At 71.3% G+C, this 223,152-nt stretch carries 224 protein-coding genes and 2 riboswitches (2 of these 226 running past the window's edge); of the genes, 116 read left to right on the plus strand and 108 right to left on the minus strand.

The window, feature by feature from the left end; all coding sequences use genetic code 11:
- The 3 genes from I4Q55_RS06715 to I4Q55_RS06725 form a co-directional block, all read right to left on the minus strand.
- Positions 1–546, minus strand: partial view of an LLM class flavin-dependent oxidoreductase gene (locus tag I4Q55_RS06715; protein WP_206785151.1) — the 5' portion only. The gene continues 273 nt to the left of window position 1, outside the view; 546 of the gene's 819 nt are visible here — the first part of the coding sequence; the start codon lies at positions 544–546; the stop codon falls past the left edge of the window.
- Between the two features lie 69 nt (positions 547–615).
- Positions 616–1,299 carry a metal-dependent transcriptional regulator gene (locus I4Q55_RS06720; protein WP_086839591.1) on the minus strand — a complete coding sequence of 228 codons (684 nt, stop codon included), beginning with the start codon at positions 1,297–1,299 and terminating at the stop codon, positions 616–618.
- A 39-nt stretch (positions 1,300–1,338) separates the two neighbouring features.
- Positions 1,339–1,779 carry a GNAT family N-acetyltransferase gene (locus I4Q55_RS06725; protein WP_206785152.1) on the minus strand — a complete coding sequence of 147 codons (441 nt, stop codon included), beginning with the start codon at positions 1,777–1,779 and terminating at the stop codon, positions 1,339–1,341.
- A gap of 55 nt (positions 1,780–1,834) precedes the next feature.
- On the opposite strand from I4Q55_RS06725, the gene I4Q55_RS06730 reads away from it, so the two are divergent.
- Positions 1,835–2,152, plus strand: a complete 318-nt coding sequence (locus I4Q55_RS06730; RefSeq protein WP_206785153.1) for a hypothetical protein — start codon at positions 1,835–1,837, stop codon at positions 2,150–2,152.
- A gap of 4 nt (positions 2,153–2,156) precedes the next feature.
- Here the strand turns inward: I4Q55_RS06730 and I4Q55_RS06735 are convergent, their stop codons facing one another.
- Complete coding sequence (locus I4Q55_RS06735) at positions 2,157–3,743, minus strand: amidohydrolase (RefSeq protein WP_206785154.1); 1,587 nt, start codon at positions 3,741–3,743, stop codon at positions 2,157–2,159.
- A gap of 48 nt (positions 3,744–3,791) precedes the next feature.
- Between I4Q55_RS06735 and I4Q55_RS06740 the strand changes: the two genes are divergently transcribed.
- The 4 genes from I4Q55_RS06740 to I4Q55_RS06755 are packed head-to-tail and all read left to right on the plus strand — an operon-like array spanning position 3,792 to position 7,060.
- Positions 3,792–4,529, plus strand: a complete 738-nt coding sequence (locus I4Q55_RS06740; RefSeq protein ID WP_206785155.1) for an enoyl-CoA hydratase/isomerase family protein — start codon at positions 3,792–3,794, stop codon at positions 4,527–4,529.
- Positions 4,526–6,049 (plus strand): ATP-dependent acyl-CoA ligase, encoded by a 1,524-nt coding sequence (locus tag I4Q55_RS06745; RefSeq protein ID WP_206785156.1) that lies wholly within the window; start codon positions 4,526–4,528, stop codon positions 6,047–6,049. Before I4Q55_RS06740 ends, I4Q55_RS06745 begins: the two co-directional genes overlap by 4 nt.
- Positions 6,046–6,681, plus strand: a complete 636-nt coding sequence (locus tag I4Q55_RS06750) for a TetR/AcrR family transcriptional regulator (protein WP_206785479.1) — start codon at positions 6,046–6,048, stop codon at positions 6,679–6,681. Before I4Q55_RS06745 ends, I4Q55_RS06750 begins: the two co-directional genes overlap by 4 nt.
- Before the next feature lie 58 nt (positions 6,682–6,739).
- Positions 6,740–7,060: a hypothetical protein gene (locus tag I4Q55_RS06755; RefSeq protein WP_206785157.1), complete on the plus strand. Its 321-nt coding sequence runs from the start codon at positions 6,740–6,742 to the stop codon at positions 7,058–7,060.
- Positions 7,061–7,120: 60 nt separating this feature from the next.
- On the opposite strand, the gene I4Q55_RS06760 is transcribed toward I4Q55_RS06755, so the two are convergent.
- On the minus strand, positions 7,121–8,290 hold the full coding sequence (locus I4Q55_RS06760) for an acyl-CoA dehydrogenase family protein (protein WP_206785158.1): 1,170 nt from the start codon (positions 8,288–8,290) through the stop codon (positions 7,121–7,123).
- Between the two features lie 140 nt (positions 8,291–8,430).
- On the opposite strand from I4Q55_RS06760, the gene I4Q55_RS06765 reads away from it, so the two are divergent.
- A complete protein-coding gene (locus I4Q55_RS06765; RefSeq protein ID WP_242545524.1) occupies positions 8,431–9,117 on the plus strand; it encodes a 4'-phosphopantetheinyl transferase superfamily protein in 687 nt (228 codons plus the stop codon).
- Positions 9,118–9,218: 101 nt separating this feature from the next.
- Here I4Q55_RS06765 and I4Q55_RS06770 read toward each other — a convergent pair whose 3' ends face one another.
- Both I4Q55_RS06770 and mihF read right to left on the minus strand, forming a co-directional pair.
- Positions 9,219–10,370, minus strand: coding sequence for an isochorismate synthase MenF (locus tag I4Q55_RS06770; protein ID WP_206785160.1), 1,152 nt, complete (start codon positions 10,368–10,370; stop codon positions 9,219–9,221).
- An 84-nt stretch (positions 10,371–10,454) separates the two neighbouring features.
- On the minus strand, positions 10,455–10,766 hold the full coding sequence (gene mihF / locus I4Q55_RS06775) for an integration host factor, actinobacterial type (RefSeq protein WP_051767699.1): 312 nt from the start codon (positions 10,764–10,766) through the stop codon (positions 10,455–10,457).
- Between the two features lie 444 nt (positions 10,767–11,210).
- Between mihF and I4Q55_RS06780 the strand changes: the two genes are divergently transcribed.
- From I4Q55_RS06780 to I4Q55_RS06810, 7 genes are all read left to right on the plus strand, one after another.
- A complete protein-coding gene (locus I4Q55_RS06780; protein WP_206785161.1) occupies positions 11,211–12,839 on the plus strand; it encodes a long-chain fatty acid--CoA ligase in 1,629 nt (542 codons plus the stop codon).
- A 100-nt stretch (positions 12,840–12,939) separates the two neighbouring features.
- Positions 12,940–14,229: an ABC transporter substrate-binding protein gene (locus I4Q55_RS06785; RefSeq protein ID WP_206785162.1), complete on the plus strand. Its 1,290-nt coding sequence runs from the start codon at positions 12,940–12,942 to the stop codon at positions 14,227–14,229.
- Positions 14,226–15,122: a carbohydrate ABC transporter permease gene (locus tag I4Q55_RS06790; protein WP_206785163.1), complete on the plus strand. Its 897-nt coding sequence runs from the start codon at positions 14,226–14,228 to the stop codon at positions 15,120–15,122. The genes I4Q55_RS06785 and I4Q55_RS06790 overlap by 4 nt, the downstream gene beginning before the upstream one ends.
- Entirely contained in the window at positions 15,119–15,934 is an 816-nt protein-coding gene (locus I4Q55_RS06795) for a carbohydrate ABC transporter permease (protein ID WP_206785164.1), read from the plus strand. Before I4Q55_RS06790 ends, I4Q55_RS06795 begins: the two co-directional genes overlap by 4 nt.
- Before the next feature lie 158 nt (positions 15,935–16,092).
- Entirely contained in the window at positions 16,093–17,817 is a 1,725-nt protein-coding gene (locus I4Q55_RS06800; RefSeq protein ID WP_206785165.1) for a TIGR03767 family metallophosphoesterase, read from the plus strand.
- A 53-nt stretch (positions 17,818–17,870) separates the two neighbouring features.
- A complete protein-coding gene (locus I4Q55_RS06805) occupies positions 17,871–18,272 on the plus strand; it encodes a PaaI family thioesterase (RefSeq protein WP_206785166.1) in 402 nt (133 codons plus the stop codon).
- Between the two features lie 71 nt (positions 18,273–18,343).
- Positions 18,344–19,606, plus strand: coding sequence for a peptidase C39 family protein (locus I4Q55_RS06810; protein ID WP_206785167.1), 1,263 nt, complete (start codon positions 18,344–18,346; stop codon positions 19,604–19,606).
- Between the two features lie 37 nt (positions 19,607–19,643).
- Here I4Q55_RS06810 and I4Q55_RS06815 read toward each other — a convergent pair whose 3' ends face one another.
- Entirely contained in the window at positions 19,644–20,093 is a 450-nt protein-coding gene (locus I4Q55_RS06815) for a carboxymuconolactone decarboxylase family protein (RefSeq protein ID WP_206785168.1), read from the minus strand.
- Between the two features lie 78 nt (positions 20,094–20,171).
- Between I4Q55_RS06815 and I4Q55_RS06820 the strand changes: the two genes are divergently transcribed.
- The 3 genes from I4Q55_RS06820 (at position 20,172) to I4Q55_RS06830 (ending at position 22,911) form a co-directional block, all read left to right on the plus strand.
- Complete coding sequence (locus tag I4Q55_RS06820; RefSeq protein ID WP_206785169.1) at positions 20,172–21,023, plus strand: sigma-70 family RNA polymerase sigma factor; 852 nt, start codon at positions 20,172–20,174, stop codon at positions 21,021–21,023.
- 170 nt (positions 21,024–21,193) lie between these two features.
- Positions 21,194–22,291 carry an S-(hydroxymethyl)mycothiol dehydrogenase gene (locus I4Q55_RS06825; RefSeq protein WP_206785170.1) on the plus strand — a complete coding sequence of 366 codons (1,098 nt, stop codon included), beginning with the start codon at positions 21,194–21,196 and terminating at the stop codon, positions 22,289–22,291.
- Positions 22,292–22,356: 65 nt separating this feature from the next.
- Positions 22,357–22,911 carry a gamma-glutamylcyclotransferase family protein gene (locus I4Q55_RS06830; protein WP_206785171.1) on the plus strand — a complete coding sequence of 185 codons (555 nt, stop codon included), beginning with the start codon at positions 22,357–22,359 and terminating at the stop codon, positions 22,909–22,911.
- Here I4Q55_RS06830 and I4Q55_RS06835 read toward each other — a convergent pair.
- The gene (locus tag I4Q55_RS06835) at positions 22,889–24,508 is read right to left on the minus strand and encodes an FAD-binding oxidoreductase (protein ID WP_374194450.1); all 1,620 of its coding nucleotides are present in this window, start codon (positions 24,506–24,508) and stop codon (positions 22,889–22,891) included. The two genes, I4Q55_RS06830 and I4Q55_RS06835, sit on opposite strands and share 23 nt — an antisense overlap.
- Before the next feature lie 97 nt (positions 24,509–24,605).
- On the opposite strand from I4Q55_RS06835, the gene I4Q55_RS06840 reads away from it, so the two are divergent.
- The 7 genes from I4Q55_RS06840 to I4Q55_RS06870 all read left to right on the plus strand — a co-directional run bounded on the left by I4Q55_RS06840 (position 24,606) and on the right by I4Q55_RS06870 (position 30,260).
- Positions 24,606–25,169, plus strand: a complete 564-nt coding sequence (locus tag I4Q55_RS06840; RefSeq protein WP_206785481.1) for a TetR/AcrR family transcriptional regulator — start codon at positions 24,606–24,608, stop codon at positions 25,167–25,169.
- On the plus strand, positions 25,166–26,704 hold the full coding sequence (locus tag I4Q55_RS06845; protein ID WP_206785172.1) for a glycerol-3-phosphate dehydrogenase/oxidase: 1,539 nt from the start codon (positions 25,166–25,168) through the stop codon (positions 26,702–26,704). The genes I4Q55_RS06840 and I4Q55_RS06845 overlap by 4 nt, the downstream gene beginning before the upstream one ends.
- A gap of 172 nt (positions 26,705–26,876) precedes the next feature.
- Positions 26,877–27,146 carry a helix-turn-helix transcriptional regulator gene (locus I4Q55_RS06850; RefSeq protein WP_206785173.1) on the plus strand — a complete coding sequence of 90 codons (270 nt, stop codon included), beginning with the start codon at positions 26,877–26,879 and terminating at the stop codon, positions 27,144–27,146.
- Positions 27,143–27,682: a hypothetical protein gene (locus I4Q55_RS06855; RefSeq protein ID WP_206785174.1), complete on the plus strand. Its 540-nt coding sequence runs from the start codon at positions 27,143–27,145 to the stop codon at positions 27,680–27,682. The genes I4Q55_RS06850 and I4Q55_RS06855 overlap by 4 nt, the downstream gene beginning before the upstream one ends.
- Positions 27,675–28,592 carry an ABC transporter ATP-binding protein gene (locus tag I4Q55_RS06860; RefSeq protein ID WP_206785175.1) on the plus strand — a complete coding sequence of 306 codons (918 nt, stop codon included), beginning with the start codon at positions 27,675–27,677 and terminating at the stop codon, positions 28,590–28,592. Before I4Q55_RS06855 ends, I4Q55_RS06860 begins: the two co-directional genes overlap by 8 nt.
- Positions 28,589–29,779 carry an ABC transporter permease gene (locus I4Q55_RS06865; RefSeq protein ID WP_206785176.1) on the plus strand — a complete coding sequence of 397 codons (1,191 nt, stop codon included), beginning with the start codon at positions 28,589–28,591 and terminating at the stop codon, positions 29,777–29,779. Before I4Q55_RS06860 ends, I4Q55_RS06865 begins: the two co-directional genes overlap by 4 nt.
- Complete coding sequence (locus tag I4Q55_RS06870) at positions 29,772–30,260, plus strand: N-acetyltransferase (RefSeq protein ID WP_206785177.1); 489 nt, start codon at positions 29,772–29,774, stop codon at positions 30,258–30,260. The genes I4Q55_RS06865 and I4Q55_RS06870 overlap by 8 nt, the downstream gene beginning before the upstream one ends.
- Here I4Q55_RS06870 and I4Q55_RS06875 read toward each other — a convergent pair.
- The 4 genes from I4Q55_RS06875 to I4Q55_RS06890 all read right to left on the minus strand — a co-directional run bounded on the left by I4Q55_RS06875 (position 30,250) and on the right by I4Q55_RS06890 (position 34,736).
- Entirely contained in the window at positions 30,250–31,596 is a 1,347-nt protein-coding gene (locus I4Q55_RS06875) for a deoxyribodipyrimidine photo-lyase (RefSeq protein ID WP_206785178.1), read from the minus strand. The genes I4Q55_RS06870 and I4Q55_RS06875 overlap by 11 nt on opposite strands.
- 61 nt (positions 31,597–31,657) lie before the next feature.
- On the minus strand, positions 31,658–32,974 hold the full coding sequence (locus I4Q55_RS06880; protein ID WP_206785179.1) for a citrate synthase: 1,317 nt from the start codon (positions 32,972–32,974) through the stop codon (positions 31,658–31,660).
- Between the two features lie 197 nt (positions 32,975–33,171).
- Positions 33,172–34,113: a carbohydrate kinase gene (locus tag I4Q55_RS06885; RefSeq protein WP_206785180.1), complete on the minus strand. Its 942-nt coding sequence runs from the start codon at positions 34,111–34,113 to the stop codon at positions 33,172–33,174.
- A gap of 41 nt (positions 34,114–34,154) precedes the next feature.
- Entirely contained in the window at positions 34,155–34,736 is a 582-nt protein-coding gene (locus I4Q55_RS06890) for a TetR/AcrR family transcriptional regulator (protein ID WP_206785181.1), read from the minus strand.
- A 161-nt stretch (positions 34,737–34,897) separates the two neighbouring features.
- On the opposite strand from I4Q55_RS06890, the gene I4Q55_RS06895 reads away from it, so the two are divergent.
- From I4Q55_RS06895 to I4Q55_RS06905, 3 genes are read left to right on the plus strand one after another with little or no spacing between them, the layout of a single operon-like run.
- Positions 34,898–36,034, plus strand: a complete 1,137-nt coding sequence (locus tag I4Q55_RS06895) for an acyl-CoA dehydrogenase family protein (RefSeq protein ID WP_206785182.1) — start codon at positions 34,898–34,900, stop codon at positions 36,032–36,034.
- Positions 36,035–36,083: 49 nt separating this feature from the next.
- Complete coding sequence (locus I4Q55_RS06900; RefSeq protein ID WP_206785183.1) at positions 36,084–36,635, plus strand: Uma2 family endonuclease; 552 nt, start codon at positions 36,084–36,086, stop codon at positions 36,633–36,635.
- A 16-nt stretch (positions 36,636–36,651) separates the two neighbouring features.
- The gene (locus I4Q55_RS06905) at positions 36,652–37,218 is read left to right on the plus strand and encodes a Uma2 family endonuclease (RefSeq protein WP_206785184.1); all 567 of its coding nucleotides are present in this window, start codon (positions 36,652–36,654) and stop codon (positions 37,216–37,218) included.
- A gap of 48 nt (positions 37,219–37,266) precedes the next feature.
- Here I4Q55_RS06905 and I4Q55_RS06910 read toward each other — a convergent pair whose 3' ends face one another.
- Both I4Q55_RS06910 and I4Q55_RS06915 read right to left on the minus strand, forming a co-directional pair.
- Positions 37,267–38,484, minus strand: a complete 1,218-nt coding sequence (locus I4Q55_RS06910; RefSeq protein ID WP_206785185.1) for an amidohydrolase — start codon at positions 38,482–38,484, stop codon at positions 37,267–37,269.
- Between the two features lie 11 nt (positions 38,485–38,495).
- Positions 38,496–39,158, minus strand: coding sequence for a TetR/AcrR family transcriptional regulator (locus I4Q55_RS06915; RefSeq protein ID WP_206785186.1), 663 nt, complete (start codon positions 39,156–39,158; stop codon positions 38,496–38,498).
- A gap of 102 nt (positions 39,159–39,260) precedes the next feature.
- On the opposite strand from I4Q55_RS06915, the gene I4Q55_RS06920 reads away from it, so the two are divergent.
- A complete protein-coding gene (locus I4Q55_RS06920; RefSeq protein ID WP_206785187.1) occupies positions 39,261–39,644 on the plus strand; it encodes a VOC family protein in 384 nt (127 codons plus the stop codon).
- 227 nt (positions 39,645–39,871) lie between these two features.
- Here I4Q55_RS06920 and I4Q55_RS06925 read toward each other — a convergent pair whose 3' ends face one another.
- The gene (locus tag I4Q55_RS06925; RefSeq protein WP_206785482.1) at positions 39,872–40,357 is read right to left on the minus strand and encodes a GNAT family N-acetyltransferase; all 486 of its coding nucleotides are present in this window, start codon (positions 40,355–40,357) and stop codon (positions 39,872–39,874) included.
- Positions 40,324–41,229 (minus strand): aldose 1-epimerase family protein, encoded by a 906-nt coding sequence (locus I4Q55_RS06930; protein ID WP_206785188.1) that lies wholly within the window; start codon positions 41,227–41,229, stop codon positions 40,324–40,326. Before I4Q55_RS06930 ends, I4Q55_RS06925 begins: the two co-directional genes overlap by 34 nt.
- A 65-nt stretch (positions 41,230–41,294) precedes the next feature.
- Between I4Q55_RS06930 and I4Q55_RS06935 the strand changes: the two genes are divergently transcribed.
- From I4Q55_RS06935 to I4Q55_RS06950, 4 genes are read left to right on the plus strand one after another with little or no spacing between them, the layout of a single operon-like run.
- A complete protein-coding gene (locus I4Q55_RS06935) occupies positions 41,295–41,873 on the plus strand; it encodes a TetR/AcrR family transcriptional regulator (RefSeq protein ID WP_206785189.1) in 579 nt (192 codons plus the stop codon).
- Positions 41,873–42,709, plus strand: coding sequence for an MBL fold metallo-hydrolase (locus I4Q55_RS06940; RefSeq protein WP_206785190.1), 837 nt, complete (start codon positions 41,873–41,875; stop codon positions 42,707–42,709). The genes I4Q55_RS06935 and I4Q55_RS06940 overlap by 1 nt, the downstream gene beginning before the upstream one ends.
- On the plus strand, positions 42,706–43,548 hold the full coding sequence (locus tag I4Q55_RS06945) for an MBL fold metallo-hydrolase (RefSeq protein WP_206785191.1): 843 nt from the start codon (positions 42,706–42,708) through the stop codon (positions 43,546–43,548). The genes I4Q55_RS06940 and I4Q55_RS06945 overlap by 4 nt, the downstream gene beginning before the upstream one ends.
- Positions 43,549–43,588: 40 nt before the next feature.
- Positions 43,589–44,605 (plus strand): hypothetical protein, encoded by a 1,017-nt coding sequence (locus I4Q55_RS06950; RefSeq protein ID WP_206785192.1) that lies wholly within the window; start codon positions 43,589–43,591, stop codon positions 44,603–44,605.
- Here the strand turns inward: I4Q55_RS06950 and I4Q55_RS06955 are convergent, their stop codons facing one another.
- The 3 genes from I4Q55_RS06955 to pdxH all read right to left on the minus strand — a co-directional run bounded on the left by I4Q55_RS06955 (position 44,606) and on the right by pdxH (position 47,301).
- Positions 44,606–45,163: a DUF3558 family protein gene (locus I4Q55_RS06955; protein ID WP_206785193.1), complete on the minus strand. Its 558-nt coding sequence runs from the start codon at positions 45,161–45,163 to the stop codon at positions 44,606–44,608.
- 23 nt (positions 45,164–45,186) lie between these two features.
- Positions 45,187–46,452 carry an MFS transporter gene (locus I4Q55_RS06960; RefSeq protein ID WP_206785483.1) on the minus strand — a complete coding sequence of 422 codons (1,266 nt, stop codon included), beginning with the start codon at positions 46,450–46,452 and terminating at the stop codon, positions 45,187–45,189.
- Between the two features lie 171 nt (positions 46,453–46,623).
- Entirely contained in the window at positions 46,624–47,301 is a 678-nt protein-coding gene (gene pdxH, locus I4Q55_RS06965; protein ID WP_206785194.1) for a pyridoxamine 5'-phosphate oxidase, read from the minus strand.
- A 230-nt stretch (positions 47,302–47,531) separates the two neighbouring features.
- On the opposite strand from pdxH, the gene I4Q55_RS06970 reads away from it, so the two are divergent.
- Positions 47,532–49,205: a cytosine permease gene (locus I4Q55_RS06970; RefSeq protein ID WP_206785195.1), complete on the plus strand. Its 1,674-nt coding sequence runs from the start codon at positions 47,532–47,534 to the stop codon at positions 49,203–49,205.
- A 46-nt stretch (positions 49,206–49,251) separates the two neighbouring features.
- Here the strand turns inward: I4Q55_RS06970 and I4Q55_RS06975 are convergent, their stop codons facing one another.
- Positions 49,252–49,962 carry a TetR/AcrR family transcriptional regulator gene (locus tag I4Q55_RS06975; RefSeq protein WP_206785196.1) on the minus strand — a complete coding sequence of 237 codons (711 nt, stop codon included), beginning with the start codon at positions 49,960–49,962 and terminating at the stop codon, positions 49,252–49,254.
- An 88-nt stretch (positions 49,963–50,050) separates the two neighbouring features.
- On the opposite strand from I4Q55_RS06975, the gene I4Q55_RS06980 reads away from it, so the two are divergent.
- Positions 50,051–51,151: a lipase family protein gene (locus tag I4Q55_RS06980; protein ID WP_206785197.1), complete on the plus strand. Its 1,101-nt coding sequence runs from the start codon at positions 50,051–50,053 to the stop codon at positions 51,149–51,151.
- Positions 51,152–51,193: 42 nt separating this feature from the next.
- Here I4Q55_RS06980 and I4Q55_RS06985 read toward each other — a convergent pair whose 3' ends face one another.
- From I4Q55_RS06985 to I4Q55_RS07010, 6 genes are read right to left on the minus strand one after another with little or no spacing between them, the layout of a single operon-like run.
- Positions 51,194–51,889: an urease accessory protein UreD gene (locus I4Q55_RS06985; protein ID WP_206785198.1), complete on the minus strand. Its 696-nt coding sequence runs from the start codon at positions 51,887–51,889 to the stop codon at positions 51,194–51,196.
- Complete coding sequence (ureG, locus tag I4Q55_RS06990; RefSeq protein WP_206785199.1) at positions 51,886–52,578, minus strand: urease accessory protein UreG; 693 nt, start codon at positions 52,576–52,578, stop codon at positions 51,886–51,888. The genes I4Q55_RS06985 and ureG overlap by 4 nt, the downstream gene beginning before the upstream one ends.
- A complete protein-coding gene (locus I4Q55_RS06995) occupies positions 52,568–53,239 on the minus strand; it encodes an urease accessory protein UreF (protein WP_206785200.1) in 672 nt (223 codons plus the stop codon). The genes ureG and I4Q55_RS06995 overlap by 11 nt, the downstream gene beginning before the upstream one ends.
- On the minus strand, positions 53,239–54,954 hold the full coding sequence (locus I4Q55_RS07000; protein WP_206785201.1) for an urease subunit alpha: 1,716 nt from the start codon (positions 54,952–54,954) through the stop codon (positions 53,239–53,241). Before I4Q55_RS07000 ends, I4Q55_RS06995 begins: the two co-directional genes overlap by 1 nt.
- 1 nt (position 54,955) lies before the next feature.
- Positions 54,956–55,261, minus strand: a complete 306-nt coding sequence (locus tag I4Q55_RS07005; protein ID WP_086844441.1) for an urease subunit beta — start codon at positions 55,259–55,261, stop codon at positions 54,956–54,958.
- Positions 55,262–55,272: 11 nt separating this feature from the next.
- A complete protein-coding gene (locus I4Q55_RS07010) occupies positions 55,273–55,575 on the minus strand; it encodes an urease subunit gamma (protein ID WP_020641633.1) in 303 nt (100 codons plus the stop codon).
- Positions 55,576–55,864: 289 nt separating this feature from the next.
- On the opposite strand from I4Q55_RS07010, the gene I4Q55_RS07015 reads away from it, so the two are divergent.
- Entirely contained in the window at positions 55,865–57,013 is a 1,149-nt protein-coding gene (locus tag I4Q55_RS07015; protein WP_206785202.1) for a citrate synthase 2, read from the plus strand.
- A 22-nt stretch (positions 57,014–57,035) separates the two neighbouring features.
- Here the strand turns inward: I4Q55_RS07015 and I4Q55_RS07020 are convergent, their stop codons facing one another.
- A complete protein-coding gene (locus tag I4Q55_RS07020; RefSeq protein ID WP_206785485.1) occupies positions 57,036–57,623 on the minus strand; it encodes a TetR/AcrR family transcriptional regulator in 588 nt (195 codons plus the stop codon).
- Between the two features lie 14 nt (positions 57,624–57,637).
- Positions 57,638–59,332 carry an SDR family oxidoreductase gene (locus tag I4Q55_RS07025; protein WP_206785484.1) on the minus strand — a complete coding sequence of 565 codons (1,695 nt, stop codon included), beginning with the start codon at positions 59,330–59,332 and terminating at the stop codon, positions 57,638–57,640.
- Positions 59,333–59,548: 216 nt separating this feature from the next.
- On the opposite strand from I4Q55_RS07025, the gene I4Q55_RS07030 reads away from it, so the two are divergent.
- From I4Q55_RS07030 to I4Q55_RS07050, 5 genes are all read left to right on the plus strand, one after another.
- Complete coding sequence (locus I4Q55_RS07030) at positions 59,549–60,388, plus strand: ABC transporter ATP-binding protein (RefSeq protein ID WP_206785203.1); 840 nt, start codon at positions 59,549–59,551, stop codon at positions 60,386–60,388.
- The gene (locus tag I4Q55_RS07035; RefSeq protein WP_206785204.1) at positions 60,385–61,194 is read left to right on the plus strand and encodes an ABC transporter permease; all 810 of its coding nucleotides are present in this window, start codon (positions 60,385–60,387) and stop codon (positions 61,192–61,194) included. The genes I4Q55_RS07030 and I4Q55_RS07035 overlap by 4 nt, the downstream gene beginning before the upstream one ends.
- Positions 61,191–62,351 (plus strand): sensor histidine kinase, encoded by a 1,161-nt coding sequence (locus I4Q55_RS07040; RefSeq protein WP_206785486.1) that lies wholly within the window; start codon positions 61,191–61,193, stop codon positions 62,349–62,351. Before I4Q55_RS07035 ends, I4Q55_RS07040 begins: the two co-directional genes overlap by 4 nt.
- Complete coding sequence (locus I4Q55_RS07045) at positions 62,348–62,968, plus strand: response regulator transcription factor (RefSeq protein ID WP_206785205.1); 621 nt, start codon at positions 62,348–62,350, stop codon at positions 62,966–62,968. Before I4Q55_RS07040 ends, I4Q55_RS07045 begins: the two co-directional genes overlap by 4 nt.
- A 203-nt stretch (positions 62,969–63,171) precedes the next feature.
- Positions 63,172–64,512 carry a serine hydrolase gene (locus tag I4Q55_RS07050; protein ID WP_206785206.1) on the plus strand — a complete coding sequence of 447 codons (1,341 nt, stop codon included), beginning with the start codon at positions 63,172–63,174 and terminating at the stop codon, positions 64,510–64,512.
- A 47-nt stretch (positions 64,513–64,559) separates the two neighbouring features.
- Here I4Q55_RS07050 and I4Q55_RS07055 read toward each other — a convergent pair whose 3' ends face one another.
- Together I4Q55_RS07055 and I4Q55_RS07060 are read right to left on the minus strand one after the other, a co-directional pair.
- A complete protein-coding gene (locus tag I4Q55_RS07055) occupies positions 64,560–64,877 on the minus strand; it encodes a hypothetical protein (protein ID WP_242545472.1) in 318 nt (105 codons plus the stop codon).
- Positions 64,878–64,887: 10 nt separating this feature from the next.
- Positions 64,888–65,757, minus strand: a complete 870-nt coding sequence (locus I4Q55_RS07060) for a hypothetical protein (protein WP_206785207.1) — start codon at positions 65,755–65,757, stop codon at positions 64,888–64,890.
- A gap of 68 nt (positions 65,758–65,825) precedes the next feature.
- On the opposite strand from I4Q55_RS07060, the gene serC reads away from it, so the two are divergent.
- Positions 65,826–66,950, plus strand: a complete 1,125-nt coding sequence (gene serC, locus I4Q55_RS07065) for a phosphoserine transaminase (protein ID WP_206785208.1) — start codon at positions 65,826–65,828, stop codon at positions 66,948–66,950.
- Here serC and I4Q55_RS07070 read toward each other — a convergent pair.
- The 6 genes from I4Q55_RS07070 to I4Q55_RS07095 form a co-directional block, all read right to left on the minus strand.
- Positions 66,943–68,109, minus strand: coding sequence for a glycosyltransferase 87 family protein (locus I4Q55_RS07070; protein WP_307793142.1), 1,167 nt, complete (start codon positions 68,107–68,109; stop codon positions 66,943–66,945). The genes serC and I4Q55_RS07070 overlap by 8 nt on opposite strands.
- 170 nt (positions 68,110–68,279) lie before the next feature.
- Positions 68,280–69,806 (minus strand): amidohydrolase family protein, encoded by a 1,527-nt coding sequence (locus I4Q55_RS07075; protein ID WP_307793143.1) that lies wholly within the window; start codon positions 69,804–69,806, stop codon positions 68,280–68,282.
- Between the two features lie 126 nt (positions 69,807–69,932).
- Positions 69,933–71,138, minus strand: a complete 1,206-nt coding sequence (locus I4Q55_RS07080; protein WP_206785210.1) for an ABC transporter permease — start codon at positions 71,136–71,138, stop codon at positions 69,933–69,935.
- Positions 71,135–71,821 carry an ABC transporter ATP-binding protein gene (locus tag I4Q55_RS07085; protein WP_206785211.1) on the minus strand — a complete coding sequence of 229 codons (687 nt, stop codon included), beginning with the start codon at positions 71,819–71,821 and terminating at the stop codon, positions 71,135–71,137. Before I4Q55_RS07085 ends, I4Q55_RS07080 begins: the two co-directional genes overlap by 4 nt.
- Positions 71,818–72,912, minus strand: coding sequence for a peptidoglycan-binding protein (locus I4Q55_RS07090; RefSeq protein WP_206785212.1), 1,095 nt, complete (start codon positions 72,910–72,912; stop codon positions 71,818–71,820). The genes I4Q55_RS07085 and I4Q55_RS07090 overlap by 4 nt, the downstream gene beginning before the upstream one ends.
- The gene (locus I4Q55_RS07095) at positions 72,909–73,454 is read right to left on the minus strand and encodes a hypothetical protein (protein ID WP_206785213.1); all 546 of its coding nucleotides are present in this window, start codon (positions 73,452–73,454) and stop codon (positions 72,909–72,911) included. Before I4Q55_RS07095 ends, I4Q55_RS07090 begins: the two co-directional genes overlap by 4 nt.
- A 112-nt stretch (positions 73,455–73,566) precedes the next feature.
- Between I4Q55_RS07095 and I4Q55_RS07100 the strand changes: the two genes are divergently transcribed.
- From I4Q55_RS07100 to sepH, 3 genes are all read left to right on the plus strand, one after another.
- A complete protein-coding gene (locus tag I4Q55_RS07100; RefSeq protein WP_206785214.1) occupies positions 73,567–74,229 on the plus strand; it encodes a response regulator transcription factor in 663 nt (220 codons plus the stop codon).
- On the plus strand, positions 74,226–75,374 hold the full coding sequence (locus tag I4Q55_RS07105) for a HAMP domain-containing sensor histidine kinase (RefSeq protein WP_206785215.1): 1,149 nt from the start codon (positions 74,226–74,228) through the stop codon (positions 75,372–75,374). Before I4Q55_RS07100 ends, I4Q55_RS07105 begins: the two co-directional genes overlap by 4 nt.
- 192 nt (positions 75,375–75,566) lie before the next feature.
- Positions 75,567–76,412 carry a septation protein SepH gene (gene sepH / locus I4Q55_RS07110; RefSeq protein WP_206785216.1) on the plus strand — a complete coding sequence of 282 codons (846 nt, stop codon included), beginning with the start codon at positions 75,567–75,569 and terminating at the stop codon, positions 76,410–76,412.
- 92 nt (positions 76,413–76,504) lie between these two features.
- Here sepH and I4Q55_RS07115 read toward each other — a convergent pair whose 3' ends face one another.
- The 3 genes from I4Q55_RS07115 to I4Q55_RS07125 are packed head-to-tail and all read right to left on the minus strand — an operon-like array spanning position 76,505 to position 78,321.
- Positions 76,505–76,855, minus strand: coding sequence for an MmcQ/YjbR family DNA-binding protein (locus I4Q55_RS07115; protein WP_206785217.1), 351 nt, complete (start codon positions 76,853–76,855; stop codon positions 76,505–76,507).
- Positions 76,855–77,466 carry a DUF2537 domain-containing protein gene (locus I4Q55_RS07120; protein ID WP_206785218.1) on the minus strand — a complete coding sequence of 204 codons (612 nt, stop codon included), beginning with the start codon at positions 77,464–77,466 and terminating at the stop codon, positions 76,855–76,857. The genes I4Q55_RS07115 and I4Q55_RS07120 overlap by 1 nt, the downstream gene beginning before the upstream one ends.
- A gap of 48 nt (positions 77,467–77,514) precedes the next feature.
- Positions 77,515–78,321 (minus strand): RNA methyltransferase, encoded by an 807-nt coding sequence (locus I4Q55_RS07125; RefSeq protein ID WP_206785219.1) that lies wholly within the window; start codon positions 78,319–78,321, stop codon positions 77,515–77,517.
- Between the two features lie 207 nt (positions 78,322–78,528).
- Here I4Q55_RS07125 and I4Q55_RS07130 point away from each other — a divergent pair, with 207 nt between their 5' ends.
- From I4Q55_RS07130 to I4Q55_RS07150, 5 genes are all read left to right on the plus strand, one after another.
- Positions 78,529–80,028 carry a glutamate-cysteine ligase family protein gene (locus I4Q55_RS07130; RefSeq protein ID WP_206785220.1) on the plus strand — a complete coding sequence of 500 codons (1,500 nt, stop codon included), beginning with the start codon at positions 78,529–78,531 and terminating at the stop codon, positions 80,026–80,028.
- Positions 80,029–80,043: 15 nt separating this feature from the next.
- On the plus strand, positions 80,044–80,640 hold the full coding sequence (locus tag I4Q55_RS07135; RefSeq protein ID WP_206785221.1) for a TetR/AcrR family transcriptional regulator: 597 nt from the start codon (positions 80,044–80,046) through the stop codon (positions 80,638–80,640).
- A 73-nt stretch (positions 80,641–80,713) separates the two neighbouring features.
- Positions 80,714–81,373, plus strand: coding sequence for a heme oxygenase (biliverdin-producing) (locus I4Q55_RS07140; RefSeq protein ID WP_206785222.1), 660 nt, complete (start codon positions 80,714–80,716; stop codon positions 81,371–81,373).
- A 189-nt stretch (positions 81,374–81,562) separates the two neighbouring features.
- Complete coding sequence (locus I4Q55_RS07145) at positions 81,563–82,186, plus strand: superoxide dismutase (protein WP_086844974.1); 624 nt, start codon at positions 81,563–81,565, stop codon at positions 82,184–82,186.
- A gap of 101 nt (positions 82,187–82,287) precedes the next feature.
- Positions 82,288–83,100, plus strand: a complete 813-nt coding sequence (locus tag I4Q55_RS07150; RefSeq protein ID WP_206785223.1) for an arylamine N-acetyltransferase — start codon at positions 82,288–82,290, stop codon at positions 83,098–83,100.
- A 236-nt stretch (positions 83,101–83,336) separates the two neighbouring features.
- On the opposite strand, the gene I4Q55_RS07155 is transcribed toward I4Q55_RS07150, so the two are convergent.
- From I4Q55_RS07155 to I4Q55_RS07165, 3 genes are all read right to left on the minus strand, one after another.
- Positions 83,337–84,593 (minus strand): MFS transporter, encoded by a 1,257-nt coding sequence (locus tag I4Q55_RS07155; RefSeq protein ID WP_206785224.1) that lies wholly within the window; start codon positions 84,591–84,593, stop codon positions 83,337–83,339.
- A 113-nt stretch (positions 84,594–84,706) separates the two neighbouring features.
- Positions 84,707–85,138 (minus strand): MarR family winged helix-turn-helix transcriptional regulator, encoded by a 432-nt coding sequence (locus I4Q55_RS07160; protein ID WP_206785225.1) that lies wholly within the window; start codon positions 85,136–85,138, stop codon positions 84,707–84,709.
- Between the two features lie 265 nt (positions 85,139–85,403).
- Positions 85,404–86,873, minus strand: a complete 1,470-nt coding sequence (locus tag I4Q55_RS07165; RefSeq protein ID WP_206785226.1) for an NCS2 family permease — start codon at positions 86,871–86,873, stop codon at positions 85,404–85,406.
- A gap of 82 nt (positions 86,874–86,955) precedes the next feature.
- On the opposite strand from I4Q55_RS07165, the gene I4Q55_RS07170 reads away from it, so the two are divergent.
- Positions 86,956–87,183 carry a DUF2530 domain-containing protein gene (locus I4Q55_RS07170; protein ID WP_086845005.1) on the plus strand — a complete coding sequence of 76 codons (228 nt, stop codon included), beginning with the start codon at positions 86,956–86,958 and terminating at the stop codon, positions 87,181–87,183.
- Positions 87,184–87,185: 2 nt separating this feature from the next.
- On the opposite strand, the gene I4Q55_RS07175 is transcribed toward I4Q55_RS07170, so the two are convergent.
- Together I4Q55_RS07175 and I4Q55_RS50925 are read right to left on the minus strand one after the other, a co-directional pair.
- Complete coding sequence (locus tag I4Q55_RS07175) at positions 87,186–89,993, minus strand: sacsin N-terminal ATP-binding-like domain-containing protein (protein ID WP_374194451.1); 2,808 nt, start codon at positions 89,991–89,993, stop codon at positions 87,186–87,188.
- Entirely contained in the window at positions 89,990–91,918 is a 1,929-nt protein-coding gene (locus I4Q55_RS50925) for a DUF3027 domain-containing protein (RefSeq protein WP_374194452.1), read from the minus strand. Before I4Q55_RS50925 ends, I4Q55_RS07175 begins: the two co-directional genes overlap by 4 nt.
- Here I4Q55_RS50925 and I4Q55_RS07185 point away from each other — a divergent pair.
- The 3 genes from I4Q55_RS07185 to I4Q55_RS07195 are packed head-to-tail and all read left to right on the plus strand — an operon-like array spanning position 91,850 to position 95,076.
- Entirely contained in the window at positions 91,850–92,617 is a 768-nt protein-coding gene (locus I4Q55_RS07185) for a glutaminyl-peptide cyclotransferase (protein WP_206785227.1), read from the plus strand. The genes I4Q55_RS50925 and I4Q55_RS07185 overlap by 69 nt on opposite strands.
- Positions 92,618–92,667: 50 nt before the next feature.
- Positions 92,668–94,590: an MFS transporter gene (locus tag I4Q55_RS07190; RefSeq protein ID WP_206785228.1), complete on the plus strand. Its 1,923-nt coding sequence runs from the start codon at positions 92,668–92,670 to the stop codon at positions 94,588–94,590.
- A gap of 9 nt (positions 94,591–94,599) precedes the next feature.
- Positions 94,600–95,076, plus strand: coding sequence for a DUF2771 family protein (locus I4Q55_RS07195; RefSeq protein ID WP_206785229.1), 477 nt, complete (start codon positions 94,600–94,602; stop codon positions 95,074–95,076).
- Between the two features lie 6 nt (positions 95,077–95,082).
- Here the strand turns inward: I4Q55_RS07195 and I4Q55_RS07200 are convergent, their stop codons facing one another.
- On the minus strand, positions 95,083–95,469 hold the full coding sequence (locus I4Q55_RS07200) for a cold-shock protein (protein WP_086861937.1): 387 nt from the start codon (positions 95,467–95,469) through the stop codon (positions 95,083–95,085).
- A gap of 131 nt (positions 95,470–95,600) precedes the next feature.
- On the opposite strand from I4Q55_RS07200, the gene I4Q55_RS07205 reads away from it, so the two are divergent.
- A complete protein-coding gene (locus I4Q55_RS07205; RefSeq protein WP_206785230.1) occupies positions 95,601–95,843 on the plus strand; it encodes a hypothetical protein in 243 nt (80 codons plus the stop codon).
- On the opposite strand, the gene I4Q55_RS07210 is transcribed toward I4Q55_RS07205, so the two are convergent.
- Positions 95,840–96,463, minus strand: a complete 624-nt coding sequence (locus I4Q55_RS07210; RefSeq protein WP_206785231.1) for an HAD family hydrolase — start codon at positions 96,461–96,463, stop codon at positions 95,840–95,842. The genes I4Q55_RS07205 and I4Q55_RS07210 overlap by 4 nt on opposite strands.
- Before the next feature lie 95 nt (positions 96,464–96,558).
- On the opposite strand from I4Q55_RS07210, the gene I4Q55_RS07215 reads away from it, so the two are divergent.
- Complete coding sequence (locus I4Q55_RS07215) at positions 96,559–97,158, plus strand: TetR/AcrR family transcriptional regulator (protein WP_206785232.1); 600 nt, start codon at positions 96,559–96,561, stop codon at positions 97,156–97,158.
- A complete protein-coding gene (locus tag I4Q55_RS07220; RefSeq protein WP_206785233.1) occupies positions 97,155–98,111 on the plus strand; it encodes a R2-like ligand-binding oxidase in 957 nt (318 codons plus the stop codon). The genes I4Q55_RS07215 and I4Q55_RS07220 overlap by 4 nt, the downstream gene beginning before the upstream one ends.
- A 126-nt stretch (positions 98,112–98,237) precedes the next feature.
- Here I4Q55_RS07220 and I4Q55_RS07225 read toward each other — a convergent pair whose 3' ends face one another.
- Positions 98,238–99,896 carry an AMP-binding protein gene (locus I4Q55_RS07225; RefSeq protein WP_206785234.1) on the minus strand — a complete coding sequence of 553 codons (1,659 nt, stop codon included), beginning with the start codon at positions 99,894–99,896 and terminating at the stop codon, positions 98,238–98,240.
- Between the two features lie 165 nt (positions 99,897–100,061).
- Here I4Q55_RS07225 and I4Q55_RS07230 point away from each other — a divergent pair, with 165 nt between their 5' ends.
- The 13 genes from I4Q55_RS07230 (at position 100,062) to I4Q55_RS07290 (ending at position 109,302) form a co-directional block, all read left to right on the plus strand.
- Positions 100,062–100,211 (plus strand): hypothetical protein, encoded by a 150-nt coding sequence (locus I4Q55_RS07230; protein WP_206785235.1) that lies wholly within the window; start codon positions 100,062–100,064, stop codon positions 100,209–100,211.
- A 289-nt stretch (positions 100,212–100,500) separates the two neighbouring features.
- On the plus strand, positions 100,501–100,809 hold the full coding sequence (locus I4Q55_RS07235; RefSeq protein ID WP_206785236.1) for a hypothetical protein: 309 nt from the start codon (positions 100,501–100,503) through the stop codon (positions 100,807–100,809).
- Between the two features lie 37 nt (positions 100,810–100,846).
- Complete coding sequence (locus I4Q55_RS07240) at positions 100,847–102,478, plus strand: AAA family ATPase (protein WP_206785237.1); 1,632 nt, start codon at positions 100,847–100,849, stop codon at positions 102,476–102,478.
- The gene (locus I4Q55_RS07245; protein ID WP_206785238.1) at positions 102,475–102,690 is read left to right on the plus strand and encodes a DUF2997 domain-containing protein; all 216 of its coding nucleotides are present in this window, start codon (positions 102,475–102,477) and stop codon (positions 102,688–102,690) included. The genes I4Q55_RS07240 and I4Q55_RS07245 overlap by 4 nt, the downstream gene beginning before the upstream one ends.
- On the plus strand, positions 102,678–103,253 hold the full coding sequence (locus I4Q55_RS07250; protein WP_206785239.1) for a 4Fe-4S single cluster domain-containing protein: 576 nt from the start codon (positions 102,678–102,680) through the stop codon (positions 103,251–103,253). Before I4Q55_RS07245 ends, I4Q55_RS07250 begins: the two co-directional genes overlap by 13 nt.
- Positions 103,250–103,693 (plus strand): hypothetical protein, encoded by a 444-nt coding sequence (locus I4Q55_RS07255; RefSeq protein WP_206785240.1) that lies wholly within the window; start codon positions 103,250–103,252, stop codon positions 103,691–103,693. Before I4Q55_RS07250 ends, I4Q55_RS07255 begins: the two co-directional genes overlap by 4 nt.
- A complete protein-coding gene (locus tag I4Q55_RS07260) occupies positions 103,690–104,874 on the plus strand; it encodes a helix-hairpin-helix domain-containing protein (protein ID WP_206785241.1) in 1,185 nt (394 codons plus the stop codon). Before I4Q55_RS07255 ends, I4Q55_RS07260 begins: the two co-directional genes overlap by 4 nt.
- A gap of 22 nt (positions 104,875–104,896) precedes the next feature.
- Positions 104,897–105,598 (plus strand): ESX secretion-associated protein EspG, encoded by a 702-nt coding sequence (locus I4Q55_RS07265; RefSeq protein ID WP_307793145.1) that lies wholly within the window; start codon positions 104,897–104,899, stop codon positions 105,596–105,598.
- 72 nt (positions 105,599–105,670) lie between these two features.
- Entirely contained in the window at positions 105,671–106,168 is a 498-nt protein-coding gene (locus I4Q55_RS07270; protein WP_206785242.1) for a hypothetical protein, read from the plus strand.
- Positions 106,165–106,722: a DUF3558 family protein gene (locus I4Q55_RS07275; protein WP_206785243.1), complete on the plus strand. Its 558-nt coding sequence runs from the start codon at positions 106,165–106,167 to the stop codon at positions 106,720–106,722. Before I4Q55_RS07270 ends, I4Q55_RS07275 begins: the two co-directional genes overlap by 4 nt.
- A 14-nt stretch (positions 106,723–106,736) precedes the next feature.
- Positions 106,737–108,134, plus strand: coding sequence for a hypothetical protein (locus tag I4Q55_RS07280; RefSeq protein ID WP_206785244.1), 1,398 nt, complete (start codon positions 106,737–106,739; stop codon positions 108,132–108,134).
- A 47-nt stretch (positions 108,135–108,181) separates the two neighbouring features.
- Positions 108,182–108,928, plus strand: coding sequence for a PhzF family phenazine biosynthesis protein (locus tag I4Q55_RS07285; RefSeq protein ID WP_206785245.1), 747 nt, complete (start codon positions 108,182–108,184; stop codon positions 108,926–108,928).
- On the plus strand, positions 108,928–109,302 hold the full coding sequence (locus I4Q55_RS07290; protein ID WP_206785246.1) for a YccF domain-containing protein: 375 nt from the start codon (positions 108,928–108,930) through the stop codon (positions 109,300–109,302). The genes I4Q55_RS07285 and I4Q55_RS07290 overlap by 1 nt, the downstream gene beginning before the upstream one ends.
- Here I4Q55_RS07290 and I4Q55_RS07295 read toward each other — a convergent pair.
- Both I4Q55_RS07295 and I4Q55_RS07300 read right to left on the minus strand, forming a co-directional pair.
- The gene (locus tag I4Q55_RS07295; protein WP_206785247.1) at positions 109,299–110,099 is read right to left on the minus strand and encodes a metallophosphoesterase family protein; all 801 of its coding nucleotides are present in this window, start codon (positions 110,097–110,099) and stop codon (positions 109,299–109,301) included. The two genes, I4Q55_RS07290 and I4Q55_RS07295, sit on opposite strands and share 4 nt — an antisense overlap.
- A 37-nt stretch (positions 110,100–110,136) precedes the next feature.
- On the minus strand, positions 110,137–110,931 hold the full coding sequence (locus I4Q55_RS07300; protein ID WP_206785248.1) for an HAD-IIA family hydrolase: 795 nt from the start codon (positions 110,929–110,931) through the stop codon (positions 110,137–110,139).
- A gap of 189 nt (positions 110,932–111,120) precedes the next feature.
- On the opposite strand from I4Q55_RS07300, the gene I4Q55_RS07305 reads away from it, so the two are divergent.
- Positions 111,121–112,896 carry a multicopper oxidase family protein gene (locus I4Q55_RS07305; RefSeq protein WP_206785249.1) on the plus strand — a complete coding sequence of 592 codons (1,776 nt, stop codon included), beginning with the start codon at positions 111,121–111,123 and terminating at the stop codon, positions 112,894–112,896.
- A gap of 2 nt (positions 112,897–112,898) precedes the next feature.
- Here the strand turns inward: I4Q55_RS07305 and I4Q55_RS07310 are convergent, their stop codons facing one another.
- From I4Q55_RS07310 to I4Q55_RS07330, 5 genes are read right to left on the minus strand one after another with little or no spacing between them, the layout of a single operon-like run.
- Positions 112,899–113,966: a sulfate/molybdate ABC transporter ATP-binding protein gene (locus I4Q55_RS07310; RefSeq protein ID WP_206785250.1), complete on the minus strand. Its 1,068-nt coding sequence runs from the start codon at positions 113,964–113,966 to the stop codon at positions 112,899–112,901.
- A complete protein-coding gene (locus tag I4Q55_RS07315) occupies positions 113,963–114,730 on the minus strand; it encodes an ABC transporter permease (RefSeq protein WP_206785251.1) in 768 nt (255 codons plus the stop codon). Before I4Q55_RS07315 ends, I4Q55_RS07310 begins: the two co-directional genes overlap by 4 nt.
- A 58-nt stretch (positions 114,731–114,788) precedes the next feature.
- Positions 114,789–115,595, minus strand: a complete 807-nt coding sequence (gene modA / locus I4Q55_RS07320; RefSeq protein ID WP_206785252.1) for a molybdate ABC transporter substrate-binding protein — start codon at positions 115,593–115,595, stop codon at positions 114,789–114,791.
- Between the two features lie 59 nt (positions 115,596–115,654).
- Positions 115,655–116,059 (minus strand): molybdopterin-binding protein, encoded by a 405-nt coding sequence (locus I4Q55_RS07325; RefSeq protein ID WP_091318504.1) that lies wholly within the window; start codon positions 116,057–116,059, stop codon positions 115,655–115,657.
- A 33-nt stretch (positions 116,060–116,092) separates the two neighbouring features.
- Entirely contained in the window at positions 116,093–116,572 is a 480-nt protein-coding gene (locus tag I4Q55_RS07330; RefSeq protein ID WP_206785253.1) for a MarR family winged helix-turn-helix transcriptional regulator, read from the minus strand.
- Between the two features lie 137 nt (positions 116,573–116,709).
- Between I4Q55_RS07330 and moaA the strand changes: the two genes are divergently transcribed.
- The 3 genes from moaA (at position 116,710) to I4Q55_RS50105 (ending at position 119,445) form a co-directional block, all read left to right on the plus strand.
- The gene (moaA, locus tag I4Q55_RS07335; protein ID WP_206785254.1) at positions 116,710–117,717 is read left to right on the plus strand and encodes a GTP 3',8-cyclase MoaA; all 1,008 of its coding nucleotides are present in this window, start codon (positions 116,710–116,712) and stop codon (positions 117,715–117,717) included.
- 1 nt (position 117,718) lies between these two features.
- Positions 117,719–117,979, plus strand: coding sequence for a MoaD/ThiS family protein (locus I4Q55_RS07340; RefSeq protein WP_206785255.1), 261 nt, complete (start codon positions 117,719–117,721; stop codon positions 117,977–117,979).
- An 830-nt stretch (positions 117,980–118,809) separates the two neighbouring features.
- Positions 118,810–119,445 (plus strand): transglycosylase family protein, encoded by a 636-nt coding sequence (locus tag I4Q55_RS50105; RefSeq protein WP_206785256.1) that lies wholly within the window; start codon positions 118,810–118,812, stop codon positions 119,443–119,445.
- 85 nt (positions 119,446–119,530) lie between these two features.
- Here the strand turns inward: I4Q55_RS50105 and I4Q55_RS49020 are convergent, their stop codons facing one another.
- A complete protein-coding gene (locus tag I4Q55_RS49020; protein ID WP_307793146.1) occupies positions 119,531–119,992 on the minus strand; it encodes a MarR family transcriptional regulator in 462 nt (153 codons plus the stop codon).
- 53 nt (positions 119,993–120,045) lie between these two features.
- Between I4Q55_RS49020 and I4Q55_RS07355 the strand changes: the two genes are divergently transcribed.
- On the plus strand, positions 120,046–120,495 hold the full coding sequence (locus I4Q55_RS07355; RefSeq protein WP_206785257.1) for a nitroreductase/quinone reductase family protein: 450 nt from the start codon (positions 120,046–120,048) through the stop codon (positions 120,493–120,495).
- Here I4Q55_RS07355 and I4Q55_RS07360 read toward each other — a convergent pair.
- A complete protein-coding gene (locus I4Q55_RS07360) occupies positions 120,482–121,402 on the minus strand; it encodes a molybdenum cofactor biosynthesis protein MoaE (protein WP_206785258.1) in 921 nt (306 codons plus the stop codon). The genes I4Q55_RS07355 and I4Q55_RS07360 overlap by 14 nt on opposite strands.
- The gene (gene moaC, locus I4Q55_RS07365) at positions 121,399–121,869 is read right to left on the minus strand and encodes a cyclic pyranopterin monophosphate synthase MoaC (protein WP_013230248.1); all 471 of its coding nucleotides are present in this window, start codon (positions 121,867–121,869) and stop codon (positions 121,399–121,401) included. The genes I4Q55_RS07360 and moaC overlap by 4 nt, the downstream gene beginning before the upstream one ends.
- Positions 121,870–121,946: 77 nt before the next feature.
- Here moaC and I4Q55_RS07370 point away from each other — a divergent pair, with 77 nt between their 5' ends.
- Together I4Q55_RS07370 and I4Q55_RS07375 are read left to right on the plus strand one after the other, a co-directional pair.
- On the plus strand, positions 121,947–122,213 hold the full coding sequence (locus I4Q55_RS07370) for a type II toxin-antitoxin system Phd/YefM family antitoxin (protein ID WP_206785259.1): 267 nt from the start codon (positions 121,947–121,949) through the stop codon (positions 122,211–122,213).
- A complete protein-coding gene (locus I4Q55_RS07375; RefSeq protein ID WP_206785260.1) occupies positions 122,201–122,611 on the plus strand; it encodes a type II toxin-antitoxin system VapC family toxin in 411 nt (136 codons plus the stop codon). Before I4Q55_RS07370 ends, I4Q55_RS07375 begins: the two co-directional genes overlap by 13 nt.
- Before the next feature lie 400 nt (positions 122,612–123,011).
- Here I4Q55_RS07375 and I4Q55_RS07380 read toward each other — a convergent pair whose 3' ends face one another.
- The gene (locus tag I4Q55_RS07380) at positions 123,012–124,400 is read right to left on the minus strand and encodes an NAD-dependent malic enzyme (RefSeq protein WP_206785261.1); all 1,389 of its coding nucleotides are present in this window, start codon (positions 124,398–124,400) and stop codon (positions 123,012–123,014) included.
- A gap of 101 nt (positions 124,401–124,501) precedes the next feature.
- Positions 124,502–124,687 (minus strand): hypothetical protein, encoded by a 186-nt coding sequence (locus tag I4Q55_RS07385; RefSeq protein WP_206785262.1) that lies wholly within the window; start codon positions 124,685–124,687, stop codon positions 124,502–124,504.
- A gap of 89 nt (positions 124,688–124,776) precedes the next feature.
- Here I4Q55_RS07385 and I4Q55_RS07390 point away from each other — a divergent pair, with 89 nt between their 5' ends.
- The gene (locus I4Q55_RS07390) at positions 124,777–127,014 is read left to right on the plus strand and encodes a helicase-associated domain-containing protein (protein WP_206785263.1); all 2,238 of its coding nucleotides are present in this window, start codon (positions 124,777–124,779) and stop codon (positions 127,012–127,014) included.
- 56 nt (positions 127,015–127,070) lie between these two features.
- On the plus strand, positions 127,071–127,649 hold the full coding sequence (locus I4Q55_RS07395) for a hypothetical protein (RefSeq protein WP_242545474.1): 579 nt from the start codon (positions 127,071–127,073) through the stop codon (positions 127,647–127,649).
- On the opposite strand, the gene I4Q55_RS07400 is transcribed toward I4Q55_RS07395, so the two are convergent.
- The 6 genes from I4Q55_RS07400 to I4Q55_RS07425 all read right to left on the minus strand — a co-directional run bounded on the left by I4Q55_RS07400 (position 127,646) and on the right by I4Q55_RS07425 (position 134,780).
- Positions 127,646–128,935 carry a DUF742 domain-containing protein gene (locus I4Q55_RS07400; RefSeq protein ID WP_206785264.1) on the minus strand — a complete coding sequence of 430 codons (1,290 nt, stop codon included), beginning with the start codon at positions 128,933–128,935 and terminating at the stop codon, positions 127,646–127,648. The genes I4Q55_RS07395 and I4Q55_RS07400 overlap by 4 nt on opposite strands.
- Positions 128,936–128,941: 6 nt before the next feature.
- Complete coding sequence (locus I4Q55_RS07405; protein ID WP_003085368.1) at positions 128,942–129,358, minus strand: roadblock/LC7 domain-containing protein; 417 nt, start codon at positions 129,356–129,358, stop codon at positions 128,942–128,944.
- Between the two features lie 378 nt (positions 129,359–129,736).
- Entirely contained in the window at positions 129,737–130,345 is a 609-nt protein-coding gene (locus I4Q55_RS07410) for an ATP/GTP-binding protein (protein ID WP_003085371.1), read from the minus strand.
- A complete protein-coding gene (locus I4Q55_RS07415) occupies positions 130,326–131,105 on the minus strand; it encodes a DUF742 domain-containing protein (protein WP_091320666.1) in 780 nt (259 codons plus the stop codon). Before I4Q55_RS07415 ends, I4Q55_RS07410 begins: the two co-directional genes overlap by 20 nt.
- Positions 131,106–131,130: 25 nt before the next feature.
- Entirely contained in the window at positions 131,131–131,592 is a 462-nt protein-coding gene (locus I4Q55_RS07420; protein WP_091318528.1) for a roadblock/LC7 domain-containing protein, read from the minus strand.
- A 20-nt stretch (positions 131,593–131,612) separates the two neighbouring features.
- Positions 131,613–134,780, minus strand: a complete 3,168-nt coding sequence (locus tag I4Q55_RS07425; RefSeq protein WP_206785265.1) for a nitrate- and nitrite sensing domain-containing protein — start codon at positions 134,778–134,780, stop codon at positions 131,613–131,615.
- Positions 134,781–135,515: 735 nt separating this feature from the next.
- Here I4Q55_RS07425 and I4Q55_RS07430 point away from each other — a divergent pair.
- From I4Q55_RS07430 to I4Q55_RS07450, 5 genes are all read left to right on the plus strand, one after another.
- Positions 135,516–136,523: an ABC transporter substrate-binding protein gene (locus tag I4Q55_RS07430; protein ID WP_206785266.1), complete on the plus strand. Its 1,008-nt coding sequence runs from the start codon at positions 135,516–135,518 to the stop codon at positions 136,521–136,523.
- Between the two features lie 93 nt (positions 136,524–136,616).
- The gene (locus tag I4Q55_RS07435; protein ID WP_206785267.1) at positions 136,617–137,387 is read left to right on the plus strand and encodes an ABC transporter permease; all 771 of its coding nucleotides are present in this window, start codon (positions 136,617–136,619) and stop codon (positions 137,385–137,387) included.
- Positions 137,384–138,217: an ABC transporter permease gene (locus I4Q55_RS07440; protein WP_206785268.1), complete on the plus strand. Its 834-nt coding sequence runs from the start codon at positions 137,384–137,386 to the stop codon at positions 138,215–138,217. The genes I4Q55_RS07435 and I4Q55_RS07440 overlap by 4 nt, the downstream gene beginning before the upstream one ends.
- 20 nt (positions 138,218–138,237) lie before the next feature.
- Complete coding sequence (locus I4Q55_RS07445; RefSeq protein WP_206785269.1) at positions 138,238–139,098, plus strand: ABC transporter ATP-binding protein; 861 nt, start codon at positions 138,238–138,240, stop codon at positions 139,096–139,098.
- 18 nt (positions 139,099–139,116) lie between these two features.
- Positions 139,117–140,073: an ABC transporter substrate-binding protein gene (locus tag I4Q55_RS07450; protein WP_206785270.1), complete on the plus strand. Its 957-nt coding sequence runs from the start codon at positions 139,117–139,119 to the stop codon at positions 140,071–140,073.
- A 20-nt stretch (positions 140,074–140,093) separates the two neighbouring features.
- Here the strand turns inward: I4Q55_RS07450 and I4Q55_RS07455 are convergent, their stop codons facing one another.
- Positions 140,094–140,813, minus strand: coding sequence for a TetR/AcrR family transcriptional regulator (locus I4Q55_RS07455; protein ID WP_307793147.1), 720 nt, complete (start codon positions 140,811–140,813; stop codon positions 140,094–140,096).
- Positions 140,814–140,928: 115 nt separating this feature from the next.
- Between I4Q55_RS07455 and I4Q55_RS07460 the strand changes: the two genes are divergently transcribed.
- Complete coding sequence (locus tag I4Q55_RS07460; protein WP_206785271.1) at positions 140,929–141,189, plus strand: hypothetical protein; 261 nt, start codon at positions 140,929–140,931, stop codon at positions 141,187–141,189.
- A 4-nt stretch (positions 141,190–141,193) separates the two neighbouring features.
- On the opposite strand, the gene mdlC is transcribed toward I4Q55_RS07460, so the two are convergent.
- The 6 genes from mdlC to I4Q55_RS07490 form a co-directional block, all read right to left on the minus strand.
- On the minus strand, positions 141,194–142,780 hold the full coding sequence (gene mdlC / locus I4Q55_RS07465) for a benzoylformate decarboxylase (RefSeq protein WP_206785272.1): 1,587 nt from the start codon (positions 142,778–142,780) through the stop codon (positions 141,194–141,196).
- 92 nt (positions 142,781–142,872) lie between these two features.
- Positions 142,873–144,522, minus strand: coding sequence for a protease pro-enzyme activation domain-containing protein (locus I4Q55_RS07470; protein ID WP_206785273.1), 1,650 nt, complete (start codon positions 144,520–144,522; stop codon positions 142,873–142,875).
- A 166-nt stretch (positions 144,523–144,688) separates the two neighbouring features.
- Positions 144,689–145,648 carry a hypothetical protein gene (locus tag I4Q55_RS07475; protein WP_242545475.1) on the minus strand — a complete coding sequence of 320 codons (960 nt, stop codon included), beginning with the start codon at positions 145,646–145,648 and terminating at the stop codon, positions 144,689–144,691.
- Between the two features lie 44 nt (positions 145,649–145,692).
- On the minus strand, positions 145,693–145,905 hold the full coding sequence (locus I4Q55_RS07480) for a hypothetical protein (RefSeq protein WP_206785274.1): 213 nt from the start codon (positions 145,903–145,905) through the stop codon (positions 145,693–145,695).
- 417 nt (positions 145,906–146,322) lie between these two features.
- The gene (locus I4Q55_RS07485; protein ID WP_206785275.1) at positions 146,323–147,000 is read right to left on the minus strand and encodes a copper homeostasis protein CutC; all 678 of its coding nucleotides are present in this window, start codon (positions 146,998–147,000) and stop codon (positions 146,323–146,325) included.
- 12 nt (positions 147,001–147,012) lie between these two features.
- Complete coding sequence (locus tag I4Q55_RS07490; protein ID WP_206785276.1) at positions 147,013–149,733, minus strand: nitrate- and nitrite sensing domain-containing protein; 2,721 nt, start codon at positions 149,731–149,733, stop codon at positions 147,013–147,015.
- Positions 149,734–149,919: 186 nt separating this feature from the next.
- On the opposite strand from I4Q55_RS07490, the gene I4Q55_RS07495 reads away from it, so the two are divergent.
- Positions 149,920–150,885 carry an ABC transporter substrate-binding protein gene (locus I4Q55_RS07495; RefSeq protein ID WP_206785277.1) on the plus strand — a complete coding sequence of 322 codons (966 nt, stop codon included), beginning with the start codon at positions 149,920–149,922 and terminating at the stop codon, positions 150,883–150,885.
- A 58-nt stretch (positions 150,886–150,943) separates the two neighbouring features.
- Positions 150,944–152,392 (plus strand): FAD-dependent monooxygenase, encoded by a 1,449-nt coding sequence (locus I4Q55_RS07500; protein WP_206785278.1) that lies wholly within the window; start codon positions 150,944–150,946, stop codon positions 152,390–152,392.
- Here the strand turns inward: I4Q55_RS07500 and I4Q55_RS07505 are convergent.
- Positions 152,389–152,994, minus strand: a complete 606-nt coding sequence (locus I4Q55_RS07505; RefSeq protein ID WP_206785279.1) for a hypothetical protein — start codon at positions 152,992–152,994, stop codon at positions 152,389–152,391. The genes I4Q55_RS07500 and I4Q55_RS07505 overlap by 4 nt on opposite strands.
- Positions 152,995–153,083: 89 nt before the next feature.
- On the opposite strand from I4Q55_RS07505, the gene I4Q55_RS07510 reads away from it, so the two are divergent.
- Positions 153,084–154,730 carry a DNA repair helicase XPB gene (locus tag I4Q55_RS07510; RefSeq protein ID WP_206785280.1) on the plus strand — a complete coding sequence of 549 codons (1,647 nt, stop codon included), beginning with the start codon at positions 153,084–153,086 and terminating at the stop codon, positions 154,728–154,730.
- Positions 154,731–154,837: 107 nt separating this feature from the next.
- On the opposite strand, the gene I4Q55_RS07515 is transcribed toward I4Q55_RS07510, so the two are convergent.
- A complete protein-coding gene (locus I4Q55_RS07515; protein ID WP_206785281.1) occupies positions 154,838–155,482 on the minus strand; it encodes a response regulator transcription factor in 645 nt (214 codons plus the stop codon).
- Entirely contained in the window at positions 155,473–156,585 is a 1,113-nt protein-coding gene (locus I4Q55_RS07520) for a histidine kinase (protein WP_307793148.1), read from the minus strand. Before I4Q55_RS07520 ends, I4Q55_RS07515 begins: the two co-directional genes overlap by 10 nt.
- A 108-nt stretch (positions 156,586–156,693) precedes the next feature.
- On the opposite strand from I4Q55_RS07520, the gene I4Q55_RS07525 reads away from it, so the two are divergent.
- The gene (locus tag I4Q55_RS07525; protein ID WP_206785282.1) at positions 156,694–157,362 is read left to right on the plus strand and encodes a DedA family protein; all 669 of its coding nucleotides are present in this window, start codon (positions 156,694–156,696) and stop codon (positions 157,360–157,362) included.
- Between the two features lie 299 nt (positions 157,363–157,661).
- Here the strand turns inward: I4Q55_RS07525 and I4Q55_RS07530 are convergent, their stop codons facing one another.
- From I4Q55_RS07530 to I4Q55_RS07540, 3 genes are all read right to left on the minus strand, one after another.
- Positions 157,662–159,041, minus strand: coding sequence for a CHAP domain-containing protein (locus tag I4Q55_RS07530; protein WP_206785283.1), 1,380 nt, complete (start codon positions 159,039–159,041; stop codon positions 157,662–157,664).
- Positions 159,042–159,068: 27 nt separating this feature from the next.
- On the minus strand, positions 159,069–160,511 hold the full coding sequence (locus tag I4Q55_RS07535) for a glycoside hydrolase family 19 protein (RefSeq protein WP_206785284.1): 1,443 nt from the start codon (positions 160,509–160,511) through the stop codon (positions 159,069–159,071).
- Between the two features lie 160 nt (positions 160,512–160,671).
- Positions 160,672–163,722 carry a BTAD domain-containing putative transcriptional regulator gene (locus I4Q55_RS07540; RefSeq protein WP_206785285.1) on the minus strand — a complete coding sequence of 1,017 codons (3,051 nt, stop codon included), beginning with the start codon at positions 163,720–163,722 and terminating at the stop codon, positions 160,672–160,674.
- A 286-nt stretch (positions 163,723–164,008) separates the two neighbouring features.
- Between I4Q55_RS07540 and I4Q55_RS07545 the strand changes: the two genes are divergently transcribed.
- The gene (locus tag I4Q55_RS07545) at positions 164,009–164,770 is read left to right on the plus strand and encodes a DUF4253 domain-containing protein (RefSeq protein WP_206785286.1); all 762 of its coding nucleotides are present in this window, start codon (positions 164,009–164,011) and stop codon (positions 164,768–164,770) included.
- A gap of 637 nt (positions 164,771–165,407) precedes the next feature.
- Complete coding sequence (locus tag I4Q55_RS07550; RefSeq protein WP_206785287.1) at positions 165,408–166,250, plus strand: DUF72 domain-containing protein; 843 nt, start codon at positions 165,408–165,410, stop codon at positions 166,248–166,250.
- A 99-nt stretch (positions 166,251–166,349) separates the two neighbouring features.
- Here the strand turns inward: I4Q55_RS07550 and I4Q55_RS07555 are convergent, their stop codons facing one another.
- Positions 166,350–169,124 carry an AfsR/SARP family transcriptional regulator gene (locus I4Q55_RS07555; protein ID WP_206785288.1) on the minus strand — a complete coding sequence of 925 codons (2,775 nt, stop codon included), beginning with the start codon at positions 169,122–169,124 and terminating at the stop codon, positions 166,350–166,352.
- Positions 169,125–169,198: 74 nt separating this feature from the next.
- Between I4Q55_RS07555 and I4Q55_RS07560 the strand changes: the two genes are divergently transcribed.
- On the plus strand, positions 169,199–170,128 hold the full coding sequence (locus tag I4Q55_RS07560; RefSeq protein ID WP_206785289.1) for an o-succinylbenzoate synthase: 930 nt from the start codon (positions 169,199–169,201) through the stop codon (positions 170,126–170,128).
- A 16-nt stretch (positions 170,129–170,144) separates the two neighbouring features.
- Here I4Q55_RS07560 and I4Q55_RS07565 read toward each other — a convergent pair whose 3' ends face one another.
- Positions 170,145–170,912, minus strand: a complete 768-nt coding sequence (locus I4Q55_RS07565) for a DNA polymerase beta superfamily protein (protein ID WP_206785290.1) — start codon at positions 170,910–170,912, stop codon at positions 170,145–170,147.
- A gap of 123 nt (positions 170,913–171,035) precedes the next feature.
- Between I4Q55_RS07565 and I4Q55_RS07570 the strand changes: the two genes are divergently transcribed.
- Positions 171,036–171,251: a PspC domain-containing protein gene (locus tag I4Q55_RS07570; RefSeq protein ID WP_206785291.1), complete on the plus strand. Its 216-nt coding sequence runs from the start codon at positions 171,036–171,038 to the stop codon at positions 171,249–171,251.
- A 172-nt stretch (positions 171,252–171,423) separates the two neighbouring features.
- On the plus strand, positions 171,424–171,744 hold the full coding sequence (locus I4Q55_RS07575) for a hypothetical protein (RefSeq protein WP_206785292.1): 321 nt from the start codon (positions 171,424–171,426) through the stop codon (positions 171,742–171,744).
- A 53-nt stretch (positions 171,745–171,797) separates the two neighbouring features.
- Here I4Q55_RS07575 and groL read toward each other — a convergent pair whose 3' ends face one another.
- The 5 genes from groL to I4Q55_RS07600 all read right to left on the minus strand — a co-directional run bounded on the left by groL (position 171,798) and on the right by I4Q55_RS07600 (position 176,834).
- On the minus strand, positions 171,798–173,426 hold the full coding sequence (groL, locus tag I4Q55_RS07580; protein WP_086857657.1) for a chaperonin GroEL: 1,629 nt from the start codon (positions 173,424–173,426) through the stop codon (positions 171,798–171,800).
- Positions 173,427–173,662: 236 nt separating this feature from the next.
- Positions 173,663–175,150 (minus strand): serine/threonine-protein kinase, encoded by a 1,488-nt coding sequence (locus I4Q55_RS07585; RefSeq protein WP_206785293.1) that lies wholly within the window; start codon positions 175,148–175,150, stop codon positions 173,663–173,665.
- 64 nt (positions 175,151–175,214) lie between these two features.
- Entirely contained in the window at positions 175,215–175,421 is a 207-nt protein-coding gene (locus tag I4Q55_RS07590; RefSeq protein WP_003085446.1) for a cold-shock protein, read from the minus strand.
- 112 nt (positions 175,422–175,533) lie between these two features.
- Positions 175,534–176,157, minus strand: a complete 624-nt coding sequence (locus I4Q55_RS07595; protein WP_206785294.1) for an AIM24 family protein — start codon at positions 176,155–176,157, stop codon at positions 175,534–175,536.
- Positions 176,157–176,834 carry a TIGR00266 family protein gene (locus tag I4Q55_RS07600; protein ID WP_206785295.1) on the minus strand — a complete coding sequence of 226 codons (678 nt, stop codon included), beginning with the start codon at positions 176,832–176,834 and terminating at the stop codon, positions 176,157–176,159. Before I4Q55_RS07600 ends, I4Q55_RS07595 begins: the two co-directional genes overlap by 1 nt.
- A 71-nt stretch (positions 176,835–176,905) precedes the next feature.
- On the opposite strand from I4Q55_RS07600, the gene glp reads away from it, so the two are divergent.
- Positions 176,906–178,099, plus strand: coding sequence for a gephyrin-like molybdotransferase Glp (glp, locus tag I4Q55_RS07605; RefSeq protein WP_206785296.1), 1,194 nt, complete (start codon positions 176,906–176,908; stop codon positions 178,097–178,099).
- On the opposite strand, the gene I4Q55_RS07610 is transcribed toward glp, so the two are convergent.
- On the minus strand, positions 178,053–179,306 hold the full coding sequence (locus I4Q55_RS07610; protein ID WP_206785297.1) for an MFS transporter: 1,254 nt from the start codon (positions 179,304–179,306) through the stop codon (positions 178,053–178,055). The two genes, glp and I4Q55_RS07610, sit on opposite strands and share 47 nt — an antisense overlap.
- Positions 179,303–179,863, minus strand: coding sequence for a transcriptional regulator (locus I4Q55_RS07615; protein ID WP_206785298.1), 561 nt, complete (start codon positions 179,861–179,863; stop codon positions 179,303–179,305). Before I4Q55_RS07615 ends, I4Q55_RS07610 begins: the two co-directional genes overlap by 4 nt.
- A 72-nt stretch (positions 179,864–179,935) precedes the next feature.
- On the opposite strand from I4Q55_RS07615, the gene I4Q55_RS07620 reads away from it, so the two are divergent.
- Positions 179,936–180,220: a GlsB/YeaQ/YmgE family stress response membrane protein gene (locus I4Q55_RS07620; RefSeq protein ID WP_013230286.1), complete on the plus strand. Its 285-nt coding sequence runs from the start codon at positions 179,936–179,938 to the stop codon at positions 180,218–180,220.
- A 39-nt stretch (positions 180,221–180,259) separates the two neighbouring features.
- On the opposite strand, the gene I4Q55_RS07625 is transcribed toward I4Q55_RS07620, so the two are convergent.
- On the minus strand, positions 180,260–180,490 hold the full coding sequence (locus I4Q55_RS07625) for a hypothetical protein (RefSeq protein ID WP_206785299.1): 231 nt from the start codon (positions 180,488–180,490) through the stop codon (positions 180,260–180,262).
- Positions 180,491–180,737: 247 nt separating this feature from the next.
- On the opposite strand from I4Q55_RS07625, the gene I4Q55_RS07630 reads away from it, so the two are divergent.
- From I4Q55_RS07630 to I4Q55_RS07640, 3 genes are all read left to right on the plus strand, one after another.
- On the plus strand, positions 180,738–181,463 hold the full coding sequence (locus I4Q55_RS07630; protein ID WP_206785300.1) for a phosphatidylserine decarboxylase: 726 nt from the start codon (positions 180,738–180,740) through the stop codon (positions 181,461–181,463).
- Between the two features lie 3 nt (positions 181,464–181,466).
- The gene (gene pssA / locus I4Q55_RS07635) at positions 181,467–182,411 is read left to right on the plus strand and encodes a CDP-diacylglycerol--serine O-phosphatidyltransferase (RefSeq protein ID WP_206785301.1); all 945 of its coding nucleotides are present in this window, start codon (positions 181,467–181,469) and stop codon (positions 182,409–182,411) included.
- A gap of 212 nt (positions 182,412–182,623) precedes the next feature.
- Positions 182,624–184,885, plus strand: coding sequence for an AAA family ATPase (locus I4Q55_RS07640; RefSeq protein ID WP_206785302.1), 2,262 nt, complete (start codon positions 182,624–182,626; stop codon positions 184,883–184,885).
- A gap of 39 nt (positions 184,886–184,924) precedes the next feature.
- Here the strand turns inward: I4Q55_RS07640 and I4Q55_RS07645 are convergent, their stop codons facing one another.
- On the minus strand, positions 184,925–185,548 hold the full coding sequence (locus tag I4Q55_RS07645) for a LytR C-terminal domain-containing protein (protein ID WP_242545478.1): 624 nt from the start codon (positions 185,546–185,548) through the stop codon (positions 184,925–184,927).
- Positions 185,545–185,853: a DUF3263 domain-containing protein gene (locus I4Q55_RS07650; RefSeq protein WP_003101701.1), complete on the minus strand. Its 309-nt coding sequence runs from the start codon at positions 185,851–185,853 to the stop codon at positions 185,545–185,547. The genes I4Q55_RS07645 and I4Q55_RS07650 overlap by 4 nt, the downstream gene beginning before the upstream one ends.
- 155 nt (positions 185,854–186,008) lie before the next feature.
- On the opposite strand from I4Q55_RS07650, the gene I4Q55_RS07655 reads away from it, so the two are divergent.
- A complete protein-coding gene (locus I4Q55_RS07655) occupies positions 186,009–186,587 on the plus strand; it encodes a peptide deformylase (protein WP_206785303.1) in 579 nt (192 codons plus the stop codon).
- A gap of 10 nt (positions 186,588–186,597) precedes the next feature.
- On the opposite strand, the gene I4Q55_RS07660 is transcribed toward I4Q55_RS07655, so the two are convergent.
- Positions 186,598–188,763: a glycoside hydrolase family 15 protein gene (locus tag I4Q55_RS07660; RefSeq protein ID WP_206785304.1), complete on the minus strand. Its 2,166-nt coding sequence runs from the start codon at positions 188,761–188,763 to the stop codon at positions 186,598–186,600.
- Between the two features lie 160 nt (positions 188,764–188,923).
- Here I4Q55_RS07660 and I4Q55_RS07665 point away from each other — a divergent pair, with 160 nt between their 5' ends.
- The 4 genes from I4Q55_RS07665 (at position 188,924) to thiD (I4Q55_RS07680) (ending at position 192,970) form a co-directional block, all read left to right on the plus strand.
- A complete protein-coding gene (locus tag I4Q55_RS07665) occupies positions 188,924–189,445 on the plus strand; it encodes a LysE family translocator (protein ID WP_206785305.1) in 522 nt (173 codons plus the stop codon).
- A 28-nt stretch (positions 189,446–189,473) separates the two neighbouring features.
- A complete protein-coding gene (locus tag I4Q55_RS07670) occupies positions 189,474–190,385 on the plus strand; it encodes a S1C family serine protease (protein ID WP_206785306.1) in 912 nt (303 codons plus the stop codon).
- Positions 190,386–190,423: 38 nt separating this feature from the next.
- Positions 190,424–190,545, plus strand: a riboswitch (TPP riboswitch).
- Positions 190,539–192,176, plus strand: a complete 1,638-nt coding sequence (gene thiC, locus I4Q55_RS07675; protein ID WP_277991849.1) for a phosphomethylpyrimidine synthase ThiC — start codon at positions 190,539–190,541, stop codon at positions 192,174–192,176. Its footprint overlaps the riboswitch before it by 7 nt.
- A complete protein-coding gene (gene thiD, locus I4Q55_RS07680) occupies positions 192,173–192,970 on the plus strand; it encodes a bifunctional hydroxymethylpyrimidine kinase/phosphomethylpyrimidine kinase (RefSeq protein ID WP_206785307.1) in 798 nt (265 codons plus the stop codon). The genes thiC and thiD (I4Q55_RS07680) overlap by 4 nt, the downstream gene beginning before the upstream one ends.
- Here the strand turns inward: thiD (I4Q55_RS07680) and I4Q55_RS07685 are convergent.
- Entirely contained in the window at positions 192,960–193,970 is a 1,011-nt protein-coding gene (locus I4Q55_RS07685; RefSeq protein WP_206785308.1) for a phosphatidylinositol-specific phospholipase C domain-containing protein, read from the minus strand. The two genes, thiD (I4Q55_RS07680) and I4Q55_RS07685, sit on opposite strands and share 11 nt — an antisense overlap.
- 105 nt (positions 193,971–194,075) lie before the next feature.
- Here I4Q55_RS07685 and thiD (I4Q55_RS07690) point away from each other — a divergent pair, with 105 nt between their 5' ends.
- The 3 genes from thiD (I4Q55_RS07690) (at position 194,076) to I4Q55_RS07700 (ending at position 196,178) form a co-directional block, all read left to right on the plus strand.
- Positions 194,076–194,903, plus strand: a complete 828-nt coding sequence (thiD, locus tag I4Q55_RS07690) for a bifunctional hydroxymethylpyrimidine kinase/phosphomethylpyrimidine kinase (protein WP_206785309.1) — start codon at positions 194,076–194,078, stop codon at positions 194,901–194,903.
- A 58-nt stretch (positions 194,904–194,961) separates the two neighbouring features.
- A complete protein-coding gene (locus I4Q55_RS07695) occupies positions 194,962–195,765 on the plus strand; it encodes an ion transporter (protein ID WP_206785498.1) in 804 nt (267 codons plus the stop codon).
- A gap of 65 nt (positions 195,766–195,830) precedes the next feature.
- Complete coding sequence (locus I4Q55_RS07700) at positions 195,831–196,178, plus strand: hypothetical protein (RefSeq protein ID WP_206785310.1); 348 nt, start codon at positions 195,831–195,833, stop codon at positions 196,176–196,178.
- A gap of 109 nt (positions 196,179–196,287) precedes the next feature.
- Here I4Q55_RS07700 and I4Q55_RS07705 read toward each other — a convergent pair whose 3' ends face one another.
- From I4Q55_RS07705 to thiO, 4 genes are all read right to left on the minus strand, one after another.
- Complete coding sequence (locus I4Q55_RS07705; protein ID WP_086846856.1) at positions 196,288–196,716, minus strand: MarR family winged helix-turn-helix transcriptional regulator; 429 nt, start codon at positions 196,714–196,716, stop codon at positions 196,288–196,290.
- 96 nt (positions 196,717–196,812) lie between these two features.
- Positions 196,813–197,571: a thiazole synthase gene (locus I4Q55_RS07710; protein ID WP_206785311.1), complete on the minus strand. Its 759-nt coding sequence runs from the start codon at positions 197,569–197,571 to the stop codon at positions 196,813–196,815.
- A 1-nt stretch (position 197,572) separates the two neighbouring features.
- On the minus strand, positions 197,573–197,773 hold the full coding sequence (thiS, locus tag I4Q55_RS07715) for a sulfur carrier protein ThiS (protein WP_206785312.1): 201 nt from the start codon (positions 197,771–197,773) through the stop codon (positions 197,573–197,575).
- The gene (gene thiO, locus I4Q55_RS07720) at positions 197,773–198,846 is read right to left on the minus strand and encodes a glycine oxidase ThiO (RefSeq protein WP_206785313.1); all 1,074 of its coding nucleotides are present in this window, start codon (positions 198,844–198,846) and stop codon (positions 197,773–197,775) included. The genes thiS and thiO overlap by 1 nt, the downstream gene beginning before the upstream one ends.
- A riboswitch (TPP riboswitch) is annotated at positions 198,840–198,945 on the minus strand. (Overlaps the previous gene by 7 nt.)
- A 31-nt stretch (positions 198,946–198,976) precedes the next feature.
- On the opposite strand from thiO, the gene thiE reads away from it, so the two are divergent.
- On the plus strand, positions 198,977–199,636 hold the full coding sequence (thiE, locus tag I4Q55_RS07725; RefSeq protein ID WP_206785314.1) for a thiamine phosphate synthase: 660 nt from the start codon (positions 198,977–198,979) through the stop codon (positions 199,634–199,636).
- Between the two features lies 1 nt (position 199,637).
- Here the strand turns inward: thiE and I4Q55_RS07730 are convergent, their stop codons facing one another.
- A complete protein-coding gene (locus tag I4Q55_RS07730; RefSeq protein WP_206785315.1) occupies positions 199,638–200,372 on the minus strand; it encodes a hypothetical protein in 735 nt (244 codons plus the stop codon).
- A 147-nt stretch (positions 200,373–200,519) separates the two neighbouring features.
- Here I4Q55_RS07730 and I4Q55_RS07735 point away from each other — a divergent pair, with 147 nt between their 5' ends.
- On the plus strand, positions 200,520–201,470 hold the full coding sequence (locus tag I4Q55_RS07735; RefSeq protein WP_206785316.1) for a threonine/serine dehydratase: 951 nt from the start codon (positions 200,520–200,522) through the stop codon (positions 201,468–201,470).
- A gap of 109 nt (positions 201,471–201,579) precedes the next feature.
- Here the strand turns inward: I4Q55_RS07735 and I4Q55_RS07740 are convergent, their stop codons facing one another.
- On the minus strand, positions 201,580–203,100 hold the full coding sequence (locus I4Q55_RS07740; protein ID WP_206785317.1) for an MFS transporter: 1,521 nt from the start codon (positions 203,098–203,100) through the stop codon (positions 201,580–201,582).
- 60 nt (positions 203,101–203,160) lie between these two features.
- Positions 203,161–203,916, minus strand: coding sequence for a GntR family transcriptional regulator (locus tag I4Q55_RS07745; RefSeq protein ID WP_206785318.1), 756 nt, complete (start codon positions 203,914–203,916; stop codon positions 203,161–203,163).
- A gap of 148 nt (positions 203,917–204,064) precedes the next feature.
- Here I4Q55_RS07745 and I4Q55_RS07750 point away from each other — a divergent pair, with 148 nt between their 5' ends.
- Both I4Q55_RS07750 and I4Q55_RS07755 read left to right on the plus strand, forming a co-directional pair.
- Positions 204,065–205,111 carry an SIS domain-containing protein gene (locus I4Q55_RS07750; protein WP_206785319.1) on the plus strand — a complete coding sequence of 349 codons (1,047 nt, stop codon included), beginning with the start codon at positions 204,065–204,067 and terminating at the stop codon, positions 205,109–205,111.
- Complete coding sequence (locus I4Q55_RS07755; protein ID WP_206785320.1) at positions 205,108–206,064, plus strand: N-acetylglucosamine kinase; 957 nt, start codon at positions 205,108–205,110, stop codon at positions 206,062–206,064. Before I4Q55_RS07750 ends, I4Q55_RS07755 begins: the two co-directional genes overlap by 4 nt.
- A 110-nt stretch (positions 206,065–206,174) precedes the next feature.
- On the opposite strand, the gene I4Q55_RS07760 is transcribed toward I4Q55_RS07755, so the two are convergent.
- Positions 206,175–206,834, minus strand: coding sequence for a DUF3159 domain-containing protein (locus tag I4Q55_RS07760; RefSeq protein WP_206785321.1), 660 nt, complete (start codon positions 206,832–206,834; stop codon positions 206,175–206,177).
- Between the two features lie 281 nt (positions 206,835–207,115).
- Between I4Q55_RS07760 and I4Q55_RS07765 the strand changes: the two genes are divergently transcribed.
- The 6 genes from I4Q55_RS07765 (at position 207,116) to I4Q55_RS07790 (ending at position 211,819) form a co-directional block, all read left to right on the plus strand.
- On the plus strand, positions 207,116–207,931 hold the full coding sequence (locus I4Q55_RS07765; RefSeq protein WP_206785322.1) for an SGNH/GDSL hydrolase family protein: 816 nt from the start codon (positions 207,116–207,118) through the stop codon (positions 207,929–207,931).
- 427 nt (positions 207,932–208,358) lie between these two features.
- Positions 208,359–209,078 (plus strand): OmpA family protein, encoded by a 720-nt coding sequence (locus I4Q55_RS07770; protein WP_242545481.1) that lies wholly within the window; start codon positions 208,359–208,361, stop codon positions 209,076–209,078.
- A 14-nt stretch (positions 209,079–209,092) separates the two neighbouring features.
- Positions 209,093–209,491, plus strand: coding sequence for a hypothetical protein (locus tag I4Q55_RS07775; RefSeq protein ID WP_206785323.1), 399 nt, complete (start codon positions 209,093–209,095; stop codon positions 209,489–209,491).
- A gap of 57 nt (positions 209,492–209,548) precedes the next feature.
- Complete coding sequence (locus I4Q55_RS07780; protein ID WP_206785324.1) at positions 209,549–210,025, plus strand: hypothetical protein; 477 nt, start codon at positions 209,549–209,551, stop codon at positions 210,023–210,025.
- On the plus strand, positions 210,022–210,903 hold the full coding sequence (locus tag I4Q55_RS07785; RefSeq protein WP_086852001.1) for a hypothetical protein: 882 nt from the start codon (positions 210,022–210,024) through the stop codon (positions 210,901–210,903). The genes I4Q55_RS07780 and I4Q55_RS07785 overlap by 4 nt, the downstream gene beginning before the upstream one ends.
- 250 nt (positions 210,904–211,153) lie before the next feature.
- On the plus strand, positions 211,154–211,819 hold the full coding sequence (locus I4Q55_RS07790; protein WP_206785325.1) for a DUF4190 domain-containing protein: 666 nt from the start codon (positions 211,154–211,156) through the stop codon (positions 211,817–211,819).
- A 298-nt stretch (positions 211,820–212,117) separates the two neighbouring features.
- Here the strand turns inward: I4Q55_RS07790 and I4Q55_RS07795 are convergent, their stop codons facing one another.
- From I4Q55_RS07795 to I4Q55_RS07825, 7 genes are all read right to left on the minus strand, one after another.
- The gene (locus tag I4Q55_RS07795; RefSeq protein WP_206785326.1) at positions 212,118–214,865 is read right to left on the minus strand and encodes a BTAD domain-containing putative transcriptional regulator; all 2,748 of its coding nucleotides are present in this window, start codon (positions 214,863–214,865) and stop codon (positions 212,118–212,120) included.
- 420 nt (positions 214,866–215,285) lie between these two features.
- Positions 215,286–216,188: an ectoine hydroxylase gene (gene thpD, locus I4Q55_RS07800; RefSeq protein WP_206785327.1), complete on the minus strand. Its 903-nt coding sequence runs from the start codon at positions 216,186–216,188 to the stop codon at positions 215,286–215,288.
- A gap of 29 nt (positions 216,189–216,217) precedes the next feature.
- Positions 216,218–216,610 carry an ectoine synthase gene (locus I4Q55_RS07805; protein ID WP_206785328.1) on the minus strand — a complete coding sequence of 131 codons (393 nt, stop codon included), beginning with the start codon at positions 216,608–216,610 and terminating at the stop codon, positions 216,218–216,220.
- Between the two features lie 10 nt (positions 216,611–216,620).
- Positions 216,621–217,874 (minus strand): diaminobutyrate--2-oxoglutarate transaminase, encoded by a 1,254-nt coding sequence (gene ectB, locus I4Q55_RS07810; protein WP_206785329.1) that lies wholly within the window; start codon positions 217,872–217,874, stop codon positions 216,621–216,623.
- Between the two features lie 41 nt (positions 217,875–217,915).
- Complete coding sequence (gene ectA, locus I4Q55_RS07815; protein WP_206785330.1) at positions 217,916–218,416, minus strand: diaminobutyrate acetyltransferase; 501 nt, start codon at positions 218,414–218,416, stop codon at positions 217,916–217,918.
- Positions 218,417–218,640: 224 nt separating this feature from the next.
- On the minus strand, positions 218,641–221,682 hold the full coding sequence (locus I4Q55_RS07820; protein WP_206785331.1) for a patatin-like protein: 3,042 nt from the start codon (positions 221,680–221,682) through the stop codon (positions 218,641–218,643).
- Positions 221,683–221,779: 97 nt separating this feature from the next.
- Positions 221,780–222,766, minus strand: coding sequence for a zinc-dependent alcohol dehydrogenase family protein (locus I4Q55_RS07825; protein ID WP_206785332.1), 987 nt, complete (start codon positions 222,764–222,766; stop codon positions 221,780–221,782).
- Between the two features lie 115 nt (positions 222,767–222,881).
- On the opposite strand from I4Q55_RS07825, the gene I4Q55_RS07830 reads away from it, so the two are divergent.
- Positions 222,882–223,152: the 5' portion of a helix-turn-helix domain-containing protein gene (locus I4Q55_RS07830; protein WP_206785333.1), read on the plus strand. Its footprint extends 89 nt past the window's final position; 271 of the gene's 360 nt are visible here — the first part of the coding sequence; the start codon lies at positions 222,882–222,884; the stop codon falls past the right edge of the window.

Consider the following 223,152-nt stretch of genomic DNA (forward strand, 5'->3'; position numbering starts at 1 on the left):
GAGCTCTCGGAATCGATCCACAATGGACTCGGCTGCGGCCTCGGTGGTCCGCGGCGGCCAGCTGAAGGTGATGGTGTCGGCTTCTTGCGCGGCGAGCGCCAGCATTTTCGGCCCACCGCCGGCGAGCACCAGCCGCGGCCGGTCCGGCTCGCGCTTGAGGTGCGTGATGGTGGCGGCCATCCGTGTGATGCGCTCACCCGGTGCGGGGAACTCCCGGCCGAGCTGCTTCGCGTGGGCGTCCGCCCCGGGCCGCCCGACGCCGAGCCCGAGCTCGAACCGCCCGCGGGTCTGCCGGTGCAGGGTCTGCGCCTGCCAGCCGAGGGCTTCGGCGTCGCGGAAGGGGTCGGCGAGCACGAAGGTGCCGATCGTGAGGTCGATGGTGACCGCGGCGGCGGCCCCCAGCAGGACGAAGGGGTCGGCGGTGCCGACGGGATCGGTGACGAGCAAGGTGTCGAAGCCGAGCTCCTCGACCCGCTCGGCCTGGGCGGTCCAGGAGGTGAGGTCGGGCGAGTGGCCGGCGACGATACCGAAGCGGAAGGGTTTCATGCGGCTGATGCTCGTGGGCGGCGGCCTGTCACCGCATCCGCTCCACGACGTCACTCGCGCGTACGTCGCTCAGCGCAGGGTGACCGACAGCGCCTGCGCGATCTCCTTGCCGATGGCGTGCGTGGCGGCGTCCGGCGGCGAGCCCACCTTCACCACCATCGGTCCCCCGAACGGCTGGCGCTCCACCACCTCGATGCGTTCGCCCAGGTTGATCGCGTGTTCCGTGAGGTACCGCAGCAGCTCCGGGTCGGTGTCCCAGACCCGGACGATCTCGCCCACCGCGCCCGGCGGGAGGTCGTCGAGGATGCGGACCGGCAGCTCCTCCACGCTGCCGTCGGGCGCCGGGATCGGGTCTCCGTGGGGGTCGCGGACCGGGTTGCCGAGCTTCGCCGCGATGCGCTCGACCAGCCTGTCGGACACCGCGTGCTCCAGTGCGTCCGCCTCCGCGTGGACCTCGTCCCACGTGTAGCCGAGCTCCGAAACCAGGTACGTCTCGATCAGCCGGTGGCGCCGGAGCACCGAACGGGCCAGCAGCCTGCCGTCGGCCGTCAGCTCGATGCCGCGGTACGGCGCGTGGGTGACCAGACCCAGCTGGGACAGCTTCGTGACCATCCCCGACGCCGAGGACGGGCTGACCTCCAGCCGGCCGGCGAGCGACGCGTTGGTGACCGCTTCACCCCGCTCGACCAGCCCGTAGATCACCCGGACGTAGTCCTCGACGGACGAGGACCTCCGGACCGAACCATCTCCCATACCGCATACGATACGGGGCGGGTTCTTTCTCGTGAAAGTTCACGGCCGCCAGCGGTAGCGGATCCACCCCGGCACCGGCTCGGCGCCCAGCTGCGCGTAGAACGCCGAACCCTTTTCGTTGCCCTCCTGCATGTCCCACTCGACGCGGCCGGTCGTGCGGTTGCGCAGCTCGTCGAGCAGCTCGCCGCCGAGCCCGTGGCGGCGGTACGCCGGGCGGACGAACAGGTCGTCCAGCCAGATCCCCGGCCGGGCCTCCCACGTGGAGAAGTTCCAGTTGCAGAAGGCGAAGCCGGCCACCGTGCCGGGCTCGCCGGGCGGGGTCGCGATCAGCACCCACGCCTTCGGGTCCGGCCCGAAGAGGTGCCCGCTCATCTCGGCGCGGTCCAGCTTGAGGTCGTGGTTGTCCTCGTAGACGGCGTGCTCCTCGATGAGCGCGCAGATTTCCTCGATGTCTTCGAAGACGGCGTCGCGGACGGGCATCTCGCCTCCCGTTTTTGTCGGTGGTGGTCGTTACTGTCGGGCTCGGAGGTGGTCGATGTCACCAGAGGAGAAGTTCGAGGACCTGGTCGACGAGTTCACCGGACGTCCGGGCATCACGCCACCCGGCACGACCGGCGGGTTCGGGCGCACGGCGCTGCGCGCGCACGGCCGGATTTTCGCGATGTTCGTCCGCGGCCAGCTCGTGCTCAAGCTGCCCAGGAGCCGGGTGGACGAACTGGTCGAGGGCAGCCACGGCGTGCGCTTCGACGCCAACAAGGGCACGCCGATGAAGGAATGGCTGGCGCTGGACCCGGGGTCGCCACACCCCTGGGCCGCGCTGGCCGAGGAAGCACTCGAATTCGTGGGGAGGTGAGTCATCAGGATTGGTAACGCAGTTCGCCGCCGACGGCGGTGCCTTGCACGGCGAGGTCGTCCAATGCGGACTCGTCCAGGGGCGAACCGGACAGCACGGCGAAGTCCGCGAGCTTCCCGGGTTCGAGCGTGCCCAGGTCACGCTCGGCGAAGGTCGCGTACGCCGAGCCGTACGTGTACGCGCGCAACGCCTGCTCCGGCGTCAACGCCTCTTCGGGTGCGAAGGGCGCGCCTGACGCCGTGCGCCGACGCACCATGTCGGCCAGCGCGAGCAGCGGCGCGCCGTTCACGACGGGCCGGTCCGAGGACGCGGGAAGCACGCAACCCGCGTCGAGGACGCTTCGCAGCCGGTAGCACCACGGCACGCGAGCTTCGCCGAGCGCGGTGCGCATGCCGTCGCCGAGCTCGTTGACGAACCGGCCCTGCGGTGACGGGATGAGCCCGAGCGACGCGAGGCGGGTCAGCTCCGCGGGCCGGAGCACCGCGCAGTGCTCGATGCGGTGCCGGTGGTCCGTGCGCGGCGAAGCGGCCAACGCGGCTTCGTAGGCGTCGAGGACGACGGTGATCGCGCGGTCGCCGATCGCGTGCGTCGCGATCTGCCAGCCCGCTTCGTGGGCGCGGCGGATCGTGCGGGCCAGCTCGTCCTCGGGCACCTGGAAGTAGCCGCGGTTGCCCGGCTCGCCGTCGAACGGGTCGTGCATCGCGCAGGTGCGCCCGACCAGGGAGCCGTCGGCGAACAACTTCATCGGGCCGACGCGCAGCCACTCGTCGCCGAGGCCGGTGCGCAGGCCGAGGTCGAGACCGAAGCCGGCGTCGTCGGGCAGGTCGTGCAGCACGCTCGCGGCGACCATCACCGTGCTGCGCACGCGCAGCACGCCGCGGTCGCGCGCCTCCTGGTAGGCGGCCAGCTCCGCGGGTGTCTCGCCGACCAGGCCGCCGCCGATCCCGGCCTCCTGGACGCTGGTGATGCCCTCGGCCAGGTACTGCTCGGACGCCCGCGCGAGCCCGCGCACGACCCGCTCGACGGGGGTCGGGTACGTCAGCGGCCGCAGCAGCAGCTGGGCCTGCTCGCGCAGCAGGCCGGTGGGCGAGCCGTCGTCGTCGAGCACGACGTCGCCGCCGACCGGGACGTGCGCCAGGTCGAGCCGGTCGAGCACGGCCGAGTTGACCACGGTCATGTGCCCGGACGTGTGCTTGAGCCGCACGAGCATGCCCGGCGCGGCGCGGTCGAGGCCGCGGCAGCCCGGGTGCCCGCCGGCGAGCTTGTTCTGGTCGTACCCGCTGCCGACCACCCAGCTCCCGGCCGGCAGCGTCGCGGCGCGCGCGGCGACGGCGTCGTAGACCTCCTCGACGCTGCGGCAGCCGCCGAGCGGGACGTCGTCGAGGCCCATGCCGAACCACGCCATGTGGTTGTGGGCGTCGTGGAAGCCGGGCACGACGAACCCGCCGGCCAGGTCGACGCGGGTGCGTGCGGAGAGCGAGCGGGCGTCGTCGCCGAGCGCGACCACGCGGCCGTGCAGGACGGCGAGTGCGCTGGTGACGCCCGTACCCGTCCACACCGTGGCGTTCTCGTAGACCGCATCGACCTTCATGGTGTCCGAGGCTATCGATCGATCGATCGAACGTCTAGCATCGGCCTCATGCCCACCGTGGACTTCGCCGTCGAGGACGGCATCGCGCACATCCGGCTGAACCGGCCCGAGCGGCTGAACGCGGTCGCCGCCGTCCTGGTCGACGACTTCCTCGCCGCCCTCGACGCGGCCGCGCGCAGCGACGCCCGCGTCGTCGTGCTGTCCGGGAACGGCCGGGCCTTCTGCGCCGGCCACGACCTCAAGGAACCCACCCCCGCGGGTGACTCGCGGGCGCGGCTGGACCGGCTCCAGGACGTCACGCGGCGGCTGCGCGGGCTGCGCCAGCCGGTGATCGCGGCGGTGCACGGCTACGCGATCGGCGCCGGCGCCGAGTTCGCGCTCGACTGCGACCTGATCCTGGCCGCCGAGGACGCCGTGTTCGCGTTCCCCGAGGTCTCGCTCGGGCTGAGCGTCACCGGCGCGGCGTCGCGGCTGCTCCCGCTGCTGGTCGGCCCGCTCAAGGCGAAGGAGCTCCTGCTGCTGGGCGAGCGCTTCGACGGCCGGAAGGCCGCCGAGCTGGGCATGGTCAACGCCGCCGTGCCCGCCGAGCAGCTCCAGGCCGAGGCTCTGAGCTGGGCGAAGCGGATCGCCGAGCACCCGCCCGCGGCCGCGGCCATGGCGAAGCGCGTCCTGGACGCGAGCACCGACCTCGAACCCGCCCTCGAACTCGAGGTCAGCCACGCCCTGATCACCGAGCACTCGGCCGCCGTCGCCGCGTCCACCGAAGCCTTCCGGAGCCGGGCGTGACGCCGCTCGCCGAGATCGGCACCCTCGCGCAGCTCGTCACGCGGGCCGCCGAGCTGTGGCCCGAGCGCACGGCGTGGGTGTTCGACCACCTGGACCAGGAATTCACCTTCGCCGAGGTCGACCGCGAAAGCTCACGGATCGCCGCGGCCCTGGCCGAGCGCGGCATCGGCGCCGGCGACCGGGTCGCCGTCATGCTGCGCAACCAGCCGGAGTTCCCGCTGATCTGGCTCGCGCTGGCGAAGATCGGCGCGCAGCTGGTGCCGGTCAACACGAACTACCAGGAATTCGACGGCGCCCACGTCCTCCGGCATTCCGGCGCGAAACTGGCCGTCGCCGCGCCCGAGTTCACCGCCCTCCTCGAGCGGATCGGCCTCACCGAGGTCGTCACGCCGGACCGGCTCGACGCGGCGGGCGCGGCGCCGGAGTTCACCCCGGTGCCGGAGACGCCGGTGAACATCCAGTACACCTCCGGCACCACCGGCGCCCCCAAGGGCTGCGTCCTGCCGAACCGCTACTGGACGACCCTCGCGATCAGCCTGGCCACCGACTTCCCGGCCGTCGGCGAGGACGACGTCATCCTGACCGCGCAGCCGTTCCACTACATCGATCCACAGTGGAATGTCGCGCTGGGACTGGCCGGGGGCGCCACCCTCGTCGTGCTGGACCGCTTCCACCCCAGCATGTTCTGGGCGAAGGTGCGCGAGCACGGCGTCACCTGGTTCTACTGCCTCGGCCTGATGCCGACGCTGCTGCTGCGCCAGGAACCGTCGGCCGCCGACCGGGAGCACCGCGTCCGCGCGATCTGCGCGTCCGCCATCCCGCACGAGCTGCACGCCGAGCTGGAGGCGCGCTGGGGCGTGCCGTGGTACGAGGCGTTCGGGATGACCGAAACCGGCGGCGACATCCGGATGACCGCCGCCGACCACGACGAGACCGTCGGCACCGGCTGCATCGGGCGGCCCAGCCGCGACCGCGAGGTGCTGATCGCCGGCGACGACGGGAAGCCGGTGCCGCGCGGGGAAACCGGGCAGCTGCTGATCCGCGGGATCGGGCTGATGCACGGCTACCACGACGATCCGGACGCGACGGCGAAAGCGTTCGAGAACGGCTGGTTCCACACCGGTGACCTGGCCCGGATGGACGCCGCCGGCCGCGTCTACTACGTCGGCCGGACGAAGGACATGATCCGCCGCAGCGGCGAGAACGTCTCCGCCGACGAAGTCGAGCGCGCCCTGCTGCTGCACCCGGCGGTACGGCTGGCGGCCGTCGTCGCGGTGCCCGACGAGCTGCGCGGCGAGGAGATCAAGGCGTACGTCGTGTGCGACGGCGACCGGCCGGACCCGGCCGAGCTCGCCGCGTTCTGCGCCGGGAAACTGGCCTACTTCAAGGTTCCGCGGTTCTGGGCATTCGCCGACGCGCTGCCGATGACGCCGTCGGAGCGGGTGGCCAAGGGCGAGCTGCGGAAGGTCGCGGACCCCCGCGCCGGCTCCTGGGACGCCAAGGCGGAAGCATGGCTGTGAGCAGCCGGGAGCGGGTGCGCGCGGCCGCGGTGAAGCTGTTCGCCACCAAGGGCTTCCACGGCACCGGCATCCGCGATCTGGCGCAGGAGGCGGAACTCTCCTCGGCCAGCCTGTACCACTACATGGGCACCAAGGAGGATCTGCTCGCCGAGATCATGCACACCGCGCTGAACCGGCTGCTCGACGCCGCCCGCGAGGCGACCGCGGGCGGCGGCGACCCGGTGCACCGGCTGCGCACGCTGGTCGCGCTGCACGTCCTCGCGCACGCCGTCGGCCCGGCGGAAACCCGGGTGGTGGACAACGAAGTCGACGTCCTGTCCCCGGCCGCGCGCGAGCCGGTGGTGGCCCTGCGGGACGCCTACGAACGGCTGTGGGCGGCCGCGATCGACGAAGGGGTGGCGGCCGGGGTGTTCCGTGTGGAGCACCCGGCGGTCACCAGGCTGGCGCTGCTCGAGATGTGCAGCGGGGTCGCGAGGTGGTATTCCCCACGTGGCCCGCTGGCGCTGGACGAGCTGGCCGAGCACTACGCGGAACTGGCGTCGAGGGCGCTGGGCTGCACGTCCGCACCGGGCGTCACCGACTTGCGGCGGTGCCGGGAAATCGTCGCGAAAGAGTGGGGAGTGTCCGTTTAGCGGCGCTTTTACCTGTGTACGCCTTGCCCAGACGGCGTGCGTGGGGGACGCTCGAAGGGTGACTGAGGAAACGATCCAACTGGAACTGGACGACTCGGGTCTCGCGCCGGGCCTCCCGGCGCCGGCACACCCCCGCGATCAGGTGCAGGATGTCCCCTATCGCCCCGTCGAGTTCCGTGACGACGATCTCCCCGCGGCTCTGGAGCGCTGCGCCAAGTGGCTACGTCAGGCCCAGGAGTGGCTGGGCGAGCCGCTCGATGTCCTGGCCATCCACCTCGACTACGACGACCGCAAGGGTTCGCCGTACTACGACGTGAAGCTCCTGTGCAACGAAGAGGACCTCGCGGGCGTCCCGATCGCCATCCGCAACAAGAAGTAAGCCGCTCCAGCAGCCGTCGAGGCCGCCCCGAAGAGGCGGCCTCGACGGCTTCGTGCGTTCTCAGCCGAGCGTGCCGCCGACCTTGACGTGCCCCTTGAGCAGGTTGCGCGCGATCGTCCGGCGCTGGATCTCGTCGGTGCCCTCGTAGATGCGCAGCAGCCGCAGCTCGCGGTACCACCGCTCGACCGGCAGCTCGCGGGTGTAGCCCATGCCGCCGTGGATCTGCAGGACGCGGTCGACGATCTCGTTGGCCTTCTGGCCGCCGTAGAGCTTCGCCATCGACTGCGCGTGCCGCGAATCGAGGCCCTGGTCGACCTGCCAGGCGGCGTGCAGCACCAGCCAGCGCAGCGCTTCCAGCTCGACGCCGGAGTCGGCGATCATCCACTGGATGGCCTGCCGCTCGGCAATCTTCTGTCCGAACGTCTCGCGGGTGTTGGCGTGCTCGATGGCCATCGAGATCAGCCGCTCGCAGGAGCCGATCGCGCGGGCGGGCAGCAGGTAGCGGCCCTGGCCGATCCACTGCATGGCAAGCTCGAAGCCGCGGCCCTCCTCGCCGAGGATCTGCGTCTCCGGGACGCGGACGTCCTGGAAGATCAGCGACGCGGGGCCCCACTCGCCCATGGTGTCGATGTATTCGGACTTCCAGCCGGCTTCGCGGTCGACGAGGAAGCAGGTGACCCCGCCGTTCGCGCCCTTCTCCGGATCGGTGATCGCGAAGACCATGGTGAAGTCGGCTTCGTTCCCCCCGGTGATGAAGGTCTTCTCGCCGTTGATGACCCAGTCGGAGCCGTCCTTGCGGGCGGTGGTCCGGATGGCCTTGGCGTCCGACCCGGCACCCGGCTCGGTGATCGCGAAGCACGACTTGCGCTCGCCGGAGATCGTCGGCAGCAGGTAGGCCTGCTTCTGCTCCTCGTTGGCGTGGAACAGGATGTTGTCGGCGGCGCCGCCGAAGCGGAACGGCACGAAGGTCCGGCCGAGCTCGGCCTCCAGCAGCGCGGCCATCACGGCGGACAGGCCCATGCCGCCGTACTCCTCGGGCGTGAGGACACCCCAGAAGCCGGACTCCTTCGCCTTGAGCTGGAGGTCCGTGAGCTCTTCGCCGGTCAGGCCGGGCTGGTGGGCGCGCTCGCGCCGGAGGACTTCCTGCTCGAGCGGGATCAGCTCCCGCTGGACGAACGTGCGGACCCAGTCGCGCACTTCCCGTTCTTCGGTGCTGAGTGAAAAGTCCATGGGTGAGCCGCTCCTCCAACCAACACTGCCACCGGCTAAGCGCTTGCTTAGTCGAGCGTACCTCCTGAGCACCTGGTTACCCCAGACCTCGGCCCAAATTCGTGACAACGGCTTCCGCGCCCGGAAAGATCGGGGGTGTGATGGAGATCGAGGTCCGCTGGTCGTCGCCGTTGCCCGCCGAAGAACGCTTCCTGCGTCTGCTCGACGACGTCGAGCAAGGGCGGTTCGAGGCGTACCGGCAGGACGCGGACAAGCGGCGCTTCCTCACCGGCCGCGTCCTGGCGAAGACGGTCACGGCCGAGCGGCTCGGCCTGGCGGTCGAGGCCGTGAAGTTCGACGCGACCTGCGAAGACTGCGGCAAGCCCCACGGCAGGCCCCGCATCCCGGGCGCGGACCTGACGTTGTCGATCTCGCATTCGGGCGACCTGATCGGCATCGCGGCGACGCGAGCGGTCCCGGTGGGCCTCGACGTCGAGACGGCCACCCGCCGCGCGGACGACGGCCTGATCGAGTACGCCCTGAGCCCGGCGGAGGCGGAGCACCTGGCGGGCCTGTCCCCGGAGGACAAGGCGGCGGCGTTCTTCGTCTACTGGACGCGCAAGGAAGCGGTGATGAAGGCCACGGGCAAGGGCCTCCGCATCCCCCTGCAGAGCATCACGTTCTCCCGCTACGACGAGCCGGCCCGCTTGGCCGCCTCGGGCGACCCGGCACTGGACCCGGCCACAACCCGCTTGGCGGACCTGAAAGCCGCGGACGGCTACCGCGCGGCCATCGCGGTGCTGACCACCGAGGAGCTGTCGGTCACCGAGGAACACTGGGTCCCCTGACCCCAAGCGCCCCAATGAGGCCTTCGGTGCGTCCAACGCACCCAATGTGGCGTTCGGTGCGTTGAGCGCAACCAACGCCACATTGGGGTGCTCTGGACCGGTCAGACCGGGAGGTCCGCCAGGCCCATCGCGGTCAGCAAGGTGCGGAACTTCGCCGTCGTCTCGTCCAGTTCCGACTGCGGGTCCGAAGCCGCCACGATGCCGCCGCCCGCGTACAGCCGCATCGATGTCGACGCTATCTCCGCGCAGCGGATCGCCACCGCCCACTCGCCGTCGCCCGCCGCGTCCACCCAGCCGACCGCTCCCGCGTAGTAGTCGCGGTCGAACGGCTCCAGCTCCTGGACCAGCTCGCGGGCCCCCTCCGTCGGGGTGCCGCAGATCGCCGGGGTCGGGTGCAGTGCCGCCGCGAGGTCCAGGGCCGTGATGTCCGGGTCCGCCAGCTCGCCCGTGATCGGGGTGCGCAGGTGCCAGATCGCCGGCGTGGTGACCAGCTCCGGGCCCGCCGGGACGTCCAGCTTCCGGCAGAACGGCCGCAGGGCCTCGACCAGGTAGTCGATCACCACCGCGTGCTCGAGCTGGTCCTTGCGCGACGTCCGCAAGGCCTCGCCGTTCGCGCGGTCGGCCACCGGGTCGGCCGAGCGCGGCATCGAGCCCGCGTGCGGGGACGAGAACACCGTCCGGCCGGTGCGGCGCAGCAGCAGCTCGGGCGTGGCACCCACCAGTGACCGGCCGCCCGGCAGCTCGGCCGCGTACGTGAAGTGCCGGGGATTGCCGACGGCCAGGTTGCGCACGATGCTCTCGGCGGGCACCAGCGCCTCGAATTCCAGGTCCAGGGCCCGCGCCAGGACGGCTTTCCGCAGGTCACGGGCAGCCAGGAACGAAACCGCCGAACGCACGGCCTCGCGATGCAACGCCGGTGACGGCACCGCACGCACCCGCACGGGCGCGGGCAGGGTCTCCCGGGACAGCGAAGGCGCCCCCGAGGACCGGTGGACGGTCCGGGGCACGACGAGGTGGCCCGGCACCTTCGTGTCGGGCCCGGTGTCGAACGGGAGGACGCCGACGGCCAGCGGGGCGCCGGTCTCGGCGAGGACGCCGGGGATCGCCGAGGCGAGCCGCCGGGGGTCCGTCTCGGTCACGGTCCGGATCGTGCCCTGCGCCAGCAGCGCGCGCGAAGCCGTCGTGAAGAGGAAGTCGCCTCGCTGGTAGCGGGCGGCGAGGTCAGCCGGGGTCGCCGGATCAGGAGAACTCACAAGACCCAGCCTCCCAGGCGGCGGGAGATCCGCGAGGGAAGTGTCGCCAGCGACACTTCCCTCGCGGTCAGCTCCTGGTGACGGCTACTTGAGCGCGTCGATGAGCGCCTCGCGCTGGCGCTCGCCCAGGCCGGCCGCACGCCGGTCCGGGTCGATGCCGGCCTGCTCGAGCAGGGCGGCGACCTTCACCGCGCCGAGGCCGGGGACGGCCTTCAGCAACTGGGTGACCTTCGTCTTCCCGATGGTCTTGTTCTCCTTGGCCTGCTTGAGCACCTTCTCGATGCTCTCCTTGCCGGACTTGATCGACGCGAGCAGCTCCGAACGCGCCTTGCGAGCCTCGGCGGCCTTGGCCAGGGCCTCGGCGCGCTGCTCCGGAGTCAACGTAGGCAGAGCCAACGTAGTGTCCTTTCCTCTCAGGTCTCCGCTTTCGCGGCCGACAGCTTTTATGAGTGCTTGCTCCTGCAAGCGCTGCTCAGCCGTCTCTTGCCACGGGCCCAGTAAACGCCACCCGCTTCTTGGCCGTGCAACCGACACGCACTTATTACCCCCGGAGGTGATACCGGGCAACCCGCTCCGGCCTGCGGAAACGCTCCCAAGAAGCGGCCCGCGTGGCCTCTCTCACCCGGAAGTGGAGGCTCCGCTACGCAATGTTCTCGTGCACATTTCCTTGCACATAAGGAAAACCCGAAAAATTGATGATCTTGATCATCGTCCGGTCGTCGCCCGATCGCGCGACGACCGTGACCGAACGGAGCCGTTGTCGACCATGCCCGCTTCACCCGATCCGCACTAGAGTCGGCGCAACCCCAGCCCACCGGCGAACGACCCCCGGGAGCGACCATGTTGAGCACCATGCAGGACGGCCAGCTGTCGCTGGCGAACCTGCTCCGCCACGGCACGTCGGTGCACTCGGCGAGCGAAGTCATCACCTGGACCGGTTCAGAAGCCCGCCGAGAGAGCTACGGCGACCTGGGCAGGCACGCCGCCCGGCTCGCGAACGCCCTCCGCGGCCTCGGTGTGACAGGCGACCAGCGTGTCGGCACGTTCATGTGGAACAACGCCGAGCACATGGCCGCCTACCTGGCCGTCCCGGCGATGGGCGCCGTGCTGCACACGCTGAACATCCGCCTGTTCCCCGAGCAGCTCGTGTTCGTCGCCAACCACGCCGAAGACCACGTCGTCATCGTCGACGGCACCCTCGTCCCGCTCCTGGCCAAGCAGCTGCCGCAGTTCCGGACGGTCCGGCACGTCATCGTGGCCAACGGCGACGCCGCGTCCCTCGAAGCCCCCGACGGCGTCGAGGTCCACTCCTACGCCGAGCTGCTGGCCGCCCAGCCCGACACCTTCGACTGGCCGGACGTCGACGAGCGCTCGGCCGCCGCGATGTGTTACACCTCGGGCACGACGGGTGACCCCAAGGGCGTCGCCTACTCGCACCGGTCGATCTGGCTGCACTCGATGCAGGTCTGCATGACCGACAGCATGAAGCTCGCCCAGCAGGACAAGGCGCTCGCCATCGTGCCGATGTTCCACGCGATGGCGTGGGGCCTGCCGTATGCGTCGCTCATGGTCGGCGCGTCGCTGCTGATGCCGGACCGCTTCCTGCAGCCGGCGCCGATCTCGGCGATGCTGGCCGCGGAGAAGCCGACGTTCGCCGGCGCGGTGCCGACCGTCTGGCAGGGCCTGCTCGCCCACCTCGAAGCGCACCCGCAGGACATCTCGCACCTGCGCGAGGTCGTCGTCGGCGGGTCGGCGGTGCCGCCGTCGCTGATGCACGCGTTCCAGGAGCGGCACAACGTCCCGATCCTGCACGCCTGGGGCATGACCGAGACGTCGCCGCTGGGCAGCGTCGCCCGGCCGCCGGCGTCGGCGACCGGCGACGACGTCTGGAACTACCGCTACACGCAGGGCCGCTTCCCGGCGTCCGTGCGCGCGCGGCTGATCGACGACGACGGCGCGGTGCTGCCCTGGGACAACGAGGCTGTCGGCGAGCTCGAGGTCCAGGGTCCCTGGATCGCGGCGTCGTATTACGGCGGAAGCGACGTCGACCCGGAGAAGTTCCACGACGGCTGGCTGCGCACCGGCGACGTCGGCAAGATCAGCCCGGACGGGTTCCTCACGCTGACCGACCGCGCCAAGGACGTCATCAAGTCCGGCGGCGAGTGGATCTCCTCGGTCGACCTGGAGAACCAGGTCATGGGCCACCCGGCCGTCGCCGAAGCCGCGGTCGTCGGCATCCCGGACGAGAAGTGGGACGAGCGGCCGCTGGTCGCCGTCGTGCTCAAGGAGGGCCAGCGCGTCACGCCGGAGGAGCTGCGGGACTACCTGGCCGACAAGGTCGCGAAGTGGCAGCTGCCGGAGAACTGGACGTTCGTCGACGAGGTGCCGAAGACCAGCGTCGGCAAGTTCGACAAGAAGCGGATCCGCGCGTCCTACTCCGAGGGAAAGCTCGACATCGCGCAGCTCTAACGGGTAAATCTCCGGCGAGTCTTCACGCCTTTGGTGGTCACCATGGGGGAACCTGACGCCCCTATGGTGGCCTTCAGAGCACGTCGGAGGAGTTCTGGGGATGCAGCGGAACAGGCGGAGTTTCCTCGCACTCGCGGGAATGGGCGCGCTGGCGACGGCATGCGGGTCGAACACCGGGCGGCAGGGTGACCCGCCGCCCTCGACGGCGTACTCGGCGGGACCGCCGCCGTCGGCCGCCTCGAAGGTCACGCTCCAGCAGTGGTACCACGCCTACGGCGAGGAAGGCGTCCAGGACGCCGTCAAGCGGTACGCCGCGAGCTATCCCGGCGCGACCGTGAACGTGCAGTGGAACCCGGGCGACTACGACTCGAAGATCGTCACCGCGCTGCAGAACAGCGGCGTGCCGGACGTCTTCGAGGCCCAGGTCAAGATCGACTGGGTGCGGCAGAAGCAGGTTGTCCCGCTCGACGACGTCATCGTGTCGGCGAAGAGCGACTTCAGCCCGGCCGTGCTGGCCGCGCAGACCGTCGAGGGCCGGGTCTACGGCATCCCGCAGGCCACCGACACGCAGGTGCTCTTCTACCGCAAGAGCCTGCTGCAGGCCGCCGGCGTGCAGCCGCCGCAGACGGTCGACGAGCTCGTCGACGCGGCCGCGAAGCTCACCAAGGACGGCGTCAAGGGCTTCTTCGCGGGCAACGACGGCGGCGTCGGCGTGCTCACCGGCCCGCTGCTGTGGTCCGCCGGGCTCGACTACCTGAAGAACGGCAACCGCGAGGTCGGCTTCGACGACCCGCGCGCGGCGACCGCGCTGGCGAAGCTGCACACGCTGAACGCCAGCGGTTCCCTGCTGCTCGGCGCGCCGGCGGACTGGTCTGACCCGGGCGCGTTCATCGACGGGCTGGCGGCCATGCAGTGGACCGGGCTGTGGAACGTGCCGAAGATCCGGCAGGCGTTCGACGACGACTTCGGCGTGCTGCCCTTCCCGAAGCTGGACGGCAGCGGCGCGCCCTCGGTGCCGGTCGGCGCGTACGGCGCGATGGTGAACGCCAAGAGCGCGCACGTCGCCGAAGCCAAGGCGTTCGTGAAGTGGCTGTGGATCGACCAGACGCAGAACCAGCTGGAGTTCGCGACGAAGTTCGGCTTCCACGTGCCGGCCCGGCAGAGCCTGGTCGGCCGCGCCGACAGCCTCAAGTCCGGCCCGGCCGCCGACGCGGCCCGGTTCGTCAAGGAGAACGGCCACCTGGTCGGCGGTCCGGTGTGGACACAGCAGGCGAACACGGCGCTGTCCGACGCGGTCGCGAAGATCGCCAAGGAGGGCGCGGACCCGGTCGCGCAGACCAAGACGGCGGTCGAGGTGGCTCGCGCCGAACTGAAGCGCCTGTACGGATGAAGCGGCGCGATGCGCGCGCGTTCTGGCTGTTCGTCGGGCCGTTCCTGATCGGGCTGGCGATCTTCGCGTACCTGCCGATCGGCTGGAGCGCGTACCTGTCGTTCTTCGACGCGCGCAACACGGTGACGCCGACGGACTTCGTCGGGCTGGACAACTACGGGCACATGCTCACGGACGAGCCGTTCTTGTCGAGCCTGGGCACGTTCAGCGTGTTCGCGGTGTTCATCGTGCCGCTGACGTTCGTTTTGTCGCTGGCGCTGGCGCTCGGCGTCAACCAGCTGAAGTTCGCGCGGGCGTTCTTCCGCTCGGTGTTCTTCCTGCCCTTCGCGTGCTCGTACGTGGTGGCGTCGCTGATCTGGAAGACGTCGTTGTTCTCGGGTGTCCGATATGGACTCGCGAACACGCTGTTGTCCCTGGTCGGCATCGACCCGGTGGCCTGGACCGGGACGGTGGACCCGCCGCTGTACTGGGTGGTGCTGGTGACGGCGCGGCTGTGGCTGCAGCTCGGGTTCTACATGATCCTGTTCATCGCGGCGCTGCAGCGGATCCCGGCCCAGCTGTACGAAGCGGCGTGGCTGGACGGCGCCAAGCCGGGCTGGCAGGTGTTCCGGCACATCACCCTGCCGCAGCTGCGCGCGACGGCGGTGGCGGTGCTGCTGCTCAACCTGATCAACGCCTACCAGGCGTTCGACGAGTTCTACAACATCATGGGTGACGCCCGCGGCTACCCGCCGTTCGCGCGGCCGCCGCTGGTCTACCTGTACTACACGTCGCTGGGTTCCGGTGGCCAGGACCTCGGGCGCGGCAGCGCCGGTGCGGTGATCCTGGCGCTGATCATCGCGCTGGCGACGGTGCTGCAGGGCCGGGTGCTGCGGTTCGGGCGGGCGTCATGAGGGCGTTCCTGCGGTGGACTTGCCTGACGGTGGCAGCGGCGCTGTTCCTGCTGCCGTTCTACCTCCTGCTGCGCAACGGCCTGGCGTCCCGCGCGGACATCACATCTCCACAGTGGACGTTCTTTCCGTCCACAGTGCACTGGGAGAACTTCTCGCGGCTCTTCTCTTCGGAAGACGTCCCGTTCGGCCGCAGCCTGCTGAATTCGGCGGCGGTCGCGACCCTGCAGACGACGGGTTTGCTGGTGATCTGTTCCCTGGCGGGTTACGGCCTCGCCCGGATCCCGTACCGCCATTCCGGGATCGTGTTCTACGCGGTGCTGGCAACGCTGATGATCCCGACGTCGGTGACGTTCGTGCCGAGCTTCGTGGTCGTCTCGTCGCTCGGCTGGCTGTCGGACTTCCGCGGCCTGGTGATCCCCGGGCTGTTCAGCGCGTTCAGCGTGTTCCTGTTCCGCCAGTACTTCCTCGACTTCCCGCGCGAGCTGGAGGAGGCGGGCCGGGTGGACGGGCTCAGCCGCTGGGGCGTGTTCTGGCGGATCGTGGTGCCGAACTCGAAGGGCTTCTTCGCGGCGATCGCGGTCATCACGGTGATCGGCAGCTGGAACGCGTTCCTGTGGCCGCTGATCATCGCCCAGTCGCCGGATTCGTGGACGGTCCAGGTGGCGCTGTCGGGCTTGCTGACGGCGCAGAACCCCCAGCTGAACCTGCTGTTCCTGGCGGCGGCGGTGTCGATCCTGCCGATCGTGCTGCTTTTCGCGTTCCTGCAGCGGTACCTGGTGCGCGGGGTGGCCGAGTCCGGCCTGAAGGGCTGAACGGTGGGCCGAATTGACCACAACCTTCGGCGGTACAGCACGCCTCGTGATCTGTGACAGGGTGGACTGAACTGTCACGGTGAATGTTTTTCACGTTCACCCCGTGTCCACCCACGTCCGGCACTGTGCCGGTCATCCGAGAAGACTGGGGAGCGAACATGGCCGAACTCACCCGGCGCACCTTCGCCACCGCGGGCGCCGCCGGTGTCGGGCTGCTGCTCTGCACGCCCACCGCGAACGCCCTCGACCGCGCCCTGCGGCTGACGAGCACCCGCTCGGTCGCCACCGCCGGCACCACGCTCGAGCAGGTCGCCGCGGGCGGCGGCACCAGCACCTACTCGCGCCTGTCCGCCGGACCCGGGTGGCCGTTGGTCGTCCGGAGCGACCTCGCCGCGCCGAAGAGCGGCCGCGACGACCGGCGCCGGGCGCTGTCCGCCTTCGTCCAGTTCACCGACCTGCACATCACCGACACCGAAAGCCCCGCGCGGTTCGAGTACCTGCACCCCTTCATCGGCTCCGCGCACCGGCCGCAGGAGGCGCTCGGCACCGTCGCCACCAGCGCGCTGGTCGAGCGCGTCAACAGCGTGCGGCAGGGCCCGTTCACCGGGCGGCCGTTCGACCTGATGGTCACCACCGGCGACAACACCGACAACCACGAGCTGATCGAGCTCGACTGGTTCCTCAAGGTCCTCAACGGCGGCACAGTCACGCCCGGCTCCGGCGACCCGGACGCCTACGAGGGCGTGCAGAGCTCGGGCAACGACGAGTACTGGAACCCTTCGATCCCCGGCGTGGGCGACAAGTACTCGGCGAAGGGCTTCCCGCAGCTGCCGGGCCTGCTCGAAGCGGCCATGAAGACGTTCACCGCGCCCGGCCTCGACGTGCCGTGGTTCTGCACCTTCGGCAACCACGACGACAGCATCGTCGGCTCGCTGCCGGCGCGGGTTCCCGGAATCGACGCGTGGTACACCGGGAAGTACAAGGTGATCGGCAAGGACGAGACCGCCGCGAAGAAGCTGGCCGCCGCCATCGAGAGCGGCTCGGGCGTTCCGCTTTCCGAGCTGTTCGGCGGCAGCGGCACCGTCCGCGAGATCACGCCGGACGCGCGGCGCCGCCCGTTCACCACCGGCGAGTTCGTCCGGGCGCACCTCGATCCCGCCAACACCGGCCCCGGCCCGGCCGGCCACGGCTTCGGCAGCGCCAACGCCGACGGCAAGAACGTCTACTACACCTTCCGGATCGCGCCGGGCATCACCGGGATCAGCCTCGACACCACCACCGACGCCGGGTTCGCCGACGGCTCGATCGGGCTCGCCCAGTACTCGTGGGTCGAGTCGACGCTCAAGCGCGGCAGCTCGACGTACTACGACTTCTTCGGCCGCAAGGTCACCCACGCCGTCACCGACGAGCTGTTCATCCTCTTCAGCCACCACACCAGCGGCTCGATGGGCAACCTGCTGCCGGACTCGCGCCACCTGCTCGACCCGAGGCTGGACGGCAACGCGTTCGTCGCGCTGCTCAAGCGGTTCCCGAACGTGCTGGCCTGGGTCAACGGCCACACGCACGTCAACAAGATCACCCCGCACGCCGGGAGCACGCCGCAGCAGGGCTTCTGGGAGATCAACACGGCGTCGCACGTCGACTTCCCGCAGCAGGCGCGGATCGTCGAGGTCGCGGACAACGCCGACGGTACGTTGTCGCTATTCACGACGTTGATCGAGGCCGAAGCGCCGTACGCCGTGGACTACGACGCCCGGACGCCGCAAGCGCTTGCGTCGCTGTACCGCGAGCTGTCCTACAACGACATCCACGTCGACCTCGGCCGGGTCGGCGCGGCCGCCGACCACAACACGGAGCTGCTGCTGGTCAACCCGCTCGGCTGAGACTACGCCGGAGGTAATCGCCCGGCCGCCGGTCTTCGGGCAAGCTGCGGAGCATGACCGATCCCGAGGGCACGCAGCTCTTCCACCGTTCCATGCCGTTCTCCGAGCGCCTCGGCGTCGAGGTGCTGGAGCACGGGCGCGAGCTCGTCCGCAGCAGGCTGAAGTGGGACGAGAGCCTCTGCACGCTCGGCGGCGCGCTGCACGGGGGCGCGCTCATGGCGCTGGCCGACTCGACCGGCGCCGTGTGCGCGTTCCTCAACCTGCCCGCGGGCGGCCAGGGCACGACGACCGTCGAGTCGAAGACGAACTTCCTGCGCGCGGTGCGTTCGGGCTACGCCGTTGCGTCGTCCAGACCACTGCACGCGGGCCGCAAGTTCGTCGTGGTGGAGACCGAAATCCACGACGACGACGGCAAGTTGGTCGCGAAAGTGACACAGACGCAGGCCGTCCTCTAGCCACCTGTTTACAGACCCGGCCGGAGCGGCGAAAATTCCTCGCTACTGGGTGGGTCTATCAGGGAGCCGCGATGCGCGCACGCAAGTTGTTCACCTTATTGTCAGTGGTTGTGTTATCCGCAGTAACCACACAGGTCGCCGACGCCGGGCCCGTCCGGCCGCGCGACGACGAGGCGATCGACTACCACGAATGGACCGGCGGCCGCTTCCACGACGGCGGCTTCGCCGGGGTCGCGCTCACCCGCGACGGCCTGCGCATCACGCACCCGGCCGGCACGGTCGAGCACACCGAGCCGGAGCTCGGCACGACGAGAACGTACGAGTACGGCCAGTGGACGTCACCGGAGTACCGGCAGGGCTTCGGCGCGACGCAGCTGGTCGCATCCTGGAACGCGAAGACGCCGGCGAAGACCTGGCTGCAGGTCGAGGCGCGGGGCCGGACGTCGGCGGGCGCCGAAACCGCGTGGTACGTGCTGGGGCGCTGGGCCAGCGGCGACGCCGACATCCTGCGCACCAGCGTCGACGGCCAGGACGACGCGAACGCGCTGGTCGACGTCGACACGCTGGTCATGAAGACCGGCGTGACGCTGAAGTCGTACCAGCTGCGCGTCAACCTCTACCGCGAAGCCGGCTCGGGGGCGACGCCGTCGGTGAGCCTGCTGGGCGCGATGACCTCGGCCGTCCCGGACCGCTTCGAGGTCCAGCCGACGAAGCCGGGGCGCGCCACCGGGATCGAGCTGAAGGTGCCCGCGTACGCGCAGAACCTCCACAAGGGACAGTTCCCGGAGTACGGCGGGGGCGGCGAAGCCTGGTGCAGCCCGACGTCGACCGAGATGGTGGCCGAGTACTGGGGCAAGAAGCCGTCGGCGGCCGAGATGGCGTGGATCCCGGCCGGCTACGTCGACCCGCAGGTGGCGTTCGCGGCGCGCTACACCTACGACCACGCCTACGACGGCACGGGCAACTGGCCGTTCAACACGGCGTACGCGGCGTCGCGCGGGCTGCGCGGGCACATCACGCGGCTGCACTCGCTGAACGAGCTGGAGAACTACATCGCGCGCGGCATCCCGGTGATCACGTCGCAGTCGTTCCTGTCGTCGGAGCTGGACGGCGCCGGCTACGGGACGGCGGGGCACATCATGGTTGTCGTCGGCTTCACGAAGGACGGCGACGTGATCGCGAACGACCCGGCGGCGAGCAGCAACGACCGGGTGCGCAACATCTACCAGCGCGACCAGTTCGAGAAGATCTGGCAGCGCACGAAGCGTTACCGCGCGGACGGCACCGTGGCGAGCGGCCCGGGCGGCATCGCGTACATCATCACGCCGGCTTGAGCCTTCGGCGGGGCGCCGCGCCGGCGCCCCGCCGGGTTCACCAGGTCTTGCCGGCCTGCTCCCGGATCGCGCGGTTGACGCGGTTGAAGAAGCCGGTGAGCGCGATGTGCGTGACGAGCGCGGAGAGCTGCGTCTCGTCGAAGTGCGCGGCGGCGGCCGCCCAGATCTCGTCGGTGACGCCGGGCTGGCCGTCCTGGATCCGCGTGGCGGCTTCGGTCAGCGCGAGCGCGGCCCGCTCGGCGTCGGTGAAGAACGGCGTCTCCCGCCAGACGACGACGCTGTGCAGCCGGTCGTCGGTTTCGCCCTGCTTCTTCGCCTGCCGGACACCGGCGTAGGTGCACGGCGCGCAGCCGTTGATCTGGCTGGCCCGCAGGTGGACCAGCTCCAGCAGCAGCGGCTCGAGGCCGGCGGAGTACACCACCTTGAACAGCTGCTGGACCGCGCCCGTCACCTCGGGCGTGGCCTGGCTCTTGAGCCGTGGTTCCATCGTTTCCTCCATCGGTTACCTGTGCCCCTCCGGGCCCGTCATGTCCACGACGGAGCGGAAGCGAGGAAGGTAACGACCATGACCGACAGGGTGGCTTCGGCGTTCGAAGCTCAGCGTGACCGGCTGCGCGCGGTGGCCCACCGCGTGCTCGGCTCCCACGCCGACGCCGAGGACGCGGTCCAGGAGGCCTGGCTGCGCCTGTCCCGCCAGGACGCGGCCTCGATCGAGAACCTCGACGGCTGGCTGACGACGGTGGTCGGCCGGATCAGCCTGGACGTGCTGCGTGCCCGCCGCGCCCGCCCCGAGGGGGCGTACGAGGAGATCGTGGTGGCGGCCGACGACGACCCCGCGGCGGACCCTTCGGCGAACGCGGAGCTGGCGGACTCGGTGGGGCTGGCACTGCTGGTGGTCCTGGAGACACTGGGCCCGAGCGAGCGGCTGGCATTCGTGCTGCACGACCTGTTCGCGGTCCCGTTCGAGGAGATAGGCCGCATCCTGGGCAAATCGACGGCGGCGGCCAAGATGCTGGCGAGCCGGGCGCGCCGCAAGGTGCAGCCACCGCCGGTCCCGCCGTCCGGCCGGGGGCAGCGCGAGGTGGTCCAGGCGTTCCTGACGGCAGCCCGCGACGGCGACTTCGAGTCGTTGCTGCGCGTGCTCGACCCGGAGGTCCGCCTGACGGTGGACACCCCGGACGGAGTGGTCGTGGTCCTGGGAGCGACGAACGTGGCGGCGGGAGCCCGCTTCGGCGCGGCGGCGGGCGGGCGGACCGTGCTGGTCGGTGGGTTGCCGGGCGTGGTGGCGTGGCGCGCGGACGGGACGCCGCTGTCGGTGGTGGCGTTCACGGTGGTGGACGGCCGGATCACGGGGATCGCGGCGGTGGCGGATCCGGTGAAGCTGGCTTCGATGGCGCTGCCGGAGCCGCCGCGGTAGCACGTCGACTCCCCGAACGCTCCCGACCACCCGCGAAAACTCATCCACTGGACAACAGTTGCGCAACACGCAACATGTTGCGCAAAACGTCACTCATGCGGATGTCGCCATCTCCGCATGATCCGTGATTAGCTGCGGTCGACCAGCAGCGCAGCCGGAAGGTGGTTCGAATGCCGTACGAGGTCCAGGGGGTTGTTTCGCGGGCGAAGGGCGAGCCCGTCTCGCTGGAGACCGTCCTCGTGCCCGATCCCGGTCCCGGCGAAGCCGTCGTGAACGTCCAGGCCTGCGGGGTCTGCCACACCGACCTGCACTACCGCGAAGGCGGCATCAACGACGAATTCCCGTTCCTGCTCGGCCACGAGGCCGCCGGCGTCGTCGAGGCCGTCGGCGCGGGCGTCACCGATCTCGAACCCGGCGACTACGTCATCCTCAACTGGCGCGCCGTCTGCGGCACCTGCCGGGCCTGCAAGCGCGGCAAGCCGTGGTACTGCTTCTCCACCTTCAACGCCGCCCAGCCGATGACCCTGCAAGACGGCACCAAGCTGTCCCCCGCTCTCGGTGTCGGGGCCTTCCTCGAAAAGACCCTTGTCCACAGCGGACAGTGCACGAAGGTCAACCGGGAAGCCGAACCCGCCGTCGCCGGGCTGCTCGGCTGCGGGGTGATGGCCGGGCTCGGTGCCGCCATCAACACCGGCGCCGTCACGCGCGGGGACTCGGTCGCCGTCATCGGCTGCGGTGGTGTCGGGGACGCCGCCATCGCGGGCGCGAAACTCGCCGGCGCCACCACGATCGTCGCGATCGACATGGACGACCGGAAGCTCACGTGGGCCAAGGACTTCGGCGCGACGCACACCGTCAACAGCAAGGGCCTCAGCGAGGCGCAGGTCGTCGAGGCCATGCAGGACGCCACCAGCGGCTTCGGCCCCGACGTCGTCATCGACGCCGTCGGCCGGCCCGAGACCTGGCGGCAGGCCTTCTACGGGCGCGACCTCGCCGGCACGGTCGTGCTCGTCGGCGTCCCGACGCCGGACATGCGGCTGAACGACCTGCCGCTGATCGACTTCTTCTCGCGCGGCGGCTCGCTCAAGTCCTCCTGGTACGGCGACTGCATGCCCAGCCGTGACTTCCCGATGCTCGTCGACCTCTACCTGCAGGGCCGGCTGCCGCTCGACAAGTTCGTCACCGAGCGCATCGGCGTCGACGGCGTCGAGCAGGCCTTCGAGCGCATGCACCACGGTGACGTCCTGCGCAGCGTGGTGACCTTCTGACCCTCTTCACCGACGACGAGTACCCGGCCGAGCCCTACCCGGGCACCCGGCCGGGCCACTCGTTCGTGCACGTCGACGGCGTCGGCCACCCGCTCGACACCGCGCCCGGCGGCTGGCGCGAGCGGATGGCCGTGCTGGCCTACGGCTCGAACGCGAACCCGTCGAAGATCACCTGGCTGAGGGCGCGGCTCGGGCTCGAAGGCCCGGTCGTCGTCGCGCACGCGCGCTGCGCCGGGCTCGCCGCCGTGTGGGCCGCCGGCTTCCGCGTGGTCGACGACCAGCGCCCGGCCACGATCACGGCGCTGCCCGGCGCCGAGGACCACGCCATCTGGTTCGTGACGCCGGACCAGCTCGCGGTCCTGGACCGCTGTGAAGGCCGCGGCACCCGCTACCACCTCGCGCGGCTGACCGACCCCGACATCACCCTCGATGACGGCACGCGCCTGACCGACGTCCACACGTACGTCGGCGCCGCGCCGGTCCGCTACCCGCTGCTGGTCGACGGCGCGCCGGTGCGCACCGCCGACGTCCCGCAGGCCGAGGCGGCCCGGCTCGACGGCGTCCCCGCCGACGGCCACGGCGTGCCCTGCGAAGTCGTCACACCAGCTTTCCGGGGTTGAGGATGCCCGTCGGGTCGACCGCGGACTTGGCCGCGCGCAGCACCTCGACGCCCAGCGCGCCGATTTCCGCGCTCAGGTACGGCGCGTGGTCGACGCCGACGGCGTGGTGGTGCGAAATCGTGCCCAGCCCGGTGATCGCCTCGCACGCCGCCGCCTTCGCGCGCTGCCACTGACCGACCGGGTCGGCCTCGTCGCGGGCCGTCAGCACCGTGAAGTACAGCGACGCCCCCGTTTCGTACGCGTGCGAAATGTGGCACATGACGATGGACCGGCCGAGCGAGGCCGTCAGTGCCGCGCGGACGTCGTCGCGCAACTCGTCCACAATGGACCAATAGGCCGCCGTTTCGAGCGTCTCGACGCAGACACCCATGTCCAGCAACCTGTCCCGCTGCCGGGGCCCGGCGAACCGGCCGTGCCGCCACGACTCGCCGAGTGCCTTGCCGACGCGCACGGCACCCGCGGCCTTCAGCCGACGAGCCGTCTCGCGGCGGCGCAGCGCGACGTCGTGCGCGGTGCCTTCCCAGCCCACGATGAGGAAACAGGGCCGCCGCACACCCCGCGCCGCCAGGTAGCGACGCAGCGCCGCCGTCTTCACACCGGCGTTCAACGCCAGCGAAACCTCGGTCTCGTCCACATCGGACAGCCGGGTGACGTCGGCGAGCGCGTGGTGCTGCGCGAGGTCCCGCACCGCTTCGGCGCCGGCCGCCCAGCCGGGCAACGCGTAACCCTCGTAGCGCCGGACCTTCGGCGCCGGCCGCACCCGCAGCGCCACTTCGGTGATCACGCCGAGCGTGCCCTCGCTGCCGATGGCGAGCTGCCGCAGGTCCGGCCCGGCCGCGGACGCCGGGGCGACGCCGAGCTTCCACGGGCCGCGCGGGGTTGCCAGCCGCACGCCGGTCACCATGTCCTCGAACCGCCCGTAGCCCGAAGACGCCTGGCCGGCCGAGCGCGTCGCCGCGAAGCCGCCGATCGTGGCGCGCTCGAACGACTGCGGGACGTGCCCGAGCGTCAGGCCGTGCCCGGCGAGCAGGCGCTCGGCCTCGGGCCCGCGGACGCCGGCCTGCAGGACGGCGACGCGCGACTCGGCGTCCACCGACACCAGCGCGTCGAGCCGGACGAGGTCCAGCGCGATCACCGCCGTCTTCTCGCCGCGCAGCGCCGCGACACCGCCGACCACCGACGTCCCGCCGCCGAACGGCACGACCCCGACGTCGTGCTGGACGCAGACGTCCAGGATCTCCTGAACCTCGTCCGGATCCGCGGGGAGCACGACGGCATCCGGCACCGGGAAGTCCGCCGAGAGCGAACGGCGGCGCAGGAGGTCGAGGTAGGACAGGCCGGTCGCGCGCGCGAGCCGGGCCGGGTCGTCGACCAGCACGTTCTCCGCGCCGACCACCTTCGCGAGGGCTTCCTCGGCAGATTTCGCCAGTTTCGCTGACGGTATTTTTACCGGCAGGTCGCCCGCTGGAGCGGCGACGGGCACCACGGGACCGATACGCTGGTCGAGCCACCTGGCCGCACGCGCGGGCAGCGGGGCGGCGCCGGCGGCTTCCGCGGTCCAGGACCGGCGGAGGCGGTGGTCAATGAGAGCGTTCACGACTACAGTGTGACATATGGACGTAAAACGTCACACTACGCAGACGGCGGGTTCCTCCGCGCTCGCGGACACCCGCAACCGCCAAACGGCGACGCGGGTGGCCGATGACGTGCTGCTCGACGCCGCGCGCTCGTGCGTGCTGGCCGTCGGTGTGCGCCGCACCACACTGGCCGAAATCGCCCGCACCGCGCGCGTCAGCCGGATGACGGTCTACCGCCGCTTTCCCGACGTCCGCAGCGTGCTCGCCGCCCTGATGACCCGCGAGTTCAGCGGGTTGCTGCGCACGGCGAGCGAGGGCGGCGCCGACGCCGCGCACAGCCGCGACCGGCTCGTGCTCATCGCGGCGGCCGGCGTCCGCGCGCTGTCGGCCGACCCGCTGTTCCGCACCCTGCTCGACGTCGACCCCGAACTGGTCCTCCCGTACATCGTGGAGCGGCTCGGCGCGACGCAGAAGTTCGCCGAGCAGGCCCTGCACCACCTGCTGGAGGCCGGCCACCGGGACGGCTCGATCCGGCGGGCGCCGGTCGCCGTGCAGTCGCGGTCGGTGCTGCTGGTGGTGCAGTCGTTCGCGTTCTCACTGCGACCGGCCACCGCGGACGTCGACGAGGCGGCGCTGATGGCGGAGTTCACCCACGTGCTCGACGCGGCACTGCGGCCATGACGTCCGGCTCGCTCAACGCGCGGCGCCGCGAACGGGAGCTCGCGGAGCTGGCGGCGGGCGAGCGAGTGGACGTCGCCGTGGTCGGCGGCGGCGTCACCGGCACAGGCATCGCGCTGGACGCGGCTTCGCGCGGTCTGTCGGTGGCGCTCGTCGAGGCGCACGACCTGGCGTTCGGGACATCGCGCTGGTCGTCGAAGCTGGTGCACGGCGGCCTGCGGTACCTGGCGCACGGCGAGCTCGGCTTGGCGCACGAGAGCGCGGTGGAGCGCGGAATCCTGATGACGCGCACGGCACCGCACCTGACAAGAGCGATGCCGCAGCTGTTCCCGTTGTACCCCAGCACATCCCGCGTACAGGAAGGCGTGATCTCCGCCGGCGTGCGCGCCGGCGACCTGCTGCGCCGGGCGGCGCGCACGCCGTCGTCGGTGCTGCCCGGGCCGCGCTCGATTCCCCCGCTGGAAGCGCTGGCGCTGGCGCCCGGCCTTTCCGCGAACGGTTTGCGCGGCGCCCTGCTGGCCTACGACGGCGCCTTGGTCGACGACGCACGTTTGGTGGTGACGCTCGCCCGGACGGCGGCTTCATTCGGCGCGCGGATCCTCACGCGACTGTCGGCCACTTCCCTGTCAGCGGACCGGATCGTCGCCCTGGACGGCATTTCCGGCTCCACTGTGGACATCCACGCGCGACAGGTGATCAACGCGACGGGCGTCTGGGCGGGAACGTTGACGGGCGCGGTCCGGCTGCGGCCGTCGCGGGGGTCGCACCTGGTGCTGGCGCCGGGGACGGTGCCGATGGGGACGACGTCGGTGAACATCGGGGTGCCCGGGAAGACGAACCGGTTCGTCTTCCTGCTGCCCCAGCCGGACGGCCGCGTCTACCTGGGACTCACCGACGAGCCGGTTCCGGGCCCGATCCCCGCTGTGCCGGAGGTTCCCGAGTCCGATGTGGACTTCTTGCTGTCGCTGGCTTCGTCGGTGCTCGCCCGGCCGTTGACCCGGGCGGACGTCGCCGGGTCCTATGCGGGGTTGCGCCCGCTGGTCGAAGGCGGGGGCCGGTCGGCGGACCTGTCCCGCAAGCACGCGGTCTTGGCGGGACCGGACGGCCTGCTGACGGTGGTCGGCGGCAAGCTGACGACGTACCGCCGGATGGCGGAGGACGCGGTCGACGCGGCGGTCCGCTTGGCGGGACTGCCGGAGTCGCCGTGCCGGACGGCGCGCCTGCCTTTGCTGGGAGCGGCTTCGCGGGCGGAGTTGTCGCTTGTGGACGCCGCGCCGCGGTTGGTGGCCCGGTACGGCACGGAGGCACCCCGGGTGGCGGCCTTGGGTGAGGTGGACGCGGAGTTCGCGGAGCCGGTGGGCCCGGGCACCGAGATCACGGCGGCCGAGGTGGTGTGGGCGGTGCGGAACGAAGGGGCCCTGGACGTCGAGGACGTGCTGGAGCGCCGGACACGGCTGGCGTTGATGCCGTCGGACGCCGAGGCCGCCGCGGCGAGGGTGGGGGAACTTGTCGACAAGTCGCTCGCCGGTTTGAGCTGACACAGCCCCGCCCGGGGGCGCCCCCCGGGTCCAGCGTATCGGCGACCACCGACAGAACCCCGCCTCCGCCGCCCCGCCAATCCGCCCTGTCCAACCAGCCCACCCTGTGCACAACCTCACTTGATGTTCACTTAAGTTGACGTCCCGTTGGGTTTTTGCAACAGTTGGTTCCATGAGTCCGGTCAGACGCGGCAAAGAGCTGCCGATCTACAACCGGCTTCCCGTGCTCCGGGCCGAGCGCGGGATGACCCGAGCCGCGCTGGCGAACGCCGTCGAGGTGAACCCGCAGACCATCGGCGCTCTCGAACGCGGCGACCACTATCCGAGCCTGGACCTGGCGTTCCGGATCTGCGCGGTGTTCGACCTGCCCGTCGAGGCGGTCTTCAGCCGCGAGCCGTTCACGCCTCTTTCCACCCAGGTCTACCGCGAGGGGGGAGCATGACCGAGCAACCGGGCCGTCTCGCGGCCTACTGGGAACGCCAGCTCGACAAGCTCGAGGAAGCCGAACAGAAACGGTCCCGGAAGCTGCCCGGCTGGCGGACCAGGAAGCACCGGCGGGCACTGGTCGCCGTGCTGGTCGCCGCCGACCTCGCCCTGGTCGCCGGGGCCGCGCAGTTCAAAACCGAACCGCGGTGGCTCTTCCCCGCCTTCTGGCTGACCGGCCTCGTCGTCGGCGGGTTCGCGTTCATGACGCTGCGGATCCTGACCGGGCGGATGAGCGGCGGCTTCTCGCGCCTGCTGGACGAGCGCGAACGCGAGTGGCGCCACCGCGTCACCTACATCGGTTACCAGGCGCTCAGCTACCTGATGCTGATCGCCATGCTCTACGGCCTGCTCGTCGCCGGCTCCGCGGAGCGCGGCGCGATGATGCTGTCCGCGCTGCTGGTCACCGGCACCACCATCCCGGCCATCGTGCTGGGCTGGTCGCTGCCGGACGACGACCCCGAAGACTTCGAAGAGGGGATGGGGAATGCCTGAGGGGACACTGGAGATCGACGGGATCTCCAAGCGCTACGGCGCCAAGGTCGCGCTGGACGGCGTCTCGTTCGACGTCCGCGCCGGCGAGCTGTTCGGTTTCGTCGGCAGCAACGGGGCCGGCAAGACCACCACCATGCGGATCGCGCTGGGCGTGCTCGCCGCCGACGGCGGGGAAGTCCGGTTCGACGGCAAGCCCGTCACCCACGAGACGCGCACCCACATCGGCTACATGCCCGAGGAACGCGGGCTGTACCCGAAGATGAAGGTGCTCGACCAGCTCGTCTACCTGGCCGAGCTGCACGGGCTGAGCGCCGGCGAAGCCCACCGCAACGCGGAAACCTGGATCACCCGGCTCGGGCTGGCCGAGCGCCGCAAGGACGAGGTGCAGAAGCTCAGCCTCGGCAACCAGCAGCGCGTCCAGCTGGCCGCCGCGCTGGTGCACGACCCCGCGGTGCTGGTGCTCGACGAGCCGTTCTCCGGCCTCGACCCGCTCGCCGTCGACGTGATGAGCGGCGTCCTGCGGGAGAAGGCCGCCGCGGGCGTGCCCGTGGTGTTCTCCAGCCACCAGCTCGACCTCGTCGAGCGGCTGTGCGACCGGGTCGGGATCATCCGCAGCGGCCGCATGGTCGCCGTCGGCACGGTCGACGAGCTGACCGCGAGCGCGCGCAGCAAGCTCGTCGTGACCGCGCCGGCCGCGACCGACGGCTGGGCCGCGGGCCTGCCCGGCGTGCGCGTGCTGGAGCAGCACGGCACCACGACCGTGCTCGACCTCGAACCGGGCGCGGACGACCAGGCCGTGCTCGCCGCCGCGCTGACGACCGGGCCGGTCACCGAATTCAGCCGACGGCGCCGGTCACTCACCGAACTGTTCCGCGACGCCGTGTCGTCCGAGAAGGGGGAACCGCGATGAGGACGCTGAGTGGCCGCCGGGCCGTCTGGCTCGTCACGAAGCGCGAGCTGAACACCCGGCTGCGCACGCGGTCGTTCGTGGTCGGCACGGGTGTCCTGCTGGTGCTGCTGCTGGGGTACGTGTTCTTCCAGACGTCGCTGGCCGGTTCGTCGGACAAGAACACGGTCGGGCTGACCGGCCAGGCGATCGGGATCGCCCGGCAGCTGCAGACCGAAGCGGCGCTTTCGGGCCGCGAGATCACCACGGTGGCCGTCACCGATCCCGCCGAGGGCCGGAAGAAGGTGGAGGACGGCGACTTCGACGCGCTCGTCTCGGGCAGCGCGGCACAGCTGACCGCCACCTACAAGTCCTCTTTGGACGGCGAGCTGCGCCGGGTGCTCGACCAGGTCGCCCAGCAGCAGGTGCTCGACGGCGTGCTGTCGTCCGCGCAGCTGGAGCCGGCCGAGGTGATGGCCAAGGTCAACGGCACCCACGTGCGGGACGACGCCCTCTCGCCGCAGCCGGCGGACCAGACGCAGCGGCTGGTCGTCGGGCTGGTCGTGGCGTTCCTGCTGTACATGAGCATCATCACCTACGGGATGATGGTCGCCCAGGGCGTCGTCGAGGAGAAGTCGAGCCGGGTCGTGGAGATCCTGCTGGCGAGCGTGCGGCCGTGGCAGCTGTTGCTGGGCAAGGTGATCGGGCTCGGCCTGGTCGGCCTGACCCAGCTGGTGATCCTCGGGGCGGTCGGACTGGGCGCGGCGTCGGCGACCGGCGTGTTCACGCTGTCCGGCTTCGCGACGAGCGCGGTGCTGTGGGGCCTGCTCTGGTACCTGCTGGGCTTCCTGTTGTACGCCACGGTCTACGGCGCGCTGGGGTCGCTGGTGTCCCGGCAGGAGGACACCCAGTCGGTGGTCGGGCCGCTCAACATCATCCTGGTGGTCGGGTTCATCGCCGGGTTCAACCTGCTGGTCCAGAACCCGGCCAGTTCGGCGACGAAGATCGTTTCGCTGATCCCGCTGCTGTCGCCGATCCTCATGCCGGCCCGGATTTCGACGGGCGCGGCGACGGGCTGGGAGATCGGGCTGTCACTGGCGCTGACCGTCGCGCTCGTCGCCGTGCTGACGTGGATCGGCGGGAAGATCTACGGCAACAGCGTGCTGCGGATCGGCAGCCGGATCAAGCTGAGGGAGGCCCTGCGTGGCTGAGGTGCGGACGGCGGGATCCGGTGACGTGGGCGCGATCCGCCGGTTCGGCGAGGCACACGTCCAGGCCCACTACGCCCCGCTGATCGGCGCGGCCGCCGCGGCCGCGCAGGTCCGCGACTGGTGGAACGAGACGCACGTCGCCGCGGCCGTGGCGGCCGGGCTGGTGGTCGTCGCCGAGGACGCCGGGGAGCTCCTCGGCGTCGGGCAACGCGGCCGCAACGGTGCCGAGCACGTGGTCTACAAGCTCTACGTCCACCCGGGTCAGCGGGGCCGGGGGCTCGGCCCGCGGCTGCTCGGCGCCCTGGCCGCGCAGCTGCCCGGCGACGCCGCACGGCTGTACATCGAGCACTTCGCGGCCAACGAGCGGGCCGGCGCGTTCTACGAGCGCGAGGGCTTCACCGTCGACCGGATCGAACCGAGCGCCACCGGCGATCCCGCGCTGGCCGTCGTGTGGCGGGTCAAGCCGCTGATCAGGACGTGATCCTGCCGTACCGCTCCAAGGACACCTGTCGCTCGTGTCCGTGGTCGACCATGGGTTCCGGGTAGTCCTGGGGGCGGTCCTTCAGCTTGTGGACCGCCTTCCCCGGCACCGAACGCAGCTCCGGCACGTACTTCCGCACGTAGTCCCCGTCCGGGTCGAACTTCTCGCCCTGGGTCGTCGGGTTGAAGATGCGGAAGTACGGTGCCGCGTCGGTGCCGCAGCCCGCTACCCACTGCCAGTTCAGCTGGTTCGATGCCAGGTCGCCGTCCACCAGGTGCTTCATGAAGTGGCGGGCGCCGAGCCACCACGGCAGGTGCAGGTCCTTCACCAGGAAGCTCGCGACCACCATCCGCACCCGGTTGTGCATCCAGCCCTCCGCCAGCAGCTGCCGCATGCCCGCGTCCACGATCGGGTAGCCCGTCCGGCCGGCGCACCACCGCGCGAACGCCTCGCGGTCGTCGTCGTACTCCATTCCGTCGAAGCGCTTGTCGTAGTTCTCGCGGGCCGTTTCCGGGCGGTGCCACAGGACGTCGGCGTGGAACTCGCGCCAGCAGATTTCGCTGCGCAACGACTTCGCGCCCGTCCGGTCGTCGCCGGCCAGGTCGGCCAGGATCGTGCGCGGGTGGATGCAACCCCAGCGCAGGTACGGCGAGAGCCGCGTGGTGCCTTCGCGGTCCGGGCGGTCGCGATCCTCGTCGTAGGTCTCGATGCCGCCGTCGAGGAATGCGTGCCACACCGCCAGCGCGGCCCGCTCCCCCGGCTCGGGCAACGCCGCGGACACCTTCGGCGGGCATGGCACCTTCAGCGACTTCGGCGGCGTCACCCAGTCCACAAGGGACGGTCCGGTGTCGGCGGGCGAATGCCGGCCGCGGGCGGCCCAGGCGCGGAAGAAGGGCGTGAAGACGCGGTACGGGCTGCCGTCCGGCTTGGTCACGCGGCCCGGCGTCACCGCGTACGGCGAACCCGTCTCGACCCAGTCGATGTTGTGCTCCGCCAACGCTTTCGCCACCGCCGCGTCCCGGCGGCGGCCGTAGGGGCCGGTGTCGGCGCTGACGTGCACCGCCGCCGCGCCGATCGCGCGCGCCGCGGCGACGACCTCGGTCGCCGGGTCGCCGCGGACCAGCATCAGGCGGCCACCGAGCTGGTCGTTCAGCTTTTCGAGACAGCCGTACAGGAACGCCTCCCGCGGCGCGCCACCGGGCTTCAGCAGCGCCTCGTCGAGGACGTACAGCGCGAGCACGTGCTTGCTGTGGCGGGACGCCTCCAGCAGCGCGGCGTGGTCGCCGAGCCGCAGGTCACGGCGGAACCACAGGACGACCGGCGCTTCACGAGTCACGACGGACAACGATAAACGCCCCGCCGTGCGGGTGCACGACGGGGCGTTTTCGCAGAATTGATCAGCGCTCGGACATCGGGATGTAGTCCCGGGTCGCGTGGCCGGTGTAGATCTGGCGCGGGCGGCCGATCTTGGTGGCCGGGTCGTTGATCATCTCGCGCCAGTGCGCGATCCAGCCCGGGAGCCGGCCCAGCGCGAACAGCACCGTGAAGAACTTCGTCGGGAAGCCCAGCGCCCGGTAGATCAGGCCGGTGTAGAAGTCCACGTTCGGGTACAGCTTCCGCTCGATGAAGTATTCGTCGGAAAGCGCCGTCTCTTCGAGCTTCTTGGCGATGTCGAGCAGCTGGTCGCCGCCCTTCAGCTTGCCGAGGATCTCGTCCGCGGTGTTCTTGATGATCTTCGCGCGCGGGTCGTAGTTCTTGTAGACCCGGTGCCCGAAGCCCATCAGCTTCACGCCCTTTTCCTTGTTCTTCACCCGCTCGACGAACTTGGCGACGTCGCCGCCGTCGCGCTGGATGCCCTCCAGCATGTCGAGCACCGCGGAGTTCGCGCCGCCGTGCAGCGGGCCGAACAGCGCGTTGATCCCGGCCGAAATCGATGCGAACAGGTTCGCCTCGGACGAGCCGACCAGGCGCACGGTCGAGGTGGAGCAGTTCTGCTCGTGGTCGGCGTGCAGGATGAACAGCAGGTCGAGCGCCTTGGCGGCGTCGGGGTCGACGTCGTACGGCTCGGCCGGGAAACCGAACGTCATCCGCAGGAAGTTCTCGACCAGGCCGAGCGAGTTGTCCGGGTAAAGCAGCGGCTGGCCGACGGACTTCTTGTACGCGTACGCGGCCAGCGTCGGCAGCTTGGCGAGCAGGCGGATCGTCGACAGCTCGACGTTCGGCTCGTCGAACGGGTTGAGCGAGTCCTGGTAGAAGGTCGACAGCGCCGACACCGCGCTGGACAGGACCGGCATCGGGTGGGCGTCGCGCGGGAAGCCGCTGAAGAACGCCTTCAGGTCCTCGTGGAGCAGCGTGTGCCGCTGGATCTTCTCGGTGAAGTCGGCCAGCTGGGCCTGGGTCGGCAGCTCGCCGTAGATGAGGAGGTAGGAGACCTCGATGAAGGTCGACTTCTCCGCCAGCTGCTCGATCGGGTACCCGCGGTACCGGAGGATGCCGGCGTCACCGTCGATGTAGGCGATGGCGGACGACGCGGCGCCGGTGTTGACGAAACCGGGGTCGTAGGTGATGTACCCCGTCTGCGCCAGCAGCTTCCCCAGTTCGATCCCCGGCGCGCCCTCGACCGGGTGGACGATCTTGAACTCGTGCTCGCCACTCGGCAGGGTCAGCTTCGCGGTTTCTCCGCCGGACTGCCCCGCAGTCGTCGCGTCGGACATGCAAGTCCCTCTCACGTTGGGCACGGGCCGGCGGCGCCTGTACGTTCCACAGGTAGCCACGTGTTCACGCGAGGAAACACTGGCGCCTCGCTGCACACCGCCCCGCTGGGGTATGAAGAATGCCCCTCAACGTTAGTCGAGAAACCCGCCTTCGCGCAGCGGTGACGTTGCTCCCGGGGCCCCCTTTGGGACCAGGTTCACACGGTGGCCGCCATGTCGGCGGACGTGGGCGGCTCGGCGCCGCTGCGGGACACCGTGATCGACGCCGCTTTCGCCGCGAAGGTGAGGGCCTCGCGCCACGCGCCGGCGTCGAGAGTCGCCAGGTCGGTGGCCTCGCGGGTGTGCAGCCAGGCCAGCAGCGCGCCGTGCACGGTGTCGCCCGCGCCGATCGTGTCGACCACGGTGACCCTTCGCGACGGCACGTGGGCCAGCTCACCTGCGGCGGTGATCACCGAGAGCCCGTCGGCGCCCCGGGTGAGCACCACGGCGTCCACACCGGACTCGATCCACGTCTTCGCCGCGGCGACCGGGTCGGCGCCGCCGGTGAGCCACGCGGCGTCGTCGTCGGAGACCTTCAGCAGCCGGACGTCCGGCAGCCAGGACGCGAACCGGGCCCGGTAGGCGGCCGGGTCGGCGATGAGCGCCTCGCGGATGTTGGGGTCGAGCACCGTCAGCACGCCACGGGCCGCTTCGCGCCGCAGCATCGCCTCGTAGGCCGAAGCGCCGGGCTCGAGGACCATGCCGAGCGTGCCCAGTGAGAGCGCTGTCACACTTTCCGCCAGCGGGCCCGGATCCGCGACCAGCCTGTCCGCGGTGCCCTCGACGTAGAACGAGTAGCGCGCGGCGCCCTTCGCGTCGAGCGCCACGACGGCCAGCGTCGTCGGCTCGTCGCCGCGCTGCAGCAGCGAGGTGTCGACGGCGGAGGCGTGCAGCCGCTCGACCATCGCCTCGCCGAACCGGTCGGTGGACACGCGCGAGAGGAACGCCGACGGCACGCCGAGCCGCCCGGCGGCCAGCGCCACGTTGTACGGGCCACCGCCCAGCCGGGGCAGCAGCGCGCACAGCCCACCGTCCACAGTGGAATCGAGGGGGTCGCCGGGAACCAGGTCGACCAGAGCTTCTCCGCCTACGACGATCACGCCGGGAGTTTAATTGACTCCCGGCTGACAATTCCTGTCCGCTATTTGTTCAACCCGCCGAGCAGCAGTTCGCCCAAAGCGGTGAACGCCTCGGCGTCCGACACGTCGGTTCGCCCGCCGAGCACGCCGGTCTGGATGCCCTCGATGATCAGCCCGGTCATCTCGGCCACCAGCCGGGCGTGGACGTCGCGGAACACCCCGTCGGCGACGCCCTTGTCGATGAACTGCCGGAGCCGGCGCGCGGCGAACCGGCTGTTGAGCTGGTAGGCCTCCCGCGCCGGGCCGAACTCGGCGAGGTCACGCATGAAGGCCGCGGACGCCCGGTTGAGGTGTTCGGCGACGCCGGCCAGGTACTCGCCGATGAGCTTGCGCGCGTCGTCGATGCCGGCGATGCGCTCTTCAATCCGCTCCGCGGCGCCGCGGAAGAACCCGGTCACGACCCGGACGGCGAGCTGCTCCTTGCTGGGCGCGAGCGCGTAGAGCGTCGACTTCGAGCAGCGCAGGTGGCCGGCGAGGTCGTCGAGCGTGAAGGCGGCGAAGCCCTCGGCCAGGAAGAGTGCCTCGAGGTCGCCGAGCAGCGCCTGCTGGCGCGCGGTCGGCCGGCGGCGGGGTTCGGGGCGCATCGGCTCACTATCTCCTACGTCTTCCGGCCACCCCAGGCCTGTCGTACTGTACTCTAGACAATCCTGGAGTACTGGTTTCAGTACAGCGCTTTGCGGGGCTTCGCCCCGGCCGGGGGCTTCGCCACCCGGACCCCCGCAAGATGTGGTTTGGGAGGACACCGATGCCCGCCGAACGCCTGCTGCCCGACGCGGAAGCCGCGGCACTGGTCGCGCTGACCAGAGAGATCGCGCGCGACGAGCTGGCCCCGCGGGCGGCGGCGGCCGAGGAAGCCGAGCAGTTCCCCCGCGAGCAGTTCCGCCTGCTCGGCAAGTCCGGGCTGCTGGGCCTGCCGTACCCGGAGCGCTGGGGCGGCGGCGACGTGCCGTACGAGGTCTACCTGCAGGTCCTGGAGGAGATCGCGGCGGCGTGGATGACGGTCGGCGTCGGGCTGTCGGTGCACACGATGTCCTGCTACGCGCTGGCGGAGTACGGCACCGACGAGCAGCGCGAGAAGTGGCTGCCGGAGATGCTCGAAGGCGCGCTCCTGGGCGCGTACGCGCTGTCGGAGACGAACGCGGGCTCGGACGCGGCGGCGCTGTCGACGCGCGCGCGTCTCGACGGCCCGGACTACGTCGTCAACGGCACGAAGGCGTGGATCACGCACGCGGGCGTGGCGGACTTCTACACGACGATGGTCCGCACGGGTGCGGACGAGATCTCCTGCCTCCTGGTCGACTCGTCGACGCCGGGCCTGTCGGCCGCACCGCGCGAGCGCAAGATGGGCCTGACGGGCTCCCCGACGGCCCAGATGATCTTCGACGGCGCGCGCGTACCCGCTTCGCGGCTCTTGGGCGACCCTGGTGCCGGGCTCCGCATCGCGCTGTCGTCGCTGAGCTCGGGCCGGCTCGGGATCGCGGCGTGCGCGGTGGGCCTGGCACAGGCGGCACTGGACGAAGCGGTGGCGTACGCGAAGGGCCGTTCGCAGTTCGGCCGTCCGATCATCGACTTCCAGGGCGTCGAGTTCCTGCTGGCGGACATGGCGGCGACGGTGGAGGCGTCCCGCGCGCTGTACCTGGACGCGGCCCGGCGACGCGACCGCGGGATGCCGTTCAAGCGCCAGGCGTCGATCGCCAAGCTGGTGGCCACGGACGGCGCGATGAAGGTGACGACGGACGCGGTCCAGGTCCTCGGCGGGGCCGGGTACACGCGGGACTTCCCGGTGGAGCGGTACATGCGGGAGGCGAAGGTGCCGCAGATCTTCGAGGGCACGAACCAGATCCAGCGGGTGGTCATCGCCCGCGAGCTGAAGAACGCATAGCTCGATCCAGCGACGGCTGTCGCTTTCCGGTGACGGATACCGTCGCGGCATGCCCGGTCATCTGCTGACCATCGAGGAGTACGCGGCCCTCGGTGGCACCGCCGTCGGTTTCACCGAGCTGATGGAGGGCCGGGTGGTGACGTGCCCCTGGTCCGGGCGGCGGCACGACCTGGCGGTCTGCCTGCTGGCCGCGGCGCTCGAGCGGCAGTTGCCGGCCGGGTTCGCGTTCGTCGTCGCCAACGACCTGGACCTGGGCCTGAGCCCGGACGGCGGCCCCGGTTTCGCACGCCGTCCGGACTTGCTGGTCCTGGAGCGGGCAGCGCTGGACAGTGGCGACGGCCTGCTCCGGGCGGCCGACGTGGTGCTGGTGGTGGAGGTGGTGGCGCCGGGTTCGCGGCGGACTGATTACCAGGTCAAGCACGACGAGTACGCCGATGCCGGGATTCCGCATTATTGGATCGTCGACCTGGGTGAGCGGGTCTCGGTGGTGGAGTGCCGGGCGGGCGATTCCGGCTACGTCGACGCGGCGGCGGTGAGCGGGACCTTCGTGACCGAGGTTCCGTTCCCGGTGCGGCTCGATCTCGACGCGCTGATTCCGTGAGAGGACGGGAGACACGATGGCCGTAACTCCGGTGCGACTGCTGACGATCGAGGAGTACGCGGCGCTCGGCGAAACCGAGGTTGGCTACACCGAGCTCGTAGAAGGCCGGGTGGTGATATCACCCAACCCCAGCGCCCGACACAACCTGGCTGCCTTTTCGCTTGCACGGCAGCTCGATCCACAGCTGCCACCCGGGCTGACGGTCATCCTCGGCATCGACGTGGACCTGCAGTTGGCACCTGCCGGCCAGCCCGGCTTCTCGCGCCGGCCCGACCTGCTGATTTTCGACAAAGCCGCGCTCGCGCGTGGTGCCGAGGAGATGCTTCGCGCCGACGAGGTCGCGGCGGTGGTCGAGGTCGTATCACCGGCGTCGGAGCGCACCGACTACCGGGTGAAGCACGACGAGTACGCCGACGCCGGCATCCCGCACTACTGGATCATCGACACGAGCGAGCCCATCTCGCTGGTCGCATGCCACCAAGCCGGTGAGTTCGGCTACCTGGACGCCGCCGCGGTCACCGGCACCTTCGTCACCGACGTACCCTTCCCCGTCAAGATCGACCTGACCGCGCTCCTCGACTGATCGAACGGCACGCCGGAACCGCCCGGTCACCGGCGTGCCGTCCGAAACTCAGCGGGCCTCGCGGTACCTGCGGTCCTTCGACACGCCCTCGCCGGTCGACTCGTCGAAGTGGTACACCTCGTCGCCGCGGACGAAGACTCGCAGGGCGCGGTTCATCACGTCCAGCGGGTCGCCCGACCACAACACCACGTCGGCGTCCAGGCCCGGCTTCAGGGAACCGATCTGCCCGTCCAGGCCGAGCATCGAGGCCGGGTTGATCGTCAGCGACTTCAGCGCCGTTGCCGGGTCGAGGCCGTCCTTCACCGCCAGGGCCGCCTGGTACACCAGGAAGTTGATCGGGATCACCGGGTGGTCCGTCGTGATCGCGATCTTCACGCCCGCGCGAGCCAGGATGCCCGCCGAACGCAGCGTGCGGTTGCGCAGCTCCACCTTGGACTTCGTGGTGAACAGCGGGCCCAGGATCACCGGCACCTCGCGCGCAGCCAGCAGGTCCGCGATCAGGTGGCCTTCGGTACCGTGGTTGATCACCAGGTTGTAGCCGAACTCGTCGGCCAGCCGGATCGCCGTCACGATGTCGTCCGCGCGGTGGACGTGCTGGTCCCAGTACAGCTCGCCGTCGAGGACCTTCGACAGCGTCTCCAGCGTCAGGTCCACCTCGTGCGGCTTGCCCTCGGACTCCGCGTGCGCGCGCTTCGCCTGGTAGTTGCGGGCCTTGGTGAACGCCTCGCGCAGGATCGCCGCGACGCCCAGCCGCGTCGACGGCGTCTGCTTTTTGTCCCCGTACACGCGCTTCGGGTTTTCGCCGAGCGCGCTCTTCACGCTGACGTGCTCCGCGAACGTCATGTCGAGGATGCTGCGGCCCCACGTCTTGACGCCGATCGTCTGGCCGCCGATCGGGTTGCCCGACCCCGGCTTGATGACGACGCTCGTGACGCCGCCGGCCAGCGCGTCGTCGAAGCCCGGCTCGTACGGGTCGATGCCGTCGACCGCGCGGAAGCGGGCGCCGTTCGGGTCGGTCATCTCGTTGGTGTCGTTGCCGGCCCAGCCCTCGCCGTCCTCGTGGACGCCGAGGTGGGCGTGGGCGTCGATGAAGCCGGGCAGCACCCAGGTGCCGGCCGCGTCGACAAGTTCGGCGTCCTCCGGGATGTCGACGTCCGCCTCGGTGCCGACCGCGACGATCCGGCCGCCGTCGATCAGGACCGTGCCGCCCTCGATGGGATCACCGTCGATGGGGACGACATAGCCCCCGACAATTGCCTTCGCCATAGTTCGCCACGCTAACGAACTCCCCCGGGCGCCTGCACGCGGGTGTAGGGCCAGCCGGCCAGCCCGGTCTCCAGCAGCTCGAAGGCCCGGGCCGCCTCGGCGCCGATGGTGTCGGCGATCCGGTCGTTGGAGTGCCCGGCGAGCGTGAGCGCCTGGATGCGCTGGAACAGCACACGGTGAACGGCGCTCAGCAACCCGGCGGCAGTCTCGACGGCGATGTCGTCCGGCCGGACCCGAGCGGCCTCGGCCAGCGCCTGGGCCAGCCGGTGTTCGCGCTGGTCGTGCAGGCCACGCAGGCACGTGGTCAGGGTCGGGCTGTCGGCGATCATGCGGGCGAACTCCGGCCCGGAGAAGCCCGCGACCGGGTTGCGGGTGGCGACGGCGTCGGCGAACGCGCGACGCAGCGCAGCCGGCACCGATTCGCCCGGCGAACGGGTGGCCACAGCGTCGGCCAGGGAGCCGGCGAACTCCTCCTGGTGGTCCAGGGCCAGGTCTTCCTTGCGCGCGAAGTAGTTGGTGACGGTCTTCTTGGCGACGCGGGCGGCGTCGGCGATCTCGGCGATGGTCGTCTGCTCGAAGCCCTGGGCGATGAACAGCCTGGTCGCGTGGTCGGAGATGAGCTGCCGCGTCTCCTGCTTCTTGGCCTCGCGGAGCCCGCCGGTCTCAGTAGTCATGGAGCAATCTTACTCTCGTGGCAAATTTATGTTGACACACCTTAGCTGCCGCGGCTAATCTTACGTCGGTAGCAAGTTTACGACGATCCACCGAGGAGCCTCGTGCAGTTCACCGCCTCCACCGTCTCGCTGACCGTCGACGACGTCGCCGCGTCGCAGGAGTTCTTCACCACCCACCTCGGCTACGCCGTCCAGCAGGCCGCCGAGGGCTTCGCGTCCCTGACCCGCTCCGACGCCTTCGACGTCGTCCTGCTCGCCCGCGGGATCGAGGTGCTGCCGCCGGAGCAGCGTGACCAGCGCGCCGGCGGGCTGATCCTCGCCTACACCGTGGCCGACGGCCTCGACGAAGAAGAACAGCGGCTGCGGGCCGCGGGCGCGCCGATCACCATGCCGCTGCGCGAAGAGCCCTGGGGCGAACGCCTGTTCCAGGTGACCGACCCCAACGGCGTCGTCGTCCAGTTCGTCCAGTGGGCCGGCCAGAACTGAACACCCCTCCGAAAAGAAGGAGTCCCCTCTTGCGAAAGCCTGCGAACCTCACCACCGCGGACACCGGATCCGGCCCCGTCACCGACGGCCGGCGCGGGCGGAGCGATCGCGCCCTGCCGCACCGGAACGGCAGGAAAACCCAAGGGCGGCAAGGAAAGCCGGTCCTCCGTCAGCGCCGCACCGGCGCATGAGGACAGCGGCCGGCCACCGGGAAACCGGTGGCCGGCCTAAGGGGTCCGGGCCTTCTCCAGGTGCACCAGCTCGTGGTTGTTCTCGGGCGTCCGGTGCGTCTCCCGGTACCCGTGCTTGGCGTACAAGTGCAACGGCCCCACGCTCTTCGAACCGGTGAAGAGCCGGAAGAGCGTCACCTCCGCCGGCGCCGCCGACTCCGCGAACCGCAGCAGTCCGCTCCCCAGCCCGGCCCCCTGCCGGTCCGGGGCGACGACCAGCCTGCCGATCACTCCGACCGGCCCGGTCACCGTCAGCCGTACCGACGCCACCAGGCGGCCCGCCTCCCGGATGCCCCAGGACAAGCCCGCGAGGGCAACCCGCGTCTCGTCGAGGGTTTCCAGCAACGGCGGCAGGTCAAGGTCCCCGTGCGCGCGTGCCTCGGTGACATACGCGGCCCGTTGCAGTGTCAGGACTTCGCCCGCGTCGGCGACGCCCAGGCGAAGCGGCGTCACCGGACCCGGATGCCCCAGCTGCCCGACCAGGACGCCGACGGCTCCAGCTCGATCAGGTCGGTACCCGTGTTGAGCGCGTCGGCGGGGCAGGTCATCGGCTCGATCGCGACCGCGCGGCCGCGGCCGATCAGATCGTCCGGGGTGAACACCTGGGCCCAGTGGAAGTCCGGGCCGGTCCAGACCAGCAGTTCCTGGCCCTCGTGGCTCAGGACGATGTGGTGCCGGCCGTCCCCGTCCGCCGCAAGGCCGCCGAACGCGGTGTCCAGGTTGACGCCCGCCAGCACGCGGCCGGCGCGGAAGTCGTACTCCGTGCCCTCGACGTCCTGCTCTTCCGCATACGGCATCTGCTCGTCGGGCAAGGACGGGCGGACGCGGCTCGCGGGCAGCGTCAGGGTCAGCTCGTCGGTCGGGACGTCGCCGATCCGGAAGTACGGGTGCGTGCCGACGCCGACGCCGATCGGCTGCTCGCCTTCGTTGCGGATCTCGTGGGTGACGGTCAGCTCGCGCGGCGCGAGCTCGTACGTCACGGTCGCGCGCAGCGGCACCGGCCAGCCGGGCTGCACTTCGACGTCGACGGCCAGGGTGATCGACGACTCGGCGTGCTCCAGCAGCTCCCACTCGAGGTGGCGGGTCAGGCCGTGGATGGCGTTGCCGCGTGCCTCCTCGGTGACCTCGAGCTGCTGCTTCTCACCCTGGAACGACCACTGGCCGCCCTTGGTCCGGTTCGGCCAGGGCAGCAGCACCTGCCCGGCGCCCAGCGGCGGCTTCGCGTCTTCGGGGAACTCCTCGACGTACGGCACGCCGCCGACTTCGAACGCGCGCAGCCCGGCACCGATTTCGGTGACGACGGCGCGCGCGTTGCCGCGGGTGATCTCGAACTGCTGACCGGTCGGGTTGCCCATGGCACGACCTTACCGATCCACGAAGTTACTAGACCGGTCGTCATAGTTTGCGCTACGGTCGAGTCATGGTTCGCCGCACCGACACGCGGCAGCGGATGCTCGACACCGCCGCCGACCTGTTCCAGACCCAGGGCTACCACGCCACCGGCCTCACCCAGCTGACGACGGCGGGTGGCGCGCCCAAGGGGTCGCTCTACTTCCACTTCCCCGGCGGCAAGGAGCAGCTCGCCGCCGAAGCCGTCCGGCTTTCGAGCGAGCGCACGGGCACGCTCCTCGAAGCGATCCTCGGCGACGCCCCCGATCCCGCGACCGGGATCGACCGCACGATCGACGCGCTCGCGGGATTCCTGACCGCGTCGGACTTCCAGCGCGGCTGTCCGATCGCGACAGTCGCGCTGGACGCCGCCGCGGCGAGTGACCCGATCCGGGAAGCCTGCGTCGACGGCTACTCGTCGTGGCACGGCATCCTCACCGGTTACCTTGCCGGACAAGGGCTTTCCGGCGAGCGCGCCGACGAGCTGGCCACCATCGTCCTGGCCTCGATCGAAGGCGGGCTGCTGCTGGCCCGCACCCGCCGCGACCTCGCGCCGCTGCGCGCCGTCGCCACCCACCTGCACGCCACCCTCGAACGGGAGTTCTCCTGATGCGCGTCCACCACCTGAACTGCGGCACCCTGCGCCCGCCCGGCGGCAGGCTGTTCGACGGCAAGCCGGGGCTGTTCCGGCGGGGTACCGTCGTCTGCCACTGCCTGCTGGTCGAAACGGACACCGGGCTGGTCCTGGTCGAGACCGGCATGGGCACGCCGGCCGCGGTGGACCGGAACGGCTGGCTGGGCGCGGGTTTCGTGCGGCTGACGAACCCGATCGAAGACCCGGCGCAGACCGCCGTCGCGCAGATCCGCGCACTCGGTTTCGACCCGGCGGACGTCCGCGACATCGTGCTGACCCACCTCGACCTCGACCACGCGGGCGGGCTGGTCGACTTCCCGTGGGCGCGGGTGCACGTCTACGCCGAGGAGCTGCGCGCGTTCACCGACCCGCGCGACGACGCCGAACGCGGCCGGTACCGCCGGATCCAGTTCGCGCACGGTCCACAGTGGATGTCCTATGCGGACACCGGCGAGCCGTGGTTCGGGTTCGACGCCGTCCGGCAGCTCGACGGCCTGCCGCCGGAGATCCTGCTGGTCCCGCTCTCCGGGCACACGCGCGGCCACGCCGGGGTCGCCGTCGACACCGGCCACGGCTGGCTGCTCAACGCCGGCGACTCGTACTTCTTCCACGGGCAGGTCGATCCCGCCGCGCCGCACTGCCCGCCGGCCCTGAAGTGGTTCGAGCGCCGGATGGAGACGGTGCGGGGCGCCCGGCTGGACAATCACCGCCGCCTGCGCCAGCTTGTTCAGGAGCACGGCGACGAGGTCAGCGTGTTCGCCGCGCACGACGAGACCGAGTTCCTCCGGCTGAGTACCAGGAGCAGCGTATGAAGGTGCACCACCTGAACTGCGGCACGATGCACCCGGCGGGCGGGAAGCTGATCGACGGGGAGCCCGGCCTGCTGCGGCGGGCGGAGCTGGTCGCGCACTGCCTGCTGATCGAGACCGGCGACAGCCTGGTGCTGGTCGACACCGGCTTCGGCACCCAGGCCGTCGCGCGGCCCCGCGAGTGGCTCGGCGGGTTCTTCCTGGCGGCGGTCGGCGCGCGGCTCGAAGCGGCCGAGACGGCCGTCGCGCAGATCGAGGCGCTCGGCCTCGACCCCGCCGACGTCCGGCACGTCATCGCGACGCACCTCGACGTCGACCACGCGGGTGGGCTGGCCGACTTCCCGAACGCCGTCGTGCACGTCCGCGCCGAGGAGCAGCGGTCCGCGACGGCCCCGGGGAACGCGGCCGAGAAGAACCGCTACCGCGCGGCGCAGTTCGCGCACCGTCCGCTGTGGAGCACCTACGAGGAGACGGGCGAGCCGTGGTTCGGCTTCGACGCGGTGCGCGCGCTCAAGGGCCTGCCGGAGGAGATCCTGCTGGTCCCGCTCCCCGGCCACACGCGCGGCCACGCGGGCGTGGCGGTCGACACCGGCGACGGCTGGCTCCTGCACGCCGGCGACGCGTACTTCTTCCACGGCCAGCTGGACCCGGTGGCACCGCACTGCCCGCCGGGCCTGACGGCGTTCCAGACCCTGGTCCAGACAGTGCGCGGGCCGCGGCTGGAGAACCTGGCGCGGCTGCACGAGCTGGCGCGGACCCACCGGGACGACGTCACGGTGTTCTCGGCGCACAGCCCGGTCGAGCTGGCTGCGCTGCGCCGGAAGTCCCCGGGAACCGAATGATCGTCCGCCCCATCTGAGCCTCCGACGACGGGAGGTTCGGATGGTGGCGAAGATCCGCCGGTGCGCGGCCGTGCTGGGCGTGGTGGCGTTGCTGACGACGGCGTGCGGGAGTGAGCCGGCCCCTGACCCGGCCGCCGCCGCGACGCAGGAGGCCGCGCCGCTCGATCTCTCCGGTGTCGTGGTGCTGCAGCAGCAGGCCGGGACCCGCCTCCACGAACTCGCCTTCGCCGATCCGGCGACCGGCGCGATCAAGACGGTCCTGCCGTTCCCCGGCCGGGACACGTCGCTGCACCGCCTCGGCGAACCGACGTCGAAACTCGACCTCATCTCCCCGGACGGGCAGTACGCCACGCTCGACACCGGCGAAGGGGTCGAGGTGTTCCGGCTCAACGCCACCGACCGGCGCTACGAGCGCACCGGCGTCGTCACCGCCCCGGAGCGGACGATGAGCGAGAAGGCGACCAGGTTCCACAACCCGAAGTTCGGCCCGGCCGGGTCGAAGCTGTTCTTCGACGACGGCGAGGCGGTGTACTCCGTCGACTACCAGCAGCTCGGGACGCCGGTCAAGGAAGCGGGCATGGTGCCCAACGGGCACGCCGACCAGCACGTCCGGGACTGGTGGCTCGGCCCGCGGAACGAGGTGCTGACCTGGCAGGACGCCAAGCGCGTCGGCGGCGGCCTGGCGTACCTGGCCGATTCGTCGGGCGCCATCGCCTACGCGGTCTACGAAGAGCCGGGCGCCACCTACCAGCTCGTCGCCACGATCGACGCGACCACGGTACTGATGTCCGCCGTCACCGGTACCGACGAACACGGTGTCCTGATGCGGCTGCACCTCGACGGCCAGACGCCGCAGGTGACCAAGCTCGTCGAGCGGTCCGAGCCGCGGATCGCCAAGACGATCGCCGCGCCGGACCGGACGACGGTGCTCTACCAGACCGCGCAGGGCGAGTGGTTCTCCTCGCCCGTCACGCCCGGCGCGGTCGCGCGGCCCGCGTTCCCGCAGCTGCCGCCCGCGGACACGCTTTCGGAGCGGCAGCTCGTGGGCTGGACCTGATCAGCCGGCGGCGAGGGCCTGCTTGACGAGCGGGGCGAGCTGCTCCGGCGTCATCTTCGCCGGGCCGGTGTAGTTGATCAGCACCGGCGTGCCCCCGACCAGCTCGGCCGAAGCGAGCGTTGCCGTCTTCTGGCCGTCGACGTAGTAGACGGCGCCGTCCGGGAAGCCCGGGACGTCCTTCGCGCCCGGCTTCGCCTTCTTGATCGACGCGACCATCTCGGCGGGCTTGCCCTGCTTGCCCTCGTAGCGGGTCACCGCGAGCGCGCCGGCGGCCTTGCCGTCGTGCTGGTACTCGCAGCTGCGTGCCTTGCCGCCGTTGGCCGTGGTGTCCTGCGCCGGGCCCGGCACCGCCTTGAGGTTGTCGAGGAACAGCGCCTTCGAGACGGCCTCGGCGGGCAGCAGCTTGCACGGGTCGAGCGACGCCGCGGCCGCGTTCGAGCTCGGCGCCGGCTTCGGCTGGGTGGGCGCGGACGACGAGGGGGCCTTCGAGGGTTCGTCCCCGGAGGAGCAGGCGGTCAACAGGGCAAAAGCGACAAAAGCGACGGCTAAGGTACGCATGTCCGCACCCTAGCCCGAACAGCTCAAACTGTCGGCGCCCGGTATCGCCAGAAGGCCGGGAGCAGGAACATCGACGCGCACACGAGCACGATGACCAGCAGGCCACCGACGCTGGCCGCGGCCGCGGTGCCGAACGCGGCGGCGCCCCAGCCGTGGGTGAGGTCGGCGATCCGCGGGCCGCCGGCGACGACGACCGTGAAGACGCCCTGGAGCCGTCCGCGCATCTCGTCGGTGGTCGCGACCTGCAGGATCGCCATCCGGTAGACGGCGCTGACCATGTCGGCGGCCCCGGCCAGCGCCATGAAGACGACGGCGAGCCAGAGCGAGTGCGCGAGCCCGAACGCGGCCACCGCCGCACCCCACGCGCAGACCGCGACGACGACCGCGACGCCCTGGCGGTGGATGCGCGTCAGCCAGCCGGAGAAGAGCCCGATCAGCATCGCCCCGGCGGGCAGGGCGGCGTAGAGCCAGCCGAGCGCGGGGCCGCCGCCGGGCGGGTCGCCGAACGTGCGCTCGGCCATCTCCGGGATCAGCGCCCGCGGCATCCCGAAGACCATGGCGATGATGTCGGCGACGAAGGAGGCCAGCAGGATCTTCTGCCCGGCGAGGTACCTGAAGCCGTCGACGACGTCCCTGATCCCGGCGCGGCGCGAAGGGCCGTTGAGCGGCGGGATCGACGGCAGCCGCCAGACGGCGAAGAGGGTGATCGTCAGGGCGACGACGTCGATCAGGTAGAGAGTGGAGAGGCCGAGGACGGGGATCAGCGCACCGGCGAACAGCGGGCCGAAGACCGCGCCGAAGGTCGACATGGTGGTGTTCAGCGCGTTGGCCGACGGCAGCAGTTCGGCGGGCACGAGCCGCGCGACGACGGCGCCGCGGGTGGGCATGTTGATCGCGAAGAAGGCCTGGTTGACGGCCAGGAGGCCGAGGACGAGCCAGACCGAGCCGAAGTGCGCGAAGGCCTGCAGCCAGAGCAGAGCGGAGGTGATGGCGACGCCGACGTTGGTGACGAAGAGCAGCTTCCGCCGGTCGACGGCGTCGGCGACGGCGCCGCCCCAGAGCCCGAAGACCAGCAGCGGGACGAGGGCGACGAGCCCGGTGAGGCCGACGTAGGCGGAGGACCCGGTGAGGTCGAAGACCTGCTTGGGCACGGCGACGGCGGTCAGCTGGGTGCCGACGGCGGTGACCACAGTGGACAGCCAGAGCCGCCGGAAGGCGGGGATCTTGAGCGGCCGCGTGTCGACGATGATGCGGCCGAGGACCTTGCGGATGCCCGAGCGGGGCGGCAAGGTCCCCGGTTCACCAGTCACGACTCATCAGCTTAGCGGGGCTAAGTATCTGACGCAGGTGATTTACCTCGCCTCGCGAGCGCCCCAATGTGGCCTTGGTTGCGTTCAACGCACCCAATGTGGCCTTCGGTGCGTTGAACGCACCGAAGGCCACATTGGGGCGCTTGAAGGTCAGGGGGCGACGCGCTCGATGTGCCACCCGTCGTCGTTGCGCACGTACCGCAGCCGGTCGTGCATCCGGTCCTCGCGGCCCTGCCAGAACTCCACCATGTCCGGGCGGATCCGCCAGCCGCCCCAGTGCGGGGGTGCCGGGATGTGCTCCACGTCCGCGAAGCGCCGCTCGATCCCGTGCAGTGCGTTGTCCAGCGCCCGGCGGCCGTCCACGACGCGGGACTGCGGGGACGCCCACGCCCCGAGCTGGGACCCGCGGGGGCGCTGGGCCCAGTACTCCGCCGTCTCCTTGACGCCGACCTTCTCGACCTCGCCGCGGACGTGGACCTGGCGGTGCAGCGCGTACCAGGGGAACGTCACCGACGCGTACCGGGTCGCCGTCAGGTCGTGGCTCTTCGCCGACGTGTAGTTCGTGTAGAACACGACGCCGCGGTCGTCGAGGCCCTTGCACAGCACCGTGCGGGACGACGGCCGGCCTTCGGCGTCCGCCGTCGCGAGCACCATGGCGTTCGGCTCCGCGATGCCCGCCGCGACCGCCTGGTTGAGCCAGCCCTGCAGCTGATCGGTCCAGGTGGCGGCGAGCGCGGTTTCGTCGAACGCGGCGCCGTCGTAGGCGACGCGCATTCCGGGAAGGCGTACTACGGCGTCTTCCACCTGGTCCTCGATCTCCGGCATCATCGCCAAACCTCCACGCCCGATCAGGGCATCAGTCGACTTCGGCTCTAGGCACGTTAGGGCCTCGCGACCGGCAGCGGAACCCACCTAACGGTGACACCCGACACCCATTTCCCGCCACCCAGCCGTAACCGCAGGACAACAAGCCGTAACCCCCGCGTTACCCGCCGGACCAGGATCGATACAGGACGCACCTACCTTCGGCCCGTTCCCCACCACCCCCGGAGGCAGGCATGACCGAGACCCTGTCCAACGCCGAAAAGAGTGCCCCGCCGAAACGCCGGTACGCCCCGCTCGCGGCGAACGAAAACCGCGAGGACTACTCACTGCGCTTCGCCGCTCATTCGTTCCGGAAATGGTCCCCGTTCGTGGTCGCGACGACGGCGCTGGGCGGCATCGCCTACCTCGCCGACTTCGCCATCGGCGCCAGCATCGTCCTCTCCTACGGCTTCACCTCCGGTGTGCTGGCGATCCTCGCCGCGGCCGTCGTCATCTTCGTGACCGGCGTGCCCATCGCGGCCGCCTGCGCGAAGTCCGGAGTGGACATGGACCTGCTGACCCGCGGTGCCGGCTTCGGCTACTTCGGGTCGACGCTGACGTCGCTCGTGTACGCGAGCTTCACCGTCATCTTCTTCTCGCTCGAAGGCTCGATCATGGCGCAGGCCTTCGAGCTCGCCGTCGGCATCCCGCTGGCCATCGGCTACCTCCTCTCCACGCTCATCGTGCTGCCGTTCGCGCTCTACGGCATGGGCGCGGTCGCGAAGATGCAGACCTGGACACAGCCGCTGTGGATCGCCGGCCTGGTGCTGCCGTTCGTCGTCGTGCTCGTCCGCGAGCCGGGCAAGTTCGCCGAGTTCACCCAGTTCGGGGGCACGGAGGGTGCCGGCGCCGGGTTCTCCGCGATCGGGTTCGGCTTCGGCATGGGTGTCGCGCTGTCGCTGATCGGGCAGATCGGCGAGCAGGCCGACTACCTGCGGTTCATGCCGGAGAAGACGGCGGAGAACAAGCGGTCGTGGTGGACCGCCGTGCTGGCCGCCGGGCCCGGCTGGGTGATCCTCGGCGCCGCCAAGCAGATCGGCGGCGCGCTGCTGGCCTTCATCGCCCTCGGCGTCGTCGGGAAGACGCACGCGCTGGAGCCGATCGCGCCGTACCTGGAAGCGGTGAAGCCGGCACTCGGGCCGGTGGCGCTGACGTTCGCCGCGCTGTTCGTCGTCGTCTCGCAGATCAAGATCAACACGACGAACGCCTATTCCGGCTCGCTGTCGTTCGCGAACTTCTTCTCCCGCGTGCTGCACAAGCACCCCGGCCGGGTCTGGTACGTGCTGGTCAACTGCGGGATCGCGCTCGCGCTGATGGAGTTCGGCGCGTTCGGGTTCCTCAACAAGATCCTCGGCTTCTACTCGAACGTCGCCATCGCCTGGATCGGTGCCGTCTGCGCCGACCTGGTGATCGCCAAGCCGCTGGGCCTCTCGCCGCGCTACATCGAGTTCAAGCGCGCCTACCTGCACAAGATCAACCCGGTCGGGTTCGGCTCGATGGTGGTCGCGTCGGCGGTGTCGATCGTGGCGTACTTCGGCGTGTTCGGACAGTTCCTGGCCGCCTTCAGCCCGCTGCTCGCGCTGGTCATCGCCATCGTGCTGGTGCCGACGCTGGCCGTCGCGACGAAGGGGAAGTACTACCTGGCCCGGGAGAACACCGTCGCCGGCCCGGACTCCGACGTCGATCTGCGCGCGACGCACACCTGCTCGGTCTGCGGCGACCCGTACGAGCTGCCGGACGTCGCCGACTGCGCGAAGCAGGACGGCCCGATCTGCTCGCTCTGCTGCACGCTCGACAGCACCTGCCACGACGTGTGCCAGACGACCGGCCCGGTCGCGCTCGGCCTGCCCACGGTCCGGACGCCGTAAGGTCCGTGCGGGCCCGTTCCCGGCGTCCGCCGCCGGGAACGGGCCCTCACGTTCGCCGGGTTCCCCCCTGCTCCCCCACCCGGCTCGACTGTTCCACGCCGGCCGGCGCCCCGGGGTTGCCCCGGATTTCCGGGATTTTTCCGGGCCGCATGATGGCCGCCAGCATCAGCGCGCGCAGCTCCGCGCCGACGTCCTCCACCGGCAGCGGCGGCTCGTGCGCCTGCCACTCGCGCAGCAGCCCGGTGGCCGCGCCGACCAGGGCGATCGCCGTCAGCCGGTAGTCGCGGTCGGGCGCCGCGCCGTGCTCGGCCGCGCGGCGCGCCTCCGTCTCGATGAAGGTCGCCCAGCGGTCGACCCACACCTGGTGCTGCGCCTCCAGCTCCGCGCTGACGCCGACGGCTTCGACGTAGTTCAGCCGCGGCAGGCGCGGGTCGACGGTGACCGTGTCGATGAAGACGTCGAGCAGCGTGGCGATGCGCGTCACGGCGTCGGCTTCGGCGACCTCGTCGAGCGCGGCGGTGACGTGCTCCAGCGCGAGGCTGTTGATCCGGTCGTGCAGCGTGCGCAGGACGTCTTCCTTGCCGGTGAACTCCTCGTAGAAGTTCCGGGTGGACACGCCGGCGCGGGCGCACACCTCGGTGATCTTCGTCTGCCGGAAGCCGGTGGAGGTGAACAGCTCGAGACCGGCCGTGAGCAGCCGCTCGCGGCGGTCGGCGCGACGTTGTTCGGGTGCGACACCGCCGTACGTGCGAGCCAACAGTCGTCTCCTCCTTCTGAGGGATTGCCGGATCCTACCGGCCTGGCTAAATTGTGAAAACCTCGATTACCAAACACCGGAGGCAACGATGCTTCGTCGGTTACTGGTCGCCGTCGCGCTCCTTTTCGTGACAGCCGCCCCCGCGGCGCACGCGGACCCGGGTGTCCTGCTGGAACAGAAGCCGGTGACGGTGTTCGTCGGCCCGTTCCCGGCGCCCGTCAAGGCCTGGCACCTGCTGTACCGCTCGACCTCGGCGACCGGCGAGCCGAACGCCGTGTCCGGCACGCTGCTGGTGCCGCCGACGCCGTGGCTGCGCGGCGGCCCGCGGCCGCTGATCACGTACGCGGTGGGCACGCACGGCCTCGGCGACCAGTGCGCGCCCTCGAACCTGCTGGCCCACGGCATCGAGAACGAGAGCGCGCTGCTGGCGCAGGCGTTGTCGCAGGGCTGGGCGGTCGTCGTCACCGACTACGAAGGGCTCGGCACGCCGGGCACGCACACGTACGCGGTCGGGCAGTCCGAAGGTCGCGCGGTGCTCGACGCGGCACGGGCGGCCGCCCAGGTGACCGGCGCGGGGCTGTCGCCGTCCGGACCGGTGGGCGTGTTCGGGTATTCGCAGGGCGGCCAGGCCGCGGCGTGGGCGGCCGAGCTGCAGGCCACGTACGCGCCTTCGCTGAACGTGGTCGGCGTCGCGGCCGGCGGCGTCCCGGCGGACCTGAACGCGGTGTTCGCGGCCAACGACGGAGGCGCGGCGTTCGGCCTGGTCCTCGGCGCGGCGACGGGCTTCGCGGCGGCGTACCCGGACGTGCCCTTCGCGTCGATCCTGAACGACCGCGGCCGCGAGGCGGTGGCCCGCGTGTCGAAGGCCTGCACGGTGGAACTCGGCGCGGCGGCACCGTTCGCGCACCTGCGGGACTTCGTGACGGTGCCGGACCCGATCCACGAGCCGCACTGGCAGGCCCGCCTGGCGGAGAACTACCTGGGCACGACGGCCCCGAAGGCACCGGTGTACCTGTACCACGCAACGCTGGACGAGCTGATCCCGTTCAGTGTCGGCACGGCGTTGCGCGACCGTTGGAAGTCCCTCGGCGCGAAGCTGACGTGGCAGGAGTTCCCGCTGCTGGAACACATCGGCGGCGTCTCGGTCGGCGGCCCGGCGGCGATGACCTGGCTGGGCACGAAGTTCTGAAAACTGTCGGTGGCCCCCGGTAGCGTGGAAAACGGGGGCTGCTCAGAACGGCCGCAGCGCGGTGACCGCGTCCGGGGCGAGGGAAGTCGTGAGGGTGCCGCCCGCAGCGAGGGGGCTGCGGGACCACCACTCACCCGAGGCCGCCGGGAGCTCGGGGCCGCCGACCTCCAGGTCCGTGGCCAGCACCCGGCGGCCCGCCAGCACGGCCAAGCTCCCGTCCAAGCCCGTGTCCCCCACCGAAAGCGTCTGCCGCAGCACCGGCGCCCCGGCCCGGACCACGTCCAAAGTGGTCACCAGGGAACCGTGCCGCTCCCCGGCCCGCCCCAGCACCAGCACCTCCCGCGTGTGCAGGTAGGCGTCCGACGCCAGCGAAGCCCGGAAAACCGCGTTGTGCCGCGCCCGAGCCGTGATCACCGTCGGCTCCGGCAGGTACTCCAGCGATCCACCCTCCTCGACCACGACGTCCACAGTAGACAAAGAGGACTCACCGTGGAGACCGGGCAGCGCCAGCGTCGCCGCCACGCCGGAAAGGCGCAGCGAAGCGCCGGGGCCGACGTGCACCGACAGCAGGAGGTCGTCCCCGCCCAGCGGCGACGTCGCCGAGTTGACCAGGTGCACCACCGCCGTCGGGCCGGACCGTCGCCGCGGGAACAACGTCAGCGGCGCCATCGAGCACAGCTCCCGCAGCACCGTGCGCGTACCGTCGAAGCACGCCGTCAGCCGGGCGTGGGCCTTCACAGCAGCGAACGGACCCAGTCGGCCACCGCCGGCGCGTCCGGGGTGTCCACAAGGGACTGCGTGATCACCGGCAGCGATCCGCGCATCCGGTGCGCGTCCGACGTCATCACGTCCATGTCCGCGCCGACCAGGTGGGCGATGTCGATCTTGTTGATCACCAGGAGGTCCGCCGTCGTGACGCCGGGGCCGCCCTTGCGCGGCACCTTGTCGCCGCCCGCGACGTCGACCACGAAGACCTGGCTGTCCGCCAGGCCGCGGCTGAACACCGCCGTGAGGTTGTCGCCGCCGCTCTCGATGATCACCAGGTCGAGACCGGGGAACTTCTCCTCCAGGCGTTCGACGGCGTCCAGGTTCGCCGTGATGTCGTCGCGGATCGCCGTGTGCGGGCAGGCGCCCGTCTGCACCGCCTCGATCCGGGCCGGGTCCAGCACACCGGCCCGCCGCAGGAAGTCCGCGTCCTCCGTCGTGTAGATGTCGTTCGTGACGACGGCGAGGTTGAGCTCGTCACCCAGGGCGCGGCACAGCGCCGCGGTCAGCGCCGTCTTGCCCGAGCCGACCGGGCCGCCGATGCCGATCCGGTACGCGCGGCCGGCGGTGGGTGCTGCGTCGTAGTGGTCCGGCTCGGTGGCCGTCGGGTCGAAGTTGACCGGGTGGACGTGCCCGTGCCCGTGTCCGTGGTCAGCTGGCAAAGAGACGCACCTCTTCCTTGTGGTGCCGGGCGTGGGCCTCGGCGAACAGATCCAACGCGGGCGACCCCGGCGACGGCAGCGCCGCCGGGTCGTCCCCCGCCACCGACGCCGCCTCCGCGCAAACGGAAGCGAGGTCGAGGCGCGCCACGACGGCGTTGACGGCAAAGGGATCCAGGCCCAGCAGCCGCACGGCCGCACTCGCCGGGCCGCTGACCGCCAGGTACGCCACGGCCATGGCCGCGTCGTACGGCGAGCCGCCGGCGACGCCGACCAGCGCGCCCAGCACGATCGGGTGGTGTGGCCGCGGCGTCTCGGCCAGCAACGCGTCGAGCACCGGTGACGGCCACGCGATCCGCCCGGCCCGCGCGGTCCCGCGGCCCTGCGCCCGGGACGCCTCACGCTGCGCGAGCGACGGCGTCCGCGCGTCGAGCTCACTGTCCAACAGGGACCAATTGCCTTCGGTGACAGCCGCGTGCGCGGAAGCGGCCGCGAAAACCGCCGCCAGGTAACCCGCTGTCCGCAACCGTCCGGAAAGGAATCCCGGCAGGTCGCGCACGGACGTCACCAGTTTCCGCGCGACGACCTCCTCGAGCCCGCCGCTGTGGATGTGCCCGCCGCCGGGGAAGCGGGAGTCCGCGAGGATCAGTGCCGACAGGTCCATCAGAACAAGAAGTATCGCTGGGTCATCGGCAGCTCGGTCACCGGCTGCGGTTCGATCAGTTCCCCGTCGACGTGCACGGCGAAGCTGTCCGGCTCGACGCGGACGTCCGGCGAGGCGTCGTTGAGCACCATGTCCGCCTTGGTCCGCGCGCGCATGTTCGACACGGCGGCCAGCGGCCGCGTGATGCCGAACTGCTCGCGCAATCCACTGTCCAAAGCGGACGGCGCGACGAAGTGCAGGCTCAGCGCGGCCCCGATGTTCGCCCCGAACATCGGGCGAGCCAGCACCGGCTGCGGCGTCGGGATGGACGCGTTCGCGTCCCCCATCGCCGCCCAGGCCGGCATGCCGCCCTTGAGCACGACGTGCGGGCGGACGCCGAAGAACTTCGGTTCCCACAGCACGAGGTCGGCGAGCTTGCCGACCTCGACCGAGCCGAGCTCGGACTCCATGCCGTGCGCGATGGCCGGGTTGATCGTGTACTTGGCGACGTAGCGCCGCGCGCGCAGGTTGTCGGCCGCGCCGTCGCCGGGCAGTGCGCCGCGGCGGCGTTTCATCACGTGCGCCGTCTGCCAGGTCCGGATGATCACCTCGCCGATCCGGCCCATCGCCTGCGAATCGGAGCTCATCATCGAGATCGCGCCCATGTCGTGCAGGACGTCCTCGGCGGCGATCGTCGTCGGCCGGATCCGGCTTTCGGCGAAGGCGAGGTCCTCGGGCACCGACGGGTTGAGGTGGTGGCAGACCACGAGCATGTCGAGGTGCTCGTCGAGGGTGTTGGCCGTGTGCGGGCGGGTCGGGTTGGTCGACGACGGCAGCACGTTCGGCAGCGAGACGACCCGGATGATGTCCGGCGCGTGCCCGCCACCGGCACCTTCGGTGTGGTACGCGTTGATCGAGCGGCCACCGATGGCGTCCACAGTGGACTCCAGGAAGCCGGCCTCGTTCAGCGTGTCGGTGTGGATGCCCACCTGCACACCGGCTTCGTCGGCCACGGTGAGACAGGCGTCGATCGCCGCGGGCGTGGTGCCCCAGTCCTCGTGCAGCTTGAACCCGCCCGCGCCGGCGGCGAGCTGTTCGCGCAGCGCCTCCAGCCGGACGGTGTTCCCCTTGCCCAGCAACAGGACGTTCACCGGGTACCCGTCCATGGCGGCCAGCATCCGGCCGAGGTGCCACGCGCCGGGGGTGACCGTGGTGGCCTTGGTGCCGTCGTTCGGGCCGGTGCCGCCCCCGACCAGCGTGGTCACGCCGGCGGCGAGCGCGGTGCCGACGAGCTGCGGGCAGATGAAGTGGACGTGGCAGTCGACGCCGCCCGCGGTGAGGATCTTGCCGTTGCCGGACAGCACCTCGGTCGACGGCCCGATGACCAGGGCCGGGTCGACGCCGTCCATCGTGTCCGGGTTGCCGGCCTTGCCGATGCCGACGATCCGGCCGTCGCGCACGCCGACGTCGGCCTTGACGATGCCCCAGTGGTCGAGGATCACCGCGCCGGTGATGATCAGGTCGGGGGTGCCCTCGGCCCGGGTCGCCGTGGCCTGGCCCATCGACTCGCGGATGACCTTGCCGCCGCCGAAGAGCACCTCGTCGCCGGAGCCGCCGGGCCCCATCGAGCGGTCCTCGGTGACCTCGATCAGCAGGTCGGTGTCGGCGAGCCGGATGCGGTCGCCGGTGGTCGGGCCGAACAGCTCGGCGTAGCGCTCGCGATCGATCTGCGGCACGTCAGAACTCCCCTGCGAATTCGGACCGCAGGCCGGGCACCCGGCGGGCTCCGGCCAGCGGCACCAGGTCGACCTCGCGCTCGACGCCCGGCTCGAACCGCACCGACGTCCCGGCCGGGACGTCGAGCCGGTGGCCGCGGGCGGCGTCCCGGTCGAACTCGAGGCCGGGGTTGACGGCGGCGAAGTGGTAGTGCGAGCCGACCTGCACCGGCCGGTCGCCGAGGTTCCGCACGAGCAGCCGGACGCGCGCGCGGCCGGGGTTCAGCTCGACCGGCTCGTCGCCGGGAATGATCTCGCCAGGGCGCATGCCGCTGCCTTTCACACGATCGGGTCGTGCACGGTGACGAGCTTCGTGCCGTCCGGGAACGTGGCCTCGACCTGCACGGAGTCGACCATCTCGGGCACGCCGTCGAGCACCTGCGCCCGGGAGAGCACGGTCCGGCCGCTCGCCACGAGCTCGCTGACCGTGCGCCCGTCGCGGGCGCCTTCGAGGACGTGGTCGGTGATGAGCGCGACCGCCTCCGGGTAGTTGAGCCGGACGCCGCGGTCCAGCCGCTTCCGCGCGACGTCGGCCGCCACGTGGATGAGCAGCTTGTCGCGCTCCTGCGGGCTGAGGTGCATGCGCTAGGTCTATCACCCGAAACACAGCGGCGCCGGGTTCGGAAACACAGGATTTACCTGGACTTCGTCACACTGCGTGGTGAAAATTCTCCTGACCGGAGGCTTCGGTGACTGAATCGTTCTCGTAATCGTGACCGAAACCACCGCATCTTTCGATTGCCTGCGGCCGGTCAAGAGAGCAAGGTCTATCCATCCGTGCGATGTGGCGCGCGTTTCGTGCGCTCTGTCCCAACCACGCGACCAGCAGCAACCAGCCGGGGAAAAGCGCACCGAAAGGTTCCGCGAAACAGTGACTACCTCCACGATCAGCAAGCCTCAGCCGTCCGGCCAACCCGACGACGGCTTCCGACCGGGCCTGGAGGGCGTCGTCGCCTTCCACACCGAAATCGCCGAACCCGACCGGGACGGCGGTGCCCTGCGCTACCGCGGCGTCGACATCGAGGACCTCGCCGGCAAGGTGACCTTCGGCGACGTGTGGGGCCTCCTCGTGGACGGCCGGTTCGGCCACGGCCTGCCGCCCGCCGAGCCGTTCCCGCTGCCGGTGCACACCGGCGACGTCCGGGTGGACGTCCAGGCCGCGCTGGCCATGCTCGCCCCCATCTGGGGGTACCGCCCGCTGCTCGACATCACCGACGACGAGGCCCGTGAGCAGCTGGCCCGCGCCTCGGTGATGGCCCTCTCCTACGTCGCCCAGTCGGCGCGCGGCATCGGCCAGCCCGCCGTGCCGCAGGCCCGCGTCGACGAGGCCCACTCGATCACCGAGCGGTTCCTGGTCCGCTGGCGCGGCGAGCCGGACCCCGCGCACGTCAAGGCCCTGGACGCCTACTGGGTGTCGGCCGCCGAGCACGGCCTCAACGCCTCGACCTTCACCGCCCGCGTCATCGCCTCCACCGGCGCCGACGTCGCGGCGGCCATGTCCGGCGCGATCGGCGCGATGTCGGGCCCGCTGCACGGCGGCGCCCCGGCGCGCGTGCTGCCGATGATCGAAGAGGTCGAGCGCACCGGCGACCCCGAAGGCCTGGTCAAGGGCATCCTCGACCGCAAGGAACGCCTGATGGGCTTCGGCCACCGCGTCTACCGGGCCGAGGACCCGCGGGCGCGCGTGCTGCGCCGGACCTGCCAGGAACTCGGCGCGACCCGCTACGAGGCGGCCGCCGCGCTGGAGCAGGCCGCCCTGAAGGAGTTGCGCGAGCGGCGTCCGGATCACCCGATCGAGACCAACGTCGAGTTCTGGGCCGCGGTCATCCTGGACTTCGCGCAGGTCCCGCCGCACATGATGCCCGCGATGTTCAGCTCGGCCCGCACCGCCGGCTGGGCCGCGCACATCCTGGAGCAGAAGCGGACCGGACGTCTCGTGCGGCCGTCGGCCAAGTACGTCGGCCCGGCGCCGCGCAGCCCGGAGGACGTCGAGGGCTGGGAGCTCGTCACCAAGCACTGACCCGCGCGGGGAGCCGCCGCTTTCACACGGAAGTGGCGGCTCCTTCGTGGGTGGCGGTCGTGGCGAGCATGGCGGTGAGCTGGTCGACCAGCCACGTGTCGAGGGACTCGCGGGGAACCGTGCGTTCCTGCAGCCAGCTCAGCAGCGCGCCCTCGACCACCGCCGTCCAGCAACGCAGCGTGAGCAAAAGCAGCGGTGAGGGCTCGGTGACGCCGAGTGCGTCCAGGATCAGGGCCACCGCGCGGTTGCGGACCTCGTCGATGGCCGCGTCCGTCTCGGACGTCGCGATCACCGAGCCGCTGCGCAGCAGGGCGATGTACCCCGCGCGGTAGTGGTCGGCGACGTCGATCAGGCCCCGGACGGCGGCGCGGAGCCGGGTTTCGGGCGGCCCATCCTCGAGTCCGGCCAGGCCGTCGATCAGGCCGTCGGTGACCGTGCGCAGTGCCTCGACCTGGAGTTCGCGCAGGCTGGAGAAGTACCGGTAGAACAGCGGCCGCGACACCTCGGCGCGCGCGACGATGTCGTCCACGGTGACCAGCTCGGGCGCCCGCGAGCCGAACAGGTCGAGCGCGGCGCGGATCAGGTCGTCGCGGCGGGCCTGCGGCGACATCCGCCGCGGCCGGCTCACGGCGTCAGGTCCAGCTTCGCGGCCTTGCGGAGCAAGCCGGGCGTCAGTCGCGAAAGGACCAACGCGGCCTTCGCCTCCGGAGTGGACGGCGCGATCGCGATGTCCTTTTCCACGGCACGCAGGATATCCCGCGCCACGCCCTCGGGGCCGAACCCCCGGCGGGCGTACAGCTTCGAACTTTCCTGCTGCCGCCGGCGTTGCTCCTCTTCGGACACGCCGACGAACTTCGTCGTGCTGGTGATGTTGGTCTTCACGATCCCCGGGCACACCGCCGTGACGCCGATGTGGTGCGCCGCCAGCTCGGCCCGCAGGCAGACGCTCAGCGTCAGCACGGCCGACTTCGTCGTGGCGTAAGCGGAAAGGATCTTCGACGGCAGGTACGCCGCCGCCGAGGCGATGTTGACGATCTGGCCGCCTTCGGCGCGCTCGGCGAGCATCGGCGCGAACGCGCGGCAGCTGTGGATCACGCCCCAGAGGTTGACGTCGATGACGCGCTCCCAGTCCTCGACGGACGTGTCGAGGAACGGGCCGGACATCCCGATGCCGGCGTTGTTGACCACGATGTCCGGGACGCCGTGGTTCTCGCGCACATCGCGCGCGAAGCGGTACACGGCGTCGCCGTCCGAAGAGTCCACTGTGTACTCGGCAACGCCGTGGTCTTCGAGCAGCTTCAGCGTTTCGGCGGCACTGGCCGCGTCGATGTCGGTGACGATCACGTCGGCGCCCTGTTCGGCGAACGCGAGCGCGGTGGCGCGGCCGATCCCGCTGCCCGCCCCGGTGACGACGACGAGCTTGTGCGCGAACGGCCCGGCACCGGCGCGGGCGCGGCGCAGACCGCGGCTTTCGGTGCCGGTTTCGGCGTATTCGATCAGCTCCGCGGCCGCGGCGGCCACCACCTCCGGCCGGGCGCGGGTCACCCAGTGCGTCCCGACGATCCGGCGGATCCGCAGGTCGGACACCCAGCGGGTGACCTCGGTCTGCAGTGGCGTCGTGACGTAGGCGTCCTCGGTCGGGGCCAGCACCTGCACCGGGACGTCGGTGGGGCGGGGCGCGGGCCGCGAAAGCCGGGTGAACATGTTGGCGCGGTAGAGCTGGAGACCGTGCAGGCCGTCGGGCTTCTCCGGCGGCGCCGCGTCCGGCTCCATCCGCTGGATCTGCTTGCCCAGCAGGCCGGTGCGCCACAGCAGGTCCGGGACGACCGGGACCTGGAACGCCAGGATGTACCACGAGTGCAGGAACTGGCTCAGCGCGTTCTTGAGCCGCTTCGGCGTCGGGCGGCGCAGCTGGGCGCGGAACCACGCGCCGGCGTGGTCGAGGCTCGGGCCGGAGAGGGACGTGTAGGAGGCGATCCGCCCGCGCAGGCCCTCCCCGGTGACGGCGTGCCAGGTCTGGACCGAGCCCCAGTCGTGGGCGACCAGGTGCACCTTGCCGGCGGGCTGCACCGCCTCGACGACCGCGCGGAGGTCGTCGGCCAGCTGGTCCAGCCGGTAGGACGCGCGTCCCGACGGCTTGTCCGACCGTCCGGCGCCGCGGACGTCATAGGTGACGACGCGGTGTTTCGGCGTCAGTTCCGCGGCTACCCCGTCCCACATCGAGCTGTTGTCCGGGTAGCCGTGCACGAGCACGACCGTGGGCCCGTCGCTCCGGCCGTCGATGGTCACGGAGAGGCGGACACCGTCGCTGGCGGTCACCCACTTGTGAGACATTCTGTCATGTTAGACAACTTGTCAACAGTGTGTTCACCCGCGCGGCGGTTCCGCGGGCTTCGATGTTCCGGTTTTTGCTTGTATGACAGCGTTTTCGTGGTTTCCCGTGGAACCAAGCCCCCCGTGTCCACCGAACGGTGGACAGCCGGATTCAGCCGGCTGTTGGTCGGATCCGGCGGCTCGGGCGGCCACGCTTGAGCCATGACCCCAGCAGTGAGCGTGCGCGGCCTGCGCAAGCAGTACCCCGGCCACCTCGCGGTGGCCGGGCTGGACCTGGAGATCGCCCAAGGCGAGGTCTTCGCCCTGCTCGGGCCGAACGGCGCCGGGAAGACCACGACGGTCGAGATCCTCGAGGGACACCGGCGGCGGACGGCCGGCGACGTCACCGTGCTCGGTGAGGACCCCGGCAAGGCGGGCCGGGCCTGGCGCGCCCGCCTCGGCATCGTGCTGCAGACGGCGACCGACGCCGCCGAGCTGAGCGTGGCCGAGACCGTCCGGCACTTCGCGAAGTACTACCCGGCCCCGCGCGACCCCGACGAGGTCATCGAGAAGGTCGGGCTCACGGAGAAGGCACGCACGCGCGTCAAGGCGCTCTCGGGCGGGCAGCGCCGCCGCGTCGACGTCGCGCTCGGCATCATCGGGCGGCCCGAGCTGCTCTTCCTCGACGAGCCGACGACCGGCTTCGACCCCGAGGCGCGGCGGCAGTTCTGGACGCTGATCAGCGACCTCGCCGCCGAAGGCACCACCATCCTCCTGACCACGCACTACCTCGACGAGGCCGAAGCGCTCGCCGACCGCGTCGCGGTGATCGCGCGCGGCGAGATCGTCGCGCAGGACACCCCGCGGAACCTGGGTGGCCGGGCCGCCGCCGAGGCCACCGTGCGCTGGGTCGACGAACGCGGCGAGCACGTCGAGCGCACCGCGTACCCGACCAAGCTCGTCACCGAGCTCGCGGCCGGCGGTCGTGAGCTCGCCGGGCTGACCGTGACCAGGCCGACCCTGGAGGACGTCTACCTCGACCTGATCGGAGACAAGGCATGACCACGCTGACGTTGCCGGGACCGCTGTCGCTCGGGCTGGCCCGCGGCGGCACCGAGCTGCGGCAGTTCTTCCGGCACCGGGAACAGGTGGTCTTCACCTTCTCCCTGCCCGCGGTGCTGATGATCCTGCTCGGGTCCATCCTGGACGGTCCGACCGCGCTCGACGGCGTCACGTCCGGGCAGCTGCTGGCGGCCGGGATGATCGGCTCCGGCATCGTGTCGACGTCGTTCAACAGCATCGCCACCGGCGTCTCGGCCGACCGGGAAACCGGCGCGCTCAAGCGCCTGCGTGGCACGCCGATGCCGCCGGCGTCGTACTTCATCGGCAAGATGGTGCTGGTCGCGGTGTCGAGCCTGGCCCAGACGGTGCTGATGGCCGCGGTCGCCGTGGCGCTGTTCGGGCTGGAACTGCCGGCCGACCCGGCGAAGTGGCTGACGCTGCTGTGGGTGTTCGCGCTCGGCATCGTCTCCTGCACGCTGCTCGGGATCGCGATCAGCTCGCTCGCGAAGTCCACCAACGGCGCGGTCGCCATCGTGCAGCTGCTGTACCTGGTGCTGCAGTTCATCTCCGGCGTCTTCGTCTCGCCGATCACGACCCTGCCGAAAGTTATGGTGGACATCGCGTCGTTCTTCCCGCTGAAGTGGATCTGCCAGGGGTTCCGGTCGGTGTTCCTGCCGGACGGCGCCGTGAGGATGGAGATGGCCGGGGCATGGGAACTTCCGCGGGTGGCGCTGGTGCTGGGGATCTGGTGCGTGGTGGGGGCGGTCCTGGCGCGGTTGACGTTCCGGTGGACCGACGCGAAGTGAAGGACGCCTGGGACCGGTTCAACTGGCTCTGGGAGGTCCTCTTCGCGGTGGCGTACCTCGCCACGACGCTGCTGGTGCTGCTCGGTCCCGCCGGCCCGCCGCGCAAGGCGGTCGCGGCCGGGGCGCTCACCGCGCTCGCGCTGAGCTACCTGCTGTGGGGCCGGCGGCTCGTGCGGGACGAAGGCTCGGCCGCCGGGCAGCGGTGGGCGTTCGCGATCCTCGTGCTGGCGCTGGTCGGGGTCGCCCTGCTCGCCGAGGGTTCGTCCGGCTTCATCCTCTTCATGGCGTGCCCGCTGCTCTTCTCGACGCTCGAGTTCCGGCCCGCGGCGGTCCTCACCGCCGTGGCCATCCTGATCAACCCCGCGGCCGCCGTCGTGAACGACGGGTTCACCGGCCCGACCCTGCACATCATGCTGCCGATGTCGGCGATCCTCGTCGTCTTCGGCGTGCTGTGCGGCAAGTTCATCGGGCACGTCATCGACGAGAGCAAGGGGCGCGCGGACCTGATCGCGAAGCTCGAAGCCAGCCAGGCCGAAGTCGCCCGGCTCTCCCGGGAGGCGGGCACCGCGGCCGAGCGCGAACGGCTCGCGCGGGAGATCCACGACACGCTCGCCCAGGGGTTCACCAGCATCGTCACCCTCGCGCAGGCCATCGAGTCCGAATTGGACACCGACCCGGCCGCGGCGCGGCGGCACGCCGAGCTGGCCGCCCGCACCGCGCGGGACAACCTCACCGAGGCCCGCGCGATGGTCGCCGCGCTGGCGCCGGCGGACCTCGCGGCCGGCTCGCTGGTCGACGCCGTCCGGCGGCAGGCCGACCGGCTGGCCGACTCGTCCGACGTGGTGGTCCGGTACGAAGTGGACGGTCCGCTGCCACCGATCGGCATGGCGGGCGAAGTCGTCCTGCTGCGCGGCGCGCAGGAAGCGCTGAACAACGTCCGGCGGCACGCGGCCGCGTCGGCGGTGTCGGTACGGCTGTCCGCTGTGGACGGTTCGGTGCGGCTGTCGGTGCGCGACGACGGCACCGGCTTCGACCCGGACCGCGCCACCGGGTTCGGCCTGCGCGGGATGCGGTCCCGGGCCGAGCAGGTCGGTGGCAGACTGAGTGTCCGGAGTGGCCCCAGCGGCACCGAACTCACCCTGGAGGTGCCGGCTTGATCCGCGTCATGCTGGTCGACGACCACCCCGTCGTCCGCGAAGGCCTCCGCGGCATGCTCGAAGCGGAACCGGACCTCACGGTCGTCGGCGAAGCGGGCTCCGGCGACGAAGCCGTCGTGCTCGACAGGGTCGCCGCCCCCGACGTCGTGCTGATGGACCTGCGGATGCCCGGCCTCGACGGCGTCGGCGCGACTCGGCGCATCCTGCGCGAGCAGCCGGGGCGCCGGATCGTGGTGCTGACGACGTACGAGACGGACGCGGACATCCTCCGCGCGGTGGAAGCCGGCGCGTCGGGCTACCTGCTGAAGGACGCCTCGCGCGCGGAGCTGGCGAACGCGATCCGCGCGGCGGCCCGCGGGGAGACGGTGCTGGCGCCGTCGGTGGCGGGCAAGCTGGTCAACCGGGTCCGCAACCCGGAACCGCAGCCGCTGTCGGCCCGCGAGGTGGAGGTGCTGCGGCTGGTCGCCAAGGGCGGGACGAACGCGGACATCGGCCGCGCCCTGCACATCAGCGAAGCAACGGTGAAGACCCATTTGCTGCGGGTGTTCGGCAAGCTCGGCGTCTCCGACCGCACGGCCGCGGTCACAACGGCAATGGCCCGCAACCTCCTGAGCTGAACCGGGCATCACCCGTGATCCGACGGGCATCACGCGTGTCCAGAGGGGCATCACGCGTGATTCCACGGGCATCGCGGTGATGCCCGCCCAGTCACGCGTGATGCCCGGCCAATCACGGGTGATGCCCGGCCAGTCACGGGTGATGCCTCTTTCCGCACGGGCCGGGACCTGCTTCGGGTGGCGGGGCGCGGCAGAATGCCTCCATGCTCTCCTCGACCGAACACGCCCTGCTCCGCCGGATCGCCCACGAGCAGGCCGCCTGCCGGGCTCCGTCGCTGGTCGCCGCCGTCGTGCGGGACGGGGGCATCGTCTGGTCCGGTGGCCGGGGACGCGTCGGCGGCGAGACCCCGACCACCGACGTCCAGTACCGGCTCGGGTCGATCACCAAGACCCTGGTCGCCACCGCCGTGATGCGGCTGCGCGACGAAGGCCTGCTCGACCTCAACGACCCGCTCGAGAAGCACGTCCCGGGCACGCCGTTCGGCGCCGCCACCGTCGCCCAGCTGCTGTCCCACACCTCCGGCCTGACGTCCGAGTCGCCCGGCCTGTGGTGGGAGCGGACGCCGGGCGCCGACTGGGACGCGCTGGTCGGCAGCCTCGCCGAGGGCTCGACGAAGCACCGGCCGGGCGCGCGGTTCCACTACTCGAACGTCGGCTACGGCGTCCTCGGCGAGCTCCTCACCCGCCACCGCGGCAAGGGCTGGCTCTCCGTGCTCGACGAGGAGATCCTCGGGCCGCTCGGGATGACCCGGACCACGCCGCACCCGGTCGGGGCGCACGCCGAGGGCTTCGCCGTGCACCCCTTCGCCGACGTCCTGCTGCCGGAGCCGAGCCCGGACGCCGGCGCGATGGCCCCCGCCGGGCAGCTGTGGTCGACCGCGCGGGACCTCGGCCGCTGGACGGCGTTCCTCGGCGGCGAAACCGGTGACGTGCTCGCGCCGGACACCGTCGCCGAGATGCGGACCATGATCACCGTCGACGACACCGACGTCTGGACGACCGGGTTCGGGCTCGGCCTGATGCTCGTGCGCTACCAGGGCCGCCGCTTCGCCGGCCACACCGGCTCGATGCCCGGGTTCCTCGCCGTGACGCTGGTCGACCCGGCCGCGCAGACCGGCGCGCTGGTGCTCACCAACTCGACGTCCGGTGTCGGCATCACCCAGCTCTGCCTCGACCTCATCACGATGACCGACGAGCTGGAGCCGCGGCTGCCCGCCGAGTGGCTGCCGTCGCCCACCGACCCCGCGCTGCTCGCGCTGACCGGGCTCTGGCACTGGGGCCCGACCCCGTACCACCTGCGTGTCCAGGGCGACGGGCTGCTCCTGCTCGCTCCGGTCGAGGGCGCCGGGCGCAGCTCGCGCTTCCGCGCGACGGACAAGGACACCTACGTCGGCCTCGACGGCTACTACGCCGGCGAGACGCTCGAAGTGGGCCGGAACGCCGACGGCGTCGCCACTCACCTCGACCTGGCGACGTTCATCTTCACCCGCACGCCGTACGACCCGGCCGCGCCGGTGCCGGGCGGCGTCGAAGACTGGCGCTGAGGAGAGAACGGGTCCCGCTCGCACCCCCAGGGTGGCGAGCGGGACCCTCAGGTCAGGGCGGCGGTGCCCGCCGCGTGCGCGACGGCGTCGGCGAACCGGCGGGCGAGGCGCTTGCCCTCACCCCAGTCGAAGAGGCCGAATTTCAGCGTGGTCAGGATGGTCAGCGTCGAGCCCCCGGCCGCCGGGGCGACGGTCGCGGTGATCACCTGCCCCCAGCTGAAGAAGGTCATCCCGGTGCGGAAGGAGACGAAACCGCGCTGCGAGTCGTAGACCGGACCCTGGCCGCCGATCGCCTGGACCCCGGCGGGGAGTGAGTTCCACAGGGCCTGCGGCGGCGCCGGGAAGCTCTGCTGCACAGTCGTCATGGCCGGAACGCTAGCGAGCGGCCGGACCGGCGGAAACCGTGTTTTTACCCCCACCGCGGTGGACCCCGATGAGCCCGGCGGCGTAGCTGTCGCCGTCCGGGAGGCCGGCGACCAGCTCGTCCGACGGCCACCCGGCGAGCCACAGCCGGCGCCGGTCGCGCAGCTCGGCGGCGATGTCGGCGGGGACCGCGGGCAGGTGGAACCGGATCCGCACGTCCCCCGGCAGCACCGCCCAGCCGTCGACCGGCTCGCCCGGCCGCACGTCGAACGCCGCGGCCGCGACCGGCGTCCAGCTGCCGCTCGCCAGGCACCGCGCCGGGCCGGCCAGGCCGGACCGCCACCCGGCCAGGTCGAGCACGACCACCAACCCCGGGATCGGCAGGACCCAGGGCAGCCAGCCGCCGACGACCACGATGATCGCCGCTTCGGCCGCGAACAGGAAGACGGCGACCGCCCACACCGCCACGGTGGCGAACACCAGCCGTCGCCGCAGGACCGCCCGCCGGTTCGCGGGCCGCTTCGGCAGCAGCCGGACCAGGCCGTACGCCGAAGCACCGGCGAAGATCGCGACGAACACCGCGGCGTACCAGACGTCACTCCCCTGGGGCGGGTGCTCGACGAGCCCGGTGACGATCGCCGCGGCCACCAGGAGCCACAGCACCCCGAAGAAGGCCGGCTTCGAGCGGCCGCGACGGCCGTCCGGCCGGGCCTCGCCGGTCGCCCACCACGGCAGGCGGCGGACGAAGACCAGCGCCAGCGTCGCCGCGAAGCCGACCGGCAGCCCGATCGCGGTCGTTTCCGTCCAGCCCTCGACCGCGAGGTGCGCCGCGGCCACCACGGCGAACCACGCGAAGAAGCGCCAGCGCGGTGGATCAGTCATCGGTTCCACATGTCGGACTCCGGCGAACCTGTGTTACCAGCTCGATCCCGACCTGAGAGACTGACCACATGACCGACGCTGAGTTGACCATCCCCGCAGACCTCAAGCCGGCCGACGGCCGCTTCGGCTGCGGACCGTCGAAGGTCCGCGCCGAGCAGCTGAGCGCACTGGCGGAGTCCGGCTCCACCTACCTCGGCACGTCGCACCGGCAGAAGCCGGTCAAGTCCCTCGTCGGGCGCGTCCGGGCAGGCCTGTCCGAGCTGTTCTCCCTGCCCGAGGGCTACGAGGTGATCCTCGGCAACGGCGGCACCACGGCGTTCTGGGACGCCGCCGCGTTCGGCCTGGTCCGCGAGCGTTCGCAGCACTTCACCTACGGCGAGTTCTCGTCGAAGTTCGCGTCCGTGACGAAGGGGGCGCCATTCCTGGCCGACCCGATCGTCGTCAAGGCCGAGCCGGGCAGCGCGCCGGACATCGCCTACGAAGCCGGCGCCGACCTGGTCGGCTGGGCGCACAACGAGACGTCCACCGGCGTGGCCGTGCCGGTCCGCCGCCCCGAGGGCAGCGAAGGCGCCCTGGTCGCGATCGACGCCACCTCCGGCGCCGGCGGTCTCCCGGTCACCGCCGAGGACTTCGACGTCTACTACTTCGCGCCGCAGAAGTCGTTCGCCGCGGACGGCGGCCTGTGGATCGCGCTGGCCTCCCCGGCCGCGGTCGAGCGGATCGGCGAGATCGGCGGCGGCGACCGCTGGATCCCCGAGTTCCTGTCGCTGACCACCGCGCTGGACAACTCCCGCAAGGACCAGACGTACAACACCCCGGCCGTGGCCACGCTGTTCCTGCTCGCCCAGCAGATCGAGTGGATGAACGGCCAGGGCGGCCTCGCCTGGACGACCTCGCGCACGAAGGACTCGTCGTCACGGCTGTACGAGTGGGCCGAGAAGACCAGCTACACCACGCCGTTCGTCAAGGACCCGGACCTGCGCTCGCAGGTCGTCGGCACAGTGGACTTCAGCGACGACGTCGACGCCGCCGCGGTGGCGAAGGTCCTGCGCGCCAACGGGATCGTCGACACCGAGCCGTACCGCAAGCTGGGCCGCAACCAGCTGCGCGTCGGCCTGTTCCCGGCGATCGACCCGGACGACGTCACCAAGCTGACGCAGGCCATCGAGTACGTGGTCGAGCGGCTCAGCTGACCTGAGGCTCCGCGGAGGGGACCTCCACCGCTTCGGCGGCGGGGGTCCCCTTCTTCGTGGTCAGACGCCGGGCCGCGAAGGCGGCGGCGACCAGCAGGACCAGGCCGAACAGCTCGTAGGACTCCGTCGCGAGCCACCAGCCGGGCGAGGACGCCGGCCGCGGGGCGAACCACATCGGGCCGACGATGAACAGCGTCAGGCCCGCGACGACGACCGCGGCCGCCACCCAGCGGACCGCCCGGTCGAAACGCCAGGCGTACCACCCGGCGAGGACCAGGATCGGCACGCACCACGTCCAGTGGTGGGTCCACGAGATCGGCGACACGAGCAGCCCGCCGAGCGCGCACGCGGTGAGCGCGAGCACCGGCTCGGCGGCCCGCACGATGACCACCGCGACCAGCGCCATCACAGCCAGCGCGGCCAGCAGCCACACGAACTCCGGCAGTCCGGCGCGCGCGGTCAGGCCGTGCAGCGACTGGTTGCCGACGTAGTCGACGCCACCGATGCGGCCCGCGTCGAAAACGAGCTTCGTCCAGTAGGTGAAGGACGCCGACGGCCGGATCAGCCACAGCAGCGCGCCGGCCACCACGAAGCCGCCGACCACCCGCGCGGCGGCGCGGAAGTCGCGGCGGAACAGGAAGTAGACGACGAAGACGGCCGGCGTCAGCTTGATCGCCGCCGCCACGCCGATCAGCAGGCCCTTCGTCCGCTTCCGCTCCCCGGGCAGCAGGACGTCGAGCGCCACCAGCAGCATGAGCAGCGCGTTGATCTGCCCGAAGCCCAACGTCGAGCGCACCGGTTCGAGCAACGCGCCGGCGAGCTGGGCGCCGATGGCGACCAGCGCGGCCACGGTCCGGCCGCGCACCTTGGTGGGGTCGGTCAGCGAGCCGTTGAGCGTGGCGACGTAGAGGTAGGCGACCACGCCGGTCGCGACGATCGACGCGATGCTGACCAGCTTCATCGTCACCGCGAACGGCAGCAGGGTGCCGGGCAGGAACACCGCGGCGGCGAACGGCGTGTACGTGAACGGCAGCAGGATCCCGTGCGTGGTCGGCACCCAGGCGTCGTACGGCGAGCCCTGCTCGGCCAGTGCCTTCGCGCCACCCAGGTAGACCTCGAGGTCGAGGCCGTCGAACCGCTTGAGCACCAGGACAAGCACGACGGCAATGACCTCGAGTACCGCGAGCGACCAAGCCAATCTTCGCGCAATTGACTTCCGGGGCTTCGCCCCGGGCCGGGGGCTCCGCCACCCGGACCCCCTAAGAACCCCAGTGAGCGCCACGCGTCCCCCTCGAACCAGGTCTTCGACCGGCCGAGATTACCGGGCGCTCAGCAGCAGCCGTGCACCGGCAAGCGCACTGACCTGGCGTTCGCCGCCCCGGCCGGCCGGTTCGCCGCGGCTTCGGCGTCGGCCAGCATCTTGTCGAGCGTGGCCCGGCCGAGGACGCGGCCCGCGGTGACGACGGTGTCGATCCGCCGGACCGCGCGGATGTCGGCGAGCGGGTCGGCGTCGAGCAGCACCAGGTCGGCGACCTTGCCGGGGGTGATCGTGCCGGCCGTGCCGGCCCGGCCGAGGAACGCGGCCGCGTCGCGGGTCACCGCCTGCAGCGCCCGGCGCGGGCCGAGCCCGGCCTCGACGAGGAAGTCGAGCTCGTCGTGCAGGCTGAACCCCGGGAAGACGTACGGGTTCTGGCAGTCGGTCCCGCCGAGGATGCCGACGCCGGCGCGGTGCGCCTCCCCGGCGAGCCGCAGCTGCGCCTCGAAGTAGACCTCCTGCTGGGCGATCTGCTCGGGCGTGACGGGCGTGAACAGCGGCAGCCAGCCGGTCCAGAGGTCCAGGATCTCCCGCGGGACGTACTTGTTGCGCGGGTCGTGCGCGAACGCGTCGGCGGGCCGCGAAATGACGCGATTGACCGCGAAGGTGGGACTGAGCCAGCTGCCGTGGGTCTTGAGGCCGGCGAAGTGCCGGGCCGCCGTCGCCGGGTCGTAGGCCAGCGCGGCCTGCCGGTCGAGCTCGCGGGCCAGGTTGAAGAAGTCGCGCGGGGCCTTCGGGTCGAACGGCTGCGCGTCCAGGCGGGCGAGGAACTCGTCCCGGCGGCTCGACGTCGCGATCGGCAGCCCGAAGGAGTGCTCGAAGCTGCGCTGCCCGGCCCGGGCGGCGTCGAGCGGGCGAAGCCGGTAGGGCCAGTGCCCGGCGAAGGGCAGGCCGTGGCGCCGGCATTCGTCGGCGATCGCGGCGAAGGCGTCCTTCGGCAGGTAGAAGTACACCTTGACGAAGTCCGACCGCTGCGCGATGGCGGTCCGGACCGCGGCCCGCGCCTCCTCGGCGTTCGCGACCTTGGTGACCGGCGGGCCGAGCAGCGACACCGGGCCGTCGATGATGGCGCTGGCCAGCACGACCCGCGGGCCGAGCAGCTCGCCGCGAGCGATCCTGTCGCGGGTGACGCGGTTTTCGTCGTAGCCCTGCATTTCGCGGATGCCGGTGACGCCGTTGGCCAGGAACAGCGGCGGCGAGGTGTCTTCGTAATCGATGCCGTGGGCGTGCATGTCCCACAGACCGGGCACGAGGAAGCGCCCGCGGCCGTCGACCACCCGCGCGCTCCCGCAGCGCGGCACCTCGGCGGACGGCCCCACCCAGGCGATCCGGTCCCCGACCAGGACGACGGCGGAGTCCGGCCGGGCCGGGCCGTCGGTGCCGTCGACGACGGTGGCCCCGGTGACGACCACGACTTCGGTGCCGGCCGCGACGGCTTCTCGGGCGAAGACCGCGGGAGCGATCCCGGCGGCGGCGAGGCCCGCTCCCGCCGTCGTCAGCCACCGCAGGAAATCGCGCCGGTTCGCCTCGACTCGCAGCACTGCCGCCCCCGCCCTTCGATCGGCTCCCTCCCGCCCATCCAACACCCCGCCGCCGGGGTGGGAGATCTTCCAACGTGCGGAACGCCGGTGCACGGAGTAACTCCACCGTGCACCGGCCGCCTTCCGTCAGGCGAGGGCGCGGGTGGGCGCGAGGCGAGCCGCCCGTACCGCCGGGTAAGCCCCCGCCACCGCGCCCACCAGCGCCGCGACGCCGACGCCGCCGGCCAGCGCTCCCGTCGGCAGCACCGCCGGCCAGCCCTGGCTCAGCGCGTAGCCCGCCGTCACCAGCACCCCGGTCAGCACCCCCGCCAGTCCGCCGAGCCCGGACAAGAGCACCGACTCCGCCAGGAACTGCCCGCGGACCTGCCGCTTCGTCGCCCCGAGCGCCCGGCGCAGCCCGATCTCGCGCCGCCGCTCCAGCACCGAAATCACCATCGTGTTCGCCACCCCGACCCCGCCGACCAGCAACGCGACCCCGCCGAGCCCGAGGAACAGCGCGCTGTAGGTCGTGTCCGTCAGTTTCTGCGCCGCCAGGGCGTCCGACGGCCGGCGGACCTCGACCTCGTTCGGGGCCTGCGGGTTCAGCGTCGCCGCCAGGACCGCGCGCACACTGTCCACTTCGGACTCGGCGGCCCGGACGTACACAGTGGACGGATGGCCGTCGAAGCCGAGCAGCCGCTTCGCCACGTCCCAGCCGACCAGTGCCGAACGCTCGATCTCCGGCGCCAGCGGCATCGGCGCCAGAATGCCCACGACGGTGAACCACTGCGTCCCGATCAGCACCTGCGGCGGCCGCGCCGGGTCGATGCGGTCGATGCCCAGCCGGGCCGCGGCCTGGGACCCGAGCACCGTCACCGGGTAGTTCTGGTTGCCCGCCGCCAGGAACGCACCCAGCCGCACCTTGCCGCCCAGCACCCCGAGCAGGTCCGGCCGCGCCGCGTACACCGCGAGCCCGGACGTGTCGTCCACGGCGATCTTGTCGCTGCGGCGGACACTCGCCGACGTCGTCCCGGTGCCGGCGGCCGCCTCCACCGGGCCGATCCGGCGGGCCATCGCGACCGCGTCGTCCGGCAGCGTCGCGTTGTCGCCGAACAGCGTCTGGCCCGGCCCCGCGGTGAGCAGGTTGGGCCCCAGCGCGGCCAGCCGGTCGTGCAGGGCCTGCGCGCCCGACGCCGGGATCGCCAGCACCGCCACCATCGCCGCGACGCCGATCGCGATGCCCAGCGCGGAAAGCACCGCGCGCACCGGCCGCGTCCGCATGCCGTGGGCCCCGAGCGCGACGACGTCCGGCGGCTTCAGCCGGGCCGGTTCCGGCAGCGTCACCAGCGTCATCGCGCCCCCACCAGCCCGGTGTCCAGCCGCAGCCGCCCGTCGAGCAGTTCGATCCGCCGCGGCATGCCCGCCGCGATCTCGCGGTCGTGGGTGATCACGACGATCGTGGTGCCCTCCGCGGACAGCTCGCCGAGCAGCGCGAGCACCGACGCCCCGGTTCCGGTGTCGAGGTTGCCGGTCGGCTCGTCGGCCAGCAGGATCGCCGGGTCGTTGACGACGGCCCTGGCGATCGCCACGCGCTGGCGTTCCCCGCCCGAAAGCTCGCCGGGGCGGTGCCACGCCCGGTGTCCCAGCTTGACGCGGTCGAGCGCCGCCAAGGCCCGCGCGCGCCGCCGTCGCCGCGGCACCCCGGCGTAGAGCAGGCCGGTGCACACGTTGTCCACCGCACTCATCCCTTCGTCGAGGAAGAACTGCTGGAACACGAACCCGATCCAGCGGGACCGCAACGCGGACACCTTCCGGTCCGAGAGCGTGGCGACGTCGTGGCCGCGCAGCTCGACCCGGCCCGACGACGGCCGGTCGAGCGTGCCCATCAGGTGCAGCAGGGTGGACTTGCCGGACCCGGACGGCCCGACGATCGCCACCATCTCGCCGTCCTCCAGCGAAAGCGAGACGCCGTCGAGCGCGGCGACGCCGCCGGGGTAGGTGCGCGTGACCTCGTGCACGCGCAGCACGGGCGTCACGACGTCGTCACCACCCGCATGCCGGCGGCCAGGCCGGTACCGGAGACCTCGACCTTCCCGCCGCTGAACAGTCCGGTTCGGACGGCGATCAGCCGGCGCTGCCCGTTTTCGTCGACCTCGACCGCGTACCCGCCCTCGGCCAGCGCGAGCAGCGCGCCGACCGGGACCGCGAGCACGCCCTCGCGGACGTCCTTGGTGAACCGGACGGCGGCCGGAGCCGAGTCGAGGCTGCCGGCGGCGGCCGGGTCGTCGAGCTGGACGGTCACGGTGATCTTCGGCTTGCCGTCGTCCTGGCCGGCCGCGTCCTTGCCCTCGACCGCGGTCCGCCCGACGTCGGTGATCGTGCCCGGCGTCGTCTTCCCGTTGATCGTCACGGACGCCTTCGCGCCCTGCTGGGCGAGGCTCTGCTTGGCCGCGTCGAGCTTCACCTGCACCGACCGGACCGTGCCGGTCGTCTTGAGCACCTCACCCTGCGCGGGCGAGCCGAGCTTCGCCGCCAGTGCCGACACGCGCAGCTCGCCCGCCGCCAGCACGACGTCACCCTGGCCCAACGCGCCGGTCTGCTCCAGCCCCAGCGACTTCTGCCACTTCTTCAGCGCGGTCGCCGTGGCCGAGGTGAACTTCTTGTCCGGCGTGCCGAAGCCGCCGAAGCCGCACGCCTTGAGGTTCTCCTCCAGCTGCTTGACGTCGGCGCCGTCGTCCACGCCCGCGGCGAGGTCGCGGTAGAACGGCAACGTGCCGTAGAACAGCGGCACCGGCTTCGCGTCCACTCCGTACACCGCCTGGCAGCGTGTCAGGGTGGCGCCGGCGGCGGGCAGCGACGTGATCGTGCCCGGCTTGCGGCCGCCGACGGCGGATTCGTCGCCGTAGCCGAGGGTGCCGTCGGCCTCCTCTTCCTCGCTCAGGTCGGTCTTGACCACTTCCGCCGTCTCGACCGCGGGTGGCGCGGCCTCCTTGACCGGTGTCGCGCTCGACACCCGGGTCAGGATCACGACGGAGCTGGTGCCCAGCACGACGACCAGGACGGCGGCCGCGACGAGCCAGCGCGCCCGGCCGCGGCGGCGGGGCTTCAGGTGGGTCACGTCGTTCACTTGGCCGCCTCGGAGCGGACCGACATGCCCATGCCGCACGCCTTGGCGGCTTCTTCGAACTTCTTCGGGTCGTCACCCGGCGCGCCGATCCGCATCGCGCCCTTGCCGGTCGGATCGGGATCCGGCATGTCGACGCCGTGCTCCCGCATGCACTTGGCCTGCCGGCGCATCTTGTCGAGCTCCTCGGCGCTCGGCGGCTTCATCTCGCCGCCGTTGGGGAGCAAGGTCTTGCACGCGTTGTGCGCGGCCTCCGCCTTCGAGCGGTCGGTGTCGCCGCCCTCGCCGGGGCCGACGGCGATCATGCCCTTGCCGTCACCGGCCGGTTTCGGGTCGGGCATGTCGACACCGTGCTCGCGCATGCACTTGGCGAACTCCCGCATCTTGTCCTCGTCGCTCTTGCCGCTGTTGTCGGCCGCGGCGGGGCCGCCCGTCTTCGGCGGCGTCGAGATCGAGGCGACCTTCGACCCGTCATCGGGCTTCGCCCCGCAGCCGCCGAGCAGCAGGGCCGTCCCGAGCGCCGCCACGGCGATCCGTATCCGCATGGCTCGATTCCTTTCGTCCGGATGGGTGCCAGGTCTACGGATCGGGGGATTCGGGCGCGCTAAGCGACGTCGCTTATGCGGTCCTTATGGCCTCCCTGCGCAGACTGGGCCGGTGCGCGTGCTGGTGGTGGAGGACGAGCGGTTGCTGGCCGACTCGGTCGCGGAGGGGTTGCGGCGCTTCTCGATGGCCGTCGACGTCTGCTACGACGGCGAGCAGGCCATGGAACGCGTCGGCGTGCACGGCTACGACGTCGTGGTCCTCGACCGCGACCTGCCGAAGGTGCACGGCGACGACGTCTGCGCCGCGGTGGTCCGCGCGGGCGGCGAGGCACGGGTGCTGATGCTGACCGCGGCCGCCGACGTCACCGACCGGGTCGCCGGCCTCGGCCTCGGCGCCGACGACTACCTGACGAAACCGTTCGCGTTCGCCGAGCTGGTCGCCCGGGTGCAGGCGCTGGCGCGGCGCGCGCGGCCGGCGTTGCCGCCGGTGCTGGAACGCGACGGCGTCGTGCTCGACCTGCCGCGTCACCAGGCCGCCCGTGACGGCCGGTTCCTGCTGCTCTCGCCGAAGGAGTTCGCCGTGCTGGAGGTGCTCATGCGGGCGGAGGGCACGGTCGTCAGCGCCGAGGACCTGCTGGAAAAAGCGTGGGACGAGCACGCGGACCCGTTCACCAACGCGGTGCGCGTCGCGGTGATGACGTTGCGGCGCAAGCTGGGCGACCCGCCGGTGATCGAGACCGTGCCCGGCGCCGGCTACCGGTTCGGCGCGTCGTGAAGGGCCTGTCCGTCCGGACGAAGCTGACGGCCTGGTACGGCGCGCTGTTCCTGCTCGCCGGGCTGGTCCTCGTGGTGATCAACTACCTGCTGGTGCAGAGCACGCTGCCGGACCCGGCCCGGTTCGCGACCACGTCGGTGGCCGGCGACGCGGCCTTCGGGGTCGCGCAGAGACTGGAAACCCTCTCGCCCGCCCCGGCGGTGCAGCTGGTCCGCGGGTCGCTGCTCGAGTACCGCACCTCGACGCTGTCGACGCTGGTGGTCGGCTCGGCGATCGCGCTGGTGGCGACGGCGGCGCTGGCGGTGCTGTTCGGCTGGCTGATGGCGGGCCGCGCGCTGCGGCCGCTGCACGACATCACCTCGGCCGCCCGGCGGCTGGAGGCGGGCAAGCTCGACCGGCGGATCAACCTCGAAGGGCCGCCGGACGAGCTGAAGGAGCTGGCGGACACGTTCGACGGCATGCTCGACCGGCTCGCGGAGTCGTTCGACAGCCAGAAGCGGTTCGTCGCGAACGCGTCCCACGAGCTCCGGACGCCGCTGGCGGTGCAGCGGACGCTGGTCGAGGTGGCGATGGCCGACCCGGACGTCCCGCCGGAGCTGAAGAAGCTCGGCACGCACCTGCTCCACACGAACGAGCGCAGCGAGCGGATGATCGAGGGCCTGCTGGTCCTGGCCCGCAGCGACCGCGGGCTGCACGCGCGCACGCCGGTGCGCCTCGACGAGGTCGCGGCGGCGGTGGTCCGGGCGACGGCCGCGCAGGCCGAGGCGGCCGGGGTGACGGTGGAGACGCGCCTGCGGCCGCGGACGGTGGCGGGCGACCCGGTGCTGCTGGAACGGCTGGTGACGAACCTGGTGGTCAACGCGATCACGTACAACGCTTCGGGCGGCTGGGTGTACGTCGAGGTGCGCGGGGACCCGGCGCTGGAGGTGCGGAACTCGGGGCCGGTGGTGCCGCCCGAGGCGGTGCCGACGCTGTTCGAGCCGTTCCGCCGGCTAGGTGGCGCGGAGCGGACCGGGGACACGCGCAACGCGGGACTGGGGCTGTCGATCGTCCGCTCGGTGGCGCAGGCCCACGGCGGGCGCGCGGAGGCCCAGCCGGGGCGGCGTGGCGGGCTCGTGGTGACGGTCCGGCTGCCGTCGTCTTGATCCACTCGATCGTGACTTTGCGTGTCCGGCGTGTCACCCCTTTGCCGCTGACCAGCGTGGGTGACGATGCCAGGGACACGAAATGAACAGTGGGCAGTTCGGTGCGGACTCGGCGCGCCTCGCACGTCAAGCCGACGCGCCGTTCTAACGTGGGCACCCACAACGGTGAAGAAGATCGGGGAGGCGAGAACAATGCGGGCGCTGCGAGTGGTCGGACTGCACGAGGACGGCAAGTCCATCGTGCTCGAAGACCCGGCGAGCCGTACTCGTTTCCTGCTCCCGGCTGATGAGCGACTGCGCGCGGCGGCGCGGGGTGACATCACCCGCCTCGGCCAGATCGAAATCGAGTTGGAGAGCCAGATGCGGCCACGCGAGATCCAGCAGCGCATCCGGGCCGGCGAGTCCGTCGAGCAGGTCGCCGCGAGCGCCGGTGTCTCGACGCAGCGCGTCGAGCGCTACGCCTACCCGGTCCTGCTCGAGCGGTCCCGGACCGCCGAGCTGGCGCAGAGCGCCCACCCGGTCCGCGAAGACGGCCCCGACGTGCAGACGCTCGGCGAGGTCGTCGCGTACAGCTTCGGCGTCCGCGGCCACGACTACTCGCAGGCCACCTGGGACTCCTGGAAGGGCGACGACGGCCGCTGGGTCGTCGTGCTCCGCTGGAAGGCCGGGCGGTCGGACAACCGCGCGCACTGGGCGTTCTCGCCGGGTGCGCACGGCGGCACGGTGACGGCGCTCGACGAGAACGCCGAAGTCCTGCTGGACCCGAACGCCTACCGCGCCCCGCGCACGGTCCGCGCCCTCGAGCCGGCCCGCGAAACGGAGTTCCAGCCGACGCTGGATTCGGTGGAGCCGGAGCACGCCCAGCTGCCGTCGGCCGAGCCGGACCCGGACGACGACACCCGCGAGATCCCGCGTGTCCCGGTGGACCCGGACGAGGACACCGCGGTACCCGAGCCGCGGCCGAAGGCCAAGAAGAACCACCCGATCGTGCCGTCCTGGGAGGACGTGCTGCTCGGGGTCCGCTCGCAGCGCGGCTGAGCCCTCAAGCGCCCCAAGGTGGCCTTCGGTGCGTTGAACGCACCCAAGGCCACCATGGGTGCGTTGAACGCAACCCAGGCCACATTGGGGCGCTAGTCCACCCGCGCGGCGAGCGTCTTCGGCGCCACGAGCCGGTAGGCCTCCCGCACGATCCGGTCGATCTCGGCCCAGTCGACGTCGACGTCCAGCCGCACCCCGAGCCACCCGCGGTGCCCGACGTACGGTGGCCGGAAGAACCTTTCCGGCTCCGTGCGCACCAGTTCCTCCTGCACCCCGGGTGGCGCCGGGCACCAGAAGGCGAGCATGTCGTCGTGGTGGTGGCCGGCGAACATGACGAATGTCTTCCTGCCGCGCACGAACCACGTCGGCTCGCCGTGGCTGAGCCGCTCGGTCGTCTCCGGCAGGGCGAGGCACAACTTGCGCAGCGCGTCCAGCTGCCGCATCAGAACGCGATCACCAGCACGCCGATCCACGCGACCACGACCCCGCCCGCCGCGCCGTAGGCGACCCAGCGCAGGATCGGGGTGCGGCGGATCAGCCACAGCGACGGCGTGATCCCGGCCGTCACGATCACCGAGGCCACCAGCGCCAGCCAGCCGTTGGTCTCGCGGGCCAGCGTCGAGGCCAGCGCCAGCATGGCGACGACGACCACGGCCGCGATGAACGCCGACACCGTCAGCCCGGTCAGCCACGGGGTCGGCTCGCCGGGCGGGCCGGGCGGCCCGAGCACCGACCGGATGAACCGGTGGCCCGGCGCGGTCGACGGCGGAGGCGGCTCGACGACCGTGTCCTCCCCGGTCACCGGATCCACGAACCGCACGGTCGTGCCCATCACCGAGGCCAGCCGTCCGGCCAGCTGGCGGCCGCGCTGCGAGACCACCGCGCCCGCCTCCGCGCCGGAATCGGCGGTGACCGCGGACGCCACGCGCGCCCACTCGTGCAGGGCCTGCGCCAGCTCGGCGCCGATCGCGAGCTTGTGCGGGTCCACCTCGCGCGCGTGCTCCCCGCCCGGGCCGGCCAGCACGGCGCGCTCGCCGCGGATCCGCAGCTCCATGGTGTCCCTTCTCGCGTCGGAAACCAAAACCCCTCGAAGCCGGAAACCTTAGCCGTCCCTGGCCAGTTCGTAGAAGGCGACGGCGGCGGCCGTGGCGATGTTCAGTGAATCGACTCCGGCCGGCATGGGTATCCGGACGGCATGGTCAGCCGCCGCGAGCGCCGCCTCGGTCAGCCCGGGCCCTTCGGCGCCGAAGAGCAGCGCGACCCGCCCGGGCGCGTGCTCCCGCAGCGCGGGCAGCGGGAGCGAGCCCGGCCGCGGGGTGCACGCCGCGACGGTGAACCCGCGTGCCCGCAGGTCGTCGAGCCCGCCCGGCCAGTCCGTCAGGTGCCCGAACGGCACGCGCAGGACGTGCCCCATCGACACGCGCACGCTGCGCCGGTACAGCGGATCGGAACAGCCGGGGCCGAGCAGCACCCCGCCGACGCCGAGCGCGGCCGCGTTGCGGAAGAGCGCCCCGAGGTTTTCGTGGTCGCCGACGCCTTCCAGCACGGCGATCGGCCCGGTGCCACCGGTGACTTCGGAAACCGTCAGCGGCGCGGGCCGGTCGGCCACGGCGAGGATCCCGCGGTTGAGGTGGAACCCGACCACGTCGGCCATCGTCTCCGCGGAGGCGACGTACTGGGGCACGTCGATCCCGGCCAGGTCTTCCGCCAGCTCCGCGAACCGCCGCTGCACGCCCAGCAGCGCCCGTACCGGGTACCGGGACGCCAGCAACCGGGACACCACGACGGTGCCTTCGGCGATGACGAGACCCCGGCCACCGGGCCGGTCGGGCCGACGGTCCGCAGTGGACAGGTCACGAAAATCGTCGACCCGCGGATCGTCGGATCGGCCGATGTGGATCACGCCCATCCGCCCAGTCTGTCATCCGCTTGCCGGGCGGCTCATTCGTCCGAACGTCCACCGCCCGGTGGTACGAACGGGGCCATTTTGCTTTCGGTTAACCGCCCGTGACGGAGAGCACCAGTTTGGCCGCTAGCCCGGCTGCATCGCCTGTGTAACGGTTGTCCGCCGGGGCCTGAACACGTCCTAGTCCACCGACACGAAGCAGGGATGGTCATGGGGATGGACCTCGAGGCTCAGCCGTTCAACACGCTGGACCGAGGACGGTACCGCCGCAAGGTGCAGCGTTGCCTCGACACGCTGGCCCGGATGCTCACCGACGGCAGTTTCTCGTTCCCCCGCAAGAACATCGGCCTCGAAGTCGAGCTGAACCTCGTCGACCGCGAGCTGCGCCCGTCGATGACGAACACCGCTGTGCTGGAGGCGCTCGACGACCCGTCGTTCACCACCGAGCTGGGCCAGCACAACATCGAGCTGAACGTCCCGCCGCGGCCCCTGGCCGGCGACTCCGCCCTCCAGCTCGAAGACGACCTCCGCGCGTACCTCGACACCGCGGCGACGAAGGCCCGCGACACCGGCTCGTCGCTGGCCATGATCGGCATCCTGCCGACGCTGAAGCACGAGCACTTCGACCAGAAGTGGCTCACCAACAAGGCCCGCTACGCCACGCTGAACGACCAGATCTTCGCCGCCCGCGGCGAGCGCACGGTGCTCGCCATGGAAGGCGCGCCGCTGCCGGGGCAGCAGCCCGAACGCCTGCGCAGCTACGCGGAGTCGATCCTGCCCGAGGCCGCGTGCACCAGCGTGCAGCTGCACCTGCAGGTCGCGCCCGAGGAGTTCGCCGCACACTGGAACGCGGCGCAGTGCCTGGCCGGGCTGCAGATCGCGCTGGCGTCGAATTCGCCGTTCCTGCTCGGCAAGGCGCTGTGGCACGAGACGCGCATCCCGCTGTTCCTCCAGGCGACCGACACCCGGCCGGAAGAGCTGAAGAACCAGGGCGTGCGGCCGCGGGTGTGGTTCGGCGAGCGCTGGATCACGTCGATCTTCGACCTGTTCGAGGAGAACGTCCGCTACTTCCCCGGCCTGCTCCCGGAAACCGACGCCGAAGACCCGATCGAAGCGCTCGACGCGGGCCAGGCGCCGAAGCTCACCGAGCTGCGCATGCACAACGGGACGATCTGGCGCTGGAACCGCCCGGTGTACGACGTCGTCGACGGCCTGCCGCACCTGCGCGTGGAGAACCGCGTGCTGCCGGCCGGGCCGACGGTGATCGACACGGTGGCGAACGCGGCCTTCTTCTACGGCGCCCAGCGCGCGCTGGCCGAGGCGGAACGCCCGGTGTGGAGCCAGATGTCGTTCCAGGCGGCCGAGGAAAACCTGTACGCGGGCGCACGGCGGGGCTTCGACGGGCAGCTGTACTGGCCAGGCATCGGCTGGATCCCGCCGGACGAGCTGGCGCTGCGCGTGCTGCTGCCGCTCGCCCACGAGGGCCTGCGCCGCTCCGACGTCTCCGACGAAGCCCGCGAGCGCTACCTCGGGATCATCGAGCGCCGCTGCCTGGCCCGGCGGACCGGGGCGACCTGGCAGCGCGACTACGTCCTGCGGGCGCAGGAGCGCGGCCTCGACCGCGAGGCGGCGCTCAGCCTGATGCTGGGGCGCTACCTGGAGCTGTCCGAATCGGGCGAGCCGGTGCACACGTGGCCGGTGGCCGACTGACGCTAGCCTGGGTGGATGCCGAAGATTCTCGGTGAGTCGCTGGAGGCGCACCGGCGTGAGGTGCGGGCCCGGGTCTTCGAAGTCCTGCGCGCGCAGCTCTACGAACGCGGCTTCGACGCGATCACCCTCGCCGGGGTGGCGTCGGCCGCCGGGGTGGGCCGGACGGCGCTGTACAACCACTTCCCGGACAAGGAAAGCCTGCTCGTCGCGTTCGTCGAAGACGAAGCGGCCCGGTACGTCACGCGGCTGACCGAAGCCGTCGAGGCGCAGGCCGACCCGGTCGACCAGCTGGCGACGTTCGTCCGGCTCCAGCTGCGTGTGCTGTCGGAGTTCCACATGCCACCGGGCACGGCGCTCGCGTCGGCGCTGGCGCCGGCGGCGTACCGGCGCATCAGCGCGCACGCCGACCCGATCACCGACCGGCTGCGCGCCATCCTCACCGGCGGCGTCGACCTGGGCCGCTGGCCCGCCGAGGACCCGGACGTCCTGATCCCGATGATCACCGCGGCGCTGGGCAACCGCACCCTGGTCGACGGGCCCGCCGACCGGCTCGAGGACGTCGTCGAGGCGGCGGTGCGGTTCGTCCTGCGCGCGGTCGGGGCGGCAGTTTAGGGTGGCCTAAGTCCGGTTCATGCCCTACGATCTTTCTGACAGCGTGTCAGATCGATCGCCGGGAGGCCTGCCCATGACGGTGACCACGGACGCCCGCCCGTTCTCGGCGAACCTGCGCGCGTCGACCCTCGAAGTCCACGACCGGGCGAACTACTCGACGTACATGCGCGCCCTGCTCGGCGGGGAGCTGACCCGCGACGGCTACGCCCAGCTGGCGATCCAGTACTACTTCGTCTACGACGCGATCGAGACGGCGAGCGACGCGATGGCCGGCGACCGCGTCGGCGGCGAGTTCGTCTTCGACGAGCTGCGGCGGCTCCCGCTCCTCGAACGCGACCTGGCCCACCTGGTCGGCCCGGACTGGCGCTCGACGATCTCACCGCTGGCCTCGACGCAGGCGTACGCCGCCCGGATCCGCGAAGCGTCGACGTGGGCCGGCGGGTACGTCGCCCACCACTACACGCGCTACCTCGGCGACATCGCCGGCGGCCAGGTGATCCGGCGGATGCTCGAGAAGAACTACGACGTCGCCGAGGCGGGCGCGCTGTTCTACCACTTCGACCGGATCGGCAGCGCGCCCCGCTTCCGCGACACGTACCGGGCGAAGCTGGACAACGCGCCCTGGGACGAGGCCGAGCGTGCGCGCGTGATCGACGAAGCGCTGGTGGCGTTCGAATGCAACGTCGCCGTCTTCGACGAGCTGGCGCTGCGGCTCGACGAGTTCCGTGCTTGATCTCACAGGTCGTTGACCTCCAGTTAAGTCCAAGTTGCAGGCTCGGTTTCAGGTGGCGCGCCTCCGGGGTACGCCACTTGCGAACCGCCGTCCCAAGTAGTGATGGCCACGGGCCCCCACTCGCCGCGAGGGGGCGTGTGCTACTAGGTTCGGTACCGGAAACTTGCGTCGAAGACAGAAGGAGGGCCAATGGCCCGCTACGAGCTGCCCGATCTCGACTACGACTACGGCGCCCTCGCGCCGCACATCTCCGGCGAGATCAACGAGCTGCACCACAGCAAGCACCACGCGACCTACGTCAAGGGCGCGAACGACACGCTCGACAAGATCGCCGAAGCCCGTGACGCCGGCAACTTCGGTGACATCGTCGGCCTGCAGACCACCCTCGCCTTCCACCTGGCGGGGCACGCCAACCACGTCGTGTGGTGGAAGATCCTGTCGCCCGAGGGCGGCGACAAGCCGACCGGCGAGCTGGCCGCGGCGATCGACGAGGCGTTCGGCTCCTTCGACAAGTTCAAGGCGCAGTTCACCGCCGTCGCGACGACCATCCAGGGCAACGGCTGGGGCGCGCTCTCCTGGGACCCGATCGGCAAGACGCTGATCACCCAGCAGCTGCGCGACCACCACAACAACCTCGTGCTGCCGACCACGCCGATCCTGCTGGTCGACGTCTGGGAGCACGCGTTCTACCTGGACTACAAGAACGTCAAGCCGAAGTACGTCGAGGCCCTGTGGAACATCTTCAACTGGGCGGAGATCAGCAAGCGGTTCGACAACGCCGTCGCCGGCGGCAACGGCCTGCTGCTCGGCTGAGTTTCCTCGTCGACGGGGCTCTTCCTTCCGGGAGGGCCCCGTTTTCGTCCCCGGCTCAATTCGCTTGACCTCCAGTGAGGTCGAGGTGTTTGAGTGGGTGCATGGACATCGACGCGTACCTGGACCGCCTCGGCGTCGCCCGCCCGGCGGCGCCCGACCTCGCGACGCTGCGCCACCTGCAGGAACGCCACCTGGCGGCAGTCCCCTTCGAGAACCTGAGCAGCCACCTCGGCGAGCCGGTCGAGCTGGCCGGGGAAGCGCTGTTCGCCAAGATCGTGCACCGCCGCCGCGGCGGGTTCTGCTACGAGCTGAACGGCTTGTTCGCGGCACTGCTGCGCTCGCTGGGCTACGACGCTTCGCTGCGCGCGGCCCAGGTCTTCCGCCCCGACGGCACGCTCGGCCCCCCACTGGACCACGCGGCGATCGTCGTTTCCCTGGACGCCCAGGACTGGCTGGTGGACGTCGGCTTCGGCCGTTTCGCCCGCCACCCGCTGCAGTTGTCGGCCGTGGACGCCCAGCCCGATCCGGAAGGCGAGTTCCTGATCCTCGACGCACCCCACGGCGACGTCGACATCCTGCTGGACGGCAAGCCCCAGTACCGCCTGGAGCGCCGCCCGCGCCCGCTGGCCGACTTCATCCCGATGGCGTGGTGGCAGACGACGTCACCGGAGTCCCACTTCACCCGCTCGCTGACGTGCTCCCGCCCGACATCCCAGGGCCGCGTGACGCTGTCGGGAGACAGGCTGATCGAGACGGTGGACGGCGTGCGGAACGAGGTTCACCTGGCGTCGCCGTCGGCGATCCGCCTGGCGTACCGCGTGTACTTCGGGATGACGCTGCCGCGCCTGCCGGTACCACCGGGCGAGAGTCCCTTGACGCGCGACGCACCGCAGCCGGACACTGCGCTGACGTGAACGAAGCCCCGGCCTGGGGTTTTCCCAGGGCCGGGGCTCCGTCCGTTCCCGAACTGACTGCCGCTCCCACCACGAAGCGGACATGTATGAGGTTAGCCTAACCTCATCTCTTGGGCAAGGGATCGGCGGCGGAGACCCGGATCTCACTCGTCCAGGTGACATGCGACCGCGGATCGCCGGTTTTTGTCGGTGCCCGTCCTTACGGTCACGCCATGGACACAAACCGATACTCGCTGTCAGACCTTCGCGCGCTTCAGCACCCGCAACCCGAGGCCTCGCTTCACCGGCCAGGAAACCCCACCCCGCCGGATCAGCACCACGGCACACACCACAGCGACCACCGCCGAAACCGCCCCGCCGATGTAAAACGGAGACCGCCCGCCGAACTGATCGGCCAGCCACCCGACCATCGGCCCGCCGATCGGGTTGCCGCCGATCAGCACCAGCACGTACAGGCCCATCACCCGGCCTCGCATCTCAGGGCTGACCGACGTCTGCACCAGCGCGTTCGCCGTGTTGAGGAACGTCATCGTGGCGAAGCCGAGCGGGATCAGGCCGAGGCCGAACGTGAGGTACGTCGGCATGAACGCCGTGACCAGCTCGAACACGCCCAGGAAGAACGCCGACACCAGCAGCAGCCGCACCCGCGGCCGTCCCTTGGTGCCGCGGCGGGCGGACATCACCGCGCCGGTGAAGGTGCCGACCGCGACCAGCGTCGACAGCAGGCCGTAGCCGTCGGCCGCGGTGTGGAAGACGTTCGCCGCCACGATCGGGAGCGAGCTGAAGTACGTGATGCCGAACGTGCTGACGAACAGCACCAGCACCATCACCGTCACCAGGTCGGAGCGCCGCCGGACGTACCGCAGGCCCTCGGCCAGCTGTCCCTTCTCGCGCGGCACCGCGGCGACGCGGAACAGCTTGTCCGGGTTCATCAGCACCAGCCCGGTGATCACCGCGACCGTGCTGAGCGCGTTGGCGACGAACAGCCACCCGGTGCCGATCCAGGTGATCGCGAACCCGGCGATGGCCGGGCCGACGATCCGGGCCATGTTGAAGATCGACGAGTTCAGCGCGACCGCGTTCGCGATCTGGTCCCGGCCGACCATTTCGGCGACGAACGATTGCCGCGTCGGCACTTCGAGAGACGCCGTGATGCCGAGCGTGAAGCACAGGACGTAGACCTGCCACAGCTCCACGAGCCCGGTGATGTCGAGGACGCCGAGGATCGCGGCCTGCGAACACGCCGCCGCCTGGATCCAGGTGAGCAGCCGCCGCTTGTCGACGCGGTCGGCGAGGACGCCGGCCCACAGCGAAAGGAACAGCGTCGGCGTGAACTGCAGCGCGACCGCGATGCCGAGGGCGATCGGGTTGTTGCCGCTGAGGGTGAACACCAGCCAGTCCTGGGCGATGCGCTGCATCCAGGTGCCGATGTTCGAGATGACCTGGCCGGTGAAGAACAGCCGGTAGTTGCGCACGCGCAGCGAGGCGAACATGCTGCCGCGCTTGGCTTCGGACGGTGGTGACGCGGACGGCGGTGAGGCCGTTTCCCGGGTAGCAGTGGTCTGGATCGAACGCTTGGTTTCGCTACCCGTGGCCGTCACCGTGGTTAGTTCCCCGCCATCCTGTCTATGATTTCGGCGGCTTTGGAGAGCACTTCACGCTCTTCGTCGCCGAGTTCCGCCAATTGCCTGTCCAGCCACGCCTCCCGCACGGAAATGGCCTTCCGCACGTAGGCCAGTCCGCTCTCGGTCAGCTCGACGATGGCCTGCCTGCCATCGGTCGGGTGCGGGCGCCGCTCGACGAGCCCCAGTTCCTCGAGCGCGGCGATCACCCTCGTCATCGAAGGTGGCTGGACGCCTTCCTTCGCGGCGAGCTGACCCGGAGTCAGCGCACCGCACTTGTGCAGGGTGGACAGCGCGGCGACCTGCGTCAGCGTGAGGTCGTCCCCGACGCGCTGTGCCCGCAGCCGGCGGTTGAGCCGGACCACCGCGAGACGCAGACGGCTCGCCAACGAGCGTTCGTGCGTGTCGCCGGACATATAGTTAGCATACCTTACGAAACTTCGTCCGCACGGGTGATCTCGGTCAATCCGCAACCTGGAACACCCCGCGCGTCCTCACCAGGAGCGGGAACCTGGGGAGCGGAGCGGGGGCAACTTCAGGTCTGCCTACGAATGCGAAGGCGTGCCGCGGCGGGTGACCGTCGCCGGCGACGCCCTCGTGACGGTGCGGTTCGAGGCCCCGGCCGCCGAATTCGAGCGCGGCCGGGGTGTCCTCGACGAAGCCCTGAAGATCCGGGGCTGCCTACCGGAACGCGGCCTGGAGCGGGCCGACCGCGAAGTACGCCACGAAGGCCAGCGCGATCACCCACATCAGCGGGTGCACCTGGCGGGCCTTGCCGGTGGCCGCGCGGATGACGACGTAGCTGATGAACCCGGCGCCGATGCCGTTCGCGATCGAGTACGTGAACGGCATGACGACGATGGTCAGGAACGCCGGCAGCGCGATCGAGAAGTCGGTGAAGTCGATCTCGCGGATCTGCGACATGAGCATCGCGCCGACGACGACCAGCGCCGGGGCGGCCGCCTCGACCGGCACCACCTGGTACAGCGGGGTCAGGAACATCGCGGCGAGGAACAGCACGCCGGTGACGACGTTCGCCAGCCCCGTCCGCGCGCCTTCGGCGATGCCCGACGCGGACTCGACGAACACCGTGTTCGAGCTGGCCGAGCCGAAGCCGCCGGCCGCGCCCGCGAGGCCCTCGACGAACAGCGCCTTGCCGACGTTGGGCAGCTGGCCGTCCTTCGGGAGCAGATCGGCCTCCTTGGCGAGGCCGGTCATGGTGCCCATCGCGTCGAAGAAGTCGGCGAGCACGAGCGTGAACACCAGCAGGCAGACGGTGATGATCGGCAGCCGCGTCCAGGCACCGAACGAGACGTCGCCGACCAGCGAGAGGTTCGGCAGGCCGAGCACCTGGTCCGGCAGCGCCGGGTAGCCGAGGTTCCAGCCCTTCGGGTTCGTGCCCTGCGACGGCCCGGCCTTGACGATCGCCTCGACGACGATGGCCAGCACGGTCGAGGTCAGCACGCCGATCAGGATCGCGCCCTTGACCTTGCGGACGACCAGGATGCCGGTGACGAGCAGGCCGACGACGAACACCACGGTCGGCCACGACGCGATCGAGCCGTTGATGCCGAGGCCGACCGGGACGGTGGTGTGCGCGGCGTCCGGCAGCCGGCGCACGAACCCGGCGTCGACCAGGCCGATCAGGCAGATGAACACGCCGATGCCGACGGCGATCGCGGACTTCAGCGCGGCCGGCACGGCCCGGAACACCGCCGTCCGGAACCCGGTGAGCACCAGCAGGACGATGATCACGCCCTCGATCACGACCAGGCCCATCGCCTCGGGCCAGGTCATCTGCGGGGCGATGGTGACCGCGACCAGGCTGTTGATGCCCAGGCCGGTCGCGATGGCGAACGGGTAGTTCGCGACCAGGCCCATGAGGATGGTCAGCACGCCGGCCACGAGCGCCGTCACCGCGGCGACCTGCGGCACCGGCAGGATGCCGCCGACGAGGTCCTTGTGCGCGCCCGCGTCGTCGGCCGAGAAGCTGCCGATGATCAGCGGGTTCAGCACCACGATGTAGGCCATCGTGACGAAGGTGACCAGGCCGCCGCGCAGCTCGCGCGACACGGTCGACCCCCGCTCGGTGATCTTGAAGAACCGGTCCAGTGTGGACGTCCCGGTGCGGGTCGTCTCCTGCTCCGCCATTCGCCTGCCCATTCTGTCGCTGCTGCGGAGTACCCTGCACCTCGTGAGTGAACCGATCAATCCACCGGAGGTTACGGGCTCGTTGCGGCACACGCCGGAGCTGCCCAAGAAGCTGACCGACCTGACGCCGGTGGTGATCGTAGGCACCTCGATCTGGGCTGTCGCGCTGGTAGTGCTCTTCTTCACGACTTCTGGGCTGTGGGTGCAGACGGCGCTGTCCGGTTTCGCGCTCGGCTTCGTCGGCCTGGCGATCATCGGCTGGCAGCGCGCCGCCGCCCGCCGCGGGTCGAAGTCGGCGCAGCGCCTTTAGGGTCAGGCCAGCAACGTCCGCGGCGAGGGGTCGTCGAGCAGCGCCGTGATCAGGTGCCGGTCGGGCCAGCGCCCGGCCGCCCAGGCGAACGCGCGGGCCAGGCCTTCCGAGGTGTCGGCCGCGTGCAGCCGGTCGTCGGACCACCACTGGACGTCGTGTTCGGCGCCCTCGATGCGCACGGTGAGCGGGTCGTGCACCAGGACGCCGCCGTCCGGGAGCGAGATGCCCAGCTGGTCAGCGACGAGTTTCAGCGCGGGCAGCTCGCCCCAGGGCGCGTACTCGCCTTCACTGACGACCCGAGCTTCCTCCGCGCTCGCGAGCTGCAGGTCGAGCAGGTCCGCGAGCCGCTCCGGGTCCTCGGGCGCGACGACGTACCGGTCCGGTTCCAGCGCTCCGGCAACCCATGGGACGTCCAGGACGAGCGCGTCGTCCACAACGGACCCGTCCGCGGCCCGGACCGCCCGCGGCACACCGGGCTCCAGCCCGGACTCGACGACGGCGTCGTAGGCGCGTGCGGCCAGCCCGGGCGATATCACGCGGTCCGGGTCGGCGAGCCGGTCGAGGAGGTCCCTGGCTTCGTCCACACCGGACAGCGCGAGGTCCGCACGCACCCCGGTGATCCGGAGCAGTTCTTCGCTCAGGCCGACGTCGGGGACCTCGTCGAAGAGCCCCGCCAGATCGGCGTCCGGCAGCCGCCATTCGTTCGGCGCGGCGCCTTCGAGCACGGCGTACTGCGCGATCCACCAGGCGGCGTGCCCTCGTGGCGCGCGCAGGGCGTGCCAGGTTTCGGGTCGCGCGGCGAGCAGCCTGATGGCCGCGGGCCAGGCATCGTCGGCGACGAGGTCGAGGTCCCGGATCGCGACGAGCGTCGACGGCGGCTCCGGCAGCGAGTCCCACCAGGCTTCTTCGTCGGGCAGGTCGTGGTCGGGCTCGTGCGGCTCGTCGTCGACGACCACCGCGAACGAGTCGAGCACCCCGGCGGCGACGAGCGTGCTCGGCGGCCAGTCCTCGGCGAAGTCCTCGTCGAGGACGTCCATCGCGCCGTCTTCCTCGAAGACCTCTTCGTCGAAGATGTCCAGCAGCGGCGAGGCCGGGAGGACGAGTTCGTCGGCGCGGCGCCAAGTGCCGGTGCCGGGGAGGGCGAGGGCACCGGCCCAACGCGGGGCATCGTCCCCGCAGTCGGCGATCAGCCGCAGCACGGCGCCGGCGAGCGTCGTACCGTCCAATCCGGACCGGACGTCCTCGACGCTGCGTTCGACAGCGTCACGCAGCTGGTCGGCGTTGAGCAGCTCGCGGGCGTCGGCGTGCTTGGCACCCAGGCGTTCCAGGAGCGGGTGCGACGCGGCGGGATGCACCAGCCGCAGCCCCGGAATGTCCACGTCGGACAGCAGATCGAGAAGCTCGGCGGAGCCGTCCACGAGCAGGCAGCCACGAGCACCCGGCAGCGTCCGGCCGTCCGAGAGCGGAACCGGCAGACCTTCGAGCCGCTCGACGGCGAGCGCGTGCGACTCGACGGCGAGCGCCAGTGCCGCATAGACCTCCCGCCACCAGCCCGGATCGCGGGTGACGCCGGTAAGCGTTTCCAGCACCTCTTCGATGCGGATCACTTGCACCGCAACGGCTTTGAGAACCTGCGCGGGCCCCTCGAGCAGACCGGGAACGAGATCGGCGAGCAGCGCGGACAGGCCGGGCACGGCGACGTCGAGCACCCGCCCCTGCCTGCCGGAGACCTCACCGCCGTCCTGAGTAGACAGCCACGGTTTTCCACTCAGGACTTCCAGCACCGCGTCCCGCAATTGAGCGTCTACAGTAGACCGAGGAAAGCCGGGTGTCGGAACAAGTGCGAACCGGTGTTCGGCCGGCATCAGCCGGACGAGCTCGACGTACTCTTTCGCTGCTGCCCCAAGCGCTTTCACCAGTTCAGGACCGGGCAGCGCACGACGGCGCGACGGTTCGACCGGCACGGAAGCGAGCAGCCGGGCAGGGAGCGAAAGCCCGTCGTCGGTCGGCGTCGGGGCGTGCAGAACGTCTTCTTCGAGCGGCTTCGGCGCACCATCGGCGCCGACCGGGACGGCCCAAACGACGTCGCCACGGTGGGTCAGCCAGCGCGTCTCCCGTTCCGGACCACGAATGGCGACAAGGTCACCATCGGCTTCCCGTGTCCAAACGCGACCATCGACGTCGAATTCTTCGAGCCACGGCAAGGCAAGAAGCAGATCGGCGACATCGCGGCCAAGTTCATCGAGAAGGGATCGTCCATCGACACCATCCTGCAGCGGCAACCGGACTTCGGTGTCGAAGCCGGCCGGAACGTCGGCGGGGGCGGGCCACGGAAGCCGCAGGACGGGAACGTCCCCGTCGGTGCCGACGGCGTGCCGGGTGCGTTCGGCGGAGAAGACGACACCCCCGGTGGCGGAGGCAACGCAAGGCTCATCGGAGACGGTCCGCACGGCGGCGAACCCGACGCCGAAGCGCCCGACGGTATCGCCGGTCTTGCCGGAGGCCCGCAGCGACGCGAGCGAGGCGACACCCCGCGCGTCGAGCGGGGCGCCGGTGTTGGCGAACCGGAGTTCGGAGTCCACAAGGGACACCCGAACCCGCCCAGGAGCACCCGCGGCCATGGCGGCATCGGCGGCGTTCTGGGCAAGTTCGACGAAGAGCCGATCCCGATAGGCACCAACACGCAGATCGCGTTCGACGTTGGTGTCTTCGGTGAGCCGCGTGGGCGAGTCCCGCCAGGAGCGCAGGGTGGCCTCACGAAGCCGCGCGGTCCCGAAGGGATCGGACGGCTCGCCGATGTGGGTGCTCACCGCTCGGGAGAGTCGTCGATCTGGGCTTGCGCTTCGTCGGGTTGAGAGGCGGCGGGTGACTCGGTCCCTTCCCGCTCCAGGGTGGACTCGATATCTCCAGACTGGGCCGGTTCGACCTGGACGGCTTCGGGCAACTCAGCTGCCGGCGGCTCGTCCGCCTCGGCCGAAGCGGGCTCGGCTTCCGGCGCCGCCTCCCCGGCCGGCACGGCGGTTTCGCCCGCCGCAGCCGGCTCAGGCGTGGCAACCGCATCGGTCACCTCAGCCTGGGTCGGCTCGGCATCGGCGGGCTCCGGCACCACGGCCTCTGCCGGAGAAGCACCACCAGCCGACTTTGCAACCTCAGCCGAAACCGGATCCACCTCGGCCGCATCCGACTCCGCCGCCGGCGGCACCTCGGTCGCCTCGGCCGGAACTTCGAGCGACTCGGGGGCAACCTGCAGTTCGGTCGCGTCGGTCACCTCGGCCTGGGTCGGCTCGGCTTCCGCCGGCTCCGGCACCTCCGCCACGACCGGCTCGGCGACTTCCGGCGCCGCCGAGGCCACGGGCTCGGCCTCCACCGACGCGGCGGCCGGTTCAGCGACCTCATCAGCCGCCACCGGCACCTCGGTCACCTCGCCTGCGGCCTCAAGCGGCTCGGCGACCGCTCCAGCCGAATCCGCCTCCGGCGCGGGCGCCGCCTCGACGGGCTCGGCCACCACCGAAGCCACCGGCTCACCCGGCTCCGCAACCTCACCGGCCACCTCCGCGGCCTCCGGCTCTACAGCCTCCGAGGCCACCTGCTCGGGGACCTCAACCGGCTCGGCCACCCCCACAGCCACCGGCTCACCCGGCTCCGCAACCTCACCGGCCACCTCGGGCTCGGCTTCCGTCGCCTCCGGCACCGTGGCAGCCGCCCCCACTGGCTCGGCGACCACTTCATCCGCGGCTGCCGGCTCTGCGACCTCCGGCTCCACCTCCGCCGGGGACACGTCCGACTCCGCGATGCCCGTCTCCGGCTCGGCCGCCGCCGTCTCCAAGACCTCCGAAGTGACCTCCGAAGCGACCTCCGGCGCCGGCGTGAAGTCGAGCAGTGAATCGTCGTACACCAGCTCCGCCACCGGGATCGACGAGGTCACCTCGACCTCCACCTCCGAGTGGGCTCCGCAGCCGTACTCCACGTCCACCACGTGGCCGTCCGCCGGGGCTATGTCGTTGCTGCACACCCCGAACACTCCGCGCAACGAGCCCGCCAACGGCACGAAGAACCCGCACGTCCCGCACACGTCCGGCGCGCTGCGCGCCATGTCCGAGCGGGGGCCGAACTCGCCCGCGTGCCAGCGGGCCGCTGCCTCGGTGCGGCCGAAGCGGGACAGTGCGTGCACCCGGCCCAGGCCCACCTCGCGGGCTACCTCCTCCACCGCCGGGTCGTCCGACTGCAGGTACGCCGGGGCCAGGCGGGGGTCGTTGTCCGCCGTCGGGAAGATGTCGCCCACTCCGAGGTCGCCCGCGCGCACCCGGCGCTCCCAGGGCACCCATGCCGGCGCCACCAGCGCCGAGGGGCCCGGGACCAGCACGACCTCGCTGACCGTCACCGGCTCGTCGTCGCCCGCCGTTGCCACCGTGACCGACCAGCGCCAGCCTCCGTAGCCCGGGACCTGGGCCTCGAACAGGTGACTCGCCGTGACCGCGTCCTCGCGGGTGACCCCCACGTGCGCTCCGAGCTGCTCCTCGGGTGCGTCCTCCAGCACCGCAGCTCGCGCGAACTCCACCGCGTCGGCGAGTTTGCGCTGCACGGAACCGTCGTCCAGGGTCAGCAGCAAAGTCATGTGGCCAATTGTGCCGCACGCATCCGCGGCGCCCGTGCCAGGCTGTTCATCGTGCGCACGCCGATCGTCACCGTCCTGCTGCTGGCCGCCGCGCTCGGCGGCTGTGCCGGTGCCCCGCAACAGCCGGCCGGGCCGGAACGCCTCACCGTCCAGGTCGTGGCGACCCTCCCGCACGACCCCGCCGCCTTCACCGAAGGCCTCGAGTTCGCCGGTGACACCCTGTACGAGAGCACCGGGCTCGCCGGGCGGTCCACGCTCACCGCGGGCCCCGCCGGCGGCCCACCCCGGGCCACCGCCACGCTGCCGTCGCCGCTGTTCGGCGAAGGCGTCACCGTCCTCGGGCCGACGCTGTGGCAGCTCACCTGGCAGGACGGCTTCGCCATCGAACGCGACACGGCCACCCTCGCCGAGCTGCGCCGCGTGCCCTACCAGGGCGAAGGCTGGGGCCTGTGCCACCAGGCCGACGGCCGCCTCGTGATGAGCAACGGCTCCTCGCGGCTCACCTTCCGGGACCCGAAGACCTTCGCCGTCACCGGCGGGGTCGACGTCGGCCGTGACCAGCTCAACGAGCTCGAATGCGTCGGCGACGACGTCTACGCAAACGTTTGGCACACCGACACCGTCCTGCGGATCGAGGCCGCCACCGGTCGCATCACCGGGACTATCGACGCAGGTCAGCTGCGCGCGAAAGTGAACGCGACGGGCGCCGAAGACGTACTCAACGGTATCGCCGCCGTCCCCGGCACCGGCGATTTCCTGCTCACCGGGAAGCAGTGGCCGGTCACGTTCCGGGTGAGGTTCGTCCCGGCTCCGGCGTGAAAGCACGGATGAGCAGGCGGAACCGGTACCCCGTAAGGCAGGATTGACACGTGGCACTCTTCGGCTCCCGCTCCGACGGCACTCCGCCGGGGCAGCCGCGCGGCCGGAAGTCCAAGCGGCGGTGGACGCCGGAACCGGGCGCCGCGCAGGCCAGGTCCTGGCGGGACGCCGCCGCGCCGCGCGCCGAGCACGGCAGCCCGCCGCCGCCCACCCGCGTCCAGCCCCGGAACGCGCCGCCGCCGTCCCACGCCGAGCCGCCCACCCGCGTCCAGCGGCCCGTGCCGCCGCGCGCCGGGTTCCACGACGGCCGCGTGCCGAACGCCGACGAAGCACCCACCGCGGCCGCGCCGACCGGCCACCGGCCGCCGCCCCCGCGCGGGGCCCGGCCCTACGACCCGCACCGCACCGAGCCGGTCCGCCGCGAGCCACCGCGCGGTGGGTTCTACCAGGGTGAACGCCATCCCGGCAGCGGCGAATACGAGCACTACGACACCGGTGGCTACGCCGGCGAACCGCGTCCGCCGGAGCAGGAACCGCCGCCGCGGGAAGAGCCGCGGACACCGGGCGGCACGCCGAAGCTGCCGAAGAAGATCACCGTCACGCGGGTGGCGGCGATGCGCAGCCGCCAGCTGACCGGCCAGGCCGTCGACGCCTTCCAGCGCGCGACCAAGGCCGACGGCGCCGAGAAGTCCGGCCTGACCTCGCTGACCTACGCCGTGATGCTGAACTACGCCAGCGACGCGGCCATGGCGATCGCGCTGGCCAACACCCTCTTCTTCGCCGCGACCAGCGGCGAGAGCAAGGGCAAGGTGGCGCTCTACCTGCTCATCACGATCGCGCCGTTCGCGCTGGTCGCGCCGGTGATCGGCCCCGCGCTCGACAAGGTGCAGCGCGGCAGGCGGCTGGCGATGTGCGCGTCCTCGATCGGCCAGGGCCTGATGGCCGTGGTGATGGCGCTGCACTTCGACGACTGGCTGCTCTACCCGGCCGCGCTCGGGATGATGGTGCTCTCGAAGTCGTTCACCGTGCTCAAGGCCGCGGTGACACCCCGGGTGCTGCCGTCGGAGATCACGCTCTCCAAGACCAACGCCCGGCTGACCACGTTCGGCCTGGTCGCCGCGGGTGTGTTCGGCGCGCTGGCCAGCGGGGTCAACGCCATCACCGGCTCGGCGGGCGCGTTGTGGTTCACGGCGCTGATCTGCGTCGCCGCCGCCGTGCAGTCGATGCGGATCCCGGCCTGGGTGGAGGCGACCGAGGGCGAGGTGCCGACGTCGCTTTCGGCCCACCCGAAGGAGAAGGTACGGCGCCAGCCGATGGGGCGCCACATCGTCGTCGCGCTGTGGGGCAACGGCTCGGTGCGCGTGCTCACCGGCTTCCTCATGATGTTCGCCGCGTTCGCGGTCAAGGCGCAGACCGAAGGCAGCGGGCAGTCCCCGTTCATGCAGCTGCTGCTGCTCGGCGTGATCGGCGCCGCGGCCGGCGCCGGCGGGTTCCTCGGCAACGCGCTGGGCTCGCGCCTGCACTTCGGCAGCCCCGACCAGGTGATCGTCGGGTGCGTGGCGGGCTGCGTGCTCGCCGCGCTGGTCGCGACGATCCTGCCCGGCCTGGCCACGGCCGCGATCGTCGGCCTGATCGGCGCGACGGCCAGCGCGCTGGCCAAGATCAGCCTCGACGCCGTCATCCAGGAAGACCTGCCCGAGGAGTCGCGCGCGTCGGCGTTCGGCCGCTCGGAGACCGTGCTGCAGCTGGCCTGGTGCATGGGCGGCGCCGTCGGCCTGCTGCTGCCGCCGACGTACTGGATCGGCTTCCTGGTGATCTCGGTCCTGCTCGCGGTCGGCCTGACCCAGACGTACCTGGTGCGCCGCGGCGGCTCGCTCGTGCCGGGCCTCGGCGGCGACCGGCCGCTGCGGCCCGAGCCGACCGGCAGCTTCCCGGCCCAGGGCCTGCCCCGGGACCCGACGGCCCGCCGGTAGGCTCCGGCCATGCGACGTTCCCGGGTGGTGGCCCTGCTTGCGGCCGGTGGGTTCGCGGTGGCCGGCTGCTCGGCACCCGGCCCGGCCGAGGTCACCTTCTACGCCGACGGCCACACCATCAACACCACGCCCGTGCTCACGTGCGACTACACCCAGAGGCTCGCACAGCCGTGCAGCGCAAAGGGCTCGACGCAGACGCTGAAGGTCCGCCCCGGCAAGCCGGTGCAGATCTCGGTGCCCGGCGAAGTCGCGGACTCGCCGTGGCAGATCGTCTACGAGTACGTGACCCCGCAGGGCGAGTACAAGCAGAGCGAGCCGATCCCCTTCACGTCGCTGGACCGCTACGCCTACACGGTCATGCCGCCGACGCCCGCCGACCGCATCTCGGCGGTCGACGTGCAGAAGTACACGGCCGTGCTCAACGCGGACACCGGCGAGTCGGGCCTGCTGCCCAGCGACGTCTGGGGCCTCCGGCTGGAGGCGTAGGGCGCTTTAGGGATCGAGGTCCCGGGCGACCGCGCGCATGATCTCGCCGATCTGCTTGGTGTGCTTGCGGTCCGGGTAGCGGTTGCGCCGCAGGTCCGGCTGCACCTTCAGCTCGAGCAGCTTGATCATGTCCTCGATCAGGCCGTGCAGTTCCTCCGCCGGGCGACGGCGCGCCTCGGCGACGGACGGCGGCGGGTCGAGCAGCCGGACGGAGAGCGCTTGCGGACCGCGACGACCGTCGGCGACGCCGAACTCCAGCCGCTGCCCGGCCTTGAGCCCCTCGACGCCCTGCGGCAGCGCGGCCTTGCGAATGTAGACGTCGGCGCCACCGTCCTGCGTGACGAACCCGAACCCCTTCTCCGCGTCGTACCACTTGACCTTGCCGGTCGGCACTTCCCTCACCAGTCCTTCTGCTGTCCGCTCACGACTAACGCGCCCGGGGCGTACCCAGGGCGCGCTGGGTAAAGGGTATCTCGCCACATGCCCTGGGGAGAAGTCGATACCGGCGGATACCCTCTTGCTTCATGAAGAGCACGACGAAGGAGGCGGGCGTGGCCGCTCCCGGCAAACCGTTCCTGATGCGCGTCGGCATCGGGTTGTTCGGCCTCGGCATGCTCGCCGTGCTGGCGGTGTTCATCATGTTCGCCGCCGGCCTGGAGAACCTGCCGATCTGGCTGTCGGTCGCCGCCGGGGTCATCACGCCGCTGGGCCTGCTGCTGGGCCTGATCGCGCTGGTGATCGAGGCGCGCGCCAAGAAAGAGAGCTAAGGCACCACGCTCCCCGCGAACGTCCGCTCGAACCACGCCGGGAACTCCGTCAGCGACTCGAACACCACTTCCGCTCCTTCGCTCAGCAGGAGCGTGCGATCGCACGGCCCGGTGGTGACACCGACCGGGATCGCCCCGGCCGCGAGGGCACCGCGGATGTCGCCCGCGTGATCTCCGACATACACTCGTGCGTCGTGCGCCAGCAGCGCCTCGGCCTTCTGCGTCGACCACAGCTCGCCGATGACTTCGTCGACGTCGAGCCCGAGCGCGTCCACGTGCAGCTGGGCGTTGGGCCCGTACTTGCCCGTGACGACCAGGGTGCGCCCGCCCGCCTTGTGGACCGCGCGGAGCGCCTCGGCCGCGCCCGGCAGCGCGACCGCGCTGGGCACGACCACCTCGGGGTACATCGCGCGGAACCGGTCGACGAGCCCGGGGATGCGCTCCTCCGGCGCCTCGAAGCCGCGCAGGATGTCGTCGAGCGGCGGCCCGAGGTTGGCCGCGAACGCCTCGCCGTCCAGTGGCAGGCCGGATTCGACGCCCAGCGCGTTCATCGCCGCGGCCATGCCCGGCCGGGCGTCGATCAGTGTCATGTCGAGGTCGAACCCCACGGTGATGCCCACGATCAACACGGTAACCCGAGGCACCGACAAGTTTACGTGCAAACCGACCGTGTACAGCACCTTGACAGCAGAGCGATCTGTGTCAAGGTGAAAGTGTGACCAGCTTCACCGAGCGGACGAAGGCGTCCCTACGGGAGGCGCTGCTCGACGCCGCCGCCGACCTGCTGCCGGACCGTGGCCACGCGGGCCTGCGGATGGCCGACGTCGCCGCCAAGGCCGGCGTGAGCAGGCAGACGGTCTACAACGAGTTCGGGAACAAGGCGGCGCTGACCCAGGCGGTGGCGCTGCGCACCGCGGCGGAGTTCCTCGACGGGATCCGGCAGCGGTTCGAAACGGCGGACGGGCTCCTGGCGGGCATCCACCACGCCGTCGTCTACACGATCGAGCACGCGCGGGAAAACCGCCTGGTCGCGGCGGCGCTCGGTACCGAAGCGGGCGAAGACCTGCTGCCACTGCTCACGTCCAGGGGCGAGCCGATCCTCACCGCGGCCGCCGACCTCGCCGCCGGGCAGTACCGCGAGCTCGAACCCGGGCTGTCGCCCGAAGCCGCGGCCCTGCTCGCGGAGACCGCCGTCCGCCTTTCCCTGTCGCACCTGGTGCTTTCGACGCACTCGGCGACGGAAGCGGCCGACGCCGTCACCGCGGTGCTGGCACCCGCCATCCGCCAATTCGTCCACAATGGAGTGAAACGATGACCGAACTCCGATCCGGGTTCTCCTCGCTGCGCAAGGGCGGCCTGAACTGGGACTCGTTCCCGCTGCGGCTGTTCGTCAAGGGGAACAGGAAGTTCTGGAACCCGGCGGACATCGACTTCAGCCGGGAACGCGAAGGCTGGGACACGCTCGACCCGGAGCAGCAACGGAGCACGACGTACCTGGTCGCGCAGTTCATCGCCGGCGAAGAAGCCGTCACCGAGGACATCCAGCCGTTCATGCGGGCGATGTCGGCGACCGGCCGGTTCGGCGACGAGATGTACCTGACGCAGTTCTGCTTCGAGGAAGCCAAGCACACGGAGGTGTTCCGGCGCTGGATGGACGCCGTCGGGCTGACCCAGGACCTGCACCCGTTCGTCGCCGAGAACCCGCACTACCGCAAGCTGTTCTACGAGGAGCTGCCGCAGTCGCTGCGGGCGCTGGAGGACGATCCCAGCCCGCTCAACCAGATCCGCGCGAGCGTCACGTACAACCACGTCATCGAGGGCAGCCTCGCGCTGACCGGCTACTACTCGTGGCAGCTGATCTGCACCCAGCACGACATCCTGCCGGGCATGCAGGAACTGGTCCGCCGCATCGGCGACGACGAGCGCCGCCACATGGCCTGGGGCACGTTCACCTGCCGCCGGCACGTCGCCGCGGACGACTCGCTGTGGGACGCGGTGCAGCAGCGGATGGGCGAGCTGCTGCCGCACGCGCTCAACATGATCCAGTGGGTGCAGGACCAGTTCGAGGAGCTGCCGTTCGACAACGACCCGCAGGAGATCGTCCAGTACGCGGCGGACCGGGCCCAGCGCCGGCTGGGCGCGATCGAGTCGGCGCGCGGGATGCCGGTGGAGCAGATCGACGTCGACTACTCGCCGGAGCAGCTCGAAGAGACCTTCGGCGAAGAAGACGCGAAGGCGATCGCGGAGGCCGCCGCGGCGGTGGGCTGAGACGCGGGTGGGGCACCTCCGCGGAGGTGCCCCACCCGGATCTTCACCACTCCCAGCCGAGGATGATCATCAGTCGCCTCCCTTCGCGGAATCGCGAAGGACCCACGCCCGAGCGCCTCGACCGGTTTAGGCGTGCTTCGTCGCCGCCGCTTGCTCCAGGCCCAGCAGGCTGATCGACTTCTCGCGCATCTCGACCTTGCGGACCTTGCCGGTCACCGTCATCGGGAACTCGTCGACGACGTGGACGTACCGCGGGATCTTGTAGTGCGCCAGCTTCCCGCTGCAGAACTCGCGCACCTTCTCCGCGGTCAACGGCGAAGCGCCTTCGCGCATCCTCACCCAGGCCATCAGCTCTTCGCCGTACTTCTCGTCCGGGACGCCGATCACCTGCGCGTCGAGGATGTCCGGGTGGGTGTACAGGAATTCCTCGATTTCGCGCGGGTACAGATTTTCGCCGCCGCGGATGACCATGTCCTTGATGCGGCCGGTGATGTTGACGTAGCCGTCGTCGTCCATCACCGCGAGGTCGCCGGTGTGCATCCAGCGGGCCGCGTCGATCGCCTCCGCCGTCTTGTCCGGCTGCTCCCAGTAGCCGAGCATCACCGAATAGCCGCGCGTGCACAGCTCCCCCGGCTCGCCACGCGGGACCGTGAGGCCGGTTTCGGGGTCGACGACCTTGACCTCCAGGTGCGGCCCGACCCGCCCGACCGTCGACACGCGGCGCTCGATCGAGTCGTCGGCGCGGGTCTGCGTCGACACCGGGGACGTCTCGGTCATGCCGTAGCAGATGGACACCTCGCTCATGCCCATCCGGTCGATGACCTGCTTCATCACCTCGACCGGGCACGGCGAGCCCGCCATGATCCCGGTGCGCAGGCTGGTGAGGTCGAAGCTGTCGAAGTCCGGGTGGTTGAGCTCGGCGATGAACATCGTCGGCACGCCGTAGAGCGACGTGCACCGCTCGGCCGCGACCGCTTCGAGCGTCGCCCGCGGGTCGAACGCCGGTGCCGGGATCACCATGCAGGCGCCGTGGCTGGTGCACGCGAGGTTGCCCATCACCATGCCGAAGCAGTGGTAGAAGGGCACCGGGATGCACACCTTGTCCTGCTCGGTGTAGCCGCACAGCTCGCCGACGAAGTAGCCGTTGTTGAGGATGTTGTGGTGGGACAGCGTGGCGCCCTTGGGGAAGCCGGTGGTCCCGGACGTGTACTGGATGTTGATCGGGTCGTCGGCCGACAGCCCGGCCTGCAGGTGCGCCAGCCGCGCCGGATCACCCCCGCGGCCCGCGTCGACGAGCGCCTGCCAGTCCTCGCCGCCCAGGATCACGACCTGCTCCAGCGCGGCGCACTTCTCGCGCACCTCGTCGGCCATCGCGGGGTAGTCGGACGTCTTGAACTTGTCCGACGCGACCAGCAGCCGGATGCCGGCCTGGTTGAGGACGTATTCCAGCTCGTGCGCGCGGTAGGCGGGGTTGATGTTGACCAGAACGGCGCCGATCTTCGCCGTCGCGTACTGCAGGAAGGTCCACTCCGCCCGGTTCGGCGACCAGATGCCGACCCGGTCCCCCTTGCCGATGCCCCGCGCGACCAGCCCCAGCGCGAGCGCGGTCACCTCGGCGGCCAGCTCCCGGTAGGTCCACCGCCGCCCGGCGGCCCGGTCGACGAGCGCGTCCCGCTCGGGAAAGGCGGCCACCGTCCGGTCGAAGTTGTCGCCGATGGTGTCCCCGAGCAGCGGAACCTCCGAGACCCCCGAGGCGTAACTCGGCAGGGCGGGCGCGTCAGGCATGGTGCCTCCTGAAGTCGGCGGTGACTAGCGACGAGTCTAGGAATCAGGTGCCGGGTCAGCCAGCACGGTGGCAGGATCCCCCGGGGACGAGGGAGGGGACCCGATGCGCGGAATCCTGGCTCTGGCCGCGGCGATCCTGCTGCTCACTCCGGTCGCGCCGGCCTGATGGCGGCCGGGGTGGACTTCGACCGGCGCCACGACCTGCTGTTCGTCGCCGGCGCGATCGGCGGCAAGGCTTATGTCTACGACGTCCGCACCCAGGCGATGATCGAGATCGCCATGGGACCGGGCGCGCTGACCGGGTTCCTTTCCTGACTGGAGTCCGCGCCGCCCGGGCGGCGCCTCTTGAACCCTAGCCACAACTGTCTCAAACTGAGACAGTTGTGGCTAGGGTCTTGGCCTATGGTTGCGGACTTCACCTTCGGCGACTCGCAGACGTCCTACGTCAACGACGTGTGGTGACGCCGCAGGGCGCGTGGTTCAACGACTCCATACCCCCCCCGCAGCTGTTCTTCGTGCCGTTTCGTGGCCGGTGGGCTCGGGTCCCCACGCACCCTTCCACTGACCGGCCACCCTGCTGGTCGGCGCGACGATTCCCGGCAAGGTGTACACGATCGATCCGCGCACCGGGATCAGCAAGGAGATCGCAGGGGTGACCGCGCCCAGCGTCGTCAGCCTCGTGCTCGAAGGAAACCGGCTCTGGGCGGTGCAGCTCGACGACAAGATCACCCGGTGGTGTCTCGACGGCGGCCTGGACCACGGCACGCCCGCGGGGACGATCACCGACCCGCCGTTCGACCAGCCGGTCTCGGCGATCAAGATCGGCAACCACCTCGCCGTGGTCAACTCGCACATCTACAGCGGCACCCCGCCCACCAGCCCGACGTACGAGATCCTCGTCGTCGACGCGTGAGTTGGTAAGGTCCGCACGAACTTCGAGGGGGCGATCGATGGCGGGCCAGGGGTTTCGCGACGAGCTGACCCAGCTGCTGCAAGCGCGCTACCCGCTGCTCGCCGTCGAGACGCACGAAGAGCAGCGAGTGCTGCGGGAGATCCGCGCGGTCGCCGAAGACGCCCACCGGCTGCGGACCCCGCGGCGCGTCTACGTCTGGTCGTCCACCACCGGGCTGGCGCCCGCGGGCGGGCCGCCGATCAACGAAACCCGCAGCGCGGCCGCCGCGCTCGAACGGGTCTACGGCTGGGGCGAACCCGCCGTCTTCGTGTTCGCCGACCTGCACCCGTCGCTCGTCGCCGAGGGCGGGCACCGGCCCGATCCCGACGTCGTGCGGCGGCTGCGGGAGCTCGCCGCGGCGTTCAAGACCCGGCCGGTGCCGCTGAGCCTCATCCTCGTGTCGCCGTCGCTGCCCGTGCCGACGGAGCTGGAGCACGACGCCACCGTCATCGACTTCCCGCTGCCCGACCAGCGCCAGATCGGCGAGCTGCTGGACAGCATGGTCGCCGCGCACCGGCAGAACGTCCGGGTCACCATCGACCGCGAAGACCGGGACGCGATCGTCGCCGCCGCGCGCGGGCTGACGCTGCCGGAAGCCGAAAACGCGTTCGCGAGGGCCCTGGTCGAGGGCGGCGGGCTCGATCCGAGCGACCTCGAGCTGATCCTCGCCGAGAAGCGCCAGGCCGTCCGGCGGTCCGGGATGCTCGACATCGTGCCGGCGGAGACGGGTTTCGACGCCGTCGGCGGCCTCGACCGGCTCAAGCGGTGGCTGACCAAGCGCACCGGCACCTGGACACCCGCCGCGGCGGCGTACAACCTCGCGGCGCCGAAGGGCCTCCTGCTCACCGGCGTGCCCGGCTGCGGCAAGAGCCTGTCCGCGGTGTGCGTCGCGAACATGTGGCGGCTGCCGCTGCTGCGGCTCGACCTCGGGCGCGTCTTCGGCGGGCTCGTCGGGTCGAGCGAGAAGAACATCCGCACGGTGATCCGCACGGCGGAGGGCATCGCGCCGTGCGTGCTCTGGGTCGACGAGATCGAGAAGGGCCTCGCCGGCGCGGGTGGCGGCGGCGGTGACGGCGGCACCGCGCGGCGCGTGTTCGGTACGTTCCTGTCCTGGATGCAGGAAAAATCGGCACCGGTGTTCGTGATGGCCACCGCGAACCAGGTCGGCTCGCTGCCGCCGGAGTTCCTGCGCAAGGGCCGGTTCGACGAGATCTTCTTCGTCGACCTGCCCTCGGCGCCCGAGCGCATCGCGATCTGGCGGATCCACCTGCGCAAGCGCGTCACCGATCCGTTCGTGGGCAGCGAACTGCGGCTGGACGACGCGCTCTTCGCCGAGCTCGCCGACGTCAGCGCGGGCTACAGCGGCGCCGAGATCGAGCAGGCCGTGCTGTCCGGCCTGGTCGACGCGTTCGCCGAGAAGCGGCCGCTGCGCCGGGACGACCTCGTGCGGGCGGTGCGGTCGACCGTGCCGCTGTCGGTCACCCAGGCCGACGAGATCCTGGCCATCCGGAACTGGGCGGAGACCCGCGCGGTCGCCGCGACGGACACCAGCGATGACGTCGCGGCTCCCAAGCCTGTCGTCGCGCCGCCGCCCCCGGCGGCACCGAGTGGGAGGACGATCGACGTATGACGCACCGCGTGACCGTGACGATCGGCAAGGACGGCTCGATCAGCGCCGAGACCCACGGCGTGACCGGCTCGAAGTGCCTCGACTACATCCCGCTGCTGGAGGACCTGCTCGGCGCGGAGACCGTCACGTCGGAGTTCACCGAGGACTACCGGCGCGCTTCCGCGTCCGTGGAAGACACCGCTTCGCAGCAGCAGTCGCAATGGAACTCCTGAACCTCCACCGGATCGTCGACACGACGGCCGCCGAGGGGCCCGGCCTGCGGTGTGCCGTGTGGACGCAGGGGTGTTCGGTGCGCTGCCCCGGGTGCTTCAACCCGCAGACGTGGACGACCCGCGGCGGGTTTTCCCTGTCGTGGCCGGACCTGGTGTCGCGCGTGCTCGCCGTCTCCGGGATCGAAGGCGTCACGCTGCTCGGCGGTGAGCCGTTCGACCAGGCCGAGCCGCTGGGGCGCTTCGCCGCCGCCGTCCGGGCCGCCGGCCTCTCGGTGATGACGTTCACCGGGCACGTGCTGGAGGACCTGCCACCGTCGGAGCTGCTCGCCTCGACGGACCTGCTGGTGGACGGGCCTTTTCTGGCGGATCGGCCGGAGCCGTCGCGGCCGTGGGTGGGGTCGGCGAACCAGCGGTTCCACTTCCTGACCGACCGCTACGACGAGTCGATCTTCACCACCCCGAACCGCCTGGAACTGACGATCGCCCCGGACGGCGCGATCGAGCTGAACGGGTTCGCCACCACCGAAGTACTCGAAGCGCTGCTCGAAGGGGAACGCCGATGAGTGTCACGCTCAAGCTGCGCAGTGAGGCACTGGCCCAGCTCGACGCGGCCACGATCGCCGCGCACGCGCAGGCGCGGCCGGGAGTCGTCACCGTGCGGACCCGGATGCGCCACCGCGACCTGCTGGGCCGCGCGCTCGTCGGGCTGCGGGCCCAGGTCACCGACGACGGCACGTCCGTCACGGCCGCGTGGGAAGGCAGGCGGATCACGTTCGGCTACGGCCCCGAGGGCGTCCAGGTGGCGCACGTCGACGGGCCTGGTCTTACCGAAGCGGAAGCGTCGCGGCTGGTGTTGTCGGTCGACGAGGCGTACGCGGCCGAAGTGCAGCGGGCGGTGCTGGCCCGGCTGAAGGACCGGGCGGCGCGGGCCGGCATGCGCGTCGAGTCGGAGCGGGTCAACGCCGACCAGTCGGTCAGCGTCACGCTGGCCGCCACGTCGTGACCGAGACCAGGGTCGGGCTGATCGAGTTCGGCAAGGCGATCCACGACTCGGTCACCGTCCCCGGTCTCGGGGAGCTGCCCGGCGGCCAGGTGAGCACGGGCCGCGCGGTCCGCGGCGCCCGCGCGCGGCTGCTCCGGGGCGACCGGATCGTCGAGGACAACCTGCGCCTCGGGATCATGGTGCGGAAGAAGTTCTTTTCCAGCACCGTCGAGCCGGTGACGGAAGCCGGGTTCCTGAAGGACGTGTTCGTCGCCGTCGGCCGGCGCGACCTCGGCAAGGGTGACGCGCTGGAGCTGTACACCGACGAGGCCGCCGGACCGGACATGAGCCGTCCGGAGGCGGTCGCCTCGGTGGCGGCGCCGGCGTTCGACCAGCTGACGGGGTTCCACGTGCGGGTGCTCGTCCGGGACGGCGTCCTGCGGTTCGGTGCGTTGTGCTCTTTGTCGCGTGGTGGCCGGCCGATGCGGGTGCTCGGGCTGTTCGGGCCGGCCGGTCCGGTGGAGGAGCTGCCGGCGGGTCAGCGGGGAACGGTGTTGCTGGGCTTCCAGTGCGACGCGCCACCGCCGGCCGGGGACGCGCTGAGGACGTTCCCCTCACCGAACTCCGGGGAGCGGCGCAACGGGACGGCGGTGGTGCACGGCGTCAGCGACCTCGGCACCGGCTCGCTGGTGGCGGCGGTCGAGGTGCCGGACGGGCGCAGCGCGGCGTTCACGGTAGGGGCGAGCGTCCGGGTGCTGCGGCCGATCGGGACGACGTTCAACGAGCGGAGCACAGTGGTCGCTTCGGGGCTCCCGGTGCTTTCGCTGGCGCGGGACGGGGTCGCGGTGAGCAGTTCGGCGGGGTCGCGGGTGTTCACCGTCGGGCTGGGGACGCGGGATCTGCGGCAGAACGACGTGCTCGAGGCTTATGTACTGCCTTTGGCCCCTCCGCCGGCCGCACCGGTCGCGCTGGTCGACGTCAACGCGGCTTCGGGAGACGAGCTGGGGCGCCTGCCGGGCCTGTCGCCGGCCCGGGTGGCGACGGCGTTGGAGCTGCGGCAGCGGCAGGGCGGCTTTCCCGACGTGGAGGCGTTCGGAGTGGCAATCGGGTTGCAGCCACACGAGATCGTCCGTTTGCGCGGACGGGCGACGGCCGGCCGGGTGACGTTGCCCGAGACGGGCGTTCGTCAGTTGGACATCTGACGGGTTCCGCTACGGTGGGAACGTGCCGGAGGAATTCTCGCTGGGGTTGACGGAGGTCACCGCCGCGGTCCGGCGCACGGGTCTCCCGGCGCACTGGCATCCGTTCGAGATCCGCAGCCCGGGCCACACGCTGGAGGAACACGAGCGCATCCTGGCGGCGGCGTGGGAGTCGATGCGGGCGCGCGGGCTGGCGGGCCCGGAGAAGCTGGACATCGAGGTGGAGCAGACGCTCCGCGCGTGGACGCAGCCGGAGGTGCTGATCATCGTCCGGGCGGCCGAGGTGTCGGACGGCCGCCAGGTGTTCTACCGAGCCACCATCGGCCACGGCTTGGGGGTGTTCTCGGAGCTGGCGGGCGAGGAGGTCCTGTTCGCGCAGACGCGGCCGGACCGGCTGGTCGACCTGGTGGTCGGCATGCTGCCGAGTTACCCGCCGGTGCCGCTGGCGGAGCTGACGTTCGTCACCCCCGGCACCCGCGAGGACACCGCCGCGGCAGCGGAGTTCTCGGCGTGGCCGCTGCACCGCTACGGCACGTTCGAGCTGTCGGCCCGGCAGGGCCAGGGCGCACTTCACCCGGTCGGCTCAGTGACGTTCATCGACAACGACGGCGGCCGGTTCTTGATGGTCAGCGAGCCCCTCCCCGGCCGCGAGACCCGCGTCCGATTCACCCCTTCGGATGGTTCTCACCTGCGGAGCTGGCTCCACGAGCGTGGCCGGAACCACTGACGCCACCGGTTCGTCACTAGTACAGTGCGAAGGGACCACGCAGGGTGGTCCCAGGACGACGGGAGGGGCGTCATGAGCGGTGCACAGTTCGGCGCACCGGGGTCGTTCACACCACCCCCTGCCGCCGGAGACGCCGGCACGAACTTCCTGTCGGGCCTGCTCGAGGGCCCGGCGGACTCGGAAGCGGCACAGCGCGTCAGCGACGGCGGCCACCACTTGAAGTCCCTCGCCGAGGGCGGCCAGTTCGCGGTGAACGAAGAGGGCTTCCAGGCGTACATGAAGGCCTGCGACTTCTTCCTCGACGGCTTCGGCCGAATGATCGGTGACGTCAGTCTCCTGTCCACCGCGGCTAACATGGGCAGCAGCGAATACGCCAAGTCCGTTGCAGCCTTCAACGTCAAGGTCGCCGACGGCGATGAGGAATCTTTGATCCCCAACCTCATCAAAATGCGAGACGGGGTTCATCAGGCCCGCGAAGCAATGGTTATCGCCCGTAAGAATTATCGCGAGACCGAGGATGCCCACAGCATGACCTTCGCCCAGCTGAACAAGGGACTGCAAGAGCAGTGACCACACGCCGTGCTCCGCGCGCGTTGGCCGCGCTAGCTGTTGCTCTGGGGCTGACAGGCTGCACGAGTCAGGTAGGAGGACAAGCGACAGCCAGCTCATCAGCGGCCCAATCGACACCTCCTGGAACCAACAGCCCGAGCACTTCGCCCTTTTCGGGCTTGAACCAATGCTCCATGCTCGACGAAGCACTCGCCGGGCAAGGTTTCCCCCGGGCAACTCCGACTGTCGCCCGGGCCAAGGAAAGCTGTCGCACTTCGAAGGCCACATCGGGTGACTCGCCGGGTGTGGATGTAATTCTCTCCCTTCAGACTGGACAGAACTACCGGGATAATGTTGGCAACCCGAGCCAAGCAAGTGAGGGGAATGTCAACGGGCGCCCGGCGGTCGAAGAACGTGAACCAGAGAATTCATCCGGACAGTGCGGTGTGTGGTTGGAAGTGAAGCCCAACTCGCGGGCGCTGGTACTGGTCAGTTCGGGGTCGGACACCGCGACCGCCTGCGCCCAGGTCGAAGCCATCGCCGAGAAGGTCGAACCGCTACTGCCGAAGAACTGAGACGGAGTCCAGCCATGAGTCAGTCACACCGGGCGCAGCATCGCCAGTCGGAGGGTGACTACTACGCGGCCACCGAACAGAAGCTTCAAGGCAACGAGGACGCACAGCGGCTGACGCAGAAAGCCGCGTCGGACTATTCGGTTGCGCAGGGGAAACTCCTGCAAGAGGGACAGACCTTGCGGGGCGATTCACCGGCCCCCGGCGAGAACTACGCGAACAGCCCGCACGAAGTGCTCTACGACATGGTGCACAAAGACCTCGACATCGAGGGCATCAACGACCGCAGCCGGGTGGCCAATGTCTACGGGAACTGGCTGGCCGATGCCTCCAACCAGTTCCGCGACGCCGCCACCGCCGCCGGTGGGTCGTGGCAGGGTCCCGCCGCGGCACAGGCGAACAGCTTCTTCCAGAGCACCGCCGGCCACACCGAACAGACCGGCAACGCCATGCAACTGGTCTCCAACCACTACTCGCAGCAGTCGGCGGCCGCTCACTACGCCAAGACCAACATGCCCGAGCCCACCGGCTTCGATCAGCAAGCCGAGATGGACAAGGCTCGGCAGCAGTACGAATCCGGCAACCTCATCGGGATGAACACGACCATGGTCGGCATCCAGGCCAAGCAGCAGCAGGCCGATGCCGCTCACCAGCAGGCCGTCCAGGTTCTGCAGAACCTCGACTCCACCTACCACGAAACCGCCAGTACCCAGCCCACCTACACCCCGCCGCCCCAGCTCGGGCAGGGTGACTCCACCTCCGTGAGCGGCTTCCACGGCACCGGCGGCTCCAGCTTCACCGGCACCCCCACCGCCGGCGGCACCAGCGGCAGCGGCGGCCAAGGCCCCGGTCAAGGTCTGGGGCCGAACCTGGGCCCCAACCCGCCCGGTGCCACGCCGCCCGCCTACGTCCCTCCCGGCACCAGCAGCGGCACCGGTGGCGGCACCAACAGCGGCTCCGGCACCTTCAGCGGCAACTCCAACCTCCGCACCGCGCCCGCCGCCGGCACCTTCGGGCGGCTCACTCCCGACGGACTCGCCATGCCCGGGACCGCCGCCGGTGGTGGTGCCTCCGGTGGTGGGGACACCACCCGCGCCAAAGGGCGGGCCGGCAGCGGGTTCGCCGGTTCGCGCGTTTCCGGGAGCGCCGGTGTCGCGCCCAAGGAAATGCCCGCCGAAGGCGGCAAGAGCGGGGGCAAGACCGGCGAACGGCTCGAACGCGGGGCGACCGCGGCCGCCGCGGCCAAGGGGAAAGACGGCGCGGCCGGACCCGCGGGCGCGGCCGGCAAAAAGAAGGAAGATGACAAGGAACACAAGAACAAGTACGCCGTCGACGACGATGTCTTCGATCTCAAGCCGGAACGTGGACCCGACGGCGAAAAGATCGTGAAGCCGACCATCGGGGAGACCACCTAAGGGACAGGCCCGAGGGGAACCGGAAGATCCACAGCTAGATTGGAAGCATGCGCTTCTTCATCGTCGACGCCTTCACCGATCGCGCGTTCGCCGGGAACTCCGCCGGGGTTGTCCTGCTGGACGAACCCGCCGACCCCGCCTGGATGCAAGCCGTTGCCGCCGAGATGAAGCACGCCGAGACCGCTTTCTTCGTCACCGCCACGAAGTCGCTCCGGTGGTTCACCCCCGCCGTCGAAGTCGCCCTCTGCGGGCACGCCACCCTCGCCGTCACCCACGTTCTCGGCGGCGAACAGACCTACCTCACCAAAGGCGGCGAACTGCGGGCCACCGCGAAAGACGGCTGGGTCGAGCTGGACTTCCCTTCCGATCCACCGCGGCCGACCGACGACGACCTGTCCGAAATCCTCCCCGGTGTCGACGTCGAGTACACCGGCCGCGGCGTCGAAAACCTCTTCGCCGTCGTCAAGGACGCGAAGACCGTCCGCACCCTCGAACCGGACCTCGGCAAACTCAAGGACACCTGGACCGGGCGGCTGCTGGTCACCGCGCAAAGCGACGAAACCGACTACGTCAGCCGCTTCTTCGCCCCCGGTGTCGGCATCGACGAAGACCCCGTCACCGGCTCGGCGCACTGCATCCTGTCGCCCTACTGGTCCGAGCGGCTCGGGAAAACAGAACTCACCGGCGAACAGGCGTCAGCGCGCGGCGGCATCGTCCGCACCCGCCAGGACGGCGACCGCGTCCACCTCGCCGGCCAAGCCGTCACCGTCCTGAGTGGGGAGCTGCACGTCTGATGCGCACGCTGCTGAACATCATCTGGCTCGTCCTGTGCGGCTTCTGGATGGCCGTCGGCTACCTGATCGCCGGCGTCATCTGCTGCGTCCTGATCGTCACCATCCCGTTCGGGCTGGCGTCGTTCCGGATCGCGCGATACGCGTTCTGGCCGTTCGGCCGCACGGTCGTCGACCGGCGGGACGCCGGCGCCGCTTCCTGCCTCGGGAACGTCGTCTGGTTCGTCTTCGCCGGGTGGTGGCTGGCGCTCGGGCACGTCTTCACCGGCATCGCGCTCTGCGTCACGATCATCGGCATCCCGCTCGGCATCGCGAACTTCAAGATGATCCCGGTGTCCCTCGTGCCGCTCGGCAAGGAGATCGTCGAGATCCCCTAGGACTCCGGCGAGAACGGCAGCTCGACCACCAGGCACGGCCCGCCGACGAACAGGCCGCCGTCGACGCCCAGCGCCTTGCCGCCGGCGTACAGGAACGGGCCCTCGATCTGCGTCGGGTGGATGCCCAGCTGGTCGGCGATGACGCTGTGCCCGTGCACGATCCGCGACCCGCCGAGGACGTCCATCAGCTTCTGCGCGTTTTCCTCGCCGTCCGGGCCGCGGAAGGCGTAACGCGTGGTCATCCGGCGCCAGACGTCCCACCACGCCTCGATGTCGCTGCCCTCGAGGATCTCGCGAGCCGCCTCGTTGATCTCGTCGATCGACGAGCCCCAGTCGAGGTACTCCAGCGTGTCCGAGTGCAGCAGCAGGTGGTCGGCGGCGACGGCGGCCAGCGGGCGCGCGGTCAGCCACTCGATGTGCTCCGGGGTCAGCCGGTCCTGGTCCGCCAGCAGGCCGCCGTTGATCTCCCAGCTGCGGGCGAAGCTGCGCGGGCCGAAGTCCGACGGCACCGGCTCGTCGCCGAAGTGGTACATCCCCAGTGCCAGGATCTCGTGGTTGCCCAGCAGCGTCTGCACCTGGCCACCGGCCTCGGCCGCCTGCTGCTCGAGCCGCATGACCAGGTCGATCGCGCCGACGCCGTCGGGGCCGCGGTCGACGAAGTCGCCGAGGAACCACAGCTGGTCCTCGCCACCGGACCAGTTGTCCTCCTCGTCGACCAGGCCTTCGGATCTCAGCGCGTCGGCGAGTTCGTCACGGTGCCCGTGGACGTCGCCGACCACGTACGTCGACTTGCTCATCCGCTGACGATATGCCCTGCGGCCACCCGGCCGGCGGTCAGCCTTCTCCGAACGGGTCCCCGGTTCGCCCGATCAGGTCGGCGATCGAGTCGATCACCATCGTGGGCCGGTACGGATAGCGTTCGGCCGACTCCGGGGTGGATATGCCGGTGAGCACCAGGATGGTCTGCAACCCGGCCTCGATGCCCGAATGCACGTCCGTGTCCATCCGGTCGCCGATCATCAAGGTCGACTCCGAATGCGCCCCCAACCGGCGCAACGCCGAACGCATCATCAGCGGGTTCGGCTTGCCGACGTAGTACGGCGAGCGCCCGGTGGCCTTCTCGATCAGCGCCGCGACGGACCCGGTGGCCGGCATCGAGCCCTCCAGGCTGGGGCCGGTCGCGTCGGGGTTCGTCGCGATGAACTTCGCGCCGCCCTCGATCAGCCGGATCGCGCGGGTGATGGCGCTGAAGCTGTACGTGCGGGTCTCGCCCAGCACGACGTAGTCGGGGTCACGCTCGGTCAGCACGTAGCCGACCTCGTGCAGCGCCGTCGTGAGGCCCGCTTCGCCGATGACGTACGCCGAGCCGTTCGGCCGCTGCGACGAGAGGAACTTCGCGGTCGCCAGCGCCGAGGTCCAGATCGACTCCTCGGGGATGTCGAGCCCGGTGCGCTCCAGCCGCGCCCGCAGGTCGCGCGGGGTGTAGATCGAGTTGTTCGTCAGCACCAGGAAGTCGATGCCGTTCGCCTTCAGCTCGGCGAGGAACTCGTCGGCCCCCGGGACGAGGTGCTCCTCCTTCACCAGGACGCCGTCCATGTCGGAGAGGTACGTCCACCGGCGTTCGTTCATGGTCGGAACCTATCACGCGCGCGAGACACCTGCGGTCCACGCCGAAAAGGGCTACAGTTGGAATTGCCGGTAACGCGAGGGGAGTCGCGCGCCCGGTCACCGAGGGGGTTCGGGGGAATACTTTTCGACGTCGACGGCATGCGTGCCGCCGCGCAATTCTTCCTGCCCCCGCACCGAAGGGGGAGAATTATGACCGAAATCATCGAGCGCCCGGCGACAGCCGAGCCGATCACCGCGCCGAACTGGGGACTCACCAAGTTCCTCGACCCGCTGCGCATTCCACCCGTGTTCCGGCCACGCGGCCGGGAAACGATCACCATTCCGATGATCACCCAGCGGCAGCGACTGCACTCGGAATTGCCCGAAAGTACGTTGTGGACGTACGCCGGGCATTTCCCGGGTCCGACGATCGAAGCGCGCAGCGGCAGGCAGCTGCGGATTTCGTGGTCGAACGAAATCGACGGCGAGTTCCCGCTCGTGGCCGTTCAGGGGCCGATCGCCGACGCGCCGACCAGCCGCCCCGGCCGCGAACTGGACAAGCCGGGCTACTCGATCGTCGAGGGCGTCGCCGACCTGCCGGCGTGGACGGTCGTCCACCTCCACGGCGCGCGCACCAACGCGGGCAACGACGGCTGGGCGCACAACGCCGGCCTGAAGGGGACCTCCCAGCTGGCCGAGTACCAGAACCGCCAGCCGGCGATGCCGCTCTGGTACCACGACCACGCCATGGCGATCACGCGCTTCAACGTCCACACCGGCCTCGCCGGGATGTACCTGCTGCGCGACGACGAGGAGGACGCGCTCGGCCTGCCGCACGGCGACCGCGAGATCCCGCTGATCATCAGCGACCGCAACCTGGACGTCGACCCGGCGACCGGCACGCTCACCGGGCAGCTGCTCTTCAAGTTCCCGGTCATCCCGAACGGCCCGGCGATCCCGTTCTCGGGGCCGTTCACCCTGGTCAACGGCGTGATCTGGCCGCACCTGGACGTCGACCCGCGGTGGTACCGCTTCCGCCTGCTCAACGCGGCCAACGCGCGGTTCTACACGCTCAACCTGGTCGACGAGAACAACGTGCCGGTCAACGACGCCGTCCGCCTCATCGGCACCGACGGCGGCCTGCTGCCCGCGCCGGCGCCGCTGCCGGCCGGCGGGCTGACCGTCGCCCCGGCCGAGCGCTTCGACGTCCTCATCGACTTCAGCCGCTTCAAGGGGCAGAAGCTCAAGCTGCGCAACGCCGACCCTCGGCTCGGCGTCGTCGAACCGGACCTGATGGAGTTCCGGGTCGACGGCCGGGCCAAGCAGGACTCGTTCCGGCTGCCGGAGCAGATCTCGACGTCGTACGTCCGCCTGCAGCACGGCACGACGCTGCCGGAGGACCACGACCACGTCTGGATCGCGCTGCTGCTCAACGCCGAAGGCCACCCGGAGATGTGGGATCTGGAGGAGGTCGAGGCGGACCCGGGCGGCGCGGGGATCATCCAGGTCCAGGACCCCAGCGGCGGCCTGAAGACGTTCCGGATGATCGGGCGGATCTTCGACGACACCACCGGCATCTTCATCGACCACGACCGGTGGGCGGTGTGGAACATCCTGCACGTCGCGAACGGCGGGCCGGCGCACCCGATCCACATCCACCTGACGGAGTTCCAGGCGCTGTTCCGGCGGCGCTTCACGACGACGTTCGACCAGGCCGGCGAGCGGACGACGACGCCGATCGACGGCTTCACCGACGTCCCGCTGGAGAAGTACGAGGAAGGCTGGAAGGACACGGTCATCGTGAACCCCGGCGAGTGGGTGAGCGTGGCCGGGCAGTTCGGCGGCGGCACCGGCCAGTTCATGTACCACTGCCACATCCTCGACCACGAGGACGAGGGCATGATGCGGCCGTTCGTCGTGCACCCGCCCGAGGTGGCGAAGTTCCACGCCCACCCCGGCGGCGGCCACCACCACGAAGCCGCTTGAGGTCAGGAGGCCGCGGCCGGGTGGATCGCCACGGTCGCGGCCTTCACCGACAACGTCACCGCCGAGCCGGGCTCCAGCGCCAGCTCGGCGACGGCGGCCGGGGTGAGGTCGGCGGTGAGGCCGTGCGCCCAGCCGTCGCCCTCGGCCCGGACGCGGATCACCGGCCCGTGCGGCTCCAGGGCCGCGACGACGGCGTCGGTCGTGTTGCGCGGGCTGCCGCGGTGCTCGCCGGCACCGGCGTAGACGGCGACGGCGTTGGGCGGGAACACCGCCACCGCCGCCTCCCCCGGCACCACGTCGGCCGCCGGGAGGCCGCTGACGACCTCACCCGACGCCGTCCGGAGGCCTTCGGCGACCGCGGTTCCGGCGACCAGGTTGAGGCCCGCGATCCGCGCGGTGAACGCCGTCCGCGGCGCCGAAAGCACTTCGCGGGTCGGCCCGCGTTCGACGACCCGGCCGTCGTTCAGCACCGCGACGTGGTCGGCGAGCGCGAGGGCGTCCAGCGGGTCGTGCGTGACGAGCACGGTCGTCGGCCCGGCCTTGAGCACCCGCCGCAGCAGGCCGCGGATCGCCGGCGCGGCGTCGACGTCGAGGGCGGCGAACGGCTCGTCGAGCAGCAGCAGGTCCGGCTCGGCGGCCAGCGCCCTGGCGATCGCGACGCGCTGGGCCTGGCCGCCGGACAGCTGCCCGGGCCGCCGGTCGGCCAGCGCCACGGCGTCCACTTCGGCCAGCCAGGAGAACGCGCGCTCCCGGGCGGCGCGGCGACCGGCGCCGGTGGAGCGCGGCGAAAACGCGACGTTGTCCGCCGCCGAAAGGTGCGGGAAGAGCAGGGCGTCCTGGGAGAGCAACCCGATGCCGCGGCCGTGCGGCGGCAGGCCGGCCAGCGCGCGGCCGGCCACCGTGATCTCCGCCGACGCCGGCGTGATCAGCCCGGCCAGGCAGCCCAGGATCGTCGACTTGCCGGAGCCGTTGGGGCCGAGCAGCGCCAGCACGTGCCCGGCCGGCACGTCGAGAGCGACGTCCAGGTCGAACGAGCCGCGCACGGCGGTGATCCGGGCGGTCAGGCTCACCGGAGGCCGCCTTCCCACGAGCGCGGCCGTGCGACGGCGATCACGGCCATCGCCACGACGATGAGCAGCAGGGAGAGCGCGACGGCGCTGTCGATGTCCACTTCGGCCTGGGTGTAGACCTCGAGCGGCAGCGTGCGGGTGACGTCTTCGAGGCTGCCGGCGAAGGTGATCGTGGCGCCGAACTCGCCGAGCGCGCGGGCGAAGCTGAGGACGACGCCGGAGCCGAGCGCGGGCAGCAGCAGCGGCAACGTGACCCGGCGGAACACCGTCCACGGGCGCGCGCCGAGCGTCGCGGCGACCTGCTCGTAGCGGTCGCCCGAGCCGCGCAGCGCGCCTTCGAGGCTGATCACCAGGAACGGCATCGCGACAAACGTCTGCGCGATGACGACGGCGGCCGTGGTGAACGGGACGGACTCCCCGGTCAGCGCGGTGATCAGGGCGCCGAGGAAGCCCTTGCGGCCGAGCAGGTAGAGCAGCGCGAGGCCGCCGACGACCGGCGGCAGGACCAGCGGCAGCAGCACGATCGAGCGCAGCAGCCGGACGCCGCGGAACCGCGCCCTGGCCAGCACGACGGCCAGCGGCACGCCGAGCAGCACGCAGGCCACCGTGGACAGCCCGGCGGTGACCAGCGACAGCCGCAGCGCGTGCAGCGACGACGGCGTCACGATGAGCGCGGGCAGCCGGGTCAGGTCCGTGCGGACCAGCAACCCGACGACCGGCAGCACGACGAGCGCCAGCGCGAGCGCGGCGGGGATGCCCAGCACCCACGGGACGCGCGAACGGCCGGCCGGGACGGATCCGGGCCGGCCGTTCGGGAGCCGCTTACCGCGCAGGGCCGAACCCGGCCTTCGTCAGCTCGGTCTTGCCCTCGGCGCCGAGCACGAACTCCTCGAACTGGCGCGCCAGGTCGGCTTGGCCGCCCTTGACCGCGACGATCGGGTAGCTGTTGATCGCCTGGGCCGCCTGGGGGAAGTCGACCTTGTCGACCTTGCCCGCGGCCGACGTCGTGTCGGTGACGTAGACCAGGCCCGCGTCGGCGTCACCGGAAGCGACCTTGTTCAGCACCTGCTTGACGTCCTGCTCTTCGCTCTTCGGCTTGAGCGTGACACCGGTGGCCGTCTCGACCTTCTTCGTCGCCGCCCCGCACGGCACCTGCGGGGCGCAGGTGATCACGTTCAGGCCGGCCTTGTTCAGGTCGGCGAAGGTCCGGATGTTCTTCGGGTTGCCGGGCGCGACGGCGATGGCCAGCTTGTTGGTGGCGAACACGGCGGGCTGGCCGTCGACCACGCCGTCCTCGGCCGCCTTGTCCATGGTGGCCTGGTCGGCCGCGGCGAAGACGTCGGCCTTCGCGCCGTTGGTGAGCTGCTGCACCAGCGTGGACGAGCCCGCGAAGCTGAACTTCACGGTCACGCCGGGGTGCTTGGCTTCGAACGCCTTGCCGAGCGCGGTGAACGACTCGGTGAGCGACGCGGCGGCGAACACGGTCAGTGTGCCGCCACCGGCCTTCGCGGCCCCCTTGGGCGCGGGCGCGGTGACCGACGCGCCGGGCTGCGTGCTGGGCTCGTCCGAGCTGCTGCACGCGCCCGCGAAAAGGGCGACTGCAGCCACGGCGAGAGCGAGCTGCGTCATCCGGGGCTTCGCCCCGGGCCGGGGGCTCCGCCACCCGGACCCCCGAAAAGCGAGGTGTTTCATCGACTTCCTTCCGGTGTTTCCACCACCACAGTGGTCGCTTTGACCACCGCGACCGCGAGCACCCCCGGGCGCAGGCCCAGCTCGCGGACGGCTTCCGTACTCATCAGGGACACCACGCGGTGCGCCCCGCACTGCAGTTCCACCTGGGCCATCACCTTGTCGGTGATCACCTCGGTGACCAGCCCCACGAACCTATTGCGGGCGGACCGGCCGACCGCCGACGGGTCGTCGGGCGCGGCGGCCTGCGCCCGGGCGAACCCGGCGAGCTGGGCGCCGTCGACGACCTTGCGGCCGGCGGCGTCGTCGGTCGCGGTCAGCTGACCCGCGCGCACCCACCTCCGGACGGTGTCGTCGCTGACCCCGAGCAGGCGCGCGGCCTCGGACAACCGAAATTGCGGCATGCCGCTGACGTTATCTCCGCAGTTGAGGAAAAGCTACGCCGGGCGCGAATTGCCCATGACTTCGGCGCGCAGCTCGTCGAGCATGACATTCTGATAACGCTCGATCACTTTTCGCTCCGCCGGGGAGAACTGCGCGAGCAGCTCCCGGAGGGTGCCGAAGGCCGACTCGAAGAGCGGCGCGAAGCGCTCGGCCGCACCCGGGACCACTTCGACCAGCACCTTGCGCCGGTCCTCGGGGTCGCGCACGCGGCGGACCAGGCCGACCTTCTCCAGCCGGTCGATGACGCCGGTGACCGCGCCGGTGGACAGGCCGGTCAGCTCGGCGATCCGGCCGGCGGTGAGCGGCCCGCCGGCCTGGATGACGAGGTCGAACGTCTTGTGGTCAGTGCCGGACAGGCCCATCCGCTCGGCGATCCTGGCGTGGCGCAGGACGGTGAACGTGCTGCCCTGGCGACCCAATTCCGCGAAGCGGAAGAGTTCCTCTTCGGTGACCGGGTAAGTCTTTTCCGTCACGAGTCCTCGTTGGTTCGCTCACTGAACAACTCACTGCGCAAAGTATCCTAGTGGGCCGTTCCGGAGCTACGCTGTGCGTAATGACAGCCGTGGATCTCGGGTTTCCTCGCGTCCCCCGCACACGAGGGTCATCTCGCGTGCCCAGGCCCGAGAACCCCCATCTCATCGACACCTTCGGCCGGGTGGCCACCGATCTGCGGGTTTCCCTGACGGACCGGTGCAACCTGCGCTGCACCTACTGCATGCCCGCGGAAGGCCTCGACTGGATGCCGGGCGAGCAGGTGCTGACCGACGACGAGCTGGTCCGCTTGATGCGGATCGCCGTCGAAATGCTGGGCGTCACCGACATCCGGCTCACCGGCGGGGAACCGCTGCTGCGGCCGGGCCTCGAGGACCTCGTGGCGCGGATCACGGCGTTGTCGCCGCGGCCGCGGTTGTCCATGACCACCAACGGGATCGGGCTGGCTCGACGGGCCGCGGGCCTCGCCGAGGCGGGGTTGAACCGGATCAACGTCTCGCTCGACACCGTCGACCCCGAGCTGTTCAAGACGATCACCCGCCGCGACCGGCTCTCGCACGTGATCGCGGGCCTCGCCGCGGCGCGGGACGCCGGGATGGCGCCGGTGAAGGTCAACGCCGTGCTGATCCGCGGGCTCAACGAGACCGAAGCCGTGCCGCTGCTGAAGTTCTGCCTCGAGCAGGGCTACCACCTGAGGTTCATCGAGCAGATGCCGCTGGACGCCCAGCACGGCTGGAACCGCGGCGAGATGATCACCGCGGCGGAGATCCTGGGCCTGCTCGGTTCGGCGTTCACGCTGACACCGGCCTCGGAGGCGCGCGGCGGGGCGCCCGCCGAGCGCTGGCTGGTCGACGGCGGCCCGGGCGACGTCGGCGTGATCGCGTCGGTGACCCGGCCGTTCTGCTCGGCCTGCGAGCGGACGCGGCTGACCGCGGACGGCGCGGTGCGCTCCTGCCTGTTCAGCAACGACGAGACGGATCTGCGGTCCCTCGTGCGCGCGGGCGCGCGCGATGAGGAGGTGGCGGACGCCTGGCGGGCGACGATGTGGGGCAAGCTCGCCGGCCACGAGATCAACGACGCCGGGTTCGCGCAGCCGATCCGGCCGATGAGCGCGATCGGCGGTTGAGATGACGACGGTGACCATCGCGGTGCGGTACTTCGCGGCAGCGCGGGCGGCGGCCGGCGTCGAGGAGGAGAAGGTGCAGCTGCCGGCCGGGGCGTCGGTCGCCGACGCGGTGGCCGAGCTGGCCCGCCTGCACCCTTCGTCCCTGCCGCGCCTGCTGGAGGCGGTCAGCTACCTGCTGGACGGCATCGCGGTCCGCGACCTGACCCGTACGTTGCGCGACGGCGCCGAGCTGGACGTCCTCCCGCCCTTCGCCGGCGGCTGACCCGCCGGGTCGGCCGGGCTTGGGCCGAAGCTTGCAAGCGGGTGCTCCGTCCGGCGGAGGCGTCCCCACTTCGCCCTCCCTGTAGAACGGCGACCGCTCGGGTACGACGGCCGACCGCTCGGCGACGTGCGTCGCCGAGCCTCGGCGTGGCGCCTCACCGAATCCGGGTGTTCGCGAGAAGCTGATCGCCACCCGTCCGGTGACCTGTTTCACCTGGTCCGTCGCCCTGCGTCGACCGCGGGACGCGAACCCGGCGGCCACCGTCGCTCCGACCGGGGCGGAAAACCCCACGAACAGGTGGGACTGCTGTGACTCCTGGGGCAGTTGAGGCAGGATTGTCAAGTCTGGCGCAGTCCCCCCGAGAGTCATAAGATGCGCGCTTCAATCGCGAACCGGACGGCACGAATGGTCCATTCGCTGCGCGAAACACGTGATGCAAGCCTCACGATCTGTGTTTTATCTCGGGTAGGAAACGGCCAGATAACGGCCCCCTGACCTGCGAAAACAGCCGTATCGACGGGGGTTCCGCGCCGTTACTGTGACGTAGGTCACGCCCCGAATAATTTCCGATCACGGCCATCGTTACGTACCGTCGCTTTTCGGTTGGCCCCGACCGACCGACGCAAGACCGGGAATCCGTAGCGCCTAGCCCTGTCCAACGGATACCCGGACCCATACCCCGAGCGAAAGCATTTCCGGACAGGGACGAGGGGACGACGAAGACGCGCCGTGCGTCGGACTCGTCTGCCGGTCTGAGATGGCCGGCGCCAGGACCCCGATCCTGACCCGCACACCGGTTCGCAGGCGCTGGGAAACCGAGAAGCATCCAAATGTCTTACCGAGGCAAGCACCGCAAGATGTCCGCTGCCACCCGCACCGTCGCTCGCGTCGCCATCGCGGGCATCGCGGTCGGCGCTCCCCTCGCGATCGCCGCGACCCCCGCGTCGGCGACCAACTGGGACGCCATCGCGCAGTGCGAGAGCAGCGGCAACTGGAGCACCAACACCGGCAACGGCTACTACGGCGGCCTGCAGTTCTCGCAGAGCACCTGGAAGGCCTACGGCGGCACCGGCAGCGCGGCGAACGCTTCCCGCGAGGAGCAGATCGCCGTGGCCGAGCGCGTCCTGCAGGGTCAGGGCATCGGCGCGTGGCCGGTCTGTGGCAAGAAGGGCGGCAGCGGTTCGGCGGCCCCCAAGGCCACCGGCAAGACCACCAAGAAGGTGACCCCGAAGAAGAGCACGACCGCGACCGCCCCGAAGAAGGCGGCCCCGGCTGCCCCCGCGGCGACCGGTGTCAGCAGCTCGAACCCGGCCGGTGACTACACCGTCGTGGCGGGCGACACCCTGTCCAAGATCGCCAAGCAGTTCAACGTCCAGGGCGGCTACCAGAAGCTGCAGGAGCTGAACGCGAAGTACATCCCGAACGCGGACCTGATCCTCGTCGGGCAGAAGATCGCCACCAAGTGACGATCACGCAGTGATGCGCGAGTCCGGCCTCGAGCCGTGACCTGACAGGGCTCCCACCGCCGATCCCCCGGGCGGTGGGAGCCCTTCACGGTTTCCGCTCCCGGATCCGCTCCGCCTCCGCGAGCTGCATCCGCTCGCCCTTCCGCAGCACCTCGATCACCAGCTCCAGCTGCTCCGGCGCGTACTCCGCCAGCAGCGCGCGGCCGGCCCGCTCGATCGGCCCGTAGACCTCCTCCAGCAGCTCCGCCGCCTTCGGCGTCAGCTCCACGACCGCCCGGCGCCGGTCGTCCGCGTCCGTGCGACGCGTCAGGTGACCCGCGTTCGTCAGGCGCTGGATCGCCGTCGTCGTCGCCGCCGGGCTCAGGCTCGCCTCCGTCGCCAGCTTCCCCGCCGTCAACGCCCCCGCGGCCGCCACCAGGCCGATGATGCGCAGGTCCGTGCGGTTGACGCCGAACGCCGTCGCGGCGGCCTCGTCCACCACGTCGTTCGCCGCGCCGAACGCCGCTGCCGCGTGGGCTGCTTCGGTGACCAATGATTGCTTCGACACTCGAAAGAGTCTACCTTGGCCGGTAAGTATTTCGATCGTCGAAAGGATTTGCCGTGCCGAGCACCCGCCGGACCCTGCCCCGCTGGCTCCGCCCCGCCAACCGCCTCGTGCGCCTCCTGACGCGCCTGGGGCTGCGGTTGGGCACCGTGCACGTCCTGACCGTCCCCGGCCGCCGCTCGGGCGCGCCAAGGCCCACTCCGGTCTCCCCGCTGACCGTCGACGGACAGCGGTACGTCATCGCCGGGCTGCCCGACGGCGACTGGGCGCGCAACGTCCGCGCCGCCGGCCGGGGCGAGCTGGCCTACGGACGCCGGAGGCAGGCCGTGACGCTCACCGAGGTCACCGAGCCCGGCGTCCGCGCGCGGGTGATGCGGGCCTTCCCGCGCGAGGTGCCGCACGGGGTGCCCATGTTCGTCCACCTGGGCCTGGTCACCGGCCCGGATCCGGACGAGTTCGCCGCGGCCGCCGACCGGGTCGCGGCGTTCCGGATCACGGCGAGTTGACCCACTCGTCCGTGCCGTCGGTGAAGTGCTGGTGCTTCCAGACCGGCAGCCGCGCCTTGACCTCGTCCACGAGCTCCGAGCACGCCGAGAACGCCTGCCCGCGGTGCTCCGCGGCCACGGCGCACGCCAGGGCGACGTCGCCGATCGTCAGCGCCCCCAGCCGGTGGCTCACGGCCACCGCGCGGACGCCGGCCCAGCGCGCCGACAGGTCCGCGACGACGTCGGCGATCACCTGGCCCGCGCTCGGGTGGCCCTCGTACGTCAGGTCACGGACGCCCTTGCCGCCGTCGTGGTCGCGGACCACGCCCGCGAACGTCACCACCGCGCCCGCCGCGTCGTCCTCGACCAGGCGGGCGTGCTCCTCGACCGACAGCGGCTCCTCGGTCACCAGCGCTCGCGCGACACGCACCGCGGGAGCCGCCGCGGCCGGCCGTGGGTGGTCGCCCCCGGCCAGCTGGTCGACGGCGTGCTCCAGGACGCCGTCCAGGACGCTCAGGCCGTCCTTGACGCCACCGCTGGAGCCCGGGAGGTTCACGACCAGGGTCCGGCCCGCCACGCCCGCCACACCGCGCGACAGCACCGCCGTCGGCACCTGGGGCAGGCCGGCCGCGCGGATCGCGTCCGCGACGCCCGGCAGCTCGTGGTCGAGGACCGCGCGGGTGACGTCCGGGGTGCGGTCGGTCGGCGAGATGCCGGTGCCGCCCGTGGTGAGCACCACGGCGACGCCGTCGGCCAGCGCGGCCCGCAGCGCGACGCCCACCGGGTCGCCGTCCTCGACGACGACCGGCGCCGGCACGTCGTACCCGCGGTCCGCCAGCCAGGCGGCGATCACCGGGCCGGTCTTGTCCTCGTAGACGCCCTTCGCGGCGCGGTTGGACGCCACGATCACGCGCGCGCTGCGCTTCACGGCCGCTCCCAGGTTCCGGTCTTGCCGCCGTCCTTGCGGAGCAGGCGGACCTCGTCCAGCGTCGCCGCCGGGTCGACGGCCTTGATCATGTCGTGCAGCGTCAGCCCGGCGACGGCCACCGCGGTCAGCGCCTCCATCTCGACGCCGGTGACGTCGGTGGTCTTCGCCGTCGCGCGGATGCCGACCTCGGCCTCGCCGAGGGTGAACTCGACCTTGACCCCGGACAGCGCGATCTGGTGGCACAGCGGGATCAGCTCGGGCACCCGCTTGGCACCCATGATCCCGGCGATCCGCGCGGTGGCGAGGGCGTCGCCCTTCGGGAGGCCGTCGGTGGCCAGCAGCCGGAGCACCTCGGCGGTGGTCCGCACGGTCCCGGCGGCGAGCGCGGTGCGCGCGGTGGCGGTCTTGCCGGAGACGTCGACCATCCGCGCGGCACCGGTCGCGTCGACGTGGCTGAGTTCACTCACAGCCCGAGGCTACTTCCGCCCATCGGGTGATGCCGCCGAGGGTGGTTCGGAACTCCGGAATCAGATAATCTGAACCGGTGCTGGAACTGACCGCATCCGAAGCTTCCCGGTCGTTCTCCGCGGTCCTCGACGAGGCGGAGAAGGGCGAAACGATCGTCGTCACCCGCAACGGCAGGCGGGTGGCGCTGATCGTGCCCGCGCCGCGCGCGAACGGCGCCGAGGTGTGCGCGGTGTTCCACCGCTGGGCCGGAAAGCTCGACACCGACGACCGGTTCGAGGAAAACGTGGCGAAAGTCCGCGAGACGGCGTCGGCCGAGCTGGACGGCGACCCGTGGCGCGACTGATCCTCGACACCGGCATCCTCATCGACGCCGCCCGGCAGCGGCTGCCTCCGGGGGCGATCGGCGAGGAGGACGACGTCGCCGTCCCGGCGTTGGTGGTCACCGAGTACGAGGTGGGCCTGCGGCTCGACCCGCACCCGGCCCGCCGGGCGGCGCACAGCGCGTTCCTGGCGGAGTTCCTGGCCGTCACGCCGGTGGTCGACTACACGACGAGCGTCGTCGAGCACCACGCGGAGCTGCTGGCCCACCTGCGGCGGACAGGCCAGGCCCGCGGCGCGCACGACCTGATCATCGCGGCCACCGCCCGTGCCACCGGCCGCACGCTGGTGACCACAGACGGCCAGGCCCGCTTCGACGACCTGCCGGAGGTGGAGGTGAGGTTGCTGGAACGGGTTCGCTGAGACCCGCGCCGGGGAGACCGACGGACGACGAGCCCTCCCGGTGTCGCGAATGACTCATTCGGGACACCGGACCGGCGGGCAAGCCGCGGATTCGGACAGGTGGGGCCGATGGGGCAGCAGGCCGCGGGCTCCCTCGGGTCCAATGCCCGCGAGCGCCGCTTGCCGCCGCCTCGGCTGGGCCAGGCACTCCCCATGCCACGGCGGCCCCACCCGTCTGGGGAGGGCCGCCTTCGAAATCGGTCCGCTGCCGCGGAAAGCGGCTTCCCTCGCATTCAACGCTCGCGAGCGTTGAATGCGTGAGCCGTCAGCCGAGGCCGGGCGCTCCCGATGCCGGCGGCGGCCACACCCGTCGCCGGGAGGGCCGCCGCCGGCATCGATCAGGTGCCGCGGGAAACCCGCCTCAGCGCTCCGCGAGCACGGCCTTCCGGACCGCCTCCGCAACGGCCGGCGCCACCGCGCTGTCGAACACGCTCGGCACGATGAACGACGCGTTCAGCTTGCCGTTGTCCACCACGTCCGCGATCGCGTCGGCCGCGGCCAGCAGCATGTTGTCGTCGATGTTGTGGGCGTGGGCGTCCAGCAGGCCGCGGAACACGCCCGGGAACGCCAGGACGTTGTTGATCTGGTTCGGGAAGTCGCTGCGGCCCGTGGCCACGACGGCGGCGTGCTTCTGCGCCTCCAGCGGGTCGACCTCCGGGTCCGGGTTCGCCAGGGCGAAGACCACCGCGTCCTTGTTCATCGTCGCCACCTGCTCGGCGCCGAACAGGTTGGGCGCCGAGACGCCGATGAACACGTCCGCGCCCACCAGCGCCTCGTGCAGGGTGCCGCTGACCTGCTCTTTGTTCGTGTGCGACGCGATCCACGTCAGGTTCTCGTCGAGGTTGCCGCGCGCCGAATGCACGATGCCGTCGATGTCCGCCGCGACGATGTCGCCCGGGTTCTTCTGCAGCAGCAGGCGGATGATCGCCGAGCCGGCCGCGCCGACGCCGCTGACCACGATCTTGCAGTCCTCGATGCTCTTGCCCACCACGCGCAGGGCGTTGCGCAGCGCCGCGACGACCACGATCGCCGTGCCGTGCTGGTCGTCGTGGAACACCGGGATGTCCAGCTGCTCGCGCAGGCGCTTCTCGATCTCGAAGCAGCGCGGGGCCGCGATGTCCTCGAGGTTGATGCCCGCGTACACCGGGGCCAGCGCCTTGGCGATCATGATGATCTCTTCGGTGTCCTGGGTGTCCAGGCAGACCGGCCACGCGTCGACGTCGGCGAACTTCTTGAACAGCGCCGCCTTGCCCTCCATCACCGGGAGCGCCGCGGCCGGGCCGATGTTGCCGAGGCCGAGCACCGCCGAGCCGTCGGTGAGCACCGCGACCGTGTTGCGCTTGATGGTCAGCCGGCGCGCGTCCTCTGGGTTCGCGGCGATCGCCTGGCAGACGCGGGCGACGCCCGGGGTGTAGGCGCGGGAGAGGTCGTCACGGTTGCGGAGCGCGACCTTCGGCGTCACCTCGATCTTGCCGCCGAGGTGGATCAGGAACGTCCGGTCGGAGACCTTGCGGACCTTGACGCCGGGCAGCGAGTCCAGCGTCTGGGTGATGTCGTTCGCGTGGTTCTCCGACAGCGCGTTGGCGCTGATGTCGACCACGATCGAGTCGGAGTGGGACTCCACGACGTCGAACGCGGTCAGCACGCCGCCGACGCGCCCGACCGCGGCGGTCAGGTCGCCGGCCGCCGTGACCGAGGCCGGGGCCTCCACCCGGACGGTGATCGAATATCCGGGACCGGGAACCGGCATGGCACTACCCCCGTGTGGTGGGAAAGGTGGGCTGGGACGGAAGGGAACCTACTCCCGTGACCGCCCTCACGAGGGGCCGATACCGGTACTGACCAGTAACTTTACGGCCGGCGGTTGATCTCGGTCACGGGGTGCACGTAGGGCACCGTGTCGAGGGGGAAGGTGATGTCACCGAACGGCGACAGCGCGCCCTGGCGGTCGGACGCGAGCTCGGTCACGGGGTGCTCGCCGTCCTCGCCCGGCCAGGTCGGGTCGATGCCCTTGTGCTTCTTCTCACCCTTGGCCACAACGTCCTCCACAGCCGTTCTCGGTCGTACGCAGACAGTCTGCCTGAGACCGGGCGGCCTCTCGCAACCGCCCGGTATCCTGGTCGTCTATGCCCGCGACCTCTTTGGCGGACTGGCTGCGTGCGGAGTCCGACGACGCACTCGCAGAGCTGCTCCGCACGCGGCGCGACCTGTCCACGCCCCCGCCCTCCGACAGCACGGTGCTGGCCACCCGGGCCGGCACGCCGGGCTCGGTCGCGCGCGCCTGCGAGGACCTCGACACCTTCACCCTGGCCGTGCTCGAAGCGTGCCTGCTGGCGGGCGCGGACCGGGACCCGGTGCCGGTCGAAGACGTCGGGAAGCTCGTCAAGACCGACATCGCCGAGCCGCTGACCCGGCTGCGCGCGCGGGCCCTGGCCTGGGGCCCGGACGACGCCCTGCGCGTGCCGCCCGCGGCCAGGGAGGCCCTCGGGCCGTTCCCGGCCGGGCTGGGCGCCCCTTTGCCGGCGCTGGCCGGCGAAGACCTCGACGCGCGGCTCGCCGAACTGTCCGACGACGAACGCGCCGTGCTGACCGCCCTCGCCGCCGGGCCGCCGATCGGCCGCACCCGCGACGCCGGGGTCGATTTCACGCTCGAGAAGGCCGCGACACCGGTGCAGAAGCTGCTCGCCCGCGGCCTGCTGCTGCGGCGCGACGACCAGACCGTCGAGCTGCCGCGCGAGCTCGGCGTCGCGGTGCGCGGCGGGGTGTTCGCGCCCGGCACGCTCGCCGAGCCCGCGCTGCCGGTCCACCCGCACCAGCCGTCCACTTTGGACGAGGCGGCGGCCGGTGAGGCGATGGAGTTCCTGCGCCACACCGAAGCACTGCTGCGCGCGTGGTCGGCGGCGCCGCCGCCGGTGCTCAAGTCGGGCGGCCTCGGCGTCCGGGAGCTGAAGAAGCTCGCCAAGGACCTGGAGATCGACGACACCCAGGCGATCCTGCTGGCCGAGCTGGCCGTGGGCGCTGGGCTCGTCGCCGACAGCGAGACGACCGTGCCCGAGTGGGTGCCGACGACGCTGACCGACTCGTGGCTCGCGTCGCCGACCGCGCAGCGGTGGATGACGCTCGCCCAGGCGTGGCTGGAGCTGCCGCGCCTGCCCGGGCTGGCCGGCGGCCGCGACGCCAAGGACAAGCCGATCGCGCCGCTGTCGGAGGACCTGCGCCGGCCGCTCGCCCCGGTCGCCCGGCGGCGAGTGCTCGCCGCGCTGGCCGACCTGCCGCCCGGCACCGGCGTGAAGAGCGTCGACGAGCTCGTCGCGGTCTTGGCGTGGCGTGCGCCGAGGCGGGGCGGGCGGCTGCGGGACGAGACCGTCCGCTGGACGATGGCCGAAGCGAGCGCGCTGGGGATCGTCGGGCTCGGCGGCCTCACGACGGCGACGCGGGCGCTGCTCGCCGAAGACCGGCCGGGTGCCGTCGAGGCGATCCTGGACGCGCTGCCCGCGCCGGTAGACCGCGTGTTGCTGCAGGCCGATCTGACGGTCGTCGCGCCGGGCCCGCTCGAACCGGAGCTGGCGGCGGAAATCTCGGCCGTCGCCGACGTCGAGTCGGCGGGGCACGCGACGGTCTACCGGATCACCGAGGGCTCCGTGCGGCGCGCGCTGGACACCGGCCGCACGGCCGACGAGCTGCACGCGCTGTTCAAGTCCAAGTCGGCGACCCCGGTGCCGCAGGGGCTGAGCTACCTGATCGACGACGTCGCCCGGCGGCACGGACGGCTGCGCGGCGGTGTCGCGGCGTCGTTCCTGCGGTGCGACGACGAGGCGCTGCTGGCCGAGGTGCTGGCCCACCCGGTCGCGGCGGAGCACGCGCTGCGGCTGATCGCGCCGACGGTCGTGATCAGCCCGGATCCGCTGCACGACGTCCTGGCGGCGCTGCGCGGGGCGGGGTTCGCCCCGGCGGCCGAGGGCCCGGACGGCCGGGTGGTCGACATCCGGCCCGGCGGCCGCCGCCTGCCGGCGAAGGCGCGGGCGGCCCGCCGCAGCCCTGGCGAGCAGGCGGTGCTGACGGAAGACCAGGCCGTCCGGATCGTCTCCAACCTCCGGGCCGGCGACGCGGCTTCGGCCCGCCGCCGGGGTTCCGCGGTACGGGCGCCGGTCGGCGGCGGCGCGGACACGTCGGCGACGCTCGAACTGCTGTCCCGGGCGACGCTGGAGCGTCGTGAGGTGTGGATCGGGTTCGTGGACTCCCGGGGCACGGCGAGCCAGCGCGTCGTGCGGCCGGTGCGCGTCGGCGGCGGGGTGCTCGAAGGCGAGAACAACGAGCGCTACTCCCTCCACCGCATCACCTCCGCCGCGCTCGTCGAGGACTGACCCCCGGATTCGGTGAATCCCCGCCGAACCGCGCGGGCAGGTGGTAAGCCTGAGCCATGAAGTGGGGAACGCGCGTGACCGCGGTGGCGGCGACGGTGCTGGCCGGAGCCGGCACCGCGGCGGCGGCCGGGCCGCCGGTCTACTCGAAGTACGCCGTCACCGGGACCGCGCACATCGCGAAACCGGATGTCGACCTCGAGCTCGGGCCGGGCCAGTTCGACATGTACACGCTCATCGGGCCGTACACCTTCTACGGCACGATCACGCTGCCGCCGGTGCACGTCAGCCGGTCGCTGCCGGGCGTCGGCAGGGTGAGCGGGACCGTCACGCTCGGCCCCGGTCACGCCGAAGGCTCGGTGTTCGGCGGCTTCTCCGGTTCGGCGACCTGGCCGGTGACCCTGTCCGACCTCCGGGTCAACGGCCGGCCCTACGACGTCGGCCCGGACTGCGGTACGGCCGCGCCGCTGACGACCGAGCTCACGTCGGCGGACTTCGCCGCGGGCACGGGCGGCCGTCTCGAATCGACCTACGCGATCGGCGCCTTCGAGAACTGCGGCTCCGCGACGCCGCTGATCAACGCCGTGGTGCCGGGGCCGGGCAACACCCTGACCCTCGACCTCGCCGCGGCAGGTTAGAGGGCGCGCAGGCCGGCCAGGACGCGTTCCATGAACTCGCGGGAGGACCGGTCGCCGAGGATCAGCTCGGTCTGGTGGATCAGCACCAGGCCGATGTCGGCCATGTCGCCGACCAGCACCTTGACCACGCCCAGGGGCAGCCGCAGGTGCGCGGCGATCTCGGCGACGGACCGGGTGTCCAGGCACAGGTCGCAGATCCGGCGGTGCTCGACCGATCGGACCCCGCGGTAGCGGCGCCCGTCGTCGGACGTCGAGACGAGCGCCTCCAGCGCCAGGTTGTGGTCGGACCGGGTGCGCCCGCCGGTGCGGGTGTACGGGCGGACCCGCGAGCCCGGCGAAGCGACGGGTACCGGGCTCGCCACGCGGGCGGGCTCGTGCCAGCCCGGGTCCTCCCACGGTTCGGGGTGGGGAACCCAGCGGGTCTCCGGGTCCGGCGGCGGCGTCCAGTCGGCGGGCGGCGGCGGAGCCCACGCGGGCGGCGGCGCGGCCTGCGCCCGCGACGGCGGCGCGGGCGGCCGCGAGATCGGCGGCCGAGGTGCGGGCGGACGCGGGCCCGGCGGGTGCGGAGCGGGCGAACGCACACCCCGCGGCGGGGTCGGCGGGGCCCAGGCGGGCTCGAGCGGCGGGGGTTCGGGCTCGAAGGTCTCGCCGTCCTGCCACTCGGGCTCGACGGGGTCGTAGCCGTCTTCGGCCACGACGGGTGAGTGCGTGGCCGAGTAGCCCAGCGGATCGGGCTCCGGCGCGCGCCTGCCACGGCGGGTGCCGGGCTCACGGCGGAGGTGATCGTCTTCGGCGGGATCGGGCGCGCGCCGGGTCGCGAAGCCACCGGACTCCGGGCGGGCGTACGACTCGTCGGCGAACTCCGGCGAGCGCCGGGTGGGGAAGCCACCGGACTCCGGACCGGCGAAAGACTCCTCGGACTCCCGCCCACGCCCGGTCGCGAAACCGCCGGTCTCCGGGCGGGCGTACGACTCGTCGGCGGACTCCCGGGCGCGCCTGCTCCGGCGGCCCCCGGACTCACGACGCCCGTGCCCTTCGTCGGCGAAGCCCGGCTCCGGTCCGGCGTATTCCTCGCCTTCGTCGACCGACGAACCCCACTCGCGGGTGTCCTCGTCCGTGTACCCCTGGGCGTCCGGCTGCGGCCGCGCCGGCTTGCGCTTGGGCATGATCATCGACAGCGTCGACATGTCGAACTTGCTGGGCGAGTCGAAGCCCTCGCGTTCGGTGCCGCGGTGCAGTGCGTCCCAGCCGCTGGAGTCCGGGTCGTCGAATCCCGAAATCCTCATCTCGCCCTACCCACGCACGCCGCCCTGCAGCTGCGCGCGCAGCTCCGGGGTGATCTGCTGGCCGACGCGCTCCACGAGCAGCGTCATCTCGTAGGCGACCGTGCCGATGTCGCACGTCGGTGCGGCCAGCACCGCCAGCGACGAACCGTCCGAAACGGACATCAAGAACAAGTAGCCGCGCTCCATCTCCACCACGGTCTGGTTGACGCCGCCCGCCTCGAAACAGCGGGCCGCTCCCGCCGTCAGGCTGATCAGGCCGGACGCGACCGCCGACAGCTGTTCGGCGCGTTCCTGCGGCAGCCCTTCCGACGGCGCCAGCAGCAACCCGTCCGCGGACACCAGAACGGCGTGCGCGGCACCGGGTACCCGGCGCACGAAGTCCGTGATGAGCCAGCCGAATGTGCCCTGGCCGGAAGCGGTCACTCCTGCTCCTCCTTGCTCGTGCGGCGTCGCCCGCCGCACCCCGGAGCGCCCGGCACGGCCGGTCGGCGACGCCACGGTAAAGCGTATTCGCACCGCCGGTGGTGTCGAGCCCGCCACCTGCCGGCCGGTGCGCACCCTGCGTGTGCACCCGGCCGACTTCCGCGGCAGACCGCCCCACCTCCCCCGTCCGGGGGACGCCCCACGGCTCGCGCCCGTGCGGCATCGGCGCAGGTCAGTCCGGGTGTGGGCGATCCGCGAGCGCGCCACGGCCGAACCGCACCGGCCCGGTACTCCTCCGGACGGTGACGGCACTCCCCGAAGTGGGTGAAGCACGCGGAGTTCACTCCAACGGCCGCATCCGGATCGGGGCGTCATCCGCTATCCCGCGCGCAACGCCGTATCGTGCGCGATCGCGTGCTGGACGACGGAGATCAGCACCTGCTTGGCGGACTCACGCTCACGCGCGTCGCACGCCATGATCGGGACCGACGGCGCGATGGTGAGCGCGTGCCGGACGTCCTCGATCTGGTGGTGCAGCAGCCGGTCGAAGCAGTTGATCGCCACGACGTAGGGCAGCTTCCGGTTCTCGAAGAAGTCGATCGAGGGGAACGCGTCGGCGAGCCGCCGCGTGTCCACCAGCACGACCGCGCCGATGGCGCCGACCGCGAGGTCGTCCCACATGAACCAGAACCGGTGCTGACCCGGGGTGCCGAACACGTACAGCACCAGGTCCGAGTCCAGCGAGATGCGCCCGAAGTCCATCGCCACGGTCGTGGTGGTCTTGTTGGGCGTGGCCGAGGTGTCGTCGTGTCCGACGCTGGCCTCGGTCATCATGGCCTCGGTGGTCAGCGGGTCGATCTCGGAGATCGCCCCGACCAGCGTTGTCTTCCCCGAACCGAACCCGCCGGCGACCACGATCTTGGCCGACGAGGTCGGACCCGTCACCTGCGGCGCGTTCGCGTCGGAGTCAAATTCTCCGAAGCCCACTGAGCACCCTTTCCATGAACTCGATACTCGGGCGGTCACCCACGGTCGGGCTGCTGGAGTGCACCAGCACCAGCCCGAGGCCCGCCACGTCACCAATCAACACGCGCACCACGCCGAGCGGCAGCCGCAGCAGCGCCGCCACTTCGGCCACCGACCTGGTGTCGAGGCACAGGTCGCAGATCGACCGGTGCTCGGGCACCCGGACCCGGTCGAGCATCCGGCCCTGTTCGCTGGTCGAGATCAACGCCTCGATGGCCAGGTCGAGGGTCGCCTTCGTCCGGCCCCGGGTCCGGAAGTACGGCCGGACCAGGCCCGAGGTCTCCATCTCCGTCGCCGGCGGCTCGTCGACGTACTCCTGGCTGGCCTGCCGCGGCAGCGCCGCGGCGAACTCACCGGAGTCCGGGCCCGAGCCGAAGTCACGCTCGGTCGTGTACGCCGCGAAGTCACGCGCGTCGTACAGCGGCCCGCTCGAGCCGCCGAACAGCTCCGCGCCCGGACCGCCGAGCAGGCGGTCGCGGTACTCGGTGCCGCCGGCGATCGGCCGGAGCGGTTCCTGCCCGGCATTGCTGTCGGTCAGCCAGTTCGGCGGCTCACGCACGGGGTCGCTGTCGGAGGCCTGCACCCGCCGCGCGCGCCACTCGCGGTCGACGCGGTCCCGGAACGACTGCCAGTCCTCGCGGCTTTCGTCCGATTGGTCGGACCACCCGCCGGAGAAGTCGTCACCGAGCCGGCCATCACCCCTCAAGCGCCCGTCGTCCACGGCTCTCTCCTCGGTTCCCAGGTCCTCAGCGGCGGACGGCCGCACCCTGCAGTTGCGCCCGCATCTCCGGAGTCAGCTGCTGGCCGACCCGCTCCACCAGCAGGGTCATCTCGTAGACGACCAGGCCGATGTCACTCTCCGGCGACCCCAGAACCGCCAGACACGAACCGTCGGAAACCGACATGAGGAAGAGGAAACCGTTGGCCATCTCGACCACGGTCTGCGCCACCGTGCCGCCCTCGAACACCTTGGCCGCGCCGCGCGCGAGGCTGGTCAGCCCCGACGCCACCGCCGCCAGCTGGTCCGCCCGGTCCTTCGGCAGGCCTCGCGAGGCCGCCAGGAGCAGGCCGTCGGCCGACACCACGACCGCGTGGGCCGCGCCGGGCACCCGGTGCACGAAATCCGTGATCAGCCAAGCGAAGCTGCCGGCATTGTTCGCCTTGGCATGCGCCTGCCCGTTCGGCTGCGCGGCGCCACCCGGCTGCATTGCACCCGCCCGTGTCACTTTCACTCCTCACTGCTGTCTGTGGTGTTGCCACGCCCCGGAACCCCGCTGCCTTCCAGCCTCTGTTCGGCCGGGAGTTCCTTCAAGGCGTGCCGTCCCGAGGTGTAACCCCGCTGGAAGCTTGCCATCCGGCTCCGCGCCGCGGACGCGGAGCGGGTGATCGCACCCGTTCCGGGCATACCGGCGGTAGCGTCCGCGAAGTTGTTCTGCGCCGGCGCCTCGGGCGTCGAGCTCGGGCTGCTGATCGATCCCGGCACCAGGTAGGCGTTCGGGATGCGCTTGGGCAGCCCGGCCGGGGTGATCTCCTCGTTCTTGGACTCCAGCAGCGACTGCGCCGCCTGCCAGCCGTCGTCGGACGCGCTGTGCCAGCCGTCGTCGGCCGGGAGGAGCGGGTGCCGGGTCGCCGCGGTCGGCCGCAGCTCGTCCCGGGCCGGCTCGGCCGGGGTGGGCGCGGGCGGCGCAGACGAGTCTTCGGAGCCGGTGAGCGGCGGCAGGTTGGGGTCTTCGCCCTCGCTCTGCGGCGCCACCGGGTCGGCGGCCGAGTCATCGCCCTCACTGAACCAGCGTGACAGCACCGACTGGTAGATGGGCAACCGCCGGGTGGGTACGTCGTCTTCGAGCGCCGACGAACCGACCTCGGGCGCGGGCGGCGGCGCCGGGGGCGGCTCCTCCGGCGGCACGAACTTCGGCTCGCGCTTGGGCAGCACCAGCGGCGCGAACTGCGTGTCCGCGGCCCGCGAGCTCGCCCCGTCACCGTTCGAGGGCGCGTTCGACGACGGCGCCAGCGGCGCCAGGTCCTCGGCGGTCGGCCAGGCGGGCGTCTCCGGCTTCGGCAGCTCCGGCGACAGGAACGGGCCGGCCGCGCGGCCGCCGCTGACCAGGTCGTCCAGGCTGATCGGCTGGTCGAGCGGCACCAGGCCGCCCTGGTTCGCCACGGGTTCGGGCATGGAGGGAGCAGGTGGCGGCACCGGGGTCGGGTTCGACGGCGGTGTCTGCGCGAACGACTGCGTCTGGTCGAAGTCCGAGCGCGCGGCCGGGATCGGCGGGATGCTCGGCATCGACATCGACGTCTCGGACCGGTTCGCCGGCGGCGGCGTCTGCCGCTGCATGCCCGGGCGGAGCTGGGTCAGCAGCTCGGCCGGGACGACGACCCGGGCGATCACGCCACCCTCGATGTCCTCGTTCTCACGCAGCCGGACCTCGATGCCGTGACGCTTGGCCAGCCGCGAAACCACGTACAGACCCATGCGCCGGGTCACCGACACGTCCAGGTCCGGCGGGTCGGCCAGGCGGGCGTTGACCTCGGCCAGCCGCTCCTCGCTCATGCCGACACCGTGGTCGGTGACCTGGATGGCCAGCGCCTTGCGGCGGGTCACCACGGCCCGCACGATGACCTTCGTCTCCGGCTCGGAGAAGTAGGTCGCGTTGTCCAGCAGCTCGGCGAGGACGTGCACGAGGTCGTGGATCGCCAGGCCCTGGACCGCGACGTCGGGCACGATGCCGACCTCGATCCGGGCGTACTGCTCGATCTCGGACACCGCGGCGCCGATGACGTCGGCGGCGGGCACCGGCTTGGGCACGGACTTCGCGAGGCCGGCGCCGGAGAGCACCAGCAGGGACTCACCGTTGCGCCGCAGCCGCGTCGCGAGGTGGTCGAGCTCGAACAGGCTGGCCAAGTGGTCCGGGTCCTGCTCGTCGGCCTCGAGCCGGTCGATGACACCGAGCTGGCGTTCCACCAGCCGCTGCGACCGCCGGGACAGGTTCACGAAGATGCCGTTGACGTTCTCGCGCAGGAGGGCCTGCTCGGCGGCCATCTTGACGGCCTGCTCGTGGACGATGTCGAACGACCGCGCGACCTCGCCGATCTCGTCGCGGGAGGTGACGGGCACCGGCTGGACGGCCTTCTTCGAGGCGCCGACCGGGTCCGGGTCGTCCAGGATCGCCTGCACGGTTTCCGGCAGCCGGGTGTAGGCGACGTCCAGCGCGCTCTTCCGCAGGATCCGCAGCGGGCGCAGCATCAGGCGGGCGACGACGAGCATCAGCGCGACCGCGAGGGCCAGCGCGGCGAGCACCACGGCACCGCCGACCCACGCGGAGTTGACCGCCGCCGTGGCGAGGTCGTCGGCGCGGGTCTTCAGCTGGGCCAGCAGGTTCGATTCGACCGCGTGCAGCTTGTCGGCCGAGACGGTGCTGTCCTTGCCGAGCGCCGTCGTGTCGATGTTCGGCGGGTCACCCAGCTGGGCGAAGGAGAACGCCGAGGTCAGGATCCGGCGGCGGTCGTCGACCTCCGGGCCGGAGTAGGTGTCGTTGTAGAGCTGGCGCTGGTCGTCGTCGGCGTTCGCGAGGAAGGCCGCGACGGAGGCGTCCGCGCTGGACGCCGACGCGCGCGTCTGGTCGAGCAGGTCGCCCGGGAAGTTGCCGCGGAACGCGGCGATCTGCAGCTCGGCATCGGAGCGGGTGGTGAACTCCTTGGCCTCGCTGATCGCCTGCGTGCTCGTGCCGAGGCGCAGCACGTCCCGGTCGGTGACCGCGGTGGTCACCTCGCGGCCGAGCTCGATGAGCGAGTCGATGATGCCCGAGTAGGCGGTGAGCACCGTGACGTCGGGCAGGCTGTTCTGGGTGTTGAACGCCGCGCGCAGCGGGCGCAGGGCGTCGAGGCGCTGGAGACCGCGGGTGTAGCGGTCCTTGGTCGCCTGGTCGTCGTAGTCGAGGGTGTTCGCCGCGCCGCGCAGGTCGGCGACCTCGCGGTCGACCTTGGCGATCTGGGCGTCGAGCCCGGTCTGCAGCAGCGAGTTGCCCGACGAGATCCGGGCGACGGCCAGCGAGCGCTCGTTCTGCAGCTCGTGCACCACCGTGGTCACCTTGACGGCGAACGCCACCTGGTCGGCGGTGCGCTGGAACTCGGCCGCCTCGCGGGCGTCGTCGATCACGCGCACCGCGCCCAGCGCGAGCGCCGTCAGCGTCGGGATGATCAGGACCGCGGCCAGCTTGGACCGCAGCCGCCAGTCGCGCATGCCGGAGAACAGCCCGGCCTTCCGGCCCGGATCCGCTCCGGGCGACTGCGCGGGGGCCCCTCCCACCCCCGCGGCGTCTTCGTTCGGCACCGCCGCTCCACCATCATCGTTCGTGCTCGGGAAACCCTGGTCGGTCCAGCGCCCGCCAGGGCGCATCGCGTTCTCCTCAGCCACTCGTCTGCACGCTCCCGGCGTTCCGGCGCTCCGGCCCATCGGAAGGAGCCCAGCGCAAGACGCTACCCGTACGGGTGAAAAGATCGTCTTCGACGGGGGTTCCTGAACCCCGTCCGGCCGGACGGAATCGGTTCAGCTCGAGCATCACGGTCGGGTCCCTGCGCTGGTCCTGCATCGGTCAGTTGGTTCGGCCTAACCCACCGGCACGGCGGCTGCGCCCGGCCAGGCAGTGGTCTGTGCGGGGAAGATTCTCTCAGGAAAAGCACAGTATGTGCTGGTACACCGAAGTGTGCTGGAACACCGAAGTGGATCGTCTTGATCGGCCATCCAGGCACTCTCTCTCACTACATCGGAGGTTGATACCTCCCCGCAGGTGCAGAGGGTAGCGAACGGCAGGGGAAGATGTAACCCTCCCGACAGGACCCGCTCAATCTTGCACAGCGTTCGCTCAGCTGACGCACAGCTTGCCATCGCTCTTTCGAGAACCCCACCCTACGCTGGGTGAACGGCTACGGCGAGTGGAGCAGTGGGTCTAGACCAGAGGCCGAAAGAGTGACATGTACCACTCGGTCCGGTAGTGATTCCACCCATTGTGAGCAAGCTGTCACGTTCTCTACAGTGGCCCGGGTGACTTCCGAGAATGAGTCACGCACTTCCATCGGAATCGGTTCCCGAACCGTCACTTTCTTCAAGGAGCAGGCCTTGCTTGGAAACGCCATGAGCAGTGGCCGGGTTCGCACTCGCCGCGCCGCGCTCGGGCTCGCCCTCACCGTCGCAGCCGCCACGGCCCTCACCGGCTGCAGTGCGCTCGGCTCGGACGACTCGAACGCCTCGTCGAACGGGGGCGGCCTGGAGAAGTCGAAGATCAAGGTCTCGATCATGCCGACCACGGACCTGGCCCCGTTCTGGCTGGCCCAGGACGGCGGTTACTTCAAGGCCGAGGGTCTCGAGGTCGAGCAGGTCATCGCCAAGAGCGGCCAGGAGTCGATGACGAAGGCCATCTCCGGCGAGGTCGACATCGCCCTCTCGACGTACACGCCGTTCTTCGTCGCCAAGAGCACCGGCGCCGCGGACGTCCAGCTGGTCGCCGACGGCACGTCGGTCAACGCGAAGAGCAACGCGATCGTCACGGTGCCGAACTCGCCGGTGAAGACGGTCACCGACCTGGCGGGCAAGCGGATCGCGATCACGGCGAAGAACACCGCTTCGGACATCCTCACCAAGTCGGTCATGAAGGACCACGGCGTCGACTTCTCCAAGGTCAACTGGGTGCCGATCCCGCTCCCGAACATGGCGGCGGCGCTGCAGCAGGGCCAGGTGGACGCGGCCTACATGCCGGAGCCGCAGCTGTCCCAGGCGGCGAAGATCGCCGGCGCCACCCCGGTCATCGACATCAACACCGGCGCCACCCAGGACTTCCCGCTGACCGGCTACGGCTCGACGACGAAGTGGGTGCAGGCCAACCCGAAGACCCTCGCGGCCTTCCAGCGCGCCATGAAGAAGGCCACCAGCGACGCGATCAACGACCGGTCGAAGGTCGAACCGCTGCTGGTGAAGTACGCGAAGATCGACGAAGACACGGCCAAGCTGCTGACCCTGCCCGGTTACGGCTCCACCCTGGACGCCCGGCGCCTGCAGCGCGTCCCGGACCTGCTGCTCCAGATGGGTGTCATCACCAGCAAGGTCGACGCCGCGCCGATGATCGCCCCGCAGGTGACCAGCTGAGAACCTTATTCAGCCGTCGGCCGGCGCGAGAGTCGCCGCAGGTTCGCGGCCGGCGGTCCGTGGCGCCGGCCTAACCAGAATAAGGTTCTTGACGTGTCAAAACTGCTCCGTGGTCTGGTCGGCCTGATCGGCTTCCTCCTGTTCTGGGAGGTCGCCGTCCAGGTCGGCCTGGTCAGCAAGACCTACATCCCGCCGCCCAGCGTCGTCCTCGTCACCATGGGGGAACTGCTGGGCGACGCCGAGTTCCTCCGCGGCATCGTCGCGACGATGCTGGCCTGGCTGATCGCGCTCGCCATCGCCATCGGCATCGCGGTGCCGGCCGGCCTGCTGCTGGGCAGCATCCCGGCGCTGCGCACCGCGACCGCCGCGATCGTCGAGTTCCTCCGCCCGATCCCGGTCGCCGCGCTCATCCCGCTCGTGCTGCTGGTGATCGGCTCCGGTCCCGAGGCGAAGATCACCCTCGGGGTCTACGCCTCGCTCTGGCCGATCATGTTCAACACGATCTACGGCATGAGCGAGATCGATCCGGTGCTCATGGAAACCGCGCGGGCGTGCGGGACCAACCGGTTCCGCATCCTGAGGTCGGTGGCGCTGCCGCAGACCGCGCCGTTCGTCTTCACCGGCGTCCGGCTGTCCGCGACGATCGCGCTGATCGCCGTCGTCAGCACCGAGTTCCTGGCCGGCTCGGAAGTCGGTCTCGGCAGTTACATCATGCTCGTCAGCACCGGCTCGACCCGGTTCGACCTGGTCTTCGCGAGTACCGTGGTCGCGGGAGCACTGGGGTACCTGATCAACGAAGGGCTCGAACAGCTGGGCAAGCGGCTGTTCCGGTGGAGCACGGTGGACCGGGAGGCGATCGCGTGACGGCGGCGACCCTTTCGGGCCGGGTGGGCAGGCGCGCGGCGCGCGGTGCCGCCTCGGTCCTGCGCAACTGGCTGCTGTTCGCGATCCTCGTCGTCGTGTGGGAGTTCGCCGCCCGGGCCGGCGGCAGCAAGTTCTTCCCGCCGCCGACGGAGATCGCGGTCACCGCCGGGAAGCTGTGGTTCACCGGGCCCGCGGCACACCTGTTCCTCACCGACGCGGTGTTCGACAACGTGTTCCCCAGCCTCGGCCGGATGCTCGGCGGCTGGGCGCTCGCGGCGGTCGTCGGCATCCTGCTCGGCGTGCTGATCGGCCGGTCCGAGCGGGCGATGGACTACGTCGGCCCGCTGTTCGCGTTCTTCCGCTCGATCCCGCCGCCCACGCTGATCCCGGTGTTCGCGGTGCTGTTCGGGCTGAGCTCGGGCATGCAGATCGGGTCGATCATCTTCGGCGCGGTGTGGCCGGTGCTGCTCAACGCGGTCGATGGGGTCCGCTCCGTCGACCAGGTGAAGGTCGAGACGGCGAGGTCGTTCCGCACGCCGAAGCCGTACTGGCTCGGCATGGTCGTGCTGCCGGCGGCGGCGCCGAAGATCTTCGCGGGGCTGCGGGTGAGCCTGTCCATCTCGCTGCTGCTGATGGTGATTTCGGAGCTGGTCGGCGCCTACAACGGCATCGGCCGGTCGCTGATGAACGCCCAGCAGGACTTCGACTTCCCCACCATGTGGTCGTGGCTGGTGCTGCTCGGCATCCTCGGCTACGTCTTCAACACGATCTTCCTGGCCGCGGAACGGCGGGTGCTGGCCTGGCAGCCGACCCGTCTCGGCCGCGACTGACGCTTCGAAAGGCCTCTCCCATGTCCACCATGCTCGAAGTGTCCGGCCTCAGCCACACCTACGGCGCCGGCGCGAAGGCGCACACTGCGGTGAACAACCTTTCGTTCACCGTGGAAGCCGGTCAGCTGGCCAGCATCGTCGGTCCGTCGGGTTGCGGGAAGTCGACCCTGCTGCGCTGCATCGCCGGGCTGACCCCGCCGACCGGCGGCACGGTCAGCCTGCACGGCGACCGCGTCTCCGGCGTGCCGGACGACCTCGCCGTCGTGTTCCAGGACTACAGCCGTTCGCTGTTCCCGTGGCTGTCGGTGCAGAAGAACGTCGAGTTCCCGTTGCGGTGGCGGCCGATCTCGAAGGCCGAGCGGCGCGCGCGGGCGGCCGAGGCGCTGGAGCACGTCGGGCTGTCCGGCGTCGGCGGCAAGTACCCGTGGCAGCTCTCCGGCGGCATGCAGCAGCGGGTGTCGATCGCCCGCGCGCTGGCCAGCCGCCCGGCGCTGCTGCTGATGGACGAGCCGTTCGCGTCGGTCGACGCCCAGACGCGCTTCGAGCTCGAGGACCTGACCCGGCGCGTGCAGCGCGAGCAGGGCAGCACGGTCCTGGTCGTCACCCACGACATCGACGAGAGCGTCTACCTGTCCGACCGGGTGCTGGTGCTGTCGAAGTCGCCGGCGTCGATCGTGGCGGACCTGCCGGTGCGGCTGCCCGCGGCCCGTGACCAGATCACCACCCGTGAGTCGGCGGAGTTCGTCACGCTGCGCGGCGAAGTCGCCCGGCTGCTGCACGGTGGTACCCCGGCGGACGCTGCCGCCGCGGCTTCCGATGCGGCAGAGTGGGAACTGGCCGAGCAGGCCAAGAACGTGACGGAGTCCAAGACCGGGAGCTGACACACCGCGGGGGGACCCATGGGGACGGCCAGGGCGGTACTCACTGGATTACTGGCTCTGCTCCTGACTCTCCTGCTGGCCGGGTGCGGTGCGTTGGGCGGCTCGTCGGCGCCCTCGGTGGCGAAACTGCGGGTGTCGATGATGTCGACCATCGACACCGCGCCGTTCTGGCTGGCCAAGGACGGCGGCTACTTCGAGCGGGAAGGCCTCGACGTCTCGACGACGGACGCGGCGACCGGGCAGGCGTCCCTGACGAAGCTGCTGAGCGGCGAAGCCGACATCGCGTACTCGAGCTACACGCCGTTCTTCGTGGCGCGGGCAAAGGGAACCGCCGACATCCGGCTGGTCGCCGACGCGTCATCGGCCGGACCCGGCTCCACCGGCGTGGTGGCGCTGCCCGCGTCCGGGATCCGGTCGCCGGCCGACCTCGCGGGCAAGCGGATCGGCATCTCGGCACCCAATACGATCGCCGACACGCTGACGAAGTCGGTGCTCGCGGACAACCACGTCGACGCCTCGGGCATCAAGTGGATCCCGCTGCCCCTGCCGAACACCGCGTCGGCGCTGAAGAACGGCGACATCGACGCGGGTTTCCTGACCGAGCCGTTCATCACCGACGCCCGGCGCACGGCCGGGGCCACCCTGGTCGCCGACACCGGCACGGGGTCCACAGTGGACTTCCCGACCGCGGGCTACGGCGCGCTGGGCGCGTTCACCTCGGCCGCACCGGCCACGGTGGCGGCGTTCCAGCGCGCGATGGCGGCGGCGACCCGGGACGCGGTGGCGGACCGCAAGAAGATCGAGCCGCTGATGGTGAAGTACGCGAAGGTCGACCCCGCCACCGCGGCGACGACCGGGTTGCTGACGTTGAAGTCCACTGTGGACGTCCGGCAGCTGCAGCGGGTGCCGGACCTGCTGCTGAAGACGGGCGTCCTGACCACCCCGGTGGACGTCGCGGCGATGGTGGTGCGCTAGTTCCGCGTCCCGGAGTGCGTTCATCCGAGGTTGAGCCGGTCCAGGTGGTAATCCACCGTCCGCCGCACCTCCGCGGTGGTGCGGCGACCGTGGAGGAGGTCCAGACCGAGGCCGGTGACGCCCGCGACGAGCAGGTCCGCCTCGTGCGCCGCGTTCAGCGGCGCCCCGGCCGCGGCGATGAGGGCCGCCACCAGGTCCTCCAGCGGGTGGGAGTCGCTGAGGAAGACCTCGGCGAGCGCGCGATCGGTGAGGCTGCGGGCGTAGTAAGCGGTGAAGACGCGTAGCGCGGAGCGGCGCTCGTCGTCCAGTGGCAGCAGTTCTTCCAGGGTGGCGCGGAGCAGGACTTTCGGGTCGGACACGTCCGGCAGCGCCTGGATCCGGGTGGTCGCCCGGCGCTCGTTGTCCCGGTGCAGCATTCGCAACGCGGTGACCAGCAACTTGTGCTTGCTGCCGAAGTAGTACTGGACCACCCGCGTGGAGACGCCGGCCGTGGCGGCGATCTCTCGGATGCTCGCGTTCTCCAGGCCGCGTTCGGCGGCGATGCGCCACACCGCTTCCACGACCTGGCGACGCCGGGTGAGTGGTTCCTCGGCGGAGGGTCCCTCCGGCGGCAGTGGTGGGTTCTTCCGCCGGCGGTACGCCTTGGCCTGGCAGGCCCGCGAGCAGTAGACCGGGCGACGGCCGCGGCCGGCGGAACGCAGCGGGTCCCGGCAGACCCGGCACCTCTTTTCGTCACGCACGTGGTCAGGTTATCAGAGCAAATTGTGTGATGAATGAGCAAATAAGCCTGTAAACGGCACAGTTCCACCGCGTTGTCCTTGATACGTTCGTATCCTCACGAGGAAAGGATGAACGGTGGACGAGGTGTGGTATCGGGTTGGCATGGTCGTCGCGTTCTTTTTGGGTGTCTGGGAAGGACCGATCGCGATCATCTTCCGGGCGTTCACCCACAAGGGGCCGAGCCCGCTGGTCGCGGCCAACTACCTCCCCAGCCCGTGGTGCTACGCGGTCGCCGGGGTGGCGGCGATCGCGGCGTTCGGCGCGATCGCGCTCCTCGAAACCCGGCGGAAGCAAGCGGAGGCACGCCAAGCCGGCCAAGAGGCCGAGGCCGGATAGGGCGCTAGTACAGCGACTTGGACGACGACGCCACCCGCACGTGGACCAGCGTCGGGCGCGGGTCGGCCAGCGCCGCCTGGAGGCCGCGTACCAGCTCCGCCGGCTCGGTGATCGTCACGCCCTGGCAGCCCATGCTCTCCGCCAGTGCCGCGAAGCCGATGCCGCCCAGCTCGGTTCCCGGCAGCTTCGCGCCGCCGATCGCGTCGCCCAGGATCCTGACCGCCGCGTACTCGGAGTTGTCGAGGATCACGAACGTCACCGGCAGCTCTTCGCGGGCCGCCGTCCAGAGGGCCTGGATGCCGTACATGCTCGAACCGTCGCCGATCACGCCGACGACCGTGCGGTCCGGGCGGCCCAGCGCCGCGCCGACCACGCCGGGGACGGCGTAGCCGAGCGTGCCGCTGGCCATGGTCAGGAAGCCGGTGTCGGTGGCCTTGATCGGCAGGTGGTCGTGCAGGATCCCGCGGTGGCTGGGCGCCTCCTCGACGACCAAGGCGTTGTCCGGCAACAGGTCCGCGAGCGTCGAGTAGACGAGTTCGGCGGTCATCGTGTCACTGCCCGGCTTCTCGGGACGCTGCCGCGGGGCCGGCGCGGGCCGAGTGCTGCGCTCGACGACGTTGAGCAGCGCCCGGATGCCCAGCTTCGGCGTGGCGCGGATGCCGGTGCCCTCGAAGGCCCGCGCGAGGACCTGCTCGTCGTCGCTGACGATGAACAGCGGCGGCAGCGGAGTTTCCCCGCGCCCGCGGTCGACGTGGTAGGTGAAGGCGGGCGCGCCGAGGACGACGACGAGGTCGTACGGCGCGAGCGCGTCGGCGACGGCACCGCGTTCGGGGTCGAGGAACCCTTGGAACAGCGGGTGGTCCTCGGGGAACGAGCAGCGGTAGGACATCGGGGCGACCCACACGGCGGCGTTGAGCCGCTCGGCGAGCGCGACGGTCTCGACGACGGCCCCGTCCTGGTCGACGGCTCCCCCGACGACGATCGCCGGCCGCTCGGCGGCCGCCAGTGCCGCGTTGAGCTCGTCGACGGCCTCGGGGTCGGGCCCGAAGCCGCGGATCCGCGGCCGGGAGATGACATGCCGTTCGGTGGCGGCGGACCAGTCGTCGGCGGGGACCGAGACGAAGACGGGACCGGACGGCGCCTGGGTCGCGACGTGGTAGGCCCGGGCGAGCGCGGCCGGGACGTCCTCGGCGCAGGCGGGCTCGATCGACCACTTCACGTACGGCTTCGGGAACTCGGGCGCCTCCAGGGCCCCGAGGAAGGGTTCGTGCGGCAGGAGCGACCGGGTCTGCTGCCCGGCGACGACGATCAGCGGCGTCCGGTTGCGGTAGGCGCTGAAGAGGCTGCCGAGCCCGTGTCCGACCCCGCCCGCGGAGTGCAGGTTGACGAGAACGGCTTGCCGGGTGGCCTGGGCGTAGGCGTCGGCCATCGCCACGACGGCGGATTCCTGCAGGCCCAGGACGTAGTCGAAGTCGTCGGGCCAGTCGGTGAGGAACGGCACCTCGGTGGTGCCGGGGTTGCCGAACACCGTGGTGAGGCCGAGTTCGCGGAGGAGTTCGCGGGTGGCGTCCAGCACCGTGCGCTTGATCATGCGCCCAGGTTAACGCTTAGTCTTGCGAAGCAAACCCCCCAAGCGGCGCAGTGACGCCCCGGTGGGGCAGTCACTGCGCCGCCTTCACGCACTCAGCCGATCAGGCCGGACAGCCCGCTCGCCTTGAACGAACCCCAGCCCGTCACCTGGTCGTACCCGGTCCCGGCGCTGAACCCCGTCGTCCCGTTGAGGGTGTTGTTGCCCGTCGTCACGTCGTGGAAGCCCGTGCCGTACGAGGACCCGTTGCCGATCGAGTAGAACTTCGGGTTCAGGTTGCCCAGCGCGCCGCCGTGCACCTGGTTCTGCAGGGCCGCGAAGGCCGCCCACAGCGGCGTCGCGCCCGACGTGCCGCCGACCGTTCCCCACGAGCCCGCGCTGTAGATGTAGTAGCCCGACGTCGGCGAGGCGTCCGCCGCCACGTCCGGCACCTTGCGGTACGTCGTGCTCTGCGACGACTGCCAGGACGGTGCCGTGAACACCGTCGAGATGCCGCCACCGGTCGAGCCGCCGCTGTTGCCGTCGTTCCAGGTCACTTCGCTGCTGTAGCCGTTGGTCGACGTCACGCTCAGCTTCGTGCCGCCGACGCCCGACACGTTCGGGCTCGACGCCGGGAAGTCGACGCCCTTGGCCGTCGAACCGGTCTGGCGGTAGCAGTCGGTCGTGCCGTCGTCGCCCGCGGCGGCGAAGTAGGAGATGCCCTCCGCCGTGCCGGTCGCGATCGCGCTGCTGACGCTCTTCGCCGCGCTCGAACCCTCGGCCGCTTCGCAAGCGCCCCAGGAGATCGAGACGACGTCGACCGTCGCGTCCGAGGCGATCTTCTGGTACATCGCCAGTTCGCCCGCGCTCGAGTTCGGCGCTTCGTAGACGTAGTCGTTGGCCGCCGCGGCCAGCGCGTGCACGACCTCGATGTCGAGCTCGACCTCGACCTGGCCCTCACCCGGCGACGAGTCGTAGTTCGCGCCGTTGACCGGCACCGTCGTCACCGAGCCCGCGGAGAGGCCGTACGTGCTGTCGTACTTGGTGATGTTGGACTTCTGGTAGCCGTCGAACTCGACGAAGCCGACGTTCACGCCGCTGCCCGTCGCCGAAAGGCCGCTGGTGCCGTAGGCGGTCTTGAGCACCGGTGGCGTGACGGCCTTGACGACCCTCGGCTGCGCGAGCGGCTTCGCCGAATGCGTCCGCACCGCGTGGTCGTCGAGGCCGACGACGCCGCTCACGACGTCCGAGAGGCTCGCGGGTACGGCCGGCTCGGCGTCGTTGGCGAAGAAGTCCCGCCCGGAAGCCCGGTCGTGGTAGGTCCCGATCCCGGTCCGGAACGCCGACTCCAGCTGCGCCGCCGAACCGGTGAACGTGATGGCCTGCCGGTTCCCGGAAACCTCGATCCCGGTCAGCCCCGCTTTCCCGAGAAATGAGACGGCCTTGTCGACGTCGGCCTGGGTCGGGCCGAACCTGGCATTGAACTGCGCCGGGGTCAGGAACCGGTGGTATTGCGGCGAAGCGGGATTCTGCACGTCGGCGAGGAACTTTTCGAGCGCCTGCTGGTTGTGCAGTTTCAGCGACAGCGCGGCGGTGATCGGCCGGTCGGCCGCGACGTCGCCGGTGCGGGCGCTGTTGACCAGCGGCGCGGCGTTGTCGGCCAGCGTGACCAGGGGTTCCGACGCCGCGGCGGCCGGGACGGCCACGGCGAGGCCGAGCAACGCAGGCAGCGGCACAGCGGCCGCGACGAGCTTGCGCAAGCGCATGGGGGATTTCCTCTCGGCGGTGGGGACCGGGCCTGCGCGGAATGCTCGCCGCAGGTTGCCAAGAAGCATAAGAACACGCGATCACACCGAGGAACCTACTTTTGTCTGGGCTTCGGCGGATCCCATTTTCATTTTGCGATTTGTTTACTCGCACCTGATCAAGCGGTTATTGTCCGGAATGCCCGGCCAGTTCGACGCGCTCGACGATCTCCCGGGCGCGCGCGTCGCGCCGGTGCCGCCGGGCCGCGGCCGACAGCGTCCGCAGCCGCTGCCGGGTCCGGGGCGAGCGCAGCACGCCGGCCAGCTCGATCGCCTCGCGCCCGGCTTCGGCGGCGACGTCGAGATCGCCGTCGAGCGCGTGCACGGTGGCCAGCCAGATCATCGTCAGCGACCGGCTGCGGGTCATTTCCGGCCCGTAGCCGGCGATCGCGTCGACGAGCGCCGGGATGCCCTCGCGGCCGTGCCGGACGTCGACGACCTGGGCCAGTTCCGCGTGCACCGTGCCGGTCATCGCCGCCAGGTCGGTGGCCCCGAAGAAGGCTGCCCACGGCGACGGTTCGGCCCCGGCGGCGTCGGCGAACTCCGTGCGGGCCCGGTCGAGGCACCCGAGCGCGGCGGCGACATCGGCCTTCCTGGCGTACGCCCATGCTTGATTGGCCGACAGGATCGCTTGTGCCAGCGGCGAACGCGCCCGCCGCGCCGCCTCACGGCCCCGCGCGAACTCCGTCAGCGCCGGTTCGACCGCGTCGTAGTGCAGCAGCAGCCGCCCGGCGCGGTACCGGATGTTGGCCTGGAGGTCGTGGTTTCCCGCTTCGACGGCCAGCGACAGCGCCTGCGCGAACGCTTCCAGCGCGGCGTCCGGGCGGTCGTCGTCGAAGCTCGTCCAGCCGGCGAGGTTGTAGAGGTCGGCGACGGCGGTGCAGAGCCGCGGCCGGACCTTCTCGCGCACCGTGCCGCCCAGCAGTTCCACGGCACGCGGCAACGCCTCCGCGACGGCGTCACCGCAGGCACCGCCGCCACAGCGGTAGTCCTGCGCCCGGAGCCGGGCCACGGTGTCCTCGAGCCGCCGCACGTCGGCGAGACCCACGTGCACGCCACTCCGATCCCGCTCGTCACTGCCGGTCATGGCAGCCCTCCGTCCGTAGAGAGCTGCCGATCGGGCAGCCCTGCTCACTCCCCGCCGGACCGGGCCGGAGCCCGCTCCTTCGAGGGACTGGCACCGGGCAGCACCCCGGTGGCGGTCAGCACCACACCCGTGGCGGTTTCCGCGATCTTGACGGCGGTCAGCACGCCGGTGAGGACGAGCGAGCCGCCGAGCCCCAGTTTCGCGAAATCGTCTTCGGAGGTTTCGGTTCCGCGTTGACGCGGTATCGCGCCGGTCACGATTCAGCCTTCCTGCTTGCCGCAGAGCCACTCTGGCGATATCCGCGGGGAATCAGCCTGCCCCAGGCGACGGAAATCCGCCTGATGGCCGACGTCCTGACTTCGTGCTGTCCACGCAACGAGTTCTCGAACTGAATACGCGCGCACACGGCGCCGCCTCCCGCACTGCAGATCGATACCTGAAGATCGCCCGGATCGCGAAATGCGGGACCACCGTAGCCAGCCGATCGCCACGAAATCAGCCACCAACCAGGTCAAAAGCCGTAATCGCCTGTGCAGCCGCACGCGCAACTCCGGCGTCGTCAGTGCACGCGGCAGATGCAATTTCACGTCCCGGCTCGCGAATGCCGCCGGCACGCGAAACATCGGCGGAAATCGTTCTATCCCGCCGATTTTTCGCGAAATTGCGGAGTTCGATCAGGATTTGACGAGGTCGACCCAGGCACGCACGGTCTCCGCGTCCACCGGCGCCTGCCAGCCGCCGGGCCGCACGGCGCTGCCGACGTGGAAACCGCGCACTCCACCCGCCCGCAGGAGGTGGACCTGCTGGGCGCGCAGGCCGCCACCGACGAGCAGCTCCGGTCCGCTTTCACGCTGCGCGAGCCGCTGCAGCACCGAAAGCCCACTCGCCACGCCGTTCGGGTGACCCGCGGCGAGCACGGTGTCGCAGCCGAGTGAACCCAGCTGGTCGTAGGCGCGCACCGGGTCGCGGGTGCGGTCGATGGCGCGGTGGAACGTCCAGGGCAGGTCGCCGATCTCCTTGATCAGCGCCTCGCAGGCGTCGAGGTCGATCTCGCTGTCGACGTTGAGGAAGCCGAAGACGAACTCCCGCGCGCCCGCGTCGACCAGCCGGGCGGTGTCCGCGCGCAGCCCTTCCAGGTCGCCGACGGCGAAGGAACCGTTGTCCCGCAGCATGACCCGGACCGGGAGGTCGGTCGCCGAGAGCACGTCACGCAGAGTTTCGACCGAGGGCGTCAGGCCGTCCTGCGCCATGTCCGCAACCAGTTCGAGGCGGTCGGCCCCGCCCGCCTGCGCGCCTTCGGCATCCGCCGCGTCCAGCGCGATCACTTCCAGCAGGGGCGTCTTCGAGCTCATGCCTCATCCGTTTCACTGGTTCCGGGTGTCGTCTCCCCTCGCGTGCCGCCCTCGCCGGAAGCCGCCTTGAAGGCTCGTCATCCGCTCGCGTACCGCTTCCGGGGAAAGAGAGAGTATCGGCCGCTGTTCCGGCACCGCTCCCGGGCTGGCCGCGGAATCCAGGGGCTGCAGGAACGGCCAGGTGTCCTCCGCGCCGTCCTCCTGCTCCAGTTCAGCCGGGGTAGGCCATTCGTACGCAGGCTCGATTGCGGCAGCCGGCGCAACGGGTGTCAGCCGCGGTTCGGTGTCTTCGTCATCCGCCACGGTGCCGCCAGTTTCACGGGAAAGTGGTACTTCCGGGAGGGCACTTTCCCGGGAAAGCGGCGGCGGGGGTGAGGCGAGCGCGTGCCGGGGCTGGGGGTCGGCCGGGCGCGGTGCCTCGGCGACCGGGCGCGGCTCCGCCGGCTTCCGCGGCTGTTCGGGCGCGGCGGAGGCGTCGAACCAGCGGGACAGGACGTCGCGGTAGGCGGGCATCCGCTCGGTCGGGGCGTCGAAGTCCAGGTGGGCCTCGTCGTCGGCGGTCGGCCACTCCGGCGCGTGGTCGCGGGCCACCACCGGCGCCCGGCGCGGCGGGCCGGCCTCGATCGACGGCGGTGTCAGCTCCTCCGGCTCCGGTTCGGGTTCCGGCTCCGGCGGCGTGAGCGGGGCGAGCGGCGCCAGCAGCTCCGGTTCCGGCGCGACCGGCGGCTCGGCCGGCGGGGGCGGCGCGGGCATCGGCGGCAGCTCGACGATCAGGGCCGCCGGCACCAGCACGGTCGCGACCAGCCCGGATTCCGCGCCCGCGCTCAGGCTGACGTCGATGTGGTGGCGCGTGGCCAGCGTCGCCACGACGAACAGGCCCATCCGGCGCGACACCTCGACGTCGACGTCCGGCGGGTGCGCGAGGCGGGCGTTGGTGCGGTCGATCTCCGCCTGCGGCATGCCGGCGCCGTGGTCGATGATCTCGATCTGCCAGTCGCCGTCGTGGGTTTCGGCGCTCGCCACGGTGACCATCTCTTCGCCGGAGTAGCGCGTCGCGTTCTCCAGCAGCTCCGAAATGACGTGCACGAGGTCGTTGACGGCCTCGCCGCGCACCGCGACCTGCGGGGCCGGGCCGAGCTCGATCCGCTGGTAGTGCTCGACCTCCGAGAGCGCGGCGCCGACGATCTCGTCGGCGGACACCGGGCCGGCGTCCTCCCGCGCCGAGTCGTTGCCCGACAGCACCAGCAGGTTCTCGCTGTTGCGCCGCATCCGCGTCGCGAGGTGGTCGAGCTCGAACAGCCCCGCGAGCGTGTCCGGGTCCTGCTCGTCGGCCTCCATCCGGTCGAGCACGGAAAGCTGCCGTTCGACGAGGTCCTGGCTGCGCTGCGAGAGGTTGACGAACATCGCGTTGACGTTCTCGCGCAGCATCGCCTGTTCGCCGGCGAGCCGGACGGCCTCGCCGTGCACCGCGTCGAACGCGCGCGCCACCTGGCCGAGCTCTTCGCGGGTGAACACCGGCACGGGCGCGACGGCGAGCCGTTTCCGCAGGTTCTCGGGCGCGGGCTCGGGGTCGGTGAGCAGGTTCTGCACGGCCGCGGGCAGCCGGTGCTCGGCCACTTCGAGGGCCGTCCGGCGCAGGATCCGCAAGGGGCGCAACAGGGACCGCGCGATGACCACCGACAGCACGCCCGCGACGAGCAGGACGCCGAGGACGGCGCCGCCGTCCCACAGCGCGGCCGTACGGGCTTGCGCCGCCAGGCTGTCGGTGCGTTCCTGCAACTGGACCAGCAGCGCCTGCTGCACCCGGTGGGCGAGGTTCACCGTGTGCGTGGCCGAGGTGTCCCACTGGTTCGGGTCGAGGCCGGAGAGGTTCTGGCCGTTTTCGGTGCGGGTGAGCGCGGATTCGACCATGTCGTTGCCGATGTCGACGACCAGGCCGATCACCGTGTCGTCGTACATCCGCTGCTGGTCGGGGGTGGCGAAGGTGCGGTAGTCGCTGCGCGCGGCGGCCAGCTCGGCCTCCGCGCCGAGCAGGGCGCGCGTGCGGTCGCGGTTCAGCGTGCCCGCCGCGAGGGCCTCGGCCATCACCGCCCGCTTGACCGACATCTGGTCCTTGATCCGGGCCAGCGCGTTGCCCGCCAGCCGCATCCGCGCGAGCTCCGGGTCGGCGACGTCGGCGGCGGCCGAGTCGCTGATGTCGAGCAGGCCGGAGATCAGCTCGCTGTAGGAGCGCAGGACGGCGTCGGCGGGGAACGCCGAGTGCTCGGCGGAGAACCGCAGGCCGCCGAGCACGCGCAGCCGGTCGTCGGTCTGCTGCAGGCTTTCCGCGGCCTTGGCGTCCAGCCGCGGCTTGCTGTCGGCGAGGGTCCGCTCGAACGTGCCGATGGCCTGGTCGACGCGGTTGCGCTGGGCGGTGAGGTCGGTCGTGTCGCCCTGCCGGTTCTGGGCGACGAACCGGACGGTGAGGTCGCGCTCGCGCTGCAGTTCGTGCAACGCTTCGGCGATCGTGCTGTCGACGCGGCCGCGCGTCGCGAACTCGGCGAGCTGCTGGGCGTCGCGCAGGTCCGAGCTGATCCGGAGGCCGACGAGCGCGATGACGGCCAGTGCCGGGATGAGGAGGACGGCGAACAGCTTCGTGCCCAGCCGCCAGTTCCGCAGGCGCCAGCGGCCGCCCGCCGGACGTGGGTCCGCCGCGTCGCCGCCCTTGCGGGGACGCTTGTCGCGACGGGTCACCTGGTTTCCTTTTCCGCCGCGGGCGGGAACCCGCGGATCGAACGACACTCGAACCTACTGAACGGTAGCCCGCCCCATGAAGATCCGAAAGCCGCGCCGGCACGATACGGCCCTGCCCGCGATCGTATGGGGCGCGGACCATACGATCCAGCACGAGAACCAGATTCTCGCGGTAGGTGAAGGTTCATGATGAGACGCGGACGGTTGATTCCGCTGGTAGCGGCGTTCCTGGCGACCGCGGGATGCGGCGTGTTCTCTTCCGGCGCCCCCGCGGCCCCGCCGCCGCTGGAGCGGACCACCCTGCGCGTCGGTGTGGGCAACCCCATCGACACGGCCCCGCTGCGGATCGCCGTCGCGGCCGGGAAGTTCGGCTCCGCCGGGCTGACCGTGCGGCTCGTCGAACTCGGCGCCGAAGACGGTCTCGCGAAGCTGGCCGCCGGCGACCTCGACGTCACCTTCGCCTCCGACATCGCGATGTTCCGCGCCGCGGCCGGCGGAGCGGCGTTGCAGCTGCAGGGCGAGGCCTACACCTCCGGCCCGAACACGATGGCCCTGGTCACGCTGCCCGACTCGGACTACACCGTGCCGACGGCGAAGCGGTCGCCCAAGATCGCGGTGAACATGCTCGACGACATCGGCGCGCTCGTCGCGCGTTCGGTGCTGGGCACCGCGGGCGTCGACGAGGCCAAGATCAAGTTCAGCGCGGTGCCGTTCGACCGGATGCCGCAGGCCCTGCAGGTGGGCAGCGCCGACGCCGCGCTCATGATCGAGCCGTACATCACCCGCGCCGAGAAGGACCTGGGCGCGCACATCCTGGCCGACGGCGCCCGCGGTTCGACGCTCGACTTCCCGCTCTCCGGCTACACGGCCGCCAAGCCGTTCGCGCAGGCCAACCCCCGGACCCTGGCGGCGTTCCGCACCGCGCTGGGCGCGGCCCAGCAGAGCGCGACGGACCCGGCGATCGTGCGCGACGCGCTGCCGAAGTTCTCCGACATCGACGCGACCACGGCCGCGCTGATCTCCCTCGGCTCGTACCCGGCGTCGCTCAACGGCATCCGGCTGCAGCGCGTCGCCGACCTCATGCACAACTCGGGGCTGCTGGCGAACCGCCTCGACGTCCAGGGCCTGCTCCCCGGCCAGCCCGGTTATTAGCTACCACCAAAACTAAACTTGGCCTACTTTTGCACTCAGTCTACTTGAGGAGTGCGCGATGACCGACGTCCTGATCGCCGGAGCCGGCCCCACGGGGCTGCTGCTGGCCGCGGAACTCGCCCTGGCCGGGGTGCGCGTGACCGTGCTCGAACGCCGGTCCGGGCCGGGCCTGCCGCGGCCGGTCGGGCTCCAGCCGCGGACCGCCGAGCTGCTGGAGCTGCGCGGCCTGAACCCGGCGGACCAGCAGGTCGACGGCCCGAGCGGGCACTTCGCCGGGCTGCCGGTCGCGCTCGACCACAGCGTCTGGCAGACCCGCCACCCCCGCGTGCTCAACCGGACGCAGGACGACGTCGAGGCCATGCTGGCCACGCACGCGCTGGCGCTCGGTGCGGTCATCGAGCGCGGCCACGAGGTGACCGCGGTCGACGTCGACGCGGACGGCGTGACGATCCACCGTTCTCCGGGGGTCCGGGTGGCGGAGCCCCCGGCTCGGGGCGAAGCCCCGAATGACACCGACGGGCTGCGGGCGCGCTGGCTGGTGGCTTGTGACGGGGCGCACAGCACGGTCCGGCGGCTGCTCGGGGTGCCGTTCCCCGGCCGCACCGAGACCTCCGTCGCCACGCTGGCGCACATCCGGCTCGCGGCCGCGTCCGCGCTGGTCCCGGCCCGCGCGGCGCACTTCAGCCAGGTCACCCGGCAGGTCGGCGGCTACTGGTCGATGCTCACCCCGCTCGGCGACGGCGGCCACCGGTTCGTCTTCGGCTCCACGACGCGGCAGCCGGGTCGCGACGCACCGGTGTCGGACACCGAAGTCACCGAAGCGCTGACGGCCCTGTACGGCGCCGAGACGCAACTGGGCGAGGTGTACGGCGCTTCGCGCTTCAACGACGCGACGCGGCAGCTGGAGCAGTACCGGCACGGCCGGGTGCTGTTCGCCGGCGACGCCGCGCACATCCACCCGCCGCTCGGCGGGCAGGGGCTCAACCTCGGCGTCCAGGACGCGATGAACCTCGGCTGGAAGCTGGCCGCGACGGTCCGCGGGACGGCGCCGTCCGGGCTGCTGGACACCTACCACGCCGAACGCCACCCAGCCGCCGAGCGCGTCCTGCGGCACACGGCGGCGCAGCGCGTGTTCACGGCCCCGGACCGCGGCGAGAACGTCGAGGCGCTGCGCGAGATCGTCATCGACCTCATGCGGCTGCCAGACGCCAACCGGTACTTCAGCGGGCTGCTGTCCGGCCTCGGCCTGGAGTACCCGGGCGCGCGGCGGGTCCCGGACCTCGACCTGACGACGGCGGCTGGGCGGACGCGGCTCTCGGCGCTGCTGCACGGCGGCCGCGGGGTGTTGCTCGACCTCGGCGACCACAGCACACCGGTGGGGTTCACCGGCCAAGTCGACCACGTGCGCGCGGCAACCGCCGACCCCGGGTACCGCGGCCGGCTGCTGCTCGTGCGGCCCGACGGGTACGCCGTCGACCCGGCCGAGCTGGGGCGCTGGTTCGGCTAGATGTTCTCGCCCGGCGGCGCCAGGCACACCACGCGGAAAGGCGGACCGTAGTACACCAGCACATCGTCGGCGTTTTCGCAGTCCCTGACGTCAGCAGATTTGGTCAGGACCTCGACGCGTTCCGTCGCCTTCGGGTCGGCGCAGCTCACCTTGGCGATCGTGGCCTCGTCGTCGACGTCGCGGAGGCAGTCGCCGGTGCTGACGTTCAGCGCGAGGCAGAGCGTCTGGCCGGAGCTGAGCCGGAACCGCACGTAGTCGCCGGAGGCGCACGCGATGGCGCCGCGGTAGGTGTTCTCGACCTGGTAGGTCGCGGTGGCCTCGCCGCAGCCGACGCGGTGGTAGGCGAGCTTGCCGCCTCCCTCGCGGGACAGGTACAGGCAGTCGCCGCTCGACGGCGGGCCGCTGCGGCTGATCCAGGAGATGCCCATCGCGCCCAGCGCGCCCAGGCCCAGCGCGGCGACGACGCACGCGACCAGCGTGATCCGCACCTTCGGGGTGAACCAGTGCGGGATCGGCTGCTGCCCCGGCACCGGCGGCAGCGGCGCGGGCTGCGGGTAGCCCGGCGACCGGAACGGGTTGTCGTCGAACGGCGGTGTGGTCAACGTGCCCTCCAGTGATCCCCTCGGCACCTCGGCCCACCGGCGGACCCGCGGAAGGAGCGGGCCGGAGCGAGGCACGTATAACAGTAGTTGTGACTGATGGCCCGCTGATCGTCCAGTCCGACAAGACCGTGCTCCTGGAGGTCGACAACCCCCAGGCCGATGACGCGCGCATCGCCATCGCGCCGTTCGCCGAGCTCGAACGGGCGCCGGAGCACGTGCACACCTACCGGATCACGCCGCTCGCGTTGTGGAACGCGCGCGCCGCGGGCCACGACGCCGAGCAGGTCGTCGACGCGCTGACGACGTACTCGCGCTTCCCGGTGCCGCAGCCGCTGCTGATCGACGTCGTCGACGTCATGGGCCGGTTCGGGCGGCTGCAGATCGCCAACCACCCGGCGCACGGGCTCGTCATGTCGACCACCGACCGCGCGGTGCTGGCCGAGGTCGTCCGGAACAAGAAGATCAGCCCGATGCTGGGTGCCCGGATCGACGACGACACCGTCGCCGTGCACCCGTCCGAGCGCGGGCGGCTGAAGCAGGCGCTGCTGAAGGTCGGCTGGCCGGCCGAGGACCTGGCCGGGTACGTCGACGGCGAGGCCCACCCGATCGCGCTGGAGGAGGACGACTGGCAGCTGCGCGACTACCAGCGCCAGGCGGCGGAGGCGTTCTGGGCGGGCGGTTCCGGCGTCGTCGTGCTGCCGTGCGGCGCGGGCAAGACGATGGTCGGCGCGGCGGCGATGGCTCGCGCGGCGGCCACGACGTTGATCTTGGTGACGAACACGGTGGCCGGGCGGCAGTGGAAGCGCGAGCTGATCGCGCGGACGTCGCTGACCGAGGAGGAGATCGGCGAGTACTCCGGGGAGAAGAAGGAGATCCGGCCGGTCACCATCGCCACCTACCAGGTGATCACCCGCAAGACCAAGGGCGAGTACAAGCACCTGGAGCTGTTCGACTCGCGCGACTGGGGCCTGGTCGTCTACGACGAGGTCCACCTGCTGCCGGCCCCGGTGTTCCGGATGACGGCCGACCTGCAGTCGCGGCGCCGGCTCGGCCTGACCGCGACGCTGGTGCGCGAGGACGGCCGCGAGGGCGACGTGTTCTCGCTGATCGGGCCGAAGCGCTACGACGTGCCGTGGCGCGACATCGAGGCACAGGGCTGGATCGCCCCGGCGGAGTGCACCGAGGTCCGCGTGACACTGACCGACGCCGAGCGGCTCGAGTACGCCACGGCCGAGGCCGACGAGCGGTACAAGCTGGCGGCGACGGCGCTGACGAAGACCCCGGTGATCAAGTCGATCGTGGCCAAACACGCCGGCGAGCCGACGCTGGTGATCGGCGCCTACCTCGACCAGCTGGAGATGCTCGGCGACGAGCTGGACGCCCCGGTGATCCAGGGCGCGACGCGCAACAAGGAGCGCGAGGAGCTGTTCGACAAGTTCCGCCGCGGCGAGATCCGCACGCTGGTGGTGTCGAAGGTCGCGAACTTCTCGATCGACCTGCCCGAGGCGTCGGTGGCGATCCAGATCTCGGGCACGTTCGGCTCCCGCCAGGAGGAGGCCCAGCGACTGGGCAGGTTGCTGCGCCCGAAGGGCGACGGCCGCCAAGCGCACTTCTATTCGATCGTCTCGCGAGACACGGTCGACACGGAGTACGCGGCCCATCGGCAGCGGTTCCTCGCGGAACAGGGCTACGCGTACCACATCGTGGACGCCGACGACCTGCTCCGGCCGCTCTGAGCGAGCTTCCCGACGCCGTAGTTCCCGATGAGCGGCCAGGGGCAACGGCGTGAAGTCCTCCTGATCGGCCACGTTGGCCGCTGCCGCCCCAGCGGCCCATCGGCGGGTCATGAGCCGAGGAAGCGCAGGACGGCGAGCACCCGGCGGCTGTAGCCGGCCGCCTGGGGCAGGTCGAGCTTGTCGAAGATCGCGTTCGCGTGCTTCTCGACCGAGCTCTGCGAGATGTACAGCAACTGCGAAATGCTCGTGTTCGTGTGGCCCTGCGCCATCTTCTCCAGCACGTTCCGCTCGCGCTGCGTCAGCCGGTTCAGCGCGGTTTCGTGGGACGTGCGGGCCACCAGCCGCCGTACCACCTCCGGGTCGAAGGCCGCGCCGCCCTCGGCCACCCGCTGCAGCGCGTCGAGGAACTCGCCGACCTGGGCCACACGGTCCTTCAGCAGGTAGCCGACCCGGCTGCCGTCCCCGTCGATCAGCTGGGCGGCATACCGCTTCTCGACGTATTGCGAGAGGACGAGCACCCCGGTATCCGGCCACTTCTCCCGGATCTCGAGGGCGGCCCGCAGGCCTTCGTCGGTGTGGGTCGGCGGCATCCGCACGTCGGTGACGACGACGTCGGGCTTCTCCCGCGCGGTGGCCTCGACGAGCCTTTTCCCGTCGCCGACCGCGGCGACGACGTCATGGCCTTCCTCGGCCAGCAGCCGCACGAGGCCTTCGCGCAGCAGCGTCGAATCCTCGGCCAAGATCACCCGCACGGCAGCGCCGCCCGCACGACCGTCGGACCACCGTCCGGACTGTCCACAGTGAACTCTCCGTCCGCCGCCGCCACGCGCCGCCTCAGGCCGCCGAGCCCACCGGCAACGCCGATCTCGGCGCCACCCGAGCCGTCATCGGTGATCTCCACGACGTACTTCCCGCCGACGAGGCGGACATCGATCGTGATGCGCGTGGCACCGGAGTGCTTGGCGGCGTTGGTGACGGATTCCGACGCCACGAAATAGATGACAGTCGCCAGCTCGAGAGACGGGCTGATGACAACCAAGTACCGCACCTCGACCGAGATCGTCGCCCGTTCGGCGAGGGATTCGAGAGCGGCGTCGAGACCGTCGTCGAGCGCGATCGGGTACACGAGCCAGGAAACCTCGCGCAGTTCGCGCAGAGCCGTCTGTGCTTCCTCGTGCGCCTGCCGGACCAGGTCGGCGTCCCCCGTGCGCCGGGCCCGGCCGAGCAGCAGTCCCAGTGCGACCAGCCGTTGCTGCACGCCGTCGTGCAGGGCGCGCTCGATGCGACGACGTTCGTCGTTCACCGCCTCGACGACTTCCGCACGGGTGTTGCGAAGGTGGGACATCCGGCGCTCGGCCAGTATCCGGTAGCTCGGGGTGAGGAACCGATCGGCCAGCGTCCGGTCCAGCGCGGCGACGCCGGACATGCCCTGGCCACAGAGGAACGTCGCGATCGTGGCGAGCACGGCGATCAGGAGCCAGCCGAGAACGGTTCCCTCACCTTCGCCGCCGGGAGCGCGCCCGGCGAACAGTTGCTTGGCGTAGACAGCCGCTGTCGCCACACCGGCACCGAGACACACCCAGACGCCCAGCCCGAGCAAGCCGGCGACCGAGCGCAGGGACAGGTACTGGAATGCCCGGACGCCGTCGTAGTCGTTGCCGTTGACCTGGCCCTGGAACTGCCACAGCCGGGCCCGTTCGAGCTCGGCGAGGCGGCGGGCACCGCGCAGCACGGCTCGGCGCGTCGCGGGAACGACGAGCAGGGGTGCGCTCAAGAGGACGTACCCGGCCTCGACGAGCCCGGTGAGCCCGCCGATCCCGACGCCCGCCGAGATGCGCGCAGCTGAAGTGATCACGCGATCCAGGCTAGCCAGGCGGGAGCGGGTGGGTATTGCGGTTTTCCGTAATCTTCCGGGTGGTGTTCCGCAATGTGCCGGCCGGCCCTGATTCCTAGATTCGACGGCATGGACCTCCTGCTCACCACCACCGCCCCCGCCGAGCCGATGACCGGTCTGGCCGGCTGGGCCGTCGGGCTCATCGACACGCTCGGCGGTCCCGGCGCCGCGATCATCGTCGGCCTCGACAACCTGTTCCCGCCGATCCCGAGCGAGCTCGTGCTGCCGCTCGCCGGGTTTTCCGCCAGCCGGGGCGCGTTCACGCTCCTCGGCGCACTGTTCTGGACGACATTGGGTTCCCTGGCCGGCGCGGTGATCGTCTACTGGCTGGGTGCCTTGCTCGGCCGTGACCGCACCCGCGCGCTGGTGAGCCGCATCCCGCTGATGAAGATGTCGGACTTCGACCGCACGGAGGCCTGGTTCACCCGCCACGGCGGCAAGGCGGTGTTCCTCGGCCGGATGGTGCCGATCTTCCGCAGCCTGATCTCCCTCCCGGCGGGCGTGGAACGCATGGCCTTCGGCCGGTTCCTGGCCCTGACAACGGCCGGCAGCCTGCTGTGGAACACGGCCTTCGTCGTCGCGGGCTATCTGCTGGGCGAGAGCTGGTCAGTGGTCAACCGCTACGCATCGGTGTTCCAGTACGCGGTACTGGCCGCGGTGGCGGCGGCAATCGCCCTGTTCGTGACGGTCCGGCTGCGCACCCGCACAGCCAAGCACCAGCCCGCGAGCGAGCGATGAACTCACGTCGGACCCCCGCCACGGCAAGGGATACGGACTCCGGCACCGGCACCGGCGACCACAGTCACCCGCGCCGCACTCCCAGCACCAGCAACCAAACCGCGCACTCCGGCCGAGCCACGGCACAAGCGACGAACGCCACCTCTTCCCGAAATCCCACCACAGAAGCAAACTCACACCCGGTCAGGCCGCACGGCCCCCACGCAACTCCCGGCCACTCCACAGGCCCGGCCACACCCAACGGCAAAAGGGTGAGGGCCACGCTTCCTTGGCGTGACCCTCACCCCTGCACCCGGCGATCAGTAGCTCGTGAGCCGGAAGTCCCCGACGCCGCTGGTCTGCTCGACCCAGCTGCCGTACGGGCCACCGTCCTTGACCGTCAGGGTCCCGTCCGTGCGCAGGGCGCCCACCCGGCCCGTCGGGGCGTCGACCTCGATCTTCGCCGCGTTCGAAAGCTGGTTGATCCAGCCCGCGTACAGGTTGCCCTGCTTGACCGACGCCAGGCCGTTGGTGAACACGACACCCAGGTAGTCGCCGGAGAGGTCGACCTGCTGCACGCCCGACGTCTGCTCGACCCAGCTCCCGTACAGGCCGCCCTCCTTGACCGTCAGCGAGCCGTCCGTGCGCACCACCGCGATGCGGCCGGTGCTCGCGTCCAGTTCGACGTCGGCCGCGCCGGGCAGCTCGTTCACCCAGCCCGCGTACAGGTTGCCCTGCTTGGCGTACACCATCCCGCTGTTGTCGACGACGGCGATGTAGTCGCCCGAGAGCTCGACTTCCTTGGCATTGTTGGTCTCCTCGACCCAGCCGCCCTGCAGGCCGCCTTCCTTGACCGCGACCGTGCCGTCGGTCCGCAGCACGGCGATGCGTCCGGTCGACGACTCCAGCGCGAAGTCCTTGACGTTGTTCGCCTGCAGGAACCACTCCTGGTACAGGTTGCCCTGCTTGACGTACAGGTCACCCGAGCCGGTGAGCACGCCGACCATGTCACCGTGCACTTCGGACTTCGCGATGCCGCCGCCGTGCACCGCCGTCCAGCCCGCGTACAGGTTGCCTTCCTTCACCTGCACCGAGCCGTTCTGGAACAGCACGCCCAGGCGCGGGGTCACCGGCTTCGCGGGCTCGGTCAGGCCGACCGGGCTCACGAACGCGGAGATTTGCTGCCCGGCGAGGTACTGGCCGACGCGGCCGGGCCCGGAGCCGTACTGGACGCTGGTGGTCGCGGGGCCGCCGCTGCCCCAGTTGCCGTTGATCGTGCGGATCGTGCCGTCGGCGTTGACCGTGTCCACCATCGCGACGTGGTCGGCGTACCCGTTGCCCTGGTAGTTGAAGACGACCGCGTCACCCACCTGCGGGACGTACCCGGGATCGGTGTGCAGCGTGCCCTTCTGCTGGCCGTACAGGTAGAAACTGCCCGCGGCGGCCGTCAGCCGGTCGGTGTTGAGGTTCCGGTTGCCCCACACCCATCTGACGAAGTCGGCGCACCACGCCCACTGCATCCGGCAGCTGTCCATGAACCCGACGCCGCCGAGGCTGTTCGTGCTGCAGGTCTGCTTGTACAGGTTCGCGGCGGCGAGGTCGCGGACGTCGGTCCGCGAGTCGGCGTGGGCGGGGACGGCGCCCAGCAGGGCGAGGACGGCGGTGGCGAGGACGGTCGCGGTGACCCGCTTGAGCGACATGACGTTCTCCTTGTGTGGCAACGAAGATCAGCGGGTGCAGTTGATGGCGCCGTCGGCGACGGGCAGCGAGCCGCCGTTGAAGTAGGCGAGCGCCTTCTTGTAGTCGGCGCAGCGGTTGAGCGACTCGGTCGGGTCGAGGGCGTAGGAGTAGCCGATCGCGCGGCCGACCGCGCCCATGTCGTAGTTGTCCGCCGCGGCGTTGATGTTGCGGGAGGTCCAGTACCAGCGGGCGATCTTGGCGCTCCAGTCGAGCGTGGCGGCGGCGTCCGGGTTGCCCAGGAAGTCGTACCCGAGTGCGTTCCCGGCGGACCGGTAGTTGAAGTCGCCGGTCAGCTGGATGAACCCGCGGCCGCGGTACAGCTCGGAGTTGCCCGCTTCGCCGGCGTTGTAGCGGAACCCGCTCTCGTGCTTGAGCGTGGCGAGCAGCGCGGCCTTGCGGCTCGGCGTGGTGATGCCCCCGGCCGCCATCTCGGCGTTGAGGCTCGGCAGCCCGGCCGCGACGGTGTCGGTGGCGTAGGTGGCGCCATACACGGCGGTGATGTCGGCCATCGAGACCTGGCTCCCGCCCGCGGTGGCGCCGGCGGCGGCGAGCCCCAGCTGCTGGACGCCGTTGGCCTGCTCGACCCACGTCCCGTAGAGGCCGCCGTCCTTGACGGTGACGCTGCCGTCGGTGCGCAGCACGCCGATGCGGTCACCGGCGATCTGCAGGTTGGCGGCGCCGGCGAGCTGGTTCACCCACGACGCGTAGAGGTTGCCCTCCTTGACCGTCGCGAGCCCGTTGTCGAGCACGACACCGATGCGGCTGCCCGAAAGCTCCAGCTGCTTGACGCCGGAAGTTTCCTCGACCCAGTTGGACCAGAGGTTCGACTCCTTGACCGCGACGGTCCCGTCGGTGCGCAGGACACCGATCCGGTCGGCGGAAAGCTCGAGGTCGGCGACCCCGCCCGTCTGGTCCACCCACGGCGAGTAGAGGTTGCCCTCCTTGACCGTCGCCAGGCCGTTTTCGAACACCACGCCGACGCGGTCCGGGGTCAGCTCCAGGTCCTTGACGCCGCTGGTCTGCTCGACCCAGTTCGCGCTCAGGGTGCCGTCCTTGACCGCGGCGGTGCCGTCGGTGCGCACCACGCCGATGCGGTTGCCTGCGAGCCGGAAGTCGCGGACGTTGCCCGCCTCTTCCACCCAGTCCGTCCACAGGTTGCCCTCTTTGACGAAGAGCTTCGAGTCCGTGGTCAGCACGCCGATCCGGTCACCGGCGATCTCGAACTTCGTCACCCCGCTCATCTCTTCGACCCAGGAGGCGTAGAGGTTGCCTTCCTTGACGAGCAGCTTGCCGCCGGCCAGCACGCCGACGCGGGCGGCACCCGGCGGGAGTTCCCCGGCCGACGCGGTCGTCTGCAGGTCACCGAAGGCGATACCCGCGACGAGCACCGCGGTGGCGGCGCGGCCCAGCGTCCTCTTGAGCGTGGACATGGTTGTTCCCTTCTTCACCGTGGGGAGATCCGCTGGTCCCGAGGGGGCGCTGTGCATCCGGTCCCCTGTGTCCTCCTCGGGACGGGAAGAAGCTTCTCCCGCCGGGATCAAAGAAACCTGAAAGCCGGTTTTGGGTCGCTGACCAGCGAAAACGTCCTGATCAACGCGGAACCGGAGGAGAGCTTTCAGCAGGCTTCGAGAGCCGGAGCACCGGCCGGGGCTCCCGCGCTTCCCGGCTGCCGTGCAGCCGGAAGATGCCCGCCGCTTCGGTCCACGCCGCTTCGGCGCCGGCGGTCTCGCCGAGGGCGTCGAGCGTCGTGGCGAGATCCCGCAGGGCGCGCGCTCGCCACACCGGGAGCATCAGCGCGTCCCACCACTGGACCGACCGCTCGAGGTGGGCCCGCGCGTCGAGCAATCGCCCCGCGGCGAGCTCCAGTTCCCCGAGGGTGCGCAGCATCAGTCCCTGCCCGAACCCGTCCTGCATCTCGTGGCAGGTGGCGAGGCACGTGCGCATCGCCTCGCGCACCTCGTCGCCGCGGCCCTGGCGGATGCGGACCTTGGCGAGCGCCTGCACGGCGTAGGCGGACATCAGCGGGTCGTCGGCCGCCCGCAGCAGGTCCACCGCCTCCTGGCTGCACCGGGCCGCCTCGGCGAGCCGTCCGGCGGCGCGGTGCACGAGGCTCACCGAACGCAGGGCGAGCGCGCGGCCGCTCCCGTCACCCATCGCCGTGTACCCCGCCACGGCCAGTTCGGCGGCGACCAGGGCCTCGTCGAGCTCGCCCTGTTCGGTGCGGACGCGGCCGAGTCCGTGCAGTGCCTGGATTTCCGCCTGCTTCTCGCCCAGTTCCCGCAGCTCGGGCAGGGCGAGGTCGAGCGAGTCCCGCGACTGGGCGAGCTGGCCGTACTCGCACTGCACGACGCTGAGGTCGAGCCGGCTCATGGCCTGCCCGCGCCGGTCACCGTCCAGCTCGTAGGCGGCGAGGGCTTGTTCGTGGTAGGCGATCGACTCGTCGAAGCGATCCTGCTCGTAACGCAGCCAGCCCAGCCCCGAGAGCAGCCGTGCCTCGCCGGTGCGGTCGCCGGTCCGGCGCGCGGCCGCGAGCGCGGCGTTGTGCGTGCGCCACCACTGGCCGAACAGGTTGCGCACGGCGAACACCGACGAGCACAGCGTCGCGGCCAGCCGGGTGGCGACGTCGGTGAGGTCGAGCCCGCTGACGCGCTCGACCACCCCGACCAGCCCGGTCTGCTCCGCGTCGAACCACGCCTCCGGGTCGGCCAGGATCTCGTCGAGCTGCGCGGGCGTCAGGTAGCGAGCCGGCGGGCTGCCCTCGGCGGGCGCCTGCGCCGCCCGGCGGCCGGCGAGCTCGACCAGCCCGAGCCAGCACTCGGCGGCCCGCTCGGCCGATGCCCTGATCTCGGCCGCGGTCTCCTCCGCCTCCCCGCGTTCCCGGGCGAAGGCACGCGTCAGATCGTGGATCTGGTACCGCAGCGCGCCACCCTGGTCGTCCACAGTGGACACGTCGAGCAGCTGGGCGTCGACGAGCCGCTCGACCACTTCCTCCGCTTCGTCGCCGTCGCAGCCGAGCAGGGGCGCCACCGCCCACGCCCCGAACGAGGAGACGTCGAGGAGGCCGAGCCGGCGCAACGCGATCCGTTCGCGGTCGGCCAGGCCGTCGTAGCTGAGCGCGAAGCTGCCGCGGACCTCGAGGTCCCCGAGGGTGAGCTCCTGCAGGATCCGGTGCTGCACGCGGAGGCGCTCGGTGAGCCTGCCGACCTGCCACTGCGGCCGGGCCGCGAGCCGCGCGCCGGCGATCCGCACGGCGAGCGGCAGGTTCCCGCACAGGCGCACCAGCTCGCGAGCGGCTTCGGGGTGCTCCGCGACCCGGTCGTCGCCGATGACCCGGCCCAGGAGGGCCAGCGCCTCGGCCTCGTCCAGCACCGGCAGGTGCAGGTGCGCCGCGCCGCCGAGCGCGCCGAGGCGTTCCCGGCTGGTCACCAGCGCCGCGCAGGTGTGGCCGCCGGGCAGCAGCGGGCGGACCTGGCGTTCGTCGGACGCGTCGTCGAGCACCACGAGGATGCGCCGGTCGGCGAGCAGCGTGCGGTAGAGCTGGGCCCGCTCCTCGAGGCGCGCGGGGAGGTCGGCCTCCGGCACGCCGAGGGCACGCAGGAAACCCGCCAGCACTTCGGCCGGATCGGCACGGACGGCCTGCACCCCGCGCAGCGAGGCGTAGAGCTGGCCGTCCGGGAACTGTGCCCGGACGCGGTGCGCGACGTGCGCGGCGACCGTGCTCTTGCCCGCACCGGGCTTGCCGTAGACCGCGCACAGCCGTGACCCGGTGGCCGCTCCGGCGGACAGCCACCTCGTCAGCTCCCCCACTTCGTGCGCGCGGCCGGTGAAGTCGGCGATGTCGAACGGGAGCTGGCTCGGCACGGGGACGCGCAGGTCGGCCCCGGGCTTGACCGCCGGCGTCCCGGGCTCGTCGCGCAGGACGCGTTCGTGGGCCGCGAGCAGCACCGGGCCGGGCTCCAGCCCGAGTTCGGCAAGCAGCGTCTTCCGGCCGTCCTGGTAGCAGGCGAGCGCGTCGGCCCGGCGACCGCTCTGGAGCAGGGCGAGCATCAGCTGGGCGCGCAGCCGTTCGCGCAGCGGGTGCCCGGCGACGGCCGAGGTCAGCTCCGGGACCAGCGACTCGCCGGCACCGGTATCCAGTTCGACGTCGACACGGTCTTCCAGCGCGGCAACGCGCAGTTCGTCCAGCCGCGCGCGTTCGTGTTCCGCCCACGTGCCCTGCGTGCCGCCGAGCGCGGTCCCCCGCCACACCGCGAGCGCCTGCCGGAGGTGGCTGACGGCCCGCTCGGCTTCCCCGGCCGCCTTCGCACGACGGCCGGCCGACACTTCCCGCACGAAGACGTGGAGGTCGACCTGGTCGAGGTCGACGGCCAATCGGTAGCCGCCACCGCTGCGCGCGATCACGTCGGGATCACCGCCGTCACCCAGCGCCCGCCGCAGGGTGGAGACGTAGGTGTAGACGGCGGCGCGCGCCTGCTCCGGCGGGTCTTCGCCCCAGATCGCGTCGATCAGCTGCTCCAGGGGGACCACGTGCCCCGCGTTCACGGCGAGCAGCGCGAGGAGGGTGCGCGGTTTCGGGCCCCCGAGACCGGCCGCGTTCCCCGCGACCACCACCTCGACCGGGCCGAGCACGTGGAACTCCATGTATCCCCCTCTGCCCCTCGACGGAGAGCCTGGCAACCGATCACCGGCGAAGCAAGATCCGCACAGGTGACCGGTCCGCCGGGAACGTCCCGTGTCGGCCGTGCCACCCCTTCGGCGCAGTGGCGTGTCTCAGCAACATCTTGTGTCACATGCTCACCACCACCGTTCTGACCTGCATGTTTGCGGATTCACTCGAACGGATGAGCGGCCGAAGCGCTGGAAATTGTCGGTCCCTCGAACTACTGTTCGAGATGCAGGAAGCGAACACAAGTTCGAGGGGACGCCCATGACGATCGCACCGCTCCGCCCCGGTACGCCCGCACCGCCGGTCCAGACCCTGCCACCGGGATCGTGGCACGGCCGGCTGTGGGTGTCCGACCTGCCGCTGACCCGGCCCGAGCGCTACCTCGGCTGCGTGGCCGAGTTCGAGCGGTCCGGACTCTGGCCGGTGCTGATCCCCCACGACCAGCGCTTCGCGGCAAACGGCGAGGACTGGATAGACGACCGAGGCAGGCTGGCCCCGGCAGGCCACCGAGTGCCGGCGGCCGACCCGGCGGGAGCCCTGTCCCGCTGGTGGGACGCATCATGCTGCGACGGCGCGTGCCTCCGTCCGTTCGGAGCCCGGTTCCCCGGCCTGGCCAAGCGCAGCCCGCGCAGGTCAGACCCATTGGCGGAGGCGGGCAACACAGGGTCGATCCTGGCGACGCGCGCACCACACAGGCTCGGCTTGGTCCAGACGGAGCGGCCGGCGGACATCCCGGCACTGCTGGGCTGGACGGGGATGATCAAGTACACGGACCAGGTGGCCGAGCTGTCCGCGGTGCTGCGCAGCTGGGAGGACAGGTTCGGAGCGACCTTGGTGGTGCTGGGCTTCGACGCGATCGAGCTGTCGGTGGCAGCGCCACCTCGGAACCAGGCAAGGGCACTGACGGTGGCGGCGGAGCACCGGGCGTTCAGTTTGCCGACGTTCGCGGGGCAGCCGGGGAATTTGAGGGAGTACGCGTCGGGGTTGGTGCAGTCGCGGCACTGGCGGTTTTCCTGGGCGTGAGAGAGGTCGGGCACAGGGCGGGCCGGAGGGCCAGGCCCGTGTTGGCCGGGCGGAGGGCAGGCCGGACGACCGGGCCCGTGTAGCCGGGCGAAGGGCAGGCCGGAGGGCCAGGCCCGTGTTGGCCGGTCGGAGGGCCCGGCCGCGGCCCGGGCGGCGGCCACAGGCCGGAGCCGGCAGGCCGGGGGGCTGCCGGCTCGGGGCCGCTGGCCGGGGCCGCCAAACCGGAGAGGCCGCCGACCAGGCCGGTGCGGCCGCCGCCGCGCGGCGGCGGCCGCGGGCCGGAGCCAGGCGGCCGGAGGCCGCCGGCCCGGCCACCCAAAGGAGCTGGGCGTCATCCCGTCGCCTGAGGCCGTCAAATTGATAGGCCTCGCACAGGCGACGGGATGCCCCCAGCGACCACCTCGAAAAGGTGAGCGAACAGCGACGAAGGCCGGCCATCCCAGAGCCTGCCCGTCCGGCGAGGACAAGTCTTCAGACCACGGCAGACACAGGCAGCAAGATGAGCAAGCGCCACAAAGGCCCAATAAGACGACCGTCCACGAACCTGGGCCACCTGTCCCAACGCCCAGCCCAACCGTCCCGGAGACCAACCGTTTGGCACCCCAAAAGACCGGGAACCTTCCGCAGCGGGAAGGCGGTGAGAGCAATCGCCGAGATCCGGATCGGGACCTCCGGGTGGCGCTATCCCCCCTGGCGCGGGGTCTTCTACCCACCCGGACTCGCCCAGCGACGAGAACTGGAATACCTCTCGCGGCGGATGAACGCCGTCGAAATCAACGGGTCCTTCTACTCCCTCCAACGTCCGGAACGCTACCGGGCCTGGTTCGACGAAACCCCCGCCGACTTCCTCTTCGCCGTCAAAGGGGGCCGCTTCATCACCCACATGAAGCAGCTCCGGGGCGTCGAGACCGCGCTCGCGAACTTCTACGCCTCCGGTGTCCTCGCCCTCGGCGCGAAACTCGGCCCCTTCCTCTGGCAGCTGCCACCGCGGCTCGCCTTCGACCCCGACCGGCTCGAGAACTTCTTCGCCCTCCTGCCCCGCACCACCACCGACGCCGCCCAGCTCGCGGCGAAGCACGATGACAAGGTCAAGACCCCGTACCTCGAGGCCGGCACCAAGCAACCCCTGCAGCACGCGCTCGAAGTCCGGCACCCCAGCTTCGCCGAACCCGCCGCCAAACGGCTTCTCGAAGCACACGGCATCGCCCTCGTCGTCGCCGATACCGCCGGCAAGTGGCCCTTCCTCGAAGACCAGACCGCCGGCTTCGCCTACGTCCGGCTGCACGGCGACGAAGAACTCTACGTCAGCGGCTACTCCGACCAAGCCCTCCGCAAGTGGGCGGAAAAGATCCGGGCGTGGCACGACGGCGGCCGGCGTGATGTGCACGTCTACTTCGACAACGACGTCAAAGTCGAGGCCCCGCGCAACGCCGAATGCCTCGCCGACCTGCTCGGAGTGGCCCCCATCACCAGACAGTGAGTGGACAGTGAGCGCCGTCGGCTTGAGTGGTCCCGCGGGCCGGACCGGCTTGCGTGCTGCCGCTGGGGGTCGGCACGTGAGCCGTCCGGAACCGAGCCCTCAGACCCCCACCACGACCAGTGCCGCCAGCTTGGCTCGCACGTCGTCCGCGTCCGGGTGACCCAGCTCCGTCAGCAGGCGCACCGACCGCAGCCAGCATTCGCGGGCCGCGGCCGCGTCGCCGTAGCGCAAATAGACCTGGCCCAGCTGGGCCAGGACGTCCGCCGCCTCGTACTGCTCGCCCATCGTGAAGAACATCTCCACCGAGTCGCGGAGGCACGCGATGCCCTCCTCGACCCGGCCGAGGCCGATCAGGGCCAGGCCGCGCGTGTGCTGCGTGAACCGCGTGTCCACCGGACGCCCGTCCGGGCCGAGGATCGCCAGCGCCGCGTCGGCCAGGCGCAGTGCCTGCTCGTGGTCGCCCATCGACGTGCAGATGTCGCCCAGCGCCCGCAGCACGCTCGCCTCGAAGTGCCCCAGCCCCAGCTCGCGGACGATCGCCAGCGCCTGCATGCCGTGTTCGTACGCCCAGGCGCAGTCTTCGAGGTTGTGCGCCGCCATCGCCAGGTTGTACTGCGCCCGCGCCTCGCCCTCGCGCGCCCCGAGCTCCCGCTGGATCGCCAGCACCTGCTCCAGGTACCGCCGGGACTCCGCGTACTGCCGGGCGACGCCGTTGACGACGCCGAGCCCGCTCAGGATCCCCGCCTCGCCCGGGCGGTGGCCGCTCGCCCGGGCGGCTTCGAGCGCCACCGCGAACACCGACCGCCAGTCGTCGAGCCGCGAGCGCGTCACGAAATAGCTCTGCAGCAGCCAGGCGAGCTTCCAGCAGACGTCGTCGCGGCCCCGGCGCCGCGCCAGGTGCACCGCGGCGATGAGGTTGCCGTCCTCCTCGCCGAACCAGTCCAGCGCCTCGTGGTGCGAACCGAACGTCAGGCCGCCCTCGAGGTCGTCGAGCTCCAGCAGCCGGTAGTAGCGCTCGGGCCGCATCCGCCGTGACGCGTTCAGCGCCGACGCCAGGTACCAGCTCAGCAACCGGTCCAAAGCCGCGTCCCGCTCCGAAGCCGATTCCACCTGCGAAACGGCATACGCCCGGATGAGGTCGTGGAACTGGTAGCGGCCCGGGCGCGGCTGGGCCAGCAGGTGCGCGGCAGCCAGGGTTTCGAGCATCGGCCGGGTCGCCGCGACGTCCAGCCCGGCGACCGCGGCCGCCGCCGGTGCGGTGAAGTCGACGCCGGTGTGCAGCCCGAGCAGCCGCAGCAGCCGGGCCGTCGCCGGCTGGAGTGCCTGGTAGGAATAGGAAAACACCGACCGGATGTTGGTGCCTTCGCCGTCGGCGAGGTCGAACGACCCCAGCAGGTCGGGCGAGCCGGCGAACTCGTCGAGCGGCAGGTCGGGGAACTGCGCCGCGCGCACGGCCAGGATCCGGATCGCCAGCGGCAGCCCGCCGCAGTAGCGCACGAACCGCTCGGCCGCCGCGGGATCGCGGGCCACCCGGTCATGGCCGATCGTGGACGCCAGCAGCGCGACGGCGTCCTCGTCGCCGAGCTCCTCCAGCGCGATCCGGCGCGCGCCGTGCGTCGCGACCAGCGCGCGCAGCTGCCAGCGGCTGGTGATCAGGACCAGGCAGCCCGGCCCGGGCAGCAGCGGGGTCACCTGCTCGCTGCGGTTGGCGTTGTCCAGCACGATCAGCAGCCGCCGTCCCGCGGTGTGCGTCCGCCAGCTCGCCGCGCGGCCGTCGAGGTCGCCGGGGATCTGCTCGCACGGCACGCCGAGCGCGGTGAGCACGGTCTCCAGCGCCGCCGACGGCTCGACCGGCTCGCCGGGGCCGTAGCCGCGCAGGTTGAGGTAGACCTGCCCGCCGGGGAACCGGTCCGCGACCTCGTGCGCGAAGCGCACCGCCAGTGTCGTCTTGCCGATGCCACCCATGCCTTCGACGGACGCGATCGGCGTCGACGTGGCGGCGTCGGTGGCCTCCGGCAGCAACGCGTGCAACGCCTTGAGGTCGCACTCGCGCCCGGAGAAGGCGCGCAGGTCGGCGGGCAGCTGGCGCGGCACCTGCGGCTCGACGCCGAGCCGGTACCGCGCGAGCGTGGGAGCCCCGTCGGTTCCGGTGAGGATCGCCTGGTGGGTGCGCTGCAGCGACGGCCCGGGGTCGAGCCCGAGCTCGTCGGCCAGCACACCGCTGATCCGGCGGTACACCGCCAGCGCCTCGGCCTGGCGGCCCGACCGGTACAGCGCGGTCATCAACTGCTCGTGCAGCCGCTCCCGCAGCGGGTTCTCCCTGATCAGCCGGGTGAGCTCGGGGACGACGGTGCCGTACTCGCCGACTTCGAGCAGCGCGTCCGCCCACTGCTCGCGCACACGCAGCCGTTCCTCGGCCAGCTGCCCGGCCTCGTCACGGTGGAGCGCGTCGGACTCGACGTTCAGGAGCGCCGGCCCGCGCCACTGCGCGAGCGCGCCGGCGAAGTGCGCGGCCGCCTGCCGGCTTTCGCCGCGGTCCAGCGCGGCCTTGCCCCGGGCGGCGAGGGCGCGGAACCGCGAAAGGTCGAGCAGGTCGTCGTCGAGCTCGATCAGGTAGCCGCCGCTCTCGGTGCGGATCGCGACCTGGTCGCCGAGGGCGCGGCGCAGGCGCAGCACGTACGTCTGGAGCGCGCCCTTGGAGCGGCGGCGGTCGTCGTTCCACAGCCAGCGGCCGAGCTCGTCGACCGGCACGACGCGGTTCGCGCGCAGCAGAAGACCGGCCAGGACGATCAGCGGCCGGCTGCCCCCGAGCGGTACCGGGCGGCCGTCGGCCGTGACCTCGGCCGGACCCAGTACGCGGAAATCGAGGACCACGGGGTCATTCTTGCCGGAAACGCGCAGTTCGGCACCTGTTTGTGAAACGCCGGACGGTGGCATGATCGGGCTCGATGAAGGTCTACGCGATCCCCCTGCGCACCCGGTTCCGCGGCATCACCGTCCGTGAGGGCGTCCTGCTGCGCGGCCCGGCGGGCTGGGGCGAGTTCTGCCCGTTCGCCGACTACTCCGACGCCGAGAGCGTGCCGTGGCTGCGGGCGGCGCTGGAAGCGGCCGAAGCCGGCTGGCCCGCGCCGGTCCGCGACCGGGTCGAGGTGAACACGACCGTGCCGGTCGTGGCGCCGGAGCAGGCCTACGAGCTGGTCCGCGCGTCCGGCTGCCGGACGGCGAAGGTGAAGGTCGCCGACCCGCGGGTCTCCCTGGCGGACGACTGCGCGCGGGTCGAGGCGGTCCGCGACGCGCTCGGCCCCGGCGGCGCGATCCGCGTCGACGCCAACATGGCGTGGGACGTCGACACGGCGGTGCGCGCGATCGCGGACCTCGACAAGGCGGCGGGCGGGCTGGAGTACGCGGAGCAGCCGTGCCCGTCGATCGACGACCTGGCCGCGGTGCGGCGCCGGGTCGACGTCCGGATCGCCGCCGACGAGTCGATCCGCCGCGCGGAAGATCCGCTGAAGGTGGCCGTGGCCGGCGCGGCGGACATCGCGGTCCTGAAGGTCTCCCCGCTCGGCGGTGTGCGGCGGGCCCTGGAGGTCGCCGAGGCGTGCGGGCTGCCGTGCGTGGTCTCGTCGGCGGTGGAGACGAGCGTGGGCCTGGCTGCGGGACTGGCGCTGGCCGGCGCGCTGCCGTCATTGGAGTTCGCTTGTGGACTCGGGACGATTTCGTTGCTGACCGGCGATGTCTGCACCGAGTCGCTGTCCCCTGTGGACGGTTACCTGCCGGTCCCGCGGCGGGCCCCGGAACCCACGGACGCCTACCCGGCGCCGCCCGGGGTCGCGGCCGCCTGGGCAGACCGGCTGAGCCGGGTCCGCGCGCTGAGCTGAGCGCGCGGACCCGGCGTCAAGCCCGCCAGGCGGAACCGTAGGCGTGCACCAGCCACTGGTTCGCCCAGTCACGATCGGGCTGTTCCGGCAGCGGCGACGCACCCCGGGTCAGCCGGTCGAGCCGGTCTTCCAGCTCGGCCGCGGCGGCGACGGCTTCGTCCTGGGTGTGCTTCCCGCGACGCAGGTCACGCAGCCAGGTCAGCCACGGCTCGGCGATCGGCAGGGTCATCCGGCCGGTCTCCAGCAGCTCGACGCCCTGGACGCCGAGGCGGACCATGTGCATCGCGTACTTCGTGTCGAAGCCGTACTTCGCGATCAGCTCGGGCCGGTTGACCTTCAGCGCCCCTTCGAGCATCCGGGTGCGTTGCGTCCGCAGGTACCCGGCGAACCGCAGGCCGGCCTGCCGCGAGACGACGCGGTCGGCGTTGGCGCGCAGTTCGTGACCGAGATCGGTGATCAGGACGATCTCCGCGTCCGGCACGAAGAGCGGCAGCAGGACGGTGGGATTCCCGGTCAGAGCCAGGCGCATCCACTTGCGCAGCGAGTAGACGATGAGGTCGAGGTCGCCGGGTCCGGACCGCACGCCTTCCGGCTGGGTGCGGAAGACGTACTGCTCGAACCGCCGAAGCCCGGCAACGTACTCGGCGGGTTCGACGCACAGCCCCATTTCGTCGCGGTCGTCCTGACCGTCGACGGCGGTGCCGTGCAGGCCGGACCCGACCTGGCAGCGCAGGATCGTGCCCTGCTCGGCGATCGCGGCGAACTCGGGGTTGTCGTGCTTCATGGTCAGTAGTTGTAGCTGGCCGGCCGCGGCGTGAGCACCTGGTTTTCCCCGAGGGCAAGTTCAGGGTCGGGGTCCGGGCCGTTCCCGATGTGGCCGGCCACCCCCGGGAGACACCATTGAGCCATGACGAACAGCGTGTACACCTCGGAAACCAAGAAGCTCCGCCGCAGCCGGAGCGACAAGATGCTGACCGGTGTCTGCGGTGGCTGGGCCACCTACTTCGGCATCGATGCCAACGTCCTGCGGATCGGGATGGTCGCCGCCGTGTTCCTTTCGGTCGGGATCGCCATTCCGGTCTACATCGCCGCCGCCATCCTGACGCCCGAAGAGGACTCCTGAACCGGGGCGGGCGCGGGCTCGCAGGGGGAGCCGGCGCCCGCCGGAGGCCGGGGGTGCACGAAACGAACGGCCCGGACGCCAGGGGACGTCCGGGCCGTTCGGCCGTGATCGCTGGGCCGAGCGGCCCAAAACCGCATCGCGAATCCCGTTCGAGGGGTTAGGGTTCGCGCTCGTGGATCACGGAAACACCGCCCCCAAGGTCGTTGTCGGGATCTTGGGTGGGCTGTACCTGATCGCCGGACTGGGGTTGACCGCCTTCGCCGCCTACGCCGTGCTGTCCGCCGGCGACACCGGCGGCGTGCGAGCCGGCCGCGTCGTGCTCTACACCGCCGCGGCGCTGGCCATCTGGGTCCTGCTCACCGGCATCGGCGCGATCGTCGTCGGCATGGAGGCCGACGAGAAGAGCACCGCCTGGCTCGGGGGCCTCGGCGTGCTCGCGCTCGGCGTCGTGATCGTCGGCGCCTACGCCGTCTGGTTCTTCACCAAGCCATAGAAAAAGCCCGGCCCGCCGAAGCGGACCGGGCTTTCCCAGTCAAGCGGCCGAACTCAGAAGTCCATGCCACCCATGCCACCGGACGGGTCGGCGGGAGCGGCCGAAGCCTTCTCCGGCTTGTCCGCCACGACGGCCTCGGTGGTCAGGAACAGCGCCGCGATGGAAGCGGCGTTCTGCAGCGCGGAGCGGGTGACCTTCGTCGGGTCCGGCACGCCGGCGGCGAGCAGGTCCTCGTAGACACCCGTGGCGGCGTTGAGGCCGTGACCCTGCGGCAGGCCCTTGACCTTCTCCACCACGACGCCACCCTCGAGGCCGGCGTTGATCGCGATCTGCTTGAGCGGGGCCTCGACGGCCACCTTGACGATGTTGGCGCCAGTGGCCTCGTCGCCCTCGAGCTTCAGGCCCGCGAACGCGGCCTCGGCGGCCTGGATCAGGGCCACGCCACCACCGGCGACGATGCCCTCTTCCACGGCGGCCTTCGCGTTGCGCACCGCGTCCTCGATGCGGTGCTTGCGCTCCTTGAGCTCGACCTCGGTCGCGGCGCCGGCCTTGATGACGGCCACGCCGCCGGCCAGCTTCGCGAGCCGCTCCTGCAGCTTCTCGCGGTCGTAGTCCGAGTCCGAGTTCTCGATCTCGGCGCGGATCTGGTTGACGCGACCCTGGATCTGGTCGGCGTCGCCCGCACCCTCGACGATGGTCGTCTCGTCCTTGGTGATGACGGCCTTGCGGGCCTTGCCCAGCAGGGACAGGTCCGCGTTCTCCAGCTTGAGGCCGACGTCCTCGGAGATGACCTGGCCACCGGTCAGGATCGCGATGTCCTGCAGGATCGCCTTGCGGCGGTCACCGAAGCCCGGCGCCTTGACGGCGACGGACTTGAAGGTGCCGCGCATCTTGTTGACGATCAGGGTGGCCAGCGCCTCGCCCTCGACGTCCTCGGCGATGATCAGCAGCGGCTTGCCGGACTGGATGACCTTCTCCAGCAGCGGCAGCACGTCCTTGACGGTGGAGATCTTGGAGCCGAAGAGGAGGATGTACGGGTCCTCGAGCTCGGCTTCCTGACGCTCCGGGTCGGTCACGAAGTAACCGGAGATGTAGCCCTTGTCGAAGCGCATACCCTCGGTGAGCTCGAGCTCGAGGCCGAAGGTGTTGCTCTCCTCGACAGTGACGACGCCTTCCTTGCCGACCTTGTCCAGCGCCTCGGCGATCAGCTCGCCGATCGTGCGGTCGGCGGCCGAGATCGAGGCGGTAGCAGCGATCTGCTCCTTGGTCTCGATCTGCACGGCGGCCTTGTGCAGCTGCTCGGTGACGGCCTCGACGGCCGCCTCGATGCCACGCTTCAGGCTGATCGGGTCGGCGCCGGCGGCGACGTTGCGCAGGCCCTCGCGCACGAGCGCCTGGGCGAGCACGGTGGCGGTGGTGGTGCCGTCACCCGCGACGTCGTCGGTCTTCTTGGCAACTTCCTTGACGAGCTCGGCCCCGATCTTCTCCCACGGGTCCTCGAGCTCGATCTCCTTGGCGATGGAGACACCGTCGTTGGTGATGGTCGGCGCGCCCCACTTCTTTTCGAGCACGACGTTCCGGCCCCGCGGGCCGAGGGTCACCTTGACGGCTTCGGCGAGGGTGTTCAAGCCGCGCTCAAGACCGCGGCGGGCGTCCTCGTCGAACGCGATCAGTTTGGCCATTGCGGTGTGGTCCTCCGGTATTGGGCGCCACCGCCGCGCTGCGTCTTTGGGTATACGTACAGCGGCGGCAGCAGGACTCTTCCTCGGCCAGGCTCGGTGCCCGCGACGGACGACTGGACCCGGGTGGGGGTCAGCCTCACCGTCCCGACCTTTGGCACTCGACGGCGTCGAGTGCCAAGTTCGTGTTTAGCACTCTCAGGGGGAGAGTGCAAGAAGACCTGCTCAGCGTCGCACGATCAGTTGCCCGGCTTGATGCTGATCGACGTCGGGGGCGCGTTCAGCGACGACGAAGGCGCGTTGGTCGGCGAGCCGCCGTCGGGGCCGACGGGGATGTTCGGCGCCGTCGTCTGGGTACCGCCGCCGCCACCCTTGTCGTCCCCGCCGAAGAGGAAGATCGCGCCCACGACCAGGCCCGCCACCACGACGAGGCCGAGCACGATGAAGATCCACTTCTTGCCGCCGCCCCCCTTGGGCTGGTGGAACGCGCCCGCGCCACCGGCGGGCATCGGCGGGCGCAGCCGCATCGGGTCCTGGCCGTAGCCCTGCGGCGGCATACCCTGCTGTTGCTGCTGCGGGTAGCCGTACCCCGGCGGCGGGCCCTGCGGCGGCATGCCCTGCGGCATCCCGGGCGGCGGGCCCTGCGGAGCGCCCTGCTGGGGGTAGCCGTAGCCGGGCGGCGGGCCCTGGGGCGGCGGGCCCTGCGGTCCGGGGCCCTGGCCGAAGCCGGGCTGCTGCTGTCCTCCGTACGGGTGCACGGGGGCCCCCTCTCCCTGCGGTGCGCTGTTCTGGTGCGGCCCCTGTTGTACCTGACCAGGCCGGTGCGGCGCGGGGATTCCGCCCGAATGGGACCCCGGTGGCCCCGGCGGGGTGTCCGACGTCGCCAGCGGGCCGAGCGCGCGGCGCGCGGCCGCGACCATCTCGACGCAGCTGGGGTAGCGGTCGGCCGGGTTCTTGGCCATGCCGCGCCGGATCACCTCGTCGATTGCCGGCGGCAGCGCGACGGCGCGGGAGATCGCCGGCGGCTCGCCGTTGAGGTGACCCTTGATCACCGTCGGGACGTCGCCCTTGAACGGCGGGCTGCCGGTGAGGCAGGCGTAGAGGACGCACGTCAGCGCGTACTGGTCGGTGCGCCCGTCCAGCGGCTCCCCGCGCAGGTGCTCGGGGGCCGCGTACGTGGGCGAGCCGAGGAAGTCGCCGCCGCGCGTCCGGTGCCCGGTCGCGCCGCGCCGCGTCAGCCCGAAGTCGGCGACGTACACGTGCTCGCGCGAGGTCTCCTTCTTCGTCACGAGCACGTTCGCCGGCTTGACGTCGAGGTGGACCAGACCACGGTTGTGCAGCGTGTCGAGGGCGTCCGCGACCTGGTCGAGCATCGTCAGGGCGCGCGCGGGCGCGATCGCGCCACTGGAGATCAACCCGGCGAGATCGCCGCCGTCGACCATCCGCATGGCGATGTAGAGCATGCCGTCGAGCTCGCCGAAGTCGTACAGCGGCACGACGTTGGCGTGGTCGATCGCCGACGTGTTGCGCGCCTCGTCGACGAACCGCTCACGGAACTCGGCGTCGGCCCCGAGGTGGTCACCGATGACCTTCAGGGCCACCTTGCGGCCGAGCCGCACGTCCGTGGCCTTGTAGGTCACGCTCATGCCGCCTTTGCCGAGCACCCCGTCGATGCGGTAGTTGCCCAGCCGGCGACCGGTGAGGTCCCCCGACACATCGCCTGTCACGCCCGCAGCCTAACGCCCCTGGTTCGGCGCCTGCCGGGGGTTCACCGATCACCTGACAGGCGTGCTACGAAACCTTGCGTACGTCGGCTGCCTGGCTCCGACCGTCACGACCGGACTGCACTTCGAACTCGACGCGGTCGCCCTCGTCCAGAGTGCGGAATCCTTCGGACTGGATGGCCGAATAGTGGACGAACACGTCCGGCCCCTCCGTGGATTCGATGAACCCGTAGCCCTTTTCCGAGTTGAACCATTTGACGGTGCCGACAGCCACGGCGCCCTCCCTCAGCACAAAGGATCCGCTGGCCCGAGCGGATGCCAGCGGCGGAAGTGTCAATCACGCTACCGGAATTATTGTCCGCGGCAATGGGCAATTCGTCCGAAGATCACGAACCCGAAAGGCGTCTGTTCCGCGCGTGCACGAGCACCGTCCCGGGACCCGCGAAGTCGACCGCCAGCCCTTCGCCGGTGCGCAGCGACTGCGAGCCGCCCGGATCGAGGGCCCGCAACCGGCACTGCACGGTGTCCGGGTAGGCCAGCAGGTAGTCCGGCCGGACCGTGACCAGCTCGCCCTTGCCGAGCTCGAACGCGTCCACCGGGCCGGGCGCGGCCAGCACGAGCGGCCCAGTCCCGCTGTAGTGCTCGAGGAACCCCGAATCGGCGCCGAAGAGCTGCTGCAACGGCACCCAGCCGGGGTCGTGGCGGACCGACGAAGGCTGCACGAGCACCGCGTCCCGGTGCACCGACCAGCCCGTGCCGCCGCCCACGTCGAGCGGGTAGACGTCGCCGGGGCGCAGCGGCGCGAAGTCGATCCAGCCGCCGTCGGACGGCGCGGTGTAGACGGCCGTCGCGGGCTTGCCCGCGCGGACGCCGCCGCGGCCGCCCGGCGCCTCGGCGACGCCGAACCGGCTGGCGAGCAGGGTTTCCGGCGCGGCGCGCACGGCCTCGCCCGGGTCCAGCAGGACGCGGGCGACGCCGAAGCCGGGGGTGTGCCGGGTCTGGACGCGCATCAGCGTGACGGGACGTGGGAGATGATCCAGCTGATCAGCGCGGACGGGTTGCGCGTCTGCGTCATGATCTGGCCGGGGCCGACGAAGTCGAACACGAGCCCTTCGCCGCTCTTCATCGACTGGATGATGCCGGTCGCGACCTTCCGGATCTGGTACTGCACGGTGTCGGCGTAGGCGACGACGTGCCCGGTGTCGATGGTCACCATCTCGCCCTGCTGCAGCGTGATGGTCTCGACCGCGCCGTAGCAGCTGACGAGCAGCTGGCCCTGCCCGGTGGCGTGGGTCAGGAAGCCGCCCTCGCCGCCCATCAGGTTCTTCATCCCGCCCCACTTGGTCTCGGTCTGCACGCCGTGCGACGACGCGAGCCAGCAGCCGCGGGTGACGGCCCAGCCGGTGCGGCCGTCGAGGGTGAGCACCTGGATGTCGCCGGGCAGGTTGGCGGCGACGTCGACCCAGCCGCCGTTCTGCGGGGCGGTGAAGGTGGAGATGAAGAAGGACTCGCCGGAGAGGAACGCGCGGCCGAGGCCCTTCATGATCCCGCCCTGCGCCTGCGACTGGACCTGCACGCCGTAGCTGGTGGCCATCATCGCGCCGGACTCGACCTGGCACGGTTCGCCGGGTGCCAGCATCAGCCGGGCGACGGCGAACGAAGGCTGTTGACGGATTCCGACCTGCATGAGTTCTCCCCTGGGCGTGCCTGTGACGGGCAGAGTCTTGCATGCGCCCCGAACCCGGGGAGGATGGTCCGGTGATCTCCGTCGACGACTACCGCGACCGCGTCGCCGCGCTCCTCGGCACGGCCCCCGCGACCACGCTGCCCCTCGCCGCCGCGACCGGGCTCGTCCTGGCCGAAGACGTGCGCGCCGGCGTCTCGCTGCCGCCCTTCGACAACTCGGCGATGGACGGCTACGCGGTCCGGGCGGCCGACGTCACGACCGCGCCCGTGACCCTGCCGGTCGCCGATGACATCCCGGCGGGCCGGGTCGACGTCCGGGCCCTCGAGCCGGGTACCGCGCACCGGATCATGACCGGCGCGCCGCTGCCGCCGGGCGCGGACGCCGTCGTGATGGTCGAGGACACCGACGGCGGCACGGCGCAGGTGACCATTTCCGCTCCCGCCCGCGAAGGCGCGCACATCCGGCGCACCGGCGAGGACGTCGTCGGCGGCAGCGTCGCGCTGCACGCCGGAACGGTGCTGGGCCACTCGCAGCTGGGCCTCGCGGCCGCGGTCGGGCTCGCCGAGGTGCGGGTGCACCGGCCGCTGCGGGTGCTGGTCGCCTCGACCGGCACCGAGCTGATCGACGCGCCCGCCCCGCTGCGCCACGGCCAGATCTACGAGTCCAACAGCGTGATGCTCGCCGCGGCGATCCGCGACCTCGGCTGCGAGGTCGACGTCGTCCGCAGCGTCGTCGACGACGTCGAGGAGTTCCGCAAGGTCATCGAGCCCAAGCTGGCCGGCGCCGACCTGCTGGTCACCTCCGGCGGCGTCAGCGCGGGCGCGTACGAAGTGGTGAAGGACGCGCTGACCGGCCAGGGCGTCGAGTTCGCGAAGATCGCGATGCAGCCGGGCGGGCCGCAGGGCAGCGGGCGCTGGCACGGCGTGCCCGTGGTGGCGCTGCCAGGCAACCCGGTGAGCGTGCTGGTGTCGTTCGAGGCGTTCCTGCGCCCGGCGCTGCTGGCGGCCATGGGCCACACCGACGTCTCGCGCCGCCGGGTGCGGGCCCGGCTGACCGAGGCGATGACCTCGCCCGCCGGGCGCCGCCAGTACCGCCGGGGCGTGTTCACCCCGTCCGAGCGCGAGGTCACCGGGATCGTCGGGCCGCGCGGCGGGCCGGGCTCCCACCTGCTGGCGGCGTTCACGCAGGCCAACTGCCTGATCGTGCTGCCCGAGGACGTCACGTCGGCAGCGGAAGGCGAAGAGGTGGACGTCCTGCTGCTCTGACCGGGAAGTCCCGCAGCTTCCGGAACGGCACGAGCATCGGCAGGGCCGCGACCAGCACCCCGGCGGCCACCCAGAGCGTGGCGCGGACGCCGATCACTTCGCCGAGCAGGCCGCTGCAGACGCCGGCCAGCGGGATCGTGCCGTAGTTCACGATGGACGCGCTCGAGCTGATCCGCCCGAACAGCTCGGGCGGGCAGTACTGCTGCCGGAACGTCGTGGTCAGCACGTTCGAAGCCACGACACCGGTGCAGACGCCGAACACGGCGAGGACGGCCAGGACGAGCCCCCAGCCCGGGCTGCTGAGCGGCCCGAGGAACAACATCGGCGCCGCGAACACCTCGCAGAGCAGGAACGCGCGCGCGGTGCCGAAGCGCGCGCCGAGCCGCCCGGCCAGCAGCGCGCCGAGCACCCCGCCGGAGGCGGCGAGCGCCATGACCAGGCCGACCATGCCCGGGCTCGCGCCGAGCGTGCGGGAGAGGAAGACGACCTGGATCGAGCTGTACCCGGTGAGCGCGAGGTTCGACACGGCACCGAACGTCATCAGCGTCCGGAGGTAGCGGTCTCCCGTCACGAACCGCAGTCCCTCGGCGATCTGGCTGCGCAACGGCGTCCGCGCCGCCGCGGCCACGGTCTCGCGCACCCGGATCGCCCGCACGCACAGCACGGAGACACCGAAGCTGACGGCGTCCACCAGAACGCCGCTGACCGGGCCGAAGGCCTGCGCCAGCAGCCCGGCCAGGCCGGGGCCGGCGACCTGCGTCGCGGATTCGCTGCCGTCCAGCTTCGCGTTGCCTTCGAGCAGGTCGTCCTCGCCGACCAGCGTCGGGAGGTAGGCCCGGTAGGCGAGGCTGAAGAACACCTTGGCGACCCCGCCGAGCAGGGCCACGACCAGCAGGTACGGCATCGTCAGCGCACCGAATGCCGCGGCCACCGGGACACTGCCGAACACGACCATCGACACCGTGTTGCAGATCAGCATGACCGGGCGCTTCGGCAGCCGGTCGACCCAGGCACCCGCCGGCAGGCCGATCACCAGCCACGGCAGCCAGGCCACCGCCGTCAGCAGCGCGACGCCGAAGGTGCTCGCCTGCAGGGTGATCACCGCCACCAGCGGCAGTGCCGTGGTCGCGACCATGCTGCCGAGCATGCTCGTGGTCTCGCCGGTCCAGAGCAGCCGGAAGTCCCTGTTCCCCCAGAGCCCCTTCACGGCTTGCCCAGCGACGTCCGCGCGGCGAAGAAGACCGGGCGGCGCTCGACGCCGTCACCGGGCTCGGTGCGGTCCTCGAACTCGGCCAGCAGCAGCAGGATCCGCTCGTTCAGCTCTTCGAGCTCGGCGGCGGACAAGCGCATCCAGGTGTCCGTGCTGAACGCCACGCCCCGCCACTCCGGCGGATAGGTCTCGCGGGTCGCGAGCCACTCGCGCGCGATCGCCATCTGGTGGTCAAGGGTCAGGACCTCCGCGGCGTCGGCGACGGGATCGTCGGGGAAGTCCGCGTACGCCCACCGCAGTGTCTTCACGGAGCGCTTCCACCAGCGTTCCCGCTGGTCACGCGCCAGCTCGGGCGCCACTTCGACCAGCTTGGCCGCTGCCAGCACCTTCATGTGGTGACTGATGTTGCCCACCGCCTGGTCGGTCTTCGCGGCCAGCATCGACGCCGTCGCCGGTCCGTCCAGGTGGAGCAGCTCCATCAGCCGTCGCCGGAGCGGGTGCGAAACCGCGGCCAGCACCTTCGAATCCCGGATGTCCCGGACGTCATCTCCCATGACACACAAGAGTAGTTGTACAAGAGTTCTTGTGCAATGGTGCTTGTACAACTGCTCACGTAAGCTTCGGACATGGGTTTCGTCGCATGGGTGATCTTCGGCGCGATCGTCGGCTGGGCCGCGAACCTGGTGGTCGGCGGGCGCGAACGGCGTCGGCAGGGTTGCCTGGTCAGCGTGCTCGTCGGGGTCGTCGGCGCGGCCCTGGGCGGGCTGATCTACCGGCTCGCGACCGGGCAGGCGAAGACCTTCGACTTCGACTTCCCCAGCTTCGGCGTGGCCATCCTCGGCGCGGTCGTGCTGCTGGCGATCCTGCGGCTCGCGAGCGGTCTGGCCCGGCGTCCGAGTGACCGTTGGTAACTTTTGCCGGACGAACCGTGATCAACGGGCCTTCGGACGCTAAACTGCCTCTTCACGCGCGTCTCCCGGTGGCCGGGTGCGTGCGCCGTCGGGGGGCGGATGCACCCGGCCCCGGTCCTTCGCCTTCTTCGCCTTCAGTGCCTCGATGACAACGTCCACCGCGCGCGCCGGGTCGACGAGCGACGGCACGGGCACCTCGTCGATCTCCCGGCACCACGCGCCCAAGAGGTCGCGAAGCCGGGCTTCGGCGGGGTCACGGCGGTCGCTCATCAGTCCTCACAGGTCAGGCGGGGCAGCGCCCCGAACGGCGGCAACTACTTAGAGTCATCGGCGAAATCGACCTTGCGTTACGACGCGGCGATCATTCCCACCCGCTGCGGTGACCCCCTCCCGGAGGAGTCCGGCAGGGGCGCTCGGACACGCTCACCTGGGGCAGCGGTAGCGTGGAGGCGCCCGTACGCGGCCGCCGGACACGGCGCCCATCCGTTCTTCCGACACGAAACCAGGGGACCCGACCATGAGCGGCACCCGGCCGGAGCCCGCCGGCAACCCAGTCGCGCACGCCCTCCAGCTCGCCCGCGAGACGCTGCCGCCGATGCACCCCGCCGGCCGCCCGTTCGTGGCCGGCGGCGTCGCCGCGACGCTGCTCGCCCGCCGGTTCTCCAAGCGCCTCGGGCTCGTCGGTGCCCTGGCGACGGTGGCGACCGCGGCGTTCTTCCGCGAGCCGAAGCGGGTCCCGCCGCCGCGTGACGGCGTCGCGCTCGCCTCGGCCGACGGTCTCGTGTCGCTGATCGAGGAAGCCGTGCCGCCCGCCGAGCTCGGCCTGCCCGCCGAGCCGCGGATGCGCGTTTCGGTGTTCCTCTCGGTGTTCGACGTGCACGTCCAGCGCGTGCCGGCGAACGGCGTGATCGAGCGGGTCGCCTACCGGCCGGGCAAGTTCCTGTCCGCGGACCTCGACAAGGCGAGCGACGACAACGAGCGCAACTCCGTGCTCATGCGCACCGAAGACGGCCACGAGCTCGTCGTCGTGCAGATCGCCGGGCTGGTCGCGCGCCGCATCCTCTGCGAGATCCACGAGGGTGACAAGGTCGGTGCCGCTTCGACGTACGGCATCATCCGGTTCGGCTCCCGGGTCGACCTCTACCTTCCGCCGGGCTCGACGGTGCTGGTCAGCAAGGGTCAGCGCACGGTCGGCGGCGAGACGGTCATCGCCGAGCTCCCTGCCGCGCCTTCGAAAGGCTGATCGATGGTCCGCGTGACCACCCCGGGCGTCCGGCTGCTGCCGAACGCCATCACCGTGCTGGCGCTGTGCGCGGGCCTGTCGGCCGTGCAGTTCGCGCTGACGAAGAACTACGCGATGGCGATCGCCTCGATCGGCATCGCGGCGGTGCTCGACAGCCTCGACGGCCGGATCGCGCGCCTGCTCGACGCGACGTCGAAGATGGGCGCGGAGCTGGACTCGCTGTCCGACGGCATCTCGTTCGGCGTCGCGCCGGCGCTGGTGATCTACGTGTGGCAGACGGGCGCGGACCGGATCGGCTGGGTGGCGTCGCTGATCTTCGCCGTCTGCATGATCCTGCGGCTCGCGCGGTTCAACACGCTGCTGGACGACACGGACCAGCCGCCGTACGCGAGCGAGTTCTTCGTCGGCGTCCCGGCGCCGGCGGGCGGCCTGCTGGGGATGCTGCCGCTGGTGGCGTACCTGCAGTGGGGCGAGGGCTGGTGGTCGTCGCAGTACGTCGTGTGGGCGTGGACGGTCGCCATCGCGGCGCTGCTGATCAGCCGCATCCCGACGCTGTCGCTGAAGACGGTCAAGGCCCCGGCCAAGGCGATCGCCCCGCTGCTGCTGGGCGTCGCCCTCCTGGCGGCGGCGATCATCCAGTTCCCGCTGGTCGCGCTGCTGGTGGCGATGGTCCTGTACCTGGCGCACATCCCGTATTCGATCCACCGGCACCGCTGGCTGGCCGCCCACCCGGAGGCCTGGACGGTCCCCCCGCGCGAGCGCCGCGCGATCCGCCGCGCCCGCTCCCCCCGCCGCCTCGGCCTGCGCCCGCCCCTGCGCCGCCGCGTCGCGGGCGCGGCCATGCGCGCGGTCCGCCTCCCCCGCGAAACGGCCCGCGTCCCGCGCGGCACGTCCGAAAACGGCCAGCGCCGCCGCTCCTGGCGCCAGATCGGCCTCCGCCGCAAGTAACGTGATGCCCCGCCAATCACGCTAGATGCCTCCCCAATCACGCGAGATACCCCGCCAATCACGCGAAACCCGGCCCGGGTCACGCCAGATCGGGTCCTGATCACCCGAGCCGTCCGGTGATCACCGTGATCCAGCGGGCATCACGCGTGATCCAAGGGGCTTCACGCGTGATTGGCGGGGCATCACCCGCTCGGCTCGCTAGGGTGAACGGCGTGAGCCACCCGCAGATCACGCTGACCGTCCGGCACACTCCGTCGGCGCTGGACGCGCGCCGCGGCGTCGTCCGGCTGCACCCCGAAGTCCTCGACGCGCTGGGCCTGCGGGCCTGGGATGCCGTCCACCTCACCGGGGCGCGGGTCAGCGCCGCGCTCGCCGCGCCCGCCGACGAGACCGGGGTGCCCGGTGTCGTGCTCACCGACGACGTCACCATGTCGAACCTCGGCGTCACCGAGGGCTCGGAGGTCGTCGTCGCGCCCGCCGACGTCGCGGCCGCCAAGACCGTCACCGTGGCCGGGTCGCGGCTGGCCAGCGTCTCGCTGAGCCCGCACGTGCTGCGGCTCGCCCTGATCGGGAAGGTCCTCACCGTCGGGGACGCCGTTTCGCTGCTGCCGCAGGACCTCGCGCCGTCGCCGGGGTCGGACCCGGCCGGGCTGCGCGGGCAGCTGTCCCGCGCGATCGGCGCGACCTGGACGAACGAGCTGCTCACCGTCACCGCCACCGAGCCGGCCGGCACCGTTGCCGTCGGACCGTCCACAGTGGTCGTCTGGCGTGGCGGCGCCCGGCCGGGCACCGCCGAGCCGGCCGCGCCCCGGACGGCGACCGCGCTGGTGCGCACGTCCGCCGTCACCGCGGCCGAGGAGTGGATCGACGCCGAGGTCGTCGAGGACGAGGCCACGGCTGAAGAGGCCGCCGTCCCGCTGGCCGACCTGATCGGCGCCGAGACCGCCGCGCGCAAGCTCGCCGAGTGGTTCGACCTCGCCTTCCACCGGCCCGAGCTGCTGGCCCGGCTCGGCGCGCCCGCCCACCTCGGCGTCCTGCTGTCCGGCCCCGAAGGCGTCGGCAAGGCGACGCTCGTGCGGTCGGTGGCCCACGAAGCCGACATCAAGGTCATCCCGCTGGCCGCGCCGAACCTCGCGGTGCTGGACCCGAACGTCGCCGTGGCCCGGCTGCGCGATGCCGTCCGGAGCGCCGAGGGCCCCGCGGTCCTGCTGCTCACCGACGTCGACGCGCTGCTGCCCGCGACGACTCCGCCGCCGGTGGCCACGGTCGTGCTGGAGGAGCTGAGGACCGCCCTCAAACGCGAGCGCTTCGCCGTCGTCGCGACGACGGCCCGTGCCGAGTCGGCCGACCCGCGGCTGCGCGCCGCCGACCTGCTCGACCGCGAGCTCGGCCTGGCCCTCCCGGACGCGAAAACCCGCCGTGAGCTGCTGAACGTCCTGCTCCGCGACGTCCCGCTCGACGCCGGCATCGACTGCGGCGTCCTCGCCGAGCGGACGCCGGGCTTCGTCGCCGCCGACCTGATCGCGCTGCGCCGGGACGCCGCGCTGCGGGCGGCGCTGCGCCAGCGCGACACCGACGAGCCGCGCATCTCGCAGCAGGACCTGCTGGACGCGCTGGCCACCGTCCGGCCGGTCTCGATGTCCACTTCGGACAACCTGGCCACCGGCGGGCTGACCCTGGACGACGTCGGGAACATGGTCGACGTCAAGCAGTCCCTCACCGAGGCGGTGCTCTGGCCGCTGCGGTACCCGGACTCGTTCGCCCGGCTCGGCGTCGAACCGCCGCGCGGGGTGCTGCTCTACGGGCCGCCCGGCGGCGGCAAGACGTTCCTCGTGCGGGCGCTGGCCGGCACCGGCGCGCTGAACGTCTTCGCGGTCAAGGGCGCCGAGCTGATGGACAAGTGGGTCGGCGAGTCCGAACGCGCGGTCCGCGAGCTGTTCCGCCGGGCCGCGGAGGCCGCCCCCGCGCTGATCTTCCTGGACGAGATCGACGCGCTGGCCCCGCGCCGCGGCCAGTCGTCCGACTCCGGCGTCGCCGACCGCGTCGTCGCCGCCCTGCTCACCGAGCTCGACGGCGTCGAGCCGATGCGCGAAGTCGTCGTCCTCGGGGCGACGAACCGGCCGGAGCTGGTCGACCCGGCGCTGCTGCGGCCCGGCCGGCTCGAGCGCCGCGTCTACGTGCCGCCGCCGGACGCCGAGGCCCGCGCGGCCATCCTCGCGGCCAGCTCGAAGAACACCCCGCTGGCCGACGACGTCGACCTCGCCGCGGTGGCGTCCACTCTGGACGGTTATTCGGCGGCGGACTGCGCGGCCCTGATCCGCGAAGCGGCGCTGACGGCGATGCGCGAGTCCCTGGAAGCCCGCGAAGTCACCGCGGCGCACCTGGAGACGGCCCGGAAGACGGTCCGGCCCAGCCTCGACCCGGCCCAGCTGGCCGCGCTGGAGGCGTACGCGAAGACCCAGGCCGGCGAATGAAAGAGGCGGCCGTCAAGCGACGGCCGCCTCTTCGAGAACTCAGCTGCCCTTGTGGCCGGCCTGGTATTCCTTCGTCACGATGACGATCACCCCGGGGCTCGCGCTCTGGATGCCCTCGAAGCGCGGCTCGGCCTTGATGCCGAACTCCGCGGCGAGCTGCTTGGCCGCGGCCTCCTCGTCGGTGCCCGGCCGGTAGAACGCCGTCGTCGTCGGGATGATGCCCTGCGAGTAGTTGCTGACCTCGTTGACGTTCCAGCCGCTGCCGCGGAAGTCCTCGGCCGCCCGGTCCGCCAGGCCCTTGATCGTCGAGTTGTTGAACACCCGGACGGTCACCCACTTGTTGGACGCCTGCTGGTCGCCACCCGGCTGGCCGGGCGGGGCCGACGTCGGCTGCCCGGACGGCGGCGTGCTCGGCGCCGGCGGGGTGGGCGACGACGGGTTCGCCGAGGTCGACGGCGCCGGAGAAGAAGCCGAAGACGAGGTCGACAGCGGTGCCGAGGACGAGCCCGGCTGCGTCGGCGTGCCGCTCGGCCCGGCTTCGTTGGACCCGCCGCCCCCGCCGAGCGCGGTGATCCCGCCGATGACGGCGGCGACGATGGCCACGCCGATCAACGCGACGCCCGCGGCCTTCATCGGCCGGGACATTCCCGAAAACACACTCATTTCAGCTCGATCCCCAGTCGCCGGGCGCCTCGCTTGCGCTGGCGGGCGGCGCGGGTCTTGCGCAGCCGCTTCACCAGCATCGGGTCGGCTTCGATCGCCTCCGGCTTCTCCAGCAGCTTGTTGAGCAGCTGGTAGTAGCGCGTGGCAGACAAGTCGAAGCGTTCGCGGATGGCGTTCTCCTTCGCCCCGGCGTGTCGCCACCACTGGCGCTCGAAGGCGAGGATCTCGACCTCGCGTTCGGTCAGGCCGGGCACGGGCTTCGGCGGCGACGGCTGCGGCTCAGCCATCGACTCCGCGGCGTCCATCCGAGTCCCTCTCAATCGGGCGTCATGGCGAATCAGACCTAGCTCCTCCGCGGGCGCCATTCAACCACGGAAGCGGCCGCCGACGTGGGCATCGACGTCGGCGCGTCACGGTCTGATGCAGGTCTACCAGAGGGGTCCGACTAAACTGGCTCGCCGTGACCATCCACCCCATCGTGATCGCCGGCGAACCCGTGCTGCACCAGCCGACTCGGGAGATCACCGAGTTCGGCGAGAAGCTGCGCACGCTCGTCGACGACATGTTCGAGACGATGTACGCCGCCGAGGGCGTCGGCCTCGCGGCCAACCAGATCGGCCTCGATCTGCGGGTGTTCGTCTACGACTGCCCGGACGACGCGGGCGTGCGGCACAAGGGCGTCGTCGTCAACCCGAAGCTGGAGACGTCGGAGATCCCGGAGACCATGCCGGACCCGGACGACGACTGGGAGGGCTGCCTCTCGGCGCCCGGCGAGTCGTACCCGACGGGCCGGGCCAAGTGGGCGAAGGTGACCGGCTTCGACGTCGAGGGCAACCCGATCGAGGTCGAGGGCACCGGCTACTTCGCGCGCTGCCTGCAGCACGAGACCGATCACCTGGACGGGTACATCTACCTCGACCGCCTGGTCGGCCGCCACGCGCGCGCGGCGAAGAAGATGCTGAAGCACAACAAGTGGGGCGTGCCGGGCAACTCGTGGCTGCCGCCGCGCACCCCCGAGGACGACGGCGCCGTCATCTGACCCAAGCGGCTCAGCAGCCGAGGAAGTGGCAGCGGACCACCTGCGGCATCTCCAGTACCGAGCCCGCCTTGACGTCCCAGGCCAGCCGGACGTACTGGGCGTGCGTCCAGGCCAGCGGGGTCGCCGACGTCGTGGGCGTGCCGGCCGGGAAGCCGGGCCGCCCGGACGGCGGGTTCTCGTCCCACACCTGCTCCGGCATGGTCTCCGCCGAGCTGCTCACCCGGCCGAGGTCACGCAGCCGCCGCGCGGCCGACGCCCTGTCGCCGAGCGCCAGCTCGTACTCGCCGCGTTCGCCGGCGAGCAGCGGCCAGAGCCTGCCGAACGTGGTGCGGCTCTCCGCCGGGAACGTGTAGTCCCACGGCGAGCCGTCGGCCTGCTCGCCGTAGCCGTCCTTCGTGTAGCGGTGCCAGAACTGGCCGGTCGGCGTGGTGAACGCGATGTCGGCGTCGGTGACCCGCACGCTGTTCTTGATCACCGGGTCGTCGGCCCGGTAGATGCCGAGCCGGACCAGGTCGAGGAAGCCCGCGTCGGTGACCGCGCGCTGGTCCATCGTCACGCTCGAGTTGCCGAGGTTGTACGTCGTCCCGTTGTTCGCGTTGGCGTCCTTCGTGAGCCGGACGAAGTACGGGTCCTTCGACAGCGGCCCGTTCGTGGTGACCGTCTGCTTCGGCAGGTCGGCCTTCATCTTGTCGGCCGCGGCGAGGTACCGGGCCGCGTCCGCCGGCGCGCCGTTGTGCGACGCGAGGTCGGCGGCGCAGACCAGCCCGGCGATCACCGAGGCGATCGTCGACGGGGACCAGCCGTCCTGCTCCTCCCAGCGCTCCTGCTGGGTGTACGGCGACGGCTGCCCGTTGGGGCCGCGATAACCCAGGATGAATTCGGCGGCCTTGCGGACGCCGGGCCACAGGTCGTTCCGGCCGAGCTGCTGGGCGAGCACGATCGGGAACGCGGTCTCGTCGAGCTGGATCGACGTCCAGTACGGGACGCCGTCGACGCGGCTGTTCTGCGGCATGTGCCCGTCGGGCTGCTGCTGCGTGCCGAACATGTACGTCGCGGCGCGGCTGGCGGCGGCCGTGTCGCCGCCGGCGATCAGGCCGGTCGCGATCTGGTAGAGGTCACGCGGCCAGACCAGGTGATAGGTACCGGACGGCGACCACTCCGGGTCGTTGTTGCCGAACCGCCACGGCATGCTCGGCGACGCGATGAAGGCGCCCGGGTGGTGCTTGTCCTCGCTGGCGGCGAGCGTCAGCATCGACGCCTTGTACAGGTCGCGCTCGGCGTCGGTCTTCAGCGACGACGGCGGCTTGCTGATCCCGCGCAGGTACTGCTGCCAGCCACGGTCGTACGCGCGCGTGACGTCGCGGATCCCGCGTCGCTGCGACGCCTGCGCGCTCTTCAGCGCGTCGGCGGCCTTCGCGCCCATGCCGAGGGCGAGGGTGACGTGCCGGTTGCGGACGCCGTCGGCGTTCGTCTGGCCGGTCAGCACGACGTTGCCCTTGGCCGCGGTGTCGTAGCCGGCCAGCTTGAACGTCTTCGCGAGCTGCGTGTTGCCGTCGGACGCGCCCGCGTAGCCGACGCTCGTCCTGGTGAACGCGGGTTTCGCGGTGAGCGCGGCGGCGTTGGCCGCGTCCTGCGCCGTGACGGCGTCACCCTGGCGGGCGGCCGAGTCGTCCGAACCGTCGTTGGTGAGGTCCGGATCGGCGACCGCGTAGAGCTGGTAGGGCCGCCCGGTGAGCGACCGGAAGTCGACGTCGACCAGCACGGTCGTCGCGGCCGGGTCGGTGACGTAGGTCTTGCGGAGGCGCCAGCGGTGCTGGTCGTCGGTGATGGTCTGCTCGTAGACCAGGCTGTCGTCGTCGGTCCGCCGCACCTGCTGCGACTTCGCCGAGTAGTCGGTGACGGCGAAGCTGCGGCCGTCGGTGACGACGAAGTTGAGCGAGCGGACGCTGGGCGTCGACAGGTCCGGGTAGTAGACCTCGGACAGCTGCCCGCCCTGGAGGGTGAACCACACGTTGCTGGACCGGTCGTGCGCGGTCCCGAAGCCCGTCTTGTCCGCGGGCAGCCAGCTGGGATGGGCCCCGGGCCCGCCGGGAGCCTCGCCCTGAGCTGCCGCGATCCCCGGGATCAGGCCGGTGACCAGCAGCCCGGCGAGGGCGCCGAACATGAGTTTGCGCATATCAACCCCACAGAAGATCGCTTCTGCACCGTTACAGAAGCGACTTGGCAGTCTGCCGCCGATCCTTCACCGGCGCATGGTCCGATCCGGTGAACCACTGACCGTCACCGGTCCGGGTAAACCGTTTGCCGGGCCGCGGCCGCTGTCACACGATCAGGCGATGCCGAACCTGCTCGCGTTCATCCCCGCCGCCTTCCTCATCGCGATGGTCCCCGGCCCCGCCACGGTCATGCTGATCAAGCAGGCCGCCCGCGGGTCGAAGCGCAACGCCTTCGCCACCATCGCCGGCATCGAGACCGGGATCGCCTTCTGGGGCCTCGCCGCCGTCTTCGGCCTGACCGCGCTGCTTGCCGCGTCGCAGACGGCCTACGACGTCCTGCGCTTCGCGGGCGCGCTGTTCCTGATCTACCTGGGGATCAAGGCCCTCTTCTTCCGGGGCGGCGGCGAGGAGAAGGAGATCCGGCCCGGCACGGGGTACCGGTCCGGGCTGGTGACGAACATCGCCAACCCGAAGGCCGGCGTCTTCGCCCTGTCGTTCCTGCCCCAGTTCGTCCCGGCCGACGCGGGCAGCGGCGCGCTGGTGGTCTGCGTGCTGGCGTGGATCGCGGTCGACATCGTCTGGTACTCCATGAGTTCACCAGCGGCGAACGGACTTTCCGCCACACCGAGCGCACACTTGTAGTACCTGCAACGCTGTAATCGAGGTGCGCATGGACGAGGCGATGGACGCGTACTCGCTCGCGGTCAGCACGGTCGCCAGGACGGTCACCCCGCACGTCGCCGGGGTGCGGCTCGCGCGGGGCAGCGGCTCCGCCGTCGTCTTCGCCGGCGACGGTCACCTGCTCACCAACGCCCACGTCGTCGGCGACCACCGGAAGGGTGTCGCCACCTTCGCCGACGGCAGCGAAGTGCCCTTCGACGTCGCCGGGGCCGATCCGCTGTCCGACCTCGCCGTGCTGCGCGCCCGGGGCGAGACACCGGCCGCCGCCGTGCTCGGTGACGCCGACCGGCTCGTCGTCGGGCAGCTCGTCGTCGCCGTCGGGAACCCGCTCGGCTTCTCCGGGACCGTCACCGCCGGGGTCGTCAGCGCGCTCGGGCGGGCGCTGCCGGTGCGGCAGGGGCGCACCACCCGCGTGATCGAGGACGTCATCCAGACCGACGCCGCGCTCAACCCGGGCAACTCCGGCGGCGCGCTCGCCGACTCCGCCGGCCGGGTCGTCGGCGTCAACACCGCCGTCGCCGGGTTCGGGCTCGGGCTGGCCGTGCCGATCAACGCGACGACGCGGCGGATCATCGACACGCTCGTCGTCGAAGGCCGGGTGCGGCGCGCGTACCTCGGCGTGGTCGGCGTGCCCGCGCCGCTGCCGGACGACGTCGCCGAGCGCACCGGGCAGGGCGCCGGGCTGCGGGTGCACGAAGTCGTCTCCGGCGGCCCCGCCGACCGGGCCGGCCTCAAGGCGGGCGATCTCGTGCTCACGGTCGGGCGCACGCGCGTGTCGGACGCGCAGGGCATCCAGCGTCAGCTGTTCGCGGAAGTGATCGGCACCGCACTGCCGATCACCGTGCTGCGCAACGGAGCCATGGTCGACGTCTACGCCACCCCGGCAGAGTTGGTCGGCTGACTTGAGTATCGCGCGTCGGCGTGGCATGGTCGGGGGCACAACACCAACGCGGGAGCTCGCGCCATGGCGGGCTGAGAGGGTGACTTGCGTCAAGCAGGCGTCACCGACCGCATGAACCTGACCGGGTAATGCCGGCGTAGGGAGTGAAAGTCGTTGACGACCTTGGAAAACAATGCTGCCGTCAGTGTGACGACCGGGCCGATCACCGGCTCGCGCAAGGCTTACCACCAGACCGAATCCGGGCTCCGCGTCCCCGTCCGGCGGATCGATCTCTCCAACGGTGATCACTTCGACGTTTACGACACTTCGGGCCCGTACACCGATCCCGACGTCGAGATCGATGTCCACTCCGGACTGCACCGGCTGCGGGCCGGCTGGGCCGACGGCCGCGAGCACAACACCCAGCTCGGCTGGGCCAAGCAGGGCGTCATCACCCGCGAAATGGAGTACATCGCGGCCCGCGAACGGGTTACGCCCGAATTCGTGCGCGACGAAGTGGCCCGCGGCCGCGCCGTGATCCCGGCCAACCGCAAGCACCCCGAGACCGAGCCGATGATCATCGGCAAGAACTTCCTCGTGAAGATCAACGCCAACATGGGCAATTCGGCCGTCTGGTCGTCGGTCGAGGAAGAGGTCGACAAGATGGTGTGGGCCACCCGCTGGGGCGCCGACACGATCATGGACCTCTCCACCGGCAAGCGGATCCACGAAACGCGGGAGTGGATCATCCGCAACTCGCCGGTGCCGGTCGGCACCGTGCCGATCTACCAGGCACTGGAAAAGGTGGACGGCGAACCGGAAAAGCTGTCGTGGGAGGTCTACCGCGACACCATCATCGAGCAGTGCGAGCAGGGCGTCGACTACGTCACCGTGCACGCCGGCGTGCTGCTGCGCTACATCCCGCTCACCGCGCGGCGCGTCACCGGCATCGTCAGCCGCGGCGGGTCGATCATGGCCGCGTGGTGCCTGGCGCACCACAAAGAGTCCTTTTTGTACACGCACTTCGAGGAACTCTGCGAGATCCTGCGGCAGTACGACGTCACGTTCTCCCTCGGCGACGGCCTGCGCCCCGGCTCGATCGCCGACGCCAACGACCGCGCCCAGTTCGCCGAGCTGGAAACCCTCGGCGAGCTGACGCACATCGCGCGCTCGCACGACGTCCAGGTGATGATCGAGGGCCCCGGCCACGTGCCGATGCACAAGATCAAGGAGAACGTGGAGCTAGAGGAAAAGCTCTGCGGCGAGGCGCCGTTCTACACCCTCGGCCCGCTGGCGACGGACATCGCGCCGGCGTACGACCACATCACGTCGGCCATCGGCGCGGCGCAGATCGGCTGGTACGGCACGGCGATGCTGTGCTACGTCACGCCGAAGGAGCACCTCGGCCTGCCCAACCGCGACGACGTGAAGACCGGCGTCATCACGTACAAGATCGCCGCCCACGCCGCGGACCTGGCCAAGGGGCACAAGTACGCGCAGGAGTGGGACGACGAGCTGTCGAAGGCCCGCTTCGAGTTCCGCTGGAACGACCAGTTCAACCTGTCGCTGGACCCCGACACCGCCCGCTCGTTCCACGACGAGACCCTGCCCGCCGAGCCGGCCAAGACCGCGCACTTCTGCTCGATGTGCGGCCCGAAGTTCTGCTCGATGCGGATCACGCAGGACGTCCGCAAGTACGCGGAGGAGCACGGGCTGTCCACTGTGGAAGCCATCGAGGCGGGCATGGAGGCGAAGTCGGCGGAGTTCACCGAGTCCGGCGGCAAGGTGTACCTGCCCGTGGTGGGGCAATGACACCACGGACCGCCCTCACCATCGCCGGCTCGGACTCCGGCGGTGGTGCGGGCATCCAGGCCGACCTGCGCACGTTCTTCGCACACGGCGTCCACGGGCTGGTCGCGATGACGGCCGTCACCGTGCAGAACTCCTTGGGTGTACAGGGTTTTACCGAGATCCCGGCCGACGTGGTCACCGCGCAGATCAAGGCGGTGGCCACGGACATGGGGGTGAACGCGGCCAAGACGGGCATGCTGGCGTCCGCCGAGATCATCCGCGGGGTCGCGAAGACCCTGGACGAAATCGGGGAGTTCCCGTTCGTGGTCGACCCGGTGGCGGCGTCGATGACGGGCCACGCGCTGCTGCGCGAGGACGCCCTGGAGGCGATCCGCACGGAGCTGTTCCCGCGCGCGACGCTGATCACGCCGAACCTCGACGAGGTCGGCCTGCTGACGGGAATCTCCGTCACGGACGAGGAATCCCAACGGGCGGCCGCCGAAGCGCTGCTGGATTTCGGCTCGCGGTGGGTCCTGGTCAAGGGCGGCCACATGCGGGGCACGACCGAGTGCGTCGACCTGCTGACGGACGGCCGCCAGTACATCTCGCTGAGCGGCCCGAGGTACGTCACGGAGAACACCCACGGCGGCGGCGACACCTTGGCGTCCGCGATCACGGCGTCACTCGCGAAGGGCGCCTCGGTGCCGGACGCCGTCGCCGCGGGGAAGAAGTTCATCGAAAGGTGCGTGGCCGAGGCCTACCCGCTGGGTGCGGGTGTCGGCCCGGTCTCGCCGTTCTGGGTGCTCAGCCCCTAGGCAACACCTGCGGCAGCACCGTCGTGAGCCCGGTCCAGTCCGCGGTGACCACCGACGCGTGCTGCTTCGCCAAGTCGGCGACGCGCTGGTTGGCCTGGTCGACCGTCGGGTTGTGGCCGTCGATGGGCGGGGCGACGTTCTGCGCGTCCGTCATCACGAGGTAGTAGTGGTTGGCGTCGTACCACCACGGCCCGGTCTGGGTGACCCACGCGTTCGCGTCGCCGTCGAAGACGACGAACCACGGCTTGAGGTCGGCGGTGTACTTGTCCCGCGGGTCACCGCCGGCCGCGCCGTGCACGGTCGGGAAGATGTTCGCGTCGCCGAGCTTGCCCGCGTTCTTGAGACCGACGAGGTAACGCGCGTACTCGACGTCGGTCTTCAGCGTGTCGGTCGGGTTCCCCTCCTCGACCGTGCCCGGGATGATCTCGGAGATCACCCGGCCCCGCAACGCGTCCACCGAAGGCCAGTTGTCCGCCTTGGCCGCGTCGTCCAGCGTCGCGTAGCCGCCGAGCAGTTCGGCCGGGCGGAAGGCGACGCTGCCGAGGTGCGCCCGGAACGTGGCGTCCAGCTCGTCCGGGCCCATGCCGGTGTTGTCGGAGAAGCCCGTCTTCATCTCCAGCTTCAGGGTGATCGGCGGGTGCCCGGGGTGGGCGGCCAGCCAGATCCGGATGTCGTCGAGGCAGTACTCGAGGTTCTTGTTCTTGCCGCCGGAGTACAACTGAGCCGCCGAGGTGGCCGCGACGCAGTTGTTGTTGTTCCCCAACGGGTTCGAGTGGCTGACCTTCCACTCGTGGGTGATGAAGTTCGGCCAGACGTCCAGCTCGATCAGCGACGAGCCGGCGTCGAGCGCCTGGGCGAGGTAGCCGTAGGCCGCCGGGTCGTAGGTGTTGTGCACGCCGACCGTTGTGACGTGCGAGAGCTTCGGGCTGTCCGCGTTCGCGGTCGTCGCCCCGGAGAGCACGAGCGCCGCCGTGAGGATTGCCACCGAGAAGAGCTTCATCCAGGCTCCTTCAAACGTGAGTAACCTTCACAATGTCTCACCGTGGTTGACTGTTGATGAAGCAAAAGAGGCTGATTGGCCTAGACCAGAAGTCGGGAAAACACCATGACGACGAGCCTGCCGACCGCGTTGACCATCGCCGGGTCGGACTCCGGCGGTGCCGCGGGACTCCAGGCGGACCTGCGCACCTTCCTGACCTGCGGCGTGCACGGCCTGGTCGCGGTCACCGCCGTCACCGTGCAGAACACCCTCGGCGTGCACGACCGCGCCGACCTGCCGCCGCACATCGTGGCCGGGCAGATCGAGGCCGTGGCGGCGGACATGGGCGTCGGCGCGGCGAAGACCGGCATGCTGGCCTCGGCCGAGATCATCCACGCGGTCGCCGCTGCGTGTGACAAGGCGGGGATCGGGCGGGACGAAGAGATCCCGTTCGTCGTCGACCCGGTGGCGGCGTCGATGCACGGCCACCCGCTGTTCGACGAAGCCGGGCTGGTGGCCCTGCGCGACGAGCTGCTGCCGCGCGCGACGGTGCTGACGCCCAACCTCGACGAGGTCCGGCTGCTCACCGGGATGACCGTGACCGACCGCGAGGGCATGCACACCGCGGCGGTGGTGCTGCACCGGATGGGCCCGCGGTACGTCCTGGTCAAGAGCGGCCACCTGCAGGCCGACCCCGAGTGCGTCGACCTCCTGTTCGACGGCTCGACGTTCGTGGAGCTGCCGGGGAAGCGGTATTCGACGCCGCACACGCACGGCGCGGGCGACACGATGGCGTCGGCGCTGACGGCGGGCCTGGCCAAGGGGATGTCCGTGGTCGAGGCCGCGCGGTACGGCAAGTGGTTCGTGTCCCACGCGGTCGAGCACGCCTACCCGATGGGGGCGAAGGTCGGCCCGGTGTCGGCCTTCTGGCGGCTGGCTCCCGAGGAGCGCTGAGCGACCACCCGGTTACCATCCCTGCGGTTACTGATCCTTGACCGAGCAGGGGGCGGCCGTGACCGGGCGCGAGCGCGTGGCGAAGGTCCTCGAGGGCCGCCGCTTCCAGAACTTCATCATCGCCGTCATCGTCTTCAACGCGGTCACACTCGGCATGGAGACGTCGACGTCGATCATGGACGGCTACGGCGGCCTCCTGCACGTCCTCGACCACATCGCGCTCGGCATCTTCGTGACCGAGCTGCTGGCGAAGTTCTACGCCTACCGCGGCGGCTTCTTCCGCGACAACTGGAACGTCTTCGACCTGCTGGTGGTCGGCATCGCGGTGATCCCGGCGACCGGGCCGTTCGCGGTGCTGCGGTCGCTGCGCGTGCTCCGGGTGCTGCGGCTGATCTCGGTGGTGCCGTCGATGCGCAAGGTCGTCTCCGGGCTGCTCGCCGCGATCCCCGGCATGGCGTCGATCGCCGCGCTGCTCGGGCTGATCATCTTCGTGGCCGGCGTGATGGCGACCAAGCTGTTCGGCACCATCGACCCCGGCGACTTCGGCGACCTCGGCACGTCGCTGTTCACCCTGTTCCAGGTGATGACCGGCGAGGCGTGGCCGGACATCGCCAAGACGATCATGGAACAGGCACCCATGGCCTGGATCTTTTTCGTCGTCTACATCCTGGTGTCCAGCTTCGCGGTGCTGAACCTCTTCATCGCCGTCGTGGTCAGCGGCATGGAGGACGAGCTGCGCCAGGACATCCGCGAGGAAGAGGCGAAGCAGGCCGAAGCGCAGGCCGCCGCCAACCAGGAGATCCTCGAAGAGCTCCGCGCCCTGCGCGCGGAGCTGGCCGAACTGCGCCAGAAGGCCGCGTAGGAACGATCCTGGGGGCCGGATGCGGACACGCTCCCCAGTCGACCGGACACCCTTCGAAGGACGCCGTGATCAAGTCCGTCGAGACGTTCGCGGGCCAAGACCCCCAGCTCTCCACGGTGAACCTGCTGGCACATCGCGAGTGGCACAACGACGTCGACTTCGTGCCCATGGTCATCGCCTGCAAACGCGGGACGCGCGACTGCCTGCTGGTGGCACCCGACGGCGCGGGCTACCACAGCCTCGAGGAGTTCGTGGACGACACGACGCTGCTCAAGCCGGGGGACCGGGTTTCGGGCCCGAGTGGCCTGCCGGACGCCCCGGACAACGCGCGGGTCGAAGAACTCACCAAAAGCGACCCGACCGCCGCCCCATGGATCGTCGTGGGGTTCGCCGTCGTGGGGTGCTGGCGCTGACCGTCCTCGTCTTCACCGCGTTGGGGCTGGTGCGGAGAGCACGAGCGCGCCGCGACGCCGACCGGCTGCTGGGCGACTGGGATCTGCCGTCCGAGGACTGATTCCCGGCTCAGTCGTCCGCGATCAGGGCTTCCAGCGCCGGCAACGCGGCCAGCAGCGCCTCCCGGTGGTCGGGCGAGAGCCGGTCGAGCCGCCGGTTGAGCTCCTGCACCCGCGTCGACCGGACGCCGGACACGAGCCGCTCGCCCTCTTCGGTCGCCTTCGCCAGCCATGCGCGCCGGTCGACCGGGTCGGACTCGCGGCTCACGTACCCGGCCTCGACCAGGGACGCGATGATCCGCGACATCGTCGCCGCGGCCACGCCTTCCTTGGCCGCGAGGTCGCCGAGCCGGAGCTGGCCCGCGTGCACCAGCGTCGCCAGCGCCGAGATGGCGCCGTGGCCCGGCCCCGGCACGCCTGCCTGCCGCAGTGACCGGGACAGCCTGCCCACGGCGAGGTACAACCTGCCCGAGACGTCCTGGACCGATGTGCTCGTCACGGCTGGCTCCTTCTGCGCTCGCCCCGCCGCGGGTGCGCCGGAAAGTGCCGTCCACCTTACGGGTTCGCGGTTACGGTCGGTGTTACCAACCCGGGTTCACCGGGGTGGGCTCGACGCCTTCGCCCAGAAACGCTGCGGCACGCGCCCGGCGCCCCGGGCCAGGTGACCGGCGACGACAGCGGAACGCATCGCCGACGCCATCCGCTCGGGGTCGGCCGCCCGGGTGACGGCGGTGGACAGCAGGACGGCGTCGCAGCCGAGCTCCATCGCCAGCGTCGCGTCCGAGGCCGTGCCGATTCCGGCGTCCAGGATGACCGGGACGCCCGCGCGCGAAACGATCAGCTCGATGTTGTGCGGATTCCGGATGCCGAGGCCGGTGCCGATGGGCGCGCCCAGCGGCATCACCGCCGCGCAGCCGGCCTCCTCCAGGCGCAGCGCGAGCACCGGGTCGTCGTTCGTGTAGACGAACACGGTGAACCCGTCGGCGGCCAGCCGTTCGGCGGCGTCGAGGGTCTCGATCGGGTCCGGCAGCAGCGTCCGGTCGTCGGCGTGCACCTCGAGCTTGATCAGGTCGGTTTCCAGCGCCTCGCGGGCGAGCTGCGCGGTGAGCACGGCTTCGGCGGCCGTCCGGCAGCCCGCCGTGTTCGGCAGCAGCTCGATGCCGAGCCGTTTCAGCAGCTCGAGGACGCCGGAGCCGCCCTCGGCGTCGGCGCGGCGCATGGCGACCGTGGTCAGCTCGGTGCCGGACGCGACCAGCGCGCGTTCGAGCACGGCGAGGTTGGCCGCGCCGCCGGTGCCGATGATCAGCCGGGACGTCAGCTTGGTCGTGCCGATGACCAGTGGTTCTTCGTCCATTTCAGCCTCCCTGGACCGCGGTGAGCACGTCGAGGACCGCCCCCTTGGGCACGGCGGTGGCCGCCCAGTCGGCGCGGCGGACGACGACGCCGTCGACCGCGACGGCGATCCCCGGCCGCTGCCCGCCGGACGCGTCGAGGACGTCGGCGACGGTGGCGCCGTCCGGGAACGCCGTCCATTCGCCGTTGAGCTTGATCTCCATCACACGTGCTCCTTCTGGTGCAGGCGGGCGGGGGACGCGGCCGCGGTGCCTTCGGGCGGCTCGTCCCCCTCGAGCCAGGCGACCACGGCGTCCGCGGTCACCGGGGCCATCAGCAGGCCGTTGCGGTGGTGCCCGGTCGCGGCGAAAACACCGCCGTCCAAGGCGCCGAGGTACGGCAGCGCGTCCCGGCTGCCGGCCCGCAGGCCGGCGGCGGTCTCGGTCAGCTCGTACTCGGTGATCGCGGGGAAGACGCGCTCGGCGCCTTCGAGCAGCTCGCGCACGCCGCGGGCGGTGACAGCCCGGTCGAAGCCGGCTTCGTACTGGGTGGCGCCGAGGACGAGCTCGGAGCCGCCGCGCGGGACGAGGTAGATCGGGCGGCCTTCGACGACGGCCCGGACGGTGTGCGCAGGCGGCGGCAGGCACCCGCGGCGCGGCTTGAGCCGGAGGATTTCGCCCTTGAGCGGGCGCACGGCGTCGGCGAGCAGCGGGTGCAGCCGTCCGGTCCAGGCGCCCGCGGCGAGCACGACGGCGTCGGCGTCCGGGAGTTCTTCGACGCGCTCGCGCTTGAACCGGACTTGGTGTTTCACACAGGCCGCGTACAGCGCGTCGAGCAGTTTCCGGTTGTCCACCGCCAGGTCGCCCGGGACGTGGAGTCCACTTCGGACGGACCCGAGGCCGGGTTCGAGCCGCTTGGCCGCCCGGCCGGTGAGCCGTTCGGCCGCGCGGCCGAGGGTGTGCAGGTGGCCGGCCAGGATGTCGAGGTGGCCGGCGTCGGCGCTGTCGAAGGCGACGACGAGCGTCCCGTGGCCGGCCAGGCCGGGATCGAAGCCCTCATCACGCAGGTCACGGGCGAAGCCGGGCCAGCGGTTCAGCGACTCTTCGCCGAGGCGCAGGACGTCTTCCTCGCCCGGCCAGGCCTCGGTGACCGGGGCGAGCATGCCGCCGGCCAGCCAGGACGCGCCGCCGCGGGCGGGCTCGGGGTCGTAGAGGGTGACTTTTCGGCCGGTGCGCGCGGCTCGCCACGCCGTGGCCAGGCCGATCACGCCGCCGCCCACCACTGCCAGGTTCGTCATGGAATCACGCTCCCTGCGCCGGCATGACCCGGATCAGGTTCCACGGTCGGAGCGGCAGCTCCCTCTCAGCCCGTGCCTCGGGCTCCCGTGCGGACACCGCCACTTTAACGCGACGGGTACGGTCGCCGCTATGCCCGCCCTCTCCGGTGACAAGATCCGCGCCCGCCTCGACGCGGCGCGCCTGTACCTCTGCACGGACGCCCGCACCGACCGCGGCGACCTGGCCGCCTTCGCCGACGCGGCCCTCGCGGGCGGCGTCGACATCATCCAGCTGCGCGACAAGACCGGCGCCCTGGAGGCGGCCGGCGAGATCGCGGCGCTGGAGGTGCTGGCGGAGGCGTGCGCCCGGCACGGGGCACTGCTGTCGGTGAACGACCGCGCCGACGTGGCGCTGGCGGTGGGTGCCGACGTGCTCCACCTGGGCCAGGACGACATCCCGGTCACGCTGGCCCGCCGCGTCCTCGGCGACGACGTCGTGATCGGCCGCTCGACGCACTCCCTCGACCAGGCCCTGGCGGCGGCCGCCGAGCCCGGCGTGGACTACTTCTGCACGGGCCCGTGCTGGCCGACGCCGACGAAGCCGGGCCGCTCCGCGCCCGGCCTCGACCTGGTGCGCGGAACGGCGGCCTGGACCCCGGACCGGCCGTGGTTCGCGATCGGCGGCATCGACCTCGACCGGCTCCCTTCGGTGCTGGAGGCGGGCGCGTCCCGGATCGTGGTGGTCCGGGCGATCACCGAAGCCGAAGACCCCGAGGCCGCGGCCCGCGAACTGCGGGCCCGCCTGCCCTGAGTCACGGGGGCGGCGTCGCCGCGGCGCCCTTGCTGGTCGGCGGGGTCGCCGTGGTGGCCGGAGCCGAGGTCGACGGCTGGTCCGTCGTCGTGCTCGGCGTGGTCGTCGGGGTCTCGGACGACGTCGTCGGCGCCGTCGAGCTCTGCGAAGGCGGGGTCGTGGTCGTCTCCGTCGGGGACACCTGCGTGTCGTCCGTGCTGGGCGCCGGCGTCGTCACCGGGGTCCTGTCCTGGTGGCCGCCGTTGCCGGTGAAGATCTTGCCGATGCTCGAGCCCGTTCCGCCGCCGATCTGGGTGCCCGTCGCCGACTCGAAGCCGACGATCGACAGGATCGCCACCGCGAACGCCGCCAGGCTCGTGCCGATGATCAACGGCCAGCGCAGCTTCCGCAGCCGCGCGGACAGCCGTGACGGCTCTTCTTCCGGCGGTTTCAGCTGGACCGTCGGCTGGTCGGTGATGTCCACTGCCTGGCCGCGCCGCCGGATCCCCGACGTCGCCAGCTGACGCGCCTTGAGCGCCGCCGCCCGGGTGCGCTCCAGCGAGCGCAGGTACAGCTCGCTGCCGACCGTCGACACCACGCTGGCCACGCCGGCCCCGATCACCGTGCCCGCCACACCCAGCGTCGAGCCGAGCAGCGCCGCGGTCACCGCCGCCAGCGCGGCCGCCAGGACCTGCGCGATCCGCAGGCCGGACTTCTCTTCCTTCTCCTCCGAAGCCGCTACTTTCTCCTTGGTCATGATCCCGATCTAGGTAGTCCGTGTTCTCCCCTGTCCAACGTCTAAGGCGCGTGAGGGACTCCCCTCGTTGCCACGGCGTGAGGAGGACCACTCCGTCTGTCCATATTAGACACTCCAGATCGAACGTTTTCTTGACATACTCGAAACATGGAACTGGTGACGATCTCTGACATCGAGGCCGCCGCGAAGCGTGTCGAAGATGTCGCCGTACGCACGCCCCTGCTGCTCCAGACCTGGGATCCCCGCGGAACCCTGTGGCTCAAACCCGAAAGCCTGCAACCGGTCGGCGCGTTCAAGGTGCGCGGCGCGTTCAACGCCGTCGCCGCCCTCGACGACGCGGCGCGCGCTCGTGGCGTCATCGCGTACTCCAGCGGCAACCACGCGCAGGCAGTCGCGTACGCGGCGCAGCGGTATGGCGTGAACGCGGTGATCGTCGTGCCGGACGTCGCCCCGCGGATCAAGGTCGAGGCCACCCGCGCCTACGGCGCCGAGGTGATCGAGGTGCCGATCGGCGAACACGAGGGGAAAGCGCGCGAACTGGCCACCGAACGCGGGCTGACCCTCGTCCCACCCTTCGACGACGCGGCCATCATCGCCGGGCAGGGCACCGCGGGCCTGGAGATCGCCGAGGACCTGCCGGACGTCGACGTCGTGCTGGTCCCGATCAGCGGCGGCGGGCTGGCGGCCGGGGTCGGCACCGCGATCAAGGCCCGCTGCCCGCGGGCGCGGGTGATCGGCGTCGAGCCCGCGGTGGCCGCGGACGTCGCCGACAGCCTCCAGCGGGGCGAGCTGGTCAGGTGGCCGCAGGCCGACCGCGCCCGCACGATCGCCGACGGCCTGCGTTCGCAGCCGTCGGAACTGACGTTCGCCCATTTGCGGGAAGTCGTCGACCAGATGGTGACGGTCTCCGAGGAGGAGATCCGCGAAGCGGTCCGCGTCCTCGCCCGCAAGGCCCGCCTGGTGGCCGAGCCCAGCGGCGCGGTGACAACGGCGGCGTACCTGTTCCACGCCGCCGAGCTCCCGGCGGGCAAGACGATCGCACTCGTCTCGGGCGGCAACGCCGACCCGGCACTGTTCGCCGAGATCCTGGCCGGCTGAGCCGCGGGTCGCCTCAAGCACCCCAATGTGGCGTTGGTTGCGTCAGATGCACCCAATGTGGCGTTCGGTGCGTCAGATGCACCGAACGCCACATTGGGGTGCTTTGGGGTCAGGAGCCGGCGACGGAGGAGCCGCCGCGGACGTGCGTCGGCGGGCCCTCGACGCCGCAGTGGTAGCACTCGCCCAGGTGGGGGCACTCGTCGTCGGGTTGGGGCTCGGCCGGTGGTGCCAGGACGCCGTTGTGGATGCCCAGCGCGATCAGCCCACCCGCGATGGCCAGCGCCGCGCAGATGATCAGCGCCGTGCGCCAGCCCGCCGTCAGGGCGACCGGGTCGGCGTACGCCTCGCCGGTCAGCCCGGCCGCGGCGGGCAGCACCGCCACCGCCAGCAGGCCGCCCGAGCGGGCGATGGCGTTGTTGACGCCGGACGCGACGCCGGCGTACCGGTCCGGGGCCGCGGCGAGCACCGTCGCGGTCACCGGGGCCACGACGATCGCCAGGCCCAGCCCGAACACCACGACGGCGGGCAGCACCGTGCCGAGGTAGGACGCGCCGGGGGCGATGCGCAGCATCAGCAGCATCCCGATGCCGACGACGATCGGGCCGGCCACCAGCTGCAAACGCGGCCCGATGCGCTGGGCGAGCGCGCCGGAGCGGCCCGAGAGCAGCAGCATGATCACCGTCAGCGGCAGCCCGGCCAGCCCGGACGCGGTCGGCGAGTAGCCGAGCGACACCTGCAGCTGCATGACCAGCAGCATCATCACGCCGCCGAGCGCGGCGTAGACGACGAAGGTCAACGCGTTCGAGAGCGTGAACGTGCGGTCGCGGAACAGCGACGGCGGCACGAGCGGTTCGCGCGAGCGGTGCTGGACGACGACGAACGCGGCCAGCCCCGCGATCCCCAGCAGGCCGGCGACCAGCACCAGCGGGTCGCCGATGCCGCGCGCGGGCGCCTCCACCAGCGCGCCGGTGACCCCGGCGAGGCCGAGGGCGCCGAGGGCGGCGGCGCCGAAGTCCGGGTGCCCGGTGGCGTCCGGGTCGCGGGACTCGGGGACGAACCGGCGTGCCATGAGCACCACGGCGACCGCGATCGGCACGTTGATGAGGAACGCCAGCCGCCACGACCACACCTGCACGAGGAAGCCGCCGAGCAGCGGCCCGGCCGCGGCCGCGATGCCACCGAGGCCGGACCAGGCGCCGATCGCGCGGGCGCGGGCGTCGTGCGCGAAGGACGCCTGGAGGATCGCGAGCGACCCCGGCGTCAGCAGCGCGCCGCCGATCCCCTGCAGGATCCGCATCGCGACGAGCATCTCGGTCGACGTCGCCGCGGCGCACAGCCCGGACGCGACGCCGAACCAGACGACGCCGACGAGGTACACGCGGCGCCTGCCGTACCGGTCGCCGAGCGAACCGGCGACCAGGATCAGCGCGGCGAGCGCCAGCAGGTAGCCGTCGAGGATCCACTGCAGCCCCGCCACGGAGGCGTTCAGCTCGGCGCCGATGCGGGGCAGCGCGACGTTGACGATGGTGCCGTCGAGCATCGCCATGCCGGAGCCGAGGATCGTGGTGGCGAGGACGCCGCGCGCCGCGCCGGTCCCCCACCGGATCCCGGTGTCTTCCGCAGAGTTCACCGGCCAACTCCACCGCGCCCGGAGACCCCCGTCAACCGCGGGGGTGCTCCGGCGCCGGGCTCACGGCAGCAGCGTCGTCACGAACTTGTAGCGGTCACCGCGGTAGACCGAGCGGGCGAACTCGACCGGCTTGCCGTCCGTGGCGAACGAGTGGCGGGTCAGCATCAGCACCGGCATGCCGACGTCCGCGCCGAGCATTTCCGCTTCCTGCGGCCCGGCGAGCGACGTCTCGATCGTCTCTTCCGCGCGTTCGAGTTCGACGCCGTAGTGCTCGCGTAGAACGGCGTACAACGAACCGCCGGCCGAGACGTGCTTGCGCAGCCCGCGGAACCGGCCGAGCGGCAGGTGTGTCGTCTCGAGCGCCATCGGCTGCGAGTCCGCCAGTCGAAGCCGTCGAAGGCGAAGGATTTTCGCGCCGGTCCGGATCGCGAGCAGCTTCGCGAGGTCGCCCTCGACCGGCATTTCCTCGACTTCCAACAGTTTCGACGACGGCTTCAGGCCCTGCTTGCGCATGTCTTCGGTGTAGGAGGACAGCTGCAGCCGCTGCGCGAGCTTCGGTTCGGCCGCGAAGGTGCCTTTTCCCTGCACCCGGTGCAGGCGGCCCTCGGCGGTCAGGTCGGCCAGCGCCTGGCGCACGGTGGTGCGGGAGACCGTGAACTCCCCGGCGAGCGCGCGTTCGGTCGGGATCGGCGACCCCGGCGGCAGCACGTCCAGCAGGTCGAGGAGGTGCTGCTTCAACGCCCAGTACTTGGGCTCGCGCTGCCCGCGCATCCCGGCGACGGCGCCCGCCTCGCCCGTGGTGGTGGTCTCCAACATGCCCGGCTCCCTATGTCTTCCCTCATCGCACGCCACGTCCCCGTAAGAAACGTACCCTTTTCCCCAAACGCGCCGCCCCTATAACATTGGTCTAGACCTGACCGACGCCGCCTGAGTCCGGTACATAATGCCGGAGGTGGAGAGGAAAATGATGACCGAACAACGGCCCGGCGCGCACATGGCCGCGGAGATCGCCCAGCAGCCGGACGTCCTGGCCGGACTGGTGGCACGTCAGGCGGAAATCGCGGAAGTGGCGGAAAAGATCTCACAGCGGCCGCCGCGGTTCGCGTTGCTCGCCGCGCGTGGATCGAGCGACCACGCAGCGTTGTACGCGAAGTACCTGATCGAGGTACTGCTCGGCCTTCCGGCCGGTTTGGTTTCCCCGTCCACGGCGACGTTGTACGGCGCGCGGCCCGATCTGCGGGACGTGCTGTTCGTCACCGTCAGCCAGAGCGGCGGCTCCCCCGACCTGATCGAGGTCACCGAAACGGCGCGGCGCCAGGGCGCGCTGACGGTGTCGGTCACCAACACGCCGGACTCGCCGCTGCGGGCGGCGTCCGAGCTCGGCGTCGACATCGGCGCCGGCGTCGAGAAGGCCGTCGCGGCCACCAAGACGTACTCCGCGACGCTGATGGCGCTGTACCTGCTGATCGACGCGGTGCGCGGCGGCAAGGCGGCCGACGCCGAGAAGATCGGCGAGCTGGCGCAGCAGACGCTCGACGGCGCCACCGAAGGCGTGCAGCGCGCGGTCGACCGGTACCGCTTCGTGGACCGGGTCCTCACCACCGGCCGCGGCTACTCCTACGCCAGCGCGCTCGAAGGTTCGCTCAAGCTGGCCGAGACCAGCTACCTCGCCGCCCGCGCGTACAGCGGCGCGGACCTGCTGCACGGCCCGGTGGCGGCGGTGGACGGCGAGACCGCCGTCCTCGCGGTGACCAGCGCCGGGCACGGCGGCCGCGCGATGCACGAGGTCCTCGAAGCCGTCGGCAAGCGCGGCGCGGACGTCCTCGCGGTCGGCTCGGCCGCCGCCGAGGTGCCCGCGGCGCTGCGCATCGACGTCGCGCCGACGGTCGAGGAGCTGGCGCCGATCCTGGAGATCCTGCCGATCCAGCGGATCGCGCTCGGGCTGTCGCTGGCCCGCGGCGGCGACCCGGACAGCCCGCGCGGCCTGCTGAAGGTGACCAAGACCCGGTGAGCTTCGCGGTGGGCGTCGACGCCGGCGGCACCTCGACCAGGGCCGCCCTGGTCGACGCCGCCGGCACGGTGCTGGGCACCGGGCGCGGCGAAGGCGCCAACCCCAACGCGCACGCGCCGGAGGTCGCCGCGGGCCGCATCGCCGGCGCGATCACCGCGGCGCTCGGCGACCGCGACCCCGGCGCCGTGCGGGCGTGCGTCGTCGGCATGGCCGGGGTCAGCAAGCTGAGCGACAGAGGCGTGGCGGCGGTCTTCGACGCGGCATGGACGCGAATCGGTCTCACGTGTGCGGTCCGGACCGTCGCCGACGCCGAAGTGGCGTACGCGTCGGCGACGCCGGCCCCGGACGGAACGGTCGTGGTCGCCGGAACCGGTTCGATCGTGGGCCGGATCCGCAAGCGGCGGCTCGCCGGCACGACCGGCGGCTACGGCTGGCTGCTCGGCGACGAAGGGTCCGCGTTCTGGCTCGGCCGCGAAGCCGTCCGCTCCACATTGGAGGCACTCGGACGCGGGCGGCCGCTCGACGGACTGCCGTCGGCGGTGCTCGGCGCCGCGCTCGGACTGTCCGGTTTGGACGTCCGGGGCGACGCCGGGCGGCTGGCCGCGTCCCGGGCGTTGATCACGGCGGCCAACGCCGAGGCACCGGTCCGGCTCGCCCGGTTCGCCCCGTTGGTGAGCGCGGCGCACGACGCGGGCGAGCCCGCGGCCCGGGAGATCGTCGCCCGCGCGGCCGGGCATCTCGCCGAAAACGCCCTCGCGGCGCGCGAGCCCGGCGAGTCGACGCCGGTCGTGCTCGTCGGCTCCGTGCTCACCGGAGCGAGCCCGGTCGGCGAGCTCGTGCGCCGCCGGCTGGCCGGTCTCGAGGTGCTGACCAGCTCCGATGGGGTGCTCGGGGCGGCGTGGCTGGCCGCACTGGACGCCTTCGGCGAGGCGGCGCCGCGGCCCCGGGCGTAAGGATATTGAGCAAAACGCGGCGCAAAGACGCGAAAACGTCGACTGAACCCGGGTAGTCCGGGTACCGTAGGCAGTGGCCCCCGGACCCTCCCCCCTCGCCGGGGGCCGCCTTATGCCCCGGGTACGTCGTCCGATCGGGTTTCCGGAGCCAGGCGCAGGCCGGGATGCTCCGGCGGCAACGCCCGGTAGAGCACCCAGCCACTGACCGCGACGGTGAGCGCGACGAGCGGCCAAGACAGCACCGTGCGGGCCACGCCGAGCGCGACCACCTGGCCGGCCCACCACAGCAGGCCGTACACGACCACTCGCAGGGTGTACTGGAGCACCCACACCCAGCTGGCCCGCGAGTAGGCCTTGAGCAGCGCTTCGTCACGGCGCCAGCGCGTCTTCTGCCCCAGCAGCAGCCCGACGACCACGCCGAGCAGCGGCCAGCGCACGACGACGCTGGCCGCCCACAGCAGCGCGCTGGCCACATTGGACATCAGCTGCAGCAGGAAGAAGTCCTGGGCGCGGCCGGTGTGCAGGGCGATCAGCGCGGCCGCGACGACGGCGGCGAGGCTGACGACCAGCGCGCGCACCTTGCCCCCGCCGGCGATCCGGAAGATCCCGACCGCGACGGCGACCGCGACGGCGGCACCGGCACCCCAGGCAACGGACTGACCGGCCGCGAGCCAGCCGGCGACGAAGCCGACGGGCGGGATACTGGCGTCGAGGGCGCCCCGGCGGCCACCGAGGATCTGCGCGAGCGACTCACGGGGTTCTCCGGACACGTGTCCAGCCTGCCGGATCGGGTCCGGGACTCCCCGGGCAGGGAGATTTTCGCCACATCGGGTGCCGGTTTTGCCTCCGAGTGTGCTGTTTCACGGCATGCCGAAGGTGAAGACTACGTAATGGAGAGGCGCAGAAGGCCGACAAGATAAGACACTGTTACCGCAGGCTGAACGCCCGGGGGTGGAGCGGGTTTGCGGCCGATCGTTAGTTGAGGGTGTACAACTACATGTCGGGGTGTGTCGGTCGCAGGAGTCGTCGCAGGATGGGGAAGGGGACCCACGTGTACGGATTCGACAGCTACGTAGCCCTCGGTGACAGCTTCACCGAGGGGCTCAACGACAACCTGCCGGACGGCTCTTTCCGGGGGTGGGCCGACCGGCTCGCGGAGGTGCTGGCGGCCGGCCGCAGCGACTTCCGGTACGCCAACCTGGCCCTGCGGGGCAAGATGCTCGACGAGATCCTGGACGAGCAGCTGCCGATCGCCCTGGAGCTCAAGCCCGACCTGGTGACGCTGTGCGCGGGCGGCAACGACATCATCGTCCCGGGGGCGGACGTGGACGCGGTGACGGAGCGCCTGGAGGAGGGCGTGGCGAAGCTGCGCGAGGCGGGCATCCCGGTGCTGATGTTCAACGGCCCGGACACCAAGGTGCTGTCGGTGATGTCGGTGCTGCGCGGCAAGGTGGCGATCTACAACACGAACCTGTGGGCGATCGCGGAGCGCCACGGAGCCCGCATGGTCGACCTGTGGACGATGGGGCCGTTGCACGACCGCCGCGCCTGGAGCGACGACCGGCTGCACTTTTCCCCGGAAGGCCACGCGCGGATCGCGTTGAAGGCGGCGGAGGTGCTGGGGATCCCGGTGGAGGCGGACTGGCGCGAGCCGTGGCCGCTGGAGGAGCACCCGAACCGCTGGATCGATTCGCGGCGGTCGGATTTGACGTGGACGAAGGTGCACCTGCTGCCGTGGATCCGGAGGCAGCTGCGGGGCGAGTCGATGGGGGACGGGTTGTCGCCCAAGCGGCCGAAGCTGGCGCCTTTGGTGCCGTTGGACGTGCTCGAGGTGCCGGACAAGGCGCGGCAGCAGCAGGCCAGCTGAGGGGGCTGCTTTCGGTTCGGGCGGCGTTTCGCCGGGGGCTTTCGCCGGAGGGCTGCGACTCGGTGGGCTGTCGCCCGGCGGGCCTTCGCCGGGGCTTCCGCTCGGCGAACTGTCGCCCGGCGAGCTTCGGCTCGGCGAGCTTTCCGCCGGCGAGTTTTCCGCCCGGCAAGTTCGGCAGGCCCTCCGCTCGGCGAGCTTTCCGCCGACCGGAACCTGCAGCCGGCAAGTTCGGCGGGCCTCCACTCCGGCGGAGCCCACCCTCCCTGGGGGAACCACCCGTCTCCAGCCTACCGCCCACCCCCGACGGAAAGTGCCCAACCGATCACAAACCCCCGAGTTGTCCACATGTCGACTTGCCTGGGGACAACTTGTGGATACCACCCGGATTCAGGTCGCCATCCCGCCACGCCCGGCTTACAGTCCCTTTATGCGTCAGCGCTGGATCCTCGTGGTCCCGGTTGCGGTGCTGGTCACAGCGCTGCTCGCGGGGGTCGCCACCTGGACTCAGGCCGGCCGGCTCGAACGTGACCTCACCGCCCGGGCCCAGGCCGCGCTCTTCGAAGCCGGGCTGCCCACCGGCGATGTGCGCTTCGACGGCCGGGATGCCACCCTCAGCGGCTTCGCGCCCGGGCAAGCGCTGCGAGCCCTCGAAATCGTGCAGAACGTCGACGGTGTCCGGGCCGCCAAGGTCAACGGTGACGTCACCCCCGTGGCGCCGAGCCCCACCACCACGCCCAGCACCCCCAGCCCGCCACCGAGCACACCGCAAACCACCACCGCCCCACCGCCCACCGACAAGGCCGGCGTGCAGGCCGAGATCGACCGGATGCTCGCCGAGTCGCCCATCGCCTTCGAGCCCGATACGGCGAAGCTCACCCCCGAAGGCGAGCAGGCCGCCCGCAGCATCGCGATCGCCCTCGTCAAGGCGCCCGCGAGCTTCCGGTTCCGCGTCACCGGGCACGTCGCGCAGGGCCCCGGCGGCGAGAGCGCCGCGCTCAAACTCTCGCGGGACCGCGCCCGGGCCGTCGTGCGGATCCTCACCGCCAACGGGCTGGCGGCCAAGCGCGTGACGTACCGGGGGCTGGGCGACACCCGGCCGGCCACCGAGGGCGAAGAAGACCGGCGTGTCGAAGTCACGGTCGTTTGAGGGGTGATGAGCTGATGTTCTGGCTGTTCGGGCAGATCTGGCTGTGGCTGATCGTCGCCTTCGGCCTGGGCGCGCTGACCTCGTGGCTCGTGCTGCGCGCGACCCAGCGACCGCGGCCCGCGCAGGAGCCGGAACCCGAAGAAGAACCGCCGTACGAACCGCCGCCGCCCCTCTCGACCGAGCAGACCCAGTTCATCCCGGCCGCCTGGGCGCAGCACCCACCCGACCGGCGCACGGCACCCGGCACCGCCGAAGACGACGACGCCGAAGAAGCCGGCCATCGCGAAGGGCACCTGCCGCTGCCGCCGCAGCGCGGTGCGCAGGCCGAAGACTGGCCCACGGAAGAAGAGCCCGCCTGGCCGGAGTCCGACGAGGCCCCGCAGTGGCCGCAGCAGCCTGGGCGCAGTGGCTGACACCCATCCTGGTAAGTTCGGCTACGCACTGTGAGCGAGGCCTGAGGAGGGGGTGGAGTGGCGCTCCCCCATTGGACGCCGCAGCAGGTCCTGCCGCCGGGCCGGCACGCGGGTGACCTCGCCGACGTCTACGAACGCCTGGTGTTCGACGCCCCGCACCAGAACGAACGCGAGATCCTGTTCAGCGCGCTCAACAGCTACCTCGGCGTCGCCCGGCGGATCATCCCGTCCGGCCGCGCCTGGATCGGCGGCGAGCTCATCACCCGGACCGCCCACCCGCCGCGCGGCCTCGACGTCGTCCTCATCCCGGACGAATGGGGCGCGCTCAAGCGGCTCGACGACGCCGGCCGGTCCGCGCTCTACGGCCTGCTCACCCTGCGCGGCGTGATCGTCGGGCAGCCGGCGATGTACCTCGACCAGGTGCAACCGGTCGGCGGCATGCTGGACGGCTTCCTGTGCCGCCCCGGCGACGAAGACGTGTGGGCCGAGGTCTGGGCCGAAGGCGGCAGGGGCTACCCGGAGATGATCTGGTGAGGAACGAGTTCCGGCGCATCGCCGACGAGATCCCCGGCGGCACGTGGCTCGACGACCTGGCCCGCGCCTCCGCGATGGCGGCGAACGCCAAGTTCGAGCGGACGTCCCGCTCGCCGCTGCTGCACGTCTCGGTGATCGGCGAGCAGACCATCGACGCCTACACCTTCTCCGACATCAGCCGCGCGCTGCAGGACGCGACCGCGAAGATCGGGCACATCATCCGGAACCCGTCCGGCGAGGTCACCCAGGTCCAGCAGACCGACCGCGACAAGGCGCCGCTGATCCAGCGCGGCCAGGCGGGCAACGCGATCTTCTTCGGCTTCCCCGAGCCGCTGGCCGACGACGCCCTGATCGTCGACGGCATCGAGACGCTGTCCGAGCGCGCGGTCAAGGAGCTCTGCGACTTCCTGCCGGCGAACGGCTCGGACGACGGCGCGCTCGACGCCGTGCTGCTCCAGCGCGACACCGTCCGCAACGCGGTGAGCGACATCGTCAACGCCGTCGCGAAGAACGCCGGCATCGGGATGGCGCTGACGCCGACCGCGGGCGAGCAGGTCACCCGCAGCATGACCACCGAGCAGGCGCGGATCCTGCAGGGCAGCCTCCGCGAGTCCCGCGAAGAGGTCGGCTACGAGACCGTGCGCGGACGGCTCGACGGCGTCCGCACGCGGCGCCGCATCTTCTACCTCGACCGCGAGTCGGGCGGCACGATCCAGGGCGCGGTGGCCCCTGACCTGCTCGACCAGATCAAGGAGAACCTCGACCGTCCGGTGACAGCCCGGCTACGCGTCGTGCGGACGACGACGATCGACGGCCGCCGCGGCCGGCCCGTCTTCGAACTCCTCGAAATCACGCCCGAAGTGAGCCTTTTCGACTGAGAAGTCCGGTATGCGACTTTCGTCTTGAACGCCGGTACCGACGGTCGTCGTGGGCCGAACAGCCACGAAAACAGTGGGAACTCCGATATTCTTCCCATTGATCACCAGGCCACACCATGCCCGCGTTGTCAGGAAATATCGATACCTGCCCGCAAATGGTGGGACAATGACTTTTTCCGGAATGTAACAATTTCGTTCGAGGCCACACTTATGGGTTAACGTCGTCGCACTCCCACCCGAAGGGGTTCGCATGATGACCGACCCGCAGTACCCGCCGGCCACCGCGCGCCACGGCCGGCCCGCGCCGCCGGTGACGGCTACGGAGCGTCGTCAGGCCAACGCGAGGCCCGCGCGGAACATCCTGGCGATCGCCGGACTCCTGCTCGGCGTGGCCGCGCTGGGTGTCACCTTCGTCCCGGACCTCGAGTTCGTCGCGTGGCCGCTGGGCGGGATCGGGCTGGTCCTGGCGATCGCCGGGCTGGTCAAGGTCAAGAAGGGCACCGCGGGCGACCACGTGCTGGCGATCACCGCCACCGTCGTCACGGCCGCCTCGCTGCTCACGGCGGCCGGGATGCTGCTGTACTCGACCTTCTTCGGCAACGGCGAGTCCGGGCTGCACCTGCCCGCGGTGGCCGGTGACAAGCACACCGTGACCTTCCAGATCACCTCCGCCGGCGGCGCGACCGTGCGCTACGGCAGCCTCAATGACCAGCGCACCGAAAACGCGCCCGCCAGCACCGACGCGTGGGAGGGCCAGGCCTCCTACAACAACGGCTCCTACCTGCTGACGCTCACCGCGGACACCCGCAATGCGACGGTCAGCAACGAAATCAGCTGCGCCATTCTGGTCGACGGCAAGAAGGTCGCGGAAAACAGCGGCACGACGATCGCGCTCTGCACGGCGAACGTCGGCTGAGCAGGCACTGAGCGGACACCGGGCGAGCCCGCCTGGCGACCGGCCGGCCTACCCCCACGTCGGCCGGCCGGGCCGCCACGAGCCGCTCCTGGCGGCTCCGGGCCCCGCCGCGGTTTTCCCGTACGGGGCCTGGCGCCGGCGTCTCAGCCTGCCCCTCCCCTAGGGCTCTGCCGGCACCGCCGAACCTACGCGGACGGCGTCCGCGCCCACTAAGAATCCACTAAGGATTCAGCGCGCGGGCCGGGTCGTGACCCATTCGCAACGAAATTCCCGAACGGCGAAAGTGCCGGAATGCGGCTCACTGCAGATCGGCGAGTTCGGTGCGGACCTCACCGACGAGCTTCGGGTGCACGCGCTCGTAAATGCGCACCGACAACGCCAGTTGTTCGCGCGCGCCGTCGATGTCGCCGCCGGCCCGCAGGACCCGGCCCAGCGTCAGCCGCAGCGTCCCTTCCCGCGCGAGGAACTCGCGGCTGATCGCCAGGTCGATCGCCTCCCAGACGTACCGCTCGGCCGCCTCGAGGTCACCGGCCCGCAGGCTGAGCTCGGCCAGCTTGTCCAGCGACACGACGATCTGGTCGTCGTCGCCCAGTTCGCGGTCGATCCGCAGGCCGGCCCGCTGGTGGGCGATCGCGTCGGCGAGCCGGCCCGCCCGTTTCTCCGCCTGCGCGCAGCTGCCGAGCGCCTGCCCGCGCAGGGCGGTGTCCGGAGCGTTCGCGACCGCCGCGGCCAGCCACTCGATGGCCTTCTCATGGTCGCCGAGCCGGCTCAGCGCGCGCCCGAGGTGCAGGTCCACCGAGGTGCGCAGCCGCCGGTCGGCCGACGCGGCGGCCAGCTCCGCCGCCCGTTCGGCGTCGGCGAGTCCGAACCCCGGCAGCTCGAACGTCAACGCGATCTCGCACCGCGCGAGCAGCAGCCAGCACTGCCCCTCGACGTCGCCCGCGGCTTCGGCGGCGGCGACGCCGAGGTCGGCCATCCGCGTCCACTCGTCCAGCAGCGGGCACGCGACGCGGTAGGTGTGCGCCAGCCGGGCCAGCCGCCAGACGTCGTCGTGGCGGCCCGCGGCGTCCGCGGCGTCGAGGACGGCCAGGAGGTTCGGCCACTCGGCCGCGAACCAGTCCCGCGCCTCGGAAACGCCGGTGAGCGGCGGCATCGCGTCGGCGGCGAGGACGTGGGAGAAGTCGAGCGGGTCGGCGACGCGGCCGAGCAGGCGCCGCGCCCGGTCGGCGACCGCCTGGTAGTAGCGGACCATCCCGCCGAGGGCCTCTTCGCGCTCCTTCTCGCCGAGTTCCTGCTCCGCCAGCTCACGGAGGTACAGCCAGACGAGGTCGTGCGGCACGAAGACGTCGCGCTCGGTCTCGAAGACGAGGTTGTGCGCGGCCAGCGCGCGCAGCCGCCGCCGGGCCTCGGCCACCGGGATCTGCGCGACCGCGGCCATCACGTGCGGCCCGACCAGCACGCCGGGCACCGCGCCGAGCTGCAGGAACGTCTCGGCGACTTCGCGGGGCAGGCCGCGGAAGGAGACGTCGAACGCCGCGCGGACGCTGTCGTCGGCGCCGTCGACCTGCAGCCCCGCGAGCCGGGTGCGCTCGTTGCCGAGTTCGTCGACCAGCTCCTCCGCGGTCCGCTGCGCGCTCGCCGAGAGCCGCGCGCCGGCGATCCGCAGCGCCAGCGGGAGGTAGCCGCAGAGCCGCGCCAGTGCGTGGTTGAGGCTCGCCGGCCCGGCGAGCTCCTCGATGAGCCGCACGGCGTCGTCCGGGGCGAGCGTGCCCAGCACGCGCTGCTTGGCCGCGTTCGAGACGGCGAGGCCGTCGAGCCGCGACCGGCTGGTCACCACCGTCATCGTCCGCGCGCTCGGCGGCAGCAGCGGGCGCACCTGCTCGGCGGTGCGGGCGTCGTCGAGCAGCACCAGCATCCGCCGTCCGGCGATCAGCGACCGGTAGAGGGCGACGCGTTCGTGCAGCAGCTCCGGGATCTTCGCGGTTTCGACGCCGAGGCCGAGCAGGAACTGGGTGAGCAGCTCGGCCGGCTCCAGCGGCGGGTGGTGCGGGTCGAAGCCGCGCAGCGACGCGAACAGGACGCCGTCGGGGAAGCGCGGCGCGACCCGGTGCGCCCACCACACGACCAGCGTGCTCTTGCCGACCCCGGCGGTACCGGTGACCACGGCGATCGTCGTCTGCCCGGCCTCGGCCCTGGTCACCAGGCCGTCGAGCCAGTCCAGCTCGTCGTCGCGCCCGGCCAGGCTCGGCACCGCCGCGGGCAGCTGCGAAATCGCTTTCGCCGGCTCGGCGCCGGCCGCCGGGGCGACGACGTTCCGCGGCGGGAGGTCGTCGTTGAGCACGCGCTCGTGCAGCCAGCGCAGCTCGGCTCCGGGCTCGACGCCGAGGGTGCGCAACGTCGCGCGCGAGACGGTCCGGTACAGCTCGAGGGCGTCCCCGCGGCGGCCCGCGTGGTAGAGCGCCCGCATCAGCTGGCCCGCGGTCCGCTCGGCCAGCGGGTCGGCCCGGACGATCGGGCTGAGCTCGACGATCAGCTCCGCGTGCCGGCCGAGCTCGAGGTCGGCGTCGACGCGGGCGCCGTGCACGGCGCGGCGGAGGTCCTCCAGTTCGGGGGCCCGCAGCGAGTCGGGCACCCCGCCCAGCGCGGGGCCCTGCCAGAGCGCGAGCGCTTCGGCGAGCAACGCGGCGGCGACGTCCGGGGTGGCCACGGACGCGCGGTCCAGCAGCGTGCGCGCCCGGTGGACGTCGATCCGGTCGGGCTCGACGTCCAGCCGGTAGCCCGGCGGGGTGGTGAGGATGCGCGGGCCGTCGAGGTCGCGCAGGACCCGCCGCAGGTGGGAGACGTTGCCGTGGACGATGGTGCGCGCGGTCGCCGGTGGGTCGTGGCCCCAGAGGGCGTCGATGATCTCGTCGAGCCCGACGACCTTGCCGGGCTTGAGCGCCAGCAGCGCGAGCAGGCCGCGGACACCCGGCCCGCCGATCGGGACGGGGTCGTCCCCGTGGAAGAGCTGGACGGGCCCGAGCAGCTGAAGACGGGTTGGGGCCATGCGCGCGCCCACCTCCCCGGCTCCACGGTGTCCCGGCGTCGCCCTCGCCGGAAAAGTCAACCTACCGTGATGGGCGGGCGGCGAATACCGCCCCACCGGGCCAGGACCAGGCCCTATCGCGGGCGCTGCGGAATCCGCAGCCGCCGTCCGGAGGGCCTGCGATTGGCGCGGACATGACAGGACCCCGCACCACCGGTCCCGATCCGGTCGTGCGGGGTCGCTGTCGAAACTTCCGGCCGGGCCGCCAGGGGGCCGGTCCGCCCGTCCGCCACCGAGGGCAACCGGGCAGGTGAGCTCACCCCGAGCGAAGTACCCGCCGCCGGCCGTCCGCGAAGACGTGTTGCGCGGGCCACACACCCACGCGGTGGCGACACGGTAACAGGGCGCACCGGGCCGGTCACCGGCGGGTGGGGTAACGACTCAGCGCCTGATCGGCGTCGAGTCGCGGCCCGCGATGAAGGCCGGCCGTGGCGCGCTCGCCGCGAACGGCTCCTGCAACGCGTTCTCCACGCTGTTGAACACCAGGAAGATGTTCGAGCGCGGGTACGGCGTGATGTTGTTCCCGGAGCCGTGCATGATGTTCGAGTCGAACCACAGGGCCGAGCCCGCCTGGCCGGTGAACTGGTCGATGCCGTGCTCGGCCGCCATCTTGGTGATGTCTTCCTCGCTCGGCACGCCCACCCGCTGGTCCTTGAGCGAGCTCTTGTAGTTGTCGTCCGGCGTCTCGCCCGCGCACTGGACGAACGTCCGGTGTGAGCCCGGCATGATCATCAAGCCGCCGTTGAACGGGTAGTTGTCGGTCAGCGCGATGGAGCAGCTGACCGCGCGCGGGGCCGGCATGCCGTCCTCCGCGTGCCAGGTTTCGAAGTCCGAGTGCCAGTAGAACCCGGTGCCCTTGAAGCCGGGCATGTAGTTGACGCGGCTCTGGTGGATGTACACCTCGGAGCCGAGCAGCTGCCGGGCCCGGTCCAGCACGCGCGGGTCGCGCACCAGCTCGGCGATCAGGGCCGAGATCTCGTGGACGTCGAAGATCGACCGGACCTCACCGGTCTTCGCCTCGGTGATCACGCGCTCGTCACGGGCCAGCTCCGTGTCGGAGGACAGCCGCACCAGCTCCTGCCAGTACGTCTGGACCTCCCCGACGGAGAGCATGTCCTCGACCACGGTGTAGCCGTTGGTCTCGTGGTTCGCCAGCGTGGCGGCGTCGATCGGGCCGTCGGCTTCGGTACCCCACACCGTGGGGTGCACGCGCGGCAGGTGGGCCGGCGTACCGGTGATCCGGGTCGGGTAACCGTCGTCGACCCGGGTGTCCGTCAGCGTCACGGGCTTCGCCTCCTGTTTTCCTCTCCGGTTTATGCGTCTTCGGTGATCAGCGGGTACACACCGTTCTCGTCGTGCACCTCGCGGCCCGTCACCGGCGGGTTGAACACGCACACGCACTTGATCTCGGTCCTGGGCCGGACCTGGTGCTTGTCGTGGTCGTTGAGCAGGTAGAGCGTGCCGGGCTTGAGCTCGTAGACCTTGCCGGTGGCCAGGTCCTCGATCTCGCCCTCGCCGGAGGTGATGAACACCGCCTCGATGTGGTTGGCGTACCAGAAGTCGTTGACCGTCCCCGCGTACAGCGTGGTCTCGTGCACCGAGAAGCCGACGCCTTCCTTGGCGAGGATGATTCTCTTGCTGCGCCAGTTCGGGGTCTTGATGTCGGCGTCGGTGTCGGTGATCTCGTCGAGCGTGCGGACGAGCACGGGTACTCCCTTACTTGGTCAGGACGGCCTTGACGGACTCGTCGATGATCGACAGGCCCTGCGTCAGCTCGTCGTCGGTCAGCGTCAACGGCGGCAGCAGCTTCATGACTTCGCCGTCGGGACCGGAGGTTTCCATCAGCAGGCCGCGCGCAAACGCTTCCGCGCAGACCCGGCCGGCCAGTTCGCCGCTGCCGAACTCGATGCCGCGCGCCAGGCCGCGACCCTTCGCGATCAGGTTCGCCTCGGGGTAGGCCTCGACGATGCCGCTGAACGCGCTCGCGATGCGCTCGCCCTTCGCCTTCGTCGACTTCTCGAGCTCGTCGTCGCTCCAGTAGGCGTCGATCGCTTCCCTGGCGGTGACGAACGCCGGGCTGATCCCGCGGAAGGTGCCGTTGTGCTCGCCCGGCTCCCAGACGTCGAGCTCCGGCTTGATGAGCGTCAGCGCCATCGGGATGCCGTAGCCGCTGATGGACTTCGACAGGCAGACGATGTCCGGCGTGATCCCGGCATCCTCGAAGGAGAAGAACGGGCCGGTGCGGCCGCAGCCCATCTGGACGTCGTCGAGGATCAGCAGGATGCCGTGGCGCTTGCAGAGGTCGTCGAGGCCCTTCAGCCACTCCAGGCGCGCGGCGTTGATGCCGCCCTCGCCCTGCACGCCCTCGACGATCACCGCGGCCGGCTCGTTGAGCCCGCTGCCGGAGTCTTCGAGGAGCTTCTCGAAGTAGAGGAAGTCCGGCATCGCGCCGTCGAAGTACTTGTCGTACGGCATCGGGGTGGCGTGCACCAGCGGAACACCGGCGCCGCCGCGCTTCATCGAGTTGCCGGTGACCGACAACGCGCCCAGCGTCATGCCGTGGAAGGCGTTGGTGAAGTTGATGACCGCTTCCTTGCCGGTCACCTTGCGCGCCAGCTTCAGCGCGGCCTCGACGGCGTTCGCGCCGCCCGGCCCGGGGAACACGACCTTGTAGCCGTACCCGCGCGGGTCGAGGACCTTGTCGCGGAAGGTCTGCAGGAAGTCGCGCTTGGCCACGGTGAACATGTCGAGGGCGTGGGTGACGCCGTCGCGCTGGATGTAGTCGATCAGGGCCTGCTTCAGCTGCGGGTTGTTGTGCCCGTAGTTCAGCGCGCCGGCCCCGGCGAAGAAGTCCAGGTAGGGCTTTCCGCTCTCGTCGTGCAGCCAGCTGCCCTGCGCGCGGTCGAACACGACCGGCCAGCCGCGGCTGTAGCTGCGGACTTCGGATTCGAGCTCTTCGAAGATGCTCATGTGTTTTTTTCTCTCCTCAACGCCCGGATTCGTCGGCGCGGTCAGTTCGCCGGCACTGTCAGCGGACCGATGCGGTAAAGCTCTTCGGGCAGGTGCCTGGCTTCGGGGAAATCCTCGCCGCCGAACAGCACACTGGTTTCCACCGCGGCATTCCACCGCTTCGCGAACGACGCGAACAGCCGGATCGACGCCTCGTTGTCCGGGGTGATCGTGGTCTCGAGGTAACGCACGCCTTCGTCGACCAGACGCCTGTACAGCGCGTCTAGCAGGGCTCCGGCCAGGCCTTTTCCGCGCTGCGAACGGTCGACGGCGACCTGCCAGACGAGCGCCGAATCCGGCGCGTCCGGCCTGCGGTAGGCGATGACGAATCCGACCGCTCTGCCGTCCTCACGCGCAACCACCGATGTCTCGGCGAAATCGCGGCACCACAGCATGTATGCGTACGGCGAGTTGAGATCGAGCTTGGCGGAATCACGCGCGATTCGCCACAGCTCCGCGCCGTCCGCCTTGGTCGGGGATTCGATCAAGTGCGTTACGGACATACTCAGGAAACGTAACAGAGAATTTTCCGCCTGCCAGCGATGCAGCTCACGACCCCCGCGATGACCTGCGGCGACGCGATGTACCCGGTGAGCAGTCACACAAACATGTTTGAAGTGGACGATGCCTGGGCACACGCGCGCTCGGAGCGCGGACCCGCGGTCCGCGCCCTACCCGCACCATGACCCCAAACCGGACTGATCGCAAGGCGACGGGCCGGAAACGCTCAGCGCGAGCTCGCCGCCGGAGTGCGCTCCGAAGCCCGTTTCCGGGGCGCGCGCCCGGCCACGGCGAGCACGACGCCCTTCGCTTCCCGGGCCCGGGCGCGGCGGTGGCCGAGCCGGCGCACGAGGCTGTTCACCGGGGTCACCACGGCGGGCAGGATCAGCAGCCCGGAGACGACCAGCCACCACACCGCGCCCTCGCCGCGGCGCCAGCCGGCCACGACGTCACCGAGCCAGCCGAAGAACGGCCGCGCGAGCGGCGGCAGGAACGCCGCCAGCAGCAGCGCCGCCACGACCAGCGTGCCCAGCGCGGTGCACAGCCACCGCACTTTGCGGCCCGACGTGAGCAGCGCCGTCACCAGGTAGACGGCCGCGCCCGCGAGGACGGGGAGGCCGACCCACTGCAGCACCGCGCCCCCGTTGTTGCCGATCACGAGCCCGGCCAGCAGCGCCAGGAGCCCGGCCGCGAGCGATCCCGCGGTACCGAGCCGGGACGCGCCCTGCGAGACCCGCGCCGTGCTCCTGGCGACCGTCCGCAGCAGGCCCGCGACCGTCTGCGGCCAGCCGCCGGGCAGCCGGAACGCGACCGTCCCGGCGTTGACCGTGGCGGCGCCGAGCGCGACGAGCGTCCTGGTCAGCCGCGCGGTGCCCTGCTCCCCGGCGAACTTCTCGTCCGAGACGCGACAGGCCTGGAACTGGGCCTGCGCGGCGGCGACGCCGACCGGCGGAAGGTCCCCGGCCAGCGCCTTCGCGATGTCCGGGCGGTCGTCGGCGTCGTAGCGCGACGCGAGGGTGACGACCGGCAGCTCCTCCGCGGCGATCTCCGCCTGCCGCGCCCGGGCCAGCACCATGGCCGTCACCGGCAGGCTGATCGGGCGTTCGGCGTCCGGCTTGTCGACCGGGCCGAGATCGGCGTCGAGGCCGAGGAAGGCGAGTTCGGCCGTCAGCTGGTCACGCAGCTGTTCCGCCTCGTCCGGGGTGCACCGGTCGCGCTGCTCGTCCGGCGTGCGCCAGCCGGGCTTGAGCGCGGCGACGAGCTCGTCGCGGAACCGGTCCCGCCCGAGGATGTCGCGCAGTGTTTCGAGGCGAACCGGGTCGAGCAGGCACTGGACCAGCCAGCCGGCGCCGTCGACGCGGCCCCACATCCAGTCGCTGGCCCGCCACGACGCCTTGTAGAAGGCGCCGAAGTAGCTCGCCTGCATGCCGGTCAGCTTGTCCCACGACCGGCGCCGCGTCATGTCCAGCAGCGTCCGCGAATCGGCGCTGACCTGCACGAGGTCGACGCGCTGGTCGACCGACGGCGCCTGCGCGAGCAGGCCGCGCGTCGCCACGTGGAGGGTGAGCAGCCGCGCCTGGACGACGTCGGCGGTGCCCGCGCCGTCCGGCCCCAGTGCCAGCCAGTCCAGCAGGGTCGTGACGGAATCCGCCCGCTCCGGCGCGGCTTCGGCCAGCGCCCGCAACACCGGTGCCACCGACCGCAGGCCCTCGACCACCAGCGGCCACGCCTCGGCGACGGCGGCCGTCTTGGCCGGCGCGACCCATTCCCGGGCGAGTTTCCCGATCCACGTCTCCAGCGAGCTGCCGCCAGGCCCGGAGTGCTCGGTGACCCACTGTCCCAGCCGCTTGCCCCGGGCGGCGGTCCGGCGTGCCTCGTGCAGTTTTTCCCGCGCGGCGTTGAGTTCCTGCGCCCGGCCGGCGTCGCCCTGCAGGCGGAAGCCGGCGTTGATCAGCTGCAGGCCGATCGCGACGGCGTCGTCGAGCGCGGTCGTCCGATAGGCGATCAGGTCGGCCACCGGCACGCGCGCGGGCGGCGGCGTGGCCGGGATGTCACCGCGGAGCCCCGCCACGGCGATGTCCCGCAGCCGCCGCGACAACCCGGAGGCCCATTGGGTGCCGGGTTCGGCCAGCGCGTACCGGCGGGCGGCGACCCGCACCAGCTCGGCGGCGTCCTCGGCGGTCCGGCGCTCGCGGTACGCGGCGGCGATCCGCGCGTCGACCAGGTGTTCCGGCCCGCCACGCAGGCCCAGCGCGGCCAGCGAGACGCGGGTGTCGCGGGCGCGGAGCACGGCGTCGTTGTGGCGGGTCAGGTCGTCCAGCTCGGCGCTGATCGACTGGCTCATCACGGTGTTGACGACCTTCGCCATCGCGTTCGACAACAGCGGCGGGTCCGCCGGATCGCACCCGGCGGCGCCGGTTTCGCCTTCCCCGGTCGGCACGACGTAGAGCAGCAGCCGCCGGACGTCGGCGTGTGACGGGCGCTCGAAGATTTCGCGCAGCGCGGGCCGCAGCGGCTTGTTGAGCAGCACACCGCCGTCGGTCAGCCAGTGCGAGCGGGTCAGCTCGGTGTACGGAGTCATGTCGGGGTGCAGCCGGTCGGCGCCGCCGGTGCCGATCGGCATCCGCGACAGCTCGAACGCGCCGGGGAAGGACGCGGTGGAGCGGGCCGCCAGCGCGAGCGGCCCCTCCACCCCGACAGTCCACAATGGACCACAGAACCGGAAGAGCATCCGGTGTTCGGTGTCCCGCACCAGGTTCCCGAGCGCGTCGTCGAACCGGGTGGTCTCGCCGTCGATCATCGTGCCGGTGAGCAGCACGGTGATGTCGGGGTCGTCCGTGGGCGGAGTGCCTTCGGCGGTGATCTGCCGCAGCGCCCGTTCGACGTCGCCGAGCAGCACCCGATCGCCGTCGAGCACCGACCGCGGCTGCCCCTCCTTGGCGTCGCGGATCAGGTTCTCGAGCGAGCCGGTGGTGATCCAGGTGTCCCGCAGGACCTGCGGGCTCGACTTGAAGGCTTCGGCCAGGCCCAGGCAGGCGGCGTTGATCCCGCCGGCGCTGGTGCCGGTGAGGACGTCGATCGAGACGCTCGCGCGCAGGACGTCGAGCAGCTTCCGGTAGAGGCCGGGCGGCGTGTCCCGGCGTGACTCCCGCAGCAGCTGCGATGTCTCGGTGGCGACGCCGCCCATCCAGATGGCCAGGCTGGCCCCGCCGACCATGGTCATCGCGAGGCGGATTTCCTGCTGCCACGGTTCCGCGGTTCCGGCCATGGGAGTTCTCCCGTCTTCCCGACGCAGAGTAGAGGCGGCAGGAGCCGGCGGGGATACGTCCGCGCGTACGGCCGTTCGGGTGGACTTGTACGCCCGCTCAGCCGCCCGCGGTGACCACCACCTTGCCGAACTGGCCGTTCGCCTCGAGGTAGCGGTGGGCCTCGGCGATGTCGGCGAGGTCGAAGGTCCGGTCGACGCGCGGCCGGAACGTGCCCGCCCGGACCCCGGCGCGGACGAACTGCTCCGCCCGGGCCAGGCGCTCGGGGTTCAGGGTCAGGTCGAACGCGTTGAACATGCGCATGGTCGGCGCGTACCACAGCGGGAACGGCGTTTCCTTGGTGTCGAGCGCGCCGTAGACGACGATCGTGCCGCCCTTCGCCGTGGCGTCCGAGAGGGCACGGACGCCTTCCCCGGCGACGGCGTCGAAAACGAAGCCGGCGCCCCGCCCGGCGGTGATTTCCCTCGTGCGCTCGGCGATGTCTTCGTCATCGGTGACGATCACGTGCGCGGCACCGGCGTCCAGCAGGCGCTGTTTCTTGGCGGCCGTCCGCGTCGCGGCGATCGGGATGGCGCCGATGTGGTTGACGACGTCGATCGTCGCCAGCCCGACACTGCTCGACGCGGCCGTGATCAGCACGAAGTCCCCGGGACGGACGTGTCCTTCGTCGACGATCGCGCCGTACGCGGTGAGGAACGATCCCCACAGCGCGACGGTCTCGGCGGCGTCGAGCCCGTCGAGGCGCCGGAGCACGGCGGCGGCCGGGACGATCGCCGCCTCGCCGTAGACGCCGTAGTCCCGCATCGAGAAGCCCGCGACCGTGCTGACCTCGTCGCCGATCCCGAAGCCGGTGACACCCTCGCCGACGGCTTCGACGATCCCGGAGGCGGAGTAGCCGAGCTTCGCGGGGAACTCGCCGGGGCGTTCGAAGTAGGTACCGGCGCGGAACATCGCCTCGGCCCGGTTGAGCCCGATCGCCGCCACCCGCAGCCGCAGTTCGCCGGGGCCCGGCTCGCCGAGGTCGACGTCCACCAGCTCCAGCACTTCCGGTCCACCTTCGGCGGCGAACCGCACTGTCTTGGTCATTCCAGGTTCCTTTCCGGTGCTTGCCGGAATCGATCGTGGACCAACTGCGTTTGCGCTGGAAGACGGCACTTTTCTGGTACGACGGCACAAGCCTGTTACGAACGGGGTCACAGCGATGGACAACGGCGAAATCCCTTCCGCGGAGATGTGCTCCCTGCGTGAAGTCCTGGACCTGGTGGGCGACAAGTGGGCGATCCGGGTCCTGGTCCAGCTCGGCAACGGCCCCCGGCGGTTCAGCGAACTGGAGCGGGCACTGGCCGGCGTGTCCCGGCGGATGCTGTCGCTGACGCTGCGCGGGCTGGAGCGCAACGGCCTGGTGACGCGGAAGGTCTACCCGGAGGTCCCGCCCCGGGTCGAGTACACGATGACAGCGCACGCGGCCGAAC

This window comes from Amycolatopsis sp. MtRt-6, from assembly GCF_017308975.1.
Taxonomy (GTDB): Bacteria; Actinomycetota; Actinomycetes; order Mycobacteriales; family Pseudonocardiaceae; genus Amycolatopsis.

Excerpts from the sequence above, each read along its gene's own strand:
- I4Q55_RS07565 (WP_206785290.1), bottom strand. The coding sequence starts at position 170,912 with ATGAAGCACGACAACCCCGAGTTCGCCGCGATCGCCGAGCAGGGCACG.
- I4Q55_RS07150 (WP_206785223.1), top strand. The coding sequence starts at position 82,288 with ATGGACATCGACGCGTACCTGGACCGCCTCGGCGTCGCCCGCCCGGCG.
- mdlC (WP_206785272.1), bottom strand. The coding sequence starts at position 142,780 with ATGATCAAGCGCACGGTGCTGGACGCCACCCGCGAACTCCTCCGCGAA.
- I4Q55_RS06935 (WP_206785189.1), top strand. The coding sequence starts at position 41,295 with ATGGTTCGCCGCACCGACACGCGGCAGCGGATGCTCGACACCGCCGCC.
- I4Q55_RS07545 (WP_206785286.1), top strand. The coding sequence starts at position 164,009 with ATGACGATCGCACCGCTCCGCCCCGGTACGCCCGCACCGCCGGTCCAG.
- I4Q55_RS07055 (WP_242545472.1), bottom strand. The coding sequence starts at position 64,877 with ATGACGACTGTGCAGCAGAGCTTCCCGGCGCCGCCGCAGGCCCTGTGG.
- I4Q55_RS07155 (WP_206785224.1), bottom strand. The coding sequence starts at position 84,593 with ATGTTCGCCTCGCTGCGCGTGCGCAACTACCGGCTGTTCTTCACCGGC.
- I4Q55_RS07095 (WP_206785213.1), bottom strand. The coding sequence starts at position 73,454 with ATGCGGATACGGATCGCCGTGGCGGCGCTCGGGACGGCCCTGCTGCTC.
- I4Q55_RS07135 (WP_206785221.1), top strand. The coding sequence starts at position 80,044 with ATGCCGAAGATTCTCGGTGAGTCGCTGGAGGCGCACCGGCGTGAGGTG.
- I4Q55_RS07750 (WP_206785319.1), top strand. The coding sequence starts at position 204,065 with ATGATGACCGAACAACGGCCCGGCGCGCACATGGCCGCGGAGATCGCC.
- I4Q55_RS07285 (WP_206785245.1), top strand. The coding sequence starts at position 108,182 with ATGCGCTTCTTCATCGTCGACGCCTTCACCGATCGCGCGTTCGCCGGG.
- I4Q55_RS07195 (WP_206785229.1), top strand. The coding sequence starts at position 94,600 with ATGCGACGTTCCCGGGTGGTGGCCCTGCTTGCGGCCGGTGGGTTCGCG.
- I4Q55_RS07620 (WP_013230286.1), top strand. The coding sequence starts at position 179,936 with ATGGGTTTCGTCGCATGGGTGATCTTCGGCGCGATCGTCGGCTGGGCC.
- I4Q55_RS07525 (WP_206785282.1), top strand. The coding sequence starts at position 156,694 with ATGGACCTCCTGCTCACCACCACCGCCCCCGCCGAGCCGATGACCGGT.
- I4Q55_RS06915 (WP_206785186.1), bottom strand. The coding sequence starts at position 39,158 with ATGACTACTGAGACCGGCGGGCTCCGCGAGGCCAAGAAGCAGGAGACG.
- I4Q55_RS07145 (WP_086844974.1), top strand. The coding sequence starts at position 81,563 with ATGGCCCGCTACGAGCTGCCCGATCTCGACTACGACTACGGCGCCCTC.
- I4Q55_RS07005 (WP_086844441.1), bottom strand. The coding sequence starts at position 55,261 with ATGCGCCCTGGCGAGATCATTCCCGGCGACGAGCCGGTCGAGCTGAAC.
- I4Q55_RS07390 (WP_206785263.1), top strand. The coding sequence starts at position 124,777 with ATGCCCGCGACCTCTTTGGCGGACTGGCTGCGTGCGGAGTCCGACGAC.
- I4Q55_RS07325 (WP_091318504.1), bottom strand. The coding sequence starts at position 116,059 with ATGCCGCAATTTCGGTTGTCCGAGGCCGCGCGCCTGCTCGGGGTCAGC.
- I4Q55_RS06940 (WP_206785190.1), top strand. The coding sequence starts at position 41,873 with ATGCGCGTCCACCACCTGAACTGCGGCACCCTGCGCCCGCCCGGCGGC.
- I4Q55_RS07245 (WP_206785238.1), top strand. The coding sequence starts at position 102,475 with ATGACGCACCGCGTGACCGTGACGATCGGCAAGGACGGCTCGATCAGC.
- I4Q55_RS06760 (WP_206785158.1), bottom strand. The coding sequence starts at position 8,290 with ATGGACTTTTCACTCAGCACCGAAGAACGGGAAGTGCGCGACTGGGTC.
- I4Q55_RS07250 (WP_206785239.1), top strand. The coding sequence starts at position 102,678 with ATGGAACTCCTGAACCTCCACCGGATCGTCGACACGACGGCCGCCGAG.
- I4Q55_RS07475 (WP_242545475.1), bottom strand. The coding sequence starts at position 145,648 with ATGACCGGCAGTGACGAGCGGGATCGGAGTGGCGTGCACGTGGGTCTC.
- I4Q55_RS07770 (WP_242545481.1), top strand. The coding sequence starts at position 208,359 with ATGCGTCAGCGCTGGATCCTCGTGGTCCCGGTTGCGGTGCTGGTCACA.
- I4Q55_RS07535 (WP_206785284.1), bottom strand. The coding sequence starts at position 160,511 with ATGTCCACGCTCAAGAGGACGCTGGGCCGCGCCGCCACCGCGGTGCTC.
- I4Q55_RS07795 (WP_206785326.1), bottom strand. The coding sequence starts at position 214,865 with ATGGCCCCAACCCGTCTTCAGCTGCTCGGGCCCGTCCAGCTCTTCCAC.
- I4Q55_RS07300 (WP_206785248.1), bottom strand. The coding sequence starts at position 110,931 with ATGAACGAACGCCGGTGGACGTACCTCTCCGACATGGACGGCGTCCTG.
- I4Q55_RS07450 (WP_206785270.1), top strand. The coding sequence starts at position 139,117 with ATGGGGACGGCCAGGGCGGTACTCACTGGATTACTGGCTCTGCTCCTG.
- I4Q55_RS07500 (WP_206785278.1), top strand. The coding sequence starts at position 150,944 with ATGACCGACGTCCTGATCGCCGGAGCCGGCCCCACGGGGCTGCTGCTG.
- I4Q55_RS50105 (WP_206785256.1), top strand. The coding sequence starts at position 118,810 with ATGTCTTACCGAGGCAAGCACCGCAAGATGTCCGCTGCCACCCGCACC.
- I4Q55_RS07710 (WP_206785311.1), bottom strand. The coding sequence starts at position 197,571 with ATGGACGAAGAACCACTGGTCATCGGCACGACCAAGCTGACGTCCCGG.
- I4Q55_RS07420 (WP_091318528.1), bottom strand. The coding sequence starts at position 131,592 with ATGCAGCCGGGTGGCGCCGCGCAGCCGAACGGGCAGGCGCATGCCAAG.
- pdxH (WP_206785194.1), bottom strand. The coding sequence starts at position 47,301 with ATGATGCCGGAGATCGAGGACCAGGTGGAAGACGCCGTAGTACGCCTT.
- I4Q55_RS07735 (WP_206785316.1), top strand. The coding sequence starts at position 200,520 with ATGGAACTGGTGACGATCTCTGACATCGAGGCCGCCGCGAAGCGTGTC.
- I4Q55_RS06945 (WP_206785191.1), top strand. The coding sequence starts at position 42,706 with ATGAAGGTGCACCACCTGAACTGCGGCACGATGCACCCGGCGGGCGGG.
- I4Q55_RS07570 (WP_206785291.1), top strand. The coding sequence starts at position 171,036 with ATGACGAACAGCGTGTACACCTCGGAAACCAAGAAGCTCCGCCGCAGC.
- I4Q55_RS06930 (WP_206785188.1), bottom strand. The coding sequence starts at position 41,229 with ATGGGCAACCCGACCGGTCAGCAGTTCGAGATCACCCGCGGCAACGCG.
- I4Q55_RS07255 (WP_206785240.1), top strand. The coding sequence starts at position 103,250 with ATGAGTGTCACGCTCAAGCTGCGCAGTGAGGCACTGGCCCAGCTCGAC.
- I4Q55_RS07225 (WP_206785234.1), bottom strand. The coding sequence starts at position 99,896 with ATGCCTGACGCGCCCGCCCTGCCGAGTTACGCCTCGGGGGTCTCGGAG.
- I4Q55_RS06865 (WP_206785176.1), top strand. The coding sequence starts at position 28,589 with ATGAGGACGCTGAGTGGCCGCCGGGCCGTCTGGCTCGTCACGAAGCGC.
- I4Q55_RS07660 (WP_206785304.1), bottom strand. The coding sequence starts at position 188,763 with ATGCGCAAACTCATGTTCGGCGCCCTCGCCGGGCTGCTGGTCACCGGC.
- I4Q55_RS07820 (WP_206785331.1), bottom strand. The coding sequence starts at position 221,682 with ATGGCCGGAACCGCGGAACCGTGGCAGCAGGAAATCCGCCTCGCGATG.
- I4Q55_RS06880 (WP_206785179.1), bottom strand. The coding sequence starts at position 32,974 with ATGTCCGACGCGACGACTGCGGGGCAGTCCGGCGGAGAAACCGCGAAG.
- I4Q55_RS07205 (WP_206785230.1), top strand. The coding sequence starts at position 95,601 with ATGAAGAGCACGACGAAGGAGGCGGGCGTGGCCGCTCCCGGCAAACCG.
- I4Q55_RS06950 (WP_206785192.1), top strand. The coding sequence starts at position 43,589 with ATGGTGGCGAAGATCCGCCGGTGCGCGGCCGTGCTGGGCGTGGTGGCG.
- I4Q55_RS06730 (WP_206785153.1), top strand. The coding sequence starts at position 1,835 with ATGTCACCAGAGGAGAAGTTCGAGGACCTGGTCGACGAGTTCACCGGA.
- I4Q55_RS07290 (WP_206785246.1), top strand. The coding sequence starts at position 108,928 with ATGCGCACGCTGCTGAACATCATCTGGCTCGTCCTGTGCGGCTTCTGG.
- I4Q55_RS07020 (WP_206785485.1), bottom strand. The coding sequence starts at position 57,623 with ATGTCGCCGCAGGCCCGCCGCGACGACCTGATCCGCGCCGCGCTCGAC.
- I4Q55_RS07730 (WP_206785315.1), bottom strand. The coding sequence starts at position 200,372 with ATGACCAAGGAGAAAGTAGCGGCTTCGGAGGAGAAGGAAGAGAAGTCC.
- I4Q55_RS07125 (WP_206785219.1), bottom strand. The coding sequence starts at position 78,321 with ATGGGCGTGATCCACATCGGCCGATCCGACGATCCGCGGGTCGACGAT.
- I4Q55_RS07530 (WP_206785283.1), bottom strand. The coding sequence starts at position 159,041 with ATGTCGCTCAAGCGGGTCACCGCGACCGTCCTCGCCACCGCCGTCCTC.
- groL (WP_086857657.1), bottom strand. The coding sequence starts at position 173,426 with ATGGCCAAACTGATCGCGTTCGACGAGGACGCCCGCCGCGGTCTTGAG.
- I4Q55_RS06910 (WP_206785185.1), bottom strand. The coding sequence starts at position 38,484 with ATGGCGAAGGCAATTGTCGGGGGCTATGTCGTCCCCATCGACGGTGAT.
- sepH (WP_206785216.1), top strand. The coding sequence starts at position 75,567 with ATGCGGGCGCTGCGAGTGGTCGGACTGCACGAGGACGGCAAGTCCATC.
- I4Q55_RS07380 (WP_206785261.1), bottom strand. The coding sequence starts at position 124,400 with ATGCCGGTTCCCGGTCCCGGATATTCGATCACCGTCCGGGTGGAGGCC.
- I4Q55_RS07685 (WP_206785308.1), bottom strand. The coding sequence starts at position 193,970 with ATGAAGCTCTTCTCGGTGGCAATCCTCACGGCGGCGCTCGTGCTCTCC.
- I4Q55_RS06805 (WP_206785166.1), top strand. The coding sequence starts at position 17,871 with ATGACCGATCCCGAGGGCACGCAGCTCTTCCACCGTTCCATGCCGTTC.
- I4Q55_RS06850 (WP_206785173.1), top strand. The coding sequence starts at position 26,877 with ATGAGTCCGGTCAGACGCGGCAAAGAGCTGCCGATCTACAACCGGCTT.
- I4Q55_RS06800 (WP_206785165.1), top strand. The coding sequence starts at position 16,093 with ATGGCCGAACTCACCCGGCGCACCTTCGCCACCGCGGGCGCCGCCGGT.
- I4Q55_RS07825 (WP_206785332.1), bottom strand. The coding sequence starts at position 222,766 with ATGACCAAGACAGTGCGGTTCGCCGCCGAAGGTGGACCGGAAGTGCTG.
- I4Q55_RS07645 (WP_242545478.1), bottom strand. The coding sequence starts at position 185,548 with ATGAGTGTGTTTTCGGGAATGTCCCGGCCGATGAAGGCCGCGGGCGTC.
- I4Q55_RS07340 (WP_206785255.1), top strand. The coding sequence starts at position 117,719 with ATGACGACGGTGACCATCGCGGTGCGGTACTTCGCGGCAGCGCGGGCG.
- I4Q55_RS07080 (WP_206785210.1), bottom strand. The coding sequence starts at position 71,138 with ATGACGCTGGTGACGCTGCCGGAACCGGCCCGGCTGAAGCCGCCGGAC.
- I4Q55_RS06810 (WP_206785167.1), top strand. The coding sequence starts at position 18,344 with ATGCGCGCACGCAAGTTGTTCACCTTATTGTCAGTGGTTGTGTTATCC.
- I4Q55_RS07425 (WP_206785265.1), bottom strand. The coding sequence starts at position 134,780 with ATGCGCCCTGGCGGGCGCTGGACCGACCAGGGTTTCCCGAGCACGAAC.
- I4Q55_RS07470 (WP_206785273.1), bottom strand. The coding sequence starts at position 144,522 with ATGCGCTTGCGCAAGCTCGTCGCGGCCGCTGTGCCGCTGCCTGCGTTG.
- thiD (WP_206785309.1), top strand. The coding sequence starts at position 194,076 with ATGACGACGAGCCTGCCGACCGCGTTGACCATCGCCGGGTCGGACTCC.
- I4Q55_RS07395 (WP_242545474.1), top strand. The coding sequence starts at position 127,071 with ATGAAGTGGGGAACGCGCGTGACCGCGGTGGCGGCGACGGTGCTGGCC.
- I4Q55_RS07665 (WP_206785305.1), top strand. The coding sequence starts at position 188,924 with ATGCCGAACCTGCTCGCGTTCATCCCCGCCGCCTTCCTCATCGCGATG.
- I4Q55_RS07600 (WP_206785295.1), bottom strand. The coding sequence starts at position 176,834 with ATGCAGGTCGGAATCCGTCAACAGCCTTCGTTCGCCGTCGCCCGGCTG.
- I4Q55_RS07060 (WP_206785207.1), bottom strand. The coding sequence starts at position 65,757 with ATGACTGATCCACCGCGCTGGCGCTTCTTCGCGTGGTTCGCCGTGGTG.
- I4Q55_RS07560 (WP_206785289.1), top strand. The coding sequence starts at position 169,199 with ATGAAGGTCTACGCGATCCCCCTGCGCACCCGGTTCCGCGGCATCACC.
- I4Q55_RS07030 (WP_206785203.1), top strand. The coding sequence starts at position 59,549 with ATGACCCCAGCAGTGAGCGTGCGCGGCCTGCGCAAGCAGTACCCCGGC.
- I4Q55_RS06855 (WP_206785174.1), top strand. The coding sequence starts at position 27,143 with ATGACCGAGCAACCGGGCCGTCTCGCGGCCTACTGGGAACGCCAGCTC.
- I4Q55_RS07280 (WP_206785244.1), top strand. The coding sequence starts at position 106,737 with ATGAGTCAGTCACACCGGGCGCAGCATCGCCAGTCGGAGGGTGACTAC.
- I4Q55_RS07630 (WP_206785300.1), top strand. The coding sequence starts at position 180,738 with ATGAGCGGCACCCGGCCGGAGCCCGCCGGCAACCCAGTCGCGCACGCC.
- I4Q55_RS06815 (WP_206785168.1), bottom strand. The coding sequence starts at position 20,093 with ATGGAACCACGGCTCAAGAGCCAGGCCACGCCCGAGGTGACGGGCGCG.
- I4Q55_RS06795 (WP_206785164.1), top strand. The coding sequence starts at position 15,119 with ATGAGGGCGTTCCTGCGGTGGACTTGCCTGACGGTGGCAGCGGCGCTG.
- I4Q55_RS07240 (WP_206785237.1), top strand. The coding sequence starts at position 100,847 with ATGGCGGGCCAGGGGTTTCGCGACGAGCTGACCCAGCTGCTGCAAGCG.
- I4Q55_RS06980 (WP_206785197.1), top strand. The coding sequence starts at position 50,051 with ATGCTTCGTCGGTTACTGGTCGCCGTCGCGCTCCTTTTCGTGACAGCC.
- I4Q55_RS07160 (WP_206785225.1), bottom strand. The coding sequence starts at position 85,138 with ATGTCCGGCGACACGCACGAACGCTCGTTGGCGAGCCGTCTGCGTCTC.
- I4Q55_RS07540 (WP_206785285.1), bottom strand. The coding sequence starts at position 163,722 with ATGGAGTTCCACGTGCTCGGCCCGGTCGAGGTGGTGGTCGCGGGGAAC.
- thiS (WP_206785312.1), bottom strand. The coding sequence starts at position 197,773 with ATGGAGATCAAGCTCAACGGCGAATGGACGGCGTTCCCGGACGGCGCC.
- modA (WP_206785252.1), bottom strand. The coding sequence starts at position 115,595 with ATGACGCAGCTCGCTCTCGCCGTGGCTGCAGTCGCCCTTTTCGCGGGC.
- I4Q55_RS07050 (WP_206785206.1), top strand. The coding sequence starts at position 63,172 with ATGCTCTCCTCGACCGAACACGCCCTGCTCCGCCGGATCGCCCACGAG.
- I4Q55_RS06825 (WP_206785170.1), top strand. The coding sequence starts at position 21,194 with ATGCCGTACGAGGTCCAGGGGGTTGTTTCGCGGGCGAAGGGCGAGCCC.
- I4Q55_RS06890 (WP_206785181.1), bottom strand. The coding sequence starts at position 34,736 with ATGCGCCCCGAACCCCGCCGCCGGCCGACCGCGCGCCAGCAGGCGCTG.
- I4Q55_RS07165 (WP_206785226.1), bottom strand. The coding sequence starts at position 86,873 with ATGGCGGAGCAGGAGACGACCCGCACCGGGACGTCCACACTGGACCGG.
- I4Q55_RS06895 (WP_206785182.1), top strand. The coding sequence starts at position 34,898 with ATGCCCGCCGAACGCCTGCTGCCCGACGCGGAAGCCGCGGCACTGGTC.
- I4Q55_RS07130 (WP_206785220.1), top strand. The coding sequence starts at position 78,529 with ATGGGGATGGACCTCGAGGCTCAGCCGTTCAACACGCTGGACCGAGGA.
- I4Q55_RS07595 (WP_206785294.1), bottom strand. The coding sequence starts at position 176,157 with ATGCGCGTCCAGACCCGGCACACCCCCGGCTTCGGCGTCGCCCGCGTC.
- I4Q55_RS07445 (WP_206785269.1), top strand. The coding sequence starts at position 138,238 with ATGTCCACCATGCTCGAAGTGTCCGGCCTCAGCCACACCTACGGCGCC.
- I4Q55_RS06780 (WP_206785161.1), top strand. The coding sequence starts at position 11,211 with ATGTTGAGCACCATGCAGGACGGCCAGCTGTCGCTGGCGAACCTGCTC.
- thiO (WP_206785313.1), bottom strand. The coding sequence starts at position 198,846 with ATGACGAACCTGGCAGTGGTGGGCGGCGGCGTGATCGGCCTGGCCACG.
- I4Q55_RS06905 (WP_206785184.1), top strand. The coding sequence starts at position 36,652 with ATGGCCGTAACTCCGGTGCGACTGCTGACGATCGAGGAGTACGCGGCG.
- I4Q55_RS07115 (WP_206785217.1), bottom strand. The coding sequence starts at position 76,855 with ATGCGGCAGCTGGACGCGCTGCGCAAGTTGTGCCTCGCCCTGCCGGAG.
- I4Q55_RS06735 (WP_206785154.1), bottom strand. The coding sequence starts at position 3,743 with ATGAAGGTCGATGCGGTCTACGAGAACGCCACGGTGTGGACGGGTACG.
- pssA (WP_206785301.1), top strand. The coding sequence starts at position 181,467 with ATGGTCCGCGTGACCACCCCGGGCGTCCGGCTGCTGCCGAACGCCATC.
- I4Q55_RS07625 (WP_206785299.1), bottom strand. The coding sequence starts at position 180,490 with ATGAGCGACCGCCGTGACCCCGCCGAAGCCCGGCTTCGCGACCTCTTG.
- serC (WP_206785208.1), top strand. The coding sequence starts at position 65,826 with ATGACCGACGCTGAGTTGACCATCCCCGCAGACCTCAAGCCGGCCGAC.
- I4Q55_RS07775 (WP_206785323.1), top strand. The coding sequence starts at position 209,093 with ATGTTCTGGCTGTTCGGGCAGATCTGGCTGTGGCTGATCGTCGCCTTC.
- ectB (WP_206785329.1), bottom strand. The coding sequence starts at position 217,874 with ATGAGCATCTTCGAAGAGCTCGAATCCGAAGTCCGCAGCTACAGCCGC.
- I4Q55_RS07430 (WP_206785266.1), top strand. The coding sequence starts at position 135,516 with ATGAGCAGTGGCCGGGTTCGCACTCGCCGCGCCGCGCTCGGGCTCGCC.
- I4Q55_RS07230 (WP_206785235.1), top strand. The coding sequence starts at position 100,062 with ATGGCGGCCGGGGTGGACTTCGACCGGCGCCACGACCTGCTGTTCGTC.
- I4Q55_RS07035 (WP_206785204.1), top strand. The coding sequence starts at position 60,385 with ATGACCACGCTGACGTTGCCGGGACCGCTGTCGCTCGGGCTGGCCCGC.
- I4Q55_RS07295 (WP_206785247.1), bottom strand. The coding sequence starts at position 110,099 with ATGAGCAAGTCGACGTACGTGGTCGGCGACGTCCACGGGCACCGTGAC.
- I4Q55_RS06845 (WP_206785172.1), top strand. The coding sequence starts at position 25,166 with ATGACGTCCGGCTCGCTCAACGCGCGGCGCCGCGAACGGGAGCTCGCG.
- I4Q55_RS06900 (WP_206785183.1), top strand. The coding sequence starts at position 36,084 with ATGCCCGGTCATCTGCTGACCATCGAGGAGTACGCGGCCCTCGGTGGC.
- I4Q55_RS06740 (WP_206785155.1), top strand. The coding sequence starts at position 3,792 with ATGCCCACCGTGGACTTCGCCGTCGAGGACGGCATCGCGCACATCCGG.
- I4Q55_RS07220 (WP_206785233.1), top strand. The coding sequence starts at position 97,155 with ATGACCGAACTCCGATCCGGGTTCTCCTCGCTGCGCAAGGGCGGCCTG.
- I4Q55_RS07010 (WP_020641633.1), bottom strand. The coding sequence starts at position 55,575 with ATGCACCTCAGCCCGCAGGAGCGCGACAAGCTGCTCATCCACGTGGCG.
- I4Q55_RS06790 (WP_206785163.1), top strand. The coding sequence starts at position 14,226 with ATGAAGCGGCGCGATGCGCGCGCGTTCTGGCTGTTCGTCGGGCCGTTC.
- I4Q55_RS06970 (WP_206785195.1), top strand. The coding sequence starts at position 47,532 with ATGACCGAGACCCTGTCCAACGCCGAAAAGAGTGCCCCGCCGAAACGC.
- I4Q55_RS06785 (WP_206785162.1), top strand. The coding sequence starts at position 12,940 with ATGCAGCGGAACAGGCGGAGTTTCCTCGCACTCGCGGGAATGGGCGCG.
- I4Q55_RS07615 (WP_206785298.1), bottom strand. The coding sequence starts at position 179,863 with ATGGGAGATGACGTCCGGGACATCCGGGATTCGAAGGTGCTGGCCGCG.
- I4Q55_RS07650 (WP_003101701.1), bottom strand. The coding sequence starts at position 185,853 with ATGGACGCCGCGGAGTCGATGGCTGAGCCGCAGCCGTCGCCGCCGAAG.
- I4Q55_RS07745 (WP_206785318.1), bottom strand. The coding sequence starts at position 203,916 with ATGTTGGAGACCACCACCACGGGCGAGGCGGGCGCCGTCGCCGGGATG.
- thiD (WP_206785307.1), top strand. The coding sequence starts at position 192,173 with ATGACACCACGGACCGCCCTCACCATCGCCGGCTCGGACTCCGGCGGT.
- I4Q55_RS07400 (WP_206785264.1), bottom strand. The coding sequence starts at position 128,935 with ATGAGGATTTCGGGATTCGACGACCCGGACTCCAGCGGCTGGGACGCA.
- I4Q55_RS07120 (WP_206785218.1), bottom strand. The coding sequence starts at position 77,466 with ATGGAGCTGCGGATCCGCGGCGAGCGCGCCGTGCTGGCCGGCCCGGGC.
- thiE (WP_206785314.1), top strand. The coding sequence starts at position 198,977 with ATGCCCGCCCTCTCCGGTGACAAGATCCGCGCCCGCCTCGACGCGGCG.
- I4Q55_RS06725 (WP_206785152.1), bottom strand. The coding sequence starts at position 1,779 with ATGCCCGTCCGCGACGCCGTCTTCGAAGACATCGAGGAAATCTGCGCG.
- I4Q55_RS06765 (WP_242545524.1), top strand. The coding sequence starts at position 8,431 with ATGGAGATCGAGGTCCGCTGGTCGTCGCCGTTGCCCGCCGAAGAACGC.
- I4Q55_RS07670 (WP_206785306.1), top strand. The coding sequence starts at position 189,474 with ATGGACGAGGCGATGGACGCGTACTCGCTCGCGGTCAGCACGGTCGCC.
- I4Q55_RS06955 (WP_206785193.1), bottom strand. The coding sequence starts at position 45,163 with ATGCGTACCTTAGCCGTCGCTTTTGTCGCTTTTGCCCTGTTGACCGCC.
- I4Q55_RS06720 (WP_086839591.1), bottom strand. The coding sequence starts at position 1,299 with ATGGGAGATGGTTCGGTCCGGAGGTCCTCGTCCGTCGAGGACTACGTC.
- I4Q55_RS07790 (WP_206785325.1), top strand. The coding sequence starts at position 211,154 with ATGATGACCGACCCGCAGTACCCGCCGGCCACCGCGCGCCACGGCCGG.
- I4Q55_RS07495 (WP_206785277.1), top strand. The coding sequence starts at position 149,920 with ATGATGAGACGCGGACGGTTGATTCCGCTGGTAGCGGCGTTCCTGGCG.
- I4Q55_RS06820 (WP_206785169.1), top strand. The coding sequence starts at position 20,172 with ATGACCGACAGGGTGGCTTCGGCGTTCGAAGCTCAGCGTGACCGGCTG.
- I4Q55_RS06995 (WP_206785200.1), bottom strand. The coding sequence starts at position 53,239 with ATGGACCTGTCGGCACTGATCCTCGCGGACTCCCGCTTCCCCGGCGGC.
- I4Q55_RS07140 (WP_206785222.1), top strand. The coding sequence starts at position 80,714 with ATGACGGTGACCACGGACGCCCGCCCGTTCTCGGCGAACCTGCGCGCG.
- I4Q55_RS07485 (WP_206785275.1), bottom strand. The coding sequence starts at position 147,000 with ATGAGCTCGAAGACGCCCCTGCTGGAAGTGATCGCGCTGGACGCGGCG.
- I4Q55_RS06860 (WP_206785175.1), top strand. The coding sequence starts at position 27,675 with ATGCCTGAGGGGACACTGGAGATCGACGGGATCTCCAAGCGCTACGGC.
- I4Q55_RS07270 (WP_206785242.1), top strand. The coding sequence starts at position 105,671 with ATGAGCGGTGCACAGTTCGGCGCACCGGGGTCGTTCACACCACCCCCT.
- ectA (WP_206785330.1), bottom strand. The coding sequence starts at position 218,416 with ATGTCCGTAACGCACTTGATCGAATCCCCGACCAAGGCGGACGGCGCG.
- I4Q55_RS07305 (WP_206785249.1), top strand. The coding sequence starts at position 111,121 with ATGACCGAAATCATCGAGCGCCCGGCGACAGCCGAGCCGATCACCGCG.